220 protein-coding genes and 1 riboswitch (2 of these 221 cut by a window edge) are annotated in these 225,566 nt (G+C 71.7%); of the genes, 126 read left to right on the top strand and 94 right to left on the bottom strand.

Annotated features, from left to right (window positions below; all coding sequences use genetic code 11):
- From Aiant_RS01365 to Aiant_RS01355, 3 genes are all read left to right on the top strand, one after another.
- Positions 1–171, top strand: partial view of a DMT family transporter gene (locus Aiant_RS01365; protein ID WP_189335678.1) — the 3' portion only. Its footprint begins 153 nt before the window's first position; the window shows 171 of its 324 coding nt (coding positions 154–324); its start codon lies off the left edge, out of view; its stop codon occupies positions 169–171.
- 221 nt (positions 172–392) lie between these two features.
- On the top strand, positions 393–881 hold the full coding sequence (locus Aiant_RS01360; protein WP_189335679.1) for a peptide deformylase: 489 nt from the start codon (positions 393–395) through the stop codon (positions 879–881).
- 221 nt (positions 882–1,102) lie between these two features.
- The gene (locus Aiant_RS01355) at positions 1,103–1,738 is read left to right on the top strand and encodes a class I SAM-dependent methyltransferase (RefSeq protein WP_212846904.1); all 636 of its coding nucleotides are present in this window, start codon (positions 1,103–1,105) and stop codon (positions 1,736–1,738) included.
- Positions 1,739–1,811: 73 nt separating this feature from the next.
- On the opposite strand, the gene Aiant_RS01350 is transcribed toward Aiant_RS01355, so the two are convergent.
- Together Aiant_RS01350 and Aiant_RS01345 are read right to left on the bottom strand one after the other, a co-directional pair.
- Complete coding sequence (locus tag Aiant_RS01350) at positions 1,812–2,549, bottom strand: MBL fold metallo-hydrolase (RefSeq protein ID WP_189335680.1); 738 nt, start codon at positions 2,547–2,549, stop codon at positions 1,812–1,814.
- A gap of 28 nt (positions 2,550–2,577) precedes the next feature.
- Positions 2,578–3,870 (bottom strand): MFS transporter, encoded by a 1,293-nt coding sequence (locus Aiant_RS01345; protein WP_189335681.1) that lies wholly within the window; start codon positions 3,868–3,870, stop codon positions 2,578–2,580.
- Positions 3,871–3,943: 73 nt separating this feature from the next.
- On the opposite strand from Aiant_RS01345, the gene Aiant_RS01340 reads away from it, so the two are divergent.
- On the top strand, positions 3,944–4,402 hold the full coding sequence (locus Aiant_RS01340) for a MarR family winged helix-turn-helix transcriptional regulator (RefSeq protein WP_189335682.1): 459 nt from the start codon (positions 3,944–3,946) through the stop codon (positions 4,400–4,402).
- Here Aiant_RS01340 and Aiant_RS01335 read toward each other — a convergent pair.
- On the bottom strand, positions 4,383–4,757 hold the full coding sequence (locus Aiant_RS01335) for a VOC family protein (protein ID WP_189335683.1): 375 nt from the start codon (positions 4,755–4,757) through the stop codon (positions 4,383–4,385). The genes Aiant_RS01340 and Aiant_RS01335 overlap by 20 nt on opposite strands.
- Before the next feature lie 427 nt (positions 4,758–5,184).
- Between Aiant_RS01335 and Aiant_RS01330 the strand changes: the two genes are divergently transcribed.
- On the top strand, positions 5,185–6,834 hold the full coding sequence (locus tag Aiant_RS01330) for a hypothetical protein (RefSeq protein ID WP_189335684.1): 1,650 nt from the start codon (positions 5,185–5,187) through the stop codon (positions 6,832–6,834).
- A gap of 11 nt (positions 6,835–6,845) precedes the next feature.
- On the opposite strand, the gene Aiant_RS01325 is transcribed toward Aiant_RS01330, so the two are convergent.
- Both Aiant_RS01325 and Aiant_RS01320 read right to left on the bottom strand, forming a co-directional pair.
- The gene (locus Aiant_RS01325) at positions 6,846–9,251 is read right to left on the bottom strand and encodes a hypothetical protein (RefSeq protein WP_189335685.1); all 2,406 of its coding nucleotides are present in this window, start codon (positions 9,249–9,251) and stop codon (positions 6,846–6,848) included.
- Between the two features lie 73 nt (positions 9,252–9,324).
- Positions 9,325–10,179 carry a hypothetical protein gene (locus Aiant_RS01320; protein ID WP_189335686.1) on the bottom strand — a complete coding sequence of 285 codons (855 nt, stop codon included), beginning with the start codon at positions 10,177–10,179 and terminating at the stop codon, positions 9,325–9,327.
- Positions 10,180–10,521: 342 nt separating this feature from the next.
- On the opposite strand from Aiant_RS01320, the gene Aiant_RS01315 reads away from it, so the two are divergent.
- The 3 genes from Aiant_RS01315 (at position 10,522) to Aiant_RS01305 (ending at position 12,989) form a co-directional block, all read left to right on the top strand.
- Positions 10,522–11,565, top strand: coding sequence for an adenosine deaminase (locus tag Aiant_RS01315; RefSeq protein WP_189335687.1), 1,044 nt, complete (start codon positions 10,522–10,524; stop codon positions 11,563–11,565).
- Positions 11,566–11,603: 38 nt separating this feature from the next.
- Positions 11,604–12,143, top strand: coding sequence for a DUF6882 domain-containing protein (locus tag Aiant_RS01310; protein ID WP_212846903.1), 540 nt, complete (start codon positions 11,604–11,606; stop codon positions 12,141–12,143).
- Positions 12,144–12,401: 258 nt separating this feature from the next.
- Positions 12,402–12,989, top strand: coding sequence for a DUF4240 domain-containing protein (locus tag Aiant_RS01305; protein ID WP_189335688.1), 588 nt, complete (start codon positions 12,402–12,404; stop codon positions 12,987–12,989).
- A 113-nt stretch (positions 12,990–13,102) separates the two neighbouring features.
- On the opposite strand, the gene Aiant_RS01300 is transcribed toward Aiant_RS01305, so the two are convergent.
- Positions 13,103–13,366 (bottom strand): Imm51 family immunity protein, encoded by a 264-nt coding sequence (locus Aiant_RS01300; RefSeq protein ID WP_229831264.1) that lies wholly within the window; start codon positions 13,364–13,366, stop codon positions 13,103–13,105.
- Between the two features lie 541 nt (positions 13,367–13,907).
- Here Aiant_RS01300 and Aiant_RS01295 point away from each other — a divergent pair.
- From Aiant_RS01295 to Aiant_RS01285, 3 genes are all read left to right on the top strand, one after another.
- Positions 13,908–14,561, top strand: coding sequence for a hypothetical protein (locus Aiant_RS01295; protein WP_189335689.1), 654 nt, complete (start codon positions 13,908–13,910; stop codon positions 14,559–14,561).
- Between the two features lie 246 nt (positions 14,562–14,807).
- The gene (locus Aiant_RS01290) at positions 14,808–14,999 is read left to right on the top strand and encodes a hypothetical protein (RefSeq protein ID WP_189335690.1); all 192 of its coding nucleotides are present in this window, start codon (positions 14,808–14,810) and stop codon (positions 14,997–14,999) included.
- 217 nt (positions 15,000–15,216) lie between these two features.
- Complete coding sequence (locus Aiant_RS01285) at positions 15,217–15,738, top strand: DUF1990 domain-containing protein (protein WP_212846902.1); 522 nt, start codon at positions 15,217–15,219, stop codon at positions 15,736–15,738.
- A 128-nt stretch (positions 15,739–15,866) separates the two neighbouring features.
- On the opposite strand, the gene Aiant_RS01280 is transcribed toward Aiant_RS01285, so the two are convergent.
- From Aiant_RS01280 to Aiant_RS01250, 7 genes are all read right to left on the bottom strand, one after another.
- Positions 15,867–16,328 (bottom strand): hypothetical protein, encoded by a 462-nt coding sequence (locus tag Aiant_RS01280; protein ID WP_189335691.1) that lies wholly within the window; start codon positions 16,326–16,328, stop codon positions 15,867–15,869.
- A gap of 195 nt (positions 16,329–16,523) precedes the next feature.
- Entirely contained in the window at positions 16,524–17,090 is a 567-nt protein-coding gene (locus Aiant_RS01275; RefSeq protein ID WP_189335692.1) for a hypothetical protein, read from the bottom strand.
- 237 nt (positions 17,091–17,327) lie between these two features.
- Entirely contained in the window at positions 17,328–17,711 is a 384-nt protein-coding gene (locus Aiant_RS01270; RefSeq protein WP_189335693.1) for a hypothetical protein, read from the bottom strand.
- 216 nt (positions 17,712–17,927) lie between these two features.
- Complete coding sequence (locus tag Aiant_RS01265) at positions 17,928–18,407, bottom strand: hypothetical protein (protein ID WP_189335694.1); 480 nt, start codon at positions 18,405–18,407, stop codon at positions 17,928–17,930.
- Positions 18,408–18,509: 102 nt separating this feature from the next.
- Positions 18,510–18,920 (bottom strand): hypothetical protein, encoded by a 411-nt coding sequence (locus Aiant_RS01260; protein WP_189335695.1) that lies wholly within the window; start codon positions 18,918–18,920, stop codon positions 18,510–18,512.
- A 149-nt stretch (positions 18,921–19,069) separates the two neighbouring features.
- Positions 19,070–19,675 carry a hypothetical protein gene (locus Aiant_RS01255; protein WP_189335696.1) on the bottom strand — a complete coding sequence of 202 codons (606 nt, stop codon included), beginning with the start codon at positions 19,673–19,675 and terminating at the stop codon, positions 19,070–19,072.
- 362 nt (positions 19,676–20,037) lie between these two features.
- Positions 20,038–20,526, bottom strand: a complete 489-nt coding sequence (locus Aiant_RS01250) for a hypothetical protein (protein ID WP_189335697.1) — start codon at positions 20,524–20,526, stop codon at positions 20,038–20,040.
- 369 nt (positions 20,527–20,895) lie between these two features.
- On the opposite strand from Aiant_RS01250, the gene Aiant_RS01245 reads away from it, so the two are divergent.
- Positions 20,896–21,951, top strand: a complete 1,056-nt coding sequence (locus tag Aiant_RS01245; RefSeq protein ID WP_189335698.1) for a hypothetical protein — start codon at positions 20,896–20,898, stop codon at positions 21,949–21,951.
- A 131-nt stretch (positions 21,952–22,082) separates the two neighbouring features.
- On the opposite strand, the gene Aiant_RS01240 is transcribed toward Aiant_RS01245, so the two are convergent.
- On the bottom strand, positions 22,083–22,292 hold the full coding sequence (locus tag Aiant_RS01240; RefSeq protein ID WP_189335699.1) for a hypothetical protein: 210 nt from the start codon (positions 22,290–22,292) through the stop codon (positions 22,083–22,085).
- Between the two features lie 217 nt (positions 22,293–22,509).
- On the opposite strand from Aiant_RS01240, the gene Aiant_RS01235 reads away from it, so the two are divergent.
- On the top strand, positions 22,510–23,070 hold the full coding sequence (locus Aiant_RS01235; RefSeq protein WP_212846900.1) for a hypothetical protein: 561 nt from the start codon (positions 22,510–22,512) through the stop codon (positions 23,068–23,070).
- Positions 23,071–23,222: 152 nt separating this feature from the next.
- Here Aiant_RS01235 and Aiant_RS01230 read toward each other — a convergent pair whose 3' ends face one another.
- Together Aiant_RS01230 and Aiant_RS01225 are read right to left on the bottom strand one after the other, a co-directional pair.
- Positions 23,223–24,362, bottom strand: a complete 1,140-nt coding sequence (locus tag Aiant_RS01230) for an endonuclease (RefSeq protein WP_189336918.1) — start codon at positions 24,360–24,362, stop codon at positions 23,223–23,225.
- Positions 24,363–24,448: 86 nt separating this feature from the next.
- Positions 24,449–24,625 (bottom strand): hypothetical protein, encoded by a 177-nt coding sequence (locus Aiant_RS01225; protein WP_189336919.1) that lies wholly within the window; start codon positions 24,623–24,625, stop codon positions 24,449–24,451.
- A 159-nt stretch (positions 24,626–24,784) separates the two neighbouring features.
- Between Aiant_RS01225 and Aiant_RS01220 the strand changes: the two genes are divergently transcribed.
- Positions 24,785–25,870 (top strand): serine hydrolase domain-containing protein, encoded by a 1,086-nt coding sequence (locus Aiant_RS01220; RefSeq protein WP_189336920.1) that lies wholly within the window; start codon positions 24,785–24,787, stop codon positions 25,868–25,870.
- Here the strand turns inward: Aiant_RS01220 and Aiant_RS01215 are convergent.
- The gene (locus tag Aiant_RS01215; protein ID WP_189336921.1) at positions 25,867–26,601 is read right to left on the bottom strand and encodes an SDR family oxidoreductase; all 735 of its coding nucleotides are present in this window, start codon (positions 26,599–26,601) and stop codon (positions 25,867–25,869) included. The two genes, Aiant_RS01220 and Aiant_RS01215, sit on opposite strands and share 4 nt — an antisense overlap.
- Positions 26,602–26,705: 104 nt before the next feature.
- Between Aiant_RS01215 and Aiant_RS01210 the strand changes: the two genes are divergently transcribed.
- From Aiant_RS01210 to Aiant_RS01195, 4 genes are all read left to right on the top strand, one after another.
- Positions 26,706–27,602, top strand: coding sequence for a helix-turn-helix transcriptional regulator (locus Aiant_RS01210; RefSeq protein WP_189336922.1), 897 nt, complete (start codon positions 26,706–26,708; stop codon positions 27,600–27,602).
- The gene (locus Aiant_RS01205) at positions 27,541–28,203 is read left to right on the top strand and encodes a maleylpyruvate isomerase family mycothiol-dependent enzyme (protein ID WP_189336923.1); all 663 of its coding nucleotides are present in this window, start codon (positions 27,541–27,543) and stop codon (positions 28,201–28,203) included. The genes Aiant_RS01210 and Aiant_RS01205 overlap by 62 nt, the downstream gene beginning before the upstream one ends.
- Positions 28,204–28,242: 39 nt before the next feature.
- On the top strand, positions 28,243–28,644 hold the full coding sequence (locus tag Aiant_RS01200; RefSeq protein WP_189336924.1) for a RidA family protein: 402 nt from the start codon (positions 28,243–28,245) through the stop codon (positions 28,642–28,644).
- Positions 28,645–28,760: 116 nt separating this feature from the next.
- Positions 28,761–30,005, top strand: a complete 1,245-nt coding sequence (locus Aiant_RS01195; RefSeq protein WP_229831497.1) for a M20 metallopeptidase family protein — start codon at positions 28,761–28,763, stop codon at positions 30,003–30,005.
- Positions 30,006–30,516: 511 nt separating this feature from the next.
- On the opposite strand, the gene Aiant_RS01190 is transcribed toward Aiant_RS01195, so the two are convergent.
- Genes Aiant_RS01190 through Aiant_RS01180 form a run of 3 tightly spaced genes read right to left on the bottom strand, consistent with a single transcriptional unit; the run spans position 30,517 to position 33,481 of the window.
- A complete protein-coding gene (locus Aiant_RS01190) occupies positions 30,517–31,275 on the bottom strand; it encodes an ABC transporter permease subunit (protein ID WP_189336925.1) in 759 nt (252 codons plus the stop codon).
- A complete protein-coding gene (locus tag Aiant_RS01185) occupies positions 31,272–32,765 on the bottom strand; it encodes a DUF1349 domain-containing protein (protein WP_189336926.1) in 1,494 nt (497 codons plus the stop codon). The genes Aiant_RS01190 and Aiant_RS01185 overlap by 4 nt, the downstream gene beginning before the upstream one ends.
- On the bottom strand, positions 32,762–33,481 hold the full coding sequence (locus tag Aiant_RS01180) for an ABC transporter ATP-binding protein (protein ID WP_189336927.1): 720 nt from the start codon (positions 33,479–33,481) through the stop codon (positions 32,762–32,764). Before Aiant_RS01180 ends, Aiant_RS01185 begins: the two co-directional genes overlap by 4 nt.
- An 86-nt stretch (positions 33,482–33,567) precedes the next feature.
- On the opposite strand from Aiant_RS01180, the gene Aiant_RS01175 reads away from it, so the two are divergent.
- Positions 33,568–34,608 carry a sensor histidine kinase gene (locus Aiant_RS01175; protein ID WP_189336928.1) on the top strand — a complete coding sequence of 347 codons (1,041 nt, stop codon included), beginning with the start codon at positions 33,568–33,570 and terminating at the stop codon, positions 34,606–34,608.
- Positions 34,605–35,261 (top strand): response regulator transcription factor, encoded by a 657-nt coding sequence (locus Aiant_RS01170; RefSeq protein WP_189336929.1) that lies wholly within the window; start codon positions 34,605–34,607, stop codon positions 35,259–35,261. The genes Aiant_RS01175 and Aiant_RS01170 overlap by 4 nt, the downstream gene beginning before the upstream one ends.
- Here Aiant_RS01170 and Aiant_RS01165 read toward each other — a convergent pair.
- From Aiant_RS01165 to Aiant_RS01155, 3 genes are all read right to left on the bottom strand, one after another.
- Positions 35,246–36,010: an HAD-IIA family hydrolase gene (locus tag Aiant_RS01165; protein WP_189336930.1), complete on the bottom strand. Its 765-nt coding sequence runs from the start codon at positions 36,008–36,010 to the stop codon at positions 35,246–35,248. The genes Aiant_RS01170 and Aiant_RS01165 overlap by 16 nt on opposite strands.
- A 54-nt stretch (positions 36,011–36,064) precedes the next feature.
- Positions 36,065–36,532 (bottom strand): hypothetical protein, encoded by a 468-nt coding sequence (locus Aiant_RS01160; RefSeq protein ID WP_189336931.1) that lies wholly within the window; start codon positions 36,530–36,532, stop codon positions 36,065–36,067.
- A 91-nt stretch (positions 36,533–36,623) separates the two neighbouring features.
- The gene (locus Aiant_RS01155; protein ID WP_189336932.1) at positions 36,624–37,886 is read right to left on the bottom strand and encodes a hypothetical protein; all 1,263 of its coding nucleotides are present in this window, start codon (positions 37,884–37,886) and stop codon (positions 36,624–36,626) included.
- A 133-nt stretch (positions 37,887–38,019) separates the two neighbouring features.
- Between Aiant_RS01155 and Aiant_RS01150 the strand changes: the two genes are divergently transcribed.
- Complete coding sequence (locus Aiant_RS01150) at positions 38,020–39,144, top strand: sensor histidine kinase (protein ID WP_189336933.1); 1,125 nt, start codon at positions 38,020–38,022, stop codon at positions 39,142–39,144.
- Positions 39,141–39,797, top strand: a complete 657-nt coding sequence (locus Aiant_RS01145) for a response regulator (protein WP_189336934.1) — start codon at positions 39,141–39,143, stop codon at positions 39,795–39,797. Before Aiant_RS01150 ends, Aiant_RS01145 begins: the two co-directional genes overlap by 4 nt.
- Before the next feature lie 19 nt (positions 39,798–39,816).
- Here the strand turns inward: Aiant_RS01145 and Aiant_RS01140 are convergent, their stop codons facing one another.
- The gene (locus Aiant_RS01140) at positions 39,817–40,755 is read right to left on the bottom strand and encodes an ADP-ribosylation family protein (protein WP_189336935.1); all 939 of its coding nucleotides are present in this window, start codon (positions 40,753–40,755) and stop codon (positions 39,817–39,819) included.
- A gap of 71 nt (positions 40,756–40,826) precedes the next feature.
- On the opposite strand from Aiant_RS01140, the gene Aiant_RS01135 reads away from it, so the two are divergent.
- From Aiant_RS01135 to Aiant_RS01115, 5 genes are read left to right on the top strand one after another with little or no spacing between them, the layout of a single operon-like run.
- Positions 40,827–41,684: a hypothetical protein gene (locus tag Aiant_RS01135; RefSeq protein WP_189336936.1), complete on the top strand. Its 858-nt coding sequence runs from the start codon at positions 40,827–40,829 to the stop codon at positions 41,682–41,684.
- Positions 41,681–42,328 (top strand): DUF4129 domain-containing protein, encoded by a 648-nt coding sequence (locus Aiant_RS01130; protein WP_189336937.1) that lies wholly within the window; start codon positions 41,681–41,683, stop codon positions 42,326–42,328. Before Aiant_RS01135 ends, Aiant_RS01130 begins: the two co-directional genes overlap by 4 nt.
- On the top strand, positions 42,325–43,629 hold the full coding sequence (locus Aiant_RS01125; RefSeq protein WP_189336938.1) for a DUF4350 domain-containing protein: 1,305 nt from the start codon (positions 42,325–42,327) through the stop codon (positions 43,627–43,629). Before Aiant_RS01130 ends, Aiant_RS01125 begins: the two co-directional genes overlap by 4 nt.
- A complete protein-coding gene (locus Aiant_RS01120) occupies positions 43,626–44,588 on the top strand; it encodes an AAA family ATPase (RefSeq protein ID WP_189336939.1) in 963 nt (320 codons plus the stop codon). Before Aiant_RS01125 ends, Aiant_RS01120 begins: the two co-directional genes overlap by 4 nt.
- Entirely contained in the window at positions 44,585–45,901 is a 1,317-nt protein-coding gene (locus tag Aiant_RS01115; RefSeq protein WP_189336940.1) for a DUF58 domain-containing protein, read from the top strand. Before Aiant_RS01120 ends, Aiant_RS01115 begins: the two co-directional genes overlap by 4 nt.
- 3 nt (positions 45,902–45,904) lie before the next feature.
- Here Aiant_RS01115 and Aiant_RS01110 read toward each other — a convergent pair whose 3' ends face one another.
- Positions 45,905–46,513: a TetR/AcrR family transcriptional regulator gene (locus Aiant_RS01110; protein WP_189336941.1), complete on the bottom strand. Its 609-nt coding sequence runs from the start codon at positions 46,511–46,513 to the stop codon at positions 45,905–45,907.
- 80 nt (positions 46,514–46,593) lie between these two features.
- On the opposite strand from Aiant_RS01110, the gene Aiant_RS01105 reads away from it, so the two are divergent.
- On the top strand, positions 46,594–47,358 hold the full coding sequence (locus Aiant_RS01105; RefSeq protein ID WP_189336942.1) for a hypothetical protein: 765 nt from the start codon (positions 46,594–46,596) through the stop codon (positions 47,356–47,358).
- A gap of 38 nt (positions 47,359–47,396) precedes the next feature.
- On the opposite strand, the gene Aiant_RS01100 is transcribed toward Aiant_RS01105, so the two are convergent.
- Complete coding sequence (locus Aiant_RS01100) at positions 47,397–48,383, bottom strand: stage II sporulation protein M (RefSeq protein WP_229831498.1); 987 nt, start codon at positions 48,381–48,383, stop codon at positions 47,397–47,399.
- A gap of 83 nt (positions 48,384–48,466) precedes the next feature.
- Here Aiant_RS01100 and Aiant_RS01095 point away from each other — a divergent pair, with 83 nt between their 5' ends.
- The 3 genes from Aiant_RS01095 to Aiant_RS01085 are packed head-to-tail and all read left to right on the top strand — an operon-like array spanning position 48,467 to position 51,279.
- On the top strand, positions 48,467–49,375 hold the full coding sequence (locus Aiant_RS01095) for an RDD family protein (protein WP_229831499.1): 909 nt from the start codon (positions 48,467–48,469) through the stop codon (positions 49,373–49,375).
- Between the two features lie 51 nt (positions 49,376–49,426).
- Entirely contained in the window at positions 49,427–50,611 is a 1,185-nt protein-coding gene (locus Aiant_RS01090) for a threonine synthase (RefSeq protein WP_189336943.1), read from the top strand.
- 11 nt (positions 50,612–50,622) lie between these two features.
- Positions 50,623–51,279 carry a hypothetical protein gene (locus tag Aiant_RS01085; protein WP_189336944.1) on the top strand — a complete coding sequence of 219 codons (657 nt, stop codon included), beginning with the start codon at positions 50,623–50,625 and terminating at the stop codon, positions 51,277–51,279.
- A 2-nt stretch (positions 51,280–51,281) separates the two neighbouring features.
- On the opposite strand, the gene Aiant_RS01080 is transcribed toward Aiant_RS01085, so the two are convergent.
- Positions 51,282–51,869, bottom strand: coding sequence for an SMI1/KNR4 family protein (locus Aiant_RS01080; protein WP_189336945.1), 588 nt, complete (start codon positions 51,867–51,869; stop codon positions 51,282–51,284).
- Positions 51,870–51,962: 93 nt separating this feature from the next.
- Here Aiant_RS01080 and Aiant_RS01075 point away from each other — a divergent pair, with 93 nt between their 5' ends.
- A complete protein-coding gene (locus tag Aiant_RS01075; protein ID WP_189336946.1) occupies positions 51,963–52,511 on the top strand; it encodes an NUDIX hydrolase in 549 nt (182 codons plus the stop codon).
- A 5-nt stretch (positions 52,512–52,516) separates the two neighbouring features.
- Here Aiant_RS01075 and Aiant_RS01070 read toward each other — a convergent pair whose 3' ends face one another.
- The gene (locus tag Aiant_RS01070; protein ID WP_189336947.1) at positions 52,517–53,485 is read right to left on the bottom strand and encodes an aldo/keto reductase; all 969 of its coding nucleotides are present in this window, start codon (positions 53,483–53,485) and stop codon (positions 52,517–52,519) included.
- Positions 53,486–53,550: 65 nt separating this feature from the next.
- Here Aiant_RS01070 and Aiant_RS46415 point away from each other — a divergent pair, with 65 nt between their 5' ends.
- Complete coding sequence (locus Aiant_RS46415; protein WP_189336948.1) at positions 53,551–54,618, top strand: helix-turn-helix domain-containing protein; 1,068 nt, start codon at positions 53,551–53,553, stop codon at positions 54,616–54,618.
- 89 nt (positions 54,619–54,707) lie between these two features.
- Here Aiant_RS46415 and Aiant_RS01060 read toward each other — a convergent pair whose 3' ends face one another.
- The 3 genes from Aiant_RS01060 to Aiant_RS01050 are packed head-to-tail and all read right to left on the bottom strand — an operon-like array spanning position 54,708 to position 57,265.
- Positions 54,708–55,610 (bottom strand): PHP domain-containing protein, encoded by a 903-nt coding sequence (locus Aiant_RS01060; protein WP_245006640.1) that lies wholly within the window; start codon positions 55,608–55,610, stop codon positions 54,708–54,710.
- 56 nt (positions 55,611–55,666) lie between these two features.
- Positions 55,667–56,005, bottom strand: a complete 339-nt coding sequence (locus Aiant_RS01055; RefSeq protein WP_189336950.1) for a VOC family protein — start codon at positions 56,003–56,005, stop codon at positions 55,667–55,669.
- Between the two features lie 42 nt (positions 56,006–56,047).
- Positions 56,048–57,265: an MFS transporter gene (locus tag Aiant_RS01050; protein ID WP_229831500.1), complete on the bottom strand. Its 1,218-nt coding sequence runs from the start codon at positions 57,263–57,265 to the stop codon at positions 56,048–56,050.
- 74 nt (positions 57,266–57,339) lie between these two features.
- On the opposite strand from Aiant_RS01050, the gene Aiant_RS01045 reads away from it, so the two are divergent.
- Positions 57,340–60,024 (top strand): LuxR C-terminal-related transcriptional regulator, encoded by a 2,685-nt coding sequence (locus tag Aiant_RS01045; RefSeq protein WP_189336952.1) that lies wholly within the window; start codon positions 57,340–57,342, stop codon positions 60,022–60,024.
- Here the strand turns inward: Aiant_RS01045 and Aiant_RS01040 are convergent.
- From Aiant_RS01040 to Aiant_RS01020, 6 genes are all read right to left on the bottom strand, one after another.
- Complete coding sequence (locus Aiant_RS01040; protein ID WP_189336953.1) at positions 59,981–60,742, bottom strand: discoidin domain-containing protein; 762 nt, start codon at positions 60,740–60,742, stop codon at positions 59,981–59,983. The genes Aiant_RS01045 and Aiant_RS01040 overlap by 44 nt on opposite strands.
- A 67-nt stretch (positions 60,743–60,809) precedes the next feature.
- Positions 60,810–61,061 carry an EAL domain-containing protein gene (locus tag Aiant_RS01035; RefSeq protein WP_229831504.1) on the bottom strand — a complete coding sequence of 84 codons (252 nt, stop codon included), beginning with the start codon at positions 61,059–61,061 and terminating at the stop codon, positions 60,810–60,812.
- Complete coding sequence (locus Aiant_RS01030) at positions 61,043–61,375, bottom strand: GGDEF domain-containing protein (RefSeq protein ID WP_280528261.1); 333 nt, start codon at positions 61,373–61,375, stop codon at positions 61,043–61,045. Before Aiant_RS01030 ends, Aiant_RS01035 begins: the two co-directional genes overlap by 19 nt.
- A complete protein-coding gene (locus tag Aiant_RS46410; protein WP_280528260.1) occupies positions 61,329–61,640 on the bottom strand; it encodes a hypothetical protein in 312 nt (103 codons plus the stop codon). Before Aiant_RS46410 ends, Aiant_RS01030 begins: the two co-directional genes overlap by 47 nt.
- A 40-nt stretch (positions 61,641–61,680) precedes the next feature.
- On the bottom strand, positions 61,681–61,926 hold the full coding sequence (locus tag Aiant_RS01025; protein WP_194505993.1) for a hypothetical protein: 246 nt from the start codon (positions 61,924–61,926) through the stop codon (positions 61,681–61,683).
- On the bottom strand, positions 61,923–62,363 hold the full coding sequence (locus Aiant_RS01020) for an FIST N-terminal domain-containing protein (protein WP_229831501.1): 441 nt from the start codon (positions 62,361–62,363) through the stop codon (positions 61,923–61,925). The genes Aiant_RS01025 and Aiant_RS01020 overlap by 4 nt, the downstream gene beginning before the upstream one ends.
- 156 nt (positions 62,364–62,519) lie before the next feature.
- Between Aiant_RS01020 and Aiant_RS01015 the strand changes: the two genes are divergently transcribed.
- From Aiant_RS01015 to Aiant_RS00995, 5 genes are all read left to right on the top strand, one after another.
- Positions 62,520–62,894 (top strand): hypothetical protein, encoded by a 375-nt coding sequence (locus Aiant_RS01015; protein ID WP_189336955.1) that lies wholly within the window; start codon positions 62,520–62,522, stop codon positions 62,892–62,894.
- 456 nt (positions 62,895–63,350) lie between these two features.
- Positions 63,351–64,355 carry a MurR/RpiR family transcriptional regulator gene (locus tag Aiant_RS01010; protein WP_189336956.1) on the top strand — a complete coding sequence of 335 codons (1,005 nt, stop codon included), beginning with the start codon at positions 63,351–63,353 and terminating at the stop codon, positions 64,353–64,355.
- 50 nt (positions 64,356–64,405) lie between these two features.
- Complete coding sequence (ngcE, locus tag Aiant_RS01005; RefSeq protein ID WP_212846898.1) at positions 64,406–65,842, top strand: N-acetylglucosamine/diacetylchitobiose ABC transporter substrate-binding protein; 1,437 nt, start codon at positions 64,406–64,408, stop codon at positions 65,840–65,842.
- Positions 65,843–65,875: 33 nt separating this feature from the next.
- On the top strand, positions 65,876–66,769 hold the full coding sequence (locus tag Aiant_RS01000) for a carbohydrate ABC transporter permease (RefSeq protein ID WP_189337034.1): 894 nt from the start codon (positions 65,876–65,878) through the stop codon (positions 66,767–66,769).
- Positions 66,770–66,780: 11 nt separating this feature from the next.
- A complete protein-coding gene (locus tag Aiant_RS00995; RefSeq protein ID WP_212846896.1) occupies positions 66,781–67,686 on the top strand; it encodes a carbohydrate ABC transporter permease in 906 nt (301 codons plus the stop codon).
- A 45-nt stretch (positions 67,687–67,731) separates the two neighbouring features.
- Here Aiant_RS00995 and Aiant_RS00990 read toward each other — a convergent pair whose 3' ends face one another.
- Positions 67,732–68,184, bottom strand: coding sequence for a lamin tail domain-containing protein (locus Aiant_RS00990; protein ID WP_189334061.1), 453 nt, complete (start codon positions 68,182–68,184; stop codon positions 67,732–67,734).
- Between the two features lie 151 nt (positions 68,185–68,335).
- Here Aiant_RS00990 and Aiant_RS00985 point away from each other — a divergent pair, with 151 nt between their 5' ends.
- The gene (locus Aiant_RS00985) at positions 68,336–69,208 is read left to right on the top strand and encodes an alpha/beta hydrolase fold domain-containing protein (RefSeq protein WP_189334062.1); all 873 of its coding nucleotides are present in this window, start codon (positions 68,336–68,338) and stop codon (positions 69,206–69,208) included.
- A gap of 76 nt (positions 69,209–69,284) precedes the next feature.
- Positions 69,285–71,117 (top strand): GGDEF domain-containing protein, encoded by a 1,833-nt coding sequence (locus Aiant_RS00980; protein ID WP_189334063.1) that lies wholly within the window; start codon positions 69,285–69,287, stop codon positions 71,115–71,117.
- Positions 71,118–71,220: 103 nt separating this feature from the next.
- Here the strand turns inward: Aiant_RS00980 and Aiant_RS00975 are convergent, their stop codons facing one another.
- The 4 genes from Aiant_RS00975 to Aiant_RS46405 form a co-directional block, all read right to left on the bottom strand.
- Entirely contained in the window at positions 71,221–73,002 is a 1,782-nt protein-coding gene (locus tag Aiant_RS00975; RefSeq protein WP_189334064.1) for a flavin-containing monooxygenase, read from the bottom strand.
- An 87-nt stretch (positions 73,003–73,089) separates the two neighbouring features.
- The gene (locus tag Aiant_RS00970) at positions 73,090–73,722 is read right to left on the bottom strand and encodes a TetR/AcrR family transcriptional regulator (protein WP_189334065.1); all 633 of its coding nucleotides are present in this window, start codon (positions 73,720–73,722) and stop codon (positions 73,090–73,092) included.
- Between the two features lie 96 nt (positions 73,723–73,818).
- Complete coding sequence (locus Aiant_RS00965; RefSeq protein ID WP_189334066.1) at positions 73,819–74,751, bottom strand: MFS transporter; 933 nt, start codon at positions 74,749–74,751, stop codon at positions 73,819–73,821.
- A 2-nt stretch (positions 74,752–74,753) separates the two neighbouring features.
- A complete protein-coding gene (locus Aiant_RS46405) occupies positions 74,754–75,038 on the bottom strand; it encodes an MFS transporter (protein WP_189334067.1) in 285 nt (94 codons plus the stop codon).
- A gap of 72 nt (positions 75,039–75,110) precedes the next feature.
- On the opposite strand from Aiant_RS46405, the gene Aiant_RS00955 reads away from it, so the two are divergent.
- Positions 75,111–75,962, top strand: coding sequence for an ArsR/SmtB family transcription factor (locus Aiant_RS00955; protein WP_229830880.1), 852 nt, complete (start codon positions 75,111–75,113; stop codon positions 75,960–75,962).
- Here Aiant_RS00955 and Aiant_RS00950 read toward each other — a convergent pair.
- Entirely contained in the window at positions 75,949–76,695 is a 747-nt protein-coding gene (locus Aiant_RS00950) for a L,D-transpeptidase family protein (protein ID WP_189334069.1), read from the bottom strand. The genes Aiant_RS00955 and Aiant_RS00950 overlap by 14 nt on opposite strands.
- A 188-nt stretch (positions 76,696–76,883) precedes the next feature.
- Between Aiant_RS00950 and Aiant_RS00945 the strand changes: the two genes are divergently transcribed.
- Positions 76,884–77,378 carry a hypothetical protein gene (locus Aiant_RS00945; protein ID WP_189334070.1) on the top strand — a complete coding sequence of 165 codons (495 nt, stop codon included), beginning with the start codon at positions 76,884–76,886 and terminating at the stop codon, positions 77,376–77,378.
- 139 nt (positions 77,379–77,517) lie between these two features.
- Here the strand turns inward: Aiant_RS00945 and Aiant_RS00940 are convergent, their stop codons facing one another.
- Entirely contained in the window at positions 77,518–77,961 is a 444-nt protein-coding gene (locus tag Aiant_RS00940) for an SRPBCC family protein (protein WP_189334071.1), read from the bottom strand.
- A 51-nt stretch (positions 77,962–78,012) separates the two neighbouring features.
- On the opposite strand from Aiant_RS00940, the gene Aiant_RS00935 reads away from it, so the two are divergent.
- On the top strand, positions 78,013–78,597 hold the full coding sequence (locus Aiant_RS00935; protein WP_212846894.1) for a TetR/AcrR family transcriptional regulator: 585 nt from the start codon (positions 78,013–78,015) through the stop codon (positions 78,595–78,597).
- Between the two features lie 622 nt (positions 78,598–79,219).
- Positions 79,220–79,663 (top strand): hypothetical protein, encoded by a 444-nt coding sequence (locus Aiant_RS00930; RefSeq protein ID WP_189334072.1) that lies wholly within the window; start codon positions 79,220–79,222, stop codon positions 79,661–79,663.
- A gap of 318 nt (positions 79,664–79,981) precedes the next feature.
- Here Aiant_RS00930 and Aiant_RS00925 read toward each other — a convergent pair whose 3' ends face one another.
- Genes Aiant_RS00925 through Aiant_RS00915 form a run of 3 tightly spaced genes read right to left on the bottom strand, consistent with a single transcriptional unit; the run spans position 79,982 to position 82,049 of the window.
- Entirely contained in the window at positions 79,982–80,596 is a 615-nt protein-coding gene (locus Aiant_RS00925; RefSeq protein WP_189334073.1) for a hypothetical protein, read from the bottom strand.
- Positions 80,593–81,345, bottom strand: a complete 753-nt coding sequence (locus tag Aiant_RS00920; RefSeq protein WP_189334074.1) for an ABC transporter permease — start codon at positions 81,343–81,345, stop codon at positions 80,593–80,595. Before Aiant_RS00920 ends, Aiant_RS00925 begins: the two co-directional genes overlap by 4 nt.
- The gene (locus Aiant_RS00915) at positions 81,336–82,049 is read right to left on the bottom strand and encodes an ABC transporter ATP-binding protein (RefSeq protein WP_189334075.1); all 714 of its coding nucleotides are present in this window, start codon (positions 82,047–82,049) and stop codon (positions 81,336–81,338) included. Before Aiant_RS00915 ends, Aiant_RS00920 begins: the two co-directional genes overlap by 10 nt.
- Positions 82,050–82,149: 100 nt before the next feature.
- On the opposite strand from Aiant_RS00915, the gene Aiant_RS00910 reads away from it, so the two are divergent.
- Positions 82,150–83,004, top strand: a complete 855-nt coding sequence (locus Aiant_RS00910) for a sensor histidine kinase (protein WP_212846892.1) — start codon at positions 82,150–82,152, stop codon at positions 83,002–83,004.
- Positions 83,005–83,105: 101 nt separating this feature from the next.
- Entirely contained in the window at positions 83,106–83,738 is a 633-nt protein-coding gene (locus tag Aiant_RS00905; RefSeq protein ID WP_189334268.1) for a response regulator, read from the top strand.
- Positions 83,739–83,852: 114 nt separating this feature from the next.
- Here the strand turns inward: Aiant_RS00905 and Aiant_RS00900 are convergent, their stop codons facing one another.
- From Aiant_RS00900 to Aiant_RS00890, 3 genes are all read right to left on the bottom strand, one after another.
- Positions 83,853–84,506: an HAD family hydrolase gene (locus tag Aiant_RS00900; RefSeq protein WP_189334077.1), complete on the bottom strand. Its 654-nt coding sequence runs from the start codon at positions 84,504–84,506 to the stop codon at positions 83,853–83,855.
- 137 nt (positions 84,507–84,643) lie between these two features.
- Complete coding sequence (locus Aiant_RS00895; RefSeq protein WP_268248837.1) at positions 84,644–85,606, bottom strand: SUMF1/EgtB/PvdO family nonheme iron enzyme; 963 nt, start codon at positions 85,604–85,606, stop codon at positions 84,644–84,646.
- A complete protein-coding gene (locus Aiant_RS00890) occupies positions 85,603–87,105 on the bottom strand; it encodes an arylsulfatase (protein ID WP_189334078.1) in 1,503 nt (500 codons plus the stop codon). Before Aiant_RS00890 ends, Aiant_RS00895 begins: the two co-directional genes overlap by 4 nt.
- 113 nt (positions 87,106–87,218) lie before the next feature.
- Here Aiant_RS00890 and Aiant_RS00885 point away from each other — a divergent pair, with 113 nt between their 5' ends.
- The 4 genes from Aiant_RS00885 (at position 87,219) to Aiant_RS00870 (ending at position 94,827) form a co-directional block, all read left to right on the top strand.
- Positions 87,219–88,130, top strand: a complete 912-nt coding sequence (locus Aiant_RS00885; RefSeq protein WP_189334079.1) for an HAD family hydrolase — start codon at positions 87,219–87,221, stop codon at positions 88,128–88,130.
- A gap of 165 nt (positions 88,131–88,295) precedes the next feature.
- Positions 88,296–90,686 (top strand): P-loop NTPase family protein, encoded by a 2,391-nt coding sequence (locus Aiant_RS00880; protein ID WP_189334080.1) that lies wholly within the window; start codon positions 88,296–88,298, stop codon positions 90,684–90,686.
- 5 nt (positions 90,687–90,691) lie between these two features.
- Positions 90,692–94,036, top strand: a complete 3,345-nt coding sequence (locus Aiant_RS00875) for a virulence factor SrfB (protein ID WP_189334081.1) — start codon at positions 90,692–90,694, stop codon at positions 94,034–94,036.
- The gene (locus Aiant_RS00870) at positions 94,036–94,827 is read left to right on the top strand and encodes a hypothetical protein (protein ID WP_189334082.1); all 792 of its coding nucleotides are present in this window, start codon (positions 94,036–94,038) and stop codon (positions 94,825–94,827) included. Before Aiant_RS00875 ends, Aiant_RS00870 begins: the two co-directional genes overlap by 1 nt.
- Before the next feature lie 36 nt (positions 94,828–94,863).
- Here Aiant_RS00870 and Aiant_RS00865 read toward each other — a convergent pair whose 3' ends face one another.
- The 3 genes from Aiant_RS00865 to Aiant_RS00850 form a co-directional block, all read right to left on the bottom strand.
- The gene (locus tag Aiant_RS00865) at positions 94,864–96,012 is read right to left on the bottom strand and encodes an RNA polymerase sigma factor (RefSeq protein WP_189334083.1); all 1,149 of its coding nucleotides are present in this window, start codon (positions 96,010–96,012) and stop codon (positions 94,864–94,866) included.
- A complete protein-coding gene (locus tag Aiant_RS00860) occupies positions 96,013–96,429 on the bottom strand; it encodes a YciI family protein (protein WP_189334084.1) in 417 nt (138 codons plus the stop codon).
- 343 nt (positions 96,430–96,772) lie between these two features.
- Complete coding sequence (locus Aiant_RS00850) at positions 96,773–100,003, bottom strand: NACHT domain-containing protein (RefSeq protein WP_189334085.1); 3,231 nt, start codon at positions 100,001–100,003, stop codon at positions 96,773–96,775.
- 82 nt (positions 100,004–100,085) lie between these two features.
- On the opposite strand from Aiant_RS00850, the gene Aiant_RS00845 reads away from it, so the two are divergent.
- Entirely contained in the window at positions 100,086–101,117 is a 1,032-nt protein-coding gene (locus tag Aiant_RS00845; RefSeq protein ID WP_189334086.1) for a hypothetical protein, read from the top strand.
- A gap of 8 nt (positions 101,118–101,125) precedes the next feature.
- Here Aiant_RS00845 and Aiant_RS00840 read toward each other — a convergent pair whose 3' ends face one another.
- Complete coding sequence (locus Aiant_RS00840) at positions 101,126–101,461, bottom strand: STAS domain-containing protein (RefSeq protein WP_189334087.1); 336 nt, start codon at positions 101,459–101,461, stop codon at positions 101,126–101,128.
- Positions 101,462–101,565: 104 nt separating this feature from the next.
- Positions 101,566–102,417, bottom strand: coding sequence for a DMT family transporter (locus tag Aiant_RS00835; RefSeq protein ID WP_212846890.1), 852 nt, complete (start codon positions 102,415–102,417; stop codon positions 101,566–101,568).
- 40 nt (positions 102,418–102,457) lie between these two features.
- On the opposite strand from Aiant_RS00835, the gene Aiant_RS00830 reads away from it, so the two are divergent.
- Entirely contained in the window at positions 102,458–103,291 is an 834-nt protein-coding gene (locus tag Aiant_RS00830; protein ID WP_189334088.1) for a patatin-like phospholipase family protein, read from the top strand.
- 79 nt (positions 103,292–103,370) lie between these two features.
- Here the strand turns inward: Aiant_RS00830 and Aiant_RS00825 are convergent, their stop codons facing one another.
- From Aiant_RS00825 to Aiant_RS00815, 3 genes are all read right to left on the bottom strand, one after another.
- Positions 103,371–104,549, bottom strand: coding sequence for an amidohydrolase family protein (locus tag Aiant_RS00825; RefSeq protein WP_189334089.1), 1,179 nt, complete (start codon positions 104,547–104,549; stop codon positions 103,371–103,373).
- A 139-nt stretch (positions 104,550–104,688) separates the two neighbouring features.
- On the bottom strand, positions 104,689–105,348 hold the full coding sequence (locus tag Aiant_RS00820; RefSeq protein WP_189334090.1) for a response regulator: 660 nt from the start codon (positions 105,346–105,348) through the stop codon (positions 104,689–104,691).
- The gene (locus tag Aiant_RS00815) at positions 105,345–106,841 is read right to left on the bottom strand and encodes a histidine kinase (protein ID WP_189334091.1); all 1,497 of its coding nucleotides are present in this window, start codon (positions 106,839–106,841) and stop codon (positions 105,345–105,347) included. The genes Aiant_RS00820 and Aiant_RS00815 overlap by 4 nt, the downstream gene beginning before the upstream one ends.
- A 129-nt stretch (positions 106,842–106,970) precedes the next feature.
- Here Aiant_RS00815 and Aiant_RS00810 point away from each other — a divergent pair, with 129 nt between their 5' ends.
- The 10 genes from Aiant_RS00810 (at position 106,971) to Aiant_RS00765 (ending at position 116,297) form a co-directional block, all read left to right on the top strand.
- Positions 106,971–107,522 carry a hypothetical protein gene (locus Aiant_RS00810; protein WP_189334092.1) on the top strand — a complete coding sequence of 184 codons (552 nt, stop codon included), beginning with the start codon at positions 106,971–106,973 and terminating at the stop codon, positions 107,520–107,522.
- The gene (locus tag Aiant_RS00805) at positions 107,519–108,601 is read left to right on the top strand and encodes an HlyD family secretion protein (RefSeq protein WP_189334093.1); all 1,083 of its coding nucleotides are present in this window, start codon (positions 107,519–107,521) and stop codon (positions 108,599–108,601) included. The genes Aiant_RS00810 and Aiant_RS00805 overlap by 4 nt, the downstream gene beginning before the upstream one ends.
- Positions 108,598–109,284, top strand: coding sequence for an ABC transporter ATP-binding protein (locus Aiant_RS00800; RefSeq protein ID WP_189334094.1), 687 nt, complete (start codon positions 108,598–108,600; stop codon positions 109,282–109,284). Before Aiant_RS00805 ends, Aiant_RS00800 begins: the two co-directional genes overlap by 4 nt.
- Complete coding sequence (locus tag Aiant_RS00795) at positions 109,281–110,465, top strand: ABC transporter permease (RefSeq protein WP_189334095.1); 1,185 nt, start codon at positions 109,281–109,283, stop codon at positions 110,463–110,465. Before Aiant_RS00800 ends, Aiant_RS00795 begins: the two co-directional genes overlap by 4 nt.
- Before the next feature lie 106 nt (positions 110,466–110,571).
- Entirely contained in the window at positions 110,572–111,261 is a 690-nt protein-coding gene (locus Aiant_RS00790; protein ID WP_189334096.1) for a hypothetical protein, read from the top strand.
- A gap of 43 nt (positions 111,262–111,304) precedes the next feature.
- On the top strand, positions 111,305–111,886 hold the full coding sequence (locus tag Aiant_RS00785; protein WP_189334097.1) for a pentapeptide repeat-containing protein: 582 nt from the start codon (positions 111,305–111,307) through the stop codon (positions 111,884–111,886).
- 170 nt (positions 111,887–112,056) lie between these two features.
- Positions 112,057–112,320: a sensor histidine kinase gene (locus Aiant_RS45355; protein WP_425322654.1), complete on the top strand. Its 264-nt coding sequence runs from the start codon at positions 112,057–112,059 to the stop codon at positions 112,318–112,320.
- A gap of 116 nt (positions 112,321–112,436) precedes the next feature.
- Positions 112,437–115,256, top strand: a complete 2,820-nt coding sequence (locus Aiant_RS00775; RefSeq protein WP_189334098.1) for an FAD-binding and (Fe-S)-binding domain-containing protein — start codon at positions 112,437–112,439, stop codon at positions 115,254–115,256.
- Positions 115,253–115,648: a GNAT family N-acetyltransferase gene (locus Aiant_RS00770; RefSeq protein WP_189334099.1), complete on the top strand. Its 396-nt coding sequence runs from the start codon at positions 115,253–115,255 to the stop codon at positions 115,646–115,648. The genes Aiant_RS00775 and Aiant_RS00770 overlap by 4 nt, the downstream gene beginning before the upstream one ends.
- A gap of 238 nt (positions 115,649–115,886) precedes the next feature.
- The gene (locus Aiant_RS00765; RefSeq protein WP_189334100.1) at positions 115,887–116,297 is read left to right on the top strand and encodes a hypothetical protein; all 411 of its coding nucleotides are present in this window, start codon (positions 115,887–115,889) and stop codon (positions 116,295–116,297) included.
- 7 nt (positions 116,298–116,304) lie between these two features.
- Here the strand turns inward: Aiant_RS00765 and Aiant_RS00760 are convergent, their stop codons facing one another.
- Positions 116,305–117,279, bottom strand: coding sequence for a ketopantoate reductase family protein (locus Aiant_RS00760; RefSeq protein ID WP_189334101.1), 975 nt, complete (start codon positions 117,277–117,279; stop codon positions 116,305–116,307).
- Between the two features lie 146 nt (positions 117,280–117,425).
- Here Aiant_RS00760 and Aiant_RS00755 point away from each other — a divergent pair, with 146 nt between their 5' ends.
- The 8 genes from Aiant_RS00755 to Aiant_RS00720 all read left to right on the top strand — a co-directional run bounded on the left by Aiant_RS00755 (position 117,426) and on the right by Aiant_RS00720 (position 126,216).
- The gene (locus Aiant_RS00755; protein WP_189334102.1) at positions 117,426–118,163 is read left to right on the top strand and encodes an alpha/beta hydrolase; all 738 of its coding nucleotides are present in this window, start codon (positions 117,426–117,428) and stop codon (positions 118,161–118,163) included.
- On the top strand, positions 118,160–119,848 hold the full coding sequence (locus tag Aiant_RS00750; protein WP_212846886.1) for an ABC transporter ATP-binding protein: 1,689 nt from the start codon (positions 118,160–118,162) through the stop codon (positions 119,846–119,848). The genes Aiant_RS00755 and Aiant_RS00750 overlap by 4 nt, the downstream gene beginning before the upstream one ends.
- A complete protein-coding gene (locus Aiant_RS00745) occupies positions 119,838–121,586 on the top strand; it encodes an ABC transporter ATP-binding protein (RefSeq protein ID WP_212846884.1) in 1,749 nt (582 codons plus the stop codon). Before Aiant_RS00750 ends, Aiant_RS00745 begins: the two co-directional genes overlap by 11 nt.
- A 47-nt stretch (positions 121,587–121,633) precedes the next feature.
- Positions 121,634–122,506: an ATP-binding cassette domain-containing protein gene (locus Aiant_RS00740; protein ID WP_189334104.1), complete on the top strand. Its 873-nt coding sequence runs from the start codon at positions 121,634–121,636 to the stop codon at positions 122,504–122,506.
- A complete protein-coding gene (locus tag Aiant_RS00735) occupies positions 122,503–123,282 on the top strand; it encodes an ABC transporter permease subunit (RefSeq protein ID WP_189334105.1) in 780 nt (259 codons plus the stop codon). Before Aiant_RS00740 ends, Aiant_RS00735 begins: the two co-directional genes overlap by 4 nt.
- Before the next feature lie 18 nt (positions 123,283–123,300).
- On the top strand, positions 123,301–124,392 hold the full coding sequence (locus Aiant_RS00730; protein WP_189334106.1) for a sensor histidine kinase: 1,092 nt from the start codon (positions 123,301–123,303) through the stop codon (positions 124,390–124,392).
- Positions 124,389–125,036, top strand: coding sequence for a response regulator (locus Aiant_RS00725; RefSeq protein ID WP_189334107.1), 648 nt, complete (start codon positions 124,389–124,391; stop codon positions 125,034–125,036). The genes Aiant_RS00730 and Aiant_RS00725 overlap by 4 nt, the downstream gene beginning before the upstream one ends.
- 265 nt (positions 125,037–125,301) lie before the next feature.
- Positions 125,302–126,216, top strand: coding sequence for an alpha/beta fold hydrolase (locus tag Aiant_RS00720; protein WP_189334273.1), 915 nt, complete (start codon positions 125,302–125,304; stop codon positions 126,214–126,216).
- 117 nt (positions 126,217–126,333) lie between these two features.
- Here the strand turns inward: Aiant_RS00720 and Aiant_RS00715 are convergent, their stop codons facing one another.
- From Aiant_RS00715 to Aiant_RS45350, 3 genes are all read right to left on the bottom strand, one after another.
- Entirely contained in the window at positions 126,334–127,563 is a 1,230-nt protein-coding gene (locus tag Aiant_RS00715; protein ID WP_189334108.1) for a caspase, EACC1-associated type, read from the bottom strand.
- On the bottom strand, positions 127,550–127,990 hold the full coding sequence (locus Aiant_RS00710) for an effector-associated constant component EACC1 (RefSeq protein ID WP_189334109.1): 441 nt from the start codon (positions 127,988–127,990) through the stop codon (positions 127,550–127,552). Before Aiant_RS00710 ends, Aiant_RS00715 begins: the two co-directional genes overlap by 14 nt.
- Positions 127,991–128,222: 232 nt before the next feature.
- On the bottom strand, positions 128,223–128,681 hold the full coding sequence (locus tag Aiant_RS45350) for a hypothetical protein (protein ID WP_229830885.1): 459 nt from the start codon (positions 128,679–128,681) through the stop codon (positions 128,223–128,225).
- On the opposite strand from Aiant_RS45350, the gene Aiant_RS45345 reads away from it, so the two are divergent.
- Positions 128,674–129,075 carry a CAP domain-containing protein gene (locus tag Aiant_RS45345; RefSeq protein ID WP_229830886.1) on the top strand — a complete coding sequence of 134 codons (402 nt, stop codon included), beginning with the start codon at positions 128,674–128,676 and terminating at the stop codon, positions 129,073–129,075. The two genes, Aiant_RS45350 and Aiant_RS45345, sit on opposite strands and share 8 nt — an antisense overlap.
- A gap of 131 nt (positions 129,076–129,206) precedes the next feature.
- Positions 129,207–129,434 (top strand): hypothetical protein, encoded by a 228-nt coding sequence (locus Aiant_RS00700; protein ID WP_189334110.1) that lies wholly within the window; start codon positions 129,207–129,209, stop codon positions 129,432–129,434.
- 80 nt (positions 129,435–129,514) lie between these two features.
- On the opposite strand, the gene fxsT is transcribed toward Aiant_RS00700, so the two are convergent.
- The 6 genes from fxsT to Aiant_RS00670 all read right to left on the bottom strand — a co-directional run bounded on the left by fxsT (position 129,515) and on the right by Aiant_RS00670 (position 138,381).
- Complete coding sequence (fxsT, locus tag Aiant_RS00695) at positions 129,515–133,369, bottom strand: FxSxx-COOH system tetratricopeptide repeat protein (RefSeq protein WP_189334111.1); 3,855 nt, start codon at positions 133,367–133,369, stop codon at positions 129,515–129,517.
- The gene (locus Aiant_RS00690; RefSeq protein WP_189334112.1) at positions 133,369–134,361 is read right to left on the bottom strand and encodes a TIR domain-containing protein; all 993 of its coding nucleotides are present in this window, start codon (positions 134,359–134,361) and stop codon (positions 133,369–133,371) included. Before Aiant_RS00690 ends, fxsT begins: the two co-directional genes overlap by 1 nt.
- Positions 134,358–134,987 (bottom strand): TIR-like protein FxsC, encoded by a 630-nt coding sequence (locus tag Aiant_RS00685; RefSeq protein ID WP_189334113.1) that lies wholly within the window; start codon positions 134,985–134,987, stop codon positions 134,358–134,360. Before Aiant_RS00685 ends, Aiant_RS00690 begins: the two co-directional genes overlap by 4 nt.
- Positions 134,988–135,028: 41 nt before the next feature.
- Positions 135,029–137,182, bottom strand: coding sequence for an FxsB family cyclophane-forming radical SAM/SPASM peptide maturase (locus Aiant_RS00680; protein ID WP_189334114.1), 2,154 nt, complete (start codon positions 137,180–137,182; stop codon positions 135,029–135,031).
- Complete coding sequence (locus tag Aiant_RS00675) at positions 137,154–137,324, bottom strand: hypothetical protein (RefSeq protein ID WP_189334115.1); 171 nt, start codon at positions 137,322–137,324, stop codon at positions 137,154–137,156. Before Aiant_RS00675 ends, Aiant_RS00680 begins: the two co-directional genes overlap by 29 nt.
- 73 nt (positions 137,325–137,397) lie before the next feature.
- A complete protein-coding gene (locus Aiant_RS00670; RefSeq protein ID WP_189334116.1) occupies positions 137,398–138,381 on the bottom strand; it encodes a BtrH N-terminal domain-containing protein in 984 nt (327 codons plus the stop codon).
- 35 nt (positions 138,382–138,416) lie between these two features.
- On the opposite strand from Aiant_RS00670, the gene Aiant_RS00665 reads away from it, so the two are divergent.
- From Aiant_RS00665 to katG, 4 genes are all read left to right on the top strand, one after another.
- Positions 138,417–139,397, top strand: coding sequence for a sigma-70 family RNA polymerase sigma factor (locus Aiant_RS00665; protein WP_189334117.1), 981 nt, complete (start codon positions 138,417–138,419; stop codon positions 139,395–139,397).
- Positions 139,354–140,112: a DUF899 domain-containing protein gene (locus tag Aiant_RS00660; RefSeq protein WP_189334118.1), complete on the top strand. Its 759-nt coding sequence runs from the start codon at positions 139,354–139,356 to the stop codon at positions 140,110–140,112. Before Aiant_RS00665 ends, Aiant_RS00660 begins: the two co-directional genes overlap by 44 nt.
- A 95-nt stretch (positions 140,113–140,207) precedes the next feature.
- The gene (locus Aiant_RS00655) at positions 140,208–140,636 is read left to right on the top strand and encodes a Fur family transcriptional regulator (RefSeq protein ID WP_189334119.1); all 429 of its coding nucleotides are present in this window, start codon (positions 140,208–140,210) and stop codon (positions 140,634–140,636) included.
- Positions 140,636–142,876, top strand: coding sequence for a catalase/peroxidase HPI (gene katG, locus Aiant_RS00650; RefSeq protein WP_189334120.1), 2,241 nt, complete (start codon positions 140,636–140,638; stop codon positions 142,874–142,876). Before Aiant_RS00655 ends, katG begins: the two co-directional genes overlap by 1 nt.
- 170 nt (positions 142,877–143,046) lie before the next feature.
- On the opposite strand, the gene Aiant_RS00645 is transcribed toward katG, so the two are convergent.
- Positions 143,047–143,745 (bottom strand): alpha/beta fold hydrolase, encoded by a 699-nt coding sequence (locus tag Aiant_RS00645; protein WP_189334121.1) that lies wholly within the window; start codon positions 143,743–143,745, stop codon positions 143,047–143,049.
- 63 nt (positions 143,746–143,808) lie between these two features.
- Between Aiant_RS00645 and Aiant_RS00640 the strand changes: the two genes are divergently transcribed.
- Positions 143,809–144,369, top strand: coding sequence for a TetR/AcrR family transcriptional regulator (locus Aiant_RS00640; RefSeq protein ID WP_189334122.1), 561 nt, complete (start codon positions 143,809–143,811; stop codon positions 144,367–144,369).
- A 58-nt stretch (positions 144,370–144,427) separates the two neighbouring features.
- On the opposite strand, the gene Aiant_RS00635 is transcribed toward Aiant_RS00640, so the two are convergent.
- Complete coding sequence (locus Aiant_RS00635) at positions 144,428–145,156, bottom strand: hypothetical protein (protein ID WP_189334123.1); 729 nt, start codon at positions 145,154–145,156, stop codon at positions 144,428–144,430.
- 100 nt (positions 145,157–145,256) lie between these two features.
- Between Aiant_RS00635 and Aiant_RS00630 the strand changes: the two genes are divergently transcribed.
- Complete coding sequence (locus tag Aiant_RS00630) at positions 145,257–146,468, top strand: prolyl oligopeptidase family serine peptidase (RefSeq protein WP_189334124.1); 1,212 nt, start codon at positions 145,257–145,259, stop codon at positions 146,466–146,468.
- Between the two features lie 1,340 nt (positions 146,469–147,808).
- Here Aiant_RS00630 and Aiant_RS00625 read toward each other — a convergent pair.
- Complete coding sequence (locus tag Aiant_RS00625; RefSeq protein ID WP_189334125.1) at positions 147,809–148,705, bottom strand: LysR family transcriptional regulator; 897 nt, start codon at positions 148,703–148,705, stop codon at positions 147,809–147,811.
- Positions 148,706–148,774: 69 nt separating this feature from the next.
- Here Aiant_RS00625 and Aiant_RS00620 point away from each other — a divergent pair, with 69 nt between their 5' ends.
- The 8 genes from Aiant_RS00620 (at position 148,775) to Aiant_RS00585 (ending at position 157,265) form a co-directional block, all read left to right on the top strand.
- Positions 148,775–149,653: an EamA family transporter gene (locus Aiant_RS00620; RefSeq protein ID WP_189334126.1), complete on the top strand. Its 879-nt coding sequence runs from the start codon at positions 148,775–148,777 to the stop codon at positions 149,651–149,653.
- Between the two features lie 219 nt (positions 149,654–149,872).
- Positions 149,873–150,853 (top strand): phosphotransferase family protein, encoded by a 981-nt coding sequence (locus Aiant_RS00615; RefSeq protein ID WP_189334127.1) that lies wholly within the window; start codon positions 149,873–149,875, stop codon positions 150,851–150,853.
- Between the two features lie 11 nt (positions 150,854–150,864).
- Positions 150,865–154,173: an NACHT domain-containing protein gene (locus tag Aiant_RS00610; protein WP_212846882.1), complete on the top strand. Its 3,309-nt coding sequence runs from the start codon at positions 150,865–150,867 to the stop codon at positions 154,171–154,173.
- Positions 154,106–154,420, top strand: a complete 315-nt coding sequence (locus Aiant_RS00605; protein ID WP_189334129.1) for a hypothetical protein — start codon at positions 154,106–154,108, stop codon at positions 154,418–154,420. The genes Aiant_RS00610 and Aiant_RS00605 overlap by 68 nt, the downstream gene beginning before the upstream one ends.
- Before the next feature lie 165 nt (positions 154,421–154,585).
- The gene (locus Aiant_RS00600; RefSeq protein ID WP_189334130.1) at positions 154,586–155,146 is read left to right on the top strand and encodes a hypothetical protein; all 561 of its coding nucleotides are present in this window, start codon (positions 154,586–154,588) and stop codon (positions 155,144–155,146) included.
- A gap of 39 nt (positions 155,147–155,185) precedes the next feature.
- A complete protein-coding gene (locus Aiant_RS00595) occupies positions 155,186–155,644 on the top strand; it encodes a hypothetical protein (protein ID WP_189334131.1) in 459 nt (152 codons plus the stop codon).
- Positions 155,641–156,147 (top strand): SigE family RNA polymerase sigma factor, encoded by a 507-nt coding sequence (locus Aiant_RS00590; protein ID WP_189334132.1) that lies wholly within the window; start codon positions 155,641–155,643, stop codon positions 156,145–156,147. Before Aiant_RS00595 ends, Aiant_RS00590 begins: the two co-directional genes overlap by 4 nt.
- Positions 156,144–157,265, top strand: a complete 1,122-nt coding sequence (locus tag Aiant_RS00585) for a hypothetical protein (RefSeq protein ID WP_189334133.1) — start codon at positions 156,144–156,146, stop codon at positions 157,263–157,265. Before Aiant_RS00590 ends, Aiant_RS00585 begins: the two co-directional genes overlap by 4 nt.
- 118 nt (positions 157,266–157,383) lie before the next feature.
- Here Aiant_RS00585 and Aiant_RS00580 read toward each other — a convergent pair whose 3' ends face one another.
- Entirely contained in the window at positions 157,384–157,908 is a 525-nt protein-coding gene (locus tag Aiant_RS00580) for a universal stress protein (protein WP_212846880.1), read from the bottom strand.
- 127 nt (positions 157,909–158,035) lie between these two features.
- Here Aiant_RS00580 and Aiant_RS00575 point away from each other — a divergent pair, with 127 nt between their 5' ends.
- The 7 genes from Aiant_RS00575 to Aiant_RS00545 all read left to right on the top strand — a co-directional run bounded on the left by Aiant_RS00575 (position 158,036) and on the right by Aiant_RS00545 (position 166,836).
- Complete coding sequence (locus Aiant_RS00575; protein WP_189334135.1) at positions 158,036–158,767, top strand: YqjF family protein; 732 nt, start codon at positions 158,036–158,038, stop codon at positions 158,765–158,767.
- Positions 158,768–158,842: 75 nt separating this feature from the next.
- Entirely contained in the window at positions 158,843–159,424 is a 582-nt protein-coding gene (locus Aiant_RS00570) for a formyltransferase family protein (protein WP_189334136.1), read from the top strand.
- Between the two features lie 113 nt (positions 159,425–159,537).
- The gene (locus tag Aiant_RS00565; protein ID WP_189334137.1) at positions 159,538–160,170 is read left to right on the top strand and encodes a TetR/AcrR family transcriptional regulator; all 633 of its coding nucleotides are present in this window, start codon (positions 159,538–159,540) and stop codon (positions 160,168–160,170) included.
- Positions 160,171–160,287: 117 nt separating this feature from the next.
- Positions 160,288–162,246 carry an acyclic terpene utilization AtuA family protein gene (locus Aiant_RS00560; RefSeq protein ID WP_229830911.1) on the top strand — a complete coding sequence of 653 codons (1,959 nt, stop codon included), beginning with the start codon at positions 160,288–160,290 and terminating at the stop codon, positions 162,244–162,246.
- 35 nt (positions 162,247–162,281) lie between these two features.
- Entirely contained in the window at positions 162,282–163,817 is a 1,536-nt protein-coding gene (locus Aiant_RS00555; RefSeq protein WP_229830913.1) for an acyl-CoA carboxylase subunit beta, read from the top strand.
- Entirely contained in the window at positions 163,817–165,697 is a 1,881-nt protein-coding gene (locus Aiant_RS00550; protein ID WP_189334275.1) for an acetyl/propionyl/methylcrotonyl-CoA carboxylase subunit alpha, read from the top strand. The genes Aiant_RS00555 and Aiant_RS00550 overlap by 1 nt, the downstream gene beginning before the upstream one ends.
- On the top strand, positions 165,694–166,836 hold the full coding sequence (locus Aiant_RS00545) for an acyl-CoA dehydrogenase family protein (protein ID WP_189334140.1): 1,143 nt from the start codon (positions 165,694–165,696) through the stop codon (positions 166,834–166,836). The genes Aiant_RS00550 and Aiant_RS00545 overlap by 4 nt, the downstream gene beginning before the upstream one ends.
- A 12-nt stretch (positions 166,837–166,848) precedes the next feature.
- Here Aiant_RS00545 and Aiant_RS00540 read toward each other — a convergent pair whose 3' ends face one another.
- The 4 genes from Aiant_RS00540 to Aiant_RS00525 are packed head-to-tail and all read right to left on the bottom strand — an operon-like array spanning position 166,849 to position 170,339.
- Positions 166,849–167,898 (bottom strand): cation diffusion facilitator family transporter, encoded by a 1,050-nt coding sequence (locus tag Aiant_RS00540; protein ID WP_189334141.1) that lies wholly within the window; start codon positions 167,896–167,898, stop codon positions 166,849–166,851.
- 56 nt (positions 167,899–167,954) lie between these two features.
- Complete coding sequence (locus Aiant_RS00535) at positions 167,955–168,284, bottom strand: ArsR/SmtB family transcription factor (RefSeq protein ID WP_189334142.1); 330 nt, start codon at positions 168,282–168,284, stop codon at positions 167,955–167,957.
- A 44-nt stretch (positions 168,285–168,328) separates the two neighbouring features.
- Positions 168,329–169,480, bottom strand: coding sequence for a M20 family metallopeptidase (locus Aiant_RS00530; protein ID WP_212846878.1), 1,152 nt, complete (start codon positions 169,478–169,480; stop codon positions 168,329–168,331).
- Positions 169,481–169,502: 22 nt separating this feature from the next.
- Positions 169,503–170,339, bottom strand: a complete 837-nt coding sequence (locus Aiant_RS00525; protein ID WP_189334143.1) for an aldo/keto reductase — start codon at positions 170,337–170,339, stop codon at positions 169,503–169,505.
- Between the two features lie 92 nt (positions 170,340–170,431).
- Here Aiant_RS00525 and Aiant_RS00520 point away from each other — a divergent pair, with 92 nt between their 5' ends.
- The 3 genes from Aiant_RS00520 (at position 170,432) to Aiant_RS00510 (ending at position 173,315) form a co-directional block, all read left to right on the top strand.
- On the top strand, positions 170,432–171,934 hold the full coding sequence (locus Aiant_RS00520) for a carboxylesterase/lipase family protein (RefSeq protein WP_189334144.1): 1,503 nt from the start codon (positions 170,432–170,434) through the stop codon (positions 171,932–171,934).
- Positions 171,935–171,938: 4 nt separating this feature from the next.
- Positions 171,939–172,580: a helix-turn-helix transcriptional regulator gene (locus Aiant_RS00515; protein ID WP_189334145.1), complete on the top strand. Its 642-nt coding sequence runs from the start codon at positions 171,939–171,941 to the stop codon at positions 172,578–172,580.
- Between the two features lie 177 nt (positions 172,581–172,757).
- Positions 172,758–173,315, top strand: coding sequence for a TSUP family transporter (locus tag Aiant_RS00510; RefSeq protein ID WP_212847129.1), 558 nt, complete (start codon positions 172,758–172,760; stop codon positions 173,313–173,315).
- A gap of 13 nt (positions 173,316–173,328) precedes the next feature.
- Here Aiant_RS00510 and Aiant_RS00505 read toward each other — a convergent pair whose 3' ends face one another.
- On the bottom strand, positions 173,329–175,821 hold the full coding sequence (locus tag Aiant_RS00505; RefSeq protein ID WP_189334146.1) for a CHAT domain-containing tetratricopeptide repeat protein: 2,493 nt from the start codon (positions 175,819–175,821) through the stop codon (positions 173,329–173,331).
- Positions 175,822–175,968: 147 nt separating this feature from the next.
- Here Aiant_RS00505 and Aiant_RS00500 point away from each other — a divergent pair, with 147 nt between their 5' ends.
- Positions 175,969–176,883, top strand: a complete 915-nt coding sequence (locus Aiant_RS00500) for an NADP-dependent oxidoreductase (RefSeq protein ID WP_189334147.1) — start codon at positions 175,969–175,971, stop codon at positions 176,881–176,883.
- Positions 176,884–177,192: 309 nt separating this feature from the next.
- On the opposite strand, the gene Aiant_RS00495 is transcribed toward Aiant_RS00500, so the two are convergent.
- From Aiant_RS00495 to Aiant_RS00485, 3 genes are all read right to left on the bottom strand, one after another.
- Positions 177,193–177,726, bottom strand: a complete 534-nt coding sequence (locus Aiant_RS00495) for a putative immunity protein (RefSeq protein ID WP_189334148.1) — start codon at positions 177,724–177,726, stop codon at positions 177,193–177,195.
- A gap of 113 nt (positions 177,727–177,839) precedes the next feature.
- On the bottom strand, positions 177,840–179,045 hold the full coding sequence (locus Aiant_RS00490; RefSeq protein WP_189334149.1) for an MFS transporter: 1,206 nt from the start codon (positions 179,043–179,045) through the stop codon (positions 177,840–177,842).
- Between the two features lie 111 nt (positions 179,046–179,156).
- Positions 179,157–179,552 carry an ester cyclase gene (locus Aiant_RS00485; RefSeq protein ID WP_189334150.1) on the bottom strand — a complete coding sequence of 132 codons (396 nt, stop codon included), beginning with the start codon at positions 179,550–179,552 and terminating at the stop codon, positions 179,157–179,159.
- An 87-nt stretch (positions 179,553–179,639) separates the two neighbouring features.
- On the opposite strand from Aiant_RS00485, the gene Aiant_RS00480 reads away from it, so the two are divergent.
- The 5 genes from Aiant_RS00480 to Aiant_RS00460 all read left to right on the top strand — a co-directional run bounded on the left by Aiant_RS00480 (position 179,640) and on the right by Aiant_RS00460 (position 182,726).
- Positions 179,640–180,470 carry a TIGR03620 family F420-dependent LLM class oxidoreductase gene (locus Aiant_RS00480; RefSeq protein WP_189334151.1) on the top strand — a complete coding sequence of 277 codons (831 nt, stop codon included), beginning with the start codon at positions 179,640–179,642 and terminating at the stop codon, positions 180,468–180,470.
- Positions 180,471–180,709: 239 nt separating this feature from the next.
- Positions 180,710–181,042, top strand: coding sequence for a PadR family transcriptional regulator (locus Aiant_RS00475; protein WP_229830915.1), 333 nt, complete (start codon positions 180,710–180,712; stop codon positions 181,040–181,042).
- Positions 181,039–182,055: a hypothetical protein gene (locus tag Aiant_RS00470; RefSeq protein WP_189334153.1), complete on the top strand. Its 1,017-nt coding sequence runs from the start codon at positions 181,039–181,041 to the stop codon at positions 182,053–182,055. Before Aiant_RS00475 ends, Aiant_RS00470 begins: the two co-directional genes overlap by 4 nt.
- 81 nt (positions 182,056–182,136) lie before the next feature.
- Positions 182,137–182,541 carry a hypothetical protein gene (locus Aiant_RS00465; protein WP_189334154.1) on the top strand — a complete coding sequence of 135 codons (405 nt, stop codon included), beginning with the start codon at positions 182,137–182,139 and terminating at the stop codon, positions 182,539–182,541.
- Positions 182,538–182,726 (top strand): hypothetical protein, encoded by a 189-nt coding sequence (locus Aiant_RS00460; protein ID WP_189334155.1) that lies wholly within the window; start codon positions 182,538–182,540, stop codon positions 182,724–182,726. Before Aiant_RS00465 ends, Aiant_RS00460 begins: the two co-directional genes overlap by 4 nt.
- Positions 182,727–182,769: 43 nt before the next feature.
- Here the strand turns inward: Aiant_RS00460 and Aiant_RS00455 are convergent, their stop codons facing one another.
- Both Aiant_RS00455 and Aiant_RS00450 read right to left on the bottom strand, forming a co-directional pair.
- Positions 182,770–185,532: a S8 family serine peptidase gene (locus tag Aiant_RS00455; RefSeq protein ID WP_189334156.1), complete on the bottom strand. Its 2,763-nt coding sequence runs from the start codon at positions 185,530–185,532 to the stop codon at positions 182,770–182,772.
- A 122-nt stretch (positions 185,533–185,654) separates the two neighbouring features.
- The gene (locus Aiant_RS00450) at positions 185,655–187,343 is read right to left on the bottom strand and encodes a hypothetical protein (protein ID WP_189334157.1); all 1,689 of its coding nucleotides are present in this window, start codon (positions 187,341–187,343) and stop codon (positions 185,655–185,657) included.
- A 91-nt stretch (positions 187,344–187,434) separates the two neighbouring features.
- Between Aiant_RS00450 and Aiant_RS00445 the strand changes: the two genes are divergently transcribed.
- Positions 187,435–188,082, top strand: coding sequence for a hypothetical protein (locus Aiant_RS00445; RefSeq protein ID WP_189334158.1), 648 nt, complete (start codon positions 187,435–187,437; stop codon positions 188,080–188,082).
- A 191-nt stretch (positions 188,083–188,273) separates the two neighbouring features.
- Here the strand turns inward: Aiant_RS00445 and pdxR are convergent, their stop codons facing one another.
- On the bottom strand, positions 188,274–189,641 hold the full coding sequence (gene pdxR / locus Aiant_RS00440) for a MocR-like pyridoxine biosynthesis transcription factor PdxR (RefSeq protein ID WP_189334159.1): 1,368 nt from the start codon (positions 189,639–189,641) through the stop codon (positions 188,274–188,276).
- A 47-nt stretch (positions 189,642–189,688) separates the two neighbouring features.
- Between pdxR and Aiant_RS00435 the strand changes: the two genes are divergently transcribed.
- The 8 genes from Aiant_RS00435 to Aiant_RS00400 all read left to right on the top strand — a co-directional run bounded on the left by Aiant_RS00435 (position 189,689) and on the right by Aiant_RS00400 (position 199,129).
- Positions 189,689–190,867: an MFS transporter gene (locus tag Aiant_RS00435; RefSeq protein ID WP_189334160.1), complete on the top strand. Its 1,179-nt coding sequence runs from the start codon at positions 189,689–189,691 to the stop codon at positions 190,865–190,867.
- 72 nt (positions 190,868–190,939) lie between these two features.
- Positions 190,940–191,290 (top strand): VOC family protein, encoded by a 351-nt coding sequence (locus tag Aiant_RS00430; protein WP_189334161.1) that lies wholly within the window; start codon positions 190,940–190,942, stop codon positions 191,288–191,290.
- 5 nt (positions 191,291–191,295) lie between these two features.
- Entirely contained in the window at positions 191,296–191,649 is a 354-nt protein-coding gene (locus tag Aiant_RS00425; protein WP_189334162.1) for an ArsR/SmtB family transcription factor, read from the top strand.
- A 63-nt stretch (positions 191,650–191,712) separates the two neighbouring features.
- Positions 191,713–192,219, top strand: coding sequence for an SRPBCC domain-containing protein (locus tag Aiant_RS00420; RefSeq protein ID WP_229830888.1), 507 nt, complete (start codon positions 191,713–191,715; stop codon positions 192,217–192,219).
- A 596-nt stretch (positions 192,220–192,815) separates the two neighbouring features.
- On the top strand, positions 192,816–196,811 hold the full coding sequence (locus Aiant_RS00415) for an AAA family ATPase (protein ID WP_189334164.1): 3,996 nt from the start codon (positions 192,816–192,818) through the stop codon (positions 196,809–196,811).
- Positions 196,812–196,837: 26 nt separating this feature from the next.
- Complete coding sequence (locus Aiant_RS00410; protein WP_189334165.1) at positions 196,838–197,410, top strand: hypothetical protein; 573 nt, start codon at positions 196,838–196,840, stop codon at positions 197,408–197,410.
- A gap of 13 nt (positions 197,411–197,423) precedes the next feature.
- Positions 197,424–198,041, top strand: coding sequence for a hypothetical protein (locus tag Aiant_RS00405; protein WP_189334166.1), 618 nt, complete (start codon positions 197,424–197,426; stop codon positions 198,039–198,041).
- The gene (locus tag Aiant_RS00400) at positions 198,038–199,129 is read left to right on the top strand and encodes a hypothetical protein (protein WP_189334167.1); all 1,092 of its coding nucleotides are present in this window, start codon (positions 198,038–198,040) and stop codon (positions 199,127–199,129) included. The genes Aiant_RS00405 and Aiant_RS00400 overlap by 4 nt, the downstream gene beginning before the upstream one ends.
- Here the strand turns inward: Aiant_RS00400 and Aiant_RS00395 are convergent, their stop codons facing one another.
- The 5 genes from Aiant_RS00395 to Aiant_RS00375 all read right to left on the bottom strand — a co-directional run bounded on the left by Aiant_RS00395 (position 199,130) and on the right by Aiant_RS00375 (position 203,964).
- Entirely contained in the window at positions 199,130–199,576 is a 447-nt protein-coding gene (locus tag Aiant_RS00395) for a hypothetical protein (protein WP_189334168.1), read from the bottom strand.
- Positions 199,577–199,691: 115 nt separating this feature from the next.
- Positions 199,692–200,867, bottom strand: coding sequence for an ABC transporter ATP-binding protein (locus Aiant_RS00390; RefSeq protein ID WP_189334169.1), 1,176 nt, complete (start codon positions 200,865–200,867; stop codon positions 199,692–199,694).
- A 22-nt stretch (positions 200,868–200,889) separates the two neighbouring features.
- Positions 200,890–201,723 (bottom strand): carbohydrate ABC transporter permease, encoded by an 834-nt coding sequence (locus tag Aiant_RS00385; protein ID WP_189334170.1) that lies wholly within the window; start codon positions 201,721–201,723, stop codon positions 200,890–200,892.
- Entirely contained in the window at positions 201,723–202,646 is a 924-nt protein-coding gene (locus Aiant_RS00380; protein WP_189334171.1) for a carbohydrate ABC transporter permease, read from the bottom strand. Before Aiant_RS00380 ends, Aiant_RS00385 begins: the two co-directional genes overlap by 1 nt.
- A 13-nt stretch (positions 202,647–202,659) precedes the next feature.
- Complete coding sequence (locus Aiant_RS00375; protein ID WP_212846876.1) at positions 202,660–203,964, bottom strand: extracellular solute-binding protein; 1,305 nt, start codon at positions 203,962–203,964, stop codon at positions 202,660–202,662.
- 318 nt (positions 203,965–204,282) lie between these two features.
- Between Aiant_RS00375 and Aiant_RS00370 the strand changes: the two genes are divergently transcribed.
- The 4 genes from Aiant_RS00370 (at position 204,283) to Aiant_RS00355 (ending at position 208,477) form a co-directional block, all read left to right on the top strand.
- Positions 204,283–205,602 (top strand): hypothetical protein, encoded by a 1,320-nt coding sequence (locus Aiant_RS00370; protein WP_189334172.1) that lies wholly within the window; start codon positions 204,283–204,285, stop codon positions 205,600–205,602.
- 62 nt (positions 205,603–205,664) lie between these two features.
- Positions 205,665–206,183, top strand: a complete 519-nt coding sequence (locus Aiant_RS00365; protein WP_189334173.1) for a GNAT family N-acetyltransferase — start codon at positions 205,665–205,667, stop codon at positions 206,181–206,183.
- 159 nt (positions 206,184–206,342) lie between these two features.
- A complete protein-coding gene (locus Aiant_RS00360; protein ID WP_189334174.1) occupies positions 206,343–207,368 on the top strand; it encodes a hypothetical protein in 1,026 nt (341 codons plus the stop codon).
- Between the two features lie 32 nt (positions 207,369–207,400).
- Positions 207,401–208,477 carry a lysylphosphatidylglycerol synthase transmembrane domain-containing protein gene (locus Aiant_RS00355; RefSeq protein WP_189334175.1) on the top strand — a complete coding sequence of 359 codons (1,077 nt, stop codon included), beginning with the start codon at positions 207,401–207,403 and terminating at the stop codon, positions 208,475–208,477.
- Here the strand turns inward: Aiant_RS00355 and Aiant_RS00350 are convergent.
- On the bottom strand, positions 208,400–209,461 hold the full coding sequence (locus Aiant_RS00350; protein ID WP_189334176.1) for a 5-aminoimidazole-4-carboxamide ribonucleotide transformylase: 1,062 nt from the start codon (positions 209,459–209,461) through the stop codon (positions 208,400–208,402). The genes Aiant_RS00355 and Aiant_RS00350 overlap by 78 nt on opposite strands.
- Positions 209,462–209,490: 29 nt before the next feature.
- A riboswitch (ZMP/ZTP riboswitch) is annotated at positions 209,491–209,576 on the bottom strand.
- Positions 209,577–209,655: 79 nt separating this feature from the next.
- Here Aiant_RS00350 and Aiant_RS00345 point away from each other — a divergent pair.
- Entirely contained in the window at positions 209,656–210,513 is an 858-nt protein-coding gene (locus Aiant_RS00345) for an ATP-binding protein (RefSeq protein ID WP_189334177.1), read from the top strand.
- Positions 210,510–210,866: an STAS domain-containing protein gene (locus tag Aiant_RS00340; protein ID WP_189334178.1), complete on the top strand. Its 357-nt coding sequence runs from the start codon at positions 210,510–210,512 to the stop codon at positions 210,864–210,866. Before Aiant_RS00345 ends, Aiant_RS00340 begins: the two co-directional genes overlap by 4 nt.
- Here Aiant_RS00340 and Aiant_RS00335 read toward each other — a convergent pair.
- Complete coding sequence (locus Aiant_RS00335) at positions 210,850–211,575, bottom strand: STAS domain-containing protein (protein ID WP_189334179.1); 726 nt, start codon at positions 211,573–211,575, stop codon at positions 210,850–210,852. The genes Aiant_RS00340 and Aiant_RS00335 overlap by 17 nt on opposite strands.
- 185 nt (positions 211,576–211,760) lie before the next feature.
- On the opposite strand from Aiant_RS00335, the gene Aiant_RS00330 reads away from it, so the two are divergent.
- Both Aiant_RS00330 and Aiant_RS00325 read left to right on the top strand, forming a co-directional pair.
- Complete coding sequence (locus Aiant_RS00330) at positions 211,761–212,714, top strand: helix-turn-helix domain-containing protein (RefSeq protein WP_189334180.1); 954 nt, start codon at positions 211,761–211,763, stop codon at positions 212,712–212,714.
- The gene (locus Aiant_RS00325) at positions 212,711–213,655 is read left to right on the top strand and encodes a helix-turn-helix transcriptional regulator (RefSeq protein WP_189334181.1); all 945 of its coding nucleotides are present in this window, start codon (positions 212,711–212,713) and stop codon (positions 213,653–213,655) included. The genes Aiant_RS00330 and Aiant_RS00325 overlap by 4 nt, the downstream gene beginning before the upstream one ends.
- Positions 213,656–213,716: 61 nt before the next feature.
- Here the strand turns inward: Aiant_RS00325 and Aiant_RS00320 are convergent, their stop codons facing one another.
- The 3 genes from Aiant_RS00320 to Aiant_RS00310 all read right to left on the bottom strand — a co-directional run bounded on the left by Aiant_RS00320 (position 213,717) and on the right by Aiant_RS00310 (position 217,893).
- Positions 213,717–214,766 (bottom strand): VWA domain-containing protein, encoded by a 1,050-nt coding sequence (locus Aiant_RS00320; protein WP_189334182.1) that lies wholly within the window; start codon positions 214,764–214,766, stop codon positions 213,717–213,719.
- Between the two features lie 288 nt (positions 214,767–215,054).
- Complete coding sequence (locus Aiant_RS00315) at positions 215,055–215,648, bottom strand: hypothetical protein (protein ID WP_189334183.1); 594 nt, start codon at positions 215,646–215,648, stop codon at positions 215,055–215,057.
- 157 nt (positions 215,649–215,805) lie between these two features.
- Positions 215,806–217,893 carry a M14 family zinc carboxypeptidase gene (locus Aiant_RS00310; RefSeq protein WP_189334184.1) on the bottom strand — a complete coding sequence of 696 codons (2,088 nt, stop codon included), beginning with the start codon at positions 217,891–217,893 and terminating at the stop codon, positions 215,806–215,808.
- Positions 217,894–218,111: 218 nt separating this feature from the next.
- On the opposite strand from Aiant_RS00310, the gene Aiant_RS00305 reads away from it, so the two are divergent.
- From Aiant_RS00305 to Aiant_RS00285, 5 genes are all read left to right on the top strand, one after another.
- Positions 218,112–218,894: a GTP pyrophosphokinase gene (locus Aiant_RS00305; protein WP_189334185.1), complete on the top strand. Its 783-nt coding sequence runs from the start codon at positions 218,112–218,114 to the stop codon at positions 218,892–218,894.
- 111 nt (positions 218,895–219,005) lie between these two features.
- Positions 219,006–220,373: an outer membrane protein assembly factor BamB family protein gene (locus tag Aiant_RS00300; RefSeq protein WP_189334186.1), complete on the top strand. Its 1,368-nt coding sequence runs from the start codon at positions 219,006–219,008 to the stop codon at positions 220,371–220,373.
- 8 nt (positions 220,374–220,381) lie between these two features.
- A complete protein-coding gene (locus Aiant_RS00295; RefSeq protein WP_189334187.1) occupies positions 220,382–221,272 on the top strand; it encodes a hypothetical protein in 891 nt (296 codons plus the stop codon).
- Between the two features lie 315 nt (positions 221,273–221,587).
- Complete coding sequence (locus Aiant_RS00290) at positions 221,588–221,983, top strand: hypothetical protein (RefSeq protein ID WP_189334188.1); 396 nt, start codon at positions 221,588–221,590, stop codon at positions 221,981–221,983.
- Positions 221,984–222,112: 129 nt separating this feature from the next.
- Positions 222,113–222,538: a hypothetical protein gene (locus Aiant_RS00285; protein WP_189334189.1), complete on the top strand. Its 426-nt coding sequence runs from the start codon at positions 222,113–222,115 to the stop codon at positions 222,536–222,538.
- A 69-nt stretch (positions 222,539–222,607) separates the two neighbouring features.
- Here Aiant_RS00285 and Aiant_RS00280 read toward each other — a convergent pair whose 3' ends face one another.
- Complete coding sequence (locus Aiant_RS00280; protein WP_212846874.1) at positions 222,608–224,137, bottom strand: ricin-type beta-trefoil lectin domain protein; 1,530 nt, start codon at positions 224,135–224,137, stop codon at positions 222,608–222,610.
- Between the two features lie 119 nt (positions 224,138–224,256).
- On the opposite strand from Aiant_RS00280, the gene Aiant_RS45340 reads away from it, so the two are divergent.
- Positions 224,257–225,566 carry the 5' portion of a glycoside hydrolase family 43 protein gene (locus Aiant_RS45340; RefSeq protein WP_229830890.1) on the top strand. Its footprint extends 490 nt past the window's final position, so only the first 1,310 of its 1,800 coding nucleotides appear in the window; the start codon lies at positions 224,257–224,259; the stop codon falls past the right edge of the window.

Raw genomic sequence — 225,566 nt, 5'->3', positions numbered from 1 at the left:
GGCCTGCCGGTCGGCACCGCCTATGCCGTGTTCACCGGCATCGGCGCGATCGGCGCCATCACCCTGGGCGTCATCGTCCACAAGGACCCGCTGACCCCGGGCCGGGTCGCCGCCCTGGCCCTGATCGTCGCGGGGGTAGCCCTGTCCCGAGCGGTCACCCCGGACTCCTGACCTGCCGGTCGCTGGCGCCCCGTTCCCACCTCCTCCCACTGCGCCCGTCGCCACCACCTCCCACTGCGCCCGTCGCCACCACCTCCCACTGCGCCCGTCGCCACCTCCTCCTACTGCGCCCGTCGCCACCTCCTCCTACTGCGCCCGTCGCCACCTCCTCCTACTGCGCCCGTCGCCACCTCCTCCCACCGCGCCCGTAACGAGCGGATAAGGTTTGAGGCATGACAGTTCGGCCCATCCGGCTATATGGCGACCCGGTCCTGCGCACCCCGGCCGACCCGGTCACCGACTTCGACGCGCATCTGCGGGAGATCGTGCGTGACCTGGAGGACACCGTCCGGGAGCCGGGCCGCGCCGGTGTGGCCGGCCCGCAGATCGGCGTCAGCCTGCGGGTGTTCTCTTACAACGTGGCCGGGCAGGTCGGGCATCTGGTGAACCCGGTCCTGTCCGATTTTGACGGCGAGCAGGAGGACGAGGAGGGCTGTCTGTCGCTGCCCGGGCTCGGCTATTCCACGAAACGAGCCATGTCGGTGACCGCCCGGGGCTTCGACCAGCACGGGGAACCGCTGGTGATCCACGGGAGCGGCTTCCTGGCCCGGGCGCTTCAGCACGAGACCGACCACCTGGACGGCCGCCTCTACATCGACACCCTCACCGGTGACGTCCGCCGCCAGGCCCTCCGCGAGCTGCGCCGAGTCGTCCCCCGATGACCAGCTCCGATTCTTCCCTGCCGGTCCAGCCCGGTGCTTGTCCGCCGGCCGACCCCGCTGGCTCCCCGCAGGCCATCCCTGCTGCCTCCGCGGGGGCCTACGCCGCTGGCTCTCCGCAGGCCATCCCTGCTGCCTCCGCGCCTACCCACCCCGCTGCCTCCCCGCCGGCTCACCCCACTGCCTCTGCACCGGCTCACCCCGCTGCCTCGCGGCCGGACGCGGTGACCGACACCCGGCGGTTCGCGGCGGAGTCGCTGGCGGCGGGGGACGCGACCGGCTGGTTCGAGCGGCTCTACGCGGAGGCGGAGGAGGGCCGGGCCACGGTCCCGTGGGACGTCGCGGCCGCCAGCGTCAACCTGCGTGAGTTCCCGCTGCCACCGGGGGAGGGGCGACCCGCGCTCGTCGTCGGCTGCGGTCCCGGCCGCGACGCCGAACACCTCGCGGCTCTGGGATATGCGGTGACCGCTTTTGACATCTCCCAAACGGCGATTGCCCTGGCCCGGGAGCGGCACCCCGACTCGCCGGTCGACTACCGGGTCGCCGACCTGCTGGATCCGCCGGCGGACTGGCACCGGGCCTTCGACCTGGTGCTGGAGAGCAACAACGTCCAGGCACTGCCCACCGAGATCCGTGCGCGAGCGATCGGCGCGGTCGGCGAGTTCGTCGCGCCCGGCGGAACGCTGCTGGTCCTCGCCGCGGCGGCGACCGACTCACCGGGCGAAGGGCCACCATGGCCACTGACCCGGGCCGAGATCGACGCCTTCGCCACGACCGGCCTGCGCCAGATCTCGGTCGAGGAACTGGCCGCGCCCGACTCGCGGTTGCTCGCCCGCTGGCGGGCGGTCTACACCCGCTGACGCGGTCTACACCCGCTGACGGGCGGTCTACACCCGCTCACGCGCCGGGCCGCCCTCGGGCCCGGCGGTCTGCTCAGGCGGACCCGAGCCGGCTGACCAGGCCGGACTCGGCCACGGCGACGTCACCGGTGAACTGGCTGCGGGCGGCGTCGAGCGCGGCAGCGGCCGAACTCCCGGGCCAGAGGTGCGTGAGGACCAGGTGGCCCACGCCGGCCAGTGCAGCCTCCCGCCCGGCGAGGGTCGCACTGCCGAGGAACGCGCGGGAGTCGTCCGGCACCTCGTCCAGGTAGGACGCCTCGGCCAGGAGGACATCGGCATCCCGGGCGAGCCGGGCCACCTCGGGGCTCGGGCCGCGATCGCCGGTGTAGGCGAGCACGTGCGCGCCCGCCGTCAGGCGCAGTCCCGCGTTCGGCACCCAGTGCGGCAGCAGCGCCGTCTCCACCCGGAACGGCCCCGCCTCGAACCCGTCCCCGGGCGCGAATTCCTGCAGGTCCAGCGCGGCGTCCAGCATCCCCGGGCGGTCCAGCGCGAGCACCGCGCCGAGTGCCCCGGCCGGCGCGAACACCGGCAGCGCCGCCGCCGGCTCATCCCGCAACGCCCGAGCCCTGAGCAGGGGATTCAGATCCGCGCAATGATCGGGATGCCCGTGCGAGACGATCACGGCGTCGACGTCGGTGGTCGGCAGCCGGGGCATCGTCGCATAGCCCGCGTCGACCAGCAGCCGGTATCCGTCGTGCTCGACCAGGAACCCGCTGCACGCCCCGCCCGGCGCCGGCCACGCGCCACACCCGCCCAGCACGGTGATCCGCATCCGTACACGCTACGGCCGGTCCTGCCGGTCAAGCGTGGTGGGACGCGACAGCGGCGGCGCGCTGGGAACCGGGCAGCAGGAGGCTGACGGCCGCGATCGCCGCGCCGAGGCCCGCCGCGATCAGGAAGACGTGGTCGTAGGCCGAGACCGTGGCCATCCCGGCCAGCGCCACCGTGCTCCCCACCTGATTGCACGTGGTGGCCAGCCCACCCGCCGTGCCCGCGTCCCCGTCCGGCACCGCGGCGGTGGCGGCCGCCATCATCGCCGGGAAGGTCAGCGCGATCCCGGCCGCGACGATCAGCGTCGGCCCGAGCACCGCGGTCAGGTAGCCGCCGTCCGCCAGCGCCAGCCAGCTGAACCCGGCCACGAAACACGCGCACCCGGCCGGCACCGCGATCCGCGCCGCCAGCCCCGAGGAAAGCCGCGCGACCAGCACGAACGTCACCGCCGCCGGGGTCTGCCCGAGGCCGGCCTGCAGCGCGGTGCAGCCGAGCTCGTTCTGCAACAGCAACGACGTGAAGTACCACATCGCCACCGCGATCCCGCCGAACAGGAACAGCATGCCGTCCCCGACCGCCACCCCGCGGATCCGGAACAGCCGCAGCGGCACCATCGGCTGCTTCGCGAAGCGTGCCTCCACCAGCAGGAACACTCCGAGCAGCAACGCGCCGGCGAGGATCGGGAGCACCGACCCGTGCATCACGCCGTAGATCAGCGCGGCCAGCCCGCCCGTCCCGGTCACCGCCCCGAGCAGGTCCAGCGTCGGGCGGCCGGGCGCCCGGGTGGCGGACAGGGTGACCAGGGCCGCGGCGATCAGGACCACGCCGATCGGCACGTTGATCAGGAAGACCCAGCGCCAGGACAGCCCGGTGGTCAGCGCGCCCCCGGCGAGCGCCCCGGCCGTCCCGCCGACTCCGCCGGCCGCGGACCAGGCCGCGAAGGCCCGGCTGCGTGCCGCCGGCTCGGTGAAGTGCGTGGTGAGCACGGCCAGCGTCGCCGGGGCGAGCATCGCGGCACCCACGCCCTGGACCGCCCGTGCCGCCACCAGCAGGCCGGGGCTGCCGGCGAGCCCGGCGGCCAGGCTCGCGAGCGAGAACACACCGAGGCCGGCGACCAGCATCCGCCGGTGGCCGAACAGGTCCGCGACCCGGCCGCCGAGCAGCATGAACCCGGCGAACGTCAGCGAGTACCCGTTCACCACCCAGGCCAGGCCGGTGGCGGTGAAGCCGAGATCGTGCTGGACCGACGGCAGCGCCACGTTCACGATGGCCGCGTCCAGGATGACCATGAACTGACAGACGCATGCCAGCAGCAGGACCATGCCACCCTCCGAGGTAAGATTTAGTTACGCGCATAACGTTATGCGCATAACCTTCGTTGTCAAGGAGGCGTCGATGGACTTCGCCCAGGCGGACGCGCTCAACCAGGCGATTCGGCTGCTCAGCCTGCGGCATCGGGCCCGGGCGGCGACGCTGCTCGCCCCGCTGGGGCTGCATCCCGGCCAGGAGGCGCTGCTGCTCGAACTGGACCGGACCGGCCCGCGGATCCAGGCTCAGCTCAGCGAGGCCCTCGGCTGCGAACCGCCGAGTGTCACCCTCATGGTGCGCAAATTGGAGGCGTCCGGGCACGTTCGGCGTACGCAAGCCCGGGGTGACAAACGCGCCAGCGTTGTCGAACTGACAGCGGCCGGAAAGGCGCTCGCGGACCGGGTCAAACAGCTGTGGTCGGCGCTCGCCGAGGAAACCGTGCGCGGCCTGCCCGCCGCGACCGTCGCCGACCTGCCGGGCGTCCTCGCGGCGATGACCGCCAACGTGGACACCCGGCGACGGCCGGTCAGAGGTAAGGACGCGTGATCAATTCGATGGCATGACCGGCGGGATCCTTGAAATAGACACCACGGCCGCCGTGCTCATTGTTGATTTCGCCGGGCCGGCGCATCTGCGGATCCGCCCAATGCTCGATCCCGCCGTCGCGCAACCGGGCCAATGCCCGGTCGAACAGGTCGTCGTCGAGCAAGAACGCGTAATGCTGCATCTGAATGTCCACCGGCGGCTCGGCGAATTGCAGCAGCACGCCGCCGTCGAGCTGAATGTTGGTGAACGGGCCCCACGACGGAGCCGCCGGAGCCTCCAGCAGCTCGCGATAGAAACGCGCCGACTCGGCACGGTCCTTGGAAGCGATGATGGTGTGATTGAAGGTGGCTGACAATGGAGCTGACCTCGCATTTTCCGATACGACAACGACAGGGGATGAGTCCTGCCGGCGCGGCGGTCCGCGTGCCGATCGGGCGGCGGTCAGCGATCCACCGGGTCGCCAATCCGTGCGTGGCTCAAGGCCGGTCCGGTGTTCACGCCGGCAAACCTATCAGAAACCACGCAACCCCGATCAACCCCATTTTCGGTACGCCCGGAAGCGCCCCGCCGAGTCGATCAGGGCGCAGGGCTCGCACCAGGGTCGTCGAGTGGAGCTCGCGCGTCGGGACGGGCCCGGCCCGGTGATGGTCGGAATCGGTCAGATGAGCTGGTGGCCGTAGGGAACATTTCGACGTCCGTCTATGCGTAGTGGTGCGCGTGGGGCACCGCGAATGGCGCGGGTCCGCGACAATGGCTCACCTGGGGCACGCCGGAGGGATGTCATGGCCGAAGAGACAGGCAAGGTGGAGACCGAGCGGCCCAGGGTGGTTTCCGTCGCCGGGCTGCTGCTGTTGATGCTTCCGCTGATCGGCGTGATCGGCGTCGTGTTGGGGATGATCGCGGTCAGCATGGCGCAGGACAACGCCGCCCGGCTGGTCACGGAGTTGGGCGCGGAGGGTGTCACCGACGCGCGGAAGCTCGTCGACACCATGATCTCGGGCATGTGGCTGCAGACGGGCGGCACGATCCTGGTGCGTTTGCTGCAGGCGATCGCCATGGCCGTGCTGGCGTTCTTCGTGCTGCGGGGCTCACGCGCCGCGCGCATCACCGTCTTCGTCCTCGCCGGGCTCAGCGTGCTGGCCGTCATCTGCGTGGGCGTGCTGACCGGCGTGCTGCAGAAGCTCCGCGGCGACCTGGACCGCCTGAGCCAGCGGGCCGGTTTCCGAGCGATCAACGAGACTGACGTGCTGCCGGGCTGGTTCCAGCCGGTGAACTACGCGCTGCTGGGGCTGTCGGTCGCCATGATCCTTGCGGCGGTCGTGCTACTCACCCGCCCGGCGGCGAACGCCTATTTCCACCGCGGCCGTCCGGCCCCGCAGCCGCCCCCGCTCCCCGGCGGTCCGCCGCCCCAGCCGCCGTCGAGTGAATCGCCGGATGGTCCGCCGCCGCCGGGTGGTTCGTTGGCCGGCGATCCGCAGCAGAGCCCGCCGCCGGACGCGGGCTCGGTGCCTCGACCGGTGGGGGAGCAAGCGGCGGCCGAGCCGGCGCCCGCCGGGAGCGGTGGTTCGCCGGCGTTCATCCGCCGGGCCGCGGTGGTTCTCGTCGTCGTGATCGCGCTGGTCGGAGTGTTCTTCACGGTGCGCGGCACCCACGGGATCCCGCGACCGCCGACGGCGGTTCCGGCCGTCCCGACGCTGCCGCCGGACAAGCCCCACGACGTGGTCTACGTAGTGGAGATCTTCGGGCCCAGCAGCGCGGGCATGATGTCCTACTCCAAAGCGGAGGGCGTCTCCGCCACCGAGTCCATCCCCGACAACCTGCCGGCCTACTCCGGCACGAGCCGATTCAGCAGCAGCCTCGGCGTCACCGTCTTCATGACCGCGTCGGTGAGCCCCGCGCGCGACTTCCCGGCCAGCGCGATCATCCCCAAGATGCGCTGCTCGATCCACGTGGACGGGGTCATCTCCGCGATCGAGACCGGTTCCGGATTCTGCACGGCGATGTTCCGCCTCGACGACTTCACCGGCGTCCCGATCGTGCCCACCAGGGACCCGTCGTCCGTGCCCGACAACGGCTGCGGCTATGTGGACAACTTCCAGGTCGCCGACGTCGTCGCCGACGCGACCGGCCACAAGCGGCGGGTGCCCCGGGTCGTCGTGAAGCCCAACGGCTACTGCAACTACGAGTTCGCGGCGCGGGACAACTACGTCCGGGTGAAGTGGAACGCGGGCCGCAAACTGAATCCGGCACCTGGCGAGAAGATCATCATGGTGGATGACGTACGCGCGATCTGGAATGCCGAGGACAAGGGCATGCAGTTCGAGTTCCCGTCCGGGGTGCTCTGGCTGCAGGCCGACATGCCGGTGTCCGACAAGGTCGCTCAGCGCATCGTCGTGGATCTCTTCGACTTCGCCCGCCCGCTGGTCCGCTGATCGGCCGGTGGTCAGCGGGTACGCCGCCGTGGTTTGCGGAAGACCAGCATGGCCATCGCCGTGACGACGCCGATGACGATCACGCCCGAGACGGTGGCGACCAGCGGCACCACGATCCGGCGGATCGAGCCGTTGCGCCCGGCGGGTGGGCCATCTGCCCGGTCGGCGGACTCGCCGCCCAGCCACACCGTGTCGTCGTTCGCCACAGGCGCCTGCCGCGCCTTCGCGACGGTGCCCGGCAGCTCCGCGTGTCCGGCGATGAAGTCGGCCTCTTCCATACCCGTACGGGGCGATGCGCTGAAGTCGACGCCGCCGTACACATATGTCGTAGTGGTGATGACGTTGCCCCGCTTGGTACGCCGCTTTACGGTGAATTCGCCGTCGCGGTAGGACTTCACGAACCTGTCGAACACGTCGCGTGGCTTCCACTTCGTGCGCGCCGGCCACTTGGCGGTGCTGTTGCTGCCGATCACGTCCTGCAGGGCCGTCGCCTTCGTGAGGCTGCGCTGCTTGTACCACTCGGCCGCGACGCGGGTCAGGTAGACGCGACGGAGCAGCTCGTACTCCGGTGCGGTGTTCACCGTCTTCTCGACCTGCGGCAGGATCATCTGCCGGAACACCTTCTCGTTGTGCTGGTCGACAGCCTTGTTGCTGCGACAGTTCGCAGCGTTCTGGCCGGTGTTCTGGGCCGGTTTGTGCTCGCTCTCCATTTTCACCGACAGCGGAGCGTCGACGATGTAGAGCCCGCCGTCGTCCTCCCGCACCGTCGCAGGCGCGGGCACGATCCACTGCCGGAAGGTGAGGCAGGCGCCGGAGTCCATCCCCTGCATCGCATCCCAGAATTTTGCGCCGGTCCGGGAATTCGGATGGATCAGCTTGGCCACCGTCTTCTTCATCTGCAGGTCAGCTTCGAGCATGGCCCGCCCGGCGTCGGTGCGGCCGAGCTCCGGGTCGATGATCCGCTCAGGCTCGTCGGGGTGCAGATTCACCCACAGCCGGGACGGGTCGAGGGCCAGCCAGACGAAGAACGAGTCCGAGTTCTCCTGCAACGCGCGTACCCCGCCCCACGACGGTGAACCGTCGGCGTTGGGCCGCACCGAGAAGGCATACTGCAGACCCGGCTTGCCCTTGGTCGGATCGGCAAGGTAGCGCAGCTCCAGCGTCGTGAAGTCGACGCCACCGAGCTCGTCGGCCGTCCAATCGTCCACGTCGTCGCCCGGCGCCAAAGCGCTGACCAGCAGCTGCTCCGCCTGCTCCGCCTCGCGCGCGGTCGCCGGCACACCGGCCACCGCCTGCACCACGGCACCGGCCGCGGGCGCCTGCCCGGGCTCGGTGAAAGCCGACTCGGCGGCCTGCACGGCGGCCGCTTCCTTTTCGGCGGCGGCCTGCTGTGCGGCGGCGGCCTGCTGTGCGGCAGCGGCTTCCTTCGCGCCGGCTGCCTCCTTGGCCGCGTCGGCTTGCTTGGTGGCGTCGGAGTCAGCGGTTTCGCCCTGACTGGCCGCGGCCGCCGCGACCGCCTTCACCTTCGCCTTGGCGGCGATCACATAGCGCAGGATCCCCGCCTGCTCCATCGCTTTCCGATACTTGCCGCAGTCCTCGGCGAAGATGTAGACGAGGGTGTAACGCTCATTCTCCGGCAGGGTCTTCTGGTGCTTCATGAAGGCGATGTCTTTGTCGAGCTGATCTTTCTTGATGGTGCAGGTGGATTTGAACTCGTAGATCAGCCGCAGCTGGTGGTTGACGGCGTCGTAGTACCGGTCTTTGTCCCCGCCCTGCTTCTCCATGCTTTCGTTGCACTTCCAGCCGAGCTCTCCGCTGAGGCCGAGAGTGCTGCGGACCAGCTCTTCGTAGGCGTCGCCCATCGGCGTGTTGCGCGACCCCTTGGTCGCCCGGGCCACCAGGGCGGGCCAGTCCTTCAGCGAAAGCGGCTCGTATGGTTTGCCGTTCTTGTCAGTTCTGCCGGCGGCTACGTCGGCGTTCCGCTGGGCGACCGCCCGGTTCCACCGGGCGATGAGCTCCCGGCGGGGCCGTCCGGCCAGATCCAGCTGCCCTGTGAAGGGGTCGTAGTCGAGCGCTGGAGAATACGGGTCGGCGCCGATCGCGGCGAGCTCGGCGAGGGTGGGCGCACCGGGTAGCGGGGAGCCGGGTGGCGGCAGTTGGGAGAGAGCTTCGAGTGGCCAGTCGTACTCGAAACTGCGCGGCGGATTCGTCTCCGGTAACCGGGTCTGGCCGTCGCGGCCCGGCAGCCTTCTGAGGTTGACCTTGTCGTAGTTCGGGCAGCTCGCTCCCACGCCTGGCGGGTTGCGCAGCCCGGCGCCGGCCGGCGCGACACCGGCGAACGGAACACCGGCCAGAGCGAGAACCATGCTCACCGTGACGCCGATGACGCGCCGCCACCATCGCCCGTGCATCGTCATCCCCCTTCATCGACGAGCACGCATCAAAGCGCTCCCCACGGTAGCGAACCGTGGCGTCCCGAGGGGGCCGTGTTCACGGCCCGAGGTACCGCTTGAGCCACCAGGAGAGTTGGCCCGGGGCTCGTTGCTGCAGCACGGTCGCGACCGAGACGGTGGGCACCACAAAGCTGCGGTCGGGGTCGGACGGCCGGACCACCGGACGTCCCTTGGTCAGGTCGAAGGCGCTGGGTTCGCCGGGGATGAAGGTCCAGCGGCCGCCGCCGTTGCGGATCAGGGTCTCGCCGAAGTACCAGGCCGCCGCGTCGATGGTCGGGTGGCCGGCGTCCGGGTCGGTGCCCTCGCCGACCCGGACGGTGGACAACAACATCTGCTCCAGCGCCTCGATCGAGCGCGGCGAGAAATCCCAGGGTCCGCCCGCCCACCCCGCGAACGCCGCCTCCTGCCGCCGCAACCATGACTCGAATTGCGGTGGCGCGGGCGGGTCGCCGCTTGGATCGGCGGGGGTCCACAGCTTCGTCGGCTCCCACCCGGGACGCGCTGCCACGGCAGCCGTCAACTCGGCATGGAGCCGGGCGAACGAGGCCGCGCCGGTGAGGGGCAGATCGGCGAGCCCGAGTGCCGGGTCGAAGGACACCACCGGCCCGTCCGACCAGCGCCACCGCCCGCCGGCGACCCGCATCAACGACTCTCCGGCATAGGCGAGCGCCCCGCGGAGGAAGTCGTCGTCCACGAGGTCGCCGTCCGGAGGCCACTCCGCAGCGATCAGCGGCTCGAGCAGGTCGAGCGACGCGGCGGAGTAGTCGAACGGGAAATCCCGGGGCAGAAGGCCGAACCGCAGGTTTTCCAGCACCAGATCCATGTCGTCGAGCCAGCGCTCGGTCGGCTCGTCGATCAGATCGTCCGGGCCGGGATTCACTGTCCGCACCACGATGGCACCCTACCGAGGCAGCGGAACTTGGCAGTGTTGGGAAGGTCAAGATCGGGAACCTGGACCGGCGCCGGCAGGCGGACTGCGGGCTTCTGGCACTGCGGCCGTTCTCCCGGCCCGGGCGAGCTGGGCCATGCTTCGGCATCGGTGAGAGGGAGGTGGGTCGCGTGGGCGACGGATCACGACAATCCGTGCCGGCCCTTCCTCGCATCACATGGTTGTCGTTGCTGGGCGGCCTTGTTAGCGTGCGGGGGCGGGTTCGAGAGGCGCTGCGACGGATGGAAGTCCGCCACGCTCGGCCCGGTCCTTGGTCTTAAGGGCGCCTCCGTACAGGAGGCATACATGGCATCGGACGTGACCGACTTCATCGCCGGACTGCCCAAGGTGGAGCTGCACGTCCACCACGTCGGGTCGGCGACCCCGCAGACCGTGGCTCGCCTGGCCGAGCGGCACGCCGGGAGCACGGCGGTGCCGGCCGACCCGGATCTGCTGGCCGAGTACTTCACGTTCACCGACTTCGCGCACTTCGTCGAGGTGTACCTGTCGGTCGTGGACCTGATCCGCGACGCCGAGGACCTGAACACGCTCACCTACGACATCGGCGCCGGGCTCGCCGCCCAGTCGGTGCGCTATGCCGAGCTGACGCTGACGCCGTATTCGTCGGTCACGCGGGGGATCTCGGCCGAGGCGTACTGCGAAGCGGTGGAGGACGCCCGGCGGCGGGTCGCCCGGGACCACGGCATCCAGCTGCGCTGGTGCTTCGACATCCCCGGGGAGCCGACCATGACCGGCGCCGACGTCACCCTGGAGGTGGCCCTCAAGCAGCGCCCGGACGGGTTGGTCAGCTTCGGGCTCGGCGGGCCGGAGGCGGGCATCCCCCGCGCCCGGTATGCCGATCACTTCGCCGCCGCCCGGGCCGCCGGGCTGCGCAGCGTCCCGCACGCCGGCGAGTCGACCGGGCCGGAGACGGTCTGGGAGGCGGTGCGGCACCTCGGCGCGGAACGCATCGGCCACGGCATCGCCGCCGCCCGCGACCCGGAGTTGATGGCCCACCTGCGCGAGCACGACATCCCGCTGGAGGTGTGCCCGACCTCGAACGTCTGCACCCGCTCGGCGCCGTCGCTGGCCGAGCACCCGCTGCCCCAGCTGGTGGCCGCGGGCGTCCCGGTGACCATCAACTCCGACGACCCGCCGATGTTCTCGACCACGCTGAACCGGGAGTACCAGGTCGCCGCCGACCTGCTCGACCTGGACTCGCACGGGGTCGCGGAGCTGGCACGTCAGGGCGTGCGGTACTCGTTCCTCGACGAGGCGGGCAAGGCGGCGGTACTGGCCGAGATTGACGCCTACGTCACACATCGCCGGCAGCCCTCGGGCCCCGCGTGAGCAGCTGCACCTCGTGACCGTGTGAAAGGCTTCGCCGCATGAGACTTTTCGGGCGCAGGGGCAGGTCAAGTGAGGCGTCGGACGCGGGTGAGACCGATCTCGGCGTCCTGCTGTTGCAGGGCGAGGACATGGTCAACCAGCTTGCTGAGGCGCACGCTTCCTGGGGTCTCGGCACGGCGGAACGGTGGGACCTCGACCAGCGCACCGGCATGATCACCTGGACTTTCGCGGACAAGACCGCGACTGCCGCGGCCCAGATACTCGCTAGCTACAACCCGTCGACTGCTTCATGGCTCTGGGCATGGGCCAACGAATCAATCCTCGCCGCCATGAGCAGGGACTCGCGCGCTGTGCGGGACTGGGCCGAGCGGCACGGTCAGCAGGCGCTTGTCCAGCCCAGGGTCCAGGCCGATGCGGAGCTCGCGGCGACCCTGTCAGCCCTTGCCGTCCGGATCACCCGCGCAACCGGCTTCTATCGGGGCGCGGGCAGTGCGGCCATTCCCATCATCATCTTCGGGCCGGTCACGCTGACGAGCAAAGACGGAGAAACGTCCACATTCACGATCAACGTGAGCTGACGAATTCGGGAAGAACCGCGGACTTTCAAGCTCCATATTTCCCACTTGTCCATGGGTTCTCTTGGCCTTCCACCTGCATAAACAGGGCGTCGTTCTGTCGACAGTGGATGCGTGGCGCTCCTGTGCGGATCGCGTGTCGGTGCCGTGCCAAAGAGTCCCGACAGACCTTCGCGATTGGCGTGGGCTGGCCGACCGATCCCGGTTTCACCGTGGCGGTGGAGGGCTGGACATGGGTCGGCCGGAGCTATGGTCGTCGCCGTGGACGTGGAGGACTTCTGGCGGTTCTTGGAGCGCTCTGGTGAGGAGACGACCGGCCCGCAGAGCAGAGCCGCCTGGTTGGAATACCGGCTCAGCCGTATCGCCGTAGACCACATCGTGGATTTTCAGATCCACCTCGATACGGTGCGCGGCCCGATCGACACCTTCGACATGTGGGGGGCCGCTAACCAGGTCATGGACGGGCTCTGCAGCGGTGATGGCTTCTGGTACTTCCAGGCGTGGCTCATCGGCCAGGGGCAACGCTGGTGGCAGCACGCAGCCCGGGCGCCGGACAACCTGGTCGATGTGCCCGCCGTGCTGGCCCTCGCCGGGCGCCGGCCGCAGGAGTGGGCCAACACGGAGTGGCCGAGCTGGGAAGAGCTGGCATCCGTGGCGCCCGCCGCCTATGACCGTGTCACGGGTGAGGAGGAGGGCATGGACGAGGCGTTGAGCGCCCGGGGTCACCGCCTTCCCTTCGATACAGTACTTGCCGGGCGGCCGTGGAACTCCGACAGTCTTGCCGAGGTCGAATGCCGTTTGCCCCGTCTGAGCAGGTTGTTCCCACGTCATCAATACCTCGAGCCCTGACCACTACTGCTCCCTTCCGCGCCGTATGTGCGTCCGGCGGTGGTCAGCTGGCTTGTTCGTGGAGTCGGTTCCGAATTCGATCGAAGGGCTGCTCTGGCGCGAAGCGTGGAACGTCAGTCGTCGAACTCGAACCCGGTGGTGGCCGCCAGATCAACGAGTTGCCGCAGTCTGCTCTCTTCTGTTGCGACCTTGTGCAGCCGAGCGGCCAAGTCTTCGAGTACGGCGCGGTCGTCGCTGTAGGAGCAGAAGGCTCCGCCTTCCGGATCCGGTGAGAATCGCCCCGCAAGACTCGGTGCGTCCGATGCTACGAGCTCGGCGATGCCTTCCCAGAAAGTAGCCGTTCGCCTCGTGGCCGAGTTTGCGGATGATCTCGTCAACGTCGGTGGTGCCCGCTTCGAGCCAAAGGCTGTACCCGCCCGACTCCGCTGGTTCGATCTCGATTGGGTCCACGGACCGATCTTGACACGTGACTCGGCAACGTCAGGTACACCACCGTCCGGACCTGGCGCCGCCAGCCCGGGCCACCCGCCGCCGGCGAGCGGCCGTGCGGGTGGCCTGTACGGGAGCGCGACGCGAATCCTGACTCACCGGCGGCTGGGTGCACCGGAATCTGTGTCGCGCCGGTTGTTCCTAGGGGCGGCGCAGATCGACGGCCAGGGGTCGGGCCAGGCGTAGTTGGGTGCGGGCGGCGATCCCGACCGGATCGGACCCCTGACGGTGGAGGAACTGCGGTGCCTTGACTACACCGATTCTTGGGCTCGTGCGGCGAGGTGGGCGTTCACTGCAGCTCTGCTTCCTGGTGAGCCGGTGCTGGTGCGGTGTCCGGATCGTGCGGTACTCGCTGATCTTGGGGAACGAGTGACTATCGGCTTGATCACGTCGTCGCAGGTCAGGCGGTTTTTGATCTACGCTCCCCGCGTGTCCCCTCGCGCCACCCGTCTCCTCGCTCTGCCTTGCGCCCTCCTCGCGCTCCTCCTGCATCTGGCTCAGGAGGTGTGGGTCAGCCCTCGATCCTGGGGTCTGAGCCTCGACTGGGGTGTGCTCGTCTTCGCTGCGGCGTTGATCGTGGAGCTGGGTGTTCCATTCGCGATTTACGCGCTGGTCGTCTGGCGGACGAGGAAACGGCCGGCTTCCTGGAGTTTCGAGTTTGTGGCGGAACCGTCGCCGAGTTGGAGCGGCTGCTTGGCGATCTACTTGGGCTGGTGGGCCGGCGGCGGCTTGGAGCTCGAGCGGACGCCGGGCCGCAGCTACGCCCATTTCGTCCCGTTAGACGCGGTCACCGGTTTGTCCCTGGCCTTGGCCGTTGTCGCGCTGGTGCTCGCGGTGGTGCTCTCGGTCGACGGCCGGCCGGGATTGCAGATGCGCCCGGAAGGGATCACCGTTCGCGGGCTGCTCGGCCGTCGGCATGCCGGTTGGGACGGCACGCTCAAGATCCGTCCCGAGCGGTTGCACATCGACCGGGACTTCCTGAACTTCACTCTGTGGTACTACCGCGCCAACCCGGCCAGCCGTGCCGAGATCGGGACCGAAGCAGGCGCCCGCGCCGTCGAGGGCGCCTACCGTCAGCGCTGATTGGGCATGATTCCGCCCGGATCCCACGAATATCTGGACGTCATGGGCAGAGCGATCGGCAGGGGCAGCTCGCAGCTGAGGAGATCCCAGGCGAGATCAGCCGTACCTGCCTGCGTCACCCCGGTGGCGCCGTCCCACCGCCGGCCCTCGCTGAGGGCGGAACCGAAGAAGCCGGAAACACCGTTCGCAAGGTAGTCCCCATGCCCGGCCCGAGTAGCGCGGACCTGTTCCCTGCGGGGACACGCCTTGCGTGACTTCACCGCCGCCGCTTTCCCAGGCACCCATCCGCTCAGCCAGGTCATCCGCGGCTACTACCGGTTGCGCGATGCTGATCGGCGGCTGCAGGCCGGCGTGCTGCGCCGATGCGCGTACCGGGCTGTACGCGACGACCGCCGGCCCCGGGACGGCAGCTCACCGCTAGAACGTCAGCGCGACTGAGTGAAGCCCCGAATTTCTGAACCAACTCCGGCGCAGTTCGGTGGCATTGGCATCGATGAAACATGGGAGGTCCGCTCTCACGTCAATCAAACTGGCGGATGGCCAAGTCAGGTGCACTCTTCTGTCCGCCGAGCGGCGGTGGCCCGTGCCGGCTAGCGGAGACCCGGGTGCTGCGGTTGGCCCCCTGCGGGGCTTGCCTACCTGTGAACATTACGGAGTGGGGGAGCTGAACTACGACGCGGTGGGAGGCACCCGACCGGCCGACGCGAGGTGGTCGGTACACCCATCCGGATACCGTAGCTTCGAGGAGACGGTCTGTGTCGGCAGGGGCGTCGAACGGTGGGAGGCCGTGGCGGCCGCGGTATTACGCTGGCGGGTCAAGATCCTCAGCGGTTTCCGGGTGTCTCCGGCCGGCGGCGATAGCGCGGTACGCAGCGCCAACGAATACCAGCTCACCGTACGCGTTGGGCCCGTGAGGATCCGGGAGCCAGTGCGGGTGATTGCCGTCGTCGACCAACCCACTCGGCGTGGGTTTTCGTACGGCACGCTCGTGGGGCATCCTGTCAGCGGCGAAGAAGCCTTCATCGCCTCCCGTTCATCCGACGGGAAGGTCTGGCTGACGATCAGATCGCTGACCCGCCCAGCCAGCGGCGGATGGCGATGGGCGTTTCCCCTGCTGTTAGTCGCGCAGCGCTTTTACCGTAGACGCTATCTTCGCTCCCTGACGCGAATGAGCTGACTAGCCCAGTCAGCGGTGCATTGTTCTGCTGCCCTACAGGCGAGCCGGCCGCGGCGTTATGCGCCTGCTGCCCGGTGCACCGTCATGCCGTTGAGAGCGCGTTTCATATCGCTCTCCCACCTTGTGGATCACCTACCGGTTCGCGTGGCGATAGTCCGCTCCCACTCACCGATGAGGGTGTCCGTGAGCCCTGAATCCATCCGGCCGGATTCAACTATGCCAACGAGTTCACCGGAATACTCCACCTGGAAAGACGCGTCGTATTCGTCCGAGAGCCGACAGGCCTCACCGGTCAACTCTCTGACTTCCTCCAGGTGGGCGCTGTCCACCTGGGGGTCGATCTCCTCTCCCCAAGGCGGCAGGGCTGTGTAGATCCGGAGTCCGAATCCGACCCAACGCACGCCGGACTCATCCAGTTGATCGAGCAGCTCGGGTGGATCGACCACCCAGGTCCGCTGGCCCGCAAGCCGCTGGACCGACGCGCTCATCGCATCGACGATCGATCCGTCCGGATTCCCTTCCAGCGCAACAACCAACTGGTCGACAGGATGATCTTCTCGCACAGTGCCTCCGGTCAGCCCCAAACGCATGGTTGTGACGGGCTAAGGCTGCGGACCCTAATCGTTGCCTGATAGCCGTCGTGCACGCTCGCCCTTCCGTGGTCGGCGCGGACTCTGCGCCGCCTCGTCAAGTATCCGCTCATGCCGCAGGTATCTGTGACAACCCGATCCGGACGGCGGAGGGTTGCACATCATGCCAGGACAGTTGATGGTTGACGGCAAAGATCAGCCAGGATGGTCGGCTGCTTGGGACGTGTCGGAACTGTCGGGCCCAGTCGTTGCCTCGGCCAGGTCGAGGCCCTGGAGTCGTAGCCAGTACAGGCTGTATCGGCGGTCGACGCCCAAGCTGGCGGCATACGCGTCAATTCTGGCCGAGGCATCGGCGTCCGGCTGGAAGAGGATCAGGTCGCCGTCGGCCTGAAACTCGCTGCCCGGCGGCATCGCAGCGGGCGTCCCAAAGTAGTGCTCGACTACGTTTTGCATGTGGTGGCTCCGTAGCCAGTTCGCAGCGACCTCGTCGCTGTAGAACCGGTAGTTCACCTCGGGCTTGTCAGAAGGCCGCTGTAGGAAGTGCTCACATACCCAACGGCCGCATGCGGTCCGCAGCAGGGCTTGCTCGTTGATGGTTTCGCGTGACGGGTCACCCGTCGTGCCGAGCCCAGAACGGCTCCTACCGACCGCTGCCGCCGCTTCGTTGAAGCGAAGTACTCGGTCGTAGTCGAAAGACCCGAGCAGTGGCGGGTTCTCGTCCCACGGGTCGTCGCTGTTGTAAACGTTGATCCACGTAGCCACCGTTCTCCCCGAGCGTCTTGGTCCCTGCGGCAGACAGATAAGCAGGTCGACTCGTAACCCGCGGGCCGCGCAACAAGATGTCGCCATCTTGCCTCATCAGCGGGCAGCGAGCGGGCAACTGGAGCGGATCTGAGCGAGAACCCGGGAGGTGCTAGGTCCTCCAGGAGATGTGTACTTCGAGCCGAATACCTCACATGCCGTGATCCGCGTGCTGGTCGCTTGGAACCGCCTCTCGGGTCAGTGACTTGCATCGAGTCCGAAGGTGTTCGAACGTGCTCGGCGGGAGCCCTCGTCATCGAGCCACTCGACGGTCAGCAGCAGGCCGCGGTAGGGCAACCGGCCGCGATCCCAGTGCTCCAGCTCTTCGGCCACGGTGGTCGCGTCTTCGACGAAGTCGTCGAATCCGCCGTCGTTCAGGGCGAGGTAGCCGGTGACGTGCTCGCGTGGCTCTGACCAGCGACGCCACCAGAGGTGACCACCGAGGTGCCGCCAGGATGTGTCCAAGCGCAGGTAGAGAACGCCGAACGGCTCGCCCCGGTTCGCGAGCACGCCGGCGCGCTCGCGGTAGGGGTCGAATCGGGGATCGGGATCGGCGTGGCCGGGCGGCGGACGGAACGGCATATGCCCATGATCCCGTGCACGCCATGACCGCGCATTTCACGCACATGCCACGATCCGGGCGTTCGGTACTCCCGTCTCGGTGACGCGCCGTAGTCGCGGAGTGGGCCGCTGAGGACTACGCCCCCGTGGTCCGCCACAACAGCCCGTGGCGCCACCGACGTCGGCCGGACAACCGGATCGCGGCATGTGCGGACGCCGCGCCACCGTTGTTGCCAGTCAGCGCTCGGCCCCGAACCATCGTGGTGCCAGCAGGCCGAAGGGCCGTTTGATCTGTACATGTGGGGCAGCCTGACGCAATGCGTTGAGGAACGGCCACACGTCATGGACACCGGCGACGTGGATCCGCCGGCCGTCGGTCAGCACCACGGTCGTGTAGTTCTTCGGATGCGGCACCACCTCGCTCACCTCCGCCAGCGGCGCGCTGCCGCTACGCAACGCGGCACGCCAGTGCAGCCGCGAGTCCACGATCCGCAGCCGGTACGCGATCCGGAACAGTGCCAGGTACCCGTACACGGCCCCGACGATCAGACCCAGGGGCACGAACGCGATCCGCTGCCACACCTGATCCGTGCCGAACAGCCCGGTCGCTCCCGCCGCGCCGAGCACCACCGGCGCGACGAACGCGGCGACCACCGCCGCCGCACGTGCCAGCGCACCGCCGAAGGTGTACGACGTCGCAAAGTGATCGTCATCCATGTACCGTGCAATGCCCGCGCCCACACCGCGCGCAAACTCAGTCGCACCAGAGTGAGTTGATCTTGCTCGACGCGCGTCGATTCGCGACGACCGCGGCATTCGTCATTCAATGGCTGTCAAGTATCCCGAGTAAAAGAGTCCCAAGCCGATTAGCACGCAGATGCCAGCCAAGATCCAGAGCCGTACTCCGGAGGCGCTTCGTCCCGTAACCGAGGCAGGCTGATGGGGCACCTTGACTGGACCCGTGCGAGTGGTCGCGGCAGGCGGCGGACGATGCCCGATGGGGTTGAAGTAGATGTCGTTGTACTTCTTCAACCACTCGCTGGCGTTCAGCGATCGCGGCTCGCCGCGTCGGTTGGTGTAGGTAAGGGTGACGCTGCCGTCCCCACCGGTGCGCTTTCCGAGGTAGGCGAGCCCGGTTCGGTTGATGTGCTCGCTGACGGAGGTGAACTGGCCGTCCGGCAACGTGCCGATACCGTCAGGGCCGATCGGACGTGGGTTCTTGAGCGCCATACAGAGCCCTTTCCGGAGTCAACTGGCTTCGAGATGTGTCACAGACAATCGGTGCGGTTCGGGCTGACTTGAGGATGGCGTTCCTGCCCACTTACCTGGGCTCAGGGCTGAAGTCCTTCATTCTTGGGATGCCGTGATCGACGGAGGAGCTAGGGTGCCCGCAGGTTGGCCAGGGTTCCGGTGAGCGCCTGCCGGAGCTTCTGCTGGAACGCCCGATCGCTGTCCGGGAACTTGGTGCCCATCGGCCGCAGTACGTCGATGAAGACGTGCATCACCAGGTTGTCGTGCTGCAGCAGCACATACCACCGGCGGGCCGGCTGGATGCGGACTCCTGGGCTCGACGGCGACACCGGCTTGTATTCCCCGTAAGCCCTCGTGCCCAGGCCCCCGACCGCGCCGCGCGTCCCGGGCCACCGCAAATCCGCCATCTCGGCACGACGGACGTCGTAGTCGTGCCTCGCGGTCCGCAAGCCCGGATGGACCCAGATCAACATCCGAATGCTTCCGTACGCCGTGCCGCCGAACGAGAGCTTGCACTCCATGGCGGAGCCATCGGCGTTTCCGAAGCCGTCCTGCGTCCGCACCTCTCCGCGCTCGCTGTACACGGCGGGCACCAGGGCATCTTGGTCCACGTGCGGGCAGATCGGCAGCCGCCCCCGATAGGTCATGCCCGGATAGGCGACCGTGCTCTCGGACTTCGGGGCCGCGGTGCCGGACGCGGACGTCGCGGGCGTGGCCGCCACGCTGGAAGTCACCGGCGTGGCTGTCACGCCGGACGCCGCTGAGCTGGCGGCCGACTCGGCCGGCGACCGCGTGCAGCCGGCGGTTCCGACCACCACCAGCATGACCAAACCTGTCAGTAGCCTCCGCACAGCGCACCCCCATGCACCGCCGACAATGCCCACTGTTCAGTCTGTCCTCCCGAAGCCGGCACCGCTGCCCCGCACACCCGTCAGGCGAGCCGCGCCGACGGGTTCCGTGCCCGCAGCTATCCTCGCGCAGCTCCATTGATGTCCTGATCTGGATGCGGACGTATCCAGTGTCAGCGGGTCGGCCCCGTACCCGCGATGGCCGTGAGGGCGGTGAGGTACCGATCTGAAATGAAAACCTTGGTGATTCAGCGCAGCTTGTAGCCGTGCGGTCGCTTGCACCAAGTGGCATTCGGGCGAACTTCGCGCAGCCACAGCCACCGTTTGGTGACCTTGTCGACGACACCTATCCACGCCATCTGCGTGTGGAACCGTTTTTCCTGCTCGATGGCGACCAGTGGCGAGAGCGCGCTCATGCCCTTGAGCAGACCCGCGGTCGTGTCCAGATCGAGGTCTGCCGGGGCGGTGGGCGGCCACTCGGGCTGAGTCCGAGCGAAACGCTCCTCGAACGAGGTGTCGTTCTTGACCTTGACCACGTCCTTGACGCGGATGGCGACCAAGCCCTCGAAGAAGCCGCCATCACCGGTGTGCGCGATCAAGGCCCATGTGGAACCAACAGCCACGACGATGCCGTCGACTCGGTCGGCGTTGCGCGGGGAGCGTTTGATGCGCACGAGAGCTTGGGACTCGGCTGCGCGACGGAGCCGGTCACCCTTGCTCACCTGCGATGACGTCATGCCGCGGATCCTCGCACAGCACCGCCCCTCTCGCCCTTGAAAATCGGTGGAACCCTGGCGGCCGCGTCCACCAAAACTGCACCAATGGCCGCTTCGCAGCGCAAACTGCAAATGCGAACGTGACCTCATGGCCTCACCTGACCTTGTCGAACATTTGAGACAACCACGCCCAGCCCGCCTGCCACCGCCGGCTCACCGGAACTGACCGTCCGATCGGAAGCACCACACGCATCGCGTCCGGGCACAGCCGCGGCCCGTCCATTTGCGCTCGTATTCGCCATTGGCGCGCGAAGTTCTCGACACCGCCGCAGCGCGGCCAGCCAGCCAGGGCGATGATCTAATGACCTCAGTCGACATGCGGGGAGATTTATGACGGTTTTCGGTTGCCGGACCTGCGTTGCGGCTCTGACGGTTCACGTGTCGCGAGTGGCGCTGCCCGTCCATGCGGACCAGAAGTACGGGAACGGGCCGGGATCGCTAGCCCCGGCACTGGAGCCCGGTACGTTCGCGGTGGATCCGCTGCCCTCAGGTTCGCCGTGGCGCCCGTGGGCCGAACTCGAAGCTGGTGAAGCCGAGGCGCTCGGCTGGTACGTGCCGAGGCTCGGCGTCTCCGCCGGCCCGACCGGTCAAGTATTGCTCGCCCCGGGCGACATCCGAGGCGCCGTCATCGACCCGGCGCTGGTCGGCGACACTGCGTGCTGCGGCCTCAACGGCGGCGAGCCCAACATGGTCTGCGAGAGCTGCGGCACGCCGGTAGCCATCCGGATCGACGACTGCGGCCTTCGGCAGGCGATCTGGCTGGAGCCACTGGCCACCCGCGTAATCGAGGACGGTCCCGGCCCACATCCGGTGCTCGACTGGGCCGACCTGATCGAGCAGCGACCCGGCATCCCCCCGTCCGAACCGAGCGGTGGCTGGCACCCTCTGTGGCCGGCCGCCATAGGCTCAGCACTGGCCCACTTGCTGGCCACCTCGGGCGGCAAGCCGCTGGTGATTCCGGATCGCCAAGTCGCCGGTGTCTTCCAGCCCGCTCTCGACCGTCTCGTCGGCCCGGTCGGCGCAGGGCCGAAGCACACCCTGGTCCTGGCCGGACCCGGCCTTCCGGACGACGACGGCGACTTCGCCCTCATCCCGGAACATCCGCAGACCGGCGAACACTGGCCGGTGGCCCCGTCAGTGAAGCCGGTTCCGCTGGCCTGGAACGCCTGGCGGTACCTCGCGTTCCACCGCGACCCGAAGCCAGCCGGGCGGTCGATCCCGCTCCCGCCAGAAGCCCTGCCGGCGCTACTCCCGGGATACCGATTCGAGCCGGACGGCCGAATCTTCCTCAAGGTTCTGGCCCGACTGCCCGAGGTCAGGCAGCCCTGGCTGCGGGCCATCTACGAACGAGGCCGGCCCTACAGCTACAGCTTCTACATCTTTTGACTGCCCGGCTCACCGTGACAGCACCCTTGCTCGGGTTGCTTGACGCTCATCGTCCAGCGCGATTCGCGGCATGAGAGGTCGACAGCTCGGCTAGTCCTCGTCCAACGACCACCCCTCAGCTTCGTCTTGGGCTAGGGGGCGCGCGTGTACGCGACCAGCTGCCCCAAGAATTCGACTCGGTTGTACTGCGTTCCGATGGAGCGGGCGCACCATTCACCGTTGTCGAGCTTCACAAGAAGGAAGGCGGAATGGAGGGCAGCGCCTTCTGGAAGGGGAGCAACCATCTGGCCGCGCAGGATCTCCTCACCCGGAACCGGAGGGCGGGTTTCATCATCGGACACGCGCCCCAGTGTTCCCTAGCCTGCGGCGGCGTGTAGCGGTTTACTGATCCGCCGGAAACCCGACATGACGGAGCGAGCGCAGCCGCCGTCAACGCGGCAGTAGAGTGCGCCCGATCATCAAACGCATTTGAGCCAACTGCGAGAGGTAGATACTGTTTCGCGGAGGTCTTAACGGTATCTCCTCCCGGAGTCCGTGCGTCTCGAATAAGCTGAAAATATGATGTCGTGGGATGTGTTGACGGATCCTGAGCGGCTTTCGTGGAAAGGCGATCCTCTCAAATCGGTTGGGCCGTTAGCGTTCGGCATGACCCCCGATGAGGTCGAAGCTGCGGTTCGTGGGGACCTTCGGGTCGCCGCCACCGATGGCGCGGCGGGTGCGGGAATCCACGCCATGCACTTCTGTCTTGATACGTCTAGTGACGCGCGCTTCCCCGGCAGTGCGGTCCACGCATACTTCAGCAGTCCAGACGGCCTCAGCGGCGTCGCTATCGATGCACGATGGGGGCCCCAGGTGACACTGGCGGGGATTCCACTGGTCGGCCAGACTCCATCTGTTCTGGCGTCTCGATTTGTTGATTATCTGATAGCGCTTGACCATTGGATACGATATTCAGGTGAGGGTGAACCGTGCTCACCCGATCTCGGCGTGGTTCTGCGCGTACAGCGAGCTGGGGATCGGGTGCTCAGTCGGCCGATTATGGTGGCAGAAGTCTGGACTGATCGATGCTGGGATGGCCACGAAGGGTTCATCCCGGAGGAGGAATGGCGCACCTTCTAGAGAGAGAATTAAGCAAGCCTTGCACTCAACTCGGCAGAGCAGTGTTTTTGGTCTTGTGATTTGACGTGCGTTTGGTGGCCTGGCGGCTCGGAGGTGGGCTGGTCCGCTGTGCCGCCAGGCGGCACAGCGGACCGGGAGCCGCGCGGGTTTGATCAGCTGCCGAAGATGGAGGTGACCCACTCCGGGTGGTCGATGAACGGGTTCCGGTTGTGCTGGTACGTCGTGTAGATGATCTGGTTGCGGTTCTTCTCGGTGGCGTCCGGCGGGTCCTGGGCGTTCCAGGTCAGCAGCTTGGACAGGCGGCCCAGGTACGGGTTGGCGCCGTTCGTGACCGAGTCGTTGACCTCCAGGTCGGGCCAGCCGTCGTCGCCCTCGTACCGGACCGCCATGTAGAAGATCATGCGGGCCACGTCGCCCTTGACCGCGTTGCGGGGTTCCCACGAGTCCGCGTCGGTGTAGTTGCCGGCGGCGCCGGAGACCGCGCTGCCGCCGGTGTCGAAGTCCTTGTTGTCGCGCAGGGAGTTGACGGTGACGTCCTCCGGGCGCAGGTGGTGCAGGTCGGTGCCCGGGCCGGCGGTGGTGCCGAAGTCGCCGTGCGACTTGGCCCAGACGTGTTCGCGGTTCCAGTCGCCGGTGTCGCCGCCGTTGAGCGACTTGGCGCGGCTGATCCCGGAGTAGATCAGGATGACGTTCGACGAGTTGTTCGGGTCCTGGTCGGTGACCTTGAGGGCGTTCCAGACCGCGTCGTAGGACAGCTTCGTCACGCCGGTCGAGATGATCGTGTGCAGCGCCGCCTTGAGGGCGGCCCCGGATTTCCCGCTCGCCGCGGCGTAGTAGGCATCGGTGCTGCTGGACGGGGTGGGCGTGGGAGTCGGCGTCGAGGTCCCACCGAGGGTCATCGCGGTCGGGGATTTGAGGCCGGCGTGCGAGAAGTACGCGGTCAGCGTCCCGGTCACGGTGAGCTGCTTGCCGATCAGCGACGGGTTGCTGAGCAGCCCGAACGTCGAGCGGTAGGAGCTGGTGATCTGGACGTACAGCATCTTGCTCGTGCTGGTCTCGGTCTTGCTGTCGGCGATCGCCAGGGCGGTGTCGCCGGTGAAGTTGCTGAATCGGACCGTGCTGGCGGCGGTCGGCTCCCCGACGATGTAACCGAGGACCGTGCCGGTGCCGCTCTGGCTCGCGATCGCCTGCGCGACGGTCAGCGTGCCGGCGGCCGAGGCCGGCACCGCGATCAGTGCGAACGCCATGGTGAGCACGGCCAGCAGGATGGGGACAGGGCGACGTACGGGCATGGGGGTGCTCCGTTCCACCAGTTGTATAGACAACTTTGAGTGTGCGGGACCGGACTGCGGGCGCCGCCATACCACCTGAGTCATATTCATGGCCGACGATCGGCGATGTCCCTGATCGCGGCCCGCAGCGCGGCCACCTCGTCGGCCAGCGCCAGCAGGGCGTGCGCCTGCGCGGCGTCGAGCACAGCCTGCGCGCCGGGCAGCTTGCCCTCCAGGCTGGCCAGCATCTCGCTGGCACGTCCGCGATGCGTCGGCTGCGTCATGCACCGAGTGTCAGGCTTTTCGCGGGCGGGATGCGGCATTTATCGGGAACTCAGCCGATCTGACCGCGGGCGTATCCGTTAACCTTTTCTGCGCGTACCGGAAAGGTTTCTCGGGTTGCCGGGTTCACCGCGCGGCGAAGCCTCCGGCGGGGAGGCGCGGTGACGATCGAACGGCGAGCCCAGCGGACCTGGGAGGAGATGCCCTCCGCCGGCATCGCGCCGGCGGCGCTGCGCACGATGATCCGGATGGTGACGGCGCGCGGCGCGGCGGCGCAGCTGGTGGTGCTGCGGCACGGCGAGGTGGTGCTGGACCGGTCCTTCGGGGTGCCGCGGGACACGCCGTTCCTGCTCTTCTCGGCCGGGAAACCGCTGGTGGCGCTGCTCGTGCACCAGCTGGCGGAGCGGGGCGCGCTGTCCCTGGACGCGCCGCTGGCACGATACTGGCCCGCTTTCGCGACCAACAACAAACAGGACATTACGGTACGGCAGGTGCTCCAGCATCGGTCCGGGCTGCCGTACGTGAAGAGTCTGTACCGCGACGCCCTGCTCGCCCCGGACTGGCAGCGGTCGGTGCGGGCCCTCGCCGCCGCGGGCCCGCACCACGCGCCCGGGGCGGCGGCCGCCTACCACACGCTCAGCTACGGGTTCCTGCTCGGCGAGCTGGTGCAGCGGGTCACCGGGCGGCCGCTGCGGGAGGTACTGCACAGGCAGGTGCTCCAGCCGCTCGGGCTGCGTGACACGCACCTGAACGCGGCACCGCGCCGGGTGCCGCTGCGCGGGGCGCCGTCCGGCCCGGCCCGGATGTTGCAGTGGGCGGCCAACCGCCGGGTCACCCGGGACGCGGTGATCCCGGCGGCGACCCTGTCGGCCACGGCTCGGGATCTCGCCGTCGTCTATCAGGCACTGCTCGATGGGCGAGCCGAAATCCTGTCCGCCGGCGGGGTGGCAGCGGCCTGCAACCCGTCGGCGAACGGTGAGGTCGATCGGATCCTGGGCAATCGGATCCGCTGGTCGGAGGGCTTTCAGCTGGGCGGGAACGAGGGCGATCCGCTGCGGGCCCGCCCGATGGGGCGGCTCAGCAGCCGGCGGGCGTTCGGGCACAACGGCTCGAACGCGTGCCTGGGCTGGGCCGACCCGGACCGGGGGCTGGTCATGGTCTATCTGACCAACCGGCTGGAGGGCAGCCCCGAGGGGTCGCCCTACCAGTGCGAATTGAGCGACGCGCTGCTCGCCGGCTGTCGTTAGGCCTGCGGGGTCGGCAGGGCGATGACCTGGCGCAGGTTGACGTGGCGGGGGCGGGAGACGACGTACCCGATCAGGTCCGCGACGTCCTCGGCGCGCAGCGCGGGCATCGCCTCGAACATGCCGCTGAGCTGGCCGGACAGCTCCGCGTTGTCGATGTGGTCGCCGAGTTCGGTGTCGGTCAGGCCCGGCTCGACGTTGGTCACCCGGACCATCTCCGCGCCCAGCTCGGTCCGCAGCGAGGCGGAGAGTTGGGTGAGCGCGGCCTTCGTCGCCGAGTAGACCGCGTAGGTCGGGAACGTCACGTGCGCGCCGATCGACGAGATGTTCACTAGGTCGGCGGGACGGCCGGCGGCCGCGGCGGCGCGCAGGCCGGGCAGGAACGCCCGGATGATCCGCAGCGCGCCGGTCAGGTTGGTGTCGATCATCCGGGTCCACTCGTCCTCGCGGCCGTCGGCGATCGGGTTCGGCAGCATCACGCCGGCCGCGTTGACCACCAGGTCCACCTCGCCGATCCGGGCGGCGGCCGCGGCGACCGCCGCGGGATCGGTGACGTCGACCGGCACCGCGGTTCCCTTGATCTTGGCGGCCAGCTCCTCGATCCGGTCGCGGCGGCGGGACAGCAGGAAGACGCGGGCGCCGGCGTCGGCCAGCAGCTCGGCGGTGGCGGCGCCCATGCCGCTGGCGGCTCCGGTGATGACGGCGGTGCGGTCGTGCAGGTCATAGCTGTTCATGGGGACCAGCGTCGGCCGGTTCGCGGACGGTAGGCAGGTGCGCGTCGTTACCTGGGTCTGACAGAACCAGGTTACGGTGGGCGACGCACGGCAGAATGGCCGTCATGGATGCTCCGGAATCTGACATCGGCGCCTTCCTGCGCGCCCGGCGGGCCGCGATCCGGCCCGAGCAGGTCGGCCTGCCCGCGTTCGGCCGCCGGCGGGTGCCGGGGCTGCGGCGCGAGGAGCTGGCGCAGCTGGCCGGGGTCAGCCCGGACTACTACATCCGCCTGGAGCAGGGCCGCAGCCGCAACGTGTCGGACGCGGTGCTGGCGTCGGTCGCCCGGGTGCTCGGGCTGGACGACGTCGAGCGAGAGCACCTGTTCAACCTCGCCCGGCCGCGGGCCACCGGCTGCGCCCGGCAGCAGGTCCGGCCCGGCGTGCGGCAGCTGCTGGACATGATGGACTCGGTGCCGGCGTTCGTGCTGGGCCGCCGGATGGACGTGCTGGCCTGGAACGCGCTCGGTGACGCGGTCAACGGGTTCAGCTCCTGGCCGGCCGACCGGCGCAACGTGGCCCGGCAGGCGTTCCTCGACCCGGCGGCGCGCACGTTCTACCCCCGGTGGGCCGAGGTCGCGGCCGAGACGGTGGCGTTCCTCCAGCTGGACGCGGGGCGGCATCCGGGGGATCCGCGGCTGGCCGCGATGGTCGGTGAGCTGTCGATCGCCAGTCCGGAGTTCGCCCGGATGTGGGCGGCGCAGCGGGTCAAGGAGAAGACCTTCGGGGCCAAGGTGCTGCGGCACCCTCTGGTGGGCGAGATGGAGCTTGCGTACGAGACGCTGGCCCTGCCCGGCGAGACGGACCAGATGCTGGTGACCTACAGCGCGCCGGCCGGCAGCCCCGCGCACGAGTGTCTGCGGCTGCTGGCCAGCTGGAACGCCCCGGCTAGAGTCTCTGCTCATGGATCATCTGACCCTGCTGCGGGACGAGCTGGCGGCCTTCCAGGAGTGTCTGAGCGGTGACCTGACCGCGCCGGTCGAGCACTGTGGCGACTGGACGCTGCGGGACCTGGCCGAGCACGTCGGGCAGGGCAACCTCTGGGTGGTCGCCGCGGTGCGCGAGAAGCACGGCAGGCTGGACCCTCCGCCGGCGCCGGACGACATCGCGGCGTACGTCGCGGAGACGTCCCGGACCCTGGTCGAGACGCTGTCGGTGGACCCGGGGACCGAGGCGTGGACGTTCTGGCCGCCGCACACCGTGGCGTTCTGGCGGCGCCGGCGCTGGCTGGAGACGCTGGTGCACCGGTGGGACGCGGAGCACGCGCTGGGCATCCCGAGCCGTCTCGACCCGGTGCTGTGCGGGGACGGGGTGGCCGAGGTGTTCGACACGTTCGCGCCGCGGCAGGTCAAGAAGGGGCGGATGGCTGCTCCGGCGGCGGCGGTCCGGTTCACCGCGACCGACCTCGGGCAGTCCTGGACGTTCGGCCCGGGCGAGCCGGTGGCCTCGCTGAGCGGCCCGGCGCCGGACCTCATGCTGGCCCTGTGGAACCGTAAGCCCTGGTCCGAGCTGGACGGCGACGCGTCCGCCGCCCGGGCGGCGCTGCCCGGGCCACTCGTGCCTTAATCGCGCGACCGGAGCCGTCGTTGTCGGCATACTGGCCGGATGATCAAGAAGGTCAATCCGGAAACGGTGCACGAGACGGCCGGCTACAGCCACGTGACGATCTCCGAGGTGGGCAGGCTCGCCCACCTCGCCGGGCAATGCCCGCTCGACCTGTCCGGCCAGGTGGTCGGCGCGGCCGGTGACTACACCGCGCAGACCGACCAGGTGATCGCGAACTGCCTCGCCGTGCTGACCGCGGCCGGCGCCACCCCGGCGGACGTGGTCCGCTCGGTGATCTATGTGGTCAGTCCGGACAGCGGGGTGCTCGCCCAGGTCTGGGACCAGTTGAACGCCTCCGCCCTGGCGCCCGCCTTCACCACCGCCAGCACGCTGGTCGGCGTCGCGTCCCTCGGATACCGCGGTCAGCTCGTCGAGGTCGACCTGACCGCGGCCCTGCGGTAGGGCTTGCCCTACCACCGATCCGGGGTGTCAGCATGACTGCCTCACCCCGGCCGCGCAGGACATTCTTACCCCGGTCGGTTCGCCGGACGGCGGCCGACGGCACGGGGGAGGAAACCATGATGGACCTGGGAAACCGCGGAGTCAGCCGGCGGGTCGTGCTCGGTGGGGTCACGGCGGGAGCGGCCGGGACGCTGCTGGGCCCGGCCGGGACCGCGCACGCGGCGCCGCGCTCGATCGGCGACGTGGCCCGCCGCCTCGACCGGCACCTGATCGCGTTGCGCCGCGACCTGCACGAGCATCCCGAGGCGGCCGGTCAGGAGTCGCGCACCTCGGCCGTGGTCGCGCGGCAGCTGCGCGACGCCGGGTTGGAGGTCACCACCGGCGTCGGCGGCTACGGGGTGGTCGGTGTCCTGACCGGGCGCCGCCCCGGCCGGACGGTCGCCTACCGCGCCGACATGGACGCGGTGACGCCGCAGGAGCAGATCGAGGGTGGTGTCGAGACGGCCCACCTGTGTGGGCACGACCTGCACACCACGATCGGCGTGGGCGTCGCGCTGACGCTGGCCCGGCTGCGCGACCGGCTCGCCGGCCGGCTGGTCTTCGTCTTCCAGCCGGGGGAGGAGTCGCTGGCCGGGGCGCGGGCGATGCTTGACGACGGGCTGTTCGACCGGGTCCGTCCCGAGGAGATCCACGCCCTGCACTGCGGGCCGTTCCCGGTCGGGACGTTCGCCACCACGGCCGGGTTCGGCCTGCCCGGCCAGGACCGCGGCACGGTCACGCTGACCGATTCTGCCAAGTCGGTCGCGCTCGCCGCCGACCTCGCCGCCCTCAGCACCGTCGCCCGTCCCGCCAGCTCGGCCGATCTCGAGAACCTGGTCGCCGAGATCGAGCGGCCGGGCAGCGCACTGTCCCGGTTCGTCGTCATGCAGGCCCAGCCGACCGGCGCCGGGGTGCGGTTCTCCTACCGCTGCTGGCCGCAGGATCGGTACGCCGAGGTGCGCGCTGCCGTTCGCCGGCTGGCATCGGCGTACGGCGCGACCGCGGTCGACTTCCCGGCCGACCCGTTTCCGGCGATGGTCTGCCCGCAGCGCGAGGGCCAGGCCCTCAACCACTATCTGCGCCGCACGATCGGGGCGGACAGAACCCTGCCGACGTACGCCGCGGTGCCGTTCAGTGGTGAGGATTTCGCCCTGTTCCTGAACCGGATTCCCGGCACGTACACATTCCTCGGCGTCCGCCGCCCCGGCGCCGACATCAAGACCAGCTACCCGCACTTCGGTGCCTTCGACCCGGACGAGCGAGCCATCGGCCACGGCGTCCGCACCATGGCCGCCTGGCTGACCCACCGCACCCAGCCCTGACCGAGGGCCGCCCCTCTCGTCCGGATCGTGCCAGCCGAACAACCCGGGCTGGTGCTGGTGGCCCTATCCGTGCCGTGGATAGGGCGGTGGGTGCCAGCCGGGTGGTGGTGGCTGGTGCTGGTGGCCCTATTCGTGTTGGGGGTAGGGCGGTGGGTGCCAGCCGATCAACCCGGGCTGGTGCTGGTGGCCCTATTCGTGCTGGGGGTAGGGCGGTGGGTGCCAGCCGATCAACCCGGGCTGGTGCTGGTGGCCCTATTCGTGCCGTGGATAGGGCGGTGGGCGCCAGCCGATCAACCCGGGCTGGTGCTGGTGGCCCTATCCGTGCTGGGGATAGGGCGGTGGGCGCCAGCCGGACAACCCGGGCTGGTGCTGGTGGCCCTATTCGTGCCGGGGATAGGGCCGTGGGGGCCAGCCGGGGGTTTGGGGTACCACGGTTCGGGGCGGTTCGCGGTTCGGGGCTGGCACTGTTGTCTGGGCTGATGATGAGCGTCGGCGCCGGGCGGGTGACCGTTCAGGTGTCGCGGCGGTGCAGGAGGACGGCGCCGAGGAGCAGGGCGGCGGTGGTCCAGGCGGCTACCACGGCCAGGGCCTGCCATGGGCTCAAGGTCAGGGTGGCGCTGTCGACGGTGGTGGAGAGGGCCTGGACGGCGGTGGCCGGGGTGAGGCGGTAGAGGGCCCGCTGCCAGTCCGGGTTGGGGATCATCGGGAGCAGGATCGGCATCAGGTAGAGCAGGGCCAGGACGATGCTGATCGCCACCGCGGAGCTGCGGACCGCGGCGGCGACGCCCAGGGCCAGGAGACCGATCAGGATCAGATAGAGGACGGACTCGGCGGCGGCTCGGAGCAGGGGAGTGCCGGTGGGCAGGGTGAGCAGCGCCGCGGTGACCCCGACCAGGGCTGCCGGGGCTACGCCCGCGGTGAGCAGGGTGGCCTTGGCGGCCAGCATGTCCAGGCGGCGGGGGACGGCGAGCAGGGAGGCCCGGATCAGGCCGGTGCGGTATTCGCCGCCGAGGATCTGGACCCCGGCAGCGGCCACGGCGGCCTGTCCGAGACGGACACCCAGCAGGTGGAGGTGGACCGGGTCCAGGGCGTGATCGCCGAGCGCCGCGCCGCCGGCGGTCAGCAGGAGAGCCAGGACCAGCGGGACGAGCAGGGCGGGAGCGGTGCGCAGCTTCGCCCACTCGGCGGTCAGCGCGACCCTCGCGCGGCACCGCGCCGCGGCCGGACCGCCGTCCACGCGGCCGTGAAGGCCGCCCGGCGCGGGCCTCATGCGGGGTTCCGGCGCAGGCGCCAGGTGGCGGCGGCGACCGCGGCCAGCGCCCAGAGGGCCAGCACGCCCAGGCCTGCCCAGGGCGCGAGCGGGTAGTAGCCGTCCAGGACGGTCTGCGGCTTGGCCAGCTGAGGATAGGCGGTGACGGCCTGCTGGATCGCGAAGCCGGCGCCCGGGGTCAGCCGGAGCAGCCAGGTGCCGGCGGCGCCCGGAAGCACCGAGGCCATGGCCAGGATCGGCGGCGCGACGAGCAGGGCGGTCACGATCACGATCGCGGGCACGGCCCGGCGCAGCAGGGAGCCCATTCCGTACGCGAAAACGGCGGCCAGCGACAGCAGCAGCGCCGTGCCCACCGCGATCCGCAGCGTCGTCGTCCACGGCATCGCCAGGATCACCACGGCTTTCGCCTGCAGCAGCCGCAGCGTCACCGGCATCGTCACGCCGACCGCGACCGCACCGGCGGCCAGTGCCACCGCGCCGATCACCGCGGCCTTCGCGGCGGACACCCGGCCCGGGCGCGGCATCGCGGCCAGGGTCGTGCGGATCATCCCGTGCCGGAACTCGGCCGTCCCGCAGAACGCCGCCACCGCGATCAGCGGCAGCAATCCGGCGAACACGCCGGTCAGCATCAGCGAGATCGGCATGCCCTCCTCGGTCTCCGGCGCGATGTCACCGGAGCCCGCCAGGGTCAGCACACCGTTCGCCTCGGTGTGTCCCGGCGGGTGGCCCTTCTCCCAGTCGGTGCGGTACTCGTCGTAGCCGACCAGCGTGTCGGTCCACCCGCCCGCCGGGCTGACCTGGGAGAACGCGGCGGTGGCCTGGGTGAATCGGGCCGCCACGGCGTGCCCGCCCTGCGCCTGCTCGTCGACGGTCATACCGCTCGGCGAGGTGACGAACAGGCCGATCTGCACGGTGTCGGGGAGCCCGGCCAGGCGTACCGTGGAGATCTTCTGCCAGGTCTGGCCGTCGGCCGAGACGTAACCGGTGATCTCGTCGCCGGAGCGGGTGAGGCGCAGCCAGGCCACCTTGGCCGACGCGTCGAAGGGCGCGGCCACGTCCTCGGTGTAATCGTGCTGCATCCGCACGCCGTGCTCGCCGGTGAGCATCACCGCGGCATAGTCCGAGCCCGGCTTCGTGCCGTCCTTGACCAGCAGTCCGGCCTTGGCCCACGGCACCACCCCGGCCACGATCTGATCGTGGTTCGGCGGCGGGTAGGTGATCGTGCCGGCCATGTCGCCGACCTTCGCGGTCAGCGAGCCGTCGCCGGTCAGTGAGCGATGGGTGAAGGTGAACTTGTCCCGCACGGCCAGCCCGGCGGCGTCGGTCGGCGGCGGCGGACAGGCGACCTCCCTGGTCCCGTTCATGCAGGACATCTGGGTGCCGGCGGCGGCCAGCAGGCCGAGCGCCACCACGATCAGGGCCGCGGTCACCACGCCCGCCACCCAGCTCGGCACGGTGCGGAACTTGATCCATTCGGCGCGCAGGATCATCGGATGCCGCCCACGCCCGCGGTCAGCCGCAGGTACGCCGCCTCCAGTGAGGCGTACCGGCCGACGAGGTCGTCCACGTCGGCCGCGGTGATCACCCGGCCGTGCCCGACCACGATCACATGTCCGGCGATGTCCTGGAGCTCGCTCATCAGGTGACTGGAGACCAGCACCGCCCGGCCCTCCCCGGCCAGGTCGCGCAGCAGGTCGCGCATCCACACGATCCCGGCCGGGTCGAGCCCGTTGAACGGCTCGTCGAGCAGCAGCACCGGCGGGTCGCCGAGCAGCGCGGCGGCCACCCCGAGCCGCTGCCGCATGCCCAGCGAGTAGCCGCCGGCCTGTCGCCGCCCCGCGTCGGCCAGGCCGGTCAGCTCCAGCACCTCGTCCACCCGCGCGGCGGGCAGGTCCTGGGAGCGGGCCAGCCACATCAGGTGGTTGCGGCCGGAGCGCGACGGGTGCAGCGCGTGCGGGTCGAGCAGCGCGCCGACGTGCCGCATCGGCCGGGCGAACGCGGCGTAGCTCTGCCCGCCGATCGTCGCGGTCCCGGCGTCCGGCCGGTCCAGGCCGGTGATCACCCGCAGCGTGGTCGACTTGCCGGCGCCGTTCGGCCCGACGAACCCGGTCACGTGCCCGCCCCGGACGACGAACGTCATCCCGTCCAGGGCGAGGGCCGCGCCGAACCGCTTGCGCAATCCGTTCACTTCGATGGTTGCTGTCATGCCGGAGTTTCTACGGAGCCGGGCCTAACCCGGGCGCGACGAAGGCTGTCATGTCGCTGTTAGATCCGGCAGGGCATGCTGGGCGGATGGGCGTCCGGCTGCGTTTCACCCTTCTGTACGGCGTGCTGTTCCTGATCTCCGGGGCGGGACTGCTGATCATCACCGCGGCGCTCAGTGTCAGCCAGACCAGCCACGTGGCGCCGCAGGGCTCGAGCGGGCCGCCGGCCGAACAGATCGCCCGGTTGCAGGAGGAGCTCGCCTCCGCCTCGGCCGCCCACACCCGGCAGCTCATCGTTGCCGCGCTGGTCGGCCTGGCGGTCATGCTGCTCGTCTCGCTGGTGCTGGGCCGGGCCGCGGCCGGGCGGGTGCTGCGGCCGCTGCGCCGGATCACCGCGGCGACCCGCCGGATCACCGCCGACAACCTGCACTCCCGGCTCGCCGTGGCCGGGCCCGCCGACGAGGTGAAGGCGCTGGCCGACACGATCGACGACCTGCTGGGGCGGCTGGAGGAGTCGTTCGCGGCGCAGCGGCGGTTCGTCGCCGACGCCTCGCACGAGCTGCGCACGCCGCTCGCCACGATGCGGGCCGCGATCGACGTGGCCGAGGCCAAGCCCGCGCCGCCGGTCGAGGTGGTGCGGCTCGCCGGGCGGGTGCGTACCGAGCTGGACCAGCTGGAACGGCTGCTGGAAGGGTTGCTGGTGCTGGCCCGGGCGCAGCACGGGGCGCTCGACGGGCGTACGCCGGTGGCGGTGCGCTCGCTGATCCCGGCCGGGGTGCCGGTCGAGGGCACCGACTTCGTGACCGTCGGCAACCCGGTGCTGCTGGCCCGGATGGTGTCGAACGTGGTGGACAACGCGCAGCGGCACAACGATCCCGGCGGGTGGCTGCGGGTGACGCTGGAGGACGGGGTGCTCGTGGTGGAGAACGACGGGCCGGTGCTCGACCCGGGGCAGGTCGCGACGCTCGGCCGGCCGTTCCGGCGGCTCGGCGTGGACCGCACCGGCAGCGGCGGTGGCACCGGGCTGGGGCTGGCGATCGCGTCGGCGGTGGCGTCCGCGCACGGCGGGTCGCTCGGACTGCGGGCCCGGCCCGCGGGCGGCCTGCGCGTGGAGATCCGGCTGCCGTGAGGATCCTGGTGGTGGAGGACGCGGCGGCGCTCGCCGAGGTGGTCGCCGAGGGGCTGCGCGATCAGGGGATGGCGGTCGACGTGGCCCTCGACGGTCTGGCGGCGGCGGCGAAACTCGACGTCAACACGTACGACGTGGTGGTGCTCGACCGGGACCTGCCCGGGCTGAGCGGGGACACGCTGTGCGAGATGATCACCGGGCGGGTGGAGCGGGCCATGGTGCTGATGCTGACCGCGGCCGGGTCGGCGGACGACCGGGTCCGGGGGCTGACGCTCGGCGCCGACGACTACCTGGCGAAGCCGTTCCACTTTCCCGAGCTGGTGCTGCGGGTGCGGTCACTGGCTCGGCGGCGGCCGGCAGCTCATCCCCGTACGCTGATCCTTAATGATCTTGAACTTGATCCGATCCGGCGGACGGCCTCGCGATCGGGGGTCGGGTTGCATCTGTCGGTGAAGGAGTTCGCCGTGCTGGAAGCGCTGATGCGGGCCGCGCCGGGGTATCTGAGCAGCGAGGATCTGCTGGAGCAGGTGTGGGACGAGAACGCCGACCCGTTCACGAACACGGTGACGGTGACGGTTGGGCGGCTGCGTCGCAAGCTCGGCGAGCCGGCGGCGATCGTGACGCTGCCCGGGGTCGGTTACCGGCTCGCCTGAGCCTCGATCAGCTCCGGCAGGTCGGCGATCGAGTCGATCGTGTGGGTCGGTTCGGCCAGCGCGGCGGCGCTCTCCTGGTCGGCGAACTTTCCGGTGCGGACCAGGACCGAGGTCGCGCCGCCCTGATCGGCCATCAGGATGTCGGTGGTGCGGTCGTCGCCGACGACCCAGAGGCGATCGGGCGGGGTGTCGCCGGCGGCCAGGCGGAGGAAGTCCTGGCTGGGTTTGCCGAGCAGGCGAGCCTTGCGGTCGGTGGCGTACTCGATGGCGGCGACGATCGCGCCGGTGTCCAGGTGGTCGCCGTCGGCGGCGCGGAAGTAGCGGCCGCCCTGCAGGGCCAGGAGTTCGGCGCCGTTGCGGACGGCCCGGAACGCGGCGTCGAGGGCCGGGTAGGCCAGAGTCTGCCGGCAGTCACCGACGATGACGTGGGTGGGGTTCGCCTTGCCGGTGTGCGCGGGGAACTCGTCGCGGACGGCCCGGTCGGCCAGGACCAGGACCCGGCTGGCCAGCGAGAGGACGCGGAGTGCGGCGACGACCGGGGTGAAGACCTCGCCGAGGGCGACCGGGATGCCCATCCGGCGGATCCGCTTGACGAGGGCGGCTTCGCCGAGCGAGTCGGTGTTGGTGAAGACTCGGACGGTGTGGCCGGCTCGGCGCAGCTCCATGATGGCGCGGGCGGCCCCCGGGATCGGCCGGCCCCGCTCCACCAGCGTGCCGTCGAGATCGAGCAGTATTACCCCCGCGTCCATCGGCGCAGCGTACGGATCGGACGGCGGCGGTAGCCGGGCAGGGTGCGGGTCATCTCAGTAGCCGGGGTGGTCGCGGGCGGCGGCCTGGGCCGGGGTGTCGTAGTAGCCCGGGCGGGCGAGCAGGACCGACGCGAAGTACCCGTCGTCGAGGGAGAAGGCGAGCAGCAGATCGGGGGCGATGAAGCCGCCGGTGTCCTCGTCCTCGTCGACCCGGGTCAGGCGGCGGAGCCCGTCGAGCACGCGTTCCGCGGGGCGGGTGAAGACGTCGACGTCGCGGAAGCGGACGGTGTCGGTGTCCTGGTCGGGTCGGTGGAGCTCGATGGCATTGACGCGGTGCGCGGTCGGCCCGGAGACGCCGAAACCGACGCTGACGTAAAGGCCGCTGGGGAGGGTGATGGCGAGCTCGCCGAGCGCACCCGGTGCGAGCGGGCCGAGGGTTTCCAAGGCCGCGCGGGCCTCGTCAGCGGTCATGCCGAGGCGGACCGGGCCGGCGCCGTGCGGCGGGTCGAGTGCGATCTCCACCCGGAGATCATGACACCGGGACGCACGGGCGGGCGTCGGGGAAAAGGTTGCCGGTGCTGCCCACCGCCCCCGGCGGGCAGCACCGGACGTCTCAGCCGGCGACCGGCACCGGTGGGGCCGGGACGGCTGCTGGTTCGCGGGCCATCAGGGCGAAGCCGGCCAGCATCAGCAGCGGGCCGGTGACGCCGATCGGGCCGAGGCCCAAGCCCAGGAACGCGACCACGCCGGCGGCCACCATCGCCGCGTGCCACCAGCGGGCGGCGCCGCTGACCGCGGTGCCCACGGCTACCGCGATGAGGCCCAGCAGGGTCAGGACCATGCCCGGCATCGCCCAGCCGAAGGCGAACGACGAATAGGTGCCCAGCGTCTCGGAAACCCGCTTCGCGGTCTCCGGGCCGTAGGCCTGGTGAGCCGCCAGGTCGGCGCTGTCGCCCAGCATCAGGCCGCTGAAATTGATCAGGGCGAGGACGGTGACGCCGGCCGCCACCTGGGTGAACCGGTTGGCGCGGGCGGCCAGGTGCAGCACGGCCGGCACGAACAGCACCCAGCCCAGGTGCAGCAGCAACGCGCTGACCTGCGTCATCAACGGATCGCTGGCGAAGTCGCCGTCCGCGTCCGGGACGGTGGCCATGCCGGCCGCGAAACTGAGCGGCGCGGCGTACAGGCACATTCTGCCGAAAGCGCGCCGGAAGTCGCCGAACGAGTCCGGACCGCCCGCGGCCCGCGGCCGCATCACACGCCAGGCCGCTGTGCCATAGGCGCCGATCAACACGATCGGACCGAGCAGATTTATCGGTACGGGCGAGATCGCGAACAGGAGATACAACGCCGTCCCGGCCAGCGCGGCCCCGGCCGTCCACCAGTCGATCACCCGCCCGCGCGCCGCGGCGATCGGGGTCAGCACCAGCGCCAGCCCCCAGCCGAGCAGACCCGGCCACTGCCATCCGGCGGCCGTCACGAGCAGCGCCTCGAACTTCGTGTCGAAGAGGGCCACCTGCGCGTCCGGCAGGTTCTGCTCCAGCGCGAGCAGCACGAAGTCGCTGGCCATCAGCGCGGAGAACGTGGTCAGTCCGAGAATGGTCGCCACCCAGGCGATCCGGGCGAGCACCGCGCCGCGCTGCCGGATCGGGGTGAGCAGTCCCAGGAAACCGGGCACGAACAGCACCCACGCCCAGTGCAGCAGGATCGCGTGCCACTGCACCGCGTCCGGGTGCTGCCGGTAGATGCCGTAACCCTGATCGTCGCCGAGCGCCGGATCCACCCCGGTCGCCACGGTCAACGCGATCGGCGCGGCCACCAGGCACACCGCCGCGGCTTTCCGCCACATGGTTCTTTCCCCCAACGTCGTGGACATCGGTGGCTGACGCTACGAGCGGGCGGGCGCGGCGTCGTCCGTACCGAAATCGATCTGTCGTCCGTCGCACGGCGGACCTGTTGTCATCCCGCGGGTGGGTCCCGGCGGAGGGCCCGGCCAATATGGTCGACGCGTGACTGATCGACGGGCCGGGATCCGCCGGAGTGACGTGGCGCTGACCGCCGGTTTCGTGGTGTTCGGGCTGACCGAGGAGTTGCTGATCCGGATGCCGGGCGGCTGGTGGCCGTTCGCGCTGGCCGCGGCCGCGGCGCTGATCCTGTGCCGGCGGCGGTTCCCGCTGCTGGTGATGGTGCCGAACATGCTCAGCGTGCTGAACATGTTCTATGTCCCGGCGACCGTCGGCGGCGAGCAGACGATCAACTTCCGGCTCTGGGAGCTGGTCTCGATGATGATCGCCACCTACACGGTGGGGCGGTGGGTGCCGCCGCTCGGGGTGACCCGGGGTGGCGTCGTCGGGCTCGGACTCGTTCTCGCCACCGTGGTGCTGTACCTCTGGAACAACGACGAGGATCCGATGGCCGGGCTCTTCTTCCCGCTCGCGCCCTACGTGCTCGGCGTGGTGATGGCGGTGCAGGCGCGGCGGCTGGCGGAGACGGCGGCGGCCCGGGCCGAGCTGCGCGAACGGCAGGCCCGCGAGGCGGTCATGGAGGAGCGGGTCAGGATCGCCCGCGAGCTGCACGACATGGTCGCCCACAGCGTGACCGTGATGGTGGTGCAGGCCGGGGTGGTACGGCGCCGGCTGGAGGCGGAGCTGCCGCTCGATCCGGAGCTGCTGCGCGGCGTCGAGTCGGCCGGGCGGGAGGCGGTGGTCGAGCTGCACCGGACGCTGGGGCTGCTGCGTGGCGAGGGTGACCCGCTCACCCCGGTCGGGCTGGATGACCTGGACGAGCTGATCGGGCAGTTCCGGGAGGCCGGGCTGGCGGTGACGGTCCGGCGGGCCGGAAACGCGGTGCCGCTGCTGCCCGCGGTGGACCTGTCGGCCTATCGGATCGTCCAGGAGGCGTTGACCAACGTGCTCAAGCACGCGCCGGCGGCCACGGCCGAGGTGACCCTGGACTATCGGGCGGACGGCCTGTGTCTTGCCGTCGTCAACGACGGTCCGGCTGCTCTTCTGGAGGGCAGCGGCCATGGGCTGATCGGCATGCGGGAGCGGGCCGCCCTCTTCGGCGGCGAACTGAGCGCTGTGCCTCGTCCGGAGGGCGGCTTCGCGGTGCGAGCCCGGCTGCCGGTCCGATGACGATCAGCGTGGTGATCGCCGACGACCAGCGGATGCTCCGGGCCGGCCTGCGCATGGTGATCGAGACCGAGCCCGACCTCCTGGTGGTCGGTGAGGCCGGCGACGGCCTCGAGGCGGTGTCGGTGGCCCGCCGGCTGCGGCCCGACGTGGTGCTGATGGACATCGCGATGCCACGGCAGGACGGGCTGACGGCTACCCGGACGCTGCTGGCCCAGCCGGATCCGCCGCGGGTCATCGTGTTGACCACGTTCGACACCGACGAGAACCTGTATCGGGCGTTGCGGGCCGGGGCGAGCGGGTTCCTGCTCAAGGCGTCCTCGCCGGAGCATCTGATCACGGCGATCCGGGTGGTGGCGGGTGGCGAGGCGCTGCTCGATCCGGCGGTGACCACTCGGGTGATCTCGGCGTTCGCCGAGCGGCCGGGGCCGACGCCGCCGCCGGAGCTCGGGGAGCTGACGCCTCGGGAGGTGGATGTGCTGCGGTTGATGGCTCGGGGGATGTCGAACGGGGAGATCGCGGCGATGCTGACGGTGGGGGAGGCGACGGTGAAGACGCATGTCGCCCGGGTGCTGATGAAGTTGAGTCTGCGGGATCGGGTGCAGGCGGTCGTCTACGCGTACGAGTCGGGGCTGGTGCGCGCGGGCGGGTCGTGATCGGTGCGTTGGCCGGCGGTCACGGCGTGAGGACCTCGGCGGTGGGCAGGTCGCGGTTGGCGGCGTGGATCGTGGCGATGTCGGCCAGGGCGTGGCGGCCCAACGCCCGATACGCGTCCACCAGCAGATCCCGCCCGGCGTCGCGGTACTCGTCGCCGTCCACCCAGTGCAACTCCATCCCGACGGCCAGGGCCAGCGCGGGCCGGCCGGACACCAGCTCCCGGCGGGCGTCGGCGATCTGCGCGCCCGCCTCGGCGGAGCCCGCCTGGAACAGCGCCAGTCGCCGGTCGGCCTCGGCCGGACGCGGATCACCGGACTCGGGCGGCAGGGCGGGGAAGACCGAGATGGACCCGGCCCAGCGATGCGGATGAGACGCCCACCGCACCGGTCCGTCGGCGGCCAGCGCCTCCCGGTCCGGCCCGGCGAACCAGTCCAGCGCACCGATCAGCGGCCGATACCGCTCCGCCTCCTCGCCGTCGTAGTCGGACATCGCCCGCGCCACCACCGACGCGGTCATCTCCAGCATCGAGGCATCGCCGGACGTCCAGGTCTCGGCCGAGTCCCGGGCATAGTTGTGCACGACGAAGGTCGGCAGTTCGGCGGGATCGTCGTACCACAGCCCCCAGTGCAACCCGTCCGAGTCGCCCGCCGCGACGGTCACGAATTCGGCCGGATCGCGCCGGAACCGGCCGTGCAACCGCTCGTCGAGGCCGTCGCGGCCGGTGCGGTCGAGGCCGCCGTCGAGGAAGTAGTCGGTCACGCCCCACGGCTCCAGCCCGAGGCCGGACAGCGCCGCCCGTTCCGCCGGATCGTGCCGCGTGCTCGCCCAGAACGCGGCGAAGACCGCGAGGTGACGGGGCAGCCGCAGCCCGTAGACCCGCGCGACCCGTTCGGCGACCGCCGGGAACCGGCCGAGCATCGTGGCGAGGGCTTCGCCGCGGCGAGCGTCATCAGTCACCGGGGGATCGTAGTCGGCGGCTCCGGACTCCGGGCGACGGCTTGTCGTATCGGTCGCCTAATATGCCCGCCATGCGGGGAGAAGCGGCGGGATCGCGCCGGGTACCGGCGATCCTGCCGTTGCGGGCGACGACCGCGGGGGAGTCGCTGGACAGCGCGGTCGCCTTGTTGCGGCAGCGCGCGCTGCCATTGCTGATCGCCGCGGCCTTCCTGGCCGCGGGCGAGCAGTGGATCTTGACCATGGTGGGTACGCGTGACGCCCTCCCACCCGTCTACGACTGGACCGAGTCCGACTTCGCCGACTGGTGGCCGAGCATCGCCACCAGCCTGGCCCTGGAGGCCGGCATCATCGCCCTGCTCGGCGCGTTCGCGGGCGCCGCCGCCGGCCCGGCGCTGCTCGGCCGGTCGATGTCGCACTCGCAGGTGCTGCGCCGCAGCCGCCCCCTGAGCGCCTTGCTTCTCGCCGGGCTGCTGACCGCAGTCGCGTGGCCCGCCGCGTACGCCGGCTTGATCGGTTTTGTCTTGCTTTACGCCCTGTCCGGTCTGACCACCGTGGTCCTGACGATGGATCGGGTCGGTAACCCGGTCACCGCGCTGATCCGCGGCGTCCGGCTCTCGTCCCGTGGCCTGCGCGTCGCCCGGATCCGGATCCTCGGGTTCCTGGTCTGGCTGGGCATCCGGTTCGCGCTCGGGATCGGCTGGATGGCGGTGGCCGGCCTGATCCTCGGCTTCTCCCGGCCGTCCTGGCTGGGCTGGGCTGCCACCGTCGCCTGGACCCTGGCCAACACGGTGGCCTACGCCGCGCTGGCCTGCCTGGACGCGGTGCTGCTGGTCGAGGCCCGGATCCGCACCGAGGGTCTGGACATCGCGCTGAACCGCAGCCGGGCGCGCGGCGAGGACGAGGCCGCGATGCTGGTGGTCGCCCGATGACCCGCGACTACGACGAGTTCCTCGGCCGGGTGTTCGACCGGGTGCCCGCCCCGACCGTGCTGTTGATTCTCATCGCGGTCACCGGCCTGATCGCGGCCCTCTGGTATTTCTTTCCCCGATGGATCCCGCGGCGGATGCCGCGCCTGCGGCGGTTCCGCCTCCCGCGCGTGCGGCTGCCGAAAATCCGGTTCCCGAAATGGCGGCTGCCGCGGTGGCGGCTGCCGAAATGGCGCCGCAAACAGAAACCGAAAGTCAAGGCCAAGCCGGCGACCGCGCCCGTCGAGCCGGTCGAGGAGGAGGTCGAGGCTCCCGCGCCGGCGCTGGTCGGCGGCCTGTCGCTGGCCGACCGGCTGGCGGCCGAGGGGCGCTATGCCGAGGCCATCCGGGAACGGCTGCGCGAGACCGTCGGCGACCTCACCCGGGCCGGCGTGATCACGCCGCAGCCCGGCACCACCGCGGCCGAGCTCACCGCGGCCGCCGCCACCAACCGGCCGGTGGTCGGGGTTCCGCTCGGCGGCGCCACCGAGATCTTCTCGGAGATCTGGTACGGCCGCCGCGACGCCCGGCGCGACCACGACGACCGGATGCGTACGCTCACCGCCGAAGTCCGTGCCGCCCTGGCACCGCCGGGAGGGCCACGATGACCGCCACCACCAGCGACGTACGCCCCGACGTCGTCCCGAAACCGAAGCGCGACCGGCGCTGGCTGCGCGTCGCGATCCCGTTCCTGGTGCTGTTCGCGCTGGTCACCGGCACCCTGATCGTGCACGCCGTCGAGCAGCCCGACGCGGACGACGCGGCGTTCCTGTCCCCGATCAGCGACGCCGGGATCGGCTCCTCGACGCTCGCCGATCAGCTGCGCAACCGTGGCGTGTCGGTCAAGCGGGAGACCGTCACCACCGAGGCGATCCGCGAGCTGTGGAGCGACAACCAGCTCGCCACCCTGTTCGTCACCACCCCGGAGCTGGTCGACCTGCGCAGGCTCAGCGAGTTCGGCGCCCTGCCGCCCGGCACCCGGGTGGTCGTGGTCGCCCCGACCGAGCAGGCACTGCGGAGGAGCAGATGGCCGGTCGTGGTCGGCGGCACCCGCTGGACCACCGCGGTCACCGGCCCGGACTGCGCCGTTCCGGTCGCCACCCAGGCCGGACCGGCGGCCGTGCACCAGGTGTGGTTCCTCCCGGAGACCGTGTCCAACTGCTACGACGACTCGCTGCTCACGGTCTCCTCCGCCGGGGTCGTCGTCACGTTCGTCGGTGCCGCCGACCCGTTCCGCAACGACCGGATCGCCGAGCACGGCAACAACGCCCTCGCGGTCGGCCTGCTCTCGCAGGAGCCCCGGGTGGTCTGGCTGGACATGCACCAGGCCGAGGTGCTGCCGACGTTCAGCCCGCCGCCGACCAGCAAGCAGACCCGCACCCCGCGGTCGCCGAGCACGGCCACCCCCACCGAGTCCGGAAGCCCGTTCCCGACCTACGACGAGCCGGATGCGCCGGACCAGGCCCAGCAGGACGAGCCGAACCCGCTCGCCGAGGCGTTCCCGCCGGCGTTCTGGGCGACCCTCGCGCTGCTCGCGCTGGTGCTGCTGGCGCTGGCGGTGGCCGCGGCGCGCCGGCTGGGTGCCCCGGTGGCCGAGCCGCTGCCGTCCCGGGTCCCGGCCAACGAGACGATGCTCGGACACGCGCGGCTCTACCAGCGGGCCCGCGCCCGGGAGGCGTCGCTGGACGTGCTGCGCGCCGCCGCGCGCCGGCGGATCGCCGAGCACCTCGGCCTGCCGCCGGACGCCACCATCACGGACCTCGCTGAGCACGCCGGGTACGACCCGGACGACGTCCGCGAGATCCTCGCCGGTGTTCATCCGGACGACGATGACGAGCTGATCGCCGCCGCGATCGCCGTGCAGGACCTGGTACGCGAGATCACCGGATTTGAAGGAGACCAGCCGTGACCCCCGATGCCCAAGAAGCCCGCCTCGCCCTGGGCCGGCTGCGCGCCGAGGTCGGCAAGGCCGTCGTCGGCCAGGACGCGGTTGTCGGCGGTGTCCTGGTGGCCCTGCTCTGCGGCGGCCACGTGCTGCTCGAGGGCGTGCCCGGCGTCGCCAAGACGCTGCTGATCCGGACCCTGGCCACCGCGCTCGACCTGGATACCAAGCGGGTCCAGTTCACCCCCGACCTGATGCCCGGCGACGTCACCGGCTCGCTGGTCTACGACTCGCGGACCGCCGCGTTCAACTTCCGGGCCGGCCCGGTCTTCACCAACCTGCTGCTCGCCGACGAGATCAACCGGACGCCGCCGAAGACCCAGGCGGCGCTGCTGGAGGCGATGGAGGAGCGACAGGTCAGCGTCGACGGCACCCCGCGCCCGCTGCCGCAGCCGTTCCTGGTCGCCGCCACGCAGAACCCGATCGAGTACGAGGGCACGTACCCGCTGCCCGAGGCGCAGCTCGACCGGTTCCTGCTGAAGCTGGTCGTCCCGCTGCCGGAGCGGGACGCCGAGCTGAGCGTGCTGCGCGCGCACCACAACGGCTTCGACCCGCGCGACCTCAAGGCCGCCGGGGTGAACCCGGTCGCCGGGGCCGCGGACCTGGCCGCCGGGCGCGCCGCGGTGCAGCGGGTGCAGGTCGCCGACCCGGTGCTGGCGTACATCGTGGACCTGTGCCGGGCCACCCGGGTCGCCCCGGCCCTGGAACTGGGCGCCTCGCCGCGTGGCGCGACCGCGCTGCTGGCCACCGCCAAGGCGCACGCCTGGCTGAACGGGCGCGACTACGTGGTGCCGGACGACGTGAAGGGTTACACCCTGCCGACGCTGCGCCACCGGGTCCGGCTGCGCGCCGACGCCGAGCTGGACGGCGTCACCGTCGAGTCGGTGCTGGCCGCGGTCCTGGCCGCGGTGCCGGCCCCGCGATGATCACCAGGCGTTTCGCCGTCCTGCTCGCGATCGGCCTGCCCCTGCCCGCGCTGTTGCCGGCGCCGTGGCTGGCCGTCGCCGGGGTGCTCGGCCTCGCGGCCGGGCTCGCCCTGATCGACCTGGCGGTGGCCGGTGCGCTCGCCGACGTGCGGCTGCGCCGCGACGGTGACCGGACGGTGTGGCTCGGCAACACCGCCGGCACCACGCTGACCGTGACCAACGCCGGCGCCCGGTCGATCCGGCTCCGGCTGCGCGACAGCTGGGTGCCGTCGGCCGGGGCCGGGACGCTCGCCCACGACGTCGAGCTGGCGCCGGGGGCGGAGCACGTGGTCACCACCACGCTCACCCCGACCCGGCACGGGGACCGGCCGGCGGTGCGGGTGACGCTGCGGTCGTACGGGCCGCTCGGGTTCGCCTACCGGCAGCGGCGGCGGGCGTGGAACGAGCAGGTCACGCCGGCCTGGACGCTGCGGGTGCTGCCGCGCTTCCCGTCCCGGCGGATCCTGCCGGAGAAACTGGCCCGGATCCGGGTGCTGGACGGGACCGTGGTCACCCGTGGCCGCGGGCACGGCACCGAGTTCGACGTGCTGCGCGAGTACGTGATCGGCGACGACGTCCGCTCGATCGACTGGCGGGCCAGCGCCCGGCACCACGACGTGGTGGTCCGCACCTGGCGGCCGGAACGCGACCGGCGGGTGATCTGCGTGCTCGACACCGGCCGCACGTCGGCGGTCCGGATCGGCGACGCGCCCCGGCTGGACGCCTCGATCGACGCGGCGCTGCTGCTGTCCGTGCTGGCCGCCCGCGCCGACGACCGGGTCGACCTGATCGCCCTGGACAGCGCGGTGCGTACCCGGGTCGAGGGCGGTGGGCACCGGACCCAACTGCCCCGGCTGATCGACGCCATGGCGTCGCTGGAACCGGCCCTGGCCGAGACCGACTTCGCGCTGCTCGCCCGGGAACTGCTCCGCCGTGACCGGAAACGGTCACTCGTGGTGATCTTCACGGCGCTGGACACCGCGCCGATGATCGAGGGCCTGCTGCCGGTGCTGCCGCGGCTCGCCGCCCGGCACAAGGTGATCGTGGCCGGGGTCCGCGATCCCGCCGTCGCCAGGCTGGCCCTGCTGGACGCGGAGGCGACGGCGACGGACGTGCACACCGCCGCGGCCGCCGAGCGGGTCCTGCACGAGCGGGACCGGGTGCGCGACGTGCTGGCCCGATCCGGGGCGACCGTGGTGGACGCCGACGCGGGCACCTTCGCCGGCCAGGTCGCCGACGTCTACCTGCTGCTCAAGGCGAGCGGGCGACTCTGAAAGTCAGCCGGCCCGTTCGCAGATCTGGCGCACGCCGCGGCGGAACATCTCGTCGGAGTCCGGCGGCAGCGTCGCGAACAGCAGCGGGAACCGGGCCGCCAGCGCGGCGTAGTCGACGTCCGCGGGCCGGGCGGTCTCCGGCTCGGCCTGCTCCTGCAGCACGAAGCCGGTGACGTAACTCAGCACCACGTCGCCCAGGACCTGGCGGTCGGCCTCGGGCACGCCGCCGTCGCGCAGGGTGGCCAGCAGCCGCTCCATCAGCGCGAGGGCCTGCGGGCTCAGCATGGCCGGGCTGCCCGCCAGCAGCAGCGGGCCACCGGCGTGTGCGCGCAGCGTGTGGCGCAGCGCGGTGGCCTGCGCCTCGACGCGGTCGGCCCAGCCCGCCGACGGCGGCAGCTCGGCCAGCGCTTTCTCCCCGGCCTCGAAGGCCCGGCCGGCCAGCCGGTCGGCGAGCAGGGCGAGCAGGGCATCCTTGTTGCGCACGTGGTAATAGAGCGACCCGGCGTGCACGTCCAGCCGCTCCGCGACCTGCCGCATCGACAGCCCGGCATAGCCGTGCTCGGCGAACGTGATCATGCCCGCCTCGACGATGCGCTCCTTGGTCAGCTTCACGGGCCGAGCATACCTTCTTTCGAACAGTGTTTGAAAATGCTACCGTCGATTCAAACGGTGTTCAAAAGATCGGAGCGACGGTGAACGTGCTGCTCTACAACCTGGTCACGGCGGCCGTGCTGGTGCTCGCGTTCAAGGCCGCCGAGCGGCTCACGCCCCGGCGGCGCTTCCCGGTGCTCGCCATCGTCCTCACCGGACTGGTCATCGGCGGCCTGATCCTGCAGGCGACCTGGCACGGGGCCATGGACGCGCTGGACAGCGACCCGTCCCGCGGCGGCTGGTGGCGCCCGCTGACCTCAGTGATCATGCAGAACGGCGGCGTCGTGGGCGACTTGTGGAACGTCGCGACGATCGCCGTGATCGCGGCCTACGCCGAGTGGTACTGGGGCCGGCTCGCCGCCGCCGGACTCTTCCTGGCCGCCGCCCTGGTGCCGCGCTGGCTGGACCTGCTCGTGGGCGACGCGCAGGTCAGCACCGAGCCACGCAACTGGGCGGGCAGCTCCGGCATGACGTACCTGGTCGCGGCCACGCTGGCCGGGGCGCTCGCGGTCCGGGCGCTGCGCACCCGGCGGGTTCGGGACGGCCTGCTCGCGGTGGCCGCGCCGCTCGTCGGACTGGCGACCTGGTTGGCGCAGGACAACGCGCACGGCCTCATGATCGTCGAAGGGTTCGTCGCCGGAGCCGTGCTCGCCGCACTCGTCACCGAGCGGTCACGCCGCGCGAGCCCGGCACCGGCCGCGGCAGAGCCCGACGCCGTCCCCGCGGCCGGCGGCCCGGCGGCGTCCGGACCCGCCGCCGTCCAAGCGGTCGGCAGATCGGCGGCGTCCGGGCCGGCCGCCGTCTAAGCGGTCGGCAGATCGGCGGCGTCCGGGCCGGCCGCCGTCTAAGCGGTCGGCAGATCGGCGGCGTCCGGACCGGCGGGGCGGTTCTCGTCGGCGATCCGGCCCCACACCAGCGCGTACGCGAGAAAGAGCAGCCAGACCACGGCGCCGATGCCGATCCGGACCGGCGCGGGCAGGGCCGACGGGGTGACGAACGCCTCCAGGGTGCCGGCCACCGCCAGCGTCGGCACCAGGCCGACCGCGACCACCATGCCCTCCCGGGCCCAGGCGACCAGCGACTCGCGCCGGGTGCGCAGCGGGCCCGGCGCGATCCACGACCAGCCCAGCCGCAGGCCCACCCCGGCGCCGACGAACAGGCAGGTGATCTCCAGCAGGCCGTGCGGCGCCAGGTAGGTCAGGAAGGTGTCGCCGGCGCCCTGGCTGACCATCATCCCGCCGACCACACCGGTGTTCAGCAGGTTCGTCGCGAGCAGGTAGAACACCGGCAGGACGAGCACCCCGGAGGCCAGGCACTGCGCGGTCAGCAGGGCGTTGTTGGTCCACACCTGCAGGGCGAAGTTCTGCGCGTGATACTCGCTGTAGTAGCCGACGAACTCCTGGTCGACGACCTTGTCGATCTCCGCGTCGCTGGCGAACAGGGCGAGCACGTCCGGGTGGGCGTCCAGGTACCAGATCAGCGCCGCGCAGGCCGCGACCAGCAGCACGGCGATCGTGCCCCACCAGCGGCGCGTCCGGTACAGCGCGCCGGGGAAGCGGAAGAGGAAGAAGTCGGTGATCGGCCGCCAGAAGGCGCGGCTGCCGCTGCCGGTGACCGCGGCCCGGCCCGCCAGCACCAGGCGGGACAGCTCGGCCAGCACGATCGGATCGGGGTTGCGGCTGCGCAGGATCGACAGGTGGGTGGCCGCCCGCTGATAGAGCACGACCAGCTCGTCGGCCTCGGCGGCGGTCAGGTCACGCCGGGTCGCCAGCATCTCGAGCCGGTGCCACTCGCCGCCTCGCTCGGCCACATACGCGTCGAGATCCATCATCGTGCCGCCCCCGCCGTCCTCGTTGACGGCAGCGTAGTGGACGCGGTGTTCCCGGGCTGGCCCCGGTGGTGTTGACTGTCCGCGTGAACGCCGTCTCTCCCGTGGTGGACGCCCCGTCGTCCGGCACCGGCCTGGTCACCGCCGAGGCTGTCGCGCTCGACCTGCGCCCGGCCCGGCTCGGCTCGCGGGCGATCGCCCTGGGGATCGACATCCTGGTGCAGCTCGCGCTGGCCGCCGTGGTGATGATGGTGGTCGGCGTCGTGCTGGCCATGCTGCCGGACAGCCTGGTCGACGACGCGCTGGTCGGCGCGGTCATGCGGATCGTGATCGTGGTGGTGCTGCTCGCCTATCCGACCATCGTCGAGACGAAGACCAACGGGCGCAGCCCGGGCAAGGCCGCGATGGGGCTGCGGGTGATCCGCGAGGACGGAGGCCCGATCACGGTACGCCACGCCTTCACCCGTTCCCTGGTCGGTTTCACCGTCGAGTGGCCCGGCCTGCTCCTGCCCTTCCTCACCTGGGCCGGCAGCCTGGCCACGATGATCGCCTCGGACAAGGGGCGCCGCCTCGGCGACCTGGCCGCCGGCACCCTGGTGGTGCACGAGCGCCGTCCGGTCCCGTTCCGCTTCGTTCCGGGCATGCCCGCCGGCCTCGCCCCGTGGGCCGCCACCGCCGACCTGTCCGCCGTCGACGACGACCTCGCCGCCGAGGTCCGGCAGTACCTGTCCCGGGCCCAGGAGCTGAGCGAGCCGCACGCCGGCAGCCTGCAAGCCATGCTGTCGTACGAGGTCGGCGCCCGCGTCACGCCGCCCCCGCCCCCGGGCACACCCCCATGGCTGTTCCTCTGCGCCGTCCTGGCCGAACGCCGTCGCCGCTCCGCCGCCCAGCTCGCCGCCGGCCGCCTCGTCACCGAACGAGTCCTGCCCGGCTTCGGCCGCACCACCCGCCCGTTCCCGGCATTCCCGGTCCGCCCCGCCTCGCCCTCCCGCTGACCGCGGGCCCGCCGCATCCGGTCCCGGCCGGCCGCGCCATAGGGTCGCCGGATGAGCCTCGCGACGGGACAGCGCTCCCTGGGTGACCCCGATGTCCGCTATCCGCTCTGGCCGCCGCTGACCGGCGGCTGCCCGCGGACGAGCACCGCGGAGACCGACTATCCGGTCGAGGTCGACTACGACTACGACCGGGTGCCGCCCGGCCTGTTCGGCCCGGCGACCAGGACCGGTCTGGACCGGTGGGCGCCACTGCTGCCGCCGCTGCCCGCTCCCGGCCTGGGCGAGGGTGGCACGCCGCTGATCGAGCTGGAGCCCGGCGTCTTCGTCAAGGACGAGTCCCGCAACCCGACCTGGAGCCACAAGGACCGCCTCAACCGGTGCACGGTCAGCGCCGCGGCCGGCGTGGGAGCTCCCGGGATCGTCGTCGCGTCGTCGGGCAACCACGGGCTGTCGGCGTCGGCGTTCGCGGCACGCGCCGGGCTCCGCTCGGTGATCGTCACCGGCCCGACCGCCCCGGCGTTCCTGCAGACCTACGGCGCGGTCGTCGTCCCGGTGCCGTGGGAGGCACGCCGGCCGGTGATGCGCCGGATCGTCGAGCGCTTCGGCCTGCACCCGGTCAGCAGCCTCACCGCCACGCACACCGGCCATCCGTTCGGGCCGGAGGGGTACAAGACGGTCTCGTACGAGATCCACGCGGAGATCGGCACGCCGGCGGCGGTGTTCGTGCCCACCGGGTACGCCGAGCTGCTGTTCGGTGTCGCGAAGGGCTTCGCCGAACTCCGCCGGCTCGGCGTCACCGACCGGGTCCCGCGGATGTTCGCCTGCGAGCCGGCCGCGGCCGCGCCGCTGACCAGGGCTTTACGGTACGGCCTGCCGGCCGCCACGGTCGACGTCGGACCGACCGAGGCCTACTCGATCATCTCGCAGGTCAGCGGATATCGCGGGGTCGTCGCCGTCCGGGAGAGCGGCGGGGCGGCCCTCGCGCTCGATGACGCCCGCCTGCGTGCCGCACACGCCGAACTCGCCCGCGCCGGCATCTGGGCCGAGCTGTCGAGCGCCGCCGGATTGGCCGGCCTGCGGAGTGTGCAGCCCGTGGACGGCCCGGTCGTCTGCATCGCCACCTCCAGCGGCCTCAAGAACTGGACCGCCGGTGGGCTGGAGACGGTGAGCCCGCAGTGGCCGCACGTCGAGCGGCTGCTCACGGATGCGGGCCTGGTGCCCGGGGACGGGTCGTAGGCTGTTCGGTGATGTTGACCGAGGAGCAGGCCGCCGACTACGTGCGTCGATACGACGGCGTGGCCGCGACGATTCTGACCGACGGCGCCGGGCTGGTGCGGCGGCGCGTCTTCTGGCTCGCCATGTTCGACGGGTGTGCCGAGCCGGAGCTGATCCTGGAGTTGTTCGAGGGTGAGGATCTCGCCGCGCTGGACGAGGAGATCCGGGCCTCCGGGCGGTGGCCGGTGATCCCGATCGGGGAGCGGTTCGCGCAGGTCGTCTGGCACGGGCACGAGTTCGAGGGCGGCACCGACTACGTGGTGCTGACGCCGGGCCGGGCCATCTCGGTCGCCGCGCGGGAGGGGCACGGTTACGGGCCGGGGCTGTCCTGGGCCGAGTTCGACCGGCTGGCGACGACGCCGGAGCGGCTGCTGCTCGCGCTGCCGGCGCTCGGTGACGCGGACGCGCCGCCGGAGGCCGTCGAGCGGGTCGCCGCCGCGCTGATCACGGTGGGCCGGGACGCGCCGGCCGCGGCGACCGAGGCGGCCCGGCAGATCCTGGACAACCCCGCCCGGTGGAGCCTGGACGGTGACATTCTGCTCTGCGACGGCGCTTACACCGTACGGAAAAGGGGTGGTCTCCCGGACGCGGACCTCCGCGCGGTGACAGCGGCCCTGGCCGCGGGATAGGTTCACCAGCCCCAGCGGATCCCGTCCGCGCCGGCCTCCAGCAGGTATCCGCGGACCGGCGTGCCGTCGCGCATGGCCGCGGCGACCTCGGCGAGCATCGCGGCGACGTCCGGCCAGAGCCGGTTGTCGTGCTCCCGGTGCTCGTCGATGCCGCTCACGCAGCCGAAGTCCGGGCCGGGTCGCAGGTCGACGAAGAGCAGGTGGGTGCCGAGGTCGGTGGCGATCGGCAGCCACTGCGGCAGCCAGAAACCGTGCCGGCAGACCGTTCCGGCGGGCGCGGCGAGATGCTCGCGGTAGGACGGCCCGCCGTATCCCGGCGCCTCCGATCCGGCCGCGATCATCGTCCGGTAGCCGCCCAGCGCCCCGGTCGCCGACAGCGGCCGGAAGAGCATCGGGATCAGCACGCCGTCCATCCCGTCCGCGAGCCGCCACCAGTCGGCCAGATCGTCCGGCAGCGGCCGGCCGACGGTCTGCTCGACCAGGCGGAGCTCGACGGCGCCGGCCGGCCCGTGCACCCGGGCGAGCACGTCCGGGCAGTGCGCGCCCAGAAACTCGGTGATCACATTCCACGACCCCGTAACCGTAGACACCCGTCGATTCTCGCGGACGGGCCGCCGGATCGGCTCACAAGGTTTTCGCACCTGGTGGCACAGACGCGGCGGTGATCGTGGGAGCATTCCCGGATGCTGGAGACGGTCGCGGTGGTGCACGGGATGGTGGCGGCGATCGAGCCGGTCGACGAGCTGGCGGCGGTTCACCGGGCGCTGGTCCTGGACTGGCTCAGCGGCACCGACGACGTGTTCCGCCGCATCCCGCCCGCCTCGCCGCCCCAGCACTTGGTGTCGTACGTGGTGCCGGTCGCGGCGGACGGCCGGGTGCTGCTCGTCGACCACCTCAAGGCCGGGCTGTGGCTGCCGCCCGGCGGGCACGTCGAGCCGGGGGAGGACCCCGCCCTGACCGCGCGGCGCGAGATCGAGGAGGAGCTCGGGCTCGGGCCCGCGGGTCTGTCGCGGTCGCCGATCTTCCTGACGGTCACCGGTACGGTCGGCGCCGTCGAACGGCACACCGACGTCTCGCTGTGGTTCGTCCTGGCGTGCACCGGCGAGGAGGAGCTGCGGCCGGACCCGGGGGAGTTCCGCGGTGTCCGATGGTGGTCACGCGAGGAACTGGCCGGGGCCGACCCGGCCCGCTTCGACCCACACTTCTTCCGCTTCCTGCTCGCCCTGACGTGACCGGGCTACCAGGCCCAGGCCTCCGGGGCGGGGCCGCCGTTGCCGATCGGCGGGAAGATCTCGTCGAGCCGGGCCAGCACGTCGGCGGGCAGTGGCTCGACCGGGACGTCCAGCTGCTCGGGGGTGCGGGGACCGAGGATCGGGGCGGTCACCTCCGGCCGGGACAGCAGCCAGCCGATCGCCACCGCCGTCGGCGCCGCGCCCAGCTCGTCGCAGAGATCCTCGAACCGCTGGATCGCGGCGCGGTGCGGCTCGACCCGGTCGGCGGCGTGCAGGACGCTGCGCCCCGCAACGCCGTCCCGCTGCTTGCGCAGAGCGCCGGAGAGGGCACCGAAGTGCAGCGGCGAGTACGGCAGGATGCCGATCCCCAGCTCCGCCGCGGCCGGCAGCACCTCCAACTCGACGTGCCGGGTGACCAGATTGTATTTGCACTGCTCGCTGACCAGGCCGAGGAAGTTGCGGCGATCGGCGGCGGCCTGGGCGCGGGCCAGGTGCCAGCCGGCGAAGTTCGACGACCCGGCGTACCGGATCTTGCCCTGCGCGGTGAGCGTCTCCATCGCCTGCCAGATCTCCTCCCACGGCGTGCCGCGGTCGATGTGGTGCATCTGGAACAGGTCGATCCACTCCACGCCGAGCCGGCGCAGCGACGCCTCGCAGGACGCGATGATGTTGCGGGCGGACAGGCCACGGTCGTTCGGGTCGTCGGACATCGGCGCGTAGACCTTGGTGGCCAGCACGATCCGGTCTCGCGTGCCGGTCTTCGCCAGCCAGCTGCCGATGATCCGCTCGCTGAGGCCGTCGCCGTCCTGGCGGCCGTACATGTTCGCGGTGTCGACGAAGGTGATCCCCGCGCCGAACGCGTGGTCGAGGACGGCGTGGGCCGCCTCCTCGTCGATCTGCCAGCCGAAGTTCATGGTGCCGAGACAGAGGCGGCTGACGGTCAGCCCGGTCCGGCCGAGACGGGTGTACTCCATGCCCGGGGACGGTAGGCGCCCCGGCACGCTGGCCGGCATTCGTTCGACCGTGCTCGAATGGTCCCGTGATTGCGTGGGAGTTCGGGGCGGCCGACCTGGCCGGGTTACGGTTTGCGCACTCGCCGATGGCGGAGCTGGTGGCGAGCGTGTTCGCGCTGCGTGGGGGAGGGGCCGGGTGGGTGCGCCCGGACTGGTCGGCGCGGGTGACGGCGGGGTTGCGGTCGCTGCCGACGTTCCGGGCGGTGCTCTGCGGTCCCCGTGGTCATGCGCCGGACTTCCTGACGCCGGTCCCGGCGGTGGCCCGGCCGTCGCTCGACGACGAGCTGGCCGTGATCGCGGCGACGCCGCTGGATCAGGTGGTGGAGCAGGTCACGGCCGGATGGGTGGGGTCGGCGCCGCCGCCGGTCGCGCGGTTCGTGTCCGCGCCGGAGGTCGCGCTGGCCGTGCTGATCGCGGAGATCCGCGAATATCACGCGACCGCGATCGCCCCGCTGTGGTCCCGGCTGCGCGCCGCCGCGGAGGCCGAGATCGCCACGCGCGTCCGGGTGGCCGCCGAGCGAAGCCCTCGCACGATGGTCAGCGGCCTCCACCCCATGCTCGGCTGGGACGGTTCCGCGCTGCTCCTGAAATACCTCGATAAATCCGGCGAATGGTCTGCCGCGGGCCTCGAGATGACCCTGCTCCCCACCGCCTTCGCCGGCCCCCACCTATACGCCATGACCGGCTCCACCACCCCTGACCCGCGCCCCGCCTCGCCCGGCCCCCGCCCGCAAGCCGGCTCCACCACCCCTGATCCGCGCCCCGTCTCGACCGGCCCCCGCCCGCAAGCCGGCTCCGCCGGCGGCCGCGCCCTCTGGTATGCCCCCGCCGGCTACGGCAACCTCTGGTCCCCGCCGCCCCCACCGGCCGCCGCCCTGTCCGCCCTGCTCGGCCCCACCCGAGCCGCCGTACTCACCCTGCTGACCACCCCGGCCAGCACCGGCGAGGTAGCCGCCCTCCTGAACCTGGCCCCCGCCACCGCCTCCCACCACCTCACCACCCTCCGGGACGCCGGCCTGATCACCCCCGAGCGAACCGGCCGCCGCCTCCGCTACCACCGAACCCACCTGGGCAACCAACTGACCGCCGGCTGACGCTCTCCACGCAAGACCGCTTCCCGCGCCGATTCCCGATTTGTACGCTCTCGCCCCCGGACAACCGCACCAGCCCCGTCCCGTGCGCTTTAGCCACGGGACGGGGCTGGTGTGCTTGTCCGGGGGCGAGAGCGTACGAAATGGGGGTTAGTTTGATCTTGGCCATAGGTCGTGGGGATGGCGGCCCGGGCGGAAGCCGTGTGCCTCGGCCAGGGCGGCGGCTTCCGGGAAGCCGTGGGCCACCAGTTCGGGGCGGTGGGCGTCGCTGCCGAAGCTGACGGCTTGGCCGCCCTCCTCGTGCCACCAGCGGAGAATCGTCGGGTCCAGGGGATCCGGGTGTTGATCTCCAGGGCGCGGCCGGACGCCGCGGTGGCGCGCAGGGCGTGGCGGAAATGGTCTTCGAAAGACTCGGGGGCGAATGCGCCGGCGCGGTCGGCGGGCCAGAAGCGCAGCGGGTAGTCGATGTGGGCCAGGACCGTGAACGGTGCGTCGGTGGCGACCATCTTCGGGATCTCGGTGAGGTACTCGCGGACCAGGTCGGCGGGGTCGCGGTGGGGGAAGAGCGCCCACGGTTCGGCGAAACCGTCGCCGTCCGGGAGGCAGTGCAGGGAGCCCAGGACGCGGTCGAAGGTGCCGGTGGTGAGGATGTCGGCGCACTGGGCGGCGTGCCAGTGGGGTTCGCCGACCTCCAGGCCGGTCAGGATGCGCAGCTCGGGGAAGCGGGTGCGGCAGCGGTCGATCGTTTCCAGGTAGCCGGGCGCGTCGAATGCCGGTGGGGTGATCAGGCCGTCCGGGTCGGCGGCGGCGGTCAGTTCCTTGCTGGCATACGGCCCGGTGGTCGGTACCGTCCAGCGGGTGTGGTCGACGTGCTCGGTGAAGACGATGGCCGGGAGGCCGATGGCGACGGCTCGTTCGCAGGAGCGTTCCATCGAGCCGAGCACGGTGTCCCAGGAGAATTCGCTGTGCACGTGACTGTCCGCCGGCATCGCCATGATGATCACGATAGCGAGAGATGGTGGGGCCGCCCGGCGGCCCCACCAGCCGATGGTCAGCTGTCCTGGAGCAGGCCGATGACCGTGCCGTCCGGGTCGGTGACCGTGGCGATCAGGCGCCCGCCGCCGACGTCGTGGGGCTTCTCCTGGAGGGTGGCGCCGGCCGCGGTCAGCTCGGACACCTTCGCCTCGATGTCGGTGACCTCCCAGTACGCGACCGGCGGGGTCACGCCGTCCTTGGCCGGCAGCAGCCCGATGTGCTGAGCGCCGATGTCGAAGCCGACGTAGTACGCCGTGTCGGTCTGCGGCGCGATGCCGAGCAGCACGCTGTAGAGCCCCTTCGCCGCGTCCAGGTCGGACACCGAGTGCAGTACGGTCTTGATTCCCTGAGTCATGATCCCTCGCTTCGTGGAAGTTCGATGCGTTCAGCTTCGCGGTCAGCGGGGTCGCGCCACATCCGTGGCGACCACGGAACGCACCACGGAACGCCGACGCACGGCCACCGCGACACCCGCCCCGAGAAGTACCGTGAGCAGCCCGGACACCAGCAGCGTGAGCTGCCCGCCGAGCCACGCCACCAGCGGCCCGCCGAGCAGCGTGCCCAGCGAGGTGGCCGGGATGGTCAGCGCCGACCGGGCGGCCAGCACCCGGCTGAGCGCCTCCGGCGGCGCGCCGCGCTGGAACAGCGAGGTGGAGATCGCCGTGTACGGCCCGTAGATCAGCCCACCGGCCGCCAGCCCCAGCATGCCCGGCCAGACCGCGTCGCTCAGGCCCAGCGGGACCAGCGCGGCGCCCCAGCCGACGATGATGCCGGCCACCACGACGGCGGGGGACCAGCGCGCCAGCAGCCCGGCGCAGAGCGAGCCGACCGTGGCGCCGACGCCGAACACGGTCCAGTAGAGCCCGAGCAGCCCGGCCGAACCGTGCAGGTCCGCGGCGACGTGCACCGGCAGGGCCACCTCGACCGGGCCGTAGAGGAAGAAGAACGCCATGGTGACCAGCAGCAGGCCGAGCAGGCGGGGACGCTCGCGGATGGTCTGCCAGGCGCCGGTGGTGGACTCCTTCGGCGGCGGGGCCTGGTGGGCGCGGCGGGCCGGGACGGTCCAGGCGGCGACGGCGAGGACCGCGAAGCTGGCCGCGTCGGCGCCGATCACCCAGCCGGGGCCGACGAGACCGGCGACCGCGCCGGCCAGGGCCGGGCCGACCACGACGGCGGCCTGGGTGACCGTGGAGAGCAGGGCGTTGCCGGCCACCCGCCGCTCGTCCGGGAGCAGCTCGGCGACCAGGGTGTAGGCGCCGGCGCTGCCCCAGGCGTGCAGGAGCGACGAGACGGCCAGGAGCAGGACGTACGCCAAGGGGTTGAGCGTGCCGGTGACCGCGAGGAAGGCGATCGCCCCGAGTGTCGCGGCCCGCAGTGTCGCGTCCACCGCGACGAGCCGCGCGGCCCGCAGGCCGCGCAGGAACCGGGACAGCACGGCGGCCCCGAGTGTGGCGGGCAGCGCGTACGCGGCAACCGCCAGCCCGGTCCAGGAGCCCACCTGGGCGTCCGGGGCGATCTGGACGGCCAGCCAGGCGACCGCCACCATGCTCATGCCGTCGCCGAGCGCGGAGATCAGCAGTCCCGGGAAGACGGGGTGTCGCAGCAGTTCACGCATGCCCTGATGGTGGCGGTCCGGGACGGCGGCGGTCATCGGTACCGGCCACGGAGACGACCACGGATAATGGCCGGATGACTGCCGCAGACGTCTCGTCGCGTGAGGCCGAGGTGTTGTCCCTGGTCGGGCAGCATCTGAGCAACGCCGAGATCGCGGCGAAGCTGTTCATCTCGGTGCGCACCGTGGAGAGTCACGTCTCCGCCCTGCTGCGCAAACTGGACGTCACCGACCGTCGCGCCCTCGCCGCCTTCTCGAAAGCGCCGGCCAGGTCGCTGCCGCTCCCACTGACCTCCTTCGTCGGCCGGGCCGCCGAGCGTGCCGCACTCACCGCGATGCTCACGGCGCACCGGCAGGTCACCGCGGTCGGGCCGGGCGGGGTCGGCAAGACCCGGCTCGCGCTGGCGGTCGCCGGGGAGATCGGCGGGGACTACCCGGACGGCGTCTGGTTCGTCGACCTGGTCCCGGTCACCGGCCCCGGGCCGTGCGTGGTCGCGGCGGCGGTGGCCGCCGCGATGGGCATCGGCGAGCAGCTCGGCCGGGCGATGACCGAGTCGGTCGTGGACGCTCTCGCCGACCGGGACGTGCTGCTCGTGCTGGACAACTGCGAGCAGGTCCGGGACGGTGTCGCGCCGTTCCTGGAGCGACTGCTGTCGACCTGCCCGGGTGTCACGGTGCTGGCGACCAGCCGGGCGCGGCTGATGGTGCCGTTCGAGCGGGTGTACCCGGTGCCGCCGCTCTCGCTGGACGGTGGCGGCGAGTCGGACGCGGTGGCGCTGTTCATGGACCGGGCCGCGGCGGCGAGCTGGCCGCCGAACCAGGCGTTGCGGGATCCGATCGCCGCGTTCTGCGCCCGGCTGGACGGGATGGCGCTGGCGATCGAGCTCGCCGCGGCGCGGTGGCCGACGCTCGGGCTGGACGGGCTGACGGCCGGGCTGGCGGATCCGCTGCGGATGCTGGAGGGCGGGTCGCGGACCGATGAGCGGCATCGGTCGGTCCGTGCGGCGCTGGACTGGAGTCACGCGTTGCTGGCGCCGGAGGATCAGGCGCTGTTGCGGCGGCTGTCGGTGTTCGTCTCGCCGTTCACCCTGGAGGCGGCCGCGTCGGTGGCCGGGGCCACCGCGGACGGGCTGGCCCGGCTGGCAGAGCAGAGCCTGCTGGTCGTCGTGCCGTCGTCCGGGACGGAATTCCGGCTGTTGGAGACCATCCGGCAGTACGGAAACGAGCAGTTGACCGCCGTGGGGGAGTGGGAGGAGGCCCGCGCCCGGCACTTGCGGTGGTGCACGCTTGAGGCCGATGAAATACGAAATTTCGGGTACGGCTGGCGTGTGCGGTTCGACGCTGTCGCCGACGACCTGAGAGCCGCGCAGGCATGGTCTGACGACTACCCCCTGACCCGGAAACTCGCCGAGCTCACCTTCGCCCGCAAACTCGCCTCCGAATCGCAGATCCGCTTCGAGCAGGCCGCCGCCCTGGCCCCCGATCCGGCCGAGGCCGCCGAGATGTACCGCCAGGCCGCCGCCGTCGCCGGCTGCCGGATCCGCGGCGACGACACCTACCGCTACCTGCTCGCTGCCGCCGAGATCACCCCCGACCCGGCGGCCGCCGCGTGCGACCTGGCCACCGCGGCCACCACCACGCACCGGTTCTGGGGCAAGTTCGAGCGGTTGCCGGCCCGGCAGGAGACCGTCGAGCTGGTCGAGCGGGCGCGCGGGCTGGCCGGGGAGGATCCGGCCGCGCGGGCCGCGGTGGCGCTGGCCGAGGCCGGGGTGCTCAGTGACGCGTTCGGGGCGGCGCAGGGGCCGGCCGACAACGACGTACCGGAGACGGTGGCCCGCGCCGAACGGGCCGTCGAGCTCGCCCACCGCCTCGGCGACCCGCTCGCCGAGTCGGCCGCGCTCGACGCGCTGATCGGTGCGCGGTGCTGGGCCGGCGACACGTTCGGCACCGCGGCCACCGCCCGCAAGCGGATCGTCCTGCTGGCCGCCGCCCCGGACACCCCGGCCGCCGCGCACGAGGTGCTCGACGCGCTCGGCATGGCCACCGAGACCGCGCTCGGCGCCGGTGACCTGCCCGGCGCGCGGCGGTCCGGGCGGCAGCTCGCCGACCATCCGCTGATGACCGAAGTCGGACACCGGGGGACCTGCTGGCTGGTGGTGACCGAGGCGCTCGCGGGCGACGCCGACGCGGCGCTGCGGCACGGTGAGCGGTTCCTGGAGTCCTGGCAGCGGGCCGGCCGCCCGGCCAAGTCGGCGCTCGCCCCGGCGGCGGCCGCGGTCGCCATGGTGCACGGGCTGCGCGGCGCCGAGGACGAGCGGGAGCGGTGGCTCGGCGTGCTGGCGACGATGGGCGTGACGCCGGAGTGCACGTACGGCTACGGCGCGGTCTTCGACGCGATCCGGCTGCTCGACCAGGACCGGTTCGCCGAGGCGGCCGACCGGCTCGCCCCGGAGCCGGACGAGGTCTGGAAGTGGGTCACCTGGATCTGGCTGCACTGGTACGTCGCGCTGCGCGCCGAGGCGGCCGTGCTGGCCCGGCACCCGCGGGCCGCGGAGCGGATCGCGGCGGCCCGGGAGATCGTGACCGGGAACCCGGTGGCGGCGGCCCTCGTGGACCGGGCCGGGGCCCTGCTCGCCGGGGACGACGAGCGGGTGCGGGCGACGGCCGGGGCGTTCCAGGCGGCCGGGTGTGAGTACCAGGCCGCCCGGTCCCGCAGACTCAGCGGATCTCCAGCTCCCGCAGGGAGTATCCGGACTGGTTGACCCGCTTGAGCCCGAACATCCGGACGTACCGGGCGACCCGGCCGTTCGCCGGGATGGTGACGCTGCCACCCTTGCCCTTGGCGGTGGCGTACAGCTTCTGCCACGCCTTGCCGTCCAGCGAGGTCTCGACCCGGTAGCTGACGGCGTACGACCGCTCCCACGTGACCGTGACGGTGGTCAGCTCCCAGCGGCGCCGGAGGTCGGCGCGTAGCCACTGCTTGTCCTCGAAGGCGCTGGACCAGCGGCTGGTCTGGTCGCCGTCGCAGGCGAATTTCGGCTGCCAGGCGTCGTCCTCGACACCCGAGGCGGTGCAGATCGCCTGGAGCGAGAGGTTGTCCAGATCCGGGTTGATCTTCCCGGTCACCGGCCGCGGGCTCCGGCTGACGGCCGCCGACGGCACGCCGGCGGACGGCGGGGGAGGCGTGGCGGTCGCGGCCGGCACGAGGCTCGCGGCCGCGTCCGTCTTCCATCGGTACGCCACCGCGCCGCCCGCCGCGAGCAGCAGCACCACGAGCCCGGCCAGCCAGCCGCGCCGCCTCCGGGGCGGCGCCGGTGGCGTGGACGGCACGGGCGGCGGTGCGACGGCCGGGGGTGAGACGGGCGGCGGCCCGGGCGTGGGACCGATGGACCCGGCCCGGGGCGGCCGTGGCGGCATCCTGGTCAGCCGCAGGTTGTCCGCCCGCGACGACCCCCGCCGCTGGTTGTCGAATTCGGTCACACACGCCCCCTTTTCTCACACGCCGGTGAGTAGTTTGACGTATGTCTCCGGAAGCCCGGGAACCGGCTCAGGCAGCCGCCGCCGAATCGACACTGCGGAGTAGGTCCTCCGGGTGCACCGGTCGGCACAGGTGATAGCCCTGTCCCAGGTCACAGCCGAGCACCCGCATCGCGTCCCGCTGTGCCGCCGTCTCGATCACCGTCCGCAGATCCAGGGTCCGGGCCAGCTCGACGATCGTCCGGATCACCGCGAGGTCGGCCTTGGTCGGCGTCTCCCGGCTTATGAACGCCCGATCGATCTTCAACTCGTCGACCGGCAGCCGCTGGAGGTAGGACAGCGACGAGTACCCGGTCCCGAAGTCGCCGATGGTCCTGCAGGTCGCGCAGGGGCGCCGATGAACACCTCCTGCCCGCCGACCGCGAACGGCTGTTTGATCGCGTCGATCAGCCGCTGCGCGACCGGGACCGCCTGCCCGGCCCGGCAGTCGCCGAGCAGCACCGCGAACTCGTCACCGCCGATCCGGGCCGCCGTGTCCGACGGGCGCAGGCAGCCGCGGATCCGACCGGCGACCAGCCCGAGCAGGTCGTCACCGGCCCCGGTGCCCCAGGCTGTCGTTGACCGCCAAGAGCACACTGGTCGGCGCCCCGCCGCCGAGCTTCTCGGCGAGCATCTCCAGGAACAGCACCCGGGTCGGCAGGCTGGTCAGCGAATCGTGCCGGGCCTCGCGCAGCGACTCCACCAAAGCCAGGCGCTCGGCGGCCTCCCGTTCGCGCTCCTCGCGGAGCCGCCGCTCGGCGCTGAGCAGCACAAGGTTGGCCAGGGCCAGCCCGAGGGTCTGCGCCTCGGCCTGGAGCAGCTGCCGCTCCTCGGGGTCGAGCGGGTCGCCGGCCCGGGCCACGAGCAGCGACCTGTCCGGCTCGGTGCGAACCGTGCGGTGGTTACGTGCAGCGCGGCGAGCCCGGGCAGGCGGAGCGTGGCGGGCCGATCATTTCCGGACAGCAGGCTCGGTTCCGGCTGGCGCCCCAGGCGACCTGTACCCGGCCGTTGCGCAGCACCGCGCCGACCTCGGTCTCCAGCACCTCGGCAACGCGCTCCACCGCGACGGTGACCGCGGACTGTTCGTCCTGGGGCGCGCAGACGGTGGCGAAGAATTCGGTGAGCTGGTGGTTGGACCAGTGGTTCATGGACGTCTGTCCTCAGGCCAGGGCACCTGGCATGTCCCCCGCGCCGCCGCCGTGCTGTAGTCCGACCCGGCGCACCCGCCGACCAGCGGCACCGAGGCGCCGGCCACGGAGAACGCGCCGCCCACGAACTCGTGCTGGTTGCCGGTCAGCCCGTCGCCGATCAGCAGCAGCGCCTGATGCTCGCCCTCGAGGCCGGCGAGGGCGGCCGCGGCGTCCGCGCCCGCCTCACGGACGCGGGTGCTCGCGGTTCGCGAGACTTCGGTACGCACGTCGAAGCCGTCGCCGCCCCACGCCGCCATCGCGACCCCGACCCGATCGACGCCGCCGTCCGCGAGTTGCCCGGACGTGGTGCACCCGACGATCACCGTCGCCGCCGGGACCTGCGCGGGCAGGGCATCGAACAGCTCCGGCACCTGGTATCCGGTCGAGCAGAACACCCGGCCAGTGCGTCGCCGGCGGCCCCGGGTGGTCACCGAATTGGTGAATTCGTTTCGGGTTTTTCCTGGGCTACTCGTGGGTACGAAACAACTCACCTCCGGATTTGGGCGACACGCAAGAAACGGCCTCGTCCAGCGGAGGTAGCAATGAACAGCATGGTTCCGCTCGCCGCGATGGTGGCGGCGATGGGATTCTCGCCGTCCGGGGTTTCGGCCACCGCGCAGGTTTACGACCAGGACAGCAAGGTGCTCGCCGAGGCGCGTTTCGACGGCAGCGCCGACACGTTCACGCTGGTGGGGCGGGTCGCGGGCGACCAGCCCTACCTGGAATACCACTACGTCCGGGTTGACGGGTCACTGCAGACCGGCACCCATCGGGGTGTTCCGGAGGCCGGCACCCCGGTCCGCTTCGCCCACCATTTCGGCGCGGGCCGGACAGTCACTTTCCGGGTATGCGTGTCCGGCGAACACGGCTTCAACCCGTGCAGCGGAACCGACGCCGGAGAGAATTGGACCGTCGCCATCGCCTGAAATGCGCCGGGCCCGGCGCGATGTACGGCCGCGTCGTCTGTCCCCTCACTCGCACCCTCCGTCTTCGGCGTGCCCTGAGCCCGGCACGCGGATGGCTCAAATTTTCACGCGCCTGCCGTCGCGGCGCGAGAGCCCCCGTGTCTCGGGTCGGATAAGAATTCTTTTCTCGATCGTTTCCCGGGTTACCAGCAGGTCTCGGACGGGACCGCTCGGCCCGGGGTCCGCTCCGAGACCCAGGTCACCCGGCAAATCCGCCCAGCTCGTACATACCGGCGCGACCTACCCTCTGACCAGGGATTTAGTGACAAACTAGGGCCAACAAGCGCTCCGCTGAGCGTTGCACAGCGCCGGGATCAGATAACGGTTTGAAAATTTCGCCCACAGTCTTGACAGGTAGGGGCCGCCAGTAAGAACTTTTACCGCGACAGTTAACACTCAGTCCTGAAGGGGTGTCTGATGGCTGAGCCAGAGATGGACGGCACCGCGTCGACTGCGGTCGCCGACTCGGTGGTTCGCGATCAGGGCCTCGCAGGCAACGGGACGAACATGAGCCTCCTCAGCAACATGAGCATCGAACACTCTTCGTCGGACAGCGTGCTGGTCCGGCTGCGCACGTTGGTCCCGGAGTTCACCGGCGCCCTGAAGCGGGTCGCCGAGCAGGTCATCGCCGACCCGGCGGCCGCCTCCCGGGCGACCATCGTGGAGCTCGCCGAGCGCAGCGGCACCTCGCCGGCGACGGTGACCCGGTTCTGCCGCGCGATGGGTTTCGACGGCTACGCGGATCTGCGACTGGGCATCGCCGCCGAGACCGGGCGCGCCCGGTCGGCCGGCTGGACCGTCGACATCGGCCGGGAGATCCAGCCGAACGATCCCCTGGAGCGGGTGCTCGGCCAGATCATGGCCGCCGACACCCAGGCCATGCACGACACCGCCGCCCTGCTCGACCTGGCCGAGGTCGAACGCGCCGCCGGGGCGATCGTCGCGGCCCGGCGGGTGAACATCTTCGGCGCCAGCGGGAGCGCGCTGGTCGGCGAGGAGATGCAGTTCAGCCTGCACCGCATCGGCATCCCGTGCTGGGCCTGGACCGACACCCACAACGGCCTGGCCAGCGCCGCCCTGTCGAAACCCGGCGACGTGGCACTGGGCATCTCGCACAGCGGCGAGACCGGCGAGACCATCGAGCTGCTCGCCGAGGCCAGCAGCCGGGGCGCCACCACGATCGCCCTCACCAGCTTCCCGCGCTCGCCACTGGCCGAGCTCGCCGACATCGTCCTGCTCACCGCGACCCAGGCGACGACCTTCCGCCCGGACGCACTCTCCGCCCGGCACCCGCAGCTGGTCGTCTGCGACCTGGTGTACGTGGCGGTCGCGCAGCGGACCCACGAACGCTCCCACGCCGCTTTCCAGCGCACCGCCCAGGCGGTGCAGGGCCACAAGGCGGCGAAGGGCAGCGCACCTTAGCCAACCGGAACTCAGCACCCTTTTCGCCCACCCTTTCTGAAAGGACACCGATGTCTGAGATAACGCAGTCCGCTCTGGACCGTCGTACCCTGCTGCGCCGCGCCGCCGCCGTCGGCCTGGTCGCCGCTCCGGGCGTCAGCTTCCTGAGCGCCTGTGCCGGCTCGGATGACAGCTCGGACGACACCAAGCAGGCGACCGGCGAGAAGTCCGCCGACAACCCGCTGGGTATCGACCCGAAGGCCGGCATCGAGATTGTGATCTTCGATGGTGGTCTCGGTACGAAGTACGCCACCGATGTGGACACTCCGCTGTACAACAAGAAGTGGCCGGACTCGAAGGTCACGTACTCGGCGACGCAGCAGGTCGCGACGACGATCAAGCCGCGGCTGAACGCGGGGTCGCCGCCGGACATGATCAATAACTCGGGGTCGGACCTGATGGACTTCGGTGCCATCGTGAAGGCCGGTCAGGCCGCTGACCTGTCGGACCTGTTCGCGGCGCCGTCGCTGGACATCGCCGGCAAGACCGTCGCGGAGACTCTGGTGCCGGGTGCGGTGCAGCAGGGTACGTATGACGGTAAGCCGTTCGCGGTGAACTACTCGTTCACGGTGTTCGGGCTTTGGTACAACAAGAAGCTGTTCGAGAAGAACAGCTGGACGATCCCGACGACGTGGGCGGACTTCACCGCGCTGCTGGACAAGATCAAGGCGGCGGGGATCACGCCGTTCAGTTACGCGGGTGCGAACGCGTCGTACTACATGGTCCGGGCGATCATGACCAGCGCGGCGAAGATCGGCACCGAGCAGGTGCTCAAGGACATCGACAACCTGAAGCCGGGCGCGTGGACCAACGACGCGGTCAAGCAGGCCGCCGCGGCGTGGGGTGAGGTCGGCAAGAAGTACGCCAACCCCTCCCACCTCGGCCTCAAGCACACCGAGGTCCAGCTCCAGCAGAACCAGGACAAGGTCGCGTTCTACCCCTGCGGCTCCTGGCTGGAGAACGAGCAGGCCGCGTCCACCCCGGCCGGCTTCGAGTACGCCATGATGGCCTTCCCGTCGGTCACCACGTCGGACAAGCTCCCGGCGACCGCGATCAACGCCGCCGCCGGTGAGATCTACTTCGCCGCCGCCAAGGGCAAGAACCCGCAGGGTGGCAAGGAGTACCTGCGGACCATGCTCTCCAAGGAAGCCGCCCTCGAGTTCACCAAGCTGACCAAGTCGCTGACCGTGGTCTCCGGCGCGGCCGACGGCGTCACCATCAGCCCCGGCCTCACCAGCGCGAACGACGCCCTCAGCAAGGCCGGCCAGGACGTCTTCATGGGCTACCTGTTCGACACCTGGTACAAGAAGCTCGACGACGCCTCCCGCGAGGCCGCGAACCAGCTGTTCTTCAAGGGCGGCGACGCGCAGAAGTTCTGCGACACCATGGAGGCCGCCTCCCAGGCCGTCGCCAAGGACTCGTCGATCACCAAGTTCACCCGCTCCTGAAACCCCCCGTTTAGTACGAGATAGGTAGGCGTCATGCGGCACGGCAAGTATCCCTTCATCATCGGTTTCCTTGTCGTGCCGCTGGCGCTCTACCTGGTGTTCGTGGTCGGCGCGTACGTGCAGATGTTCCAGTTGTCGCTGACCGACTGGTCCGGCTACGGCGGTTTCACCTACATCGGTCTGGAGAATTTCCAGAAGCTGTGGGACGACCCGGTCTTCTGGATCGCGTTGCGTCACAACGTGTATCTGCTGATCGCGATGCCGATCATCACGATCGCGATGGCGTTGTTCTTCGCGTTCCTGCTCAACTCCGGTGGCCGTAAGGCCGGCGGGGTGTGGGGCTCGAAGGTGTACCGGGTGATCTTCTTCTTCCCGCAGCTGCTCGCGCTGGCGATCGTGGCGGTGATCTTCGGGCGGGTGTTCGGGTCGGACAAGTCCGGCATGATCAACGGTTTGCTGCCGGAGTCGTGGACGCCGTGGCTGTTCCTCGCCGACGAGCAGTGGGCGCTGACCTGCATCCTGGTCGTGCTGGTGTGGCAGGCGGTCGGTTTCTACGTGGTGCTGTTCTCGGCCGGGATGGGGTCGATCGCCGAGGAGATCTACGAGGCGGCGGCGTTGGACGGGGCGACGAAGGTGACCCTGTTCTTCAAGATCACGCTGCCGTTGCTGTGGGACACGTTGCAGGTCGCCTGGGTGTATCTGGGTATCGCGGCGTTCGACGCGTTCGCGCTGGTCAACATCATGTCGGTGAACCACGGCGGGCCGGACAACAGCACCCAGGTGCTGAGCATGCAGATCTATTTGAACGCGTTCCAGAACTCGCAGGCCGGTTACGCGTCCGCGCTCGGCGTGGTGCTGTTCTTCCTGACCCTGACGTTCGCCGCGCTGACCCTGCGGGTCACCCGCCGCGACGCCGTGCAGGCCTGACGGAGATGACGATGACTGACGTAGCCACTACTCGCGCCGCGGCCACCAAGAAGTCCGCCCGGACGACCGGCAAGCAGCGACGGATCAACCCGCTCAACGGGGTCGCGCACGTTTCGCTGTTCCTGTGGGCCCTCGCTACGGCGGGTCCGCTGATCTGGGTCGTGCTGGCCTCGTTCAAGAACAACACGGAGATCTTCCTGGGCAAGCCGTTCGCGCTGCCCGAGTCGTTCTCGTTCAAGACCTACGCCGACGCGTGGAGCGAGGCGCACATCGGGCAGTACTTCCTGAACAGCGTGTTCGTGGTCGCGGTCAGCACCGCCGGCACCATGCTGCTCGGCTCGATGGCCGCCTACGTCCTGGCCCGTTACAAGTTCCCCGGCAACCGGGCGATCTACTACCTGTTCGTCTCCGGGCTGGCGTTCCCGACCTTCATGGCCCTGGCCCCGCTGTTCGGCATCGTGCAGAGCCTCGGCCTGCTCAACACGTTCACCGGCCTGATCCTGGTCTACATCGCCTACTCGCTGTCGTTCACGGTGTTCTTCCTCGTCGCGTTCTTCAAAACGCTGCCCCACGAGATCGACGAGGCCGCCCTGGTCGACGGCGCCGGACACCTGCGCCGGTTCTTCCAGATCATGATGCCGATGGCCAAATCCGGCCTGATCAGCATCACCATCTTCAACATCGTCGGCCAATGGAACCAGTACCTGCTCCCCGTCGTGATCATGCAGGGCGCCGGCGCCGACTCGAAATGGGTCCTCACCCAGGGCATCGCGAACATCAGCACCTCGGCCGGCTACCACGCCGAATGGTCCACCCTGTTCGCCGCCCTCACCCTCTCCATCCTGCCCATGATCGTCGTCTACGCGATCTTCCAACGGCAGATCCAAGCCGGCCTCACCGCCGGCGCCGTCAAGTAACTCCGGCCGGCCGGCGGCCCCTGCGGGCCGCCGGCCGCATGTCATTCAGCAGGCGATTCCGGTACGCCCGGACTTCCGTTTCCAGGTGCACGTGTCGTGCGTCTTGCCGGCCTTGGTCCGCAGCGTCGCCGTGTCCCCGGTGTTGTTCCAGACGTAATTGCCGGAACCCCAGTAGAGATGCGTCTTGGTGTTCGTTCCCTTGCCGGTGTGCAAGGTGACCTTCCCGCCCTTGCCGGCGATCGTCACGTTGCCGAACGTGTAGGTCCGCGACTTGTCGACGATCTGCCAGCCCTTCAGGCTGACCGCGGTCGTGCCGGTGTTGACCAGCGAGATCCACTCCGCGTTCAGGCTCTTGTTGCTGCGGGTGTCACTGCCCGGCGAGTCGTACTGCGCGTAGGAGAATCGGAGCGACGGCGCGGCCTGTGCGGGCGCGGCGGCGACCAGGCTCCCGCCCAGAGCGATGGCGAATGCACTGATTGTCCCCAGCGTTCTACGCATCAATGAATCCCTTTCCGAAAATGGTCGGTGGCGCCTGCCATTCTCGCGTTACCCAGGGCCGCGAAGAATGGGAATCGATGGTGTGTCGGGCCGGATCAGGCTGACCGTTCGGCTACTTGATCAACGGCGGATCGGGTGGCACGGTCGTCCGATGTCGAGTTGGCAGATGCGAGGCGTGGGACTGTTCACCCGGGTGGCGTACCGCCGCAAATTCGTCACCGAGGAGGCCGGCCGGCGCACCCTGGCCCGGCCCAAGGGCCCGTCCGCACCACCGGCCCGGCTGACGAAGCGGTTCACCGTCACCAGCTCGCGCGCCCACGGCTTCGACGTCCACACGGTCCAGGCCGGCCCGTCGCCGAGCGGGACCGTGGTGATCTATCTGCACGGCGGGGCGTACACCAGCGAGATCGTCGGCGAGCACTGGTCGCTGATCGGTGAGATCGCCGCGCGTACCGGTTGCGACGTCCACGTCCCGATCTACGGGCTGGCGCCGGCGCACAACGGGCTGACGGCTCTCGACTTCGTCACCAGGGTGATCGCCGGCCTCGTCGCCCAGGGCCGCCGCTGCTACCTGGCGGGCGATTCCGCGGGCGGCGGGCTGGCCCTGCTGGCCGCCCAGGCGGCCGCCGGTGCCGGGATCAGCGGGCTCACCCTGCTGGCGCCCTGGCTGGACCTGGCGATGGACAACCCGGAGATCGACGCGATCCAGCCCTTCGACCCGTGGCTGGTCCGTCCCGGCCTGCGCCCGATGGCCGCGGCCTGGGCCGACGGCCTCGCCCTGAAGGACCCGCGGGTCAGCCCGCTGCACGGCGAGCTGGCCGGGTTGCCGCCGGTGCAGATCCTGGTCGGTACCCGGGACATCACGCTCGCCGACTGCCGGGCACTGCGGGACGCGATGCCGCCCGAGGTGGCGCTGACCTATCACGAGGAGCCCGGCGCGCTGCATGTCTATCCGCTGCTGCCGGTGCCCGAGGCACGGGCCGGCCGCCAGGCCGTCGTCACCCACATCCAGCACAACCGCTGAGCCTCCCGCGTCGCGAGCAACCGTCCGGCAACCGGGAAGGTCCCGATCGACAACGCGAGGCTGATGCCATGGCGCGGTGACATCTTCGAGCAGCGGCTCGCGGACCGCAGCGGCCCCGCCGGCCGTGCGCACGTCCCGATCGCGGGCGTGGATCGTGTGGTTGCTGGCCGCGGCGGTGCCGGCCGTCGGCCACTTCCTCGTCCCGGCGTCGCACGCCGTCGCCCAGGTGGTGTCCTACTGCCTGGTGAGCGCCGGCACGGCGGTCGCGATGGCGGTGGGCATCCGGCTGCACCGGCCGGCGGCCCGGGCGGTCTGGTGGCTGTTCGGGGCCGGCCAGGTGATGTACGCCGCCGGCGACGTCGCCTACTTCGTGGCCACCACCGGCAGCGAGACCAACTATCCCGTGCTGGCCAACGTCCTGTACCTCTCGCAGTACGTGTGCGCCGGCGCCGCGCTCGTGCTGCTGGGACGCCGGCGCACGCCCCAGCGCAACACCGCCGCGCTGGTCGACACCGCGATCCTCGCGGTGGCCGCCGCGGTGCTGTGGTGGGTGTTCCTCATCCACCCCGCCGTCGCCGCGCCGGGCTTCTCCGCGCTGGACCGCGCGGCGGCCACGATCTATCCGGTCATGGATCTGTGCGTGCTCACCGTGGCGATCCGGCTGGTGCTCGGTGGCGGGGCCCGGCAGGCCTCCTACCAACTGCTGCTGGCGTACCTCGGTCTGACGCTGTTCGCCGACACCGCGTACGGCCTGCTGACCCTGCACGGGGTCTACCAGAACGGCGAGTGGTCGGACGCGGTGTACCTGGTCAGTTACCTCGCGCTCGGCGCGGCCGCGTTGCACCCGTCGATGCGGCGGGTCGCCGAGCCGGTGGACGGCCGGTCCGGCGCGACGCTGTACCGCGTGGTGCTGCTGGCGATCGCCACCCTGGTGGCTCCGGTGGTGCTGGCCGTGCAGAACCTGCGGCACGCGGCGAGTTCGGACCTCGTCGTGGTGACCGCCTCGGCCGTGCTGTTCCTGCTGATGCTCACGCGCATGGCGGGCCTGATCGCGGCGCAGCGCCGGATCGCCATGACCGACGACCTCACCGGCATCTACACCCGTCGCTACCTTTCCGACGCGCTGCGCGCGGAGAGCGAGCGGGCGGCCCGGCAGGACGGCTCGCTCGCGATGCTCCTGGTGGACGTGGACCACTTCAAGCACATCAACGACACGTACGGCCACCCGGCCGGCGATCAGGTGCTCAGGGAGGTGGCACGCCGGCTGCGCGACGCGTGCCGCGACACCGACGTGGTCGCCCGGTTCGGCGGCGAGGAGTTCGCGGTGCTGGTGACCGGTGCGGCACCGGACGGGCTGGCGGCACAGGCCGAGCTCGTGCGGGCGCGGATCGCCGGCGCTCCGGTGCTCGTCGACGGCCGTACGGCGATCACCGTGACCGTCTCGGTCGGCGCCGCCGCGCTGCCCGGCACGGCGTCCACCGAGGAACTGCTCCTGACCGCCGACAGCGCGCTGTACGCGGCGAAACGCGGCGGCCGCAACCGCGTGGTCATGGGGGATGCGGAGCAGCCCATCGCGGCCACGCCGGCTAGCAGCGCTCCGGCCGACCTCGACCGGCAGATCCAGCGCTGGACCGCGCTGGTGAACGAGGCCGTGCGGCGCCACGCGGAGGAACCGGGCCTGCCGGCCAGCATGGTGGCCGGTGTCTGCGCCGCGTGGGCGCTGATGCGCACCGCGTGCCCCGAGCACCCGGCACTCTCCGCGGAGCAGTGCCGGGCCGAGCTGCGGCGCTGCCGCGGGGTGCAGTTCCACCCCCGGGCGGTCGACGAGTTCCTCGCGCTGGAGGCCGCCGGGGTGGTGGGCACACCGGAGACCGCCGGGACGGCGCGGCTCGCGGCGACGCTCGGGTAGCCGGGCCGGGGCCGTACCGAAAAGGCGTACCGAAAAGGCGTACCGAAAAGGCTCTGGTGAAGAGCGCTCTCCCGGAGGGCACGGCGCCGGAGGCGGCGTCCGATCAGCCGGCGGCGAGGACCTCGTCCATCCCGCCCTCCGCGCGCCAGCTGCGCAGCAGCTCGTGGAAGACGACCGGGCCGGGGCCGAACGAGTTGTTCACCGGGCGCGGCTTGCCCTCGCCGTTGTAGTAACCCGGGGTGCACTCGGCCTGGAACGTGAAGTTGTCCGGCGCCGTCTCGCGGATCGTCGCGATCCAGCCCTCCTCGGCCTCCAGGCTCGGCTCCACCCGGCGGGCGCCGCGCCGCTCCGCCTCCGCGATCACCGCGGCGATGTGGGTGGCCTGCTCCTGGAGCACGTGCACGAAGTTGACCGCGGCGGCGTTCTGGAGCGCACCGAGATGGAACAGGTTCGGGAAGCCGTGGGTGTAGAAGCCGTGCAGCGTACGCGGGCCGCGGGCCCAGTAGTGCAGCAGCTGCTGGCCGCCCCGGCCGTAGACCGGCAGGGTGCCGGAGACGACGCCGGAGATGCCGACCTCGAATCCGGTGGCGAAGATGATGCAGTCGACCTCGTACTCCTGCTCACCGACCACGATCCCGGACGACGTCATCGCGGTGATGCCGCCGAAGTCGGCGGTGTCGACCAGCGTCACGTTCGGCCGGTTGAAGGTCTGCAGGTAGAAGTCGCTGAACGTGGGCCGCTTGCACATGTAGCGGTACCACGGCTTGAGCGCCTCCGCGGTGGCCGGGTCCTCGACGATGCTGTCGACCCGGTCCCGGATCTCGTCCATCTTGCGGAAGTCGGCGAGTTCGTCGAGGTGGTCGCGCTCCTCGGCGGAGATCGTGCGGTCGAGCGTGCCGGTGAGCATCTGGCGCTGGAGCTTGGCGGTCGCGGTCCAGCCGTCGTCGATCAGGTCCTGGTCGGCGTGGCCACCGGTCACGATGGTGAGGAAGTTGTCCAGGCGCTCCTGCTGCCAGCCGGGCTTCAGCGAGGCGGCCCACTCCGGGTCGATCGGCCGGTTGCCGCGGACGTCGACGGTGGACGGGGTGCGCTGGAAGACGTACAGGTGCTCGGCCGCCTCGGCGACGTGCGGGATCACCTGGATGCCGGTGGCGCCGGTGCCGACCACCGCGACCCGCTTGCCGGTCAGGTCGTAGTGCTGATCCCAGCGGCCGGTGTGGAAGGTGTGCCCGGAGAACTTCTCGATGCCCGGGACACCGGGCAGCTTCGGCTGGGTGAGCGTGCCGGACGAGACCGTCACGTACCGGGTCTGGAACTCGTCGCCGCGGTCGGTCGTCACCGTCCACAGGGTGGCCTCGTCGTCCCACCGCAGCTCGACGACCCGGGTGTGGAACAGCGCGTCGGAGTAGAGGTCGAACTTCTCGGCGATCGCGACGCAGTGCTGCCGGATCTCCTCGCCGGGGGCGTAACGCCACTTCGGGACGTAGCCGACCTCCTCCAGCAGCGGCATGTAGACGGTCGCCTCGATGTCGCAGTGGATGCCGGGGTAGCGGTTCCAGTACCACGTGCCGCCGAAGTCACCGGCCTCGTCGATCACCCGGATGTCCTTGACGCCGGCCTGCCGCAGCCGGGCGCCGGTGAGCAGCCCACCGAAGCCGCCACCGATGACGACCACCTCGACCCGGTCGTGCCGGGTCTCCCGCTCGGTCCACGGGGTGTACGGATCCTTGGCGTAGTGGCCGAACTCGCCGGCCGCCCGCCGGTACTGCGCGGTGCCTTCCGGACGGATGCGACGGTCACGTTCGTGCTGGTAGCGAGCGCGCAGGGCATCGAGCTCCGCCGGCCGGTAACGGTGAGGTTGACCGCTAAGGGGAGTGGGGGACATGGGTGGGCCCTTTCACGGGGTTCGTCCGGTACGGGGTAGCCAACCCAAGGCCCGAATTTAAAGCAACTGCTTGATCGAAGTTGTGATCTAGGCCACTGACTGACGGGACGGCGCCCGGTAGAGCCCGTCGACGGCATCGATGAGCGCTGCTGCGGTGGCCGACCAGCGGGGCGTGCCGGAGCGCTCACGCTGCGCGCAGAAATGCAGGATCAGGGTGTGCGCCATGTCGTCGCGCTCGTGGCGCACCTCGGGCGGCAGATCGGGCAGGCAGGCGTGCAGCGCGTCGAGCACGGCCAGGAACATCGGCGCCTCGGCGATCTCGGCGGCGGCCAGCTCGCGCAGGGCCGGCTCGGTGATCAGCTGGGCGGCGAACCGCGCGTACCAACTCGGGTGGCCCAGCGCGTCCAGGTGGTCGGTGATCGAGCGGACCACGCAGGTGACCCAGTCCCGCAGCTCGGTGCTGCCGGAATAGCGTTCCAGCAGGCCACGCCGGATCTCCTCCATCGGACCGGCGTGCCGCCGGACGATCTCCCGGACCAGATCGGACTTGGTCCCGAAGTGGTAGTTGACCGCGGCGTTGTTGCCCTGCCCGGACGCCTCGCTGATCTGCCGGTTCGACACCGAGGCGACACCGTGCTCGGCGAACAGGCGCTCGGCGGTGCGCAGCATGGTGTCCCTGGTCTGCTCGACCTGCTCACTGCGAACCCGGCGGCTGCTCATCGTGGGCCTTCGATTCCGACGTTGGATCGACCCAGGATAGAAGTGCCGTCAACCACACCGGGCCGCGGGCGCGCGGCGGGCCCGTCGTGGTCGCCGTCATGGCGCTTCCGGTACGGCCTGAGCACGCATCCCGCCGTCCCTCCCGCCGTGCAGTCGAGCGGCGCGCAGCGGTGACCGCAGAATCGGCACCCAGACGACGGCCAGTGCGATGCCGGCCACCCCGACGGCCGCCCGCGGCCCGGCGTGGGCACCGACCAGCCCGGCGGTCCCGGCGCCGAGCGTGAGCGCCCCGCTGAAGATCACCCGCAGCGTGCCGCTGACCCGGCCCAGCAGCGCGGGCGGCGTGACCATCTGCCGGAACGACATCAGCACCACGGCGTCGAAGCCCACCTTGAAGATCACCACGGCCCAGGCCAGGGCGGCGAGCGGCACCGGAACCGGCCGGCCGGCGAACGGCAGCAGCAGCGCCGCGGGCACGATGGCCAGTCCGATCGCGAGCACCGGGCGGCCGCCCGGGAACCGCCTCGCGATCAGGGCCGCCAGCAGGCCGCCGACACCACCGGCGCTCAGTAGGAGACTCAGGTCGCGCTCGTCGGCGAGCACCAGCGGCAGCATCGCCACGATGCCCGAGGTCGCGAAGTTCACCAGGGCGCCGGCCGCGGCGATCGCCCGCAGCGTCCGGTCACGACGGACGAACGACAGCCCGTCGCGCATCTCGGCCACCAGCGAGCGGCGGGTCACCGCCGGACGGGGCTCGGGGCACTCGATCCGCCGGATCCAGAGTGCCGACCACAGGTAGCCGCAGGCCGTCGCGATCAGGACCACCGACGCCGTCGACAGGCCGATCAGCCACCCGGCCAGCACCGGGCCGCCGATCAGGGCCAGTTGGTCGACGGTCGCCAGCCGCCCGTTGGCCGCGATCAACCGGCGCCGGTCGCCGACCAGGTCCGGCAGGTGACTCTGCGCGGCCAGGTCGAAGAAGACGGTCGCGACGCCGGTGAGGAACACGACCGGCCAGAGCTGCGCCATGGTCAGCGCGCGCCCGCGCCCGCGACCGGCACCGAGGCGAGCAGGACGAACCGGACCAGGTCCGCGGCGACCATCACCGGCCGCCGGGCGACCCGGTCCAGCCAGGCGCCGGCCGGCAGCCCGAACAGCAGGAACGGCGCGGTGCCGGCGGCGGCGAGGGCACCGGCCTGGCCCGGCCCGGCGCCGAGCGAGGTGATCGCGACCAGCGGGACGGCGACCTTGGCGAGGTTGACGCCCCCTTTCGCGGCGATGGCGGCGACGAGGTAGCGGGTGAAGTCACGGGACATGCCCGGGAGCGTCCGGGACGGTGGCCGGGGCGTACCAAAGATTCGGTCTAGAGTGAATCCTCGATGCTGCGGATGTCGATGTCACCGGCCGACCTCGCCGGGGTCCGGTTCGCGATCTCGCCCGCCTGGGAGGTCGTCGCGAGCCTGCGGGTGCTGCGCGACCCCGGCGCGCACGCGGTGCACCTGCCCTGGGTGACCCGGCACCGGGACGCCGTGCTGGCCGCGCCGGGGCTGCGCGAGCTGCGCGATCTCGTGCTGACCCCGGAGCGGCACCTGCCCGGCTTCCTCGCGCCGGCGCCGCGGACCCCGATCGCGGATCCGGCGGCCGAGTTCGAGGCGTCCGGGCACGGCGACCAGATGCGGGCCTACTGGGATCTCGCCCTCGCGCCCTACTGGGACCGGATGCGCGGCATCCTGGAGGCCGACGTCATGTTCCGGGCGCGACGGCTGGCCGACGCCGGTCCACAGGCGATGTTCCCGGAGCTCGCGCCCACGATCTCCTGGGCGGACGACGTCCTGTCGGTGAACCGGCCCGGCCCGGCACTGGACTTCGTGCTGGGCGGTCGCGGCCTGGTCCTCGTGCCGTCCCTGTTCGCCTGGCCGAACGTCTTCGTCAAGGCGGCCGAGCCGTGGGCACCGGTGCTGCGATACCCGGCGCGCGGCGTCGGCGCGATGTGGCACGACGACGCGCCCGCCGCCGATCTCGCCGCGGTGCTCGGGCGGGCCCGGGCGACCCTGCTGGCCGAGCTGGCGACACCGTCGACGACCACGTCGCTGGCCCGGCGTACCGGACTGGCCGCCGGAGGGATCTCCGCCCACCTGGCCCGCCTGGTCACCGCGGGGCTGGTCGCCCGGCGGCGGGCCGGGCGTCAGGTCTTCTACGTGCGCACCGCGCGCGGCGAGGCGCTGGTCACGCCTGGGTGATGACCGCGGCCGGGCCCATCACGATCCGCGGGTGCTGGGCCGGGCGCAGCCACTTCAGCAGCCGGACCAGGTTCGCCCGGCTGACCGAGACGCAGCCGGCGGTCGAGCCCTTGCCGTTGACGTGCAGGAAGACGGCCGAGCCGCGGCCGACGTGGGACGGGGTGCTGGTGACGTACTCGCCGAGCTCGGCGTTCCAGTGCACGCCGGCCGGCCGGTTGAAGTTGATGACCGCGGCGTAGGCGTACTGGGTGGGGTATGCGGCCAGCCGCTCGGCCTGGGAGATGCGCCAGGTGCGGTGCTTCGAGGCGGACGGCTGGAAGACGTTGTAGGTCTGCGGGTCACGCCGATCGCCGACCCAGTAGTCGTTGGCGTCGACCTTCCGGTACGGCAACCGCGTCCCCGGGTCCGCCCGCACCCCGAACGCCCGGGTGATGGTGAACGTGCCGACCGGCGTCTCCCCGGTGTCCTGCACCCGCTGCGCCGCCCACGCCCAGCCGCCGTACCCACTGCGGGCCGGCATCGCGGCGAACACCTGCCGCCACTTGCCGTCCGTCCCGCGCTGGTAGGCCCGCAGCGTGGCGTACGTCGACGACCAGCTCTTGCCGGTCACCACGATCAGCTGCCGGGCGTTGCCGACGTGCGCCAGCCGATCCGGCACCGAGACGGCGGCGGCCGGTGCGGCGGGCAGCACTGTCGCCACCACGACCAGTGCGCAGATCACGGCCCGCTTCATCGGGCTCACGCTACCTGCTGGAGATCCGTGGTGACATCAGCGGCCACCGGCTCGTCGCCGGCTCAGCCCGGCGGCGTAGGCTCCGCCTGCCGCCAGGACCGGGCTGCACGATCCGTACCTGACGGCCAGCCTCATGCATCGATGGGATACTCCCCGCGTCATCCGACGGCAGGCGAGGAAGACTGTGCATGGTCAGTGACACGCCGACGGTGCGAGTGCGTGGCCTCGTCGTACCCGAATTGCTACTCCGCTTGCTGCACCGTGGCGCGTGGCGGCACCCTGGCGAGGATGCGCTTGCTCGAACGATGCCCTGGTTCGCTGACGAGTTGGACTTTCTCGCCACTGTGCACGACATGGAGCGCCGGTCCGGCGCACTCGACCACCTGGTCGAAGACGAGACGACAGCTCACATCTTCAGTCTCGTCCGAGGTTCTCCGACCGCCCCCGTCTCGCTGCCCTGGCTGGACGTGGACAAGGCATTCTTCATCGCCGTGGCCAAATATGCAGGCGACGACACCGCAGTCGCACTTGACTATCGAACAAACGCTTCGGATCCGCGAGTCGTAGCGAGTGATATCTGGACCGAGCCCAGTCGTATGAGCTGGCGGGTTGTCGCCCCGGCCTTTTCTTCGCTGATAGACGAATTAGGGCTTTTGCTCGATGAAGACTCGGGCTTCGCTTGAACGTACTGAAATCGGCTACTCATCTCTGACGTCCTGCACAATCCACGGCACCGTATCGGGACGGTGTTCACCGAAGCCGTTCCCGTGCTCGCCGCTACAGGCGATCGCCTTGTCTCCGGCAGCGGGCCGGAAAGGGTGGTCAGGCCGGGAGCTTGGGATCGTCGAGGACCGTGGGTAACGCCACGGTCAGCATCTTGGCCCGCACCGACCGCAGGAGCCGGCACATGAAGAAGCCGCCGATGCCGGTGAAGCCAGTGTGCTCCCAGGTGAAGCGCGTGCCGCCGTCGATCGGCTGGAGGCGGTAGGCGACGAAGCTCGGCGTGGCCCCCTCGTCGCCGATCCAGGAGTAGCGCAGCAGCGCCGGCGCGTCGACCTCGAGGACCTCGCAGTCGACGATGCCCCGCCAGCTCGCGACCGGCTTGGCGATGAACCGGAACTTCGTGCCCGTGACCGGCGCGAAGCCCTCGGGTCGGCCGCCCTGGCCGGTCGTGGTCCAGCGCGGGACCAGCTCAGGGTCGGTGAGCACGCGCCAGACGCGCTCGATCGGATGCGGGTAGTCGCGGACGATCCGGAACTCGCTCATTACCGTCTCCTTACAGTCACTGTAAAAATACTGTAGCAGTAAGATTCGCCCATGAGCCTGCGCGAGGAGAAGAAGCGGCAGATGCGGCAGCAACTGTCCGACACGGCGACCCGGATGTTCGTGGAGCGCGGGTTCGACGGCGTACGGGTGGCGGAGGTGGCGCGGGCGTGCGGGGTGTCGGAGAAGACGGTGTTCAACTACTTCCCGACCAAGGAGGCGCTGCTGCTCGACCGCCTCGAAGGCACGACGACGGCGCTGCGGGAAGCGCTCGCGTCGACCGGACACACGCCGATCGAAGCCGCACTGCGCCTGCTTGACGCCGAGCTCGACGGGTTCGCCGGCGACCCGGAGGGCTACCGGCGCTTCGGCGAGTTGCTGGAGGCGGCGCCATCGCTGCGCGCCTACCGCAACGACATGATGGACCGGTTCGTCGCCGTGGCGGCCGAGGCGCTGGCGGCCCGCGACGGCGTCGACCCGGCCGATCCGGAACCGCAGATCACGGCCGCCGCCCTGCTCGGCCTGTGGCGCGTGCAGCACGAGAGCCTGCGCCGCCATCCCGGCCAACCGGCGACGGTCCGCGCGGACGTGCGGCGGGCCGCGGACGTGCTGCGTAACGGACTGGAGAAACAGAGCTAGTCCCGGATGGAATCCGGACAGCCGGGCTCACCTGGAGGTAGGCGCCGATTACACGGGTGGCCTCCGTTCGAGGCACCGGTGAGCACCACGGTCGTGTAGTTCTTCAGATGCGGTACGACCTCACTCACCTCCGCCAGCGGCGCGCTGCCGCTGCGCAAGACGGCACGTCAGTGCAGCCGCGAGTCCACGATCCGCAGCCGGTACCGCCAGGTATCCGTACACAGCGCCGACGATCAGACCCGGTGGCACGAACGCGATCCGCTGCCACACCTGATCGGTGCCGAACAACCCGGCCGCTCCGGCCACGCAGAGCACCACCGGCGCGACGAACGCGGCGAGGGCCGCCGCCGCACGTTCGAACGTGCCACCTGAGGTGTACGAGACGCCGCAAAGTGATCGACGCCTATGCCCGTGCAATGCTCACGGCACCACCCGGCGCAAACTCAGCGGCAAATGAGTGTCTTTGAATGGAGCAACCTGGCTACGACACTAAACCGTTCAACCATTTAGCTCGCCTTACACCGGCAATTCCCCTGAAGCGGTGTCCGTCTGGACGGGTCTTGACGACAGAGATGCCTCAGAAGAAGCTCTGCGCGCACCGGACCGATGCCATCATAGGGCTATGACGATTGCGCCGTTCGGATCTGAACATGTCGACGAGGTTGAAACAATCCTAATCGACCGAGGATGGGTAGAAACGACTCCCGAACTTGGGGGGCTGGCTGGCTCGGACTTGGCCTTCGTCGCCCTCGGGGAGCAGGGAGTTGCAGGATTCATCTATGGAACAGCTGCGGATCCGGAGTACGCCAGCCTAGCGCCCGCCGATTTTCCGTCGGAGAGTTACGGCTGGATCGAGCTTGTCGCCGTCGCCATCTCAGGGTGCGGAACCGGTACGCTGCTGACGCATTATTTCATGGGTCACATGATCAACAGGTCGTTCAGATATCTAATGCTGAGCATTGACGACCGGGACGGATTGGGACCGCGGCGCAGGTCCTTCGCCGCCGAGCGATGCGGATTTACGGACAGTGTCGCCGCCGGAATCGTTGGCCGTTACATACCGTAGCGACTTAGGGAGGGCAAATTTGACTCGAAATTCCCCTTGTCGCGACCACGTCATAAGGACTTCAACCAGATGTGGCTGAGCGCACTCAACTCGGCATGAGCGCGCGTTGGGACCGGTGTGGTTTGGGCTTGGGCGATAGCCCCAGGTGCGCTCGGCCCGGACCGGTTGGGACGGCAGCGGCACTCCGGTCGGCGGGAGCGGCTTTGTCGCGCATGGTAGGTGCTGGCGGTGATGAGGTGCCGGGCCCGGCCACAGGGGACCTGCGGCGGCCTTCGCGATCTTTAGGCGAGGGCCGGAGCAGGCTTAACGATCAGCGAGTTACGCGTCGCGGGAATGGAACCTCGCAGCGGCCAGAACCGAGGCCGCAGCCGCCCAGACGATCAGCGCGGCAGCACCCCGTGTCGGATCGGTCAAGGCGGTGTCGGGAAGCCACGCCGAGAAGGCCGGTGAGTGGGCGCGCAGCATCGGAGCTGCGATCAGATAGGCCGGAAGCAGCACGGCCACTGCCGTGACCGAGTGGCGCAGCAGCAGGCCCACCGCGGCCGCCAGCAGTGACGTGAGCGCGAGGTAGACGACCGCCGCGGGCGCCTTACCGCTGTCGCCCGCCGGGACCGTCGCGGTCAAGGCGACAACGACGGCGACCGGAACCGTGACGGTGACGAGAGCCGTCCCTTTCGCCGCGGTGAGGAGCAGCCGCCGGGGTGAGGCCAGCAGGGTGGTGCGGATCTGGCCGCCGGCCTGGAACTCGTGGGTGGTCGCGAAGACTCCGAGTGCCAGGAAGCCGACCTGCACGACCTGCAGCACCCGGATCCCGTCCTGCCGGGTCGTGGCGAGCAGCAGCGTGCCGAGCACGGTGAGCACTGTGGTGGTGCGTATCGCGGGCAGCGTCAGAAGCTTGCGAACCTCCGCGTGCGTGATGCGGGCGGCGTTCACGGGTCGCGCCGCTGGAAGAGCCAGGCCGCCAGGATCAGGAATGCGGCCACCCATGCGGTCATCACCAGGCCCGCGGTGACGGGCGGGATCCGCAACGACAGGTCCATGCTGCGGATGAACATGTGCGGGCCGACGATGTCGGGCAGATAGGCCGCCAGCGGCATGACCTTGTACAGCAGGTAGGAGACCGAGACGACCGAGCTGTTCAGGATCAGGACGGTCAGCGTGATCACACCGTTGCGTGCGATCAGGGTGATCGCGAACGCGAGCAGGGTGATGAGCACCCAGTAGAGGATCGCCCCAGCCACCCGGGCCACGCTCGGCGCGGGGACCGCGTCGCCGTGCACCAGTTCGGTCAGGGCCAGGGTCGCCGTCGCGGTGATCAGGCCTTGCACGGCGACCACCAGGACCAGGGCCGTGGCCTTGGCGATCAGCAGGCGGAGCCGGTGGGGCACCGCCGTCAGTGTCGCGGTCAGCTGCCGGGCGCCGGGGGAGTCGTCGCCGGTCGGCGTGTACTCGCTGCTGACCGACACGACGCCGAGGATCAGCGCGCCGAGCAGGCCGATCCCCAGGTTGCGGAAGCCGAGGTCGGTCGGATCGCCGAGCGTGCCGTCGGCGATCGACTCGCGGGTGGCCGGCGCGTTGATCAGCACCAGGAGTGGTGCGATCAGCACGCCCAGGATCAGGCCGACCCGGGCGGTCGGCAGGCCGAGAAGTTTGCGCAGCTCGGCGCGGATCGTCAGGACCACGGCCGCTCCATCTCACCGGTCAGGGCGAAGAATGCGTCCTCCAGCGTGGAATGCTCACCGGTGACCTCGGCGAGGGTGCCACGCGCGACGACGCTGCCCTTGTCGATGACGACGACATCGTCGGCGATCTCGGCCAGCTCGCCCATCAGATGACTGGAGAGCAGCACGGTGCGGCCCTCGGCGGCACTGGCCCGCAGGAAGTCGCGCATCCAGCGGATCCCGGCCGGGTCGAGGCCGTTCACCGGCTCGTCGAGAACGAGGATCGGTGGGTCGCCGAGCAGCGCGGCCGCCAGCCCGAGGCGACGGCTCATCCCGAGGGAGAACCGGCCGGCCCTTTTGCCCGCGTCGCCGGTCAGGCCGACCAGATCGAGCACCTCGTCGACCCGGGTGCGGGGCAGGCCGTTGCTGGTGGCGACCCAGCGCAGGTGGGCGTGGGCGGACCGGGATCGGTGTGCGCCGCTGCCGTCCAGTGCCGCACCGACGGTGGTCAGCGGGCGGGGCCAGCCGGCGTAGGGCCGCCCGTTGACCAGGGCGGTGCCGCTGGCGGCCCGGTCCAGGCCGAGCAGCACCCGCAGCGTGGAGGTCTTGCCGGCGCCATTGGGCCCGAGGAAGCCGGTGACCCGGCCGGGCCGGGCCTCGAAGCTGACCTCGCGCAGGATCGGGGTCCGGCTCTTGGATTTGCAAACGCGGTCGATGACGATCACGGCACCAAGTCAACCGAGTTCGCGGTGCGCTCGCGTCGGACCGGGAACCGACTTTTCCGGCGTCCTCTACGACCCTGGTCTGAGGTTTACAGTCGGGCACGTGAATCTGCATGCCCGTCCCGCCTGGCGCTCCCGGTCCGTTCCGGTCGTCGCCGCTGTCGCCGTCGTCCTGGTGATGGCGATGTGCACGGTCGGCGCCACGGGTCCCGCGGCGCGGCTCGTCCCACCGCTGATCGGTGGTGGAGCGGTGGCCGCGGCGGTGTGGGCGGTGCGGCGCTGGCGCAGCGACCGGGCGGCCTACGAGAGCCGGCTGACCGCGTGGGCAGCCAGTGAGGCGGTGCTCGCCGAGCGGTTGCGGATCGCCCGCGACCTGCACGATCTGGTCTCGCACGGGCTCGGGCTGATCACCGTGCGAGCGGCGTCCACCCGCCACCTGCCGAAATCGGAGCAGGTCGCGGCGGCGCTGGGTGACATCGAGGAGACCAGCCGGGGCGCCACCGCCGAGCTGCGCCGGATGCTGACGGTGCTCCGCGGCCCCGCGGGCGAGGCCGTCTCCCGCAGACCGGCGGAGGACCTGGGCACTCTGCCGGAGATCGTCGCCTGGGCCGAGACAGCCGGGCTGCGGCCCCGGCTGGCGGTCGAAGCGGTGGGCGAGGTCTCGCCCGGTGTGCAGGTCGCGGTCTGCCGGACGGTCCGCGAGGCACTCAGCAACGTGGTGCGGCACGCGGGGCCGACCGAGGTCGACATCGAGCTGCGCCGCGACGGCGACTTCGTGACCGTCGTGGTCGCCGACCGGGGTCCCGATTCTCCTGGTTGGCATGGCACTCCCGGCGCCGGCCACGGGCTGCTCGGCCTCCGCGAGCGGGTCGGCAGCCTGGGCGGGACCTTGGCGGCCGAGCCGGTCGAGGGCGGCTTCCGGCTCACCGCCCGCATCCCCGACGAGGTGCCCCGGTGATCCGGCGTATCCCCTCCGCCGTGACGACGGTCCCGGCCGGCAGCGGATCGGAGGCACCGGCGACAACCCAGGTGCGGGTGCTGCTGGTCGATGATCAGCCGATGGTCCGCAGCAGCCTTTCCACGATCATCGAGGACCAGCCCGGCCTGGTCGTGGTCGGCGAGGCACAGGACGGGGTCGAGGCGATCCTGCAGGCCCGCGCCACGCGACCGGACGTGGTCCTGATGGACGTGCGGATGCCGCATCTCGACGGCCTCGAGGCAACCCGGCGGATCTGCTCGGATCCGGTGCTCGCGGCCTGCCGGGTGCTCGTGCTGAGCATGTTCGAGCTGGACGAATATGTCTACGAGGCCCTGCACGCGGGCGCCTCGGGCTTCCTGCTCAAAGATGCCCGGCCCGAAGTGCTTGCCGACGCGATCCGGCGCACGTCGAGGGGCGAGACGCTGTTCTCCCCGGCGATCCTCGACCGGCTGGTGGCGCACTATGTCGGCGGCTCCCGGCCAGGACGCCCGGCTGCACCGCTTCGCGGGCTGACCACCCGGGAGGTCGACGTCCTGGCATTGATCGGCGGCGGCCGCTCCAATGACGAGATCGCCACCGCGCTGGTCATCTCGGTGAAGACCGTCAAAACCCACATCACACACGTGATGGCGAAGCTGGGTGCCCGTGACCGCGCCCAGCTGGTGGTCGCCGCCTTCAACACCGGCCTGGTCCACCCACAGCGCCGGGATTGACCCCACGGGCCGGCGGTGCCACCTCGCAATGGAGAGGTTACGGTTCGACCGGTCGGTGAGCTGGTATGACGCCTCGATCCTGCGATTCGTGGCCGGGAAGCGTCCGGCGGAGTCTCACAGGGACTCGATGACGGGGACGATCTCGGGGAACGTGTCGACCGTGGCGGTCACGTGCCGCGGGTCGAAGTCGTCGAGGCGGCGCACGCCGCTCTGCAGGCAGGCTACGAAGCGGATGCCCGCGCCGCCGGCCGCCACGGCGTCGCCGGGGGAGTCGCCGACGTAAACGCACTGCTCCGGGCGCAGCCCGGTCTCGGCGAGCAGCTCGTCGAAGACACGCGGGTCCGGCTTGTGGAACCGGGTGTTGTCCTGGTGATAGGCCCCGGTGACCCGCGAGGCCAGGAGATGGTCGGGTTCGAGCAGGTGCGCCACCTCCGGCCCGGTCCGGGAGGTGAGCAGGGTGACCGTCCGGCCGCTCAGGACCAGCCGGTCCAGGGCGCGCAGGTTCTCCGGCGGGATCACGTCGAGCCGCCCGTCGGCCAGGTATTTCTGGTTGAGGATCGGGAACAGCTCGGCGAACCGGTCCAGGTCCAGGCCGGGGGAGCGGTGCGGCATGGCGTCGAGCAGCTTCTCACCCCAGGTGGCCAGGTGCACCTCGCGTGACATGGGCGGCCGGCCCATCTGGGCGAGCACCTCGTTCTCCAGGTCGAAGGAGGCCGCCTCGGTCATGCACAGGGTGTCGTCGAAGTCCACGATCACTGCTCGGATCATGGTGCCACCTTAAGGTCCGTCCGGCTGGCCCCAGGTTCAGCCCGACGACCAGAGCTGGAGCTGGTGGCCCTATTCCGAGCCCGGATAGGGCCACCAGGGCCAGCCGGGGACTTTCAGCGGGCGGTGACCGGCAGCTGCTAGGCCGCTGGGACCGGTGGCGCCACGCAGCGGAAGCCCAGGTGACTCATCCCGGTGTCGACCATGTGCGGCCGCCGCGCGGCCGGCCGGTACCGCAGGCAGTAGGAGTCCGCACAGAGGAACGAGCCACCCTTGATGACCCGGCGCGGGACCCGGATCTGCGGCTGGGCCGGGTCATAACTCTGCTCCGGCCGCCCGCCCCGCGGGTCACGCGGCAGGCAACAGGAGGACAGGCCGGCCCAGCGGTCCTCGGTGTACCAGTCCTGGGTCCACTCCCAGACGTTGCCGGCCATGTCGGCCAGGCCGTAACCGTTGGGCGGGAACGACCCGACCGGCGCGGTACGCCCATATCCGCTCTCGGCGCGCCACGGAAAGTCGCCGTGCCAGTAGTTCGCCTGCCGCCGGCCGGCCGTCTCCGGGCGGTTCCCCCAGGTGTAGGTGGCGCCGTCGAGCCCGCCCCGGGCCGCGTGCTCCCACTGCGCCTCGGTCGGCAGCGCGAGACCGGCCCACGCCGCGTACGCCTCGGCGTCCTCGTACGCGACCTGCACCACCGGATGGTCGGCACGCCCGTCCACGGTGCTGCCCGGTCCCTCCGGCGCCCGCCAGGACGCGCCCGGCACCCAGCGCCACCACTGGCTCAGGTGCCGCAGGTCGACCGGGCCGGGCGTACCGACGAACACCATCGAGCCGGGCACCAGGTTCTCCGCCGGGGCGCCCGGGAAGTCGGCCGGGTCCAGCGGCCGTTCGGCGACGGTCAGGTAGCCGGTCGCGGCGACGAACGCGGCGAAGGCGGCGTTCGTCACCGTGGTCCGGCCCATCCAGACCGCGCCGACCTCGACCTCGCGGGCCGGCGCCTCCTCGGGATAGTGCTCGTCGGAGCCCATCCGGAAGGTGCCCCCGGGGATCCACTTCAGGTCGGCGTCCGGCAGGGCGCCGGCCGCCGGGGTGGCCGCGGCCGTCACGCGCTCGGGATCCCGGCCTGGAGTTTGGCCAGCACCTGTTCCAGGCTGAAACTCGCCGGCTTCTGCCGGCGCGGGAACTCGACGAAGCTCTGCAACATGTCGAAGACGAACGCCTGCATCGGCACGGCCAGCCAGGCGTGGTCGAGCAGCCAGTCGTAATAGGTGTTCGAGGTGGTGTCGGCCCGCTCATAGGGATCGGTCCGCAGATTGAAGATTTTCGGTACGCGCAGCTCGGTGAAGGGCTCGGCCCACACCCGCAGGGTGCCGGCGGCCCGCTGCTCCAGGAAGACCAGCTTCCAGTTGCCGTAGCGGACAGCGGTCAGGTCCCCGTCGTCGGAGACGTAGAAGAAGTGCTGCCGGGCGCTGCTCGCCGACTCCCCGGTGAGGTAGCCGAGCTGGTCGTGGCCGTCGAGGTGCACGTGGAAGCGGGTGCCGTCGAGGTCGGCGCCGGCCCTGAGCGCGCCGGAGATGTCCGGCACCCCGGCGGCGGCGAGCAGCGTCGGGAACCAGTCGGCGTGGCTCATGATGTCGTTCAGCACCGTCCCCGGCGCGATCCGCCCCGGCCAGCGCACCACCGCGGGCACCCGGTAGGCGCCCTCCCAGTTCGAGTTCTTCTCTCCGCGGAACGGCGTCATCCCGGCGTCCGGCCAGGTGTTCATGTGCGGCCCGTTGTCGGTGGAGTAGACCACGATCGTGTCGTCGGCGATGCCCAGCTCGTCGAGCAGCCTGAGCAGGTCACCGACCAGCTTGTCGTGGTCGATCATCGTGTCGTGGTAATCGGACTGCCACCGCCCGGCCTGGCCCCGGCTCTCCGGCTTGACGTGCGTGCGGAAATGCATGTGCGTGGAGTTGAACCAGACGAAGAACGGCTGCTCGGCGGCGGCCTTGTCACGGATGAAGGTGCTCGCGGCGGCGAGGAACTCCTCGTCGACGGTCTCCATCCGCTTGCGGGTCAGCGGGCCGGTGTCCTCGATGCGCTGGGTGCCGTCCTTGCCCGCCCAGGAGTGGATGACCCCGCGCGGGCCGAACCGCTTGTGGAACTCGGGGAAGTCCTCGGGGCGCGGATAGTCCTGCTGCTCGGGCTCCTCCTCGGCGTTGAGGTGGTACAGGTTGCCGAAGAACTCGTCGAAGCCGTGCACGGTCGGCAGGTGCTCGTCGCGGTCGCCGAGGTGGTTCTTGCCGAACTGGCCGGTCGCGTACCCGTGCGCCTTGAGCGCCGTCGCGATCGTCGGGTCCTCCGGCTGGATGCCCACGGTCGCCCCGGGCATGCCCACCTTGGTGAGCCCGGTCCGGATCGGGTTCTGCCCGCAGATGAAGGCGGCCCGGCCCGCCGTGCAGCTCTGCTCGCCGTAGTAGTCGGTGAACCGGGCACCCTCCTCGGCGATCCGGTCGATGTTCGGCGTCCGGTATCCCATCAGCCCGTCGCTGTAGCAGCTGAGGTTCGAGATCCCGATGTCATCGCCCCAGACGACCAGAATGTTCGGGCGTTCCCCCGGCATCGCGACCTCCCCGTTCGACTACGTGGCGGGCCCAGTCAAGCGGAGCCGCCCCGGTGCCCGCCTCACCCCGCCCGGGTGAGGCGCCGACCGCCCGCCGGCCTGATCGTCGGGGAGTGACGAGAGCGCTGGCGAGTTGGCGGGACGGGGACGCGAGACGAGCCGTCCTGGACTTCGTCCGGAGCGTGGCGGCCGAGGTGCCGGTCGAGGAGCGGGTGGCGGTCTTCGACAACGACGGGACCCTGTGGTGCGAGAAACCGATCCCGATCCAGCTGGACTTCATCCTGCGGCGGCTGACCCGGATGGCCGAGACCGACCCGGCGCTGCGTGACCGCCAGCCGTGGCAGGCCGCGTACGAGCAGGACCACGCCTGGCTCGCCGCCGTGCTGGCCGAGCACTACGCCGGCAACGACCGCAACGTCCGGTTGCTCGCCGCCGGCATCCTCGCGGCCTACGACGGGATCACCGTCGAGGATTTCGAGGAGCAGTCCGAGCGTTTCCTGCGCAAGACCAGGCATCCGACGCTCGACCGCGAGTACCTGCGGTGTGCCTACGCGCCGATGATCGAGCTGCTCGACCACCTCGCCGGCAACGGATTCACCAGCTACATCGTCTCCGGGGGCGGCCGTGACTTCGTGCGTCCGATCAGCCAGGAGGTGTACGGCATCCCGCGCGAGCGGGTGATCGGCAGCACGGTCGCCATCGAGTACCGGCCCGACGAGCGGGGCGGGACGATCGTGCGCCGTGCCGAAGCCGATTACCTCGACGACGGCCCGGAGAAGCCGGTCCGGATCTGGAGCCGCACCGGACGCCGCCCGCTGCTCGCCGCGGGCAACTCCAACGGCGACATCGCCATGCTCGGCTTCGCCCAGCACCCGGACCGGCCCAGCCTGCGTCTCCTGCTCAAGCACGACGACGCCGAGCGGGAGTTCGACTACGTCGCCGGTGCCGAGCTGGCGCTGACCGAGGCGGGGCGGCAGGGCTGGACGATCGTCAGCATGCGCGACGACTGGGCGACCGTGTTCTGATCACGTCCATCCGGGACGCGCCTTTCGGCGTACGGAAAATGGTCTTTGATTTGTGCACCTTCGGAGGATTCACCGGGGCCCGGCGTTTTTCGGTGATTGTTTTCCCGAGAATCTTTCGGGCGACTTTCAAATCGCTCGGGTATTTCCTTCGGTATTAGTGCATTCATGACCGACAGCCAGGCCATCAAGGCCATGCGTGCCGAAGCCGTGGAAACGGCCGACGCGGTGCTCGCGGAACGTGTCCTGCTCGACCCGGACCTCGCCGACCGGATCGAGAAGGCCCGGCAGCGGGTGCTCGCGGCCGCGGCCGAGCCGGTCACCGTCGCGTTCGTCGGGCAGTTCACCACCGGGAAATCGGTGTTGCTGGGCGCGCTGCTCGGCGATCCCGGCCTGCTGCCCGCCACCGCGAACGCGACCACCGGCAACATCACCGCGCTGCACCCGGTGGTGGACCCGGGCGACGGGCCGACCCGGGTGCAGGACCCGGTGGCGGTGCGCTACTTCGACGGGCCGGCCCTGGCCGCCTGCCGGGACGCGATGCTGCGCACGCTCGCCGCGGACGCCCGCAAGTACGGGCTGGCCGAGCCGGGCGGCGACGACTGGGAGCAGATCAGCGACTGGTGCCGGCGGGTCGCCTGGGACGTCGAGGACCTGCGGGTGCCGGTCCGGGAACTGATCGGGCTGCGGGACGCGGCGGTGTCCTATCCGTGGCTGGTGACCGGTGCGCCGCTGCGGCTGGACTGGGCGACCGTACGCGAAGGCCTGCTGCCGATCGTGGCCCGCCCACCCGGGCACGTGCCGGGCTGGGAGCTGCCCCCGGCCCGGCCGGTCCAGGTCGACCAGGTGGACGCGGAGTTCCTGCGCTCGACCGCGTCCCTGGTCGACCGGGTGTCGGTGACCGTGCGGGTGCCGGCCCGGTACTGGCCCTTCGAACGGCACCGGGTCGACGACGACGTGGTGCTGCTCGACTTCCCGGGGCGCGGCGCGTCGCCGTCCGAGATGCGCGACCGGTTCCTGCTCCGGCACACGCTGCCCCGGCTCAACACGATCATGCTGCTGATCGATCCGGAACGGCCGGACGCCAGCGACCCGGGCCGGATCCGGATGGACTTCGCCCAGCTCGACCACGAGGACGGGCAGCAGGGCGGCCCGGCCAAGCGGCGCGACGCGGTCCTCGCGCTGATCAGCCGGTTCGACCGGCTGGAGGAGTCGGCGCCCGAGCTGGCCACCGACCGGGCGCCGCTGAGCAGCGCGGACATCGTCGGCCATCCGCACCTGACCGGGTTGAAGGCACTCTGGCGGGAGGCGGAACGGGCCACCTCGGAGGACGGTGACGGTACGGCGATCGTGTCGGTGGCGACCGCCTGGGCGCTCGGCGACGCGGACCGGCCACCGCCGATCCGGCCACCGGCGCACCGGGACCCGGGGGAGTGGCGGGCGACGCTGCGGCAGGCGGCGGCCGCGTGGGGACAGATCGCCGGACGGGTCCCGGGTGGACAGGGGATCGCCGGGCCGCTGCGGGACTACGCGCAGGACGGCGGGCTCGGCCGGCTGCGGCGGCTGGTGACGCGGCACGCCGAGCAGCACGGGCTGGCGCAGAAACGCAGCCGGATCCACCCGCACCTGGCGGAGCTGCGCGAGCTGGCCGGCGCGGCGAGGCAGCAACTGGAGGAGGAGCTCGACCGCCGGGCCGAGTCGGCGGCCTCCCCGATGTACGCGTTCCGCGACTTGGTCACCGCGGCCAAGGCGGCGGCGGCCACCTCGGCACGGCGCTGCGCGGTCGACGTCTTCGCACCGTCGTTCACGCTCGCGTCCGGGCGGACCGGGGCCGCCGAGATCCAGCGGGCGGTCACCGCCGCGGTCTTCGGCTGGCGCGAGTGGGAGCGGCTGTTCAGCTCGGTCACCGACCGGACGGTCCGGCCCGGCCAGCGCCCGGTCGCCACCCTCACCAGGGACTTCCTCCAGCCGTTCACCGACGCGGTGACGCTGGCCCGGCAGACCGGCGCCGACGTCGCCGACCGCATGATCCTGCACTGGCTCGTCCAGCGGCGCGACGAGCTCGGCGACGGGATCGACCGGCTGCGCGACGGGCTGGGCGAGCATCGCGAGGCGGCGCTGGCCAGGCACCCGGACGTCCTCGAGGACCTGCGCCGGGCCGTACAGATCAAATGGTTGTCCGATCTCGAGGTGCCGCCCGGGACCAGCCCGCCACCCACGGCAGCCGACATCTTCCCGCTGCGGGCCGACCGGGCGCTGCCGTGGCACCGGGAACGGGCCGACCGGATCGAGTCGCACCAGGTCTACGTCATGCGGCTGCGGCGGGAACTGGCCGCCAGCGCGGTCCGGGCCGGGCACACCGCGATGGCGGCCCGGCTGCGCCGGCGCACCGCGGTGATGCACCGGGAGCTCAACGAGCTGACCGACCGGTTGCCGATCGGGCAGGAGCTCGACGCCTTCCTGACCGACGTGTTCGGCCCGGCCGGGCATCGCACCACCACCGAGGACGACCGGCTGCGGGACGACCCGCAGCTGGGCGAGGACAAGGGGTTCGCATAATGCCGGTGCGCATCGGAATCGGCGGCGACGGCCGGCCCGCCGCCACCGACGTTTCAGACCTGCCGGTGACCGTCGTCGGCGGCCGGGTGACCCTGCCCGACCTGACGGTCGAACCGGTCGACGGCCCGGTCTGGCTGCTCGGCGTCGAAGCCGCGGCCGGTGACGTCGACCAGGCCCTCGCCGACCGGCTCGCCAAGGGCTGGGGTGTCGGCTCGCGGGAACTGCCCGGCCGGATCGTGCTGCCCGGCGAAACCGTCGAGTGGGGCGGGGCGGCGGCGGCCACGGTCCGGGTGACCGCGTTCTTCCACGAGCGGATGCCGGACGGCAAGTGGGCCGCCCACCACGTCGCCGCGTCGATCGGTTTCGTGCTGCGCGCCTCGGTCGTGCCGGAGCCGCCGACGGACGAGGAGCCCCGATTCCACCACGGGGTGCTCGCCGTCGACTTCGGCACCACCGCGTCCACGGTCACGCTCTGGGACCAGTGGCTGTTCCCGATCACGGTGCTGCCCGCGTCGCAGGCCGCGGTGCTGCGCGACGAGGTCGTGGCGCTGCTGCGGTCCCGGCCGGACCCCCGGGACCGGGTGAGCGCCGCCTGGGACCGGCTGCGCGGCGACGTCGCGGCGCGCTGCCTGCCGGACACCGGGGCACGCACCGTCGACCAGCTGATCTGGGCGCTGGAACGCGAACGCGGCGACGAGACACCGCTGCTGCACCAGGTGCTGCTCACCCTGGACACCAGCCAGCCGGCCCTGCCGCCGCCGCTGGGCGAGTGGCTGGCCGACCGGATCCAGACGGCGTACGGCGAGGTGTTCCGGGCACCGGCCCCGGACCGGTCGCAGCTGCACGAGGTGCCGCTCGGCCCGGGCGGCGAGCCGATCATCGACAGCACCGTCGAGGTGAGCCGGACCGACGGCGTGCTGAGCGTCCGGCTCGGCCGGCCGCTGACGGTGACCGCCGCCGGCGACGAGTCACTGGTGCTCACCGGACTGAAACGGCATCTCGGCCGGTCCGAGGCGCAGGCGCTGGAGGAACGCGGGATCCGGACCGACGAGGTGATCGCCCGGGCCATCGCGCAGCTCGTCGACCAGGCGAACAAGTACGCCGGGCAGACCGAGGGGATGGACCACCGGCCGATCAACAAGGTGGTCGTCACCTACCCCACCGCGGCGCCGGGCGCGGTCCGGCGCAAGCTGCGCGACCTGGTCAGCGAGGCGGCCGGGATCACCGAGGTCACCATCACCTACGACGAGGCGGTGGCGGTGGCGTTCTTCTTCCTGATGCGGGAGCTGGGCAGCCACCTGGAGGTGGGGGTGGAGGCGCTGCGGGCGCGGATGCGGCCGACCGGGAACCCGGCCGCGCGTACCGAAAACGTCCTGGTCATCGACATCGGCGGCGGAACCACCGACATCGCGCTGTTCACCTTCGACCTCTACGACGTCTCGCCGGTCGGTCTGCGGGTGCCCGAGCACCTGCAGGGCAAGGTCTACAAGGTGGTGCCGACGCTGCGCGGCACCAACGGGCGCGAGCACCGCGGCGGCGACTACCTGACGCTCGGCGTCTACCACTGGATCAAGGCGGTGCTCGCCGACGCGCTGCTCCAGGCCGGACCGCTGCCGGACGGCCGCAGCTGGCTGGACGACGCGGTGCGGCGCATCGACAAGTTCGAGAACCGGAACAACGCGCTCTGGACCGACGACCGGTACCGGCCCGGCGCGCTGATCGAGGAGGAGCTGCACCACCTGCGGGGCGGCGCCGGCTGGGCGCAGAACTCCCGGCTGGACCTGCCGCACCGCAGGGCCGCAGAGCTGGCCGCGCCGACCCACTGGAAGGACCGGCGGGAGAGCCGGGCCACCTTTCACCTGCTGTGGCGGCTCGCCGAGCAGGCCAAGACCGGCGAACTGGGCGGCGGCCGGCCGTTCGAGCTGACCGCGGAGCGGCTGGCGCCGGTGCTGCGCTCGATGGCGAAGGCCACCGGCACCGACCCGGAGGCCGCCGACCGGCTGCTCGCGAGCCTGCCCGTGCCGCTGGTGCTGCGGCCGGAGCTGTTCGAGCAGATCGCCCGCCCCGCGCTGCGGCAGGTCGCCAAACTCGCGATCGGCCTGGTGCACAGCCGTTTCCAGGGCAACCCGCAGCCGCTCGACCGGCTGATCCTGACCGGCCGGGCCAGCCGGATGCCGCTGGTCGAGCAGGTGATCGCGGAGGAGTTCGCGGCCGCGGCCGCCGACGAGGCGGTGATCGAGTGGAATCCGGCGGCGCTCGTCGTCGACCTGCGCAGCGCCAAGAGCGCCACCTCGATCGGGGCCGCCTGGGTGGAGCGGATGCGGCGGCTCGCCGCGCACAACCGGGACGCGCTGACCATCGTCACCCGGGGCGCCACCGAGATCACCGTCGACGTGCAGAACATCTTCCAGACACTGCCGGCGTCGTTCAGCGTCACCCGGCACAGCCAGCCGTACCCGGTGCTGCACGCCAACGATCCGTTCGACCAGGTCCGCCCGGACGGCACCGTCAGCCGACGAACCTACCTGGGCCCGCTGAGCCGGACCGTGCTGATCAACCGGGTGATCGACGGCGACACGGCCGGCAAGCAGTGGGGCGCCTACGACCTGTCCGACACGGTCCGCAAACAGAAGTACCGGCCGGCGCAGGAGGCCCTGGACGCCCTCAACCTCAACATCGACCCGTCCCGGGTGGAGTGGCTGGCCGGCATCCAGACCAACCTGGAGATCGATCAGACCCTCGAGCTGACCCTGCACCTGTGGCGGGACCGGGGCGAGGAACGCCCGGCCGAGGCCGATCCGACCCCGACCTATCTGGTCCCGGCCGTCGGTGGCCTGGAACTGCTGGCGCCGGCGGGCCGGCTCGCCTCGATGCTGTCCACCCGCGGGAAGACGCCGGTCATCGCGGAGGTCGCCGGGCGGATCATGCTGCGCAACGGCGCCGGCGACGACCTGGTGCAGCTGCCGGTCTTCCGCCGCGACGACACCCTGCAACCGGTCGAGCTGACCGAGGAGTTCGCCGCCGAGCAGTCGCTGACCGGTGAGTTCCGCGCCGGGGTGGTGAGCCCGGAGCCGCTGCCGGCACCGGGCCGGGACGGCTGGACGTTCTTCCTGCGCGACGGGGACCGGGTCGAGGCGCTGGGCACGCTGCCGGCCCGCAACCACGCGGGAGACTGGTACGCGACGCTCGACGACGCCGGGGTGCTGCGGGTGCAGGCCGGGAAACCGGACTATCTGCGGGCCCGGAGCCTGGCCGAGATGGACGAGCACAAGGGTGCGGTGTACTCCACGCCGATGGATCCGGGTGCGGAGAAGGACGAGAGCTCCGATCCGTACAACGGCGAGCAGTGATGTATCAGCAGCTGCGGGAACTGCTGGAGGATCCGGCGTACCGGGCGGTGGTGCGGGGGTATCTGCTCGGGCTCGACCGGGCGATCGAGGACGCCGGGCCGGAGCATCCGGCGGCCGCTCTGCTGCGCCGGGACCTGGCCTCGCTGCTGGGGGACGGGTTGTGGGACGACGTGCGGAGTCTGGGGGAGCGGGAGATCCTTTTTCCGTACGACCCGAGCACCGGCCGCCCCGGGCTGCGCCTGGACCCGTCGGCGCCGCTGCCCGCGGACCTGGTCTCGGCGTTCGGACAGGAGCATCCGTTGGTGGTCCTGGCCGCTCAGGTGCTCGCGGTGGCGGAGCGGGACGGGGAGCTGGTGGATCTGCTGCCTACCCGGGACGGGATGGCGGCGGGGCGGTTCGACCAGCCGGCGACGGTGGAAGGTTATCGGGCTGAGCTGCTGGAGCGGATGCAGCGGTACGGCCGGGCGGCGGATCCGCGGGAGCGGCTGTTCGCGCTGCTGGACGTGGACGAGGCGCTCTGCTCGGTGGTGCATCGGCCGCCGGCGGCGCCCGGCACCTGGTGGGCGGGGCTGACCACTCGGGTGCGGGACGAGGTGTTCCGGGCGGCCGCGGCGGTGCCCGGGGCCCGGGTGACCGAGCTCAGTGGGCGGTTCGCTGACCTCGCCTCCGGGATGACCAGGGACGACGCGGCGATGATCGGTCCGCCGGGGATGGTGCTCGGGTGTCTGCGGTTGTGGGCGTCGGTGGACGGGCGGACCAGCCCCGGGCGGGTGATCATCGGAACTCGGTGAGCCCGGGCACCGGGTGCTTCCGGCAGGTGATAACGGTCAGCGACGCAGGCGCGCATGGAGCCGGGCCGCCTGGCGCGTCAGGTGATCCCGCTCGGCGATGGTGGAAGCTTTGCGTGCCGCCTCCGCATACCACCGCGCCGCCGTCACCAGATCACCGTCCCGCTCGTGCAGATATGCCGCCACCGCCGTGTACCGGGGCAGCGACTCGTCCAGCTCCGCGAGGGCAGCTAGCCCGGCCCGCGCGCCGTCCGCCTCGCCGACCGCCACCGCGCGGTTCAGCCGCACCACCGGGCTGTCGGTCAGTTTGGCCAGCTCGTCGTACCACTCGACGATCTGCACCCAGTCGGTCTCCGCGACCGTCTGCGCGTCCGCGTGCAACGCCGCGATCGCCGCCTGCGCCTGGAACTCGCCCAGCCGGTCCCGGGCCAGCGCCGCCTGAAGAATCTCGATCCCCGCCGCGATCAACCCGGTGTCCCAGCGGCTCCGATCCTGCTCGGCGAGCGGCACCAGACTCCCGTCCGCCGTGATCCGCGCGTCCCGCCGAGCATGGTGCAGCATCATCAGCGCCAGCAACCCGGCCACCTCGGGATGATCGATACCGGTCGCCAGCTGCCGGGTGAGCCGGATCGCCTCGGCCGCCAGGTCGACGTCCCCGGAGTACCCCTCGTTGAACACCAGGTACAGCACGCGCAGCACGGTGCCGACGTCGCCGGGCTGGTCGAACCGGACACCGGCCACGGTCCGCTTGGCCCGGCTGATCCGCTGCGCCATCGTCGCCTCCGGCACCAGGTAGGCCTCGGCGATCTGCCGGGTGGTCAGCCCGCCGACCGCCCGCAGCGTGAGCGCCACCGCGGACGCCGGGGTCAGCGACGGGTGCGCGCACAGGAAGTACAGGCGAAGCGTGTCGTCCAGCCCGGACACCGGCCCGGGCGCCGGCTCGTCCTCGACCTGGTCCTCCCGCCGGCGCCGGGCGGTGTCCGACCTGGTCGCGTCCAGGAACTTGCGCCACGCCGCGGTGACCAGCCACCCCTTCGGGTCGCGGGGCGGGTCGGCGGGCCACACACGCAGCGCCTCGATCAGGGCGTCCTGCACGGCGTCCTCGGCCGCCGCGAAGTCTGCTCCGCGGCGGACGAGGATCCCGAGGACGGCCGGGATGAGACTCCGAAGCTCATCCGCAGCGATCATTCAGTGGCACTCCTCGTCGACGTTCGGCATGCCGGTCAGGAACGGGCGCAGCTCCAGCCACTCGTGGATCGGCTCACCGCCGGCGCCGGGCGCCGCCGACAGCTCCCCGGCCAGCTCGACCGCCCGCTCGTAACTCTCCACGTCGATCACCATCCACCCGGCGATCAGATCCTTGGTCTCCGCGAACGGCCCGTCGGTCACCGGCGGCCGGCCCTCCCCGTCGAACCGCACCCAGGTCCCCTCGGGCGCCAGCGCCTGCCCGTCGACGTACTCACCGGTCGTCTCCAGCCGAGCCGCGAAGTCGTTCATGTACTTGATGTGCGCCGAGATCTCCTCCGGAGTCCACTTCTCCATCGGCACGTCGTTGACCGCGCTCGGAGCGCCGCGGTAGTGCTTGAGCAGCAGATACTTAGCCACGGTGATCGTTCCTCTCGGTTGCGCCGCGACCCATTGTCGCCGCCTTCACCCCCAGGACGGAGCCCGCCTCCGCTTCTCGACATCCCCGCCGACATCTTCTTTGGGTACGCCCTGAGCCCTGTCCCTCCGCAGCCCTGCGCCGCGGTCGTAGGTGGTCGCGGTCTGCGTCACCGCGCCGTGAGTCGGTCTGTACCGCGGTCAGCACGTCCTGCCAGGTGCCGTCGAGGGTCCAGCGCCGGAACCGGGAGTAGGCCCTTTCCACGATCCCAGTTCGTCGGGCAGGTCGCGCCACGGTGACCCGGTGCGGTACTTCCACGCGATCGCTTCGATCACGCTTCCTAGGTCACACCGCCGGAGCGACGATCGCCCGGATCCGCCGATTGAAGTCCGGCCGCCGGGTCGCGTGTCTTTCCAGCAGGACTCGCGCCTGCCTGGCGTCGAGGCGCGGATGGACCATGCCCAGCTCGGCGAGCCGGATCGCGGCGTCCAGCTCCACCGCGACCCAGTCCGTCGGGGCGTGGCCCTCCAGGAGCTCGACCAGCATCGCCGCCAGCCGCACGCCTCCGGCCGGGTCGAGATGCGCGAGGAGACAACTGAGAAACTCCTCGCGATATGCGGCTTTGAATATGCAGTCTTGAAATATCTCCTGGACGTCGAGGGCGGACAGCTCCTGGTCGCGCTCGATGTGATGCAAGAGCAGGCGGACATGGGCGAAGTCGAAATAGACCGCCTCGGCGACCAGGTGCCGATATCGCCGCACCCGGGCCGGCACCGGTTCGGACGGCAGACCGACCAGCACCAGGACGTCCCTCGCCATGCTCGTCGGCTGACCGCGCTCGGCGGCTGAGTAGATGACGCCACTCGCCTTGCCGAACCGATCCAGCAACGGCTCCAGGGCATGCTGCTGGACGTCGTTGATCTCGTCGCAGGTGAAGTGGGCCTCCCGGGCGATCTCGTGGAACACGTCCCCGTAGGTCAGTTCCGTGCCCGGATCCGGCTCGTCAGCGCCGAGCACCCATGCCAGGTCCACCGGGGGAACCTCCAAGAGCGGACCGTCCAAGGCGAGCGCGACGTCGCGCTCGCCGGCGCGGCCCACGCGGTCCACCGCCACCAGGTCGGGCAGGCCCGCCCAGCCGCTGGCGGCGCCCTGCGAGTGCCAGAACAGGGCCATGTCCTGCCATTGCCGGATCGCCGCGGTGTCGACCGCCTCGAACAGGTGGCCGGCTGTCAGATCCTCCCCACACAGCGCCAGGAGCAGCAGATTCGCCGTGTAGGCGGCAATCTGCGACGGGACCGTCGACCGGCGTGGCCGATAGCCGCCGAAGCCGCGTGGCTCCCGCGGCAGCGGCGCCGCCCGAAACAGCTCGACCAGCAGGGCGGCCCACTCGGCCCGGTACGCGGCGGGCTTGACCAGGACCATGCTGTGCAGGAAGAAGACGATCTGCCGCCGGTCGGCCAGGGGCGCCCAGCAGAGCAGGGCGTGCAGCAGGTCGTCGTCAGTCGGTTTGCCGCCGGTGAGGAAGGTGACGGCCCGTCGCGCGGCGACCATCTCGTCGATGATGGTGTGCAGCAGCCGGGCGACCAGGAACTCGCCGAAGGTGGCGTGCAGGAACTCGTAGGTGCCGAGCTGCACCCCGTCCCGCTCGGCGCCGGCACGATGGACGAAGTAGAACGAGTCGAGCGCCTGCTCCACGGCACTCTGCCGGGCCCGCAAGCTGCGCGGCTCCGGTACCGGGCCGGGCATCGCCGGAGCGGGCAGGGCCTCCAGGTCCTTCGCCAGGTCTTCACCGTTCACCCATTGCGCCCCGCGGTTGAACATCGCGAAGGCCACCACGCTCAGCCGATAGAGGTGCGCCTCGACCAGCTGCGCACGCTCGCGCTCCGGCAGCCCGGCGCCCAGCTTGTCCACCTCGCGGCGGGCGAAGCGGGCCAGCAGCCGCTCATACAGCTCGTCCTGCCGCAGCGTGCCGGCGTCGCGCAGGGCGTTCCCCTCGGCGTCGTAGAGGGCCAGCATCAGCAGCAACAGCGGCTGCTCGGCGAGATGCCGATACCGCAGCACGGTCGCCAGGTCGAGCGGTGCTTCCGGTCCGGCAGCGAAACGACCCGAGTTGGTCCGGTTCCACACCGCGAGCCAGGCCGCGATGCGGTGGTCGTCGAAGGGCTCCAAGCGGACCACCACCGTGCCCTCGCTCGGCTGCGCCCGATCCGCGACGCTCGTGCGGCTGGTGACGATGACGGCGACGGGCCGGTCCTGGTCCATCTCGCGGCGCTGGAACGCGGCGACCCGGCTCAGGTAGTCGGTCTGGCTGACACCGGTGGCCTGCAGCAGTTCGTCGAAGCCGTCCAGGATGATCACCGGCAGTGCGTGACCGGACGAGCGGCTCAGCGCCGGCCACTCCAGCCGTTCGCCGGTGTCGTTGCGGATCGCCTGCTCGATCTGATCCTGCAGGTCGGCCGAGGCCGACACGGCTCGCAGCGGCACCAGCACCGGCATGAACGTGCTGGCCGGCAGCTGCCCGGCCAGCAGCTTGCTGAGCACCGACTTGCCCGATCCCGGGTGGCCGAGGACCAGCAGCGGCGCACTGACCGCCTCGGCAGAGGTGAGATGTCCGGTCAGGAAGGGCAGCAGGTCGTTCCGGACCCTCTGCAGACTCCACCAGTTCTCGCTGCTCAGCGGCGTGCTCCCGGCGACGAGACAAACCCGGTACAGCTGCGGCAGGAACGCCTCGGCCAGCGGCGGCATCCGCAGGCCGGTCGGTACGTCGTCGGACGGCCGGTCGAGCACTTTCGCGTAGGCGCGGGACAGCGCGGCGCGGCGCTCGTCCGGCGCGCTGCCCTCGGCGAGCCGGTCCAGCACAGCGCGCAGGCCGGCGAGCGCGGTGGTCGCCTCCCGCAGCTGGGCGCGGGTGGCGTTGTGCTCCCGCATCCCCGCCCAGAACGCCACCTCCGGAAATTCGGCGGCCAGCCGGCCGAGCAGGCTGTCATACCGGTCCGCGGCCCGGCTCGGCAGCGCCGCCAACGCCTCGAAGACCAGGGTCTGCTCGCGTGGGGAGAGCCGCTCCCAGACGGCGAGTCCCTGGAGGAAGCTGCCGACCCGCTGACCGGTCTGCAGGAAGTGATCGGTCAGCTCCTCGCGGAACACCTCGTGCGGCTCGGCGGCGCCCGGCACCGGCGCGGACCAGCCGGCGAACGGCCCGGCGGCGCCGCCACCGCCGGCCGCCAGCGACCGTTGCTCGGCCGCCGTCAACGCCAACTCCCGGTGGCTCAGCGGCAGCTTCGTCTCGGCGAGCGCCTCGAAGTAGGCGGTGACGGCCAGCACCGCGTGGGCGGCCTGCAGCCGCTCGGTCCGCTCCCAGCGGGACAGTTTGGAGCGGCGCTCGATGAGGCCGGTCACCAGCCGCTCGGTGACCTTGCTCAGCTCCGCCTTGGCGTCGAACCAGCCGAGCATGTCCCGGAACGGGCCGACCACCGCCAGCATCCCCACGCCGAGCAGGGTGTCCAGGAGCTTGACCCACTTGTCACGGTCGCCGCCGAGCAGCTTGACGGCGTCGTCGTAGCTCACTTCGCGTCCCACCGCCGCAGTATTCCAGCGACCGTCCACCGTGCTCGGCGGCGACCGCGCCCGGGCGTTGGCGGCCTCGTGGTCGAATGGGGGCATGCTGCTCGCCTCGATGCTTGCCGCCGCGGTGGCGGCCGGCCCGGTCTGCCAGGTCGACGACAAGCGGTTGGACGAGATCTCCGGGCTGGTGGCGACCAGTGACGGCTATGTGGTGGTCAATGACAGCGCGGACGAGGCGTCGCATCGGAAGATCTTCTATCTGAAGCGGGACTGCTCGACGAGAAAGGCGGTGTCCTATCCGTCGCGGCCGCGGGACACCGAGGATCTCCAGCTCGGGCGGGACGGGACACTCTGGGTCGCCGACATCGGGGACAACGGGGATAACCGGGAGACCATCGGGCTGTGGCGGCTCGCGCCGGGGGCGTCGAAGCCGAAGCTGTTCCGGCTCGCCTATCCGGACGGGGCGCACGACGCGGAGGCCCTGCTGATCGGGGCGGACGGCAGCCCGGTCGTGGTGACCAAGACGCCCGGGGCGGCCGGCGTCTACGTGCTGGCCGGGGCTCTGCGGGCGGGTGGGACGACGCCGCTGCGCGCGGCCGGCACGGTGACCGTGCCGATGACCACCACCAGCAACCCGTTCTCGTTCCCGGGACGCATGGTGATCACCGGGGCGGCCACCAGCCCGGACGGCTCTCGGGTGGTGTTGCGGACCTACGCGGACGCTTTCGAGTACGACGTGCCCGGTGGCGACGTGGTCAAGGCGATCACCACGGGGACGCCGCGGCAGGTGGCGCTGCCGGACGAGCCACAGGGCGAGTCGGTGGCGTACACCCCGGACGGGACCGCGTTGCTGACCATCTCGGAGGGGTCGAAGCCGACCCTGTTCCGCCACCCGCTGCCCAACCCGCCGTCGCCCTCACCGTCGCCAATCGAGCCGTCGCCAATCGAGCCGTCGCAAGTCGAGCCGTCCGCCGGCCAGCAGCCGTCCGCCGGCCAGCAGCCGCCCGCCGTCGTCACAGCCGCCGAACCCGAGACCGGCCGTCCCCCGATCCTGCTCTTCCTGCTCGCCGGGATCGCCGTGCTCCTCGCCGCCGCCGTCCTGCTGCGCCGCCGGACCCGCCGCCGATAGCGGCCACTTCAGCAGGCGGTCCCGTCGATGTGCCGCAGGCGGTGCACCGGCACGCCGGCCGAGGTCAGCCGCTCGGCGATCGTCGCGTGCGGATGGTCCAGGAAGACCGCCACATGGTGGTCGTCGCCCAGGCGGCAGGCGGCGGCCAGCGAACCCAGGTTGATCGGGTCCAGGTCGTCGAGGTCGGCCAGGTCCAGGACCAGGCGCAGCGGGCGGGTGTGCCGGATGGCGTGCTCCAGGGCGCCCTGCAACTCGACCGCGTCGGCGTCGGCCAGGGTCCCGTGTGGGCGGATCACCAGGGTCCCGTCCGGGCTGGTGCCGATGTCGACCGTGGCAACGGTCATCGTGGAAACCTTCCGTAACCCGACGTTCTCCTGGTGGCCAGGCTACGGTTCCGGGCGCGCCGGGTCGAGGCGCCGGCCGAAAAGTTCATCCGGCGCGCGCCCGGTCAGACGCTGACCAGGATGACTCCGGCGGCGACCAGGATCGACGAGATGACGCGCCAGCGGCCGAAGGGCTCGCCGAAACGGACCACACCGATCACCGCGGCGATCACCACGCTGCTCTCCCGCAGCGCGGCGACCGGGGCGAGGGCGCCACGGGTCTGCGCCCACAGCACCAGGCCGTAGGCGCCCACCGAGAGCAGCCCGCCGGTCAGGCCGATCGTGCGGTGCGGACGGAGCTGGGCGAGCAGCTTGCGGCCGCGCATCACCACCGCGACCAGCGGGATCGCCGGGCCCATCAGCAGGAACAGCCAGCCGGCGTAACCGACCGTGCTGCCCGCCGCGCGGACGCCGATCCCGTCGATCGTGGTGTAGGCGGCGATGCTGACCCCGGTGAGCAACGCCGCGGTGATCGCCGGCAGCTGCGCCCGCCCGGGAACGCCGCCGGCGAACAGCAGGGTGCCCAGGCCGACCGAGATGATCACTACGCCGAGGAGTGCGATCGGTCCGGGGACCTCGCCGATGATCAGCGCGGCGCCGCCGGCGACCAGGAGCGGTGAGGCGCCCCGGGTCAGCGGGTAGACCTGGCTGAAGTGGCCGAGCTGGTACCCACGCATCAGCAACACGATGTAGACCACGTGCACCGCCACCGACGCGAGCAGCCAGGGCCAGGCCGGCGCGGCGGGCACCGGGGCGGCCAGCACCATCGGCAGGGCCACGACGGCGGACGCCAGCTGGATCAGCACGAAGCCGATCAGGCGGTCCGGGATCGCGTGCGCGATCGCGTTCCAGGCGGCGTGCAGCACCGCGGCGAACAGGACGGCGGCGACGATCCCGGCGGACAACGGCGCGGTCACCTCTTTCCTCGGCCACCTCGGCTGGTTACCGTTCAGGATCATGACAAGGGCTCTCGTTCTCGGCGGCGGCGGTGTGACCGGTATCGCCTGGCATCTCGGCCTGCTGTGCGGCCTTCAGCGCGCCGGCATCTCGCTGACCGGCGCGGACACGATCATCGGCACCTCGGCCGGTTCGGTCGTCGGCACACTCGTGGCCGCGGACATCGATCTGGAGGCGGCGGTCGCGCTCCAGGAGGTCGAGGCCGCTCCGGTCCGGCCCGGCGGCCGCAGCGAGGGCAGCGGCAGCCGGTGGCTGGCCGCGCTGTCGGTGCTGCTCGACCCGTCGGTCCCGGCCCAGCAGGCCCGCGCGCAGGTCGGCGCGATGGCGCTGGCCGCCGCGACGCCCGAGGAGGAGAGGTTCCTCGCCCAGATCGAGGCGATCCTGCCGGTGCGCGACTGGCCGGACCGCGACCTGCGGATCACCGTGGTCGACACGGCGGACGGCCGGGACGCGGTGCTGGACGCCAAGTCGGGAGTGCCGCTGCTGCAAGCGGTCGCCGCGAGCTGTGCGGTGCCCGGCCTGATGCCGCCGATCACCATCGACGGGCGTCGCTACATGGACGGCGGGGTCCGGGTGGGTGCCGGCGCCGACCTGGCCGCGGGCGCGGAGCGGGTGGTGGTGATCGCCCCGCTCGCCATGCTCAGCCGGGACCGGATCGTCACCGAGCTGTCGTCGACCGGCGCCGCGAAGACCCTGCTGATCGAGCCGGACGAGGCCTCGATCGAGGCCTTCGGCACCAACTTCATGGACCCGGCGCGGCGCGGCCCGTCCGTTCGCGCCGGGTTGGCCCAGGCCGAGGTCATCGCTGCTTCGGTACGCTCGGTCTGGTCCTGATCCTCCGCTTGCGCCGGTCGCGCGTTCCGGGGATCGGAAACGGCCCCGGACCGCCGGGACGGTCGGCGAGCCGGATCGGTCAGCGGACCCGGTGGCCGGCCCGGAAGACGGCGGCGACCGTTGGCAGGGCCGCCGGATCGGTCAGTGGGTCGCCGACGACCGCGAGCAGGTCGGCATCGTAACCGGAGGCGATCCGGCCCTTGCGGTCGCCGAGGCCGCACGCCCGGGCGGCGACCGAGGTGACCGATCGCAGCGCCTCGGCCGGTGCCACGCCGAGCAGGTTCACCATCATGGCCGGGCCGTAGGCCAGCGCGTCCGCCGGTTTCAGCGGCCCGATCCCGGAGTCGCTGCTGCACACCAGCGGGATCCCGGCCGCTCGTAGCTCCAGGAACACCCGGATGAGCAGCGGCAGCATCATCTCGATCCGCGGCGGCCGGGCCACTCCCGGCACCGGCTTCAGGGCGACCGTGGCACCGATCGGGATGCCGGCCGCCGCGATCGCCTCGACCACCGCCGGGTCGGCCGCGGCCCCGTCAGCGGTCATGAACGTGCCGTGTTCGATCATGTCCACACCGGCCGCCACCGCGTCCGCGATGCCGGGACCGCCGTGCGCGTGCACCGTCACCGGCAAGCCGCACCGGTGCGCCTCGTCGGCCGCCGCCCGCAGCTCGGCGACTCCGAACTGAGAGACGTGCGAGGCCGTGCCGGGGGTCAGCTCGCCACCGGTGGCCATCAGCTTGATCACGTCGACTCCGCGGTCGGCGTGCTCGCGCACCGCGGCCCGGATCGCCTCCGGCCCGCTCCCGACGCCGCCGCCGAGGAACCAGCAGTGACCGGTGCCGGTGGTGATCGGCGGACCGGCGGTGAGCAGCAGCGGCCCGGCGGCCGGGTCGGCCGTCGGCTTGTCGCGCAGCCGCAACGACAGGTACCCGCGGTCGCCGAGATCGCGAACCGTGGTGATGCCGGACGCGAGCGCGAGCCGGGCGTTGGCCCGCATCGTCACCAGCGCCTGCTCGTCGTCGGCCTCGGCCAGCCGGCCGACCGGGTCGGGGCTCGCGTCGAAGACCAGGTGGACGTGGGAGTCGACCAGCCCCGGCAGCAGGGTGACCGCGCCCAGGTCGGCGACCTCGGCGTCGGCGGGCAGGTCGCCACCGGATCGGACCGCGAGGATCCGTCCGTTCTCGATCAGTACCGTGGGTTTCTCGACCGGGTTCGCGCTGACGCCGTCGAAGAGCCGGTCGGCTCGCACAGCCAGCATGTCCACCAGGGGACCCGACGCGACCGGCGCCGGTCGATCAGAAACCCGTCAGAACAGCTCGATCCCGGCCGAAGGTCGTTCGCCGGTGGCCGTCCGGCCCGCACCGGAGCCGGCTCGGTGACCGGTGGCGGCCCGGCGATCACTGGACCGCGTCGGCCAGGCCGCACTCGTAGCCGAGGATCACCGCCTGCACCCTGTCGCGCAGGCCCAGTTTGGCCAGGATCCGGCCCAGGTGGGTCTTGACGGTGCTCTCCGACAGGACCAGGGTGGCGGCGATCTCGGCGTTGGACAGCCCGCGGGTGACCAGGGTGAGCACCTCCCGCTCGCGGCCGGTGAGGGCGGCGAGCCGCTGATCGGCGGCGGGCCGCGGCGGGACACTGCCGAGGTAGTGCGCGATGAGCCGCCGGGTCACGCTGGGCGCGGCCACCGACTCGCCGGCGGCGACCACCCGGACCGCGGAGATCAGGTCGACGGCGAGCGCGTCCTTGAGCAGGAAGCCGCTGGCGCCGGCGCGCAGGCCGGCCAGGACATACTCGTCCAGGTCGAAGGTGGTCAGGATGATGACGCGGGCCGGGTACGGGCCGGTCCGGATCCGGCGGGTGGCCTCGATGCCGTCGAGGCCGGGCATCCGGACGTCCATCAGCACCACGTCGGGCCGGGTCCGGGCGACCACGTCCAGGGCCTGCGCGCCGTCGGCCGCCTCACCGACCACCTCGATGTCGCCGGTCTCGTCGAGCACCAGCCGGAACCCGGTGCGCACCAGCGTCTGGTCGTCCACCAGCACCACGCGCACGCTCATGGGTCCACCGGCAGCAGCGCGCCGACCCGGAACCCGCCGCCGGGCCCGCGCCCGGTCTCCAGAGCGCCGCCGAGCATGGCGACCCGCTCGGCGATACCGCGCAGCCCGTTCCCGTGCCCGTCCGCGCCGGCGCCGGCCGGTCCGCACCCGTCGTCGACCACCTCGACCCGCAGGCGGTCCGGGTCGAAACGCAGCCTGACCTCGGCCGCGGCGTCCGGCCCGGCGTGCTTCAGAATGTTGGTCAGCGCCTCCTGCACGATCCGGTAGGCCGACAGGTCGACGGCGGCGGGCACCACCTCGGGCACCCCGTCGATGTGCAGCTCGATCCGCATCCCGGCGAGCCGCAACTGGTCGACGAGCGCGGGCACCGCCCCGATCCCCGGCAGTGGCGCGAGCTCGACCGCCTCGGCCCGCGGGAAGGCGGGATCCACTCCCCGCGAGGCCCGAGCCGCCACGTCCTCGCCGGACGAACCCCAAGCCGCTTTCGCGCCGGGCGAACCCCGAGCCGCCTCCACGGCGGACGGGGCCCCAGCAGCCGATTCCACGCCGGACGACGCCCGGGTCACCGCCTCCGCGCCGGGCGAAGCCCGGGTCGCCGTGAGAGCGGAAGGCGCGGCCCGCTCGGACCGATTGGCGGCGAGCAGGCGGCGCATCTCGGCGAGCGACGAGCGGCCCGTGGCGATCACGTGGTCGAGGGCGGTCGCGGCGCGGTCCGGATGCCGGTCGAGGGCGGCGGCCGCGCCCTGCGCCTGCACCACCATCACCGAGATCCCGTGCGCCACCACGTCGTGCAGCTCCCGGGTGATCCGGGCCCGCTCGGCGGCGACCGCGAGGGCGGCCCGCTGCCGCTCCTCCCGGGCCAGATCGGCGGTCCGCTGCTCGACGGCCGCCAGGTGGGCGCGCCGGCTGCGCATCCCGTCGCCGACCGCGTACGCCGCGACCAGCAGCAGCCACAACTCCAGCGCGGCCTGGCTGGTGTCCACCACGGGATCGACCCACCAGTGCGTATCCTGCGCCGGCACGCTCGTGCCGACGATGATCCGCTCGACGACCTGGCCCTCTTTCGCCGCCTGCGCGTCCTTGGCGGCCCCGAGGGACTCCTGGTTGACCTGGACCCGGCTGATCAGCATCGCCGAGTAGGTCAGGCTCATCAGCGCGGTGAGCAGGATGATCGCGGTGCGGCGCCGCCGGGCGCCGTCGGCCATCGTGTACATCATCAGCGGCAGGGCGAGGTCGATCAGCTGGAACTTGGTCTGCGTGATCAGATGGCCGAACACGCCCACCCCGACGAGCGCGAGCGCCAGCCACGGACGCTGCCGCCGGAGCAGCAGACCGGCGATGATGAGCCCGGCCAGCATCCACCAGCCGGCCGACAGCTCGGCGGGCGCCTTCGCCTTCTGGCCGGTCATGAGTCCATTGACCAGCCAGGGAATCACCGTTAACAGGAACAACGCCAGCGCGAGACCGGCGTCGGTCAGGAATCGACGCGGCACGCCCCTCATCGTAGGAATCCGAGCGCCGGACCGCGTCAGACCCAGGTCTTACATCAGCGGTACCACCACGGGCGGAACGACCGACCGTGGTCGGACGAGATCGATCATCGTGGCGACCACCGTGGAGCCATGACCAAGACATCATCGGCAGTGCTGATCATCGCGGTGCTCGCCGCCGGCCTGGCCGGCTGCGACCACGGCACGCCGTCCGCCGCGCCGAGCGCGTCGTCGAACCGGCAACAACTCCTCGCCCTCGGCCAACAGTGGGTCCAGTGCCTGCGCGACAAGGGCCTGACCCGGATGCCGGACGCCGAGCTCAGCCAGGACGGCTATCTCCAGTTCCCGGCCGGCGACTACAACTGGAAGGACGACCTGCGCAAACACCAGGCCATCATCAACGCCTGCCAGTCGATCGAGGACAGCTACCCGCCCAACGCGTTCCGCCCCAAGGAGCAGTTCTCCGCCGACGACCTGCGGAAACTCGCCGCATACGCGGACTGCGTGCGCAAGCACGGCATCCCGGACTTCCCCGACCCGAACGCGGCCGGCGAGTTCGACGTCACCGGCACCTCCCTGGCCAACGGCATTCCCGGGTCACTGCGCGACAAGGCCGACCAGGCCTGCCACACCGTCTGGGACGGCTCGGTGAAGATCACCGGCGGCAGCGGAGGCAAGAAGTGAGCCGCCGCGGTGTCGCGCTCGCGATCGTGGTGACCGCGCCGCTGGCGGCCGGGGTCGCCTACGCCGCGCAGGCCGAACCGCACGCGGCGCAGGCGCCGGCCGCCGAGATCACCACCGGGACCGCCGAGGTCACCCGCGGCAGGCTCACCCAGACGGTGCAGGTCGGCGGGGAGCTGAGTTACACCGGGTCGTACACGATCGACCATCAGGGCGAGGCGGGCGTGCTCACCGCCTCGGCCGCGCCGGGCGCGACCATCGGCCGCGGCAGGATCCTGTTCCGGGTGGCCGACCATCCGGTCCGCCTGCTGCTGGGCGCGGTGCCGGCCTACCGCGATTTCCGGTACGGCATGAGCGACGGTCCCGACGTCCGCCAACTGGAGACCAACCTGGTGGCACTCGGCCTGGATCCGGATCACCGGATGACGGTCGACCGGCACTTCAGCGCCGCCACCGCTGCCGCGATCCGTCGCTGGGAGGCGTCCTGGGGCCGCCGCTGGTGGGAACGCACCGGCACCCTGACCCAGGGCGACGTCGTCTTCCTGCCCACCCCGGTGCGGGTCACCACCCGGTCGGCCCGGATCGGCGCGCCGGTCGGCCCCGGCACGACCGTGCTGACCGGGACGTCCACCGAGCGGGCGGTGATCGCCCAGGTGCAAACCGACAGCCTCAGCCGGGTGCACGTCGGCGACCGGGTCAGCGTCGAGCTGCCGGACGCCGACCCGATCCCCGGCCGGGTGACCGAGATCGGCCAGGCCGCGACCCTCCCGGCGAACTCACCGGACGCCGACCCGCAGAACCCGGACGCGGCCACCGTCCCGGTCACCGTCGCCGTCCGGCTGCCCCGCGGCCTCGCCGTGAGCGAGACCCCGGTGACCGTCGACGTCACCACCGGCGCCAAGGAACACGTGCTGCTGGCGCCGATCGCCGCGCTGCTCGCCCGGCCCGGCGGCGGCTATCAGGTACGGCTGGCCGGCGGCACGCTGGTCCCGGTCCAGCTCGGCGACTTCGACGAGAGCAGCGGCCGGGTCGAGGTCAAGAGCGGCCTCACCGAGGGCCAGTCCGTGGAGGTGCCGGCATGACCGCCGTTCTGGAACTCCTCGACGTCCACAAGGTCTACCCCGGCACACCGCCGGTGGCGTCGTTGCGCGGGGTCACGTTCACCGTGCGCAGCGGCGAGCTGGTCGCGGTCGCCGGCCCGTCCGGCTCCGGCAAGACCACGCTGCTCAACCTGGCGGCCGGCCTGGACCGTCCCTCCGCCGGCTCGGTACGCATCGGGGGCGTGCCGGTGGAGAAGTTGCGCGACCGCCAGCTGTCCGGGGTGCGCGCGCACCGGCTCGGTGTCGTCTTCCAGCAGTTCGTCCTGCTCGAACGGCTGACCGCGATCGACAACGTGGGCACCGGCCTGCTGTACCGCGGGGTGCCGGGCGCCGACCGCCGGCGGGCCGCCCGGGACGCCCTGGACCGGGTCGGTCTCGCCCACCGGGCCGGCTTCCCGGCCGCACACCTGTCCGGCGGCGAACGCCAGCGGGTGGCGATCGCCCGCGCCCTGGTCGGCCGCCCCGCCGTGGTCCTCGCCGACGAGCCGACCGGCAACCTCGACTCGGCCTCCGGCGCCGGCGTGGTCGAGTTGCTGCACGAGCTCAACGCGGACGGCGTGACCATTGTGGTGATCACCCACGACGAGCGGGTCGCCGCGGCCATGCACCGGCGGGTGGAGATCGAGGACGGCCGGGTGGTCCGCGACTCCGGAGGTGTGTCGTGAGGTCCCGGCTGCGGGCGGCGGACCTGCTCCCGGTCAGCACGGTCGGGCTGCGCTCCCGGCCGGGCCGGACCGCCCTGTCGATCATCGGGGTGGCGATCGGGATCGCGGCGATGGTGGCGGTGCTCGGCGTGACCCGGTCCAGTCAGGCGGACGTGCTGGCCCAGATCGATCGGGTCGGGACGAATCTGCTGACGGTGGCGAACGGGAAGACGCTGCGCGGGGCCGAGGCGGAGCTTCCGGTGTCGGCGGGGGCGGCGGTTTCGCGTACCGAAGGCGTCTTGTCCTCCGCGGTGACCGCGACCCTGCCGGTCCGGGTCTATCGCAGCGACCGCATCCCGCCCGGCCGCACCGGTGGGCTCTCGGTCCGCGTCGCGGACCCCGGTCTGCTGGCGACGCTCGACGGGACGCTGGCGCACGGCAGGTTCCTGGACGCGGCGCTGGTCCGCTATCCGGCGGTGGTGCTCGGGCACTACGCCGCGACGGTGCTCGGCATCCGGGACGTCGGCGGGCAGCCGCGGGTGTGGCTCGGGGATCGGTGGTTCACCGTGGTCGGGGTGCTCGCCCCGATCGAGCTGGCGCCCGAACTGGACACGGCGGCACTGATCGGTGCGCCGGTCGCGACCGCGGACTTCGGCTACGAGGGGCATCCGACCAGGATCTTCGTGCGGGCGCAGACGTCCCGGACCGGGGAGGTCGCCGGGCTGCTCGGGCGGGCGGCGGATCCGTCGCATCCCGAGGAGGTGGCGGTGAGCCGGCCGTCGGAGGCGCTCACCGCACGGCTCGCGGTCACCGGCGGGACCACGGTGCTGCTGCTCGGGCTGGGTGCGGTGGCGCTGCTGGTGGGTGGGATCGGGATCGCCAACGTGCTGGTGATCTCGGTGCTGGAGCGGCGTACCGAAATCGGTTTGCGAAGGGCCCTCGGCGCCACCCGCGGACATGTCGGCGCGCAGTTCCTGACCGAGTCGTTGCTGCTCGGCGTGGGTGGCGGCGCGGCGGGGGTGGCGCTCGGGACGGTCATCACGTTCGCGATGGCGTCCGCCCGGGGCTGGCCGACCCTGGTCCCGGCGTGGGCGGTCGGCGCGGGCCTGGCCACGGCAGTGCTGATCGGCGGCTGCGCCGGGCTCTATCCGGCGATGCGGGCGGCCCGGCTGTCGCCCACCGAGGCACTCCGCACGATGTGATCGACGTGGCACGGATCGGGGAGGGAGCGCTCCCAGAAGTCTCCTAGAGTCTCTGACGAGGCGGTCCGATGGGGACGACCGCCCCTGATACCAAGCGGGGATTCACGTGTTGAAACGAGCCGGCCTGTTCACGTCCGTCGCCATCGGCGCTCTCGCGCTCACCGCGGCCTGCTCCAGCGGTTCAAGCACCACCGACACCGGAACCACCACCGGCACCGGCACCACGGCCGGCGCGAGCAGCGCCCCGGCGGCGACCACCACCGCCACCGAGCAGCCGGCGGCGACCGCCACCACCCGGCCGGCCACGACGACGAAGGCCACCCCGACCAGCGATCCCGGCGACGGCGGGATCCTGGCCGGGGCCGGGACCGACGCCAACTGGAAGAAGTTCGTCGAGCCGTGCGAGGCGCCGCAGAAGGTGATGATCCAGAAGGTGATCACCGCGGACGTCAACGGCGACGGCACCTTCGACGCGCTGGTCGCGCACGCGTGCTCGCCGATCACGTCCTACTGGCCGACGGTGGTGGACGTCTTCGACGGCACGTCGCCGGCCGCCAAGCCGAAACGGCTCGGCGCCCTGCTCCAGGACGTCGGGCCGGACGACCTGCCGTACCTGGACACCATGAAGGTCAAGAACGGCGTGGTGACGATCCAGGCCTACGGCGTCGACAAGCACACCGACCAGTCCTGCCCGAGCGTCTACTACACGTACGAGTACAAGTACAGCGGCGCCAAGTTCTCCCGGACCAGCCGCGTCGCGGGCAACGCCAACCACTGCCCGGACATCACCAACTGATCCTCGCGCGGATTTGTCGGACCCCGGCTCTAGGGTCGGGGTCATGGCTTCCACCGTCACCACCGCGGACTGGGACAGCGGCGTCGGCGAGCGCCGGGCCCACGAGGGCGTCGCGTTCGTCGACCTCGACCTCTGCGAGACCAGCTTGCAGGGCGTCGAGTTCACCGACTGCACGTTCCGCAACGCCCGGTTCAACTGCGCCGAGCTGTCCGACGTCGCGTTCATCAACTGCACCTTCACCGGGTGCAATTTCTTCGACGCCACGTTCACCGGCTGCAAGCTGACCGGCAGCGTGTTCGAGCGCTGCGAGTTCGAGCTGCTCACGGTGGATGGCGGGGACTGGTCGTTCGCCTCGCTGCGCCGCGCCGAGCTGGGCGGCGCCACGTTCACCGGCGTGCGGATGCGGGAGGCGGATCTGACCGGCGTGCGCTGCGCCGGGGGCACCCTGCGGGGGGCTGACCTGTCCGGGGCGTTGCTGGAGTCGGCCGATCTGAGCCGCTGCGATCTGCGTGGTAGCGATCTGTCGGCGCTGGATCCGGCGAGGACCCAGATCCGGCGGGCCGTCATCACGCCGGATCAGGCTGTCACCATCGCTCTGGCCCTCGGTCTGGAAATCCGCGACTGATCTGACTTTCCTGCCTCCGACCCGGCCTGGCGCTCCGTTCAGCGGCCGATCCTTCCCCAGGCGTGGTGTCCGCGGACGCGGAGGTCAGCAGAGGATTTGATCAAGCCGGTCGCGGCACCGGAGTGATTCCCCGGATCGAACTCAGCGCCCGCACCCGGGTCGACGGCACCGTGCTCGTCGAGATCGCCGATCGCGGCATCGGCATTCCCGCCGCCGAACGACCCAGGGTCTTCGACGCGTTCCACCGCTGCGCCAACAGCGGCGGCTATCCCGGGACCGGCCTCGGCCTGGCGATCTGCAAGCGGATCGTCGAGCGCCACGGCGGGCGGATCGGCGCCGACGAGAACCCGGGCGGCGGAAGCCGCTTCTGGTTCACCCTTCCCGGGGCCGCTGGTCCCGCAGGCGGGCCGGAACCCGCGGCGGCGCGTTCATGATCGGCAGCGGTGCGTGTGACCTAGTCCCGAGCTGCGGGAAGCCTCCGCCACCCCGACCTAGGCTGTCGGTAATGTGCGAGCCGCCCCGCTACACCGCCTACAGATTGCCCTGATACGTGACAACCGCAGCGATCTCCACCGACCTGGTGCAAGCCCTGGCCCGAGCCGGCGTCCCCGACGTGCTGACCGATTCGGCACACCGTTCGGCGTACGCCAGCGACGCCTCCCTCTACCGGGTCGTGCCGCAGGCGATCGTGCGGCCGCGCCACGACGACGATGTGGCCGCGACCCTGCGGGTCTGCCGTGAGCTGGGCATTCCGATCACGGCCCGGGGTGCGGGCACCTCGGTGGCCGGCAACGCGATCGGGCCGGGCGTGATCCTGGACTTCAGCCGCCACATGAACAAGGTGCTGGAGGTCGACCCGGAGACCCGGACCGCCCGGGTGCAGGCGGGCACCGTGCAGGCGGTGCTCCAGGCGGCCGCGAAACCCTACGGGCTGCGGTTCGGGCCGGATCCGTCGACGCACACCCGCTGCACCATCGGCGGCATGATCGGCAACAACTCGTGTGGCTCGCGGACCCTCGGATACGGGCGGACCTCGGACAACACGGTCGCGCTCAGGGCGTTCACGGTCGACGGCGAGGTGCTGGTCACCGGGCCGGAGCTCAGCGGCGCGGAGAAGACCGTCGCGGCGCTGCGGGACGTGATCGGGGCGCACCTGGCGGTCGGCCGGACCGAGTTCGCCACCTTCGGCCGCCAGGTCTCCGGCTACGCGGTCGAGCACCTGCTCCCGGAGAACGGGTTCAACCTCACCGAGTTCCTGGTCGGCAGCGAGGGCACCCTGGCGATCGTCACCGAGGCGACCGTCCGGCTGGTCGCCGACCCCGCGCACCGCGTGCTGGTCGTCCTCGGTTACCCCGATTTCGGTACGGCCGGCGACGTCATCCCGGCGATCCTCGAGTTCACCCCGACCGCCTGCGAGGGCCTGGACCACCGGATCTGTGATGTGGTGCGCAGCCGCCGCGGACCGGACGCCGTCCCGCCGCTGCCCAGCGGCACCGCCTGGCTGATGGTGGAGATCGCCGGCGACGACCTGGACGAGGTTCGCGAGCGGGTCCGGGGCCTGGTCGCCGCGTCCGAGGCGGTGGACCACGTGATCGTCGAGGACACCGCGAAGGCCGCGCCGCTGTGGAAGATCCGCGAGGACGGCGCCGGGCTGGCCGGGCGCGCCCCGAGCGGGCTGCCCGCGCACGCCGGGTGGGAGGACGCCGCGGTGCCGCCCGCCAGGATCGGGGCGTACCTGCGGGACTTCGACGCGCTGTGCGCCCGGCACGGGCTGGCCGTGATGCCGTACGGGCACCTGGGCGACGGCTGCGTGCACGTGCGGCTGGACTTCCCGCTGGACTCCCCGGGCGGGCCGGGCAAGTTCCGGGCGTTCCTGGAGGACGCGGCCGACCTGGTGGTCAGCTACGGCGGGTCGCTGTCCGGCGAGCACGGGGACGGGCGGGCGCGCAGCGAGCTGCTCAGCCGGATGTACTCGCCCGAGGCGATGAACCTGTTCCGGCAGATCAAGCACACCTTCGACCCGGGCAATCTGCTGAACCCGGGCAACCTGGTCGACCCGGATCCGGTGGACGCGAACATCCGGGTGTCGCAGGCGCGCAAGGTGACGGTGCCGCTGGCGCTGGCGTATCACCACGACGGCGGGGACTTCAACCAGGCCGTGCACCGGTGCACCGGGGTGGGGAAGTGCCGGGTGGACACCACGGTGCTGGGCGGGGTGATGTGCCCGTCGTTCCTGGCCACCAGGAACGAGAAGGACTCGACCCGTGGGCGGGCGCGGGTGCTTCAGGAGATGCTGGACGGGGATTTGGCGCCGGACTGGCGGGCGGAGGCCGTACACGACGCCCTTGATCTTTGTCTGTCCTGCAAGGGCTGTGCTTCGGACTGTCCGACCGGGATCGACATGGCGGCCTACAAGTCCGAGGTTCTGCACCAGAGCTACAAGGGGCGGACCCGGCCGCGGTCGCACTATTCGCTGGGCTGGTTGCCGCGCTGGTCGCGGCTGGCGTCCAGGATGCCGGCCGTCGCGAACCTGATGACCAGCCTGCCGGGGATCCGGGGCCTGGCGCTCTACCTCGCCGGGGTCGACTCGCGGCGGTCGATCCCGACCTTCGCCGCCAAGACCTTCAAGTCGACTTTCAAGCCGATCAAGACCGGTAGACCCGTCATCGTCTTCGTCGACAGCTTCACCGACCACTTCGCGCCGGAGATCGCGCAGGCGGCCGTCGACCTGCTCGTCGACGCCGGATACGCGCCCCAGGTGACCAGCAAGAAGGCGTGTTGCGGGCTGACCTGGATCAGCACCGGGCAGCTGGACGCGGCCCGCCGGATCCTCGGCGTCACGGTGAACGAGCTGCACCAGGCGGTGAAGAAGGGCATCCCGATCGTCGGGCTGGAGCCGTCCTGCACCGGGGTGCTGCGCAGCGACGCGGTCGAGCTGGTGGACACCGAGGCGGCCCGCGAGGTGGCCGCGGCCACCAAGACCGTCGCCGAGCTGCTCGCGGCCACGCCGGGGTGGACGCCGCCGTCGCTGGACGGTGTCCGGGTGGTCGCCCAGCCGCACTGTCACCACCATGCGGTGATGGGCTGGGAGGCCGACGCCAAGCTGCTCAAGCAGGCCGGGGCGACGGTCAAGCGGCTCGGCGGGTGCTGTGGCCTGGCCGGGAACTTCGGTGTGGAGCGCGGGCACTACGAGGTGTCGGTGCAGGTCGCCGAGCAGCAGTTGCTGCCCGCCTTGGAGAAGGCCGAGGAGGGCGACATCTTCCTGGCCGACGGCTTCTCCTGCCGCACCCAGGCGGACGACCTGGCCGACGTCTCCGGCATCCACCTGGTGCAGCTGCTGGCCGGCGCCCTCCCGGGCAGGAAGCGGTGATCCGCAGCTTCCGCTGGGACGACTACGACGCGGTCGCCGCCGTGTGGGCGGCGGCCGCGCGTGAGGTGGTCCCGCGCGCCGAGCTGGAGCTGAAACTGGCTCGCGACCCCGAGCTGTTCCTGGTCGCGGTCGACGGCGAACGGGTCACCGGGGTGGTGCTGGGCACCTGGGACGGCCGCCGCGGCTGGATCCTGCGCCTCGCGGTCGACCCGGCCCGCCGCCGTGAGGGAATCGCGACGGCGCTGGTGCGGGAGCTGGAGGGCCGGTTCCGGGCGCTCGGCTGCCCCCGGATCAACCTGCTGGTGATGCCGGAGAACGAGGCCGGCCTGCGCTTCTGGCAGGAGCTCGGCTACCTGCCGATGCCCGACGTGCTGTGCACCAAACCCCTTTAAACCCATTTTCGGTACGACCTGAGCGTCCATCCTGATTTGTCGGTGACGCTACGACCGGCTGGAGCGCCGAGCCGGACAGCGACACGCCGAAGAAGGACTCGTCCGACGGTTATCAGGAGTGTCCGAAGCCGGCCGCGGTCTTCAAGAAGGCCGACCCGGCGGACGACATCTCCGCGGGTTTCACCTCGCCCGGCGATGCGGATCTCCGCGAGGTGTGCAGGCGCCTAGGATCACCGGAGTGACCGGGACGGCGCAGTGCGTGAGCCGCAGCTGCACCAGCGGGTGGGGCGACTGGATACACGGTGAGCTGTGGCTGACACCGGACGCGCTGGTGCGCCGGCGGCTGGACCTGTCCGAGACCATGGCGAACGGGACCGGGCCGACGGTCCGGCCGCCGCTCCCGGTGGCCGGCGCCGACTGGTTCGCCTACCACCGGGAGGCGATCCTGGCCGAGCATCGCACCAACCGGTACTTCGCCTTCGACGCGATCGCCACGGCGCGGCTGCGCCACGGAATCCTCAACGACGCGCTGCGGATCACGCTGCGCGACGGCACGCGGCATCGGCTGCTCTGGCTGACCAGCGATCCCGCTCATGCGATCCTGTTCGGCGCCCTTCCCGGGCTGCTCGGGCCCCGGCTGTTCCGCTGAGCGCGGATCACCCGGCCGGGACCGTGTCCCGCAGGTCGGCGTCGTCCAGTGAACCGGCCGGGGTGCCCTCGGCGAGCGCGCGGTGCAGGCGGGCCTGGATCGCGGCGGCGACCGGCGTCGGCACGCCGTGCAAGCGTCCGAGCAGCACGATCTCGCCGTCCAGGAAATCCGTCTCGGGCAGCGTCGATCGGGTCAGGCTCTGCCGGGTCGAGCTGCCGGCCTGGGGGTGGGTGGGGATCTCCACCGAGGTGAACGTGCCCCGATCGGGGGTGGCCGGGGTGATCCCGGCGGCGGCGTAGACCGCGGCCGCCTCGGCTCGCGCTCCGGCCAGTACGGCGTCCCGCAGCGCGCTGGGCCGGTAGAGGGCGTCGAGCGTGTTGAGCAGGTTGCCGAGCAGCTTGGCGGCCTTGTGCGCGGTGATGTCCGGGACCACGTGCACGGTGAAGCCGCCCGGGCGCAGTCCCGCCGCGACCCGCTCGGTCACCTCGTCGCTGCCGGCCGGATAGCGGCCGAGGAACAGCACGGCCGGGACCGGCTCGGCGTGGTTGACCACCTCGCCCGGCACCAGGTAGGTCGCCGGGATCCACACCACGCCGCCGATCACGTGGGCGAACGAGCGGAGGGCGGTCCGTTCGTTGTCGAGGCCGTTCTGCAGGGTGATCAGGGGCAGGTCGGTGGCGGCGACGCCGGTCCGGCCGTCGGCGCGTTTGACCGGGCGCCAGGCCCACTCGCGGACCGCCGCCGCGGTGTCCTGCGACTTGGTGGCCAGCACCAGGACGTCGGTCTCGGTCAGCTCCACCTCTTCGGGTCCGGCCGCTACCGGGATGCGCAACCGGTGGACGCCGCCGGGGCGTACGTAGGTGAGCCCCTGCTCGCGCAGCGCGGCGAGCTGGGCGCCGCGGGCGACCAGCAGCGTGTCGGCTCCGGCGCGGTGCAGCTCGGCGGCGACGGATGCGCCCACCGCGCCCGCGCCGATCACCACGTAGCGGAGAATCCGACCTGTTTCGCCGATGGGCTCGGTAGGACTTGATGACGAACTCATGCGGGTCAGTATGGCCCGCCGAGAAGGGCTTGGACAGGTGATCTAAAACCTATTAGGTTGGTGGGCGAACTAGGAAAGGCTGTCGCATGACCCTTGCTACCGGGGACGCCGTCCGCACCTGGACCGAGCCCGACCCGATCCCGCTGCGCGGAACGCTGATCCTGCTCCCCGGACGCGGCGAGTCGCCCGGCGTCTACGAGCGCTTCGGTCGCCGGCTGGCCGCCGACGCCTACCGGGTGCACGCCGTCACGGCGCCCAGCGACGACCCGGCCCGTGCCCGGGAGCAGGTGACCGCGTTGCTGACCGGCGCCGACCCGGTGAAGCCGCGGATCGTGGTCGGGTCGGACGCCGGGGCGGCGTACGCCGCGAGCCTGGCCGCGACCCGCCGACTGCCCCGCGCCTCCGCGCTGATCCTGGCCGGTCTGCCGGCCGCGCCGCAGGCCGCGCCGCACCGGGACTGGGCCGCCGAGCTGGACGCACGTACCACCTGCCCCACCCACCGCGGGCGGATCAGCGACGGCGAGGTCCGCCCCGGACAGCTCTTCACCGACCTGCCCGCCGACTGGTTCCACCCGGACGATCCGGGCGAGATCACCGTCCCGGTCCTCGGCCTGCACGGCGAGAAGGACCCGGTCAGCCCGCTCGACGGCGTCCGCCGGTGGTACGCCTCGGTGCCCCGCGCCGACCTGGTCAGCATCGCCGACGCCCCGCACGACGTGCTCAACGACCGGAACCACCGCACGGTGGCCGCCTCGATCGTGCTGTTCCTGGAACGCCTGCGCGCCGGCGCACCGATCGCCCGCGCCGAGCGGAAGAACGCGTGATCGATCTGCGCCACCGGTCCGCGCTGGCCACCCAGTTCGCCGGCGCCCGGGCCAACCCCGGCGCCGCGGTCGTCGCCACCGTGGCCGGGCTGATCAACGGATCCACGATGGTGGCCGGCGCGTCCGCGATCGCCTGGGCCACCGACCACCTGGTGGTGCCGGCGCTCTCCGGCGACCGGGTGCCGGCCCGTGCCTGGTGGCTCAGCGCGCTGTTCGTCCTCGGCGTCTCGGCCACCCGCTGGCTGACCATCCTGATCCGCGGCGTCGCCACCGGCCGGGTGCAGTACCGCGCTCAGGCCGAGACGCGGCGTGCCGTCGTGCACCGCTACCTCGACCTGCACCCGGACTGGCATCGGGAGCGCTCGCCCGGCCGGCTGCTCGCGCACGCCGGTGGGGACGTCGACGCGATCTGGTCGCCGATGCAGTTCGCCTATATGGCGGTCGGCATGGTGGGCATGCTGCTGCTCGCCCTCACCGAGCTGTTCCACCAGGCGCTCGGCCTCGGCCTGGTCGGCGTCGCCCTGGTCGGGCTGGTGTTCGCGCTGAACGTGACCTACCAGCGGCTGCTCGCGCCGCGGGCCCGGGACGCGCAGGCCGCCCGCGGGGTGGTCAGCGGAGTGGCGCACGAGTCGATCGCGGGCGGGCCGGTGGTGCGCAGCCTGGGGCTGACCGAGCGGGAGGACGGCCGGTTCGCGCCCGGGGTGGAGAAGCTGCGGGTGGCGGATCTGCGGATGGCCTCGATCAGTTCGGTCTTCGACCCGCTGCTGGAGCTGCTGCCGACGGCGGCGGTGCTGGTGGTGCTGGTGATCGGGGCACCCCGGGTGCAGCAGGGAACGCTCAGTGTGGGTGCGCTGGTCGGCGTGGTGTACCTGCTGATCACGATCGCCGTTCCGTTGAACGTGATCAGCCGGTTCCTGTCGATGCTGCCGATGTCCTCGGCGGGACGGGAACGGGTGTATGGGGTGCTGGGGAGTGCTCATCGCGTACGCGAAGGGGACCGGACGCTGAGCGGACCGCGAGCGATGCGGGTGGAACTGCGCGGCGCCGGCGTCAGCCGGCAGGGCCGGACCCTGCTCGCGGACCTCGACCTGGTGCTCGAACCGGGCACCGTGACCGTGGTCGTCGGCGCGGTCGGCAGCGGCAAGACCACGCTGCTCGACCTGGCCGGCGGGCAGATCCACGCCGACACCGGGACCGTGCTGCTGGACGGCGCCGACGTGCGCGAGCTGACCGGGGCCGCGGTGCCGGCGCACGTCGCGACGGTGCCGCAGAGCCCGTTCCTGTTCGCCGAGTCGATCCGGGACAACCTGGTGCTCGACGGGTCCTACCGCGACGACGAGCTGTGGGACGCGCTGCGGCGGGCGGCGGCCGACGAGATCGTGCGCGGCCTGCCGGATGGCCTGGACACCGTGGTGGGTGAGCGGGGCGCCACCCTCTCCGGCGGGCAGCGGCAGCGGATCTGCCTGGCCCGGGCGCTGCTGCGGCGGCCCCGGCTGCTGATCCTGGACGACTTCACCTCGGCGCTGGACGCCCGGGTGGAACAGCAGGTGCTGGCCGGCCTGGCCGCCGAACCCGGCCCGACCGTGCTGATCAGCACCAACCGGCCGGGCCCGCTCGCGCTGGCCGACCAGATCGTGACGCTCCGGGACGGCCGGATCGAGGATGAGGTGCCGATTGTCCACTGAGCTGCTGACCGACCTGAGCGGGATCGGGCCACGGCGGCTGATCGCCGTCGCGGTCCGGGAATCCCCGCAGTTGCGGCAGGGCCTGGCCGGAACGGTGCTGCTCGCGCTGCTGGCCGGCGCCGGCCGGATCATCGCGCCGCTCACCGTCCAGCACGTCGTCGACGCGGGGCTCGCGCCCCACACGGTCGGCCCGGCGGTCGCGGTGGGCGTCGGCGCGGTGCTGCTTGCCGGTACGTCCTCGCTGCTGCTCAACCGCCGTCTGCAGAGCCGGGTGGAGGCCGCCCTGGCCGGGTTGCGCCGGGACGGGCTGCGCCGGGTGCACGACATGGCCGCCTCGACCGCCGACCGGGCGCCCAGCGCCGACCTGGTCAGCCGGTTGACCAGCGACCTGGACCAGGTGACCACGTTCCTCCAGGGCGGCGGCATCCAGTTCGTGACCAACGCGGCCCAGTTGCTGATCGCGACCGGGATCCTGCTGGTGTACGGCTGGCAGCTGGCGGTGCCGGTGCTGCTGATCACGGCGGTGCTGATCGCGGCGATGACCCGGACCCAGCGGGTGATCGGGCGGCGCTTCGACCGGGCGCGCCGGGATCTGTCGGCGATGCAGAGCGTGGTGGCGGAGTCGGTGATCGGCGGACCGCTGATCCGGTCGACCGGGACTCAGGAGCGGACCCGGGGAAAGCTGGACCGGGCGGTGGAGCGGGCGCGGGACAGCCTGATCGGGACGCTGGTGCCGCTGCACGGGAACGCGTCGCTGGGGGAGTTGGCGATCTCCACGATGACGGTCACCGTGTTGCTGGGTGGCGTCTGGTGGGGTGGGTTCACCGCCGGGCAGGTGGTGGCGATGGTGTTCCTGGTGACGTTCTTCGTCCGGCCGTTGCAGTTCGTGGTGCAGAGTCTCGGGGAGGCGCAGAATGCGCTGACCGGGTGGCGGCGGGCTTTGGAGTTGGTCACCACGCCGTCGGGCCGGGTCGTCGGTGGCCTCGCGGTGCCGGCCGGGCCGGTCAGCGTGGAAATATCCGACATCTCTGCGCGTTATCCCGGCGGGCCGCTCGTGCTGCACGGCGTCTCGGTCCGGATCGAGGCGGGGGAGCACGTCGCCGTGGTGGGCCGGACGGGCTCGGGGAAGTCGACGTTCGCCAAGTTGCTCACCCGGCGCCTGTCGCCTTTCTCGGGAAGTATCCGTTTGTCGGGGATCTTGCTGGAGGAGCTGGGCGAGCTCGCCGGCCGCGTGGTGATCGTGCCTCAGGACCCGTTCCTGTTCGACGGCACGATCGCGGACAACATCCGCATCGGTGTCCCGGGCGCCGGTGACCAGGACGCCCGGCGGATCCTGGATCGGCTGGGGCTAGCCGATTGGCACGCCAAGCTGCACCTGGCGGTCGGCGTCGGCGGTGAGCGTCTCTCCATCGGGGAGCGTCAGCTGGTCGCCCTGGCCCGCACCGCGCTGGTCGACCCGGACCTGGTCATCTTCGACGAGGCGACGTCCGGGATCGACCAGGAGACGGACGCCGCCGTGCAGCGTGCCCTGGCCGAGCTGACCCACGGCCGCACGACCATCTCGATCGCGCACCGCATCCCGACCGCCGAGGCCGCCGACCGGGTGCTGGTCTTCGCCGACGGCCGTCTGGTCCAGTCCGGCCCGCACCACGCGCTGCTGGACGAGCCTGGCCCTTATGCCGCCCTGGTCGACGCCTGGCACTCGACCGAGGTAGTAGGCCGGCCGGTGCGAAGCTAGACCGTGGGTGGGTCCGGATCCGGGCCGGGATTTCTAGCGTCGATGCCATGATTGAAGTCGACGGATTGGTGAAGCGATTCGGAACGACGACCGCGGTCGACGGGTTGTCGTTCGAGGTACGCCCGGGACGGGTGACCGGCTTCCTCGGCCCGAACGGGGCGGGGAAGTCGACGACGATGCGGATGATCCTGGGCCTGGACCGCCCCAGCGCCGGCCGGGCGACCGTGGCCGGGCGGGCGTACCGCGAGCATCCGGCACCGCTGAAGGTGGCCGGCGCCCTGCTGGAGGGCCGGGCCGTGCACCGCGGACGCACGGCCCGCGAGCACCTCCTCGGACTGGCCCGGACCCACGGCATCGGCCGGACCCGGGTGAACGAGGTCCTGGCCGAGGCGGGGCTGGCCGCGGTCGCGACCCGCCGGGCCGGCGGTTTCTCGCTCGGCATGGGCCAGCGCCTCGGGATAGCCGCCGCGCTGCTCGGCGACCCCGCGGTGGTCATCCTCGACGAGCCGGTGAACGGCCTGGACCCGGACGGCGTGCTGTGGATCCGGACGTTGCTGCGGCGGCTCGCCGCCGAGGGCCGTACGGTCCTCGTCTCGAGCCACCTGATGAGCGAGATGGCGGTGACCGCGGACCACCTCCTGGTCATCGGTAACGGACGGTTGCTCGCCGACACGGCACTCGACGATCTCCTCGGCCAGGACCGCTGCCTGGTCCGCTCCTCCGACCCGGACGGCCTCCGCGACCTGCTGACGGCTCGCGGGGCGACGGTCACCGCACCGGCGACCGGCCTGCTGGAGGTCGCCGGCCTGGGCATCGAGGAGATCGGCGCGACCGCGGCCGCCCGGCACCTGGTGGTGTACGAACTCACCCCGGTCAAGGCGTCCCTGGAGCAGGCCTACATGGCCCTGGTGCGCTCATGATCCGCGTGACCTTCCCCCGAGTCCTCGCCGCCGAGTGCGGCAAACTGCGTGCCCTGCGCTCCACCTGGGCGATGTTCGGCGTGGTCGCGATCCTCACCGTGACCCTGGCCGGAGTGATCGGCTGGAACGCCAACCGGCTGCCCGGCGCCTCCAACACCCCCGCCGAGATCATCGGCCGGGCCTTCCTCGGCGTGGACGTGTTCTCCCTGGTCCTGGGCGCGTTCGGGATCATGGCGATCACCGGCGAGTTCGGGTCCGGGCTGATCCGGGCCACCTTCGCCGCGGTGCCGCGCCGCCTGCCGGTCCTCGGGGCGAAGGCCCTCGCGCTGACCGCCCTGGCGGTGCCGGTGATGCTCCTGGTCTGCGTCGCCTCGCTGGCGGTCAGCCAGTCGTTCGCCCCGGCCGCGGACCGGCTCGGCGCGGGCGACCCGGATGTCCTCCGGGCGGTCCTCGGAGCGGCCGCCGCACCGGTCGCGCTGGCCCTGTTCGGGCTCGGGCTGGGTGCGGTGCTGCGGCACTCGGCGACCGCCATCACCGTCTACGTGCTGCTGGTCCTGGTGCTCCCGGCGCTGCTCTCCGGCGCCCTGCCCGAGTCGGTACGCGACCACGTCGTCAAGTTCGTCCCGGTGGCCGCCGCCCAGGCTCTTTACGCCGTCCGCAGCGACGGCAACCCGTTCACCATGCTGTCTCCCGGCCCGGCCGCCGCCGTCACCCTGGCCTGGGTGCTGCTGGCGCTCGCGGCGGGCGGCGCGGTGCTGTGGAGGCGGGACCCGTGACAGGTCCACAATGGGCCGATGAGCCCGCGTAAGGTCGACGCCGGGATCGCCGCGCTGGCCGCCCTGGCCTGCGGCCTCATCCTGACCGGCCGGACCGGCGCCACGGTCGGCCCGACCGGCCCGCCCGACTGGGCGCTGGCGGTCCTGCTGCCCGTGCCGCTGGTCTGGCGGCGGCAGGCGCCGGTCCCGGTCTTCGCGCTGGTGACGGTCGCTTTCTGGGTCTCCCAGGCGGCCGGTCTGCAAGCCCCGGCCGGGTTGCTGGTCGTCCTGCTGGCGCTGCACGCGGTGGCCCGGCACCGCCCGGCGACCTACACCTGGCCCGCGGTGGCCGTCACCCTGCTGCCCGGCCTGGCCCAGCCGAACTGGGCGGCCGTCGTCGCCGTCGGCGCGCTGGTGGTGGCGACCGCCCTGATCGGGATCAGTCAGCGCACCCGCGCGGCCTATCTGGCGAGTCTGGAGGACCGGGCCCGGCTCGCGGTCACCGAGGAACGCGCCCGCATCGCCCGCGAGATGCACGACGTGGTCGCGCACCACATCGCCGTGATGATCGCCCTCTCCGACGGCGCCGCCGCGGTCGCCGGGACCGCGCCGGACCGCGCCGCCGAGGTGATGAGCCAGGCCTCGGCCACCGGCCGGCAGGCGCTGGGCGACATGCGGCGGCTGGTGGGGCTGCTTCGCGACCTGTCGGGCACCCCGTCGGACCGCGCTCCGCAGCCCGGCGTCGACGACCTCGACGCGCTGCTCGACCGGGTCCGGGCGGCCGGTCTGCGGGTCAGCCTGACCAGGGAGGGCACCCCCGGGGCCGGGAACGCCGGAGCCGGCCTGGCGATCTACCGGATCGTCCAGGAGGCGCTGACCAACACGCTCAAGCACGCCGGGCCGGCCGCCCGCGCCGAGGTGACGGTGCGGTACCACGCGCGGGGCGCCGACGTGACCGTGCTGGACGACGGAGCCGGCCGCGGCGCCCGGCCGGCCGCCGCCGGGGAACGGCACGGGCTGGCCGGGATGCTGGAGCGGGCCGCGCTGCACGGCGGCACCGTCGCGGCCGGCCCGCTCCCCGGCGCCGGCTGGCGGGTGCACGCCACCCTGCGTTCCGAGCCGGTCCGATGACGGTGTCGGTGCTGCTGGTCGACGACCAGCCGCTGCTCTCGCTCGGATTCCGCCTGGTCCTGGAGGCACAGCCGGACCTCGCCGTGGTGGGCGAGGCCGGCGACGGAGCGCAGGCGGTCCGGATGACCCGCGCGCTGCGGCCGGACGTGGTGCTGATGGACGTCCGCATGCCGGTGCTGGACGGCATCGAGGCCACCCGGGAGATCGTCGGCTCGGGCAGCCCGGCCCGGGTGCTGGTCCTGACCACGTTCGATCTCGACGAATACGTCTATGCCGCGCTGCGGGCCGGCGCCAGCGGCTTCCTGCTCAAGGACGTGCCGCCGGCCGACCTGGTCAGCGCGATCCACGCGGTGGCCGGTGGGCACGCGGTGGTCGCGCCCGTGGTCACCCGGCGCCTGCTCGACACCTTCCTGCCGCGGATACCGGTGCGGGTCGCGGCCGACGCCCGGCTGAGCCTGCTCACCGAGCGGGAACGGGAGGTTCTGGTCCTGGTCGGCCGGGGCCGCTCCAACCAGGAGATCGCCGCCGAGCTGCACGTCTCCGAGGCGACGGTGAAAGCGCACGTCGGCAAGCTGCTCAGCAAGCTCCAGCTGCGTGACCGGGTGCAGATCGTGGTCTTCACCCACGAGCAACGCCTGATCTGAAGCCGCCCGCACGCAGCCGGCTCCTGTCTTCGGGCGGATTGATGTGACCGAATGGCCAATGTGTCGGGCGTGGACCCCGTTCGAGTGGCATCGTCACTGGTCAGAGTGGTTTGCCGGAGAACCGCTCCGCGGGTCGCGTGGCGCGCCCGGGTGCCAGGGGACTAGGCTCAAACGTCGTCAGCGCGGCTAGCGGCTACCGGTCGCCGGCGGCGATGTCGTCGGCTGCGGCCTCCGGTCGCCAGCTCCGAGGGGAAGGCGGGTGACGGTGGCCGACGCCGCGTCTGTGCCCCGGTTCGTGGCCCGCCCGTCGGACGGCCGGCGGATCGCCTTCGAGACGCTCGGCCCAGCGCACGGCTTCCCGGTCGTCCTGCTGCACGGCACGCCGGGCAGCCGGCTCGGTCCGCGCCCGCGCGGCATCGTCCTGCACCGCCTCGGCATCCGGCTGATCACCTACGACCGTCCCGGTTACGGCGACTCCGATCGGGTGCAGGGCCGCGACGTGGCGCACGCCGCCCAGGACGTCCGCGCCATCGCCGAGGAGCTGGACCTGGACCGGTTCGCCGTGGTCGGCCGCTCCGGCGGCGGCCCGCACGCGCTGGCCTGCGCCGCCGACGGCGAGCTGCGTGACCGGATCACCCGGGTCGCGGTCCTGGTCAGCCTGGCCCCGGCCGGCGCACCCGGCTGGTTCGACGGGATGAACGATGACAATCGCGAACAGATGGGCCGCGTCCTGACCGACCCGGTCGAGCTGGAGTCCGAGATCCGCCGCCGGGCCTCCGGCATCCGCACCGACCCGGACTACCTGCTGGGCCTGCTGGCCGAGCAGATGACCATCGCCGACCAGCGCGTGGTCAGCGACGCCGCCCTGCGCCGCCAACTCCGCCTGTCCTACCGCGATGCGATCAAGAACGGACCCTACGGCTGGATCGACGACCTCCTGGCCCTGCGCCGCGATTGGAAGGTCGACCTGCGCGCGATCATCGCCCCGGTCCGGGTCTGGCACGGCGGCGAGGACACCTTCGCCCCGGCCGTCCACTCGGAATACCTGGCCGGCCAGATCGGCACCGCCGAGCTGCACGTCCGGCCCGGCGCCGCCCACTTCGACGCCATGCCCGAACTGCCTCGCACCCTGCGCTGGCTCGCCGGCCGCTCCCCACTGCCCAGCCTCGCCACCCCCTGAGCTTGTCGTTCCACCAGTTCGGCGGCTCCTGGCGCTCTCCTCGTGATTCGGTGCGCCGGTTGCCGATGTGAGTCCGCTGTTCAAGCGCCCTGCCACCATTGCCCGGTGTTGCGCAGCTCAGTCCTCTCGCAGGTGGCGTTCCTTCAGCTCCCGCAGTTCCTGTTCCGCGGCCCGCCGGGCGGCCAGCAGTTCCCTCTCGTAGGCGAGACGCTCGGTGGCCTCGAAGATCACACAACGGATGAGCCTCGGCGTGCCCGACTTTTCGCGGACGAGGGCCATGTTGACGAGAACCGGCACGTTCGAACCGTCGGCCCGCACCATCGTGTACGCGATCTCCCGCAAGTGGCCCTGCATACTCAGCAGCGGAGCGGAATGCGTCTCGACAAAGATCCGCCCGCCGGCTGACAGCAGGTCCGTGAACGTGCGGTACCCGACCAGCTCGTCGCGGCGAAAGCCGGTCCAGGTCAAGAAGGTCCCGTTGACCTCGACGATCGTCCAGTCCGGGAGCAGGGTCAGGTAACCGCACGGAGCGTCGTCGAAGAAGTTCTCCGGCTCCTCGCTCCAGGGTGGCCGGAGCGCCGGTTCGAGGTTCTCCGGGACACCGGTCACGGCCCGGTTCACCGCGAGCACCAGCTGCGCCGCCGTCCCGTGGCTGAACTGTTCCGGGCGCGGCAGATTCTCCGCCGCCATGACAGTCACCAGCCTGCGGTGGATGACCTCCAGCGATAGTTCCGCCGGACCGTGCGGAATCCCGTCGCGGAGCACATCGAGCAGCCGCCCGGTGAAGGCGGTGTGGTTCTCTCCCGGCAGCACGACCGACGTCTGGTTGCCGGTCGCCGAGGTAAGCGTGAACCGGCCGGCCACGTCGATGGTGCCCCGGACCACGCTCTCCTGGTCGCCGAGCCAGCCGGTCTCCGCCCGACCCGAATAGCAGCAGTCGAGGATCAACACCTTGTTGGCGGCACCGCTGGTGCGGATGACCTCGTTCAGCACGGCCACGTTGATCGCCGTGAAGCCGAGGTTGGCCGGGTCGGTGCCCGGGACGGCGAGGAAGAGGTCGTGCCGCCGGGGATCGAGGCAGCCGTGCCCGGAGTAGTAGATCAGCAGCAGGTCCTCGGCGGCGTCGGCCGCGCTTTTCACCCGGCCGCCCAGGCGGCTGATGTCGGCCTCGTCGAGCAGGGCAGTGCAGTTGCGCGCGGGCACCAGGCCGTCGACCGGATCCGTCAGGAGTGCGCCGAGATCGATGACGTTGTTCTGGATGACCGGATGGTCGGGTAGCCGTGGATCGTCGAACCGGCTGGTCCCGATGAGTACCACCCGGGACCGGCCCGGATCAGGGCGGCCCACCGGCGCCGTCTTCGTCGTCCGCGAGAATGCCGCGCAGGAGCGCCTCGACGTCACGGACGCGTTTGGCGTCCACCTCGACGGTGCGGCCACCCTTGCGCGTGATCTTCACCCGCAGGTCGGCTCCGCGCGGCTGCGCGAACCACGCCCGCAGCGCTGAGGCCAGCACCGCCACGGCACCGCCACCGCCGACCGCCACCTGCACGGCGTCCATCAGCCCGCCGAGTTCGCCACTGGGGACCACTCGCAGCATCGGCTCGACCCTGCCGCGCAGGGCCGGTTCATGGTCCAGCCAGTCGAGCAACGATTGCAGCTCCTGCGCTCCGCCCTGGCCGCCGACAATCTCCAAACGAACATCCACCCGAATGTCTCCCGTCGGAGCAGTTCTGCGGATGCTACCGGAAATAGAAATGATCAACGGTCGCGTCATCCGCTTGCCCCGAACTCCATTCATCCGGGCGACACAGCGTCCGCTGACCCGCCGTCGATCCCGGCTTGTGCGCGGCCCGCGGCGCGTCGCAGGACAGGATGGCGTGCGTTGATCGGCTCCGTCGTCGCCCTTCGCCCCCGGAGGCGAGGCGCCGACCCTTTGGATTCGATGGGGTGATCTTTAAATATTCCTTAGCGATGCGGGCGGCGGGTCGGAGGTCGAGCAGAGTCGATCACGCCAACCGTCGCCCACCGTTGAGGAACGCCGTGCCCACGCGCCACCGCAAGCCCACCCGGACCCGCAAACTCGTGCTCGCCACGGTCGCCGTGGGGGTGCTCGGAGCCGGCGCAGCCGGGATCGCCTCGGCACAGACGATGCCTCCCCGGCCGCAGGCCACCGGGGGCAGCACGGTCCGCCTGGGCGACGCCACCCGGGTGACCGGACCCGCCGCCACCCGCCGGCCACACCGGCCGCGGCCCAGCGCGACCCCGACTTCCGCGGCACCGGCCACCACGGCCCCGAGCAGCACCGCCCCGAGCAGCACCGCCCCGAGCACCACCGCACCGGGCACCACCGCCCCAACCACGGCGCCCACCAGCGACGCGCCGACGACGCCAACGACCGCGCCCACCACCGCCCCGGCGCCGACCACGGCCCCGCCCGCGGACTCAGTGATCAACGCGGTGCTCACGCACATCAACGCGGCGCGCACGGCGAACGGCGTGGCCACGCTGACCCTCAGCCCGCAGCTGTCCACCGCGTCCGAGGCGCACAACGCCCTGATGGTCGGCGGTTGCGGCCTGTCCCACCAGTGCGCCGGCGAGGCCGGCCTGGGCGAGCGGTTCACCGCGGCCGGCGTCTCGTGGACCGCGGCCGGCGAGAACATCGGCCAGGGCAATGCGAGCAACACCCCGGCCTCGATCACTGAGGCCGCGAACGGGCTGACCGACCTGATGCTCGCCGAGGTGGCGCCGAACGACGGCCACCGCAGGAACCTGCTCAACCCGGCATTCAAGCGGATCGGCCTGGCGGTGACCCGGGGCAGCGACGGACGGGTCTGGTTCACCCAGGATTTCGTCAACTGACCTTCGGAGGCGTCATGGTGACCCGCGGAGACCCGAGTCCGCAGGCCGCCCAGGTGCGAGGCGACCGGCAGCGCCCTCCGACGCCGGCGTCCTGGGAGTGTTTTTGCCCGGTACGTGGGTAACCGCCGGTCATGGCAGACGAAACTGTGACCCAGGTTCGGGAGACCGCCGCCGCCTACGCCGAGGCGGTCCGCCAGACGCAACGCTTCTTCGAGCGCATCGAGGACACCGCCGACCCCTCGGTGCTGGTGGAGTACGCCAACCTGGTGCGCCAGGAGGAGAGCGCACGAGCCGCTCGGGTGGCCGCGCTGACCGAGGCCGGACTACGGGCCGGCAGTTTCGACGCCAGCGACGTTTGAGGCGGCCGGCAGTTCCTCGCACAGCGACGCCGCCGGGTAGCCGTCGCGACGGTCCAGCTTGGTCAACGGCTCCCAGTGGGTCAGTAGGTGTGCGGGTCCAGGACGCGGTAGACGAAGCGGCGCCGCTGCAGGGAGCGGACCGACGGATGGTCGGAGCCGACCCGCTCGGCCAGCCGGTGCAGGAACGGCAGGTGGTCGGTGCCGCGGACCAGGGCCAGGTTCGCCTGGCTCAGGGCGGTGTCCGGGTGGGTGCCGCCGAGTGCCACCACGATCCGGTCCGCCGTGGCGGTCAGCAGCTCCCGGCCGCCCTCCCGGTCGCCGGACTCGATCAGGAAGACGGCGAGGTTGTTCTCCGCCGCCATCGTCGACGGGTGCGCCGGGCCCAGCTTGGCGCGCAACTCCTCCACGGTGGCCGCCGCGATCGGCAGCGCCAGTTCGACCGCGCCCGCCTCGCCGAGTGCCACGGCCAGGTTGACCCGGCCGACCAGGACGTACGGGTGCCGGTCCGCCCCGAATCGGCGTACCAAAAGCTCCTCGGTCTTCTCGAACTCGGCCCGGGCCGCCGCGAAATCGTCGGTGAGCAGCATGTTCGCGGCCCGGCTCAGCCGGGTCAGCAGGGTTTCCGGGCCGTCCGGGCCGAGGATCGTGGTGAGCCGCTCGTAGGCCTCGTCGAGCAGCTCGCGGGCCTCGTCGAGGTGGCCGGCGCAGCGCAGCGACACCGCCAGGTTGGCCTGCACGGCCAGGGCGTCGCGGGAGTGCTGCCCGTACAGTTTCTCGAAGCCGAGCCGGACCTCGCGCAGCCGGTCCGCCGACTCGCCGTAAGCACCGGCTTCCCGCAGATCACGACCCAGGTTGTTGCCGGCGAGCAGGGTGCGCTGGTGGTCCTCGCCGAGCACCTGCGCCATCCGCTGGTGGGTGGTCCGGTCCATCTCCAGCGCCCGGCGGAAGTCGCCGATCAGCCGGTACGACGTGCCCAGGTTGTTGGCGAACGCGAGGGTACGCCGGTTGTCCTCGCCGAACCGCTCGGCCGACAGCCGGTGCGTGCGCAGGTCGCGTTCGAGGGCCTCCTGGTAGTAGCCGAGCGCGCGCAGGTCGGCGCCGTAGCTGCCGGCGGTGAACAGCGTGAACGGATGGTCCTCGCCGATCAGCCGCTCCTGCGCCTCCAGAGTCTCCCGGTCCAGGTCCCGGGCCCGCTCGAACTCGCCGAGGCTGCGCAGCAGGTTGCCGCGGTGGAACCGCAGGTGCAGCAGCCGGACCACCAGCGGGTGCCGGTCCGGGTCGTCGTCCGGCAGCGCGGCGAGCCGGTCGGACCACGCCTGGTCGGCCCGGACGGCGTACTCCAGGCCCTGCCGGAAGCTGCCGACCAGGTAGATGTAGCGGACCCGGTCGATCACCAGCTGGCGTACGTCGTCGTCCGGGCACCCCTCCGGCCGGGACCCGTCCAGGTGCCCCCAGAGCAGCCGGAACCTCTCCCACAGCGCCGGGTCCTCGACCTCCCCGGACGGCCGCGCCCGGGCCAGCACCCGGTGCACCGAGTGCCGCGTCTCGGCGAGCTGGTCCGCGGTCATCCGGTCGCGCAGCGCGCCCTGCAACAGCCGGTGCACGGTCACCCGCTGGTGTTCCGGCTCCAGTTTGACCAGCGACAGCCGGTTGATCTGCTGCATCAGCGCGGAGGTGATGTCGTGCTCGGACATCCGGTCGGCGAGCTGTCGCGCCACCGCCGGGTCGTGCCGGGCGATGACCCGGGCCACCTCCTCGCTGTACAGCAGGCTCAGCGAGATCTCCGGCTGGAGCATCGAGGCGAGCTGGAGCAGCTGATAGGCGCCCGGGGAGGTGCCCCGCAACCGGTCCAGGATGACGTCCCACACGCCGGTGGCGTCGTGCCGGACCGTGCCGGCACTCTCCAGCCCGGCCAGGTACGCCTCGGCGGACCGGCCGGTGTCGTGCAGCCAGGCGGCCGCGAGGACGACCAGGATCGGCAGGTCGCCGACCGCGTCCGCGACCCGGTCGGCGTCACCGCGGCTCAGCGTCTGCGGGCCGACCCGGAACCGCAGGTGCTGGATGCTCTCGGCGCGGGTGAACGCGTCCAGGTCGAGCACGTTCGCGAAGTCGCCCCACTCGGCGTTACGCGTGGTGACCAGCAGGTGCCCGTTGCCGCGGGGCAGGTACCGCTCGATCTCGGCGTACCGGTCGGCGTTGTCGAAGATCAGCAGCCAGCGCAGCGGAGTGCCCTCGCGGGTGCCGCCCCGGCTGAGCCGGCGCACCACCACGCCGGCACTGTCGTCGACCGTGGCCCGGCGCGGGTAGTTCAGCTCGGCGCCCAGGTCGGCGATGAACGTGTCGACGAACTGCGGCGGGTCGGCGGGCACCCACCAGATCACGTCGTACGCGCCCTGGAAGCGGTGCGCGTACTCGATGGCCAGCTGCGACTTGCCGACGCCCGCCCCGCCGACCAGCGCCACCGGGGTGCCGGCCGAGCGCTTCAGCGCGTCGCGGACCCGGCGCAGCTCCCGGTCCCGGCCGGTGAACCGCGGATTCTTGACCGGGACCTTGAACACCTCCGGCAGCTCGCCGGGGAAGCGCGGCAGCGTGGCGTGCCAGTCGGCGGCACCGCGCTCGTCCGCGCCGACCAGCCGCAACGCACGCTCGATCGCGGACTTGGCGGAGTGCCCGTGCAGCGAGTCCCACGCCTCGAAGTCGTCGTGCGACGGGGTGGCGTCGCCGACGCAGAGCGCCACCGCGGACCGGTCGCCGGTGCCCCGGTAGTCACCGGAGTAGAGCACCACCTCGCGGGCGCCCGGGTCGGACGGGAAGGCGCCGCCGTCGAGCACCCGCAGCCGGGCCGCGGCGTAGACGGCCAGCAGCCACTCGGCCCAGACCTGGTCGGCCGCGGCGTAGCGCAGCACCAGGGTCTCCTCGATCAGGGCGGGTTTGCGCTCGAAGCGGGACACCACCTGCCGGCGCAGCGCCGGGTCGAGCTGCGGCAGCCGGGTGACCCGGCCGTCGGTGATGTAACCGGTCAGCCGCTCGTAGGAGGAGAGCAGGCTGGCCGGGTTGCCGGGCTCGTCACCGAAGGTCGCGAGGGTTTCCTCGTACGCGTAGTAGGTCCGGTACGGGACCTCCACCTCGTACCAGTAATTGCGTCTCTCGTCCTCGGTCATCCCGGCGGGAAGCCGCGGGAAACGGTGCTTGGCCAGGGTCCGGCCGGCGTCCGCCTTGGACTGCTCGCCGTGGTCGACCCGCATCGGCACCGGCAGGATCCGCCGGGTGCGCTCGTCGTCGTAGGTGCGGATCTGCGCGGCCACCGACGCGCCGCCGTCGATGCCCTGGTCGCTGAGCGTGAAGCAGTCGACGATCACGTCCGGCAGGTGGATCGTGCAGATGTCGGCCACGTCGCTCAGGCCGGTCCGCGAGTCCAGCAGGGTGTAGTCGTAGCGGCTCTTCATGTCCTCGCGCAGCGCGTCGAAGAAGAGCGAGCCGCCCAGCCGGTTATAGAAGTCCTCCCAGTTCAGGCCGGCCAGGCTCGCTTCGTACTCGAGGCTGGAGTGCCCGGCCAGCAGCAGGTCCAGCGAGCCGCCGCTGGGGAACGTCCAGTTGATCGAGAAGGCGTACCGTTCGGCGCGGGCGTACTCCCGGTACCAGTCGTCGGGGCGGTCGGCGGCCGGCACCCCGTTGCCGCCCTCGTCGCGCGGCAGCGTCGCCCACTGGTACTCGGTGATCAGCCCGATCACGCCGCGGGTGGTGGTCACCTGTTCCGGGGTGAGGAACGGGGCGAAGAACCGGTGCAGGCCGGGCGACTCCAGGTCCCAGTCGGCGGCGAGCACCCGGTGCCCGTTGGCGGCCAGGATCCAGGCCACGTTGGCCAGTGCCATGGTCCGCCCGGTCCCACCCTTGTACGAGTAGAACGTGACGATCCGGCCTTCGCGATCCACCATTACCCCCGCTTGTCGTTGTTCCGGCGCAGGCTGGGCCGGGGTGTGCCGGGTGCGGTGACCACCGGCCCGTACCGCAGGTAGAGCTTGCGGGCCTCGGTGACCAGCAGCGGAGCGTTGCGCTCGAAGTCGGCCGGCGCTCGCACCGGCCGCACCTCGGGGAGCCCGGCGGACCGCAGAATACCGGTGATCGCGCCGGTCGCCGCCGAGGCGCTCGCGAGCACCACCGGGATCACCCAGCGGGGCAGCCCGGCGATCGTGCTCCGCAGCGTCTCCGGGCCGGTGCCGCCGTCGATCAGCAGCACGCACGGGCGGCGGGCGGACTGCTGGACGGGCTGGATCCGGGCCGGCACGCCGAGCCGCTCGGCCACCTCGATCAGCTGCTCGCCGACCTCCGCCGCGACGCCGAGCAGCGCGACGACCAGGGCCGGCTCGCCGGTGTCGACCGGTCGCGGGTCCAGCAGCCCGGCCGCCGACGGCCGCAGCGGCGACTCCCGGACCACCCGGACGATCCGGTCGGCGAACGCGGCCACCAGCGCGCGGTAGGAGTCCTGGTAGATGCTGAGCATGCAGAGCGCGCGCAGCCCGTTCTCGGTGTAGTCGGTGTTCTTGCCGACGGTCGTGAACGCCTCGTCGACCTCGGTGCGGTGCTCCCACGGCGGCAGCGGCGTCCACACCACCGGGACGACGTGCCGCGCCGCCTCGGCCGGCCCGAGCCGCCGCAGCCGATGCTTGAACGACGCCAGCTCGGCGGTCGCCCAGGAGTTCCCGAAATACTGCGGCGAATACAGCGGGACGAACACCTGCGCGGCGCCGATCGCGTCGCTGAGCTGCTGTTTCCGGTCCCGCGCCGGATCGAGCAGCCCGTCGTAGAAGCCGTCGTCGCCGACCGCGGCGCTGAGATCGCCGAAGAACCGGCTCACCCACGGGTCGGAATCCGGGCGGGCGAGCCCGGCCACCCGGACCGCGTGCGCGTGACTCACGAAGAAGATCACGGGGTGCCCTCCCCGAAGTCGACATCCTCGGCTGCCTCGACATGGTGGGTGCCGTAGGCAAGCGCGATCCGCTGGGCCAGCCGCCAGACCACCGTGTTGAACGCCTCCCGGCCCTGCTCACCCGTCTGCAGGAGGCCGTAGAGACCCTCGTCCTCATACGACTGTGCCAGCTGCGCCGGCACGTTCGCCGGTTTGAAGAACTGCACGGCCCGGACCTCCGCCGGCAGTGACGGCAGGTCGACCGGGATCCAGTGCACCGGGATCACCGGCACCGCGCCCGGCGTCGGGTGCGTCCCGGGCATCGGGTGGTGGGGCCGCCGGTGGAACGCCTGCCACTCCAGGGCGCACCACCGGCTGGTCACGTAGCTCGGCGAGAGGAGCGGGACCAGCACCTGGCAGTGGCCGATCGCGTAGCCCAGCTCGGCCGACCAGCGCTGCCCGCCGTCCATGTCGGTGTCCATGAACCCGGCCGCGGCACCGACCGGGAGCCCGACCAGCTCGTAGATGTGCTCGGACAGCGTCGCGTAGAACTCCTCGACCGGGTCGAGCTCGTGCTCGGTCCGCCGGCGGCGGCGCGGGCGGTGCGCGTAGCTGATGAAGAACACCGGCTCGCGGGTCGACGTCACGATCCGCCTCCCCAGCTCGGCGTGGAGATCCACCATAGCCGTTACCAGCCATCCACAGTGGTGCGCATGGCGGCGGCGAACCGGGTCCCGGCCGGGGTCAGGAAGGTCCCGCCGAGCAGGGCGTCGAGCGCCGGGTCGAGCCAGCCGCGGATCCGCGCGTAGTGCGGGCCGCCGCGCCGGCGCCAGACGTCGGCGACGGCCAGGAACGCGTAGACGCCCTGGAGCACGCCCTCGATCGGGCGCGGGTCGTCACGCCACGGGACGGTGATCCGGGTCGGGTCGCGCGGGTCGAACATCGGGCAGGCGTCCAGGACCGCGCCGAGTTTGAGGTGCTGCACCTCGTGGACCAGCAGCACCGCGAGCGCGTCCGGTTCCTCCGGGGTGGCGGCGACCGCGCCGAAGGCGATCCGCGCCGATCCGGCCCGCTGCCTGCCGGTGCCGTCCGGGGCGAGCGGGACGATCGCGCGCAGGGTGGCGGCGATCCCCGGCAGGTACTCCGGCGCGTCGGTGGCCAGGCTGGTCAGCGCGCCTTCCAGGCGGCGTTGCCAGGCCGCGGCCGCGGCGTCGTCGAGCCGGCCGGCCAGGGCCAGGCCGTTCTCCCGCAGCGGATCGCTGTCCTCCAGCGTCACCTCGATGCCATGACCGATCGAGATCCGGCGCGCCGGCAGCCAATCGGCGGGCGGTTCCTGGAGGCTGACCGTCACCTCTCCGACCCGGAATCCGCCGGCGAAGGTGCGGACCGTGCCGCCTTCCTCCCGGCGCAGGGCGCCGAGAGTCGGCAGGAAGAGCAGACCGTCGCGGCTTTCGGCCGCCAGCTCGATCTCGGCCCCGGCGCGGATCGCGGCCGCCAGAGCCACATTCTTGAGGTACGCCGTGCCGCCGCGTCGCACGAACGGATGCGTGAGCACCTCCCGCACGGCGTCCGGCGCCGTTTCGTCGAGCCGGGCCAGCTCCGCCCATCCCGGCGGGTCCGACCTGCCCAGCGTCACGATCCGCGCCCGGGTGATCGCCTCGTGGATCGGCGCGAGCTGCGCCACCGCCGCCACGCCGCCCGCCCCGCTCGCCAGGTCGTCGCGCACCCAGGCGGCCAGCCCGTCCCGGTCGTCCATGTAGTCGATCAGTTCCTTCAGGTCGGCGCAGTAGACCGACGGGTTGTCGAACCCGTTCGCGCTGCGGAACCGGTGCGTGAACTGGCCGCCGCCGCACCGGTCGACCACCACGCACGCCCGGCAGGTGGCGCTCAGCCCCGCCCGCCCGGTCTGCCGGATCGCGATCATCGGGTGCGCCGCCACGTCGTCGACGGCCGAGGTGAAGACGTCCAGCCCGGTCGCGGCGGCTCCGTCATAGGTCACCTTCAGCGAGTCGACCTGCTCGTAGGAGCCGTCCGTCTCGACCACCACGAGGTCGGCCGGCCCGAGCCCGACCGCCTCGGCCCTGACCTCGCCCGGGAACAGCAGCGCGTCGAACAGGCGGATCGGCACCTTGCGGCCGTCCTCGGTCCAGACCCGAAAAACCGCCGACAACCATTTCCCGTACGACCTGAGCGCGTCCCGCGGCGGCGGGGTCTCCCAGGTCGCGTGCGGCAGCAGGAAGTCGATCCGCGGCGGCTCCTCGGCCAGCAGCGCCCGGTAGACGCCGATCGGATCGTTGCGCAGATCGATGGTGCACAACAGCCCCGCATAGCATTCCCGGTTCTCCGGCGCGCGCAGCAGCGTCAGGGCCCTCCGCACGTGGTGATGGCTGCCGCCGCCGTGCGCGAACCGCCGATGCCGGTCGTGGGCGAGCAGGTCCCCGTCGAGCGACACGCCCACCCGGATCCGGTGCCGCCGGACGACCGCGCAGATCTCCTCGGTGAGCAGCACCCCGTTCGTCTGCATCCGCAGGTCGAGAACGGGACCGACGGTCTCGTGCAGCTCAGCGGCGATCTCGTCGAGGCGGCGGGCGCCGGCCAGCAGCGGCTCCCCGCCGTGCAGGACCACCCGCACCGCGCTCAGCTCGTGCTGTCCCGCGTGCTCGGCGATCCGCCGGGCCACCGTGCGCACCACGGCCTGGTCCATCAGCGGCGGTTGCCGGCGCCAGCCCTGGTCGGCGTGCTCGTAGACGTAGCAGTAGTCGCACTTCAGGTCGCAGCGACTGGCGATCTTCAGAACGTATTGGCTGATCGGGCTAGATGGAGGAGCCGAAGAGCGCCGCATCGATCCGGCCGTGATCCGCCTCCTCCCGCCGCTCGGCTGCGGCCACCCGCGCGGCCCGCTCGGGGTCGATGCTGCCCAGCGGCGTGCGGCGAAGGTCCTCCCATGGTGGAAGCTCCTGGCGTCGGTCCTCGATGAGATCCACGTACTGCCCCCAGCAGTCTCGGCGACGACAGCCCCAACAATAGAAGCCCCTCGACCTCTTGTCAGGCTCTGCGTCAGCCGATCTGGGCGAGGATCTCCATGGCGGCGCGCTCGCGCCGGGCGAGGTCGGCGAGCAGCGCCGAGGCCTCGGCCAGGTGCGCCGGGTCGAGCGTCTCGCCGGCGGCGGTCAGCCGGCCGGCCACCTCGGTCCACAGGGGCGCGATCTCGGCGTAAAGGTGCCGGCCGCGGCGCAGGTGGTCGTCGTCGACCAGGGTGGCGGCCTCGGTGAGGAAGTCGCGGTACATGGCCCGGAACAGGCTGCCGCCGGTGCCACCGCGCTCCATCAGCGTCGCGGCCGTCGGCAGGTCCCGGGCCGGGTCGGTGGACCGCTCGAACCACTTCGTGACCTGGACGGACGCCTTGGCGATGCCGCGGTGGCCGAGGTTCGCGATCGGCGGGTGGAGGAAGGTGTGCGCGTTGTTCCGGATCGCCGCCCGGATCGCGGTTGCCAGGTCGGGCCGGCCGGGCGGGACGGTGACGGTGAACGAGAGGTTCCTCGCGGTCATCGGGCCGCGGGCGCCGCGGGCCAGCTCCAGGCTCTTCAGCGAGGTGGTGACGGCGCCGCCCTGCTGGCCGGTGTCGATCAGGTAGGCCCGGGTGTCGTCGTAGCCGTACACGGCGACGACGTGGCCGCCGAAGTGGACCTTGGTGGTGAAGTAGTCCAGGTGGTAGCAGTCGAGCTGGAGGCCGACCGGCTGCCCCGCGTCGAGCGCGTCCGCCACGGTGCGCCAGGCCTTGCCGGGCGAGGTGGTCTCGGCGATCCGCAGGCCGAGCCCGAGCCGGGCGGCGGCGGTGCGGGTGACCTCCATCGGCTTGGACCGGCCGCCGAGGAACGGGAGGTCCATGGTCTTGGCGTCCCAGTAGACGAAGCCGAGACCCTCGCCGAGCCCGAACAGCATCGGCTCGGACAGCGCCAGCCCGGCGTGGCCGAGCAGCGCACCGAGCGCGGTGGTCTCGCAGTGCCGCCCGTCCGGGAAGGTCACGCCGTCGACGATCATCGTCCCCAGGGTAGCGGTCCGGATAGGATCGGCCCATGACCGTGGTGCCGGACAGCTTCGCCGAGCTGCGACCCGACCTGGTCAGGTTTTGCTACCGGATGCTGGGGTCGGCGTTCGAGGCCGACGACGCGGCGCAGGAGACGATGCTGCGGGCGTGGCGGCGGGCCGGCAGCTTCGAGGGGCGCTCCTCCGTGCGTACCTGGATCTATCGGATCGCGACCAACGTCTGCCTCGACCTCTTGCGCGAACGCGGTCGTCGCGCGGTCCCGATCGATCTCGGACCGGCCTCGCCGGTCGACGGTTTCTCCCCGGCCGAGCCGGCGGGGCAGCTGTGGCTCACCCCGCTGCCCACCGATCCGGGCGACGTGGTCGCCGACCGGGAGTCCATCCGGCTCGCCTTCGTCGCCGCGCTGCAACACCTGCCGGCGCGGCAGCGGGCCGTGCTGATCCTGCGCGACGTGCTCGCCTGGCCGGCCGCCGAGGTCGCCGCCCTGCTCGACGCCAGCACCGGCGCGGTCAACGCGATGCTGCTGCGGGCCCGGGCCACGCTGGCCACCCGCGACCTCGGCGAGGCGGAGCTGTCCGGCGACGAGCAGGACCTGGTCGCCCGTTACGCCGACGCCTTCCAGCGGTACGACGTGGACACCCTGGTCACGTTGCTGCACGAGGACGCGGTGCAGACCATGCCGCCGATCGCGGCCTGGATCCGCGGCGCCGCCGAGATGGGCCGGTTCATGCTCGGCCCGGGCCATGGCTGCCGCGGCTCGCGACTGATCCGGATCACCGGGAACGCGATGCCGGGGCACGGGCACTACCGATGGCACGGCGACCGGTGGCTGCCCTGGGCGATCCAGCTCGTCGACGTGCGCGGCGACCGGATCGCCGGCCTGCACAACTTCCTGGACACCCGGCTCTTCGAGGTTTTCCGGCTGCCGGCCGTATTATTTCCGCCGCCCGGAACGTCCAACCGGTATGACGACCAACAACAACCTTCCGGAGATCGTGTCCCGCGATGAGTGGACGGCCGCCCGGCGCGCGCTGCTGGCCAGCGAGAAAGAGGCGGTGCGGGCGAAGGACGCGCTGAACACCCGGCGCCGTGAGCTGCCGATGGTGCGGATCGACAAGGAGTACACCTTCGACGGGCCGGACGGTCCGCGCACCCTGCCCGAGCTGTTCGACGGGCGGCGGCAGCTGATCGTGCAGCACTTCATGTTCGACCCGTCGTGGGAGGACGGGTGCGGCAGCTGCACCGCGGCGCTCGACGAGGTCAACGACGGGCTGCTGCGGCACCTGGCGGCGCGCGAGACGTCGTACGCGGTGATCGCCCGTGCCCGGCTCGCCACCCTGGAGAAGTACCGCGCCAAGCGGGGCTGGACCATCCCGATGTACTCGTCCTTCGGCTCGGACTTCAACTACGACTTCCACGTGACCATCGACGCGTCGGTGACCCCGGTCGAGTTCAACTTCCGCACCGCGGACGAGCTGCGGGCCGCCGGGATGGAGTGGCTGCTCGACCCGGCCCGGCAGCCGATGGAGCAGCCCGGGATGAGCTGCTTCCTGCGCGACGGCGACCAGGTGTTCCACACGTACTCGACGTTCGCCCGCGGCACCGAGCAGACCGGCGGGTCGTACGGCTTCCTCGACATGACCGCGCTCGGCCGCCAGGAGGAGTGGGAGGAGCCGAAGGGCCGCTCCGGCGCCACCCGCGGCGCGGTGCCGAACTTCGACTGAGCGGGTGTGATCTGCCCGGCACGGCACGTGCCGGGCTACAAATAAAGTGTGTCGAAACTTGATTCATTCCAGAAAACGGGTCTAGGGTCGGTGGCATGACGGCCGACTTCGAGACGCAGCTCCGTGCGGTCTCGTTGCGCGTGACCCAGCCGCGGCTGGCGGTGCTGGCCGCGCTGCGCGACCACCCGCACGTCGACACCGACACGGTGATCGCCCTGGTGCGCGCGGATCTCCCCACGGTCTCCCACCAGGCGGTTTACGATGTCCTGCGTGCGCTCACCACGAGCCGGTTGGTGCGCCGCATCCAGCCCGCCGGCGCGACCGCCCGCTACGAGTTGCGGGTGAGGGACAACCACCATCACGTCGTGTGCCGCTCCTGCGGCGCGATCGCCGACGTCGACTGCGCGGTCGGCCACGCCCCCTGCCTCACTGCCTCGGACGACCACGGGTTCGTGATCGACGAGGCAGAAGTCGTCTATTGGGGCACCTGCCCCGACTGCGTGACCCGTTCGGAAGGAATCTGATGAGCGACATCCAAGACCCCAAGGCAACCGGTGGTTGTCCGGTCGCCCACGACTCGGTGACCGCGAGCGGCAGCGAGAGCGAGAACCCGGCGATCGACTCGCCGACCCCGAAAACCGGTGGCCGCCCGCACACCAACCGCGACTGGTGGCCCAACCAGCTGGACCTGTCGGTGCTGCACGCCCACTCGTCGAAGGGCAACCCGCTCGCGCCGGACTTCAGCTACGCCGAGGAGTTCGCGACTCTCGACGTCGAGGCGCTCAAGCGCGACATCACTGAGGTGCTGACCACCTCGCAGGACTGGTGGCCGGCCGACTTCGGGCACTACGGCGGCCTGATGATCCGGATGAGCTGGCACGCCGCCGGCACCTACCGGATCCAGGACGGCCGCGGCGGCGCCGGCGACGGCGGGCAGCGTTTCGCCCCGCTCAACAGCTGGCCGGACAACGCGAACCTGGACAAGGCGCGCCGCCTGCTCTGGCCGGTCAAGCAGAAGTACGGCCAGCGCATCTCCTGGGCCGACCTGCTGGTGCTGGCCGGCAACGTGGCCCTGGAGTCGATGGGCTTCAAGACCTTCGGCTTCGGTTTCGGCCGCGAGGACGTCTGGGAGCCGGAGGAGATCTTCTGGGGCCCGGAGGACACCTGGCTGGCCGGGCGCTACGAGTCCGAGAAGACGATGCTCGAGGGCGTCGGCGCCACCGAGATGGGCCTGATCTACGTCAACCCGGAGGGTCCGGGCGGTAACGCCGACCCGGCCGCCGCGGCGCACTTCATCCGCGAGACGTTCGCCCGGATGGCGATGAACGACGAGGAGACCGTCGCGCTGATCGCCGGCGGTCACACCTTCGGCAAGACGCACGGCGCCGCCCCGGCCGACGCGCACGTCGGCCCGGAGCCGGAGGGCGCGCCGATCGAGGCGCAGGGCCTCGGCTGGCTCAGCACGCACGGCAGCGGCAAGGCCGGCGACACCATCACCAGCGGCCTCGAGGTCACCTGGACCGACAAGCCGACCCAGTGGAGCAACCGCTTCTTCGAGATCCTTTTCGGGTACGAGTGGGAGCTGACCACCAGCCCGGCCGGCGCCAAGCAGTGGGTCGCCAAGACCACCGACGAGATCATCCCGGACGCGTTCGACCCGTCGAAGAAGCACCGCCCGACGATGCTGACGACCGACCTGTCGCTGCGCGTCGACCCGGCGTACGAGAAGATCTCCCGCCGCTTCCTGGAGCACCCGGACGAGTTCGCCCTCGCCTTCGCCAAGGCCTGGTACAAGCTGCTGCACCGGGACATGGGCCCGGTGGCCCGCTTCCTCGGCCCGTGGGTGCCCGAGGCGCAGCTGTGGCAGGACCCGGTCCCGGCCGTCGACCACCCGCTGGTCGGCGACGCGGAGATCGCCACGCTGAAGGAGAAGGTGCTCTCCTCCGGCCTGAGCACCGACCAGCTGGTGCGCACCGCGTGGGCGTCGGCGGCCAGCTACCGGTCGACCGACAAGCGCGGTGGCGCCAACGGTGCCCGGATCCGGCTGGAGCCGCAGCGCAGCTGGGAGGTCAACCAGGGTGTCGGCGACGTGATCGCCAAGCTGGAGACCATCCAGCAGGAGTTCAACGCGTCGTCGGCCTCCGCCAAGATCTCGCTCGCCGACCTGATCGTGCTGGCCGGTTCCGCCGCGGTGGAGAAGGCCGCGCGCGACGGTGGCGTCGAGGTGACCGTGCCGTTCCGGCCGGGCCGCACCGACGCGACCCAGGAGCAGACCGACGTCGAGTCGTTCGCGGTGCTCGAGCCGCGCGGCGACGGCTTCCGCAACTACCTGCGGCCGGGGGAGAAGACCCAGCCGGAGGTGCTCCTGGTCGACCGGGCGTACATGCTGAACCTGACCGCGCCGCAGATGACCGTGCTGGTCGGCGGCCTGCGCGCGCTGGGCAACAACGTCGGCGGCAGCGCGCACGGCGTGCTCACCGACCGGCCCGGCGTGCTCACCAACGACTTCTTCGTCAACCTGCTCTCCCCGGGCACCCGGTGGCAGGCGTCGGAGAAGGAGGAGCACGTCTACGAGATCCGTGACCTCGCCACCGACCAGGTCAAGTACACCGCCACCGCGGTCGACCTGATCTTCGGCTCGAACTCGCAGCTGCGGGCCCTGGCCGAGGTCTACGCGAGCACCGACGCCCGGGAGAAGTTCGTCAAGGACTTCGTCACGTCCTGGGTCAAGGTCATGGAGCTGGACCGCTTCGACCTCGCCTGATCCACGAGTGGCCGAGCCCGGCCGGTCCACCCGGACCGGCCGGGCTCGCCGTGTCCCCGCCCGGTGCCGGGCCGCTGTGATCAGGCCGGGCTCGGCGTGTCCGCGCCCGGCGTCGGGCCGCTGTGATCAGGCCGGGCTCGCTCCCTGCGTCTGCCGCCGGGCCGCTGTGATCAGGTCGGGCTCGCTTTCTGCGTCTGCCGCCGGGCCTCGGTGACCAGGGCGGCGAGGGTTTCGGTTTCGGCCATGACGCCGATGTGGCCTCGGGCGGGGACGATCGTCAGGTGAGCGCCCGGGGACGCCGCGAGGAAGCGGCGCTCCTCGGCGCGGAACGGGTCACGCGCTCCGTTGAACAGGTGCACCGGCCCCGGATAGGCGCGCAGGCAGGCCGGCGGGTCCAGATCGGACAGCGCGGTGACAACCGAGGGCATGACCGCGCAGCGGACGCCGCCGGCGACCATCGCGGCGGCGACCGGCGGGGGCAGGGCGCGCTGGAAACCGCGGACGCTGAGCCGGTCGGCCAGCTCCGGATGCCGCCCGGCGAGCCCGGCGGCGAAGCGGTAGCCGGCCAGGAACGCGCCGCGTGGCCGCACCGTGCAACCACCCACCACCAGCGCCGCGACCCGTTCCGGATAGCGCGCGGCGGCGGCGATCGCCACGAAACCGCCGAGCGAGTGCCCGACCAGCACGGCCGGGCCGTCGACCGCCGAGGCCACCGCTTCCACCGCGCCGTCGAGCGTGAACGGCTCACCGCCCCGGCTCCCGTGACCGGGCAGGTCCGGAGCCGTCGAAGGACCGTCGACCAGCGCGGCGACCGGTCCCCACATCGTCCCGCTGAGCCGGATGCCGTGCACGAACACGATCGGGATCATGCCGCCCCCCTCTCCCGAAATACAACGCAACGTTGCGTTGCATTCTCACGGTAGACTGCCCCTATGAATCAGGGAAGTGGCCCACGTCGCACTGCCGAGATCCTCGACGCGACCCTGCGCCTGCTCGCCGAGCGTGGTTTCGAGAAGCTGACGATCGAGGGCGTCGCCGAGCGCTCCGGTGTCAACAAGACCACGATCTACCGCTGGTGGCCGTCCAAGGCGGCCCTGCTCGGCGCCGCGCTGATCGACGCGCCGATGCTTCGCTTCCCGGTCCCGGACACGGGCAGCCTGCACGGTGACCTGGCCGCCCTGGCCCGGTCGTTGAGCAGGCTGCTGACCGAGCCGCCGACGGCTCCGCTGATCGCTGCCGCGCTCGGGGCGGCTACCCACAATGCGGAGCTGGCGTCGTACACAAAAGCCTTTTTCGCCGACCGTCTTGCCGGCGAACTGCCGATCTTCGAGCGGGCCGCGGCCCGCGGCGACCTTCCGGACGGCGCCGACCCGATGCTGATCATGGATGCGCTGGCCGGCGCGGTCTGGGTTCGTGTCCTGCTGCGCCAGCTCCCGATCGAGCCCGGCTTCGCCGAAAACCTCGCCACCCTCGTCCATCCGGCCGCGCGATAGGCCAGACCGATTCAGCGCGGGACGAAGCCGGCGCGAGAACCGCGTCGGCGGGATCGCCCTATCGCGGAGCGTCCCATCGTAGCGCGTCGGTCATGCGGGCGCCCTCCGGCTGCGCTCCCAGCGACACCACCACCCAGGACTGGTCCGCGAACCACAGCACCACCCGCGGCAGGTGCTCGATCGCCGGCGCCGCGCTGGCCGCGACCGCCCCCGCCGCGCACTCGAACACCGGGAAGACCGGCCCGGCGAACGCCCTCCGAGGCGGCGGAGCCGCCGGCCGCGCAAGCTCCACCAGCGCCTTCACCAGCCCGAACAGCGCGACCACCAGACCGAGGAGCGGATGCGGCCGGGAGGCCCGCTCGGCGAAGACCACGAGCCGCTGATCGGTCAGTGCCGCCCAGCCCACCGGATCGCCGTCATCGAGATTCGCGTGCCGCTTCAGCGCGGACAGCAACTGTCCGGCCTGGCTGTTCCAGACCCCGCAGAACGTCCGCCCATACTTCCGCAGCGCCCGATCCTTGGCGATCGCCTCCTGCCCGCGGGTGTCGTCCGGCTGCTCACCCACCGCCACCGACAGCAGCGCGAGTCCCAGCCCGTCCTCCTGAGCCGCCTTGCCGAACCCGGCGAACGGGTGGTACAGACTCAGCCGATCCGCGGCGCTCGGCGGCGCCTCCTCGAGACCCGGCGACCGCAGGATCCGGCTGTGCTCGCGCAGCCGCTCACCCGGCCGCAGCGCCGCCCGGATCGCCTCCCCGGTCCTGCGGTGATCGTCGTCGGTACCGTTCATCCTCGCCCGCCTCCCCGATGACCGGTGGTAACAGTAGCCAGGCGGTTTCTCCGGCGATAGGGTTATTCCATCGATAAACATCGCTGTGAGGAGGTTTGTCATGGACAACCTCGTCAGTCGCCGGATGTTCCTGGCCGCCGGACTGGGCCTGCCCGCCGGCCTCAGCAGCGCTCCCGACCATCCGGTCCGGTTCACCCTCGACGCCGAGACGCTCGACGGCGGTGAACAGGTCACGTCGCTCACCCTCGGCACCGCCCGGGTCGGCCGGATCGTCCCGTCCAGTCTTTGCCCCGGCACGTTCACCGTGCACGCCAAGGCGACCAGCCCGATCCCGCTCGCGCCCGGCGAGCAGATCCTCAGTGAGTACGACCTGGACCGCCAGGTCACCGCCGCCCACCTCGACCGGCAGGGCAACATCGTCCTCGACCTCGGCCACGCCGAGGGCCAGGTCGGCGGCGGCACCCTCGGCTTCCTCCCGAGCCGGGGCCGCAACGTCCGGCTCGACCTGGCGTACACGATCACCCAGAACGCGCCGCTGGCCGTGCACGGCGGCGGCGAGGTCACCATCCCGTGCTTCGTCCAGGGGCGCGTGGACAACCCCGAGGTGGACGCGTTCAGCTACCACGTCTCGCCGAGCGGCCTGAAGTATCGGCTGTACTCACCGTTCGGCAGGCACGGCCGCCGTCCCCTGATCGTCTGGCTGCACGGCGGGGGAGAGGGCGCCTCACTGCCCGACGGCTACTACGACAACGAGACCACCCTGCGGGCCAACCGCGGCGCTCTCGGCTTCGCCACCCCGCGAGCCCAGCGGATCTTCGCGGGCGCGCACGTCGTGGCCCCGCAAAGCACGTCCTACTGGATCGAGGACGGTGATCGTTTTGCGCCACTGCTGCTCGGGGTCATCCGCGACGTGATCCGCCGCTGCCCGGTCGACATCGACCGCATCCACGTCGCCGGATGCAGCAACGGCGGCTACATGAGCCTGAAACTGACCACGGTCTACCCGTCGCTGTTCGCCACCTCGGTCCCGATCTGCGGCGTCGTCCAGTCCCTGATCCCGGACGAGGCCCTCACCCGCATCACCACCCCGACCTGGCTCGTCACCTCCCGCGACGACACCACCGTCGACCCCCAGGCCAACACGGTCCACGCACACGACCTGATCCCGCGGTCCCTGCTGTCCCTCTACGACCACGTGGTCTGGAACGGTCATCAATTCCCCGGCCACTGGTCCTGGATCTACGTGGCCCGCAACGACCCGGGCACCTACGGCCTCCACCTCTGGCAATGGATGTCCCGTCACCACCGCTGACCCCGCGCCGCTGACGCCCATTCTTGTACGACCTCGCCCCACCACAACCGCACCAGCCTGCTCCCGTGGCCAAGCGCACGGTGGTCCCGGTGCCGGACCGCGAGGCCGTGCCGGGCTGAGCTCGCAAGGTCCGCTGGCACCCCAGGCCCGGCCGCGCCCCACGGTCGCAGGCTGGTGCTCACGGCCCTTCCCGATGCCGGGATAGGGCCATGCATGCCAGCCCGTGTGGCTGAGCCCGTTGTGGTCGCGGTGCCGGGGACCGGGAAGCCGTGCCGGGCTGGGCTCGCGTGGTCCCCTGGGGCCCCGGGTCCGGCCGCGCCTGCGGTTGCGGGCTGGCGTGCACGGCCCTTTCCGATGTCGGGATAGGGCCATGCATGCCAGCCCGTGTGGCTGAGCCCGTTGTGGTCGCGGTGCCGGGGACCGGGAAGCCGTGCCGGGTGGGGCTCGCGTGGTCCGCTGGCGCCCCGGGTCCGGCCGCGCCTGCGGTTGCGGGCTGGCGTGCACGGCCCTTTCCGATGTCGGGATAGGGCCTTGTGTGCCAGCCGGGTCCCGTGGTTGAGCGCGTTGTGGTCGCGGTGCCGGACCGTGAGGCCGTGCCGGGCTGAGCTCGCAAGGTCCGCTGGGGTCCCGGGCCCGGCCGCGCCCCGCGGTTGCGGGCTGGCGTGCACGGCCCTTTCCGATGTCGGGATAGGGCCGTGCACGCCAGCCCGAGTGGTTGAGCGCGTTGTGGTCGCGGTGCCGGGACCGGGAAGCCGTGCCGGGCTGGGCTCGCGTGGTCTGCTGGGCATCCCAGGCTCGGCCGTGCCTTGCGGTTGCGGGCTGGTGCTCATGGCCCTTTCCGATGTCGGGATAGGGCCTTGTGTGCCAGCCCGAGTGACTGCTCGCGGTCCGTGTCGGGCTGGGCTCGCGTGGTCCGCTGGGGTCTCGGGTTCGGCCGCGCCTTGCGGTTGCGGGCTGGTGCTCATGGCCCTTTCCGGTGTCGGGATAGGGCCGTGCATGCCAGCCCGTGTGGTTGCTCGCGGTCCGTGTCGGGCTGGGCTCGCGTGGTCTGCTGGGGCCTCGGGTTCGGTCGTGCCTTGCGGTTGCGGGCTGGTGCTGACGGCCCTTTCCGGTGTCGGGATAGGGCCGTGCATGCCAGCCCGAGTGGCTGCTCGCGGTCCGTGCGGCGCCTGCGGTCCTGGCCACGCCGCTTTGTCGACGACCTCCAAGGCCGCCCGGCCGGCGACGGCCCGGCACCGGGCGCCCCTGGAGGCCGGTGGCGCGGCAGGGCCGTGGGGGAGCGGACCCGGCGAGCTCAGCCCGGCACGGCGTCGCGGCCCGGCACCGGGACCACCGTGCGCTCAGCCACGGGACGGGGCTGGTGCGGTTGTGGTGGCACCAGGTCGTACCGAATAGAGGTTTTGCATCAACCGGAGCAGATCCGACAACTGGGCCGGGGGATCGTCGCGCCACCAGGCGAGCCAGACCGGGATCGGGGGTGTCTGGCGGAGGGTGCGGTAGGCGACGCCGGGCCGGGGGTTCTGGTGGGCGGTGGCTTCGGAGGTGACGCCGACGGCCTGGTTCGCGGCGATCAGAGTCAGCCACTCGTCGACGCCGGTGGTGGCGCGGACCGTGGCCGGCGGGGGACCGGGCGCCCACAGGTCCAGCGTCGTCGTGCCGGTGCGGGGGTCGATCGCGACCGGGTACCGGGTCAGGTCGCTCAGCCGCAGCGTGCGCCGGCGGGCCAGTGGATTGTCGGTGGCGACGGCCGCGCACCGGGCCTCCGAGCCGATCCTGGCCGTGGCGAACCGGGGGTCGTCGAGCGGCCGGCGGATCACCGCCACGTCGGCGGCGCCCTCGCTGAGCCCTGCGGTCACGCTGTTGACCTGGGTAAACACCAGCGGGATGCCCGCCTGCGCGCGAGCCCAGACGTGCTGCAACCGGCGGGTGTGCTTGCCCAGCGCGGCCCATGCGTAGCCGATACGCAGTTCGGTGCGCGACTGTTCGGCGATCCGGTGCAGGTGGGCGACCTCGTCCAGGATCCGGCGCGCGCCGTCGAGCACCTGGGTGCCGGTGCCGGTCAGCGACACGTGCCGGGTGGTGCGTTGCAGCAGACGCGCGCCGAGGGCCTGCTCCAGCGCGGCGACCGATCGGGACACCGCGGCCTGCGAGGTGCCCAGCCGCGCGGCGGCGTCGGTGAACGTGCCGGAGTCGACCACCGCCACCAGCGCCCGGAGGTGCCGCAATTGCAGATCCATACGGTCAGCGTATAAGTCGCGCGGCCCGGGCATTTCTCTCCGCCGCCTGGAAGCGGCAGAAAGGACGGTATGAGGGGCAGCAGAGCGATCGGGCTGGCGACCATGGTGGTCAGCGCGGCCAGCAACCAGGTCGGCGCGGCGGTCGGCGCGCACGCGTTCCCGGTGATCGGGCCGGCCGGGGTGGTCGCGGTCCGGCAGGTGGTGGCGGCCGCCGTGCTGCTGCCGGTGGCGCGTCCGCCGCTGCACCGGTTCCGCTGGGCGCAGTGGTGGCCGACGATCCTGCTCGGGCTGGTCTTCGCGACGATGAACCTGAGTCTGTACACCGCCGTGGACCGGGTGGGGCTGGGACTGGCGGTCACGCTGGAGTTTCTCGGGCCGCTCGGGGTGGCGCTGGCGGGATCGCGTACCAGGAAGGATCTGATCTGTGCGGTCGGCGTCGCCGCCGGGGTCTATGTCCTGGTGTTGCCGCACGGCGGCAGCGACTGGCCCGGCATCGGCTGCGGGCTGGTCGCGGCCGGCTGCTGGGCGTCCTACATTTTGCTCAACCGCCTGCTCGGGCAGCGGCTGCCCGGACTGCAAGCGCCCGCCGCCGCGACCACCGTCTCCGCGCTGGTCTATCTGCCGGTGCTGGCGCTGACCCCGGTGACCGGCGCGAGTCTGCTCTCCGCGATCGGCGCCGGGATGTTCAGTTCGGTGATCCCTTATGCCGCCGATGTGATCGCGCTGCGCCGCGTCCCGCCGCGCTTCTTCGGCGTCATGATGAGCGTCCATCCGGTCTTCGCGGCCCTGGCCGGGCTGGTCCTGCTCGGTGAGGCGCTCCGGCCGCACGAGTGGCTCGGCATCCTGATCGTGATCGGCATCAATGCCTACGCGGCCGATATCCGGCCGAACAGCCAGGACATCGGCTCACGCCGCCCGTCCAGCGCGCCGGTCAGCCGGAAGTCGTAGATCGGGATCCGGCCGCCGACACGCCGCGGGGAGGCGGCGGCCGCTTCCGGGGCCGGCCAGTCGTGCGCGGGATCGCTGCCCGCGCCTGCGTGTCAAGGTCGCCGCCCGGCGCGCTTTGAGGATCAAAACCGGTTAAGCCCTTTTGGGTACGCCCAGAAGACCGTTACGTTGACCCCTGGGCAGAGAGCGCTCTCAACCGGTTGAGCGGGGGAATCCACGATGGAGAGCATCACCAAGAACCGGCAGCCGCCGGAGGTGCTGCGGGCGATGGTCGAACGCGCCTACGGCCGCGACGAGGTGCCGGACGACGACGCGGTGAGCGAGCTGTCGCACGGCTGGTTCAACGTGGCGTACCGGATTCGGCTGCGCTCCGGGCGGCGGGTGGTCCTCAAGATCGCGCCGCCGCCGGCCGTCGAGGTGATGACCTACGAGCGCGGGGCGATGGCCACCGAGTTGGCGGCGCTGGCGCTCATCCGGGAACGGACCACCGTGCCGGTGCCGGTGGTGCATTTCGCCGACACCAGCCGCGAGCTCTGCGACGCCGACTGGTTCTTCATGGAATACATCGACGCGGACAACCTCGGCATGCTGCGCGACGTGCAGACGCCGGACGAGCGGGCCGCCGTCAACGAGGCGCTCGGCGCGCTCAACCGGGAGCTGAACACCATCCGCGGTTCGCACTTCGGGCCGCTCACCGGACCGGGCGACCCGACCTGGCGGGCCGCCTTCCTGCGGATGATCGGTGGTGTGCTGGACGACGGCGAGCGGCGGGACGTCGACCTCGGGCACGATTACGCCAAGGTGCGCCAGGTGATCGCCGAGCACGCGGACAGCCTCGACGAGGTGACCGAGCCGCGGTTCGTCGAGTGGGACATGTGGGACAGCAACGTGATGGTCCGGGACGGGCGGATCGTCGCGATCATCGATCATGAGCGGGCGTTCTTCGGGGATCCGCTGATCGAGGCCGGGTTCACCGGGAGTGAGGTGCCGGCGTACGGGGACTCCAGCGCCTTCATCCGTGGTTACGGGCGCGGTCCGGCGACGGAGGCGGAGCGGGTCCGGCGGCGGCTGTACTGCCTCTACCTGGTGCTGATCATGACGATCGAGACGGCGTACCGGAACTTTCCCGGCACCGAGAACTACGACTGGGCCCGGGAACGGCTGGACGAGACGATGGCCCTGTTCGATCGGGCCGCCTAACATCACGGGCGATGGCCTTCCTGGACACCGGTGACAAGATCGCGTCCATTGTGGGCGCCGTTCTTGCCCTGGTCGGGCTCTGGATCACGATCCGGACCGGACGCCGTCGCCGCCGGCGCGGGCGGGACCCGCGGATCGACGCCCTGCGCGCGGCGCAGCGGACCGACGCGGCCCAGCACCGCTACCGGTTCTTCGGCGAGCACGTGCCGGCGCTGACCGACCTTTACGTACGACCACGCGCCTCCCTCGGCGGCAAGACCCGGACCTTCCAGGCCACTCAGATGCTCACCGAGCAGCGGCACGCGGTGCTGCTCGGCGACGCCGGCGCCGGCAAGTCGACCTTCCTGGCCACGGTCGCCGGTGACCTGGCCCGGCGGGGTGGCCGGGAGGTGGCGGTGATCGTGCCGGCCGCCGACCTGGTCGGGCGGCCGCTGCCGCAGGCGATCGCCCAGGCGGTGCGGCGGGATCTGGGGGTCGAGCTGCCACCCGAGGTGTTCGAGCGGGCGCCGGCCCGGGGCGGGGCGTGGCGCGTCCTGGTCGACGGGCTCGACGAGGTGGTCGGCGGGCAGGACCGGTCGGACGCGCTGTGGCGGATCCGGGAGCTGCTCGGCGGGACCGGGCCGTACCGGTTGCTGATCACCAGCCGCCCGCTCGCCGCGCCGGAGCTGGCCGGCCTGAACGTGGCCGGCACCGGGGTCTACGACCTGCGGCCGTTCGACCGGCCGGAGCTGAACGAGTTCGCCCACCGGTGGTTCGCGGCGCGATTCCCGAGCGATCGCCGCCGGGCGGACGCGACCGCGGGACGGTTCCTGGCCCGGCTGGCCGGCGCGCGGCTCGGGCCGGTGGCGCGGGTGCCGTTGCTGGCCACGATCGCCGCGCTGGTCTACGAGCAGGAGGACGACCGGGCGCTGCCGTCCAGCCGGGCCGAGCTCTACGAACGGTTCGTGCAGCACCTGCTGGACGGCCGTGGCTCGATGGCCCGGTTCCGTGAGGCGATCGAGCCGGAGCTGGCGGGCCGGGGCAGGTCCGGTTCGGCGGTCGCCGAGTGGCTCTTCGCCGACCTCCACCAGCACGTCGGCGGGCTGCTCCGCGACTGCGGCGCGGCCTGGCTGGCCGATCGGGACGCCCGGCTGATCTCCGTGGCGGCGGCCTGGTTCCGGGCGAACGGACCGGACGACCTGTCCCGCGTCACACCCGGCGCGGACCGGCTGCTGCGGGAGTTGCTGCTGGCCACCGGGGTGTGCGCCGTTCGTGGCGACCGGGTGGTCTTCCTGCACCAGAGCTTCGCCGAGTACTTCGCGGCGGCCGGCGTCTCGTTCGACCGCGACACCTGGCTGGCCCAGGCCGCGGATCCGGTCACCCGCAGCCTCGCGGCCTTCGTCGCGGCCCGCCGCCCGGACGCGGACGCCCTGGTCGCCGAGCTGGAGCCGATCGCCGCCGGTGACCTGATCGCGGACGGCGTGCAGGTGTCCGCGCCGACCCGGGAACGGACCGTCGCCGCCCTGGTGCGGGAGCTGCGTGAGGAGACCGCACAGGCGCCGGAGGCGCTGCGGATCCTCGGCGAGCTCAGCCTGGACGCCGCGGTCCTGCGCGAGATGCTGGAGCTGTTCCGCGACCCGGACGTCTCGGACTGGGTGCGGGCGATGGTCGCCGACCGGATCGCGGACGTCGACCTGGCCACCGGGATCACCCTCCTCGAGGAGGTGGCGACGACCGCGGACGAGGTGGTGCACGCCTGGATCACCGACGTACTGGCGGAGCGCGGCCTGCCGGAGCCGCCCGTCACCCGCCACATCGACCGCGAGCAGAAGCTGGGCGCCCTCGCCCGGCACGCGCTGACCAGGCGGCTCTCCGACGCCCGGGCCACCGAGGTGGAACGACTGGCGGCCGCCCGTCAGCTCGCCGAGGCCGGTGACCGGACGCCGCTGCGTGCGATGGCCGCGGCCGCGGACACCGACGCCTTCCAGCGGCTGGCCGTGGCCGCCGCCCTCGCCGACGTCGGCGAACCCGAACTGCTCCGCGACCTCGGCTCCGGCGCCGCGGGAAGCGCACCGGCGATGTACGCGGCCGCCGCCGACCTGGCCGACCGCGGCGATCCGGCGGCACGGGACGCCCTGGCCGCGGTCGCGCGGACGCATCCGGACTACCCGATGGCGTTCGCCGCCGCGGCTCGCTGCGCCGACCTGGGCGACCGGGAACCGCTGACCGGCCTGGCCCGCCGACCGGGCCAGATCCACGTACGCCTGGCGGCCGCGCGCCGCCTCGCCGCGCTCGGCGACCGCCGGGCGCTGGGCTGGCTCCTCGAGGATCGGCCGAACCCGCACCTGGAAGCCCTCGCGGTGGCCGGTCTCCTCGAAGCCGGTCAGGCCGAGCAGGCACCCCGGATGCGGACCCTGCTGCGGGGCAACCGCGTGTCCGACGACCGGGAGCGGGAGTTCCAGTACCTGCTCGCCGCGAACGGTGACGACCAGGCCCGGGAGCTCCTGCACCGCCGGATGCTGCGCAGGTCCCGCTGGTGGAAGTCGGCCGACGCGGCGATCGCGCTCGCGGCCATCGGTGATCGGCGTGGCACGGCATGGCTGCACCAGGTGGCGGGGGATCCGAACCGGTATGGACCGGCCCGAGTCCGTGCCGCGACCGGCCTCACCTGGCTCGACCCGGACTCGGGCTGGCCGGTGCTGCGCGCGCTGACCGGCCCGGACGTCGAGCCGCCGCTGCGACTGGAGGCGGCGCGGGCGGCGCTGATCGTGCGGGAATCCGCCGACCCGCTGGCCGGCATCGCGTTCGACGCTCAGGCGCCCGCCGAGTCGCGGGCGAAGGCCCTGGACAGCCTGATCCCGCTCGACCTGGATCCCGGCCTGCGCCGGCGACTCGCCGAGCTGGCGTTCGCCGGGGACGCGCCGGTCCGGGTGCGGCTGGCCGCCGCTCCGCTGCTGCCCGAGGAGGAGATGCGGGCGGTGCTCGCGCCGATCGTGGCCGGCGAGCCGGACCGGCGGGCCCGGATCGCCGCCATCGAACTGCTGGACAGCATCGACCGGCAGGCCGCCGGTGCGGCCTTCGGCGCCGTGCTGCGTGATCGGCGGTACAGCCGGCTGCGCCGCTGGGCGTTGGTGTCGTCCTCCGGCGAGCTGCTCTCCGCCGCCGACGCCCGGGTCATGGAGGATCGCCTGGGCGACCCGGACGACGGCATCGTCCGGTTCCTCTTCCGCATGCTCCGGCTGCTGCCCCGCGACCCGGCCGCCGTCCTCGGCGGTGCTACGGCAGCTGGAGCAGGCGCATCAGCGTCTGCCGCAGACGTTCCAGCTCCTCCGGGCCGATGACCTCGGACCAGGCCTGCTCGACCTGCTGCCCGACGGCGACGCCGTCCTGGCCGGGCTCGTCACCCGCGACCTCATCACCATCGACGACCGGGTCTCGCTGACGCCGGCCGGGCAGGCCGCCTATGCCCGGGTCCGGGACCGCGTCGCCCAGGCCGCCGCCACGTTCTTCCAGCGGTTCGACCCGGCCCGCGTCGAGGACGCCCGCAGCCTCCTCCAGGAGATCGCCGAGCTGGACGTCCACGAGTAGCACGCCGCTGCCTCATGAGCGTGACGGCACGCCCGCCAGAGCCGGAACGGCTGGGCCGCTCGGCGCGACGGCACGGCGAACGTCGGGCGCCGCTGGGGAACGGACGACACAGGCATGCCGCGGACGAGGATGGTCCGGTTCCCTGCGGCCGCCGAGCATGAGGTCATGTATCCGGGTTGGGAGCGAGATCAGCAACGCAGCCGGGACCTCGAGCAGGCGCGTCGCGACCTCGCGGCAGCCGGTGGCGGAGGCTGCGTCCTCTATCCGCTCGGCGCACTCGCCCTCATCGGCCTGTGCTGCGCGTCGCCGAGCCTTCTGGAGGGCCGCCACCTGCCGTTCTCCATTCCGCATTTCGGCCTGCCACACTTCGGCGGCGAGGAGAGCCCGCCGCCCGAGCCGACGCAGGTGGTGCAGCGGTACATGGCGGCCACGATCGAGGGCAAGGCTCCGGCGGCAGCGGCCGTGACGTGCGCGGACCCGCACCTCGACCCGGTGACCACATGGTGGGCCAGGATCCAGGCACGGCCGGCTGCCCAACGGCCCGACGGGATAACTTTCCACAGCACCGCGGGCATGGTCCGCGAGGACAACGCCTTCGTGACCACCGTGGTCACACTGACGGTCAACGGCGCGAACGGCGCCCCGGCCCAGCGGCAGAGCCGGACCTTCCTGTTCAACGTGGCCGACGAACAGGGCTGGAAGGTCTGCGCCGCGACGACCTCCTGACCAGGAGGGCGCACATCCGACAGGCACTATCCTGCGGCCATGGATGCGGGTGAGGCGCTGCCGATCTGGTGCATCGTGGCCAACGTCGTCGACGAGCGCCCGTACGGCCCCGGCGGCGCCGAGCGACGCCGAGGCCTGCGCCGCTTCGCGCCCGGCGCCAAGGTCTGGGTCCCGGACGGGTTCGCCGGCATAGGATACGAGACGGTCACCGTGATCGGGCGGCCCCGCGGCTCCCAGCGATACTCCATCGTGCACGTGCGCACCGAGCACCTCACCAACTGGCGTATCCGTCCGGTCTACAGCCCGGCCGTCCGGGCGCGCATCGACGAGGTCTGCTGGAGCGTGCACCACGGCTTCTCCGCCGAGCACGGGAACGATCGGACGAGCGAGGACTACCGGGCCGACCTGGCGGCGTTCGTCGAGCGCTTCCGGCGTACCGAAAAATCTTCTGAGCGATTGTCATCAAACGACGGCGGCGACGGCGTTTCTCTGCCGTGACGTTCGAAGAGTTCGTATCAGCCCGCCTCGGCAACCTGGTGCGGTACGCGACCGTGGTCACCTGGGATCCGCATCTGGCCGAGGACATCACCCAGAATGTCCTGGTCCGGGCGCAGTCCCGATGGTCGCGGATCGGCCGGATGGACGCGCCGGAGCTCTACGTGAAGCGCATGGTCGTCAACGAGTTCCTGTCCTGGCGGCGACGCCGGGCCGCGCAGTCCATCCCGGTGTCGGCGGAGACCCTGGCCGGGTTCCTGCCGGCCGCCCCCGACCAGGTGGCGGTCCGTGACGACCGGGACGCGATGCTGCGCCTGATCGCCACCCTGCCACCCCGGCAGCGGGCGGTGATCGCCCTGCGCTTCTACGAGGATCTGGCCGTCGAGCAGATCGCCGAGATGCTCGGCTGTCGAACGGTCACTGTCCGCACCCACCTGATGCGCGCGCTGGCCACCCTGCAGGGTGCGTTGCCGGCCACGCTCGTGACCACCGGGGAACAACCGTGACCAGGGATATCGAAGACCTCATCCGCTCCGCCCAGGAGATCCAGGCGGACCGTGCCCTGCCCGCCGACCGGATCCGCGCGGCCCTGCCGCAGCGAGCCGCTACCGTCCGTCGCCGCCAGCGCTTCGGCATGCTCGGCGCGGCCGTCGCCGCGGCGGCCGTGGCGGCCGCCGTCGCCGTGCCGGCGCTGGTGCTGCGCGGCCCCGAGCCGGCCACGACCAGCACCGTGGCGGCCGCCCCGAGCACCGCCCCGGCCGATCCGTCACCCAGCGCGACGACCGCGGGCCTCCCCGCGCAGGTGGCGCTCGGATACAAGCCGACCTGGGCGCCGCCCGGTCTCAGCGAGCACATCCGGCAGTACGGCACCGCCGAGGCCGGCGATCCGTTCGGCCCGACGCTGATGCGGTTCTGGACCAAGCAGGTCGGCACCGGCGACCCGCAGAGTGCCGACGGCCCCCAGCTGCTTCTTTACGTGCGCACCCAGGTCTCCGGCGAGGGCCGCCTGGCGCCCGACGGCGGCAAGAAGGTCGACGTCAACGGCGCGCCGGGCTACTACCACGACGACGGGGGCAAATCGTACGTGGACTGGGCGATCAACGAGCACACCGTGCTGTCCCTCGCCACCGTCCACTACGACCTCGGCAAGGCCGACCTGCTGAGGATGGCCCGGTCGGTGCGGCCCGACCCGGGTGTCACCGCGACCCCGCTGACCCTGCGCTGGCTGCCCGAGGGCTGGTCCAGCAACTTCGTCACGGTCAGCGGCGACACCGAGCAGACCTGGCGGGCGAGCGTCCTGGCGGGGAAGGTCGTGCCGGCGACCGGCCACGACAAGAACGGCAAGGACAAGAAGGCGGGCGCGGACGGCCAGCTGTCCGTCACGGTCGGTAGCGGCACCGACGCCCCGGACGGCGGCGAGAAACTCACCGTCGGCGGCCACCCGGCCCGCCATCCGAAACGGTCGGAGCCGTTCGCCCAGAGCATGCTCTACCTGGTCGTCGACCTCGGCGGCGGCCGGCAGATGACGCTGATCGGCGAGGGCGCCGGGATCACCCTGGACGACCTCACGAAGATCGCCGAACAGGCCGAGATCAGCAAGTCCGCGCCGGACTGGATCGGCTGACCCCGCCACGGTCGGGCCCGCCTCCCGCGAGGGACGGCGGGCCATTCCCCGCTGACCACTTCCGGTCCGCTCGGCATCAGGTCCGTCAGTTTTCGGTACGCCCGGAGCCGCCCCCCGATCAGGTGGGCAGCACGATCGTCAACGGGCAGGCGGTGTGCCCGATCAGCCCGGCCGCCGTCGCGCCCAGCGGATGCGACGCCGCCGGCTTCCCGGTCGCGGCGACCACCAGCAGCGCGGCGTCCCGGCTCACCGCGGACAGCGCGTGCGCGGGATGCCGGTCGTGGCAGATCTCCCGCTCGGCGTCCGCCGCCGTCGCCGCGTCCAGGTCGTCGTAGAGGGCGGCGTCCAGCAGCAGATCCGGGTACCGCCGGTGGCCGTCCCAGACGTGCACGACCCGCAGCGGCAGGCCCAGCTCGGAGGCCCGCTCCGCGGCGTACTCCAGAACGGTGTGCCGGGCGTCGTCGTCCGCGATCGCCGCCGCGACGACGTGGCCGCCCCGCTCCGTCGTACCGATGATGTCGACCGCGCCATGAAAGGCGTCCGTCCGCATCGCCCGTCTCGCCCCCGGCGGCAGCCGGAGGCTGACCGCCGCGGCGAGACAGTCGAGCTGATTCCCGGAGATCGTGCTACGCACAGTGATCACCCCACGGTTCTCGACCGATGGAAGCGGTACGAATCCGCCCCATTGCCATCGTCCCGCCCTCTGCTGCCGTCATCCAGGGGCCGAAAGGCCCGTTCGCGGCTGTCCCGGACCATGTGAACCTGTACGGGTGAGCGTCGAGGAGATCACCACGGAGACGGTGCGGCCGGTGGCCCGTGCCGTGCTCGGGCAGCGCTGGACCGACCTGGCCTTCCTGCACTGGCCGGTGGACCCGGCACGGGTGGCGCCGCTGCTGCCGGCCGGCACGGTCCCGGACGTCCTCGACGGGGTGACCTATGCCGGGCTGATCGGCTTCCGGATGGAGCGGGTCGGTTTCCTCGGCGGACCCGGCGTTCCCTATCTCGGCACGTTCTGCGAGACCAACGTGCGCCTCTACAGCGTCGACGACCAGGGGCGGCGGGCCGTCGTCTTCCGGTCGCTGGAGGCGGAACGACTGGTCCCGGTGCTGGTGGCGCGGGCGAGCCTGCGACTGCCGTACATGTGGGCCCGGATGCGGCTGACCCGCGAGGGCGACACCCTCGCCTACGTCTCCCGCCGCCGCTGGCCCGGCCCCCGGACTGCGACCACCCGCATCCGCATCCGCGTCGGCGAGCCGATCGCCGACCCGACCCCGCTGGACCACTTCCTGACCGCCCGGTGGGGTCTGCACACCCGGGCCTGGGGCCGCACCCGTCACCTCGCCAACGATCACCCACGCTGGCCCCTGCACCGTGCCGAACTGCTCGACCTGGACGACACCCTGCTCGCCGCCGCCGGCCTGCCCGGCCTCGGGGGCTCACCGGCCAGTGTCCTCTACTCCCCGGGCGTGCCGGTGACCTTCGGGCCGACCGCGGCTCCCTGAGCCGGGCAAATCGTGGCCGCTGGTGTGCCGACTCTTGGCGGGGCTTCGGAGATATCGAGCACGCACAATATCGGGGTGCTCGGCAATGGGGTTCATCGAACCTTCGAATACATCTGTCGCGCCATCCTGGACGGCGTGCTGACCAACTGCAAGTTCACGGCTGTGTGCGCCAACAGGCCGGGCGCCCCGATCTTCGGATCGGCCGAGGCGCAAGGGATCCCGTGGAGATATCTCGACGGCACCAGCACCGGGGAGATCGACGAGCAGGCCTTGGCATTCTTCCGGCAGCACGACGTCGACTTCGTGATCCTGCTCGGATATGGGAGGAAGGTCGGCAGCACCCTGCTCGACGCCTACCCGGACCGCATTCTCAACCTCCACTCGGCGCCACTGCCCCGATTCGGTGGCCAGGGAATGGTGCAGCCCGTCAGTCAGGCGCACGTGCTGGCGGCCGGGGTCCGTTTCAGCGGACCCACCATTCATCTCGTCGACGCCGACTATGACACCGGCCAGATTCTCGCCCACTGGCCCGTTCGGATCCGCCCGGACGACACTCCGGAATCGCTGAATGCGCGGTGCAACCTGGCCGCCATGCCGCTGTATGTCCGGACCATCCAAGACTTCGTGCACCGCCTCGATTTCCCGGACGAGTATTAAGTCCTGCCCGGCGATCTTCCCGGAGGAGTTGCGTCCGCTACTCGCCGGACGTCCCGGTGACGATGTGCATGATGCTGGATGCCATCCGTCGGCCGGGAGCGATGATGGTCACCATGGGCCGATCACGAACGAACCCCGCGCCGACCGCGCCGGTCACCGCCCGCGGGCGCCGGACGCGGGACGCGCTGCTCGCGGCCGGTCGGCAGCTGCTGGAGACGCGAGGCTGGCCCGCGTTCACGCCGGAGCAGGTCGCGCAGGCGGCCGGTGTCTCCTACGGCACCTTCTACACCTACTTCGAGTCCAAGGACGATCTGCTGCGCACGATCGTCCGGGCGGTCGCCGAGGAGATGTTCACCGAGAGCCTGGTCGGGCCGGAGACCGCCGACGACCCGTACACCCGGATCGTCGAGTCGAACCGGGGTTACCTGCGGGCCTGGCGCAACGCCTCCCGGGTGTTGCGCCTGGTCGAGCAGGGCGCCGACACCGACGACACGCTGCGGCAACTGCTGCTGGAGGTGCGGGAGCTCTATGTACACCGCGGCGCCGAGGGCCTGCGCAAGCTTCAGGACGCCGGCCTGGCCGATCCGGAACTCGACCCGCGGCTGACCGCGATCGTGCTGGGCGCCATGGTCGAGCAGATGGCGCACGTCATCTATTCGTTCCGGGAGCCGCTCGACGAGGACGCCGTGGTCAACCACATGTCGAAGCTGTGGGCCGCGGCGATCGGGCTCCGCGAGCGTCCTTGACAATTTTGTCAGATTGCCTAACGTGGCCCCCATCACCAAGCGTCGAGCGAGGAGAGCGGCGTGCGAACGATCCGCGTCGGCAACTGCTCCGGTTTCTACGGCGACCGGCTCTCCGCCATGCGCGAGATGCTCGACGGCGGCCCGCTCGACTACCTGACCGGCGACTATCTGGCCGAGCTGACCATGCTCATCCTCGGCCGCGATCGGCAGAAGAACCCGGAGCTCGGGTACGCCAAGACGTTCCTCCGCCAGCTCGCCGACTGCCTGACACTCATCAGATCGGCAAGCGTCAAGATCGTCAGCAACGCCGGTGGACTGAACCCGGCCGGCCTGGCCCAGGCGATCCGAGCGCTCGACCCTGATCTCCGGGTCGCCTACGTCGAGGGTGACCAGCTCACCTGGCCGAAAGCGATCACCGCGAACGCCTACCTGGGCGCGTTCGGCATCGCCGAGGCCCTGACCGCGGGCGCCGACATCGTCGTCACGGGCCGGGTCACCGACGCGTCGCTCACCCTCGGACCGGCCATCGCCGAGTTCGGCTGGACCCGTGACGACCTCGACAAACTCGCCGCCGGCATCGTCGCGGGGCACGTCCTGGAGTGCGGCACCCAGGCCACCGGCGGCAACTTCAGCGGCTTCACCCGGCTCGACCTCAGCCGCCCGCTCGGCTTCCCGATCGCCGAGATCAGCGCCGACGGGACGGTTCTGATCACCAAGCACCCGGCGCACGGCGGCGCGGTCACCGTCGACACGGTCACCGCCCAGCTCGTCTACGAGATCGACAGTCCCCGCTATCTCAACCCCGACGTCACCACCCACCTCGACACGGTCCAGCTCGTCCAGGAGGCAAAAGACCAGGTCAAAGTCTTTGGCGTACGTGGTGGGGCCCCACCCGGCACCACCAAGGTCGGGATCAACCGGCTGGGCGGCCACCGGAACGCGGTCTCGTTCGTCCTGACCGGACTCGACATCGAGCAGAAGGCCGCCTGGACCCGGCGGCAGCTCGAAGCGGCCCTGACCACCCGGCCCGCCGAGATCATCTGGGAGCTGACCCGCACCGACCGGCCCGATCCGGCCACCCAGGCCGAGGCCTCCGCGATCCTGCGCTGCCACGTGAAGGACCCGGACCCGGACGTCGTCGGCCGCGACTTCAGCGGCGCCGCGGTGGAGCTGGCCCTGGCGTCCTACCCGGGTTTCCACGTGACCGCGCCGCCCGCGGCCGCCACCCCGTTCGGCGTCTTCGAAGCCGCCTACCTCCCACAGTCCGAAGTCCCGCACACCGCCGTCCTCCCCGACGGCACCCGCTCACGAATCGCCCCGCCGGAAGTCTCGACCCCAGCTGGTTCTCGTGGCCCTATCGCGGACCCCGATAGGGCCGTGGAGTCCAGCCGCGAGTGGGTGGCTGGGGCTCGGGCTGGTTCTGGTGGCCCTATCGCGGACCCTGATAGGGCCGTGGAGTCCAGCCGCGAGTGGGCGGCTGGTTCTGGTGGCCCTATCGGGGAGCCTGATAGGGCCGTGGAGTCCAGCCGCGAGTGGGTGGCTGGGGCTCGGGCTGGTTCTGGTGGCCCTATCGCGCACCCTGATAGGGCCGTGGAGACCAGCCGCGAGTGGGTGGCTGGTTCTGGTGGCCCTGTCGGGGAGCCTGATAGGGCCGTGGAGGCCAGCCGCGAGTCGAGGGCTGTTGGGCAGCTGGACGGGGCTACCCGGCCCAGTCGGGACGGGGCGGGGCGGACGACCACGGCACCTCTCGGGCGGCTGGTTCATGCGCGGTCGGGGGACAAGGGCGGGACCGCCAACGTGGGAGTGTGGGTGCCGGCGGAGCATCCGCGCCGGCGGGACGCCTACGAGTGGCTGGCCGGGTGGCTCGACGCCGACCGGGTCCGGGTACTGCTGCCGGAGGCGGCCGAGCTGGACGTGACCGTGTACCGGCTGCCGCATCTGGCCGCACTGAACATCGTCATCGAGAGGCTGCTCGGTGACGGGGTAGCCGCGTCCACCCGTTCCGACCCCCAGGCCAAGGCCGTCGGGGAGTGGCTGCGCGCCCGGAACGCCGAGATACCGACGGAGTTGCTGTGAGCCTGCCCCCGGCGTACGAAAAGAATCGGGAAGCGATGCTGGAGCGGGTCGCGGACCTGGACCGGCAGCATGCCCAAGCCCTCGCCGGAGGCGGGCCGAAGGCCGTCGACCGGCACCACCGGCGCGGCAAACTGACCGCGCGCGAGCGGATCGAGCTGCTGATCGATCCGGATTCGGCCTTTCTGGAGTTGAGTCCGCTCGCCGGGTGGGGCACCGATTTCGCGGTCGGCGGATCGGTGGTGACCGGGCTCGGCGTGGTCGAGGGCGTCGAATGCATGATCATCGCGAATGACCCGACCGTGCGCGGCGGGTCGAGCAATCCGGTCACGCTGAAGAAGAGCTTCCGGGCCGCGCAGATCGCCGCGGAGAACCGGCTGCCGACGATCAACCTGGTCGAGTCGGGTGGCGCGGATCTGCCGACGCAGAAGGACATCTTCATTCCGGGCGGGCAGCATTTCCGCGGGCTGACCGAGGCGAGCGCGGATCGACGGCCGACGATCGCCTTGGTGTTCGGGAATTCGACGGCCGGTGGCGCCTACGTGCCCGGGATGAGCGATTACGTGGTGATGGTGGCCGGGGGAGCGAAGGTGTTCCTCGGCGGGCCGCCATTGGTGAAGATGGCGACCGGTGAGGAATCGGACGACGAGTCGCTCGGCGGGGCGGAGATGCACGCGCGGATCTCCGGGCTGGCCGATTACCTCGCGGTGGACGAGCGCGACGCGATCCGGATCGGGCGGCAGATCGTGCGGCGGCTGAACTGGCGCAAGCTCGGGCCGGCGGCCGCCGGCGACTACGCGGAGCCGGTCGACGACCCGGAGGAACTGCTCGGGATCGTGCCCACCGATCTCAAGATCCCGTTCGACCCGCGGGCGGTCATCGCGAGGATCGTCGACGGGAGCGAGTTCGACGAGTTCAAGCCGCTGTACGGAACGAGCCTGGTGACCGGGTGGGCGCGGCTGCACGGGTACCCGATCGGGATCCTCGCGAACGCGCAGGGCGTGCTGTTCAGCGAGGAGGCGCAGAAAGCCGGGCAGTTCATCCAACTGGCCAACCAGAGCGACACGCCGCTGCTGTTCCTGCACAACACGACCGGCTACATGGTCGGCAAGGACTACGAGCAGGGCGGGATCATCAAACACGGCGCCCAGATGATCAACGCGGTGTCGAACTCGACGGTGCCGCACCTGTCGATCGTGATGGGCGCGTCGTACGGAGCGGGAAACTACGGGATGAGCGGGCGGGCCTACGACCCGCGGTTCATGTTCAGCTGGGTCGGGGCGAAATCGGCGGTGATGGGGCCGGCGCAGCTCGCCGGGGTGGTGTCCATCGTGTCCCGGCAGGCGGCCGCGGCGAGCGGGCGGCCCTTCGACGAGGAGGCGGACGCGCGCACCCGGGCGGCGATCGAGGCGCAGATCGAGCGGGAGTCGCTGGCCTATTTCACGTCCGGGATGCTCTATGACGACGGGGTGATCGACCCGCGCGACACCCGGACGGTCCTGGGGATCTGCCTGTCTGCCATCCACAATGCGCCTGTTCAGGGCGCCCGGGGTTACGGGGTGTTCCGGCTGTGATGATCCGTAAGCTGCTCGTCGCGAACCGCGGTGAGATCGCCCTCCGAATTTTCCGGACATGTCGACTGAGCGGCATCCAGACCGTGGCTGTTTATGCCGAAATTTCGGACCTGCACGTGGCGGCGGCGGACGTCGCGGTCGAGGTCGACTCCTTCCTCGACGGCGCGCAGATCATCGCGGCGGCGCACCGGGCCGGGGCCGACGCCATCCACCCCGGCTACGGCTTCCTCTCCGAGAACGCCGCCTTCGCCCGCGACGTCGTAACCGCGGGACTGATCTGGATCGGTCCCGACCCGGACGCGATCGAGGCGATGGGCGACAAGATCCGCGCCAAGAAGCTGGTCGCCGGAGCCGGCGTCCCGATCCTGGAGGGCGGTGACTCCTTCCCGCTGCTGATCAAGGCGGCGGCGGGCGGCGGCGGGCGCGGCATGCGGGTGGTCACCGAGCCCGAGGCGCTGGAGTCCGCGCTGACCGCCGCCGAGGCCGAGGCGCGCTCGGCGTTCGGCGACGGGACCGTGTTCACCGAGCCTTACCTGCCGCTGGCCCGGCACGTCGAGGTCCAGGTGCTCGGCGACGCGTCCGGCCGGATCTGGGTGGTCGGCGATCGGGACTGCTCGGTCCAGCGCCGGCACCAGAAGATCGTCGAGGAGGCGCCGGCTTTCGGGCTCTCCGGCGAGACGCGGGCGGCGCTGCACCGGCATGCCCGGAACGCGGCCGAGGCGGTGCGCTACCAGGGCGCCGGCACGGTCGAGTTCCTGGTCGACGGTGAGCGGATCTTCTTCCTCGAGATGAACACCCGGCTCCAGGTGGAGCATCCGGTCACCGAGGCGGTGACCGGTCTGGATCTGGTCGCCTGGCAGATCGCGATCGCCGAGGGCCGCGAACTGGGAGACGCACCGCCGGCTCCGCGCGGGCACGCCATCGAGGTGCGCCTCTACGCGGAGGATCCGGCGCGGGACTTCGCTCCGCAGACCGGCCGGGTGCGCGCTTTTCACTTCGAGACATCTGACGTACGGGTGGATGCCGGCGTGGCAGCCGGAAGCGAGGTCGGCATCCGCTACGACGCCATGCTCGCGAAGATCGTCGCGCATGGGCCGGACCGGGCAGCGGCGATCCGGCTGCTGGCCGACGCGCTGCGGCGCGGAGTGATCCACGGGCTCACCACCAACCTCGGCCTGTTGCGGGCGATCCTGCGGGACGACGACTTCGTGGCGGGCCGGGTCGACACCGCGCTGCTGGACCGCCGCCTCGCCGACTGGATCGGCGGTGACCGGGACCAGGCGGTCCGCAAGGCGGCGCTCGCGGCCGCGGTGGGAACGGCGGTCCGGACCGCGGTGTCCGGGAGCGTCCAGTCCCGCATCCCGGCGGCCTGGCGCAACGTGCCCAGCCAGGATCGGGTCCGCACCTATCGCTGCGGGACGGCGGAATACGCGGTCGGCTACCGGTCCCGTGGCGGACGGATCGAGTCGTCCTGGCTGCCCGGGGTGACCGTGCTCGCCGTGCGGGGTGAGCGGGTGGTCCTCGACGACCACGGGGTACGCGAGAGCTATCGGGTCACCGTGGTCGAGGGCGGCGCCGATGTGGACGGTCCCGAGGGCTCGTTCGACCTCCGTGAGGTGCCGGTCTTCACCGACCCGGCGGCGAACCTGGCGGCCGGCTCCCTGCTGGCGTCGATGCCCGGCCTGGTCGTCGCCGTGCACGTCGAGGCCGGTCAGCGGGTTGCCGCGGGCGATCCGATCGTGGTCCTCGAAGCCATGAAGATGCAGCAGACCCTGTCCGCGCCGGCTGAGGGGGTGGTCGCCTCGCTGAGCGTGGCGGTGGGCCGCCAGGTCGCCGCCGGCGACGTCCTCGCCGTGATCTCCCACGAGGAGTCGAGATGACCGCCTTTGTCGAGTCCGTGGAGCGCCGGGAGCTGCGGGAGGCCGTTGCCCGCCTGGCGCAGAAGTATGGGGAGTCCTATTTCTACGCGGCGGCCAAGGAGGGTCGGAAGACCACCGAGCTGTGGCGGGAGGTCGCGGCGCACGGCTATCTCGGGGTGTCCGTCCCGGAACAGTACGGCGGTGGGGGCGGCGAGATCGGCGACCTGGCCGCGGTCCTGGAGGAGCTGGCCACGGCGGGCTGTCCGCTCCTGCTCATGGTGGTCTCGCCGGCCATCGTCGGCACGGTGATCGCCCAGTTCGGCACCGACGCCCAGAAGGAGCGCTGGCTTCCCGGCATCGCCGACGGCTCGGCCACCTACGTCTTCGGGATCACCGAACCGGACGCCGGCTCGAACACGCACCAGATCGCCACCCAGGCCCGCCGCGACGGCGACGAGTGGGTGCTGACCGGCGGCAAGACCTACATCAGCGGCGTCGACGAGGCCTCCTACGTGCTGGTGGTCGCGCGGGTCGGCAAGCGCCCCTCGCTGTTCATGGTCCCGGTCAGCGCTCCCGGCTTCACTTATCAGAAGATCGACATGGGTCTGGTCGCCCCGGAGGACCAGTTCACCCTCTTCTTCGACGACGTCCGGCTCCCGGCCGACGCGCTGATCGGCAGCGAGGAGGCCGGTCTGGATCAGCTGTTCGCCGGGCTCAACCCGGAACGCATCATGGCCGCGTCCTCGGCGACCGGCATGGCGCGGTGGGCGCTGCGCAAGGCGGTCGGCTACGCCGGGGAGCGCCAGGTGTGGGGCGTCCCGATCGGCGCGCACCAGGCGATCAGCCACCCGCTCGCGAAGCTGCACGTGGAGATCGAGGCCGCCCGGCTGCTGACCCAGAAGGCCGCCGCCCTGCACGCCGCCGGCGAGCTGAAGGCCGCCGGCGAAGCCGCCAACATGGCGAAGTACGCGGCCGGCGAAGCGGTCTGCGCCGCCGTCGACCAGGCCATCCAGACCCACGGCGGCAACGGCCTGGCCACCGAATACGGCCTGGTCCAGGCCCTGGCCACGTCCCGCCTGACCCGCCTGGCCCCGGTCAGCCGGGAGATGGCCCTCAACTTCGTCGCCCAGTTCTCCCTGGGCCTGCCCCGCTCCTACTGACCTCGGCCGAGGTCAGCGGGTGCTGCGGTGGGTGGGCCCGTGGGCTTCGTCGCAGTGGGGTTCGGCGTGGGGCGCGGCGTCGGCGGCGTGGTCCACCTGGAGGGTCGTGTGGCGGATGTTGTGGTCGTTCTGCAGCAGGTGTTCCAGGGCTCGGCGGATGTGGTGGCAGTCGGCCTGGTCGGCGACCAGGACGTGGGCGGACAGGGCTGCCTGACCGGAGGTGATCTGCCACAGGTGGAGGTCGTGGATCTCGGTGACGGCCGGGACGGCGGCCAGTTCGGCGCCGATGGCGTCCACGTCCACGCCGGGTGGGGCGGCTTCGAGCAGGATGCGGCCGGAGTCGCGGAGGAGCCGGACACCGGCCACCGCCATCAGGGCCACGACGATCAGCGAGGCGATGGCGTCGGCCCGGGTGAAGCCGGTCAGCACCATGATCAGGCCGGCGATCAGGGTGGCGACGAAGGCGAACAGGTCGTTGAGGATGTGCTGGAAGGCGCCCTCGACGTTGAGGCTGGTGCGGTTCGCCCGGGACATGCACCAGGCGGCGGCGATGTTGACGACCACGCCGATCCCGGCGGTGATCAGGACCGGGCCGCCGGCCACCTCGGGCGGGTCGAGCAGGCGGCGCACCGCCTCGTACGCCAGCCAGCCGCCGAGCAGCAGCAGGGTGAGGCCGTTCGCCTGGGCGGAGAGGATCTCGGCGCGCTTGAGGCCGTAGGTGAAACCGCCCCGGGGCGGGCGGGCCGCGAGACGCATGGCGATCAGGGCCAGGACGATCGCGGCGGCGTCGGTGAGCATGTGCGCGGCGTCGGAGAGCAGGGCCAGCGAGCCGGCGATCAGGCCGACGGCCACCTCGCCGGCCATGAAGACGGTGATCAGGCTGAGGGCGGCGACGAGCCAGCGGCGGTCGGCGTCGGCGCTGACTCCGTGATCGTGCCCGTGATGGCCACCCCCGTGCCCGCGGTGCCCGTTCCCGTGCCGGTGGTGCTCCTCGTGTGCGGCGGGTGTGCGGTGGGCCGGTGCGGCACCGCAGCCGTGGCTGTCGTTCTGCCGGACGCCCATCAGCGGACTTCCTTTCCCGTGCGATGCCGGAGCGGACCGTCGCGACGGCGCGCTCATCAGCGGTAATCCTTGCCGGTCGGGTCCGGGCATGCGGCCGGATCGACCGCCAGCGCCAGGCCGAGCAGGTCGTCGAGCGCGTGCCGGATCCGGGCGTCGGCCAGCTCGTAGCGGGTGCGGCGACCCTCCGGCACGGCGACGACCAGGCCGCAGCCGCGCAGGCAGGCCAGATGGTTCGACAGATTCTGCCGGGTCACGCCGAGCAGATCGGCCAGCTCGGCCGGGTAACCGGGCGCGTCGCGCAGGGCGAGCAGCAGCCGGGTCCGGGTCGCGTCGGACAGCGCGTGACCGAATCGGGCCAGCACGGCGGCATGGGTGACCGTTTCCACCCGGTCGAGAGTACAGCAGATGCTGTATTCAGAAAGGGCTGAACTCACAACAGGGCCAGAACGGCGGCGTGGTAGGTGGCCTGGACCAGCGGAATCGACGGGATGAAGATCCGCTCGTCGGTGGCGTGCAGCCCGTCGTGGGCGACACCGAACCCGGCCGTCGCCGGGATGCCGAGACCGGCGAGATAGTTGCCGATGTTCGACGGGCCGGCGACCTTGGGCGTCACGTCGAGACCGTGTACCGCCGCCGCCCCGAGGATCGCGGCCCGCAGCGGCGCGTCGGCGTCCAGGGCGTACGGCGGCCAGACGGTGACCTGCTCGACCGTCGTCGGCGCGGTACCGGGCCAGCGACGGTCCACGGCGGTGACCGTGGTGCGGAGCAGGGCCGCGGCGTCGAAACCGGGCGTGGTGCGGATGTCGACACCGAGCGTGCACCGGTCCGGGGTCACCGAGAAGCCGCTGCCGCCGCCGACCTCGGTGACGGTCACTTTCGCCCCGCTGGCACCGAGGTCGGCGGCGGCCAGGTCCCGGATCAGATCGGCGGCCTTCACGATCGCGTTCGGGGTGCCGGCCCGGCCGCCGGAATGTGAGGCGACCCCGGCGACGTGCAGCCGCACCCGGTGCACACCACGGCCGCCGACGACCAGATGCTCCAGTCCGGGATAACCGATCATCACGCCGTCGATTGTCCCGGCCGCCGGGCCCTCGAAATACGCCTTCGCTCCGGCGAACCCTCCCGTGTGCTCATCCAGGTCGAAAAGCAGGGTCAGCGTGCCGTGCATCAGGTGCCGGGCCGCGACGAGCCGGGCGGCGAGGTGACAGAAGATCGCGATCCCGGACTTGGCATCGGCGCTGCCCCGGCCGTACAGAAAATCGCCCTCGACGACGGCGGCGGTCGGCGGATGCGTCCAGCGCTCCTCGTCGCCGAAAGGCGCCGTGTCCAGACAGGCGTTCAGCACGTAATGCGGCCCGGATCGCTCGCCGCGCACGTCACAGACGACCGCGATCGGTCTGCGATCCGCGTCGGTCAGGACCGACGAGGCCATTTTCCGTACGCCGAACCAGTCCCGGAGATGCCCGACAACAGGTTCGTAGTCGTCGATGCCCCCGCGACTGGGAACGGCGACGAGCTCCCGGGTGAGCGCGACCACCGACGCCGCGTCCTCCCGGGCCATCACCAGCTGCGGGGTGCTCATGAGCGCCGGCGGTGGACAGCGGTCAGGCCGCGGCGGTGAGGGCGGCGAACTCCTCGTCGGTGAGGTGGACGTCGGCGGCCTTCAGGTTCTCCACCAGGTGGGCCACCGAGGACGTGCCCGGGATCGGGACCATGACCGAGGACCGGCGGAGCAGCCAGGCCAGGGCGAGCTGGCCGGTGGTCACGCCGGGGTGGGCCGCGGCCACGCGGTCGAGGGGACCGCCCGGGCGGGCCAGGGCGCCCGCGTCGACCGGCGCCCACGGGATGAACGCGATGTCCTGCTCGGTGCAGAAGTCCAGCAGTTTCTCGGCCCGGCGGTCGCCCAGGTTGTAGCGGTTCTGCACCGAGGCGATCGGGACGCCGGCGGCCTGCGCCTCCTGCACGTCCTCGACGCTCACCTCGGAGAGGCCGACCTGCGTGACCAGCCCCTCGTCCAGGAAGGACCGCAGCGTCGCGAACTGGTCGGCGCGAGGCGTGGCCGGGTCGATCCGGTGCAGCTGCCACAGGTCGATCCGGTCGACGCCGAGCCGCCGCAGCGAGCCCTCCAGGCACTGCCGCAGATAATCGGGGCGGCCCACGGCCACCCACTGGTTCGGGCCGGGCCGGGTGAAGCCGCCCTTGGTGGCGACGACCACGTCACCGTAGCCGCGGCCGTCGTGCAGGGCCTCGCGGATCAGCTCCTCCGAGACGTGCGGGCCGTACGAATCAGCCGTGTCGATGAAGGTGACCCCGAGCCGGACCGCCTCCCGCAGCACCCGGATCGCCTCGTCCCGGTCCTGCGGCGGCCCCCAGATCCCCGGGCCGGTGATCCGCATGGCCCCGAACCCGAGCCGATCGATGGTCTTCCCGCCGAGCTGCATGCTGTCTCTCCTCCAAGTGGTGGAGCCGGTATCCACCAACAGATTATCGACGGGTTGATCCGGTTCCGGGGCGCCGTGACGACGCTGAGGCGATGAGATTGCTGACCGTCTTCATGGCCACCGTGTTGCTTGCCGCGCCGGGGGTGCCTGCCGCCGGGCCCGGTGGTGCCGTCGTCCGGACCGATGCCGGGCGGGTCCGCGGGGTGGATCACGACGGTTACCGCACGTTCGAGGGGATCCCGTACGCGGCTCCGCCGACCGGCGACCGCCGCTGGCGTGCCCCGCAACCGGTGGCGCCCTGGCCAGGCGTGCGGCCGGCGTCGGCGCCGGGCCCGGACTGCGCCCAGCTCCCGGACAGCTCCAGCGCCGAGGACTGCCTTTATCTCACCGTCACGGCGCCACGCGACGGCCGGACCCGCCGCCCGGTGATCGTCTGGCTGCACGGCGGCGGCTTCCAGACCGGCTCCGGGAGCATGTACGACGCGCACCGGCTCGTCGTCCGCGGCGGCGTCGTGGTGGTCACCGTGAACTATCGGCTCGGCGTCCTCGGCTACCTCGGGCTGCCCGGGCTGGCCGGCTCGGGCACGTTCGGGTTGCAGGACCAGCAGGCCGCGCTGCGATGGGTGCGGCGCAACGCCGCGGCGTTCGGCGGCGACCCGGGCAGCGTGACACTGGCCGGGCAGTCGGCCGGCGGCATGAGCGTCTGCGCCCAGCTCACCTCGCCCGGGGCCGCCGGCCTGTTCCACCGGGCGATCATCCAATCCGGATCGTGCCTGGTCGACTGGCCGAGCGGGCTGTTCCACCCGAAGGTCGGCGCCGGGTCGGCGTGGTCGCCGGTGGACGCGGTGCGCGCGGCGGGATCGGGCCTGGCGGCGACGTTCGGGTGTGGCGCGGACGCGGTGGGCTGCCTGCGGAGGCAGCCGGTGACGGCACTGCTGGAGGCGACCCGCGGGACCGGGGTGCGGGCGTTCGTGACTCCGGCATACGGGACCGCGGTGCTGCCGGAGCATCCGGCGACGGCGCTGCGGAGAGGGGCCTTCGCGCGGGTGCCGGTGCTGTCCGGCGGCACCCTCGACGAGCATCGCGGCTTCCTGGCCGGGATCGACCTGGCCAGCCCGGTGACGGCGGAGCAGTACGCCGCGGTCCTGACGACGGCGTTCGGCGCGCGGGCGGGACGGGTGGCGGCCACGTATCCGGTGGCGAGCTATCCGACCCCGGCGCTGGCCTGGGCGGCGGTGGCCACCGACCGGATCTGGGCCTGCCCGGGGCTGGCCGGGGACCGGCTGCTCGCGCGGCGGACGGCGACCTATGCGTACGAGTTCGCCGAGCGGCATGGGCCGGCGCCGTCGAGCGGCTATCCGTGGGGTGCGTTCCACGGAGCTGAGCTCGCGTTTCTCTTCGATACGTGGTGGCTGGCCGGGACGCCGCAACCGGCGCTCGCCGACCGGATGATCGACAGCTGGGCACGGTTCGCCGCCACGGGACGGACCGATTGGTCCGCGTTCCCCGCGGTACGGACCCTGGCGTCCGGTACGGACGGTTACGTCGACCTGGACAGCGAGCATCACTGCCGCTTCTGGGCGTCGATAGGGTGACCCGATGCGGCGGTGGCAGTACACCCTGGCCGGCGACGTCGAGATCGCCCGGACCGTGGGGTCCGGGGTGCTCACGGTCGGCGCGCACTTCCACGAGTCGGTGCAGGTCACCGCGGTGACGTCGGGCGAGCGGGCGTTCCGGACGCGGGACGGGATCGTGCGGGCGGCGGCCGGGCGGACGATCGTCATCCCGGCGCTGCTGCCGCACGCCGCGCTGCCGATGGCGGCCGGCGACGACAGCGTCAACCTCTACCTGCCACCCGCCCTGTTCGAGGACGCGCTCGGCGACGTCCCCGTCGTGGTGCCCGTGTCTGGGGCGCCGGCCGCGGCCCGGCGGTCCGAGCTGGTCGCGGCGGTGACGGATGCGCGGGACGGGCTGCGGGAGTTGGCCGGCCGGTTCGGGATGACGCGGGAAACCCTGATCCGGCGGTTCGCGCGGGAGACCGGGATGACGCCGCATGCCTACCGGGTCGTGACGCGGCTCAACGAGGCGCGGAGCCTGTTGCGGGCCGGGGTGGCGCCGGCCGAGGTGGCGGCGCGGGCCGGGTTCGCCGACCAGAGCCACCTGGGGCGGCAGTTCCGGGCCGCGTTCGGGGCGACGCCCGGCGACTACCGGATCACTTTCGTTCCAGACAGCGGGGGCTGAGGCGGGCAGCATCCGGCGGGTGGACCTGCTTGCCCTGCTCGCCGCCGGGCTGCTCGGCGGTGTGGTGAACGCGCTGGCCGGTGGCGCGACGCTGCTGACGTTCCCGGCGCTGATGGCGACCGGGTTGACTCCGGTGGTGCGAACGCGTCGAACGCCGTCGCGCTCGCGCCCAGCCACCTGCTCGCCGCCCTCGCCGATCACGTCAACCGGCCGGCGGCGGACCGCTCGCTGGCCATCCAGATCGGACTTGCGATCCTGGGCGGCGCCGCCGGGTCGGGCCTGCTCCTGGTGCTGCCCGCCGGCCGGTTCCCGGTCGTGGTGCCGGTGCTGATCGGCGCGGCCACCGCCCTGTTCGCCGCCGCGCCCCGGCTGCGCGGGATCCGGGTGCCGACGGCGCCGGGTCTGCTGCTGGCCTCGGCCTACGGCGGGTTCTTCGGCGCGGCGCTCGGGGTGATCCTGTCCGCGCTGCTCGCGCTCGGGCCGGACACCGACGCCCGCCGGGTCAACGCCCGCAAGAACATCCTGGCCTCCGCCGCGACCCTGGCCGCGGTCGCCGTCTTCGTGGGAAGGGGCCTGGTCGCGTGGCCGGCGACGGCGACGATGCTGGCCGGCGCGGTGGCCGGGGGCTGGCTGGGCGGCCGGATCGGCGGACGGGTGCGACCGGCCGCCGTCCGGGCCGTGGTGATCGCCGGTGGCGTGACGCTGACCGTCTTCTACGCGCACCGGTTCTGGTAGGGCCGAGGCTGTTTCAGGAGATGCCGTGGCAGGTGAAGGCGCCCCACTCGGTGACCGGGCGATGCTGGGCGGCGGCCTCGCGTTGCGCCTCGGCCAGGGCGGAGGGCGCCGAGCCGGAGCGCAGGTAGGCACGATAGAAAGCGGTCATCAACCGGGCGGTGGGCCGGTCCGGCACACTCCACAAAGAGGCGACGACGGCCCGGGCACCGGCGATGGCGAACGACCGGTGCAGACCGAAAGCGCCCTCGGAGTCGTGTATCCGGCCCAGCGCGGTCTCGCAGGCGGACGCGACCACCAGGCGGGTGCCGCGGAGGTCGAGCCGGGCGATCTCGTCGGCCGAGAGAATGCCGTCGGCGTCCCGGTCGTTGGCCCCGGCCAGACCGAGACCGGCCTCGATGCGGTCGTCGGCGCCCACCCGGACGAACCCGTGCGTTGCCAGGTGCACGATCGACGGTGGCGGATCCCGGCGCAGCGCGGACTTCGTGGCGGCCGCGCCGGTGAGTGGCTCGGCGCCAAGCAGATCGCCGATCATCCGGGCCTCCCGGGCCGTACCGGGCAACGGGTTGAAAGCCACCGGGCCCGGCCCGAAGTCCGGGTCGGCGAGAATCAGGGCGGTCCGGTTCGGATCATCCGCCGGCGCGGCGCCGATCAGCAGGTCGCGCGGGCTGCTGAGGTGGCTGATCGTGTGCGTGGTGACCAGCGGCAGGCCGTCCGGGCCGGGCAGCGTCGCCGGCGGGATCCGGTGGATCAACCCGTCCGGGACGATCACCAGGCGGGTCGCGGTGGTCGGCAGCGGCGCGAACAACGCCTGGTGGACGGCGGTTCCGGTGGCGAGCCAGCGGTCCCGGTCGATCCGGTCGTCACCGGGAACGACGACCGCCCGGTACGCCTCGACGGCCCGGTCGATCGGACCCGCGTCCCCGAGGTCGACCACCCGGGCGCCCGCGGCGTCACCGGCCGGCAGGCAGAAGGCGGCGTAGCGGGCGTCCCGGTGATCGATCCCGGCCAGCCCGCGGTGCGCGAAGCGGACGAACTGCACCAGGCACGACCCGGCCGGCAGCGCGGCGGCGACCTCGGCCAGGTCGAGCTCGGTCAGCGCGGCCGACGGGCGGGCCTCCCGGACCCGGCCGGCGATCCGCTCCTCGATCGCCGCCCGCTCCCGGACGGCGTCCGCCGGGACGCCGGCCCCGCCGAGCATGCCGCCGGCCAGCAGCCGGTCCAGCTCGGACAGCCGGTCCAGGTCGGCGGCGAGGTCCGGATAGCCGCCGGCGAGCACCGCAGCGCATTCCCGGGCGGCCGCCTCGGTGGTCAGCCCGGTCCGCTGGATCACCAGGCGCAGCGCCGCCGCCACGTCCGGGCCGGTCGTCGTGCCGCTGTCGATCAGCGCCTCCAGCAGCCAGTCCCGCACCTCCTTGCGGGTGTCGGCGAGGAACCGCAGCCGGCCCTCCTCCGGGGTGGCGCCGAACACCGGGCCGAGCAGCCGGTTCTGCCGGTCGGCGGCGGTGACCAGGTCGGCGAACGCGGCCGCCCGGTCACCGGCCCGGGCCCGCACCCGCCCGCGCAGCACCAGGCCGCGGATGACCAGCGGATGGTGCTCGCCCACGGTGCGCACGGCCAGGTCCAGCCCGGCGGCGGTGTCCCCGGCGGCGGTCCGGCGGCGCCGGTCGAAGCCGAGCTGACCGGCGTCGAGCAGCGCCGAGGCGAGCCGGAAAGCGTCCGTGTCGGCGCCCGCCGCGCGGTACACGCCGATCGCCCGCCGGGTCAGCCGCAGCGCCCGCCGGGACCGGCCCGCGTGCGCGTACGCCGTGGCCAGGGTGATCAGGCTTTCCGCGGTGGCCGAGTGCCGTTGGCCGAACTCCCGCTCCCGCAGCCGCAGCGCCTGCCGGTTGAGCCGGATCGCCCCGGCCGCGTTGCCCTGCCGGGCCTGATAGATCCCGGCCTGGCTCAGGTTCGCCGCGACGTGCCCGGCCATCCCGTGCCGCCGCAGGATCTCGGCGGCGGCCCGGTTCGCCCGTTCCGCGGCGGGCAGGTCGTCGAGCGCCGAGTGGATCCGGGCCAGCAGTTGCAGGCCGAAGCCGTGTGCCAGGTCCTGCCGCGGCTCGGTGATCCGCAGGGCCTGGCGGCAGCGGGTCATCGCCTCGTCGTACTCGCCGAGCAGGCAGTGGACGTCGGCGAGGGCGCGCAGGACCGTCTCGGTGGTGGGCGCCTGCGGGCCGTCCGTCGCGGCGAGGGCCTGGTGGGCGAGGTCGAGCAGGCGTTTCGTCTCGGCGTATTGCCCGAGTTGGCGCTGGATGCTGGCGATGACGCGCAGGGTCTCGGCGTAGCCGGGGGTGGTGAGCGGCTTGCCCGCCATCGTGGCCATGGCGCGGTCGGCGGCGCGGCGGGCGCCGGTCAGGTCGTCGGCCATCCGGCAGCGCAGCGCCTCGGCCAGGTCGGCCATCGGCCCGTTCGCCGGGTCGTCGTTGCCGAGCGACTCCATCAGGCGGAGCATCCGTTCCAGGTCCATGGCGAACCACCCCTGTGGACAGCGGTGCCGATGTCGCTGAAGCGTAGCCAGCCGGGTGCGCCGGGTGATCGTGCGAACGACCGACCCCTTCCGAGAGTCCGTTTCGTCCCTTGAGCTGAAGCAACGTTGAGGTTTTACCGTCGTCCGATGACGACGATCGTGGTATTCGACGAGTACGGGGGCCCGGAGGTACTGCATCTCGCGGAGATCCCGGACCCCGAGCCGGGCGCCGGTGAGGTCCGGATCCGGGTCCGGGCGGCCGGGGTGCAGCCGGTCGACTGTGCCACCCGGCGCGGGGATTTCGCCGGCTACCGCCCGCTGCCGTTCCCGATCCGGCTCGGCAACGAGGTGGCCGGGACCGTCGACCGGGTCGGCGACGGCGTCACCGGGTTCGCCGCGGGTGACGAGGTGATCGCCTTCCTCAGCCTGGCGGGGTATGCCGACGCGGTCGTGGTCCCGGCCGATCAGGTCGCCCGGAAACCGGAGAAGATGCCCTGGGCGCAGGCAGGGGTGCTGACCGCGTCCGGGCAGACCGCCTGCACGGCGCTGGACGAGCTGCGGGTCGGGCCCGCGGACACGCTGCTGATCCACGCCGCGGCCGGTGGGGTCGGCTCCTACGCCGTCCAGCTCGCGGTCGTCCGGGGCGCCCGGGTGATCGGCACCGCGAGCGAGCGCAACCACGACTACCTGCGGTCGCTCGGCGCCACCCCGGTCAGTTACGGCCCCGGCCTGGCCGATCGGGTGCGGCAGGCCGCGCCGCAGGGCATCACCTGCGCGCTCGACGCGATCGGCGGCGAGGCGCTGGACGTCTCGCTGGAGCTGCTCGGGGTGCCGGACCGGATCGTCACCATCGCCGACTGGGCCCGGTCCGCGAAGCTCGGCATCCGCCGGATCGGCAGCGAGCGGACGGTGGCGAAACTCGACGACCTCACCCGGCTCTGGTCCGAGGGCCGCCTGCGGATCGAGGTCGCCGAGACCTTCCCGCTCAGCCGCGCCGCGGACGCCCACCGCCTGGTCGAATCCGGACACGTCCGCGGCAAGGTGGCCCTGGTCGCCGACTGATCGGAATATCGGTCGCGCTGCCCTGCCGGAGTCGCATAGCGTGCGGCGACGCCGGCAGAGGAGGCCATCATGTACCGCGACGACACGTCCTTTTGAGCGGACCAGCAAACGCCGCAGGGGGTATCCGTAGCGAGACTCAGGTCAAGCGAGGGGACCGGGTGATCGGGCAGGACAAGGAGCTCATCGAGAAACTCGGTGGGAAGGATCCGTGCCCGTGCGGCTCCGGGCGGCGGTTTCCGCCGGTGCTGCCGCGCCAACGGCAGATACGACGACACCAACGGCCACTACTACGTGCGTGATTGACCGCGCTCACCGGAGGGCGGCGTCCAGGCGGCGGATCAACTCGCCGGCCCGGCCGCCGCCCTCCGGCGCGTTCGGATACCGCTTCAGCACCTCGATCACGACCGGGGTGGCCAGATCCCGGCACCGCGCGAGCCGTTCCCCTGCGGCGGCCGGATCCCCGGTGGCCAGCTCGAAGGCGCGGGCCGCACTGCCGGCCGCGCCCAGGATGTGGATGACCTGGGTGGCCTTGGGCAGCGGGTGCAGGAACGCGGCGCCGCACGCGTGCCCCGCCGCCCGCGCGGCGTCGTGGGCGGCGGCCCGCCCGGTGTCCCGGGCCTCCTGCGCGGCGCGATGGGCCGCGAAGGCGCAGTCCCGCAGCAGTTTCGACCGCTTGGCGCCGTCCGCGAACGCCCGTGCCGCCTCGACAGCGGCCCGCGGACGCGGATCATCCGGGCAGTCCCGCTCGTAGATCTCCAGCGCCGGCTGGGCGCAGAGCACCGCGAAGCCGGTGACCGCCCGGAGCTCGTCCAGGCTGAGCGCGATCGCGGCGTCCTCCGTCATGCCGCTCATCCTTCACCATCGGGTCCACCGCACGGGTCGGTGCGCCTTGCGGGCCCGCGTGCGAGCGCAGCCATGGCGAGCTCGCGGTCCGGACCCGCCGGGCGGCGGCCGCTTCAGACCGTCGTTCGGACACTCTCCCCGGCCGGGGTCAGGGCGAGCAGGACGGTCGAGGCCGCTGCCAGGGTCGCGGCCACCACAAAGATCAACCCCGGTTTTCCGTACGCGACGAGCGCCCCGAAAGCGACACCCGCCGCCAGTGGCACCACGGCCTCGGCGACAGCCCCGATCGCGGACAGCCCGCCCTGCACCGTGCCCTGCTCGTCCGCCCCGGCCGTGCCCGAGATCCAGGACTGGGCGGCGGCGCCACCGGCCGAGGCGAGGACGCCGACCGTGAGCAGCGGGTAGAGCTGCCCCGGAGTGGACGCGAACGCCGTACCGAAAAATGTCGTGACGCTCAGCAACCCGCCGCCGACCGCGGTCCTCTTCTCGCCGAGCCGGCGCACGACCGGGCCGACGGCCCGCGCTTGGAAGAGTGCGCCGGCCAGCGCCACCGCGGCGATCACCAGGCCGACGTGCGTGGTGTCCCAGCCGAACCGGTAGGTCAGGAAGAACGCCCAGGTCGCCTGATGGATCATCCGGGCGAGGTCGGCGCAGAGCCGGGCCTGGGCGAGGCGGCCGAGGACCGGGCGGCGCAGGATCGCGGTGATCGCGCTGACCGGGTTCGTGGCGCGCAGCGTGAGCGGGGTGGTGCGATCGCCGGGGCGGGACTCGGGCAGGATCAGGGCGCCGTAGGCGAGGTTCGCGAACGACAGGGCGGCCGCGGCGAGGAACGGCAGCCGCACGTCGACCGCGCCGAGCAGGCCGCCGATGGTGGGACCGGCCACGAAGCCGAGCCCGAACGCGGCCCCGACCAGCCCGTATGCCCGGGCACGCCGCTCGGGCGGGGTCACGTCGGCGATGTAGGCGTTGACCACGGTGTTCGTCCCGGCGCACGCCCCGGCGATCGCGTGGAAGACCAGCAGCGTCCCCGGGCTGCCGGCGATCGCGTGGGCCAGCCAGTCGACGCCGAGGCAGCCCAGCGACAGCAGCAGGACCGGGCGGCGGCCGTAGCGGTCGGAGAGCCGCCCGAGCAGCGGGGCGGCGGCGAACTGGAGCAGCCCGAAGGCGGTGCCGAGCAGGCCGGACCAGAGCACCGCCTGGCTCGGGTCGGCGGTGACGGCGGTGAGCAGGGCGGGGGTGATCGGCACGATCAGGCCCAGCCCGACGATGTCGAGGAAGACGGTGACGAGCAGGAAGGAGAGGGCGGGTGCCCGGCGCATGAAGGGCTCCTGGGTCGTGAGGGACAGGGCCCCTCCCGACTCGGCCGCGAGCACGGAGGATCAGATTATCGGTGCCGTCAAATCATTTTCCGCGCGAGCGATCGCCGCAGGTCAGGCCAGTTGGTGGGCGAGGCCGGCGCGGTCGATCTGCATCCAGTACTCGGTGATGACGCCGTCCTCGACGTGGTAGACCACGGAGTTGATCTGCCGGACCGTCCGGCCCGACCGGTGAACGCCGGTCTGGGTGAACCGGACGTAGGCCCGCGCGCCGTCGACCAGGAACTCGTTGACCTCCAGGGTGAAGTCGCCCCAAGTCGCCTGCATCTCGCGGACGTGGTCGGCGTAGTCCGCCGGGGTGCGCTCGATGGTGACCTCGTCCTCCGAGCACACCTGGTGGGCCAGGACTCGCGGGGCCATCAGGCCGGCCGCCCGGTCGACGGCCCGGCCGGAGCGAACCTCGTCCAGGAACGCCGCCACGACACCCCGGGTCACCTCTGCGTTGATCATGACGCCCAGCATCTCAGGACACGGACTACGCGTTCCTGGTGGGCGCGCTGCGACGGCTGTGTGCCGCTTCGACGTAGTCTGCTGGGCATGATCTGGAACCAGCGGCTGGGCAGGGTCGGCGTCTGGCGCGGCGTGCAGGCCGTCGACGCGGAGATGGCCAAGGCCATCGAGGACCTGGGGTACGGCGCCGTCTGGCTCGGCAGCTCGCCGCCGGCCGACCTGCGCGTGGCCGAGGAGCTGCTCGACGCGACGTCGTCGCTGGTGGTCGCGACCGGGATCGTGAACATCTGGACGGCGGACGCCGCCGAGCTGGCCGCCTCCTTCCACCGGATCGACGCCCGGCATCCGGGCCGGCTGCTGCTCGGCATCGGCTCGGGCCACCGGGAGGCGAGCCCGGAGCGGGTCCGCCCGATCGACGCGATGTCCCGATACCTCGACGTCCTCGACGAGCGGGACGTGCCGGTCGAGGCGCGGGTGCTGTCGGCGCTGGGCCCGCGGATGCTGGCCCTGGCGGCCGAGCGCAGCGCCGGCACCCACCCCTATCTGACGGTGCCGTCGCAGACCCGGGAGGCGCGGGCCGCTCTCGGCGGAGCGGCGCTGATCGCCCCGGAGCAGACCGTGGTCCTCGACCCCGACCCGGTGTCGGCCCGGCGGGCCGCCCGCGGGTTCCTGACCCGCTACCTGTCTCTGGTGAATTACACGAACACCATGCGCCGGGCCGGTTTCACCGACGAGGACGTCGCGGGGGAGGGCAGCGACACCCTGGTCGACCGGATCGTCGCGCACGGCGACGCGTCCGCGCTGGCCGCCGCGGTCCGGGCCCACCTGGACGCCGGGGCCGACCACGTCTGCGTCCAGGTCCAGCCCGCCACCGGCGACATCCTCCCGGTCCTGCGGTCCATCATCGCCGTTCGCTGAGCCACTCCTGGAGCAGCGTCGCAGGCGGCCTCCTCCAGCAGCGCGTCGCGCAACAGCTGGCGGATAGTGGTCCCGGTACTCCTTGCCGAGCCGCCCCAGGTAGTCGAGCATCTCCTGGGCCAGGGTGTCGACCTCGGTGATACACCGAGCGATCCGAGCACCCGTCCCATGTGGACCGATTCTGCCATCCGTTCGCCCTGGTCGAATACTACGGTTGACGTTATATGCCGGCGGACGTAGTGTCCTGCACCATGCAGGAACCCACGTTCTTGATCCTCACCGCCCTGGCGGCGGAACCCACGCATGGCTACGGCGTGATCCATGCCGTCGAGCAGGTGTCGCAGGGTGAGGTCGTGCTGCGGCCCGGCACGCTCTACGGCGCGCTCGACCGGCTGACCGAGCAAGGCCTGATCGAGGTGGACCGCGAGGAAGCGGTCGACGGCCGCCTGCGGCGGTACTACCGGCTCACCGACGCCGGATCGGCGGCCCTCGCGGCCGAGGTCAAGCGGATCCGGCGGAACGCGGATGCGGCGGCGGCGCGGCTGCGACTGGCTTTCGGAGGCATCGGATGACCGATCGGCTGGAATTGCGGTATCAGCGTCTGCTGCGGGCCTATCCGCGCTCCTACCGGGACCGTCGCGGCACCGAGATGATCACCACCATGCTGGACATGGCGGCGGCTGGGCGCGGCGGGCCGACCCGCGGGCAGGCCCTGCACCTGATCCTGTGCGGACTGCGTCAGCGCTTCCGGTTGCCCGCCCGGCGGCCGCTGGCCTGGGTCGGCGCGGTGCTCGCGGCGGTGGTGCTCGGGGCGTTCGGCGCGACGGCCGGCACCTGGCTGGGCTGGCAGACGGCCGCCTCGATCCCGTCCGACGGCGAGCTGCGCGCGCTCAACGCCGCGATGACCGGCATGCCGGCCCCCGCCGCCGTCTACCGGGAGCGGTCGGCGATGCAGGGTCCGGGCGCGCTGGTGCGCGCGGACGGCATCAGCGACTACTCGGCCGAGCGGGTGCGCGCGGCGCTGACCGCCGACGGGTGGCGGATCACCTCGTTCCGCGAGGCGCAGGGTGCGATGCTCGCCGGCTTCGACGGTGACGAGGAGCAGCTGCCGGTCACCAACCTGACCTACACGGCCACCAGGGGTGGGCTGAAACTCGACGGCAACGGCTGGGTGGTCACGGGCAGCGCGGGTCACGAGCTGACGGTGCGGGCTTCGTACGGCACCGAGGTGTGGCCCCGGGAGGCGGCGGCCGTGCGGCCCCTGACCGTCGCCGGACTGATCGCCGGCGCCCTCGCCGGGTGGCTGGTGGCGGCCGCGTTCGCCTGCTGGCTGCGGGAGACCGGACGGTCCCGGCGGTGGGTGGCGACCGTGGCGTGCGCGGTGGCCGGCGCGACGGCGGCCGTCCCGGTGTATGCGCAGCTGCGGGGCGCGTACCAGGTGATGATGTATGCCAAGGGCTCGCCGTACCCGTACATCGTCTACAGCCCGAGCGACGAGATCGCGACCGGAACCTGGACGGTCGTCGGCCTGCTCGCGGTGGCCGCCGCCCTGGTCGCCGCCTGGCCGCGCCGTCTGGACGGCTGACCGGCTCGGTCGCCGGGGTGTGTGGGTCCGCAGGTGGATCATGAGGCACCATGGCGGGGCTGGCCGCGGCGGGGGAGACGGATGAACAACAGGATGGCGCGGCGGGGCCTTGCGGTCGCCGTCACGGTCGCGGTCGCGGCGGCGTTGCTGCCGGGGCAGCCGTACGGCGAGCCGGCCGCCCCCATCGACCCCGAGGCGTTCTGCCGGGCCGAGGAGGCACGCAACCCGGGAACGCTCTGCTCGGTCTTCGTCGTGGACTCGGATGCCCGGCCCGCCCCGGTGACCGCTCTCGCGTTCCAGCCGAGGGCGACGGGGCTGGCCACCGACGGGGTGCCGGGCTGCGTCCGCGGCGCGAGCCGGCCCGTCGTCGGCACCACCACGCCCCGCCTGGACGCCACGTTCGACCGGATGCCGGCCGACGTGACCTTCGAGCTGCGGCCGCCGCGGGCGTACGCGAACAGCTCTCCGGAAAATCGGCGACCGTGACCCTGACCGGCTACGAGTGGGCCACAGCGGCCCGGGAATTGGCCGAAACGGCCGGCGTCCGGGACGACGCGCGCGACGAGGATCCCGAGGTCGAGCAGGACGGTGCCGAGCACTGGAAGACGCTGGACCGGATCTCCGCGCAGCTCGGCGGCCCGGCCCATCCGGGGTTCGGTCGCTACAGGTAGCGCCGGGCCGGGCTGCGGAGAACCGCAGCCCGGCCCGGTTCGGTCAGGCCGGTTCGAAGCCGGCGATGTGCAGCGCGAAGGCGCGGATCGAGCCGACGTCGCCGTTGGCGAAGTCGGTGACGGTGAACTTCCAGGTCCCGTCGACCGGCGCGAGCCGCAGCGAGGCGAGCGGCTGGTCCGGCCGCCAGGTGCCGGTGAACGGCGCGTCGCTCGACTTCACCGAGGCGAACGGGGTCGTCGCGGCGTCGTCGAAGACGACCTGGCAGAAGTTGTCGCCGTTGCTGCCGCTGCGGCTGAACAGCGTCGCGGTCCGGCCGTCCGGCGCGGTCAGGGTGCCGACCAGGTCACCGGCCCAGGTGTGGTTGATGCCGGTGGTCGCCGCCGTGGCGCAGTCGGTGCCGTCGATCGAGAAGGTCAGCGAGCCGGCGTAGCCGACGCCGCTGACGTCCACGGTGGCGGTGGCGCCGGCCGGATCGTTGTCCGGGATCGGCACCGGCGCGCCGGTGTAGGCGAAGTCGTGCACCGTCGACGACGGCTGGCCGACCCCCACCGCCAGGGTGCTGCTGGTGGGCGAGAGGTAGCCGGCGAAGGTGGCCTTCACCTTCAGCGTGACCGGCCGGCCGAGCGGGTAGTCGGCGGCCAGCTTGATCTTGTAGTTCTTCGACTTCGTGGCGCCGGCCGCGATGGTGCCGTAGGAGACGGCCCGCGGCGTCACCGTGGCCCGCGGGTCGTCGGTGTCGACCGTCAGGTTGACGCCGGTCGCGGTGCCGTCGCCCACGTTGGTCGCGGGCAGCGACAGGGTGCCCTGCTCGCCCGGCTCCAGGTAGGCGTCGCCGTCCCCGGTCGTCGGGGTGACCTTCGGCGCACCGGCCTTCACCAGCGGCTGCGGGGTCGCTCCGGTGTTGCGCAGCAGCAGGTCGGCGCGGATCACGCCGTTGCCGGTCCGCACGTCGTAGCCGGTCGGGGCCAGGTCGAGCGCGGTCCCGGTCAGCGCGGTGCGGATCTCGGTGTTGGTCATCCCCGGGTTGCCGGAGAGCGCCAGCGCCGCGATGGCGGCGGCGTGCGGCGCGGCGGCCGAGGTGCCGAAGAACGGGGAGAAGTCCGGCACCGAGGTGACCACACCGTCGGCCGCGGTGATCTCCGGTTTGGTGCGGACCACCCCGCCGGTCGAGGTGAAGTCACCGGGCGTGATCGGCGTACCGTCCGCCTTGTAGAAGATCCGCCGCGGACCGTCCGACGTGAACCGTTCCGGCTTGGTCTGCTTGGTGAACACGTTCGGGTACGGCCCGGCCGGGTTCGCCGGGTCCCCGGTCTCCAGGTCGAACGGCAGCGGGTCGTGCGCCGGTGCCGCGGCCACCGCGAACGCCTGCTCGGCCGCGGCGTGCCCGCGCAGCACACCCGTGGTGGAGAAGCCCTTGAGCTGCCCGTCCGGCGAGTCGGTGAACCGGCCGCGGAACGCGGTCAGTTGCAGGTAGCGGACCGCGCCGGAGTACTTCACCACGGCCAGCCGCTGGTTGACGGCCAGCGGGTCGGTGCGCAGGGCCTCCCACGGGTCGTCGTTGCCGTCCTGCACGTCCTGCGAGAAGTCGGTGACGTTGCCGGCCGCGTCGAGCAGGTACAGGTCGTAGTCGTTGGCCGAGCCGCCCAGCGGGTCCGCCCACCACAGGGTGGTGACCACGCCGTTGCTGTTCGGCGACAGCGGGTTCAGCACCTGCACGCCGGCGCCCGGGTCGAAGTCGTGCGCCTGCCCGGCGAACTTGCCGATGCCCCGGCCGGAGTCGACGAAGTCGCCCTCCCAGGTGCCGGAGGTGCCGTCGAGGGTGTTGCCCTCGTTGCCGGCCGAGCTGAAGTAGAACGCGCCGTCCGCGGTCACCGCGTTGACCGCCTGCGCCGGCAGGCCGTCCTGGAACGGGCTCTCGTGGTAATACACGACGTCGTCGACGATGATGTCGCAGTGCGCGGTGAAGCGCAGCGCCCGGATGTTCTCGGCGAAACTCGCCTCGCTGGTGAACGCCGTCGCGAAGCCGAGCTGGGCGTTCGGCACCAGGTCGTGGATGATCTCCAGCATCGCGGTGCCCTCGTCGCCGGACCCCTCCTGGTCGGGCAGCACGTCGACGTCGGGCGGCAGGTCGCCGGAGGCCTGCGAGGCGGCGAGCGAGTCGACGCCGTCGGAGAGCGCGCAGACCTTCACGCCGGTGCCGGTGACCTTGTACTTGGTCCGCGCGGTGTCGGCGGCGTGGGTCCGGTCGCCCTCGGAGACGACCTCGCCGGCCGCGGCGATCGCGGCGGCCTTCGCCTCCTGCTTGTCGGCCTTCTGCTGCTTCGTCTCGGTGCGCGCGGCCGGGTCGGTCTCGTGGCCGGTGATCGCCCCGTGTTCGAGGCCGATCGCGGTCACGTCCGTCCACCCGGCGATCTCGGTGAGTGCGCCGAGCGGCGCCTCGGCCACCACGGTGCCGGACCTGGGTGAGGCGAAGCGGATCCCGGCGCCGGCCTTGCGGAGCCGTGCGAGCAGGTCATCGCCGACCGCGCCGGCGTGAATCTCGACCTTGGTGGTGCCAGACTTGCTGACCTCGACGCCGGTGGACAGCTTCGGCAGCGCGCTCGCGGACACCTTGCTGGCGCGTTGCCGCAGTGTGATCGCGAGCCGGCTGTCGAGTTTGCGTTCGGTCGGTGTCAGCGATTTCTTGAGCTGTTGAAGCGCGTTGATCTGGGCGTAGGCCCGGTTTTCCGGGTCGGCCGGCGCCTGGGCGTTCGCGGCCGGGGTGGCGAGTGCGGTGACGGTCGCTCCGATCGCGAGCACCGTCACCGAACGCCGGAGAGTGAGTCTGCTGGACCTGTTCAATGCCACAGCCCCCCAAAGACAGGCATCGATTCGATGCCTGTGGATGCTATCGGCAATGCGATCAGTAATCGACACTTTGTGATCGGTTACTTGCCGTGAGTGATCCTTTCTCGGGCGTCCAGGACGGCGGCGAGCAGGATCTCGTCGGAGCGCATCTCGGCGTCCGGGCTGCCGACGTTCATGGGGAGCCGATGCCGGCTTTCCGCGATCGTGTCGAGCCGGGGGAGCATCGGCCGAGCGTGTGCTCCCATCGCCCCCAGCACCCGCAGAGCGGGCACGCCGTGGAGATCGTCGTCCAGATATTGCGGCAGCACCTCCAGCAGCTCGGCCGCCGCCGCGGGGCCCTCCTGCCGCCAGATCGCGCCGGCCGTCTCGACCTGGGGGAATCCGGGGCGCTCGAACAGGTGCCGGAGCTGGCGATGCTGCCGGTCGGTCAGTCCGCCGTGGTCGGCCAGCCGGCTCAGGAGCGCGGCCTCGACCCGGCCCCGGCCGAGCCGCTCGGGCCGCCCGGCGAGGAACTCGTCAGCCGGGGCCCGATCCCCGGTGATCATCAGCAGCGCTTGGGCCACGATCGCCTTCGACCAGCCGCCACCCGCTGCGCCCGCCGTCGCCGAGCCCGCGAAGAGCCTCCGGAGTGCCGGCACCGCCGGTCCGGCCCCCGGCCCGATGGCCCCCAGCGCCCCCGCCGCCTCCGGAAGCCGCGCGATCAGCTCCGGCACCGCCCCCACAGCCGCCGGCCCGCAAGCCCCCAGCACCCGCAACGCCCAAGACTGATCACTATCGGTCGCCAGCATCCGCCGCGCCGCCGCCACCAGCGCACCCGGATCCACCCCGGCCCGGACCGCGGCGAGCACCGCACCGAACAGCCCGGGCGCACCCGGCCCGGATTCCATCATCCGGGCGAGCCGCGGCACCGCCCGCTGATCGCCGGCCGCCCCGAGCGCGACCACGGCCCCCGCCCCGAGCTCCGGATCGTCCATCAGCCTCACCAGCGTGTCGGCCGCCGCCCGGGTCGCGCTCACCGACGCCATCAGCACGCGCGCCGCCGCCGGCTCCTCGCTCAGCATCCCGGCCAGCACCGGCGCCAGCCGCCCGGGCGCCGCCCGCCACTCCCGGATCGCCTCCCGAGCGAGATACACCCTGGTCATCCCGGAAAGCCGGGCAACCCACGCGTAGCAGTCGTCCTCCCGGTCCCGGCGAACCATCGCCTTCGCCCACCGCTCGCCAGCCGTCCACCAGCTCAAGCCGAGCATCCGGTCGGCCGCCTCCAGATCCGCGATGATCGCCGCGTCCAGGGCCGCCCACTCGCCCGGATCCGCCCGCCGCATCGCGCCGACAGCGGCCAGCAATCGCACCGCCGGCACCGGATCGGACCGCCACCGCGGATCGGCGTCGTCCACCAGCCGATCCACCAGCGCCGCCCGGGCCACCGGATCGGTCGCCGATTCCAGCACCCGCCCGGCCCGTTCCCGCCCACCGGCCGCCACCAGGATCCGCGCCGCGGCCCAGGCCACCGTCTGATCGCTTCCGGTCAGCGCCCGCTCGGCAACCTCCGCCGCAGCCGGCCACTCAGGTCCCCCGAAAACCAGACCATCAAGAAGATCAAAAACGGTTTTGCGTACGGCGGGCAGCTCCGTACCCGCCCAGGCGAGCACCCGGCGGGCCGTCACCCCGTCCCGCTCGGCCCGAACCTCCTCGAAGATCCGCGACCGAGCCGCGTCCCCCGCCCCGCCGGCCGCCCCGGACAGGAGCGCGGCGTCCAGCCACCCGCTCACCGGATCCGGCGCCGAGCGCCCTTCACGTTGATCATGGTCGCCATCCTATCCCGGGCCACGCGGGCGGAGCGTCGCTGCGATACTCGCCGGCATGCGGGGGACATCCCAAGAGGACACTGACCATCTCAGCGAAGCCGTGCACCAGATCGAACAGGACATCTCGGACACGCTGGCCGAACGCGACCACGACGTCCCGGACGCCCTGCTGGACCGGATGATCGACACCCTCACCACGCTGTCCGGCGTGACCGGCCTGCATCCGGCGGTGACCGAGCGGGTGTGGGCGGCACTCGGGTTCGCGCTCAAGACCCGGTACATGCGCGGCCTCCGGAGCACGCCGGGCACCGACGACATCGACCGGTCGATCGCGGTGTACCGATCGGTCCTGTCCCGGCAGCCGCCACCGGGCGACTACGCCGTGCTGGCGAACCTGGCGCAGGCCCATCTCGGCCGGCAGGTCAAGCGGCCGCACGACGCGGCGAACGCCCGGGACACGATGCTCCTGCACGCGCACACCCTGGACGCCGCCCCGGACGACGCGCAGCTGCTCACCGCCGTGCAGAACACCGGCGTGCTGCTGCGCCTCCCGATCCTCCAGGACCCCGGGATTCCCGATCTCGGCCTGGCCGTCCTCGCCGCCGCGCTGGGCCGCGCCCGCGACCGGGCCGAGCCGGGCAGCGAGACCGAACGCTGGGCCGCCCACGCCCACGCCGAAACCCTGTCGGTGGCCCGGCGCTGATCCGCGACGAGGCCAAGGCCCGGGTGCGGGCCATCGAGGGCGAGCCGTCCGCCACCACTCGTCGGGATCGGCCAGTTCGTCGCGCCGGCCGAGGCGGCGAGTCGGACCCCGGCTCACCCGCCCACCGTCTCCGCCGGCCAGCAGCCGCGGTGCCGGTCGGGCCCTCCCGAGGAGCCGGGCAGGGGACGGGGTCAGGCGGACAGCAGGTCGGCGAGGGCGGCTATCCCCGCGGTGATCTCGGCGCGCTTCGTGTTGCCGAAACCGAGGATGATCCGGGCCGGCGGATGGTTCATGCCGTACAGGCCGACGCCCCGCTCCGCGGCCGCCGCGATGAACGCGGCCTCGTCCACGCCCGGTGGCAGGTGCAGGATCGCGTGGAAGCCGGCCGCCAGCCCGGTCACCGGCAGCCCGGGAGCGTGCCTGCTCAGGGCGGTGATCAGAGTTTCCCGGCGAGTCGCATACTCGGCGCGGACCCGGCGCAGGTGCCGGTCGTACCGGCCCGACTCGATCAGCAGGGCCAGGGCGAGCTGGTCGATGGCGGGACTGCCGCGGTCGGCGAGCCACTTGGCCTCGGCCAGGGCGGGGCGCAGCCGGGGCGGCGCGACGATCCAGCCCAGGCGCAGCGCCGGGGCCAGCGACTTGCTGACCGTGCCCAGCGAGACCACCCGGTCCGGCGCCAGGCCCTGGAGGGACCCGATCGGATCCCGGTCGTACCGGAACTCGGCGTCGTAGTCGTCCTCGACGATCAGCCCGTCGCACTCCCGGGCCCACGCGATCAGGTCGAGGCGGCGCGGGCCGGTCAGCACCACACCGGTCGGCCACTGGTGCGCCGGGGTCACGAAGACCGCCCGTACGCCGGTCCGCCGCAGCGCCGCCACGTCGAGGCCCTCGTCGTCGACCGGGACCGGCACCGTCGCCGTCCGGCGCAGCGCGCTTCCGGGGTGCTCCACGGCCAGCACGTCGATGCCGTCCGCCGCCAGGGCGTGCGCCACCAGGTCGACGGCCTGCTGCATCCCGGTGCAGACGATCAGGTCGTCGGGTCCGGCGGCCACCGCGCGTACCCGGGTGAGATAGGCCGCCAGCACCTCCCGCAACCGCCGGTGCCCGACGGCCTCGCCGTAACCGAAGTCGGTGTTCGGCGTGCTGCGGCAGACCTCCCGGATCGCCCAGGCCCACGCCTCCCGCGGCACCAGTCCGAGGTCGGGCACACCGTGCTCGAAGTCGGCGACCCGGTGCCGCGACGCCCGCGCCGGGACGGGAGAGGGCGCCGGCGCCGGGGTGCCGGCCGCCGTGGCGGCGACCCGGGTCGCGGAGCCGGGCCGGCTGGTCAGGTAGCCCTCGGCCTGCAACTGCGCGTAGCAGTCCTGAACCAGACCGCGGGACAGATCCAATGTGTGCGCCAGCGACCGGGAGGACGGCAGCGGCTCCCCGGCGGCCAGGCGTCCACTGCGAATCGCGGTGCGCAACTGCTCCTCGAGCTGCACCCGTAGCCCGGTCCCGCTGTCCCGGTCGATCGTCACCAGCAGCTCCGGACCCGAACCGGCCCACTCGACGCGCATGAAATTGGACCTTATCAGGGTGCCGGTTCGCCCCTAGCGTCGTCGATATGGCGAATGACCTGCTCACCCGGCCCCTGATGGTGCGTTCGGTGTCGATCCTCGGCGCCTCGATCGGATTCTGGCTGCCGCTGTCGGTGGTGCCGCTGCTGGCGAAAGACGGCCGCGCGGCCGGGCTGGCCACGGTGGCACTGCTGCTGGCCACGGTCACCGGGGAACTGCTCACGCCGAACCTGGCCGCCCGGCTCGGGTACCGCTGGTCGCTCGGCCTGGGGCTCACCCTGCTCGGCGCCCCGGCCGCGCTGCTGATCGTGAACGCCGACCCGGTCACGATCGTGACGGTCAGTGTCGTACGGGGAATCGGTTTTGCGATCTGTGTGGTCGCCGGCGGCGCCCTGACGGCCGAGATGATCCCGGCGGGTCGGCGAGGTGAGGGCCTCGCGCTGATCGGGATGGTCAGCGGGGTCTCCGGGCTGGTCGCGCTGCCGGCCGGCGTCTGGGCCGCGGATCGCTGGGGGTGTCCGGCGGTGTTCGCGGCGACGACCGTGCTCACCCTGGCCGCCCTGGCCTCCGTCCCCGCCCTGCCGAGCACCACGTCGGCCAGGGCATCCGCCGGCCGCATCCGCCTGCACCCGGCGTTGCGCCGGCCCGCGGCGGTCTTCGCGTTCGCGACCGCGGCCGTCGGGGTCCTGGTCACCTTCCTGCCCCTGGCCGTCGCCGGGAGCCCGGCCTGGGTCGCGTCGGCCGCGCTGCTCGCCCAGCCGTCCGCGGCGACCGGGTTCCGCTGGATCGCGGGCCGGCTCGGCGACCGCACCGGCGCGCAGCGGCTGCTCGTTCCCGGCGTGGCGCTGGCCGCCGCCGGCATGGCCGCGCTGGCCTGGACCGGCATCCCAGCCGCCGTGATCGGCGGCGCCCTGGTCTTCGGCGCCGGCTTCGGCCTGCTCCAGAACGCGACCCTGGCCCTGATGTACGACCGCGCGCCGGCCGGCGCCGCCCTCAGCGTCAGTGCGATCTGGAACATCGCCTACGACCTCGGGATGGCCGCCGGCGCCCTGCTCGCCGGCTTCGCGATCGGGTGGCTCGGCTATCCGCTCACCTTCGTCCTCACCGCCGCGGCGATGCTCCCCGCGCTCGTTCTCTGCACCACGCGTCGCGCCCCGGCCGCCGAGAAGCGGCTGGTACCGCACCGCCTGACCGATCACGGTCTGCGGTCCAAATCTGTCAGTTGACGCTAACGTTAGTGAAAGCTTACATTTGTCGTGCCGGTCGATCGGCCGGCTCGACCAGGGAAGGAGACGGTCGTGGGCCGTCCGGTGGCGTTTTTCGAGATCGTCAGTGGTGATGCTCGGCGGGCCAAGGAGTTCTACAGCGAGTTGTTCGGGTGGGTGACCGCCGAGCAGGGCGGGGACTACGCGCTGGTGGACACCCAGGCGGGGGACGGGGCGATCGGTGGCGGGATCGGCCCGGCGCAGGGTGCCGGCGAGGCGGGTGTAAAGATCTACGTGGGGGTGGAGGATCTGGAGAAGGCGCTGGATCGGGCGACCGCCCTCGGTGGCGCCACCCTGGTCGAGCCGACTCCGCTGCCCGGTGACTATGGGCGGTTCGCGGTGTTCGCGGATCCGGACGGCAACCCGGTGGGCCTCTGGGGGTGAGCTGAGTGTTCGAGGACGAGTCGCAGGTCGACGACGCGCTGCGGGCGCTGGCCGAGCCGCGCCGGCGGGCGATCCTGCGCCTGGTCGCCGCCGACGAGCTGGCGGCCGGCGAGATCGCCTCGGCGTTCGACGTGACTCGGACCGCGATCAGCCAGCACCTGACCGTTCTGAAGGATGCCGGCCTGGTCAGCGAGCGGCGGGCCGGCACCCGGCGGTTCTACCGCGCGCGGCCCGAGGGCCTGGCCGGGCTGCGCGACTTCCTCGACGCGATGTGGAGCGACGCCCTCGACGTGGGGCGACGCCTGGTCGAGGCGGACCGGGCCACCGGCGCCCCGGAAGCATCGTCGGACGTGGCCTGATCGCCTGGCATGATCGGGCCGAGCGCGGCGGGGCGTCGCGACCGAGCAGTGCCGGGAGTGCGCGTGTCCGACAACGTTCGTCCGCTGCGGCGGCCACCGATCCGGCAGCAGACCATCGTGCGCAGCGACCGGGCACACACCTTCGAGGTGTTCGTCCGGGACCTCGGCTCCTGGTGGCCGACCCGGCCGCACTCGCTGGGGCAGGACCGGGTGACCGCGGTGACCTTCGAGCGCCGGCTCGGCGGCCGGGTCTTCGAGACCTGGTCGGACGGCACCGAGGTCGAGTGGGGTGAGGTCATCGCCTGGCAGCCGCCGGAACGGTTCGCGATGACCTGGACCATTCTGCCCGCGGTGACCGAGGTGGAGTTGTCGTTCACCGAGCTGGCGCCGTCGCTGACCCGGGTGGCCCTGGAGCATCGCGGCTGGGAGCGGCTCACCGAGGAGCAACTGGCGGCCGCCACCTCGGTTCCCGGCGGCTACTCGGCCGGCTGGAAGTCCATCCTGGAGATCTTCGCGAGGACCGTGGAAGCGGCCGCTGCGGACCCCCGGGACGGCGAGAATTCTCGGTAACCACCCACGGACAGTGAAGACATCCCACGCGCCATGAGCATCCGGCTGGTCCTGGCGGCCCTATCCGGGCTTGGGATAGGGCGCTGAGGGCCAGCCGGTGGGTGTCGGGCTGGTCCTGGCGGCCCTTTCCGGGCATGGGATAGGGCGCTGGGGGCCAGCCGGGGGTGTCGGGCTGGTCCTGGTGGCCCTTTCCGGGCACGGGTTAGGGCGCTGGGGGCCAGCCGGGGGTGTCGGGCTGGTGCTGGTGGCCCTTCCCGGGCAGGGGATAGGGCGCTGAGGGCCAGCCGGGGGTGTCGGGCTGGTGCTGGTGGCCCTTTCCGGGCATGGGTTAGGGCCGTGGGGGCCAGCCGGGGGTGTCGGGCTGGTGCTGGTGGCCCTTTTCGGGGGTGGGATAGGGCGCTGGGGGCCAGCTGGGGGTTGATCTCCGGAACCAACGGCGGGCAATGAAGGGTGGGCTGATCGTTCTGGACGCGCCAGCGGCCAGATCAGCCCGCCCGGCCCGCGCGGGAGCATGCGGTCCGTACCCCAGCGGACGCGCGTATCTGAAGGTCTTGGGGGTCATAACCCATCGTGGACACTGCCGTTACGATGTGGCGATGTCGGGCGTCGCGGATCCGTGGACGCTCGCGGTGCATGCCGCCAGGACGGGGTCGGCGCCGCTGGGCACCGCGGTGGCCATCTCCCCGCGCCGGGCGTTGACCTGCGCCCACCTGATCCCGGAGCAGGACGAGCCGCTCTGGGTGTCGTTCCCGAAAGTCGGCGCGGCGTGGCGGACCCGGTGGCGGGTGGCCCGGATCGTCGCGGATCCGGACGACGCGGAGATCGCCGACGTGGCGGTGCTGCATTTCGACGAGGACCTGCCGGTCGCCGCGGCCCGGCTGAGACGGCCCGAGCCGGCGGCGCTGGCCGGGCTGCGCTGGTGGGCGTTCGGGTTTCCGGTCACCAGCCGGCTGCACGGCAACGAGGCGAGCGGCCGGGTCGGCGCCCAGCTCGGATATGGGTGCGTACGGCTGGACACGGACTCGCCCTACCCGGTGGAGCAGGGGTTCAGCGGCGCCGGGCTGTGGGTGCCGGAGTACGACGCCGTCGTCGGCATCGTCGGGCGGGCCCTGGCCCGCGGGGAGCGGCGGGGTGACGCGCAGGCGTTGACGCTGGCCCAGATCGACGCCTTCCTGCCCGACGAGCACCTGAGCGTGCTGGCCGACTGGTCGGCTCCCCAGACGGAGACCTGGGGCCGGGAAGCGGTGCGACCGGAGCCGGAGTTCCACCGCCGGGACGCGTGGCAGCTCGGGGACGACCGGGAGGCCGGGCGGCACTGGCGGCCCCGATCGCGCGGGGTCACCACGGACGCCGAGGCCGGCTACCGATTCCGCGGCCGCACCGCCGCCCTGCGCCGGATCGTCGACTGGCTGGATCGCCCGGCGACGGACCGCCGGGTGCTGGTCGTCACCGGTTCGCCCGGTGTCGGGAAGTCGGCCGTGCTCGCCCGGGTGGTCACCACCGCGGACGCCGGTTATCGCGCCGAGCTGCCCGCCGACGACCACGCTGTCATGGCGACCGTCGGCTCGATCACCTGCGCGGTGCACGCCAAGGGCAAGACCGCCCTGGAGATCGCGCGCGAGATCGCCCGGTCGGTGTCCGCCCCGCTGCCGGACGATGTGGACGACCTGACGGCCGCGCTCGCCACCCGCCGGCGCCGGTTCAACCTGGTCGTCGACGCGGTGGACGAGGCGAGCAGCCCGGCCGAGGCGCGCGCGGTGCTGGCGCGGATCGCCCTGCCGCTGGTGCAGAACGGCGTCAACCTCCAGGTGGTGGTCGGCACCCGGCGGCACGACGCGGAGGGTGACCTGCTGAGCCGGCTCGGGGAGGCCGCCGAGTTCGTCGACCTGGACGACCCGGCGTATTTCGCGGTCGCCGACCTGCGCGACTACACCCTGGCGACGCTGCGAAGACCGGGCAATCCGTACGCGGACAGCGCCGTCGCGCTGCCGGTGGCCGAGCGGATCGCGCAACTCGCGGACGGAAACTTCCTGGTCGCCGGGTTGGACGCGCGGATGCGTGGGCTCTACGACACGCGCCCGGCCGATCCGGCGACGGTCCGGTTGAGTGCCAGCGTCGACGACGCGCTCTACTCCTACCTGGCCCGGATCCCGGCCGTGGACGGCACCCCGGCCCGCACGCTGCTGACCGCGCTCGCCTACGCGGAGGCGCCGGGCTGGTCGGCGACCCTGTGGCAGGCCGCCGTCGAGGCGCTCGGCGGCCGGGTGAGCGAACCGGTGCTGGACCGCTTCGCCCGGTCGGCGGCGGCGAACTTCCTGGTGGAGACGTCGGCGGCGGGAGAGGAGCCGACGTTCCGGCTGTTCCATCAAGCGCTCGACGACGCGCTGCTGCGCGACCGCGGGGCCGGGGTGCTGCTCGACGAGCGGGAGCTGACCCGGGCATTCCTGGCCCACGGCCGGACCGTGGGCTGGGCGGCCGCGCCGCGGTATCTGCTGCGATCACTGCCGGGGCACGCCCAGCGGGCCGGGCTCGTCGACGAGCTGGTCGCCGACGACGGGTATCTGCTGCACGCCGACCTGCTGCGGCTGATCCCGGCGACCACCGCGGCCGGTCCGGCGCGGGCCCGGATGCTGCGGCTCACCCCGCAGGCGATCGGCGCGGGCCCGGCCGAGCGCGCCGCGATGTTCAGCGTGACGCAGGTGTTCGAGGGGGCCGCGCCGGGGTTCGCCGCGCAGCCGGCGCCGTATCGGGGGCGGTGGGCGACGGTGCCGCGGCGGACCGAACTGTTGAGCTTCGAGGGACACACCCGGCAGGTCAACGACGTGTGCCGGATGGTGGTGGACGGCCGGAGCGTGCTGGCCACGGCGAGTCACGATGGCACGGTCCGGTTCTGGGACCCGGTCACCGGGACGGAACAGCAGCGGCTGCACGGGCACACCGGCGAGGTCACCGCGTTGTGCCCGGTCACGCTGGACGGCCGGGACCTGCTCGCCACCGTGGCCGACGACGGGACGGTGCGGATCTGGGATCCGCTGACCGGGGCGCAGGAGCGGGTGTTCAGCGCGCGGACCGCGGCGGTCAAGGCGATCTGCCGCGTCGCGGTGGACGGCCGCACGCTGCTCGCGGTGGGCGGCGACGACGGGATCCCGCGGATCCTCGATCCGGTCACCGGTGCCGAGACGACGCGGTTCACCGGCCACACCGGCACCGTCAAAGCGCTCTGCCGGATCGGCGGCAGCCTCGCGACGGTCGGTGAGGACCGGACCGCTCGGATCTGGGACCCGGCCGGCGGGGCCGAGCTCCGGCGGCTCACCGGCCACACCGCCGCGGTCAACGACGTCTGCGCCGTCGGCGACCTGCTCGCGACCGTCAGCAACGACCGCACCGTCCGGCTCTGGGACCCCGCCACCGGCCGCCCGGAGCACTGCCTCCGCGGGCACTCCTCGCCGGTGAACGGCGTCTGCACGCTGACCCTCGGCGGTGAGATCCTGCTGGCCACCGCCGACGACGACGGTTTCATCCGGTTGTGGGATCCCGCGACCGGGACGCAGCGACACGTCTTCCGCGGGCACGTCGGCTGGACCAGACGGATCCGCTCGGTGCTCCTGGACGGCACCACCCTGCTGGCCACCGCCGGCGGTGACGGGACCGCCCGGCTGTGGGAACCGCTCGTCGGCGACGAGCAGCCGCGCCGCGGCGACCGGGTCGACGTGATCGTGCCGATCCACGGGGTCGCGCTGACCGCGGGCGACACCGGTGCGGTCCGGGTCTGGGATCCGGCGACCGGCGCCGAACGCGAGGAGCCGGACCAGCACGTCGGCCGGGTCACCACGATCTGCCCGATCACCCTGGACGGCGAGTCGCTGCTGGTCGTGGCCATGGCCGACCGCACCGTGCACTTCCACGACCCGCTCACCGGCGCGTGCCGCCGCCGGCTGGCCCGGCACACCGGCGGGGTGAGCACGGCCTGTCCGATCGTGATCGGCGACCGCACCCTGCTGGTCACCGGGGAGAACGACGGCACCGTCCGGCTCTGGGACCCGGTCACCGGAGCGGCGCGGCACCGGTGGAAACGGCACACCGGACGGATCAGCGCGCTCTGCCCGATCGAGGTGAACGGCGAGATGCTGCTGGCCACCGCCGGGCACGGCCGGGTCGGCGTGTGCGACCCGGTCACCGGCGACGCGCGCGGCGACCAGCGTCAGCTGAAGACCCTGGGCTGGGTCAACGCGTTGCGCCCGATCACCGTCGGCGGCCGGTCGCTGCTGCTCAGCGGCAGCTTCCGGATCGCCCGGATCTCGGACCCGGTGACCGGCGCCGAACTCCGCCGATTCGTGGGCCACAGCGGCGCGGTCAACGGCGTCTGCCCGATCGACCTGGACGGCCGGACCGCCGTGGTCACCGTGAGCGAGGACCGCACGGCCAAGGTCTTCGACACCGCCGACGGCCGCTGCCTGGTCACCATCCCCCTCCACCACCTGGGCCTGACCTGCGCCGTCGTCGGTGGTCAGCTGCTGATCGGCCTGGAGACCGGCCTGCTCGCCGTCGACCTGGCGTCGTCTCTTGTGGACTTCGATAGGGTGCTGACGTGATGGGCTGAGGGGGAAGCGAGGGCCCTGTGGCGGCGCAGTCATCGTGGAACAGTCTGGAAATCGCCAAGCTGGTCGTCGGTGTGCTGACCCCGGTCACCGTGGCGGTCCTGGGCGCGGTGTTCGCCCGCGCGCTCAAGCGTGCCGAGACCCGGCAGTGGTTCAACCAGAAGCTGGTGGAGAAACGGGTCGACCTGATCGGTCAGTTGCTTCCCGAGCTCAATGACCTGCTGTGCTACTACACGTGGGTCGGTGAGTGGCAGACGACGGCGCCGCCCGACATCATCGCGCGCAAGCGGCGGCTGGACCGCCTGTTCCACGCCAACCGGTCCTTCTTCTCCGGGGCGGCGGCCGCGGCCTACGGGTCCTTCATGGACGGGCTGTTCCAGACCTATGTCGCACCCGGCCAGGGACCGCGCCTGCGGACCGGGGTCACCTCCCGGCACGGTGATCGGCGCAAGGCGTTCGGCTCGGGCTGGCGCAGGGAGTGGGCGGGCTTGTTCCTGCCGGACGGCGAACAGACCTCCCGGGAGGAGGTGCGGCGACGCTACGACGCCCTGGTCGGAGTTCTCGGCGCGGAGATCGGTGTCACGACCAGCTGAGGAGTCCGGCGACATGATGGTGCAATGGTGCTGCAAAGGAATCGCCAAGCTCGGTGCGGACCGCGTCCGGTCGATCCTGACGGGCGGCGCGGGTATTCGCTGCCACCGGTGGACCAAACTGCCGTCTGGCGTGGCCTTTCCGATCGGTCCGGCCCTCCGGGACCTGACCGAGGACAATCTCGACCGCCATGTGCATGACTACGCGGGATTCCGTGCCGAGACACCGTTCATCTCGCTCGCCGCGGGTTGCGTCGAACGGCGGGTTTCCACCCGGACTAACGTCACGCATCCGGCGCTGCGGACCGCCCTGCAATTCGCCACGACGGACTTCGCCGCGGGGCAGCGTTGCGCAGGCTGGGTGTTCCGATGTTACGTGGTGATGGGCATGAATCCGGCGGTCGGTGTGCCCGGCGTTGCCGAGGAGATCCGCGAGTTGAACCACGGCCGGGCCTACTCGGGCTGGTATCTCCAGGGCGAGGTGACCGCGAAGATCAACGTTCCGTCCGTCCAAATCTACCTAGCCGAACGGTACGAGCCGGATGACGAGGGTGTTCCCCGGCTCACTGCCGCCGTGACGAATCCCGGTTTCGTCCATCCGGCGCCCCTGCTGAACTCCCGGGGCATGCTGTGAGCATTCCATCGAGGCTGTGGCGAGCCCTCGGCGTCGACCGGAACCTGGTGCGGCTGCGAGCCCAGTTCTTCACCGGATTCACCGAGATGGAGCCGCCCCCGTACGACCGTCATGCCGTTCTGGAGGTCCTGGCCGACGGCGGCCGGGACCGTGACCGCCCACTGGACCTGCTGGACCGCGACGATCCGGCGGTCCGGGAGCTGTGGCGCGATCTGACCGAGCGAGGCCCGCGCACGCCGCCCGACCGGTGGGTGCCGGTGGCCGAACGTGCCGACGCCCTGCGCCAAGCCGCCGTGGCGACGCTACTATTCGACCTCCCGGCCGGCCGGACGATGCTGCGTCGGGCGGCGCGGGAGTATGTCCGGCTCGGCCTGCCCTTCGGACTTTTTCTGACCGTCGCCGCGACCGGCGCCCGGGTGGGACCGGCGGCGACGGCATTGCTCGCATCCCTGCTGGGAATCCCGGCGAGCGGGGACGGCGCGATCGACGCTGTCGATCTCGATCCGGCTCGATCACTGCTGCGGGTGCCGGAGGTCATGGCCGTCTCGGAGCAGCAGCTGTACCTCCTCATGGCGGTCGTGGCAGGACTCTCCCCGGCGAATCCGGATCTCCTGGCAGCGATCGGATCCGCCCCGCAAAGCACGCAGCCGTTCCCGGTGGGCGCACTGGCCCAGCCCTTGTCGTCCTGGTGGGAGACCGCCTCGCTCATCGCTCGGACGACCGACCGCGGCAGCGGAACCCGGCGACTTCTGCGGGATCGTCTCGCGGAGTTCGCCCGGGCGCACGGTCGTCACCTCGAGATCGCCCAACGGGATGTGTTCCATTGGGAGAACGCGCTGGCCGGGGTGGACCTGGTCGACCTCGACCTCGCCGGAGCCACTGCCCTGGCCGCCCGGGCGCTCCGGCTGTGGCAGCTGCCGCGCTGGGATCTCCGGAGGGACTTCGGCGACCTTCCGGATCTCGCGCAGGTGTCGCTGGCGGTCGGCCTGCAACTGGGCGGCGGTGACCTCGCCTACGAGGACGATCCCCGGGATCCCGAGCCCTCGCCGACGTCCGCTGTGGACGAAGCCGATCAATACGGCTTCTGATCAGCTGTCCTGTTCCTCGTCCGCAGTGTCCGGCTCCGGTTCGGTGCCGGCCTCGGGCGGGAGCCGGCTGGTCAAGACGTCGCGGCCGCTCGTGCGAGCATCCAGGACATACCGCTGCCGGTATCGCTGCAAGCCGACCGCCACCAGCTCCACTATGTCCGCGAGCTCGACGAAGATGTCCTCGTACTTGACGTGCGGGGTATCGAGCAGACTCAGCAGGTCGGCCAGCGACTCCACGCTGCTGTAGCCGACGTGCCGCAGCACCACCGAGGCGTTCCGGATCGCCTCCTTCAGCTGTTTGATCTTGTGCGCGGGAACCTCGCGCTCCAGGTATGGCCGGTGCTGGCACACCTTCAACGCACCCTTGAACCGGGCCAGCGCCTCCTGACCCTGCTCGTACTCCCCGCGTCGAGCACTCGGGCCATCGGTCGGAGGTGGCACGTTCACGCTGCTGTTGTACCTGGAGGACGGAGGTCAAAGACAGATCAAGACCGGTTTTCGGTACGCCCACGGCACGGGACCGTGCGGTGGGCGTACCGAAAACCGGTCTTGATCGTGAATGTCAGTCGGCCCGGGGCGTGGCGAGGGTGAGGTTCTCGCCGGAGGCGGCGTCGAAGACGTGCATCCGCTCCGGGTCGAACCACAGCTCGGCGGTCGAACCGGACGCCACCCGGCTGTTCACGTCCAGGGCGACGACCAGCTGGGTGCGCATCTGCTCGCTGTCCAGCTCACGCTCCAGCTCCTCCAGCTGCTTGGTGATCTCCGACGCGGCCTCGTAGGGCACGTACGCATACAGCTGCGCGCCCAGCCACTCGGTCACGTCCACCTCGGCCGAGAACGTCCGCCCGCGCGCCCGCTTCTCCGCCGCGACCAGCGCCGCGTCCTCGAAGTGCTCCGGCCGCAGTCCGAGAATGACCAGTTCCCGGTCGGCCACCCGGGCGAACCGTGCCCCGGTCGGGGTGACCGGCCCGAACGGCGTGTCGATCTGCCCGCCCTTGACCCGGCCCGGGACGAAGTTCATCGGCGGCGAGCCGATGAACCCGGCTACGAACAGGTTCGCCGGCTCCTCGTAGAGCTGTCGCGCCGTGCCGACCTGCTGCAACACGCCGCGGCGCAGCACCGCGATCCGGTCGCCGAGCGTCATCGCCTCGGTCTGGTCGTGGGTGACGTAGACGGTCGTGGTACCCAGCCGCTTCTGCATCCGGGCGATCTCGGTGCGCATCTGCCCGCGCAGCTTGGCGTCCAGGTTGGACAGCGGCTCGTCGAACAGGAAGGCGTCGGCGTTGCGGACGATGGCCCGGCCCATGGCGACCCGCTGCCGCTGCCCGCCGGACAGGTTCGCCGGTTTGCGCTCCAGGTGCTCGGTCAGCTGGAGCAGCTCGGCGGCCTCCTGCACGCGGTCCTTGACCTCCTTGTCGGAGGTGTTCTTCAGCCGGAGCGGGAACGCGATGTTCTCGAAGACGGTCAGGTGCGGGTAGAGCGCGTAGTTCTGGAACACCATGGACAGGTTCCGGTCCCGGGGCGCCTTCTGGTTCACCCGCACGTCGCCGATCATCATGTCGCCGGAGGTGATGTCCTCCAGACCGACGATCATCCGGAGCAGGGTCGACTTGCCGCACCCGGACGGGCCGACCAGGATGACGAACTCGCCGTCGGCGATGTCCAGGCTCACGTTGTCGACGGCCTGATAGCCGTCGCCGTACCTCTTGACGATGTTGCGCATGCTGATCGCGGCCATGTCCGGTCTCCTCCTCGACGGCTCAGCCCTTGACGGCGCCGGCGGTGAGACCGGCCATGATCCGGCGCTGGAAGATCAGCACGAGGATCACCACAGGAATGGTCACCACCACGGAGGCGGCCATGATGTACGTGATCGGCGACTGGAACTGCGAGGCGCCGGTGAAGAACGACAGCGCGGCCGGCACGGTCCGGGCCCGGTCGGTCGAGGTGAGCGAGATCGCCAGCAGGAACTCGTTCCAGCAGAAGAAGAAGGTCAGGATCGCGGTGGTGAACACGCCGGGCGCGGCGAGCGGGACGATCACCTTGCGGAACGCCTGCCAGGCGGTGGCCCCGTCGACCTGCGCGGCCTGCTCCATCTCCCACGGGATCTGCCGGAAGAACGCCGACATGGTCCAGATCGACAGCGGCAGCGCGAACGTCAGGTACGGGATGATCAGACCGAGCCAGGTGTCATAGATGCCCAGGTTGCGCCACATGTTGAAGAGCGGCCCGACCAGCGCGGCCTGCGGGAACATGGCGATCGCCAGCGCCATCGACAGCAGGAACTTCTTGCCGGGGAACTCCATCCGGGCGATCGCGTAGGCGGCGAACATCGCGACGATCACGGCGAGGAACGTGGCGATCAATGCGATGCCCACCGAGTTGCGCAGCGCGGTGGTGAACAGCGAGTCGGTGAACACCGTCTTGTAGTTGTCCCAGACCCAGACCTGCGGGAAGAAAGTCGGCTCCGCGCTGCGGAACGTGGCCGGGTCCTTGAAGGACAGCGACACCATCCAGAGCAGCGGGAACAGCGCCCAGAGCAGGATCAGCACACCCCAGACGGTCCACCAGTTGCTGACCTTGCGGCCGGCCATCACCGATCACCTCGCACCTGGGACAGGTCGGTCCGGAAGCCTTTGACGAAGATGAACGCGATCACCACGACGGTCAGGAACAGCAACACCGACACGGCCGAGCCGGCTCCCAGATTCACCAGCGTCACGTTCTGCCGGTAGGCCAGGAACGACAGCGTCTCGGTCTTGTTCGCGCCGACGGTCATGATGAACGGGTTGTCGAAGATCCGCCACGCGTCGAGCGTGCGGAACAGCAGCGCCACCATGATGGCGGCCTTCATGTTCGGCAGCGTCACCCGCTTGATCCGCTGCCACGCGGTGGCGCCGTCGACCCGGGCCGCCTCCTGCAACTCCTCGGGGACCTGGACCAGCCCGGCGAGCAGCAGCAACGAGATGAACGGCGTGGTCTTCCAGATCTCCGACAGGATGATGACGAACAGCGCCGACCAGCGCTGGCCGAAGAAGTTGAAGTCGCCGAGCCCGAACCACTGGTTGATGAACCCGGAGTCGAGCTGGAACGCGTACTTCCAGATGTAGGCGGAGACCACCGTGACGATCCCGTACGGGATCAGGATCGCGGTGCGCACGACGGACCGGCCACGCAGGATCCGGTACATCACGAACGCGAACGCGAAGCCCAGCACCAGCTCCACCGCAACGCTGAACACCGTGATCAGGAACGTGGTGGAGAAGTCGGTCCACCACACCGGGTCGGTCAGCACCGTGGCGTAGTTGCCCAGCCCGACGAACTCGCGTCCCTCCGGGTCGGTGAGCCGGTAGTTGTAGAGGGACAGGACCACCGCGTAGAGCAGCGGATACGCGGTCACGAACACCATCACCAGGAAGGCCGGTGCGGAGAGCATCAGCCCCAGCCGTCGTTCGTGCTTCGCCCGGTCGGTGACCTCGGCGGTCTGCGGCGCGGGCGCCTCGACCATCACAGCCATGACCACACCTCCTTCACAGCAGTCGCTTGCCCTGGAGCACGTCGGACATGAAGGTCGCGCTCTCCTTGGGCGTGGCCGGCGCCTCGACCTCCGTGGACGGGTGCCAGGTGAGCTGCACCGACGTGGACACGTCGTTGTAGTACGGGGTGATCGGCCGCGGCCCGGCGTCGTTGATCGACGTCCGGATCACGTCGGCCATCGGGAACGCCTCGCGCACCTTCGGGTCGTCGTAGGCGGCACCCCGGGCCGCCGGGTTGCCCGAGTCGAGCATGTAGGCGATGTTGTTCTGCAACGAGGTCACGCACTTGACCAGCGCCACCGCCTGGTCCGGGTGCTTGGTGAAGTTGCCGACGGCCAGGTTGATCCCGCCCAGCGGCGGCCGGCTCGCCTGGTCGGCGGTGACCTGCGGGTACCGCGCCCAGCCGATGTCGTCGACGACCGACTGGGGTATCCCGCCGCTGGCCACGTCCTCCTTGGCGGCGCTGTAGACGTACGGCCAGTTGACCATGAACGCGCCCCGGTCGCCCTGGAACGCCGAGCGCGCCTCCTCCTCACCGGCGTTCAGCATGGCGGGCGGTGCCGCCGGCGAACGGGACAGCCCACCGATGATCCGGGCCGCCGTGTCCCCGGCCGGGGACGCGATCTCCGGGGTGGCGTCCTTGCCGGCCTCGGTGTTCCCGATGATCTCGCCGCCGGCCGACATGACCAGGGCGTTGATCCAGACCATGTAGCCCTCGTACCGGTTGGCCTGCACGCCGATGACCTTGTTCTGGCTCTCGGCCGCCTTGATCATCTCGTCCCAGGTGAAGCCGGTCTTGGCCGGATCGACACCGGCCGCCTGGACGACCGACTTGCGGAACCAGAGCAGCTGGGTGTTCGCCCAGAACGGCGCCGCGACCAGCTGATCCTTCCAGTACGCGGTCGCCAGCGGCCCCTTGAGCACGCCCTGGGTGAACGTGCCGACGTCACCCGCGTCGAACGGCCGCAGGAAGCCGGCGTTGGCGAACTCGGCCACGAACGGCGGGTCGAGACTCATCAGGTCGATCGAGCTGTCCTGCGCCGCGAGCCGCCGCACCAGCTGTTCGCGCTGCTGCGACGCGTCGTTCGGCAAGACTTGCACATCGACCCGGTAGCCGCCGTTCGAGGCCGCGGCACACGAGTCGGCGAGCCGCCCCTGCCCGCCGTTGTCCGGATTGATGTACCAGGTCAGCATCGGCGGCCCGCTGTCCTCACCACAGCCGGCGAGCAGCGAGGCCGACAACATCAGGGCGGCGAAGGCCGCCAGCCGCCTTCTCGTGGATCGCGGTCCGCTCAGCACAGGTGCCTCCCAGGACGAACGAGCGCCCCGGGGCGAGCCAAGAGACCCCAGCGTCCCGGCAGCGATCCATCAGTCTCACTGCCTGCCCTCGCCACACGTCATCCTTCGCGGCGGATGATTTCCGGTAACAACCCGTGTGTGACCGCTCACTCACCCTCCGAATCTCATCCGCCAAGGGTGATGCGCGATTCGATCAAGACCGCAGCCCCTCGCGGTCCGCGCGTTTTCGGTACGCCCACCGCCCGGCCGCCGCGCCGGAGATCGGACTTGTCCGGTCGGATGGTGGCCGGCCGTAAGGACTCTGTAGACGATGGAGCGGTGGCACAGCAGAGCGGCGGGCGTTACGCGGCATCGGCGTTCGCCGGTGTCCGATCAGGTCTCCGTCGGGCGCTCCAGCTTCTGCGGAGGGTGCTCCCATTCCCGTCGATCGTGAGACGGGATTTGGTCTGGCGGCAGATTCTGTCCGACGCCCGTGAGCATTACGGTCTGTGGCGCGCCATCGAGCCCGGAATCACCAAGGACCTTCCCCGGGAAGCCGCGCGAAAGCTGCGATCGCGGTATCGACGTGGTTGCGTCCGGTCCTCTGCCACCTGGTACGCGGCTACTCGGATTGTTGTCAATGTCTGTGTGGTGCTGGCTGCCTGCTTTCCGATCATGGCTGTTGTCATCGGTGCCGTGGCGGTGATGCGCGGCCTCCATGACTTGCCTCTTCTGTTTCTGAGCGTAGCGGTTTTCATAATCATGTCCGTCCCGGTCTATATCGCCGTTCGACTGATAAACCGTATGAATGGAAGACTTAGTTTAATAGCACTGGTTCTCGGATTGGCCGGCATTTTCATCGCGTACCTTGTCGTTGATCCGGCCGACTATTTCGGTCTTTCGCTCGTGACCTCCGCTCCGGCCTCCGCGTACGAGGCCATCGCCAAAGGTGCCGCCTACTCCGGTATCTGCTGCCTGCTGCTCGCCGCGATGATTTTGCTCACCTTTCTCCCCGCTTGGTCGATCCTCAGTGCATATCAAGTGAGGGCGTCGCCTTTCGACATGGCTCTGCGGTCCGGGCTCAACGTCGGTCTTGTGATCGCCGGTATCGATTACGACCTCGCCGAACCTTGGGTTCGGCGGTGGGGGATTCAAGATCTCGAGGTGATCGCGCGCTGCCTTGAGAAGGGGTTTCTGCGTGCGGTTCCTCTGCCCCGCGCTCGGGAGAGAGCGCTCGTCCAGGCGCGGCTTGTGGCATCGGCGGCCGAGATCCGAGGATGGCAGGCGACGGTGGCGCTTCCCGACCCGGTCGCCGTCAGTGAACTCAAGGAAAAGGTGTCGACACTTCTTGCGGCACTGCTGACCGCCGACTTCGGGAAATTGCCGGGCTTCGCGAGCGAGATTTCGATCCGCCCTCAGCGCATCGGCGAGGCGCTCCGCTATATTCGCGACTTGATCGTATCTTGCATACCGGTCGCGGCGTTGATCGTTGCGGATCGAATGGAAGCACCTCTTGACGGAGTGCTGGCTACGGGATTTTGGGCCTTCGCGGTCGTTTGGTTGGTAGTCGGCCTGGTGATGACGATCAGCCCGACGTCGATCAGCCGGGTCGACAAGGTGAAGGAAATCATGAGCGTGGTCCGTTCCCCGGAATCCTGACCGGGTCCTCGCGACCCGGTCCGATCCGGCGCTTGAGATCGGAAGACGACTAGATTTGCCGGATGCCTGAGTTGATCCTGCCGACGGTCCGCCTGCGTGACGCCTTTCTGGAGTGCGCCGACGAGTGGGGGCCGGGACTGCACGAGGACGGCTTCGGCATCCGGGCCGACGACGACCTGCGATCACCGGAGGGATTTGCCGCCTGGGTGCACCGGCTGGTCCGGCTGACCCACGGCGCCGGGGAGGCCTGCCCCGACGAGAAGCACGGGTCGCCGCGGTGGATCGTGGAGGAGGGGCGGGTTCAGGGCGGGATCGTGCTGCGGCATCAGTTCGACGACGACTTCGGGCAGATCGGCTACGGCATCCGGGCGTCGGCGCGCCGCCGGGGGCTGGCCGGCTGGGCATTGGGCGAGATGCTCGTCGAGGCCCGGACGGTGCTGGGCCTCGACCGTGTCCTCGTGCCGTGCCTCGCCGACAACGTCGCCTCGGCCAGGACGATCGAGAGCCGTGGCGGAGTCCTCGAAGGGATCCGCCACTTCGACGGCTTCTCCGTCCGGCGCTACTGGATCGCGCTGACCTGACCCGCGCCCGGCCGGACCGCGGTGTAGCCGGGGCGGGAGCCCGGCGGACCCGCCGGGCCAGGGTGGCGCGGGTCGCATACAAAGCGAACGCTCGTTCTTGACATGGGAGGGCTGGGCTTCGACACTAAAAACGAATAGTCGTTCTCTTAGGGGGTCGAGATGCCCACCACCGACACCGAGCACTCGCCGTGGCCCCGGGTGGCCGGCGCCGTCGCCCTGCTCACGGTGATCATCAGTGTGCTGCTCACCGCGTTCGCCTGGCCGTCGGTCCGCTCGTCGGTGCACGACGTGCCGATCGCCGTGGCCGGCCCGGCCGCCGCGGCCCAGCAGGTCGTCGCCGCCCTCGACCAGCGCGCCCCGGGCGGGTTCGCGATCACCCGGGTCGACAGCACCGTGGCCGCCGAGCAGCTGATCCGCGACCGCGAGGTCTACGGCGCGATCGACCTCAGCACCGGGACACCGCAGGTCATCACGGCCTCGGCGGGCAGCGCCACGATCGCCCAGACGCTCCAGTCGATCGCCACCGGGCTGAGTCAGGCGCGGAGCGGCGCCGCGCCGGCGGTCACCACCCGCGACCTCGTGCCGCTGCCCGCCGACGACCCGCGCGGCGCGGGCCTGTCCGCCGGGGCGCTGCCGCTGGTGATGGGCGGCCTGCTCGCCGCGGTCCTGCTCACCAACCTGATCAAGGGCGCTGCCCGCCGGGTCGCCGGCGCGCTCGCCTTCGCCGTCACCGGCGGCCTGGCGATGGCCGCGATCCTCCAGTTCTGGTTCGGCTCCCTGGACGGCGCCTACCTGCTCAACGCCGGGGTCATCGCTCTGACCGTCGGGGCCACGTCGATGACCCTGCTCGGGCTGGAGTCGCTGCTCGGCTACGCCGGGTTCGCCCTCGGCGGCGTGCTGATGATGCTGGTCGGCAACCCGTTCTCCGGGGCGACCTCGGCGCCCGAGATGCTGCCCGGCTGGGGCGGCGCCCTCGGTCAGCTGCTGCCGCCGGGTGCGGGTGGTCAACTGCTGCGCTCGACCGCGTTCTTCGACGGGAGCGGGGCGATCCACCCGGTCGTCGTGCTGTGCTCCTGGCTGGTCGCCGGGGTGCTGCTCTGCCTGGCGGGCGGCGTGCGGGCGCGCCGGCGTACCGAAAACGCGGCGGCCGTGAGCGAAGCGGTCACGGAGCCGGTCGCGGTCTGAACCTGCCTGATCCGTTGCCGGGGTGATGAGTCATGCGCATTGATCGTGGCCGGATCCGGCTGGCTGTCGTGCTCCTGCTGGCGGCGGTGTTCGCCGCCGAGCTGGTCCTGGCCTGGCCGTCGCTGGCTGCGGCGCTCCGCGAGCTGCGGGCGCCGCGGCCCGGCTGGGTGGCGCTCGCGCTGCTCGCCGGGATCGGCGCGATGAACGCCTATGCCCGGATGCAGCGGCGGCTGCTGCGGTCGGCCGGGGTGCGGGCGCCGCTGTACCGGCACGCGGCGCTCGCCTACGCGGCGCACTCGCTCAACGAGACGCTGCCCGGTGGGCCGGCCTTCTCCACCCGGTTCAACTACCAGCAGATGCGGCGGTTCGGGGCCACGCCGGCCGTCGCCTCGTGGGCGATCGCGCTGTCCGGGATCCTCTCCGCGGCGGCGCTCGCGGCCGTGACCGCGGGCGCCGCGATCGCCGGGGACGGACGGCCCGCCTGGTCCGGCCTGGCCCTGCTCGGCGGGCTGATCCTGCTGCTCACGCTGGGGATCCGGCAGGCCGCGCGGCGGCCGGAGCGGGTGGAGCGGGCGGCCCGTGCCGTGCTGGGCCGCGTCCCGTGGCTCCGGCGCCGGGAGGCCGCCGTCGCCGACTTCCTCCGGCAGTTGCGGGCGGCCCGGCTCACGCCCGGGCACGCGGCCGCGGCCGGCGCCTACGCGGTGCTGAACTGGCTGCTCGACGCCGCCTGCCTGTGGCTGTGCTTCCGGGCGATCGGCGGCGGGCAGATCAGTGTCACCCAGCTGCTGCTGGCGTTCTGCGCGGCCTACGCGGCCGGGACGATCACCATCGTGCCGGGCGGGCTCGGCGTCATCGACAGCGCGCTGATCCTCGGCCTGCTCGCCGGTGGGGTCGGCACCAGCACCGCGATCGCGACCGTGGTGCTCTACCGGATCATCAGCTTCGGCTTCATCATCGGCGCCGGTTGGGTGGCGTGGTCGGTGCTCCGCCGCCGCAGCCGATCAGTGCCTATGCCTTCCAGGAGAGGCCGGTCAGTGGCGGAACAGCCGGACCCCGGTCCGGATCAGGGTGATGCCCCGCTTCCGGCACTCGTCGGCGACCTCCGCTGAGCGCAGCGAACCACCCGGCTCGGCGATGTGACGGACACCGTGCCGGGCGGCCACCTCGACGTTGTCGGCGAACGGCAGCGCGCCGTCGGACACGAACGCGACCCCGTCCAGGCTGCCCAGCCACGCGGCCCGCTCGTCGGCGGTCAGCGCCTCGACGGCCTGGAGCTGCTGGGCGATCCGGTCCTGCACCCGGGTGGCGGTGCGGTCGTGCCGGACGGCGGGGTGGCGCCGCAGCCACCAGGTGTCGGCCTTGTCGCCGGCGATGCGGGTGCAGTCGATCCGGGACTGCTGGCCCGCGCCGATCCCCAGGGTCATCCCGTCGCGGACATAGACGACCGAATTCGACTGGGTGTACCGCGCGGTGATCGACCCGAGGAGCAGGTCCTCCGAGCCGGCGAACAGGTCGCGGGTCAGCGGGGCCTCGTCGCGCGGCTGGGTGAGGCGCAGGCCGTACACCTCCCGGACCTCGACCGGTGGCGGCCGGACGCCGGGGTCGGCCTCGACCACCAGGAACCCGCCGTTCTTCTTCGCCGACAGGGTGGCCACGACGCCCTCCTCGAAGCCGGGCGCGACGACGCCGTCCGCGACGACCCGGCGCAGCAGGTCGGCCAGTTCGGCGTCGACCGGCTCGGAGACGGCGAGGAAGTCACCGTAGGAACTCTTCGGATCGGCGTCCCGGGCACGGACGTAGGCGCTGGTCAGCGGCCCGGTGCCGGCCGGATCGAGCTGGTAGGTGGCGGCCGTGACGGCATCCAGCGGGCCGGAGGTCGCGGCGCCGGCGGGGGAGACGTGCTTGACCGAGGCGGCGGCCGGGCGGCCGAGCGCGGTCGCGGCCTCCCGGATGAGCTGCCAGCCGGCGACGGCGTCGAGAACGTTGATGTAGGACGGCTCGCCGTGCACGAACCGGAACGGCTGGTGTGCCGGGTCGACGGTGGTGAGGGTGGCCGGCCGCTGGTGCGGGTTCATGCCGTAGCGAAGCTTCATGTCGCCTCCGATCGCAGGTGAACTGCTGCCGGAGGCGCCCAGGCGGTCGGCGCCACACTGTCCCGATCGGCCGGTCCCCGGTGGTGCTCCACCCTCGCCAGTAGCGGCCGTCCGCAGCATAGCGTGCGATGGCGGCCGCGCTGCCGGGCGTACGAAAAGCGGAATGTCTTTTATGTGTGGTTTTCTGATGATGAATGACCGTGGTGAGGGCCGCGACCGCCGCCGCTCGGCGCCGTTGTATCGATGTGGAGCCTCCCTACCTCTTCGACCATTACGACCCGTCCCGGGGCGCCGGAGTCGACGTCGGGCTCGACGTGGACAGTTCGGTGCTCACCCTCGCCGTGCACGGCACCTGGGGGAACCGCCTCTGTCACGACACGCACACGGCGGTCCGCAAGTGCCTGAGCGAGCACCCCGCCACCCTGCTGATCGACCTCCAGGCGCTGGCCGACCCGCGGGCCGCGAGCGTGCCGACCTGGATGACGGCCCGGCGGCTGGGCGTGCCGATGCGGCCGCCGGTCGAGGTCATGGTGTGCGTGCCGGAGGACAGCCCGCTCGCGGGGCGGCTGCACCGGCTCGGCGCGCAGCGATATCTGCCGATGTATCACACCATGTCGCGGGCGCGAGCCGCGGCGGCCGAGCAGATGCCGCTGACCAGCCGGCTCGAGATGCAACTGGCCCCGGAGGACGGCGCCGCGGCGGCGGCCCGGGCGGTGGTCACCAACGCGTGTGCCGCCTGGCGGCTGTCCGAACTCCAGGACCGGGCCCGGCTGGTCACCTCGGAACTCGTACTCAACGCCGTCGAACACGCCGCCACCCCGATCACCATGGTGCTCTCCCGGCGCGGCGACGGCCTGCACCTCGCGGTCGGTGACGGCTCCCCGCGCCTGCCCCAATTGCTCGACGGCTTCCCGGCGCTCCCGGACGGCGCCCCGCCACGGCGTGGGTCCGGGCTGCACGTGGTGCACGCGGCCGCCACCCTCTGGGGCGCCATGCCCACCCGCGAGGGCAAGGTGGTCTGGGCGACGGTCCGGCCCTGGACGCGCCGATGAACACCTTCGTGAGCGGCGGCCCGGCCGACAGCGAGCCGGTGACTCCGGTGACCGCGCTGACCGCCGGTGGCGGCGAGCTGATCATCCGGCTCGCCGGCGAACTCGACGGCACCACCGCGCCCGCACTCGGCGCCCAGCTGGACAGCATGGTCAGCGTCGAACCGGTCCGCAGGGTCGTGGTCGACCTGAGCGACGTGGACTTCTGCGACGCCGCCACTGTCCGGGTCTTCGTGCTGCTGGCCACGGCGCTGACCGGTCGCGGCGGCGCCCTGCGCATTCACGGTGCCCGTCCGCACATCGCCTGGCTGCTGCGCCGGCTCGGGGCCGGCGGCCTGCTCAGCGACCCGTGGTGAGCAGCGCCCAGACGATCTTCCCGGAGGTCAGCGGCAGGGCGCCCCAGTGAGTGCTGGACGCCTCGACCACCCGCAGGCCCCACCCGGGCTGGGGGTGGTCGACGGCCGGCTTCGGCATCCGCAGGGGCATCTGCGAGCTGCGGTCCTGAACGGCGATCCGCAGATAGCGGCCGGTGCACACGGCGGTGACCGAGAAGTCGGTGGCGGCGTGCAGGATCGCGTTGGAGGCCAGTTCGGAGACGATCAGGCGGGCCCGGTCCCGCAGCCGCGGCAGCCCCCACATCAGGCAGGCGTCACCGACGACGCCCCGGGCCGCGGCGGCGCTGCCCGGGACTGGCGCCAGGTGCTCGCAGATCCAGCGGGGGACGTACGCGCGCATCGCGGCCAGCGCCAGCGCCCGATCGTCGTACAGGGCCACGAAGCTGCGGTAGGTGGCGAGGTCCTTGCGGACGTCCGGCCGCGCCGCGTACAGCAGCAGCGGCACACCCCAGTCCGACTCGGCCTTGAACGTCGCGGTGGCGAAGACGCTGAAGCTGGCCGGTTCCACCCGTTCCAGCGCGGACAGGTCCACCAGGACCGCCGTCGGGCACTCGGCGGCCGCCTTGCCCAGGGCGGTACGCACCTCCGGCGCCGTGGTCCTGTCCAGTTCCCCCTCGAACCGGACCGTGACCACGCCGGTCTCCAGGCACCGCTCCACCGTTGTCTGCATCGCCTCAGAAAACTTTCCGTGGTTGTCGGGCTATACCTGCAACTTTCGCCATCGCGCCGGTCCCGGACTACGCAAAAAACGAAGCTCGCCCGTAGGAGTTGCCGCGTACGCGAACCGTCGCGCTCGCCGGATTGCCCGCACGTCGCCGTGCGGCGCACCCTTGGTGAGGGTCGGGGAGGTGCCGGGTGATCGTCGTGTCGGATCCGCGCCGGGTGGAGGTCCGCACTCGTGACCGGGATGTCGCGGTCACGGCGGTCAACCAGGTGATCCCGCACGAGGCGCGGGTCGCGGTGACGGCCGGCCACGACGTTGACCTGACTTTCCGGGCGGTGAGTTACGGCGCCCTGTCGGCGCTGCGGATACGACTGGCCGGCGTGCACTACGCGGGCAGCGGGCCGATCATGCCCACGCTGTTGGCCGGTGTCGTCACCGAGGGGCGGTCCATTGCCCGCACACCCCAGGGTGAGCTGGTGTGCGGCCCGCAGGACGGGGTGGTGTACCCGGAAGGGTTACCGTTCGGCGCGGACCATCACCACACCGCCCAGCAGTTCCTCACCGTCCCCGCGGCGCTGGCGGCGGAGCTGGCCGAGGCTCCCGGCCTGCGATTCCAGTTCGGCGGCCCGGTGTCGGAGGCGAAGCGCAAATTCTGGGCGCGGACCGTCGCGTTCCTGTCCGGCGAGCTCACCGCCTCGGACGTCGTCCACCCGCCACTCGTCGTCGAGCAGTTTCTCCGGCAGGCGGTGGCCGCGATGGTGACCGTCTTCCCGAACACTACGATGACCGCCGCGTACGTGCCCGGCCCGGGCCGGGCCGAACCGGCGGTGGTCCGGCGCGCCGTGGAGTTCATGGAGACGCACGCGGACCAGCCGCTGACCGTCACCCGGATCGCCACCGTGGCCGGGACCGGCCCGCGCAGCCTCCAGGAGGCGTTCCGCCGGCACCTGGGCAGCACCCCGCTGTCCCACCTGCGCCGCATCCGGCTCGACCGGGCCCACCAGGAGTTGCTGGCGGGCGGGGACACGGTCGAACGGATCGCCCGCCGGTGGGGTTTCGCCGATCCCGGCCGGTTCGCCGGCTACTACCGCGCGGCCTACGGCCGGACACCCGGCCGGACGCTGCGCTGCCGAGAGGTGACGTGATCAGAGTCTTCGAGACCAGCGATCTCGACGAGGCCCGAGACATGCTGCAACGCGCCTACTCCCGGGTCCGGCTCCGGGCCGGCAGCCCGACACACCGGATGCGGCTGGCCCAGGCCGAGGTCGGTGCGGTCGAGCTGCACCACGTCACTTTCGGGATGCGGTTCGTCGCCCACTTCGAACCGGGCGGCATGATCCCGATCGGCCGGCAGGTCGCCGGCTCGGTGACTCAGCGGTCCGGTCGGGACGTCATCGACAGCCTGCCCGGCGGGCTGTTCGTGGGCGCCCAGCCGGACCGTGGCCTGCACGCCCGGGTCGACGGCTACGAGGGGGAGTTCGCCCGCTTCCCACCCGAGCTGTTCTCCCAGGTGGCCGCCACCGCGCCGAGCCGGACACCGCAACCGGTCCGGTTCACCGGCTATCACCCGCTGTCCGTCCAGGCCGCGGTGACCTGGAACAAGACCTTCGACTACGTGCTCGACGCGGTGGTCGGCCTGGACGCCGCCGCGGAGCCGCTGGTGATCGGCTCCGCCGCCCGGATGCTCGCGGTGGTCAGCCTGGCCGCCTTCCCGAACACGGCGCTGCACGAGCCGACCATCGAGGACCGCCACGACGCGCATCCGGCGACCTTGCGCCGGGCGGTGGAGTTCATCGAGCAGAACGCGGAGCGGGACATCACCCCGCTGGACATCGCGGTCGCGGCCCGGGTGACGCTGCGCTCGGTACAGCTGGCGTTCCGGCGGCATCTCGACACGACGCCGACCGCGTACCTGCGGCAGATCCGGATGGAACGGGCACACCGGGAGCTGGTCGACAGCGATCCGGGCGTGACGACGGTGTCGGCCGTCGCCATGCGCTGGGGGTTCGCCAGCCACAGCACGTTCGCCGCCCGGTATCGCAGCGCCTACGGGATCCCGCCGTCGGAGACCCTGCACTGGCGCTGACGGCCGGCCGAAGCGGATCCGGTGACGATCACCGCGGGCGGCAACGGGATGGCCGCGGTCGCTACCCCGCTCGCGGGCGACTCCACCACAGGGCGAGCGCCACACCACTGACCACCAGCAGCGTCCCGGTCAGCACGAACCAGACCGTGGCCTCGACCCGCTGCTCGTGCAGGCCGATCTCGCGCGGCAGCCCGGCGAGCACGTCGTGCAGCCGCCCGGCGTCCTCGGCCCGGAAGTACCGCCCACCGGTGGCCGACGCGACCTGGTTCAGCGACTTCTCGTCGATCTCCATGAACGGCCCCGCCGACGCCGCGCCGCCCGGATCCGGCCCACCGCTGAACGATCCCGCGCCGACCTGCCCGGCGCTGCACACCATCGGGCCCGGCGTGGTCGTGCCGAACCCGATGGTGAACACCCGGATGTGCCGGGCCGCCGCCTCCTGAGCCGCGAGAACCGGATCGACCCCGGTCGTGTTCGACCCGTCGGTGAGCACCACGATGGTGTCCGGCTCGTACTCCGCCGCCGCCGTCGTCGCCGAGACCAGCTCCACCCCGGTCTGCGCGACGTGCGGGTTGTACTCGGCGATCGCGTCGATCGAGGTCAGGATCGCCTGCCCGATCGCGGTGCCGAGCGCGGTCTTCAGGTCGGCGACGGCGCTCATCAGCTCCCGCTTGTCGGTGGTCGGCGCGACCAGCACCGCCGCGGTCCCGGAGAACGCGATCAGCCCGATCCGGGTATCCCCGTCGCTGCGCAGGATGAAGTCACGCGCCGCGTCACCGGCCGCGGCCAGCCGGTTCGGTTTGACGTCGGTCGAGCACATCGACCCGGAGACGTCCACCGCGAGCAGGATCGAGGTGTCGGCCCGCGGCACCGCGACGGTGGTCTGCGGCCGGGCCAGGCTGGTGCCCAGGACCAGCAGCCCGATCAGAAAGAGCGCCGCCGGGATCCGCCGCCGCCACGCCGTCCGGCCGGGAACCGCGGCCCGGATCAGCGCCAGGCTGGAGACGGTCAGCGCGGCCCGCTTACGCCGCCGCCCGAACCACCAGCGCGCCGTGAGCAGCATCGGGACGACCAGGAGAGCGACGAGGGCCCACGGCCAGCTGAGCGACATCACGGGCTCCTTCCGGCCGAGGCGGCGAGCCGTGTAGCGATGGCTGCGCTGGCATCTGCCCCCATGTTCCCTGCCGGAACCGTGACCAAAACGTTGTCATTCAGTTACCGTCCGTTTTGACAAAACAGGACCATCCGCCCGTTCCGGTCCGCTTCCCCTCGGATCCTTCTCCGGTACGCCCAGCCCCTCCCGCCCCCGCACCACCCCGCCGCCGAGCCCCGCCCACCCTCGGCGCGACGCCCGCCGGCCCCCGGACCGCTGCGCGAGCGCCGGGCGGGCTGCCACGTCCTACCGACTCGGAGGCGGCGTCAACTCGGCATGCCGGATCCGGAAGTCACCGCGTGTCACCGTGCCGAACGCGGCGGTGGACAGGCACGGCCCGATCCGGGACGGGCCCCACTCGCCGGCCTCGTTCTGGTCGAAGGTCGCGTCCCAGGTGAAGCCGACCCGGTCCCGGCCCCGCCCGCCGTCCTGCACGCTGAACCCGACCCGCGTGCCGAGCAGGCTCTTCGCGTAGTCGTCGGCGCGGGTGACGATCGCGGTCACCGTGGCGTGCCCCGGGCTGGTCATCAGGCAGTCGACCGCGGCCTCCCACCGGACGGTGACCTTCTCCGAGGCCAGGTAGTGCGCGACGCGCACGGTGCCGGTGGCATCCGCCGGCGAGCCGTGCTCGCCGCCCTCGGCCGGGATCGGCCGGCTCCACGGCGCCGACCGGGCATCGAACTCGAACGAGCGCACATCGGCGTCCGCCCCGAACGGCAGCTCGAACTCCGCCCAGCCGGTCACCCGCGCGGGCCCCCGCTCGGTCGCCCCGGCCGGCGCCGCCGCCCCGGCCATCAGCACCGCGGCCGCCACGGCCACCCATCCCACTGTCTTGCGCATCGTCGTTCCCTTCCGGCCGCCTGGTCGCGGCCTCCTGGGAACTACGTTCGACGATGCGTGACGCGTTTCGATCCCCTCCGAGAGGGAGATCGATCCCTCCAGCGGGTGGATGCCAGAAGCCCCGGCGGATCGGCCGGGGCTTCCGGAAAAGCGAGGGTCAGCGGAGCGTGACCACCGAGGCGTCCTGGGCCTGCTTGGCGACGCGGACCAGTTCGACCAGCCCGCCCGCGTACTCCTGGGACTCGGCGTGCGCCTCGTCGAACGGCGGCTGGAAGCCCATGCCCTCCCACTCCTGGGTGGCCTCGTTCCACCGGTCGTTGCCGACCTCGAAGTCCCAGGCGTCGATGCCCAGCTCGTAGTAGAGCTGGTCGGCCGAGTTCCCCGCGGCCGAGTAGAGCACGTCCGCGACCGGACCGGTGTACGCCGGCCAGGTCACCGTCCCCCGCTCGGACGCGATCGCCCCGACGATCCGGCGCGCGCTGTCCAGGAAGAACTTCGACTCGTCGATCGACGGCCGGGGCAGCGTGACCCGCCCCTGCGCCTTGTACGACCCGGGCGGCCACATGAAGTACCCGCCGTACGAGTGCACGTTCATCGCGAACTTGATGTTCGAGTGCGCCGAGGCCAGCGCGATCACGTTGCCGCTCTCCGCCTCGGACAGCTCGCCGGTCCCGGAGTACACCGTGGACAGGCAGTTGGCGCTGCCACCCACGTACCCGTCGAAGAACGACCCGACCGTGTAGTTCCGGTTCACGTCGACACCCCACTGGTTCCGGTACCGCGGGTCCCGGTTGGCGCCGGTGCAGTGGTTGACCAGGTTCTTGCGCTGGAAGTTGAAGTCGTTGAACGAGTAGTTCGCCCCGTCCGGGTTGACCGTCGGGATGATGAACACGTCCACGTTGTCGACCAGGTCCCGGGTGGCCGGGTCGGTCGCGTAGTTCGCCAGCAGCCGCTCCGCGAACTCCAGCGTCACCAGCGGCGTCGCCCACTCCCGGGCGTGCTCCTGGGAGTACGCCAGCACCCCGATCTTCGACCCGTCGCGCACCTTGCCGATCCGCAGCGCCTGCACGGTCCACGGCTTCTTGGACACCTCGGTGCCCTTGAGCCCGTCGTCGAGCCGCACCGGCGCGACCACCGGCATCGGCAGCCCGGCCGACCCGGCCTCCACGGTGGCCCGGAACTTCTGCGGGTACTTGGCGGTGATGAAGTTGGCGACGTCGTCGGTGGTGCTGATCGTCTTGCCGGCGTCGTCGGTGGCCAGCTTGACGGTCAGGACCCGATCGGCGTACGACGCGGACAGCGGCCGGTTCCTCGCCCCCGGGTCGACCGTGCGCACCTGCACCCCGTTGAACCCCTGGTCGCCGAACTTCACCGACTCGACCACGACCGCCGCCGCGTTCGGGTCACCCAGATAGGCGACCGCGGTCCGCCGGTACCCCTGCGTCTTGTTCGGCAGGTTGATCACGTCGACCAGCTTCGGGTACTGCCGGGCGAGCCGCTTGATCCGCGCGGCGATGTCGGTCGGCGTCATGTATGCCGACACGAAGTCCTTCTGGTACCCGGCCGGCGCGGGCGGCGGAGTCGCGCCCGGCCAGACCGCCGGGGTGACCACGCGGGACTTCCCGCCGAGGCTGGAGGTCGCGGTGACCTGCACCGGCTTGGCCGGCAACGGCTGCGGCAGCGCATAGTGATACTGGTATTCGCCGGAGTCCTCGAACCGGACCAGCGGATAACTGCCGGTGGACCCGTCGGCGGTCGTCCAGGTGACGGTGATCTCGACGTCCGGGTCGTCGGTCGCGGTGGTGGCGACCTCGGTCTGGAGGAACGTGCGGCCCCCGGTGGTCCACCAGTAGGCCTGGAGGAAAGTGAGCGTGTCGGCCGCGGCGGCCAGGCGCGCACGGGACGGTTTCCGGGCGGCGGCGTCGGCCTCGGTCTGGATCAGCTGGACCGGCACCGCCCCGCTCTTGGCCAGCGCGGCGAGTTGCGCGTCGTCGACCACCAGGTCGGCGAGGACCGCGCCCGTGTCGGTCCTCGGTCGCGCGGCCAGGTCGGCGCCGTCGGCGACGAGCCGGTCGAGCGTTGCCTGATCGGGCAGCCGGAACCGGATCAGCGCATGCTCGCCGGAGCTGAGCGAGATGGCTGGTGCGGGGTCGGCGGCGGGTTCCGCGTTCGCCGGTGTCGCGGCGAACGAGAGCCCCAGGACGAGTGCGGCGGCGGTGGCCGCCCCACGGAGTCGGGGTGACATCAAGCCTCCTGGGCATCGAAGGACGTGAGATCCACCCCACCGTCTCGATCGATGACTGTCAACATCGGCACGGCCGCCGGGCACGGCAGGCGGTCAGCTTGCGGCTAATTCCCAGAAATTTCCCGTACGGTCGAAGCGCGCCGGGCAACGCGGAAAGCCGAGCGGCAGTCCGCTACTGTGCCTCGCGGACGTGCCGATAACGGTGGAGGAGCCACCGGATGCACCGAGGAGAGACGGACGTGACCACCGAGCATCCCCGCGCGGGAGACCTCGGCGCGGGTGACCGCCAAGTCGCCCGGGTGCAGCCGGCCGGCGGGCCGTTCGGCACATTGGGTTTCGCCCATCACCCCGAGCCCGAGGTGCTGCACGGGGCGATGGCCGAGTTGAACAAGTTCCTGATGGTGTACAAATTCGGACTCGCCGAGATCGAAACGAAGATCAACATCCTGGCCGAGGAGCTCGCGCACCGCGGCCGCGGTAACCCGATCGAGCACGTCACGCCCCGCCTCAAGTCCCTCGGCAGCATCACCGCGAAAGCGCGCCGGCTCAACTGCCCGCTGCACGTCGACGACCTGCGGACCCGGATCCGCGACATCGCCGGGATCCGGATCGTCTGCGGTTTCGTGCCGGACGTCTACACCGTGGCCCGGATGCTCACCCGGCAGCCGGACGTGCACCTGGTGGTCACCAAGGACTACATCGCCCAGCCGAAGGCGAACGGATATCGCAGCCTGCACCTGATCGTGGAGATCCCGGTCTTCCTGTCCGACCAGGTCGTCGCGGTCCCGGTCGAGGTCCAGCTGCGCACCGTCGCGATGGACTTCTGGGCGAGCCTCGAACACAAGATCTACTACAAGCACGACGCCGACGTGCCCGCCGCCCTGCGCGCCGAGCTGGCCGCCGCCGCCGAGGACGCCGCCCGGCTCGACGAACGCATGCAGCGGCTGCACCACGAGATCCACGGCCCGCGCCTGATCGACGGCGATCACACCCGCACCTGAACCCGACTTCTGACCGTTCGGACGGCCCCGTAGGAGACCGGCCGTTTGGCGATCATTCCGGGGCACGCGATATTCCTCTAACCCGCGACGGACGAGCGGGTGGAGACGAGCATGAACGGACGGTACTGGGCCGCGCTGGCCGCTGCCGGTGTGCTGCTGGCGAGCGGATTCGGGGTCGCCGCACGCCAGGCCGTGCCGGCCGCGAGCGCGCCGGTCTTCGTCGACCCGTGCGCTCCCGCCGACGCGGGCACCGGCCGCGCGGTGCGGCGACTTCCCGCTCCGGTGCGCCTGCCCGGCCGGTTCGGCCCGATCCTGAGCGCGACACTCACCGAGGACGTCGTCCTGCTCGACGTCGGTGTGCCGCTGCGGGCCGGCCCGAACCCGCAGTGGCTGGTCGGACTCGACCCGGACACGCTCGCCGTCCGCTGGCGATGGCGGTACCCGGCCGAACCGGGCCCGGTGACCATCGGGATGGACGACGACTCGTGGGTGAAGGTCGTCGGCGACGTGGCGCTCACGGTGACCGGGGTCTACGGTCGCCGGCCCGTCCTGCACGCGGTGGACCTGCGCACCGGCCGGACCCGGTGGACCGAGCGGTTCCCGGCCGGCGCGCTGCCGGTCGCCGTGGCCGCCGACCGCTGCCTGATCGTCATCAACGCCGAGGCGGGCAACGGGACGCTGGGCCTGTGGGGGATGGACCCGGCGACCGGCCGGGTGGTGTGGCAGGACGGGCCCGCGAAGGAACTGATCTGCACCGTCCCGGCGCGTCCCTGGCTGCTCGGGATGAGTGGTGGTCACCTGGTCCGATACAGTCTCGCCGACGGCACGGTCACCGCGGTGCCGGCACTGCTGACCGGCTGCTCCCCGGTCTGGTTCGCGGACACCCGGCTGGTCGACAGCTTCACCGGCCGCTGGTACTCCGTCGACTGGGCCCGGCCGGCGATCACCGCCATCGGCCCGGCGCCGGTGCGGATCCCGCCCGACACGTACCCGGAGTTCCTCCCGATCGGCGAGGTCGTGGTGGTCGACGACCACGACAAGGCGACCGTGCACGACCGTGACGACGGCACCCTGCTCTGGCAGGAGGCCGGATCCGGCCGGGGTTACTTCACGCGGGCCACCGGGCAGCCGGACGACCGCCTCTTCTTCCGCCGGCATTCGCCGTTCACCGCGGGCAAGGCCACCGTGTCACTCGCTGCGGTGCGGGCCCGCACCGGGCAGACGCTGTGGCAGTCGCCGGAGTGGCCGGGCACCGACGAGTACCCGATCGCCGACCCGCGCACCGGCACGACCCTCGTGCACGTCATGACGACCCGGCAGATCACGGTGGACCAGTTCGAGACCACCGATTCACATCTGTACGCGCTGGACGACACCGGTCGCCCGCTGTGGGACCTCGAGGGCGACGGGTTCAGCGTCGCCGGCCCATGGTTGCTGGCCGAGCAGGGCGGCGTCGTCCGCGGCTTTCGCATCAGTTGAGGAGAACCGTGCCCGATCCCCGTCATCGCCGTCCGACACAGTTCTGGGTCGCCGCCGGTCTGATCGTCGCCGCGGTCAGCGCGCTCGGCACGCTCGTCAGCGCGGTCGCCGACGGCTTCGGTGAGGTCCGGGAGCAGACACAGCCGTCCCCGGCCGGCATCAGTGCGGCGCCCGGCGACGCGCTGCGTGTCTCGGTGCAGGGCACCGGCGCCGGGGACGCGTCCTGTCTGCGGTCCCAGTACGTCGCCCGCGGCGGCCTGCGCGACCTGCGTGGTGATCCGGCACCCCCGGTGGCACTCTTCGGCCCCGACGAGTCGGACGCCTGGTTTGCGGCGCACGGAGCGACCCCCACCGCCGGCACCGTCGTGTTCACCGTGGAGAGTCTGCGCCAGGGCCGCGCGATCCTGCGCGACCTGCGTGCCGTCGTCGACGGCTGGGAGCCGGCCCCGCGCGCCGTCCGGATCGTGCCGACCGGCGGCGGGTGCGGCGCCCATCTCGACATCCAGGATTTCGGTCTCACCTTGCGCGACGTCCGCCGGCCGATCATGACCGTGCCGCAGCACCGGACCAAGGGCTTCCCCTACACGGTCGCCGAGGACGATCCGATCCAGTTCGAGGTCTTCGTGGACCCACCGGCCGGCATCGCCACCTGGCATCTGGAACTGCGCTGGACCTTTGCCGGCGAGGCGCACACGACCCGGCTGCCATCCGGCGCGGGAACGTTCCGCAGCGGGGCCGGACCCGCCTACTGCCCGGAGACCCTTGCTGAGCTGACCGGCACTGAGCTGGCTGGCTCCGCTTCGCCCCGCGGCACTGAGCTTGCTGGCTCCGCTTCGCTCCGCGGCACTGAGCTTGCTGGCTTCGCTTCGCTCCGCGGCAAAACGCCTTGTAACCGGTGAGGAGGCAGGCGATTCTCCGCCGCCCGCACACCCCGCGGGCGTCGGAGAATCGCTTGCCTCCTCACCGGCGGCGTTTTGCGGTGACTGGGGGGTGGTGGGAGTTTCGCCGAGGCGAGTGCAGGGGCAGGCGACTTAACAATCGTTAATTGAGTACTAATAGTTATTGGGTGGGTGTGACGGCGTCCACATGTGTCTCCCTTGTCTGTCTCCTTTGGAATGCTGATATGGTTTCGTCTCGCCGGGAGAAAAAATCTTCCGGCGGACGTGTCATGCCACGGGAAGATCCCCGGGCTGTTCGCAAAGGAACGTTAAAAAATGCGTAAGATTCATGTCGCCGCTCTCGCCGCGACCGTGACCGCCGTGCTCGCTCCCGCCGCGGCCCAGGCCGCTCCCGCCCGCAGCACGGAGATGCTCGGCACCTACGGGTTCGGCCGCGCCGCGGTCATCGGCGACGCCGGGGCGGCCGCCGGGCTGTGGCGCTCACCCACCGTGCGCAGCGGTTTCGCCGGTGACGACCTGACCGTCACGTTCACCCCGCGGACCACGCCGCGGTCCAGCGAGAAGCTGGTCTACACCGCCGCCTTCAACGAGGTCGCCGACGCGCAGGCCGAGTGCCGCCAGGTCGGTGCGGACGGCGTCGCCCGCCGCGTGTGGGTGTCCTTCCGGTGCCAGACCGGCTTCGCGCCGAGCTACACGCTCTACGTGCGCTGACCTTTTCCGCGTTCCGGCGCATGTCGCGCCGGGCGCCATTTCGTTGTGCCGGCCGGAGCCGCGCCTTTCGGGTGGGGCGGCCGCCGCATGCCATTTTTCGACCAACCGATGAACAATTCTGGAGTAACGATGAAGAATATCGCTCTCGGCGCCCTCGCGGGCCTCGGCCTGATTCTCACCGCGGCCTCGCCGGCGGTCGCCGCGGACAACACCTTCGAGCTGGCCGCCGGCCCCGCCTCGGCATACGGCACCTATGACCGCATGATGAGCTTCCCCGAGCGGCCCGTCCCGCCGGTCCGGGTCCAGGGCACCCTGGCGGTGAACAGCCGCAGCCGGTGCGGCGTCGTCCAGATCGCCGGCAACGGTCCGGCCGACGGCATCGTCTGGCGCACGGTGGCCAGCTTGTGCGGCCCGGGCAAGACCAACTTCAGCGCCACCGCCGAGCTGCTCTGGGGCGGTGCCGAGCCGGACGTGCGGGTGTGCGCCGGCAGCACGGTGCGGCGCGCCGAGCGGGGCGGCAACTGTGACGTGCGCACCGCCGCGGTAACCGGCTGACCATGTCACCACCGGAGCCGGCGAGAGCAGCCGGCTCCGGTCGTACCAAAATCGGATTTTGATCTGAATTCAGCCGCGGCGCCACTTCTGGTTGGCGGTGCCGGCGCAGTCCCACAGCTGCAGCTTCGCGCCGTTGCCGTTCACCCAGTCCTTGATGTCGAGGCACTTGTTGGCCTGCGGGTTCACCAGGTCGCCGGCCGCGCTGAGCACCCACTGCTGTGCCGGATTCCCGCTGCACGTCGCGATCTGGATGATCGCCCCGTTGGCCGTCGAGCCCCACGGGACGTCGAGGCACATGTTGTTGCCGGTGCGCAGCGCGCCCCCGGTCGCCTCCCACTTCTGCGCGCCGGTGCCGTTGCAGCCCCACGTCTGCACCTGCACGCCGTCGGAGAAGTTGCTGTTCGGGACGTCGATGCACAGGTTGTTCCAGTTGCTGACCAGGGCGGAGCCGCCGCCGGTGGTGGTCAGGGACAGGCCGTAGACCTGGAGGATCTCGGTGACCGGCTGGAACCACATGGTGCCGCCGCTGGAGCAGTTCCCGGTGCCGCCGGAGGTGACGCCCTGTGCCTGGTTCCCGGAGATCCACGAGCCGCCGGAGTCGCCCGGCTCGGCGCAGGCGTTGCTGCGGCTCAGGCCGGAGACCGCACCCTGGGCGTAATTGATCGTCTCGTTCTTGCCGAGCAGGGTGCCGCAGCGCCAGCCGGTGGTGCGCCCGGACCGGCAGATCGAGCTGCCGATCGCGGCCTCCTGCGAGCCGGCGACCAGCACGTTCCCGCCGGCGTAGTTGTTCACCCAGGGCTGCGAGACCCAGTTGCCGTTGGTCCGCACCCAGGCGTAGTCGTTGCCCGGGAACGACGAGCCGGCGAAGGTGCCCTGCGCCTGGTTGTTGAAGCCGAGCGTGGTGCTCCCGGCGCCGCCGCAGTGACCGGCCGTGACGAAGCCGCCGGCGACCGGGAAGCCGATCGAGCAGAGCACGTTGCCGTTGATCACGTACTGGTCGCCGCCCCGCGTGTCGTACATCGGTCGTGGTTGTTCCTCGGCGGTCCGGACGGTGACCGGCCCGGCGCCGGAGGCGGCGGCGAAGGCGCGCGCGGTCGCCTCGGCGCCCGGTTCGGCGGTGATCACCAGGCGGTTGGCGATGGTGTCGACATACCAGCCGCGGATCGCGTCGGGCGCCTGGGCGCTGTGCTGGTCGAGTGTGGCGCGGGCGGCGGCCAGGTCGCTCTCGCCGCGGCTGACGACGGTGGGTACGGCGCCTTCGGCTCGCACCTCGGCGGCGTCGGCCCGGCTGGTGACCGCGACCGTGAGGCGGGTGGCGCCGGCCGGGATCCAGGCGCCGGCGAAGCGCTTGCCGAGCTTGGCGCGCAGGCGCTTTTCGATCACCGGGGCGGCCGCCTCGGTGGTGAGCCGCTGGGCGATCTGGTCGTCGGTGAGGTGCAGGTCGCGGCGCATCGCAGCGAGCATGCCGGCATCCGGTCCGGCGGCACGCGCGGCGGCGTCCGGTCCGGCAGGGGGCGTGGCGGCTGCCGGTGACGTGACGGTGAGGCCGGCGAGGACCATCGCGCCGGCGAGGAGGGTTGCTGGGAGCGGACGGGGCATGGAACGTCCTTCACGTCGGGGGATGTTGAAGAGAGCGCTCTCGGCTTGATTCTTCGCACGCGTTCGCTCTACTGTCAACAAACCTCAACAAAGAAGTCCGTCAATCTGTGGAGGGCGCCGTGCTCCGGAAACTGGCCGCTGCCGCGTGCCTTCTCGCCCTCCTGCCGGCCGCTCCGGCCCGAGCGGCCCAGACCAGCCTGCGTGCCAGCGACCCGAGCGTGCTGCGGGTCGGCGGCACCTACGTCGGCGTCCAGTCGGTGGGCGACCGCGGCATCGCGGTGCGGCAGGCCTCCTCGACCGGCGGACTGGCCACCGCGGCCGCCCGCACGGTCTGGTCGGACACCGGCGACCTCGGCGAGGTCTGGGCCCCGGAGATCCACTACGACGGCGGGCGGTTCTACATCTACTTCACCGCCGGGCGCGGCGCGGCCCATCGGATGTACGTGATCAGTTCGGCCACCGCGGACTCCGGCTACACCGGCGCGACCCGGATCGCGCTGCCCGACGACCGCTGGGCCATCGACGGCACGATGGTCGTCTTCAACGGGCAGCGGTGGTTCGTCTGGTCCGGCTGGGCCGGCACCACCAACGTCGAACAGAACCTGTACATCGCCCGGATGACCGGCCCGGCCACGGTCACCGGCGCGCGTTACGTGATCTCGCAGCCGCGGGAGAGCTGGGAGCGGGTGGTCGGGAACCCGTACATCAACGAGGCTCCGGAGGCGATCCGAGACCCGGACGGCCGGCTGCACATCGTGTACTCCGCGAACGGCAGCTGGAGCGACCAGTACTGCCTCGGCGAGCTGCGGCTGCGTGCGGGCGGGGATCCGGCGTACGTGTGGGACTGGTACAAGTCGAACGGCTGCCTGTTCGGCTCGAACCGGGCGACCATGATGGCTGGCGGGCTGGGACCCGACGCTGTACGCCAACGGGCCCGGCCACCACAGCTTCGTGCTGCTCAACGGCGACATCGCGACCAGCCCGCCGGCCGGCCCGCGCTTCCCGCTGATGTACCACGCGGTCCCGAAGGGCACGCCGTACACGTGGGCGAACCGCTACTGGTACACCGGCACGTTCTGCTGGTGGGGCAACACCACGTACTCCCGGGCGAACGTTCCCGGGCCGGCGACCGACACCGGGTTCAGTCTGAAGTTCTTCGAATGACCCCGCGCGTCGCACGGTTCCTGGCAGCCTACGGCGAGCGTGGGGTGCGGACGTCCGCAGCGCAGATCCGGCGGTTGGCGAGCGCCGACGGACCGGACGGTCCGCTTCCCGTCGTGCCGGAGGAACTGATCGCGGCAGCCATCGCGTTCGAGGAGCGGTACGGCGGGCTCACCTACCGGCTGGGGCCGCGCGGGGCCGAGATGGAATACGGGCTCGACGGCGAGGCGTACTTCGCGTGGACTCCCGAGCATGGCTGGACGATGCC

The sequence above is a fragment of the Actinoplanes ianthinogenes genome (assembly GCF_018324205.1).
In the GTDB taxonomy this organism is placed as follows: domain Bacteria; phylum Actinomycetota; class Actinomycetes; order Mycobacteriales; family Micromonosporaceae; genus Actinoplanes; species Actinoplanes ianthinogenes.
Note: the sequence above shows the minus strand (reverse complement) of the source record. Positions and strands in the feature narration are given on the sequence as shown.

Bases quoted from the DNA above. Each gene is read 5' to 3' on its own strand.
- Aiant_RS00840 (WP_189334087.1), bottom strand. From the start codon at position 101,461: ATGACCGTTGCCACGGTCGACATCGGCACCAGCCCGGACGGGACCCTG.
- Aiant_RS01010 (WP_189336956.1), top strand. From the start codon at position 63,351: ATGGCTGAGCCAGAGATGGACGGCACCGCGTCGACTGCGGTCGCCGAC.
- Aiant_RS00550 (WP_189334275.1), top strand. From the start codon at position 163,817: ATGATCCGTAAGCTGCTCGTCGCGAACCGCGGTGAGATCGCCCTCCGA.
- Aiant_RS00725 (WP_189334107.1), top strand. From the start codon at position 124,389: ATGACGGTGTCGGTGCTGCTGGTCGACGACCAGCCGCTGCTCTCGCTC.
- Aiant_RS00620 (WP_189334126.1), top strand. From the start codon at position 148,775: ATGAGGGGCAGCAGAGCGATCGGGCTGGCGACCATGGTGGTCAGCGCG.
- Aiant_RS01225 (WP_189336919.1), bottom strand. From the start codon at position 24,625: ATGACGCAGCCGACGCATCGCGGACGTGCCAGCGAGATGCTGGCCAGC.
- Aiant_RS00415 (WP_189334164.1), top strand. From the start codon at position 192,816: ATGTCGGGCGTCGCGGATCCGTGGACGCTCGCGGTGCATGCCGCCAGG.
- Aiant_RS00730 (WP_189334106.1), top strand. From the start codon at position 123,301: ATGAGCCCGCGTAAGGTCGACGCCGGGATCGCCGCGCTGGCCGCCCTG.
- ngcE (WP_212846898.1), top strand. From the start codon at position 64,406: ATGTCTGAGATAACGCAGTCCGCTCTGGACCGTCGTACCCTGCTGCGC.
- Aiant_RS01315 (WP_189335687.1), top strand. From the start codon at position 10,522: ATGGCATCGGACGTGACCGACTTCATCGCCGGACTGCCCAAGGTGGAG.
- Aiant_RS01090 (WP_189336943.1), top strand. From the start codon at position 49,427: ATGAGCCTCGCGACGGGACAGCGCTCCCTGGGTGACCCCGATGTCCGC.
- Aiant_RS00345 (WP_189334177.1), top strand. From the start codon at position 209,656: ATGACCGTGGTGAGGGCCGCGACCGCCGCCGCTCGGCGCCGTTGTATC.
- Aiant_RS00485 (WP_189334150.1), bottom strand. From the start codon at position 179,552: ATGATCAACGCAGAGGTGACCCGGGGTGTCGTGGCGGCGTTCCTGGAC.
- Aiant_RS00555 (WP_229830913.1), top strand. From the start codon at position 162,282: ATGCTGGAGCGGGTCGCGGACCTGGACCGGCAGCATGCCCAAGCCCTC.
- Aiant_RS01190 (WP_189336925.1), bottom strand. From the start codon at position 31,275: ATGAGGCCCGCGCCGGGCGGCCTTCACGGCCGCGTGGACGGCGGTCCG.
- Aiant_RS01155 (WP_189336932.1), bottom strand. From the start codon at position 37,886: ATGTCCACGACGTTGGGGGAAAGAACCATGTGGCGGAAAGCCGCGGCG.
- Aiant_RS01195 (WP_229831497.1), top strand. From the start codon at position 28,761: ATGATGGACCTGGGAAACCGCGGAGTCAGCCGGCGGGTCGTGCTCGGT.
- Aiant_RS01135 (WP_189336936.1), top strand. From the start codon at position 40,827: ATGCGGGGAGAAGCGGCGGGATCGCGCCGGGTACCGGCGATCCTGCCG.
- Aiant_RS00285 (WP_189334189.1), top strand. From the start codon at position 222,113: ATGAAGAATATCGCTCTCGGCGCCCTCGCGGGCCTCGGCCTGATTCTC.
- Aiant_RS01015 (WP_189336955.1), top strand. From the start codon at position 62,520: ATGGTTCCGCTCGCCGCGATGGTGGCGGCGATGGGATTCTCGCCGTCC.
- Aiant_RS00335 (WP_189334179.1), bottom strand. From the start codon at position 211,575: ATGCAGACAACGGTGGAGCGGTGCCTGGAGACCGGCGTGGTCACGGTC.
- Aiant_RS01265 (WP_189335694.1), bottom strand. From the start codon at position 18,407: ATGGATGACGATCACTTTGCGACGTCGTACACCTTCGGCGGTGCGCTG.
- Aiant_RS00470 (WP_189334153.1), top strand. From the start codon at position 181,039: ATGACCGATCGGCTGGAATTGCGGTATCAGCGTCTGCTGCGGGCCTAT.
- katG (WP_189334120.1), top strand. From the start codon at position 140,636: ATGAGCGACATCCAAGACCCCAAGGCAACCGGTGGTTGTCCGGTCGCC.
- Aiant_RS00340 (WP_189334178.1), top strand. From the start codon at position 210,510: ATGAACACCTTCGTGAGCGGCGGCCCGGCCGACAGCGAGCCGGTGACT.
- Aiant_RS01360 (WP_189335679.1), top strand. From the start codon at position 393: ATGACAGTTCGGCCCATCCGGCTATATGGCGACCCGGTCCTGCGCACC.
- Aiant_RS00565 (WP_189334137.1), top strand. From the start codon at position 159,538: ATGGGCCGATCACGAACGAACCCCGCGCCGACCGCGCCGGTCACCGCC.
- Aiant_RS01245 (WP_189335698.1), top strand. From the start codon at position 20,896: ATGACGGTTTTCGGTTGCCGGACCTGCGTTGCGGCTCTGACGGTTCAC.
- Aiant_RS00990 (WP_189334061.1), bottom strand. From the start codon at position 68,184: ATGCGTAGAACGCTGGGGACAATCAGTGCATTCGCCATCGCTCTGGGC.
- Aiant_RS00700 (WP_189334110.1), top strand. From the start codon at position 129,207: ATGGCAGACGAAACTGTGACCCAGGTTCGGGAGACCGCCGCCGCCTAC.
- Aiant_RS00865 (WP_189334083.1), bottom strand. From the start codon at position 96,012: ATGATCGCTGCGGATGAGCTTCGGAGTCTCATCCCGGCCGTCCTCGGG.
- Aiant_RS00290 (WP_189334188.1), top strand. From the start codon at position 221,588: ATGCGTAAGATTCATGTCGCCGCTCTCGCCGCGACCGTGACCGCCGTG.
- Aiant_RS01070 (WP_189336947.1), bottom strand. From the start codon at position 53,485: ATGGAGTACACCCGTCTCGGCCGGACCGGGCTGACCGTCAGCCGCCTC.
- Aiant_RS00525 (WP_189334143.1), bottom strand. From the start codon at position 170,339: ATGCAGCTCGGCGGGAAGACCATCGATCGGCTCGGGTTCGGGGCCATG.
- Aiant_RS00405 (WP_189334166.1), top strand. From the start codon at position 197,424: ATGATGGTGCAATGGTGCTGCAAAGGAATCGCCAAGCTCGGTGCGGAC.
- Aiant_RS00890 (WP_189334078.1), bottom strand. From the start codon at position 87,105: ATGCCGGGGGAACGCCCGAACATTCTGGTCGTCTGGGGCGATGACATC.
- Aiant_RS00945 (WP_189334070.1), top strand. From the start codon at position 76,884: ATGGTCAGTGACACGCCGACGGTGCGAGTGCGTGGCCTCGTCGTACCC.
- Aiant_RS00975 (WP_189334064.1), bottom strand. From the start codon at position 73,002: ATGTCCCCCACTCCCCTTAGCGGTCAACCTCACCGTTACCGGCCGGCG.
- Aiant_RS00820 (WP_189334090.1), bottom strand. From the start codon at position 105,348: ATGAGCGTGCGCGTGGTGCTGGTGGACGACCAGACGCTGGTGCGCACC.
- Aiant_RS01230 (WP_189336918.1), bottom strand. From the start codon at position 24,362: ATGCCCGTACGTCGCCCTGTCCCCATCCTGCTGGCCGTGCTCACCATG.
- Aiant_RS01175 (WP_189336928.1), top strand. From the start codon at position 33,568: ATGGGCGTCCGGCTGCGTTTCACCCTTCTGTACGGCGTGCTGTTCCTG.
- Aiant_RS00445 (WP_189334158.1), top strand. From the start codon at position 187,435: ATGCGGGGGACATCCCAAGAGGACACTGACCATCTCAGCGAAGCCGTG.
- Aiant_RS00665 (WP_189334117.1), top strand. From the start codon at position 138,417: ATGACCGTGGTGCCGGACAGCTTCGCCGAGCTGCGACCCGACCTGGTC.
- Aiant_RS00880 (WP_189334080.1), top strand. From the start codon at position 88,296: ATGACCGACAGCCAGGCCATCAAGGCCATGCGTGCCGAAGCCGTGGAA.
- Aiant_RS01345 (WP_189335681.1), bottom strand. From the start codon at position 3,870: ATGGTCCTGCTGCTGGCATGCGTCTGTCAGTTCATGGTCATCCTGGAC.
- Aiant_RS00935 (WP_212846894.1), top strand. From the start codon at position 78,013: ATGAGCCTGCGCGAGGAGAAGAAGCGGCAGATGCGGCAGCAACTGTCC.
- Aiant_RS00660 (WP_189334118.1), top strand. From the start codon at position 139,354: ATGACGACCAACAACAACCTTCCGGAGATCGTGTCCCGCGATGAGTGG.
- Aiant_RS01185 (WP_189336926.1), bottom strand. From the start codon at position 32,765: ATGATCCTGCGCGCCGAATGGATCAAGTTCCGCACCGTGCCGAGCTGG.
- Aiant_RS01330 (WP_189335684.1), top strand. From the start codon at position 5,185: ATGGCCGAAGAGACAGGCAAGGTGGAGACCGAGCGGCCCAGGGTGGTT.
- Aiant_RS01085 (WP_189336944.1), top strand. From the start codon at position 50,623: ATGTTGACCGAGGAGCAGGCCGCCGACTACGTGCGTCGATACGACGGC.
- Aiant_RS01350 (WP_189335680.1), bottom strand. From the start codon at position 2,549: ATGCGGATCACCGTGCTGGGCGGGTGTGGCGCGTGGCCGGCGCCGGGC.
- Aiant_RS00365 (WP_189334173.1), top strand. From the start codon at position 205,665: ATGCCTGAGTTGATCCTGCCGACGGTCCGCCTGCGTGACGCCTTTCTG.
- pdxR (WP_189334159.1), bottom strand. From the start codon at position 189,641: ATGCGCGTCGAGTGGGCCGGTTCGGGTCCGGAGCTGCTGGTGACGATC.
- Aiant_RS00810 (WP_189334092.1), top strand. From the start codon at position 106,971: ATGACCAAGACATCATCGGCAGTGCTGATCATCGCGGTGCTCGCCGCC.
- Aiant_RS01340 (WP_189335682.1), top strand. From the start codon at position 3,944: ATGGACTTCGCCCAGGCGGACGCGCTCAACCAGGCGATTCGGCTGCTC.
- Aiant_RS01235 (WP_212846900.1), top strand. From the start codon at position 22,510: ATGATGTCGTGGGATGTGTTGACGGATCCTGAGCGGCTTTCGTGGAAA.
- Aiant_RS00985 (WP_189334062.1), top strand. From the start codon at position 68,336: ATGTCGAGTTGGCAGATGCGAGGCGTGGGACTGTTCACCCGGGTGGCG.
- Aiant_RS01270 (WP_189335693.1), bottom strand. From the start codon at position 17,711: ATGCCGTTCCGTCCGCCGCCCGGCCACGCCGATCCCGATCCCCGATTC.
- Aiant_RS00940 (WP_189334071.1), bottom strand. From the start codon at position 77,961: ATGAGCGAGTTCCGGATCGTCCGCGACTACCCGCATCCGATCGAGCGC.
- Aiant_RS00905 (WP_189334268.1), top strand. From the start codon at position 83,106: ATGGTCCGCAGCAGCCTTTCCACGATCATCGAGGACCAGCCCGGCCTG.
- Aiant_RS01250 (WP_189335697.1), bottom strand. From the start codon at position 20,526: ATGACGTCATCGCAGGTGAGCAAGGGTGACCGGCTCCGTCGCGCAGCC.
- Aiant_RS00710 (WP_189334109.1), bottom strand. From the start codon at position 127,990: ATGACGCGACCGTTGATCATTTCTATTTCCGGTAGCATCCGCAGAACT.
- Aiant_RS00640 (WP_189334122.1), top strand. From the start codon at position 143,809: ATGAATCAGGGAAGTGGCCCACGTCGCACTGCCGAGATCCTCGACGCG.
- Aiant_RS01180 (WP_189336927.1), bottom strand. From the start codon at position 33,481: ATGACAGCAACCATCGAAGTGAACGGATTGCGCAAGCGGTTCGGCGCG.
- Aiant_RS00870 (WP_189334082.1), top strand. From the start codon at position 94,036: ATGTATCAGCAGCTGCGGGAACTGCTGGAGGATCCGGCGTACCGGGCG.
- Aiant_RS00310 (WP_189334184.1), bottom strand. From the start codon at position 217,893: ATGTCACCCCGACTCCGTGGGGCGGCCACCGCCGCCGCACTCGTCCTG.
- Aiant_RS00845 (WP_189334086.1), top strand. From the start codon at position 100,086: ATGCTGCTCGCCTCGATGCTTGCCGCCGCGGTGGCGGCCGGCCCGGTC.
- Aiant_RS00500 (WP_189334147.1), top strand. From the start codon at position 175,969: ATGACGACGATCGTGGTATTCGACGAGTACGGGGGCCCGGAGGTACTG.
- Aiant_RS00560 (WP_229830911.1), top strand. From the start codon at position 160,288: ATGCGCGAGATGCTCGACGGCGGCCCGCTCGACTACCTGACCGGCGAC.
- Aiant_RS00755 (WP_189334102.1), top strand. From the start codon at position 117,426: ATGACCCTTGCTACCGGGGACGCCGTCCGCACCTGGACCGAGCCCGAC.
- Aiant_RS01280 (WP_189335691.1), bottom strand. From the start codon at position 16,328: ATGCGTTTGGGGCTGACCGGAGGCACTGTGCGAGAAGATCATCCTGTC.
- Aiant_RS01215 (WP_189336921.1), bottom strand. From the start codon at position 26,601: ATGAACAGCTATGACCTGCACGACCGCACCGCCGTCATCACCGGAGCC.
- Aiant_RS00825 (WP_189334089.1), bottom strand. From the start codon at position 104,549: ATGCTGGCTGTGCGAGCCGACCGGCTCTTCGACGGCGTCAGCGCGAAC.
- Aiant_RS00645 (WP_189334121.1), bottom strand. From the start codon at position 143,745: ATGATCCCGATCGTGTTCGTGCACGGCATCCGGCTCAGCGGGACGATG.
- Aiant_RS00280 (WP_212846874.1), bottom strand. From the start codon at position 224,137: ATGCCCCGTCCGCTCCCAGCAACCCTCCTCGCCGGCGCGATGGTCCTC.
- Aiant_RS00735 (WP_189334105.1), top strand. From the start codon at position 122,503: ATGATCCGCGTGACCTTCCCCCGAGTCCTCGCCGCCGAGTGCGGCAAA.
- Aiant_RS01325 (WP_189335685.1), bottom strand. From the start codon at position 9,251: ATGACGATGCACGGGCGATGGTGGCGGCGCGTCATCGGCGTCACGGTG.
- Aiant_RS00515 (WP_189334145.1), top strand. From the start codon at position 171,939: ATGCGGCGGTGGCAGTACACCCTGGCCGGCGACGTCGAGATCGCCCGG.
- Aiant_RS00930 (WP_189334072.1), top strand. From the start codon at position 79,220: ATGACGATTGCGCCGTTCGGATCTGAACATGTCGACGAGGTTGAAACA.
- Aiant_RS00800 (WP_189334094.1), top strand. From the start codon at position 108,598: ATGACCGCCGTTCTGGAACTCCTCGACGTCCACAAGGTCTACCCCGGC.
- Aiant_RS01060 (WP_245006640.1), bottom strand. From the start codon at position 55,610: ATGGCGATGCCGGCGGACAGTCACGTGCACAGCGAATTCTCCTGGGAC.
- Aiant_RS00390 (WP_189334169.1), bottom strand. From the start codon at position 200,867: ATGGCCGCGATCAGCATGCGCAACATCGTCAAGAGGTACGGCGACGGC.
- Aiant_RS46405 (WP_189334067.1), bottom strand. From the start codon at position 75,038: ATGTCCCGTGACTTCACCCGCTACCTCGTCGCCGCCATCGCCGCGAAA.
- Aiant_RS00480 (WP_189334151.1), top strand. From the start codon at position 179,640: ATGATCTGGAACCAGCGGCTGGGCAGGGTCGGCGTCTGGCGCGGCGTG.
- Aiant_RS00495 (WP_189334148.1), bottom strand. From the start codon at position 177,726: ATGACGGAGGACGCCGCGATCGCGCTCAGCCTGGACGAGCTCCGGGCG.
- Aiant_RS00350 (WP_189334176.1), bottom strand. From the start codon at position 209,461: ATGAAGCTTCGCTACGGCATGAACCCGCACCAGCGGCCGGCCACCCTC.
- Aiant_RS01310 (WP_212846903.1), top strand. From the start codon at position 11,604: ATGAGACTTTTCGGGCGCAGGGGCAGGTCAAGTGAGGCGTCGGACGCG.
- Aiant_RS00830 (WP_189334088.1), top strand. From the start codon at position 102,458: ATGACAAGGGCTCTCGTTCTCGGCGGCGGCGGTGTGACCGGTATCGCC.
- Aiant_RS01165 (WP_189336930.1), bottom strand. From the start codon at position 36,010: ATGGACGCGGGGGTAATACTGCTCGATCTCGACGGCACGCTGGTGGAG.
- Aiant_RS00545 (WP_189334140.1), top strand. From the start codon at position 165,694: ATGACCGCCTTTGTCGAGTCCGTGGAGCGCCGGGAGCTGCGGGAGGCC.
- Aiant_RS00610 (WP_212846882.1), top strand. From the start codon at position 150,865: ATGGCCTTCCTGGACACCGGTGACAAGATCGCGTCCATTGTGGGCGCC.
- Aiant_RS00900 (WP_189334077.1), bottom strand. From the start codon at position 84,506: ATGATCCGAGCAGTGATCGTGGACTTCGACGACACCCTGTGCATGACC.
- Aiant_RS00740 (WP_189334104.1), top strand. From the start codon at position 121,634: ATGATTGAAGTCGACGGATTGGTGAAGCGATTCGGAACGACGACCGCG.
- Aiant_RS01260 (WP_189335695.1), bottom strand. From the start codon at position 18,920: ATGGCGCTCAAGAACCCACGTCCGATCGGCCCTGACGGTATCGGCACG.
- Aiant_RS01200 (WP_189336924.1), top strand. From the start codon at position 28,243: ATGATCAAGAAGGTCAATCCGGAAACGGTGCACGAGACGGCCGGCTAC.
- Aiant_RS00625 (WP_189334125.1), bottom strand. From the start codon at position 148,705: ATGGATCTGCAATTGCGGCACCTCCGGGCGCTGGTGGCGGTGGTCGAC.
- Aiant_RS00970 (WP_189334065.1), bottom strand. From the start codon at position 73,722: ATGAGCAGCCGCCGGGTTCGCAGTGAGCAGGTCGAGCAGACCAGGGAC.
- Aiant_RS00600 (WP_189334130.1), top strand. From the start codon at position 154,586: ATGTATCCGGGTTGGGAGCGAGATCAGCAACGCAGCCGGGACCTCGAG.
- Aiant_RS01055 (WP_189336950.1), bottom strand. From the start codon at position 56,005: ATGACTCAGGGAATCAAGACCGTACTGCACTCGGTGTCCGACCTGGAC.
- Aiant_RS00300 (WP_189334186.1), top strand. From the start codon at position 219,006: ATGAACGGACGGTACTGGGCCGCGCTGGCCGCTGCCGGTGTGCTGCTG.
- Aiant_RS01050 (WP_229831500.1), bottom strand. From the start codon at position 57,265: ATGCGTGAACTGCTGCGACACCCCGTCTTCCCGGGACTGCTGATCTCC.
- Aiant_RS00380 (WP_189334171.1), bottom strand. From the start codon at position 202,646: ATGGCTGTGATGGTCGAGGCGCCCGCGCCGCAGACCGCCGAGGTCACC.
- Aiant_RS01115 (WP_189336940.1), top strand. From the start codon at position 44,585: ATGATCACCAGGCGTTTCGCCGTCCTGCTCGCGATCGGCCTGCCCCTG.
- Aiant_RS01000 (WP_189337034.1), top strand. From the start codon at position 65,876: ATGCGGCACGGCAAGTATCCCTTCATCATCGGTTTCCTTGTCGTGCCG.
- Aiant_RS00950 (WP_189334069.1), bottom strand. From the start codon at position 76,695: ATGAAGCGGGCCGTGATCTGCGCACTGGTCGTGGTGGCGACAGTGCTG.
- Aiant_RS00615 (WP_189334127.1), top strand. From the start codon at position 149,873: ATGGAGAGCATCACCAAGAACCGGCAGCCGCCGGAGGTGCTGCGGGCG.
- Aiant_RS00320 (WP_189334182.1), bottom strand. From the start codon at position 214,766: ATGTCGCTCAGCTGGCCGTGGGCCCTCGTCGCTCTCCTGGTCGTCCCG.
- Aiant_RS01025 (WP_194505993.1), bottom strand. From the start codon at position 61,926: ATGAACCACTGGTCCAACCACCAGCTCACCGAATTCTTCGCCACCGTC.
- Aiant_RS01075 (WP_189336946.1), top strand. From the start codon at position 51,963: ATGCTGGAGACGGTCGCGGTGGTGCACGGGATGGTGGCGGCGATCGAG.
- Aiant_RS00630 (WP_189334124.1), top strand. From the start codon at position 145,257: ATGGACAACCTCGTCAGTCGCCGGATGTTCCTGGCCGCCGGACTGGGC.
- Aiant_RS00595 (WP_189334131.1), top strand. From the start codon at position 155,186: ATGGATGCGGGTGAGGCGCTGCCGATCTGGTGCATCGTGGCCAACGTC.
- Aiant_RS00305 (WP_189334185.1), top strand. From the start codon at position 218,112: ATGCACCGAGGAGAGACGGACGTGACCACCGAGCATCCCCGCGCGGGA.
- Aiant_RS01130 (WP_189336937.1), top strand. From the start codon at position 41,681: ATGACCCGCGACTACGACGAGTTCCTCGGCCGGGTGTTCGACCGGGTG.
- Aiant_RS00490 (WP_189334149.1), bottom strand. From the start codon at position 179,045: ATGCGCCGGGCACCCGCCCTCTCCTTCCTGCTCGTCACCGTCTTCCTC.
- Aiant_RS00530 (WP_212846878.1), bottom strand. From the start codon at position 169,480: ATGAGCACCCCGCAGCTGGTGATGGCCCGGGAGGACGCGGCGTCGGTG.
- Aiant_RS01125 (WP_189336938.1), top strand. From the start codon at position 42,325: ATGACCGCCACCACCAGCGACGTACGCCCCGACGTCGTCCCGAAACCG.
- Aiant_RS00360 (WP_189334174.1), top strand. From the start codon at position 206,343: ATGCCCACCACCGACACCGAGCACTCGCCGTGGCCCCGGGTGGCCGGC.
- Aiant_RS00385 (WP_189334170.1), bottom strand. From the start codon at position 201,723: ATGGCCGGCCGCAAGGTCAGCAACTGGTGGACCGTCTGGGGTGTGCTG.
- Aiant_RS00355 (WP_189334175.1), top strand. From the start codon at position 207,401: ATGCGCATTGATCGTGGCCGGATCCGGCTGGCTGTCGTGCTCCTGCTG.
- Aiant_RS01100 (WP_229831498.1), bottom strand. From the start codon at position 48,383: ATGATGGATCTCGACGCGTATGTGGCCGAGCGAGGCGGCGAGTGGCAC.
- Aiant_RS01145 (WP_189336934.1), top strand. From the start codon at position 39,141: ATGACGATCAGCGTGGTGATCGCCGACGACCAGCGGATGCTCCGGGCC.
- Aiant_RS00505 (WP_189334146.1), bottom strand. From the start codon at position 175,821: ATGGACCTGGAACGGATGCTCCGCCTGATGGAGTCGCTCGGCAACGAC.
- Aiant_RS00635 (WP_189334123.1), bottom strand. From the start codon at position 145,156: ATGAACGGTACCGACGACGATCACCGCAGGACCGGGGAGGCGATCCGG.
- Aiant_RS00435 (WP_189334160.1), top strand. From the start codon at position 189,689: ATGGCGAATGACCTGCTCACCCGGCCCCTGATGGTGCGTTCGGTGTCG.
- Aiant_RS00655 (WP_189334119.1), top strand. From the start codon at position 140,208: ATGACGGCCGACTTCGAGACGCAGCTCCGTGCGGTCTCGTTGCGCGTG.
- Aiant_RS00670 (WP_189334116.1), bottom strand. From the start codon at position 138,381: ATGATCGTCGACGGCGTGACCTTCCCGGACGGGCGGCACTGCGAGACC.
- fxsT (WP_189334111.1), bottom strand. From the start codon at position 133,369: ATGGTGGATCGCGAAGGCCGGATCGTCACGTTCTACTCGTACAAGGGT.
- Aiant_RS00520 (WP_189334144.1), top strand. From the start codon at position 170,432: ATGAGATTGCTGACCGTCTTCATGGCCACCGTGTTGCTTGCCGCGCCG.
- Aiant_RS00995 (WP_212846896.1), top strand. From the start codon at position 66,781: ATGACTGACGTAGCCACTACTCGCGCCGCGGCCACCAAGAAGTCCGCC.
- Aiant_RS00785 (WP_189334097.1), top strand. From the start codon at position 111,305: ATGGCTTCCACCGTCACCACCGCGGACTGGGACAGCGGCGTCGGCGAG.
- Aiant_RS00965 (WP_189334066.1), bottom strand. From the start codon at position 74,751: ATGGCGCAGCTCTGGCCGGTCGTGTTCCTCACCGGCGTCGCGACCGTC.
- Aiant_RS00540 (WP_189334141.1), bottom strand. From the start codon at position 167,898: ATGGGCGTCCGGCAGAACGACAGCCACGGCTGCGGTGCCGCACCGGCC.
- Aiant_RS00315 (WP_189334183.1), bottom strand. From the start codon at position 215,648: ATGCGCAAGACAGTGGGATGGGTGGCCGTGGCGGCCGCGGTGCTGATG.
- Aiant_RS01210 (WP_189336922.1), top strand. From the start codon at position 26,706: ATGGATGCTCCGGAATCTGACATCGGCGCCTTCCTGCGCGCCCGGCGG.
- Aiant_RS01205 (WP_189336923.1), top strand. From the start codon at position 27,541: ATGGATCATCTGACCCTGCTGCGGGACGAGCTGGCGGCCTTCCAGGAG.
- Aiant_RS01045 (WP_189336952.1), top strand. From the start codon at position 57,340: ATGACTGCCGCAGACGTCTCGTCGCGTGAGGCCGAGGTGTTGTCCCTG.
- Aiant_RS00680 (WP_189334114.1), bottom strand. From the start codon at position 137,182: ATGCGGCGCTCTTCGGCTCCTCCATCTAGCCCGATCAGCCAATACGTT.
- Aiant_RS00955 (WP_229830880.1), top strand. From the start codon at position 75,111: ATGTCGATGTCACCGGCCGACCTCGCCGGGGTCCGGTTCGCGATCTCG.
- Aiant_RS00465 (WP_189334154.1), top strand. From the start codon at position 182,137: ATGAACAACAGGATGGCGCGGCGGGGCCTTGCGGTCGCCGTCACGGTC.